The 225,176-nt window shown below is 60.2% G+C and carries 221 protein-coding genes, 1 tRNA gene and 1 riboswitch (2 of these 223 cut by a window edge); of the genes, 125 read left to right on the top strand and 97 right to left on the bottom strand.

From position 1 onward, the window contains the following. The 11 genes in view from gspH to EKL02_RS03290 are tightly spaced (at most 47 nt apart) and all read left to right on the top strand, a layout consistent with a single transcriptional unit that may run on beyond the window. A protein-coding gene (gene gspH, locus EKL02_RS03240) for a type II secretion system minor pseudopilin GspH (RefSeq protein ID WP_128900704.1) crosses the window boundary here: on the top strand, positions 1-348 show its 3' portion. 123 nt of this gene lie to the left of the window's left edge; the window shows 348 of its 471 coding nt (coding positions 124-471); the start codon falls outside the window, past its left edge; its stop codon occupies positions 346-348. A 1-nt stretch (position 349) separates the two neighbouring features. Further along, positions 350-733 (top strand): type II secretion system minor pseudopilin GspI, encoded by a 384-nt coding sequence (gspI, locus tag EKL02_RS03245; RefSeq protein WP_128900705.1) that lies wholly within the window; start codon positions 350-352, stop codon positions 731-733. Between the two features lie 8 nt (positions 734-741). Beyond that, on the top strand, positions 742-1,413 hold the full coding sequence (locus tag EKL02_RS03250; RefSeq protein WP_128900706.1) for a prepilin-type N-terminal cleavage/methylation domain-containing protein: 672 nt from the start codon (positions 742-744) through the stop codon (positions 1,411-1,413). Then, positions 1,410-2,381, top strand: coding sequence for a type II secretion system minor pseudopilin GspK (gene gspK, locus EKL02_RS03255; protein ID WP_128900707.1), 972 nt, complete (start codon positions 1,410-1,412; stop codon positions 2,379-2,381). Before EKL02_RS03250 ends, gspK begins: the two co-directional genes overlap by 4 nt. Before the next feature lie 18 nt (positions 2,382-2,399). Next, positions 2,400-3,662, top strand: a complete 1,263-nt coding sequence (gspL, locus tag EKL02_RS03260) for a type II secretion system protein GspL (RefSeq protein WP_128900708.1) — start codon at positions 2,400-2,402, stop codon at positions 3,660-3,662. Then, positions 3,659-4,177 (top strand): type II secretion system protein GspM, encoded by a 519-nt coding sequence (gspM, locus tag EKL02_RS03265; protein ID WP_128900709.1) that lies wholly within the window; start codon positions 3,659-3,661, stop codon positions 4,175-4,177. Before gspL ends, gspM begins: the two co-directional genes overlap by 4 nt. Positions 4,178-4,224: 47 nt before the next feature. After that, entirely contained in the window at positions 4,225-4,986 is a 762-nt protein-coding gene (gspN, locus tag EKL02_RS03270; RefSeq protein WP_128900710.1) for a type II secretion system protein N, read from the top strand. Then, complete coding sequence (gspD, locus tag EKL02_RS03275) at positions 4,986-7,166, top strand: type II secretion system secretin GspD (RefSeq protein WP_164931937.1); 2,181 nt, start codon at positions 4,986-4,988, stop codon at positions 7,164-7,166. The genes gspN and gspD overlap by 1 nt, the downstream gene beginning before the upstream one ends. Before the next feature lie 16 nt (positions 7,167-7,182). Next, entirely contained in the window at positions 7,183-8,622 is a 1,440-nt protein-coding gene (gene gspE / locus EKL02_RS03280; RefSeq protein ID WP_128900711.1) for a type II secretion system ATPase GspE, read from the top strand. An 8-nt stretch (positions 8,623-8,630) separates the two neighbouring features. Next, positions 8,631-9,851: a type II secretion system inner membrane protein GspF gene (gene gspF / locus EKL02_RS03285; protein ID WP_128900712.1), complete on the top strand. Its 1,221-nt coding sequence runs from the start codon at positions 8,631-8,633 to the stop codon at positions 9,849-9,851. Between the two features lie 30 nt (positions 9,852-9,881). Continuing rightward, entirely contained in the window at positions 9,882-10,514 is a 633-nt protein-coding gene (locus EKL02_RS03290) for a type II secretion system protein N (protein WP_128900713.1), read from the top strand. Between the two features lie 11 nt (positions 10,515-10,525). Here the strand turns inward: EKL02_RS03290 and hslU are convergent, their stop codons facing one another. The 10 genes from hslU to EKL02_RS03340 form a co-directional block, all read right to left on the bottom strand. Further along, complete coding sequence (gene hslU / locus EKL02_RS03295) at positions 10,526-11,869, bottom strand: ATP-dependent protease ATPase subunit HslU (RefSeq protein ID WP_206732444.1); 1,344 nt, start codon at positions 11,867-11,869, stop codon at positions 10,526-10,528. A gap of 17 nt (positions 11,870-11,886) precedes the next feature. Then, positions 11,887-12,423, bottom strand: a complete 537-nt coding sequence (hslV, locus tag EKL02_RS03300; protein WP_128900714.1) for an ATP-dependent protease subunit HslV — start codon at positions 12,421-12,423, stop codon at positions 11,887-11,889. A 206-nt stretch (positions 12,424-12,629) separates the two neighbouring features. Beyond that, positions 12,630-14,024, bottom strand: coding sequence for an STAS domain-containing protein (locus tag EKL02_RS03305; protein ID WP_128900715.1), 1,395 nt, complete (start codon positions 14,022-14,024; stop codon positions 12,630-12,632). Between the two features lie 355 nt (positions 14,025-14,379). Further along, entirely contained in the window at positions 14,380-14,784 is a 405-nt protein-coding gene (gene dksA, locus EKL02_RS03310; protein WP_128903358.1) for an RNA polymerase-binding protein DksA, read from the bottom strand. A gap of 467 nt (positions 14,785-15,251) precedes the next feature. After that, positions 15,252-16,313 carry a GTP-binding protein gene (locus EKL02_RS03315; RefSeq protein ID WP_128900716.1) on the bottom strand — a complete coding sequence of 354 codons (1,062 nt, stop codon included), beginning with the start codon at positions 16,311-16,313 and terminating at the stop codon, positions 15,252-15,254. A 40-nt stretch (positions 16,314-16,353) separates the two neighbouring features. Next, positions 16,354-17,316, bottom strand: coding sequence for a tyrosine recombinase XerC (xerC, locus tag EKL02_RS03320; RefSeq protein ID WP_128900717.1), 963 nt, complete (start codon positions 17,314-17,316; stop codon positions 16,354-16,356). 23 nt (positions 17,317-17,339) lie between these two features. Then, complete coding sequence (locus tag EKL02_RS03325; RefSeq protein ID WP_128900718.1) at positions 17,340-18,008, bottom strand: DUF484 family protein; 669 nt, start codon at positions 18,006-18,008, stop codon at positions 17,340-17,342. Positions 18,009-18,130: 122 nt separating this feature from the next. Continuing rightward, positions 18,131-18,982 carry a diaminopimelate epimerase gene (gene dapF, locus EKL02_RS03330; RefSeq protein WP_128900719.1) on the bottom strand — a complete coding sequence of 284 codons (852 nt, stop codon included), beginning with the start codon at positions 18,980-18,982 and terminating at the stop codon, positions 18,131-18,133. A 45-nt stretch (positions 18,983-19,027) separates the two neighbouring features. After that, entirely contained in the window at positions 19,028-19,894 is an 867-nt protein-coding gene (locus tag EKL02_RS03335; protein WP_128900720.1) for a lipid A biosynthesis acyltransferase, read from the bottom strand. Further along, positions 19,891-20,748, bottom strand: coding sequence for a lysophospholipid acyltransferase family protein (locus EKL02_RS03340; RefSeq protein ID WP_128903359.1), 858 nt, complete (start codon positions 20,746-20,748; stop codon positions 19,891-19,893). The genes EKL02_RS03335 and EKL02_RS03340 overlap by 4 nt, the downstream gene beginning before the upstream one ends. A 194-nt stretch (positions 20,749-20,942) precedes the next feature. Between EKL02_RS03340 and metK the strand changes: the two genes are divergently transcribed. The 6 genes from metK to EKL02_RS18640 all read left to right on the top strand — a co-directional run bounded on the left by metK (position 20,943) and on the right by EKL02_RS18640 (position 27,732). Further along, a complete protein-coding gene (metK, locus tag EKL02_RS03345) occupies positions 20,943-22,106 on the top strand; it encodes a methionine adenosyltransferase (RefSeq protein ID WP_128900721.1) in 1,164 nt (387 codons plus the stop codon). Positions 22,107-22,143: 37 nt separating this feature from the next. Beyond that, positions 22,144-23,115 (top strand): M14 family zinc carboxypeptidase, encoded by a 972-nt coding sequence (locus EKL02_RS03350; protein ID WP_128900722.1) that lies wholly within the window; start codon positions 22,144-22,146, stop codon positions 23,113-23,115. 54 nt (positions 23,116-23,169) lie between these two features. Then, positions 23,170-23,249, top strand: a riboswitch (S-adenosyl-L-homocysteine riboswitch). 27 nt (positions 23,250-23,276) lie between these two features. Further along, positions 23,277-24,701: an adenosylhomocysteinase gene (gene ahcY / locus EKL02_RS03355; RefSeq protein WP_128900723.1), complete on the top strand. Its 1,425-nt coding sequence runs from the start codon at positions 23,277-23,279 to the stop codon at positions 24,699-24,701. A 75-nt stretch (positions 24,702-24,776) separates the two neighbouring features. Further along, a complete protein-coding gene (locus tag EKL02_RS03360; RefSeq protein ID WP_128900724.1) occupies positions 24,777-25,118 on the top strand; it encodes a phage holin family protein in 342 nt (113 codons plus the stop codon). Continuing rightward, positions 25,115-25,972, top strand: coding sequence for a methylenetetrahydrofolate reductase [NAD(P)H] (gene metF / locus EKL02_RS03365; protein WP_128900725.1), 858 nt, complete (start codon positions 25,115-25,117; stop codon positions 25,970-25,972). The genes EKL02_RS03360 and metF overlap by 4 nt, the downstream gene beginning before the upstream one ends. Before the next feature lie 260 nt (positions 25,973-26,232). Beyond that, positions 26,233-27,732 (top strand): methyl-accepting chemotaxis protein, encoded by a 1,500-nt coding sequence (locus EKL02_RS18640; RefSeq protein ID WP_277750574.1) that lies wholly within the window; start codon positions 26,233-26,235, stop codon positions 27,730-27,732. A 36-nt stretch (positions 27,733-27,768) separates the two neighbouring features. Here EKL02_RS18640 and EKL02_RS03375 read toward each other — a convergent pair whose 3' ends face one another. Then, on the bottom strand, positions 27,769-28,329 hold the full coding sequence (locus EKL02_RS03375) for a 5-formyltetrahydrofolate cyclo-ligase (RefSeq protein WP_241687772.1): 561 nt from the start codon (positions 28,327-28,329) through the stop codon (positions 27,769-27,771). An 88-nt stretch (positions 28,330-28,417) separates the two neighbouring features. On the opposite strand from EKL02_RS03375, the gene EKL02_RS03380 reads away from it, so the two are divergent. The 5 genes from EKL02_RS03380 to EKL02_RS03400 all read left to right on the top strand — a co-directional run bounded on the left by EKL02_RS03380 (position 28,418) and on the right by EKL02_RS03400 (position 34,246). Then, a complete protein-coding gene (locus EKL02_RS03380; RefSeq protein ID WP_128900726.1) occupies positions 28,418-30,352 on the top strand; it encodes a lytic transglycosylase domain-containing protein in 1,935 nt (644 codons plus the stop codon). Then, positions 30,349-31,344, top strand: coding sequence for a complex I NDUFA9 subunit family protein (locus EKL02_RS03385; protein ID WP_128900727.1), 996 nt, complete (start codon positions 30,349-30,351; stop codon positions 31,342-31,344). The genes EKL02_RS03380 and EKL02_RS03385 overlap by 4 nt, the downstream gene beginning before the upstream one ends. Before the next feature lie 101 nt (positions 31,345-31,445). Next, positions 31,446-32,156 carry a glutathione S-transferase family protein gene (locus EKL02_RS03390; RefSeq protein WP_128900728.1) on the top strand — a complete coding sequence of 237 codons (711 nt, stop codon included), beginning with the start codon at positions 31,446-31,448 and terminating at the stop codon, positions 32,154-32,156. Further along, the gene (locus tag EKL02_RS03395) at positions 32,153-33,382 is read left to right on the top strand and encodes a multifunctional CCA addition/repair protein (protein WP_128900729.1); all 1,230 of its coding nucleotides are present in this window, start codon (positions 32,153-32,155) and stop codon (positions 33,380-33,382) included. Before EKL02_RS03390 ends, EKL02_RS03395 begins: the two co-directional genes overlap by 4 nt. Before the next feature lie 189 nt (positions 33,383-33,571). Beyond that, positions 33,572-34,246, top strand: a complete 675-nt coding sequence (locus EKL02_RS03400) for a GNAT family N-acetyltransferase (RefSeq protein ID WP_128900730.1) — start codon at positions 33,572-33,574, stop codon at positions 34,244-34,246. An 81-nt stretch (positions 34,247-34,327) separates the two neighbouring features. Here the strand turns inward: EKL02_RS03400 and EKL02_RS03405 are convergent, their stop codons facing one another. Continuing rightward, positions 34,328-34,858 (bottom strand): EF-hand domain-containing protein, encoded by a 531-nt coding sequence (locus EKL02_RS03405; protein ID WP_164931939.1) that lies wholly within the window; start codon positions 34,856-34,858, stop codon positions 34,328-34,330. Positions 34,859-35,134: 276 nt separating this feature from the next. Between EKL02_RS03405 and EKL02_RS03410 the strand changes: the two genes are divergently transcribed. From EKL02_RS03410 to EKL02_RS18455, 3 genes are all read left to right on the top strand, one after another. Next, positions 35,135-38,764: an indolepyruvate ferredoxin oxidoreductase family protein gene (locus tag EKL02_RS03410; protein WP_128900732.1), complete on the top strand. Its 3,630-nt coding sequence runs from the start codon at positions 35,135-35,137 to the stop codon at positions 38,762-38,764. A 231-nt stretch (positions 38,765-38,995) separates the two neighbouring features. Further along, on the top strand, positions 38,996-39,805 hold the full coding sequence (locus EKL02_RS03415) for a small-conductance mechanosensitive ion channel (protein ID WP_128900733.1): 810 nt from the start codon (positions 38,996-38,998) through the stop codon (positions 39,803-39,805). A 129-nt stretch (positions 39,806-39,934) separates the two neighbouring features. Beyond that, the gene (locus EKL02_RS18455) at positions 39,935-40,492 is read left to right on the top strand and encodes a LysM domain-containing protein (RefSeq protein ID WP_241687773.1); all 558 of its coding nucleotides are present in this window, start codon (positions 39,935-39,937) and stop codon (positions 40,490-40,492) included. A gap of 55 nt (positions 40,493-40,547) precedes the next feature. On the opposite strand, the gene EKL02_RS03425 is transcribed toward EKL02_RS18455, so the two are convergent. Continuing rightward, complete coding sequence (locus EKL02_RS03425) at positions 40,548-40,871, bottom strand: zf-TFIIB domain-containing protein (RefSeq protein WP_128900734.1); 324 nt, start codon at positions 40,869-40,871, stop codon at positions 40,548-40,550. Between the two features lie 94 nt (positions 40,872-40,965). Between EKL02_RS03425 and EKL02_RS03430 the strand changes: the two genes are divergently transcribed. From EKL02_RS03430 to EKL02_RS03440, 3 genes are all read left to right on the top strand, one after another. Further along, complete coding sequence (locus EKL02_RS03430; RefSeq protein ID WP_128900735.1) at positions 40,966-41,487, top strand: GNAT family N-acetyltransferase; 522 nt, start codon at positions 40,966-40,968, stop codon at positions 41,485-41,487. A 90-nt stretch (positions 41,488-41,577) separates the two neighbouring features. Continuing rightward, positions 41,578-42,420 (top strand): sensor domain-containing diguanylate cyclase, encoded by an 843-nt coding sequence (locus tag EKL02_RS03435; protein WP_206732445.1) that lies wholly within the window; start codon positions 41,578-41,580, stop codon positions 42,418-42,420. Between the two features lie 100 nt (positions 42,421-42,520). Continuing rightward, positions 42,521-42,724, top strand: a complete 204-nt coding sequence (locus tag EKL02_RS03440) for a dodecin family protein (protein WP_128900737.1) — start codon at positions 42,521-42,523, stop codon at positions 42,722-42,724. Here EKL02_RS03440 and EKL02_RS03445 read toward each other — a convergent pair. The 4 genes from EKL02_RS03445 to EKL02_RS03460 form a co-directional block, all read right to left on the bottom strand. After that, the gene (locus EKL02_RS03445) at positions 42,721-44,271 is read right to left on the bottom strand and encodes a helicase HerA-like C-terminal domain-containing protein (RefSeq protein ID WP_128900738.1); all 1,551 of its coding nucleotides are present in this window, start codon (positions 44,269-44,271) and stop codon (positions 42,721-42,723) included. The genes EKL02_RS03440 and EKL02_RS03445 overlap by 4 nt on opposite strands. Before the next feature lie 34 nt (positions 44,272-44,305). Then, a complete protein-coding gene (queC, locus tag EKL02_RS03450) occupies positions 44,306-45,010 on the bottom strand; it encodes a 7-cyano-7-deazaguanine synthase QueC (RefSeq protein WP_128900739.1) in 705 nt (234 codons plus the stop codon). A gap of 66 nt (positions 45,011-45,076) precedes the next feature. After that, complete coding sequence (locus EKL02_RS03455; RefSeq protein WP_128900740.1) at positions 45,077-45,838, bottom strand: DUF3108 domain-containing protein; 762 nt, start codon at positions 45,836-45,838, stop codon at positions 45,077-45,079. 95 nt (positions 45,839-45,933) lie between these two features. Beyond that, complete coding sequence (locus EKL02_RS03460) at positions 45,934-47,085, bottom strand: DUF3108 domain-containing protein (RefSeq protein WP_128900741.1); 1,152 nt, start codon at positions 47,083-47,085, stop codon at positions 45,934-45,936. A 152-nt stretch (positions 47,086-47,237) separates the two neighbouring features. Between EKL02_RS03460 and EKL02_RS03465 the strand changes: the two genes are divergently transcribed. Both EKL02_RS03465 and EKL02_RS03470 read left to right on the top strand, forming a co-directional pair. After that, a complete protein-coding gene (locus EKL02_RS03465) occupies positions 47,238-48,515 on the top strand; it encodes a branched-chain amino acid ABC transporter substrate-binding protein (protein ID WP_128900742.1) in 1,278 nt (425 codons plus the stop codon). Positions 48,516-48,657: 142 nt separating this feature from the next. After that, on the top strand, positions 48,658-48,849 hold the full coding sequence (locus EKL02_RS03470) for a hypothetical protein (RefSeq protein ID WP_128900743.1): 192 nt from the start codon (positions 48,658-48,660) through the stop codon (positions 48,847-48,849). Positions 48,850-48,897: 48 nt separating this feature from the next. On the opposite strand, the gene EKL02_RS03475 is transcribed toward EKL02_RS03470, so the two are convergent. Then, positions 48,898-50,169, bottom strand: a complete 1,272-nt coding sequence (locus tag EKL02_RS03475; RefSeq protein ID WP_128900744.1) for an outer membrane protein transport protein — start codon at positions 50,167-50,169, stop codon at positions 48,898-48,900. A gap of 311 nt (positions 50,170-50,480) precedes the next feature. Here EKL02_RS03475 and EKL02_RS03480 point away from each other — a divergent pair, with 311 nt between their 5' ends. Then, positions 50,481-51,245: a PhaM family polyhydroxyalkanoate granule multifunctional regulatory protein gene (locus tag EKL02_RS03480; RefSeq protein WP_128900745.1), complete on the top strand. Its 765-nt coding sequence runs from the start codon at positions 50,481-50,483 to the stop codon at positions 51,243-51,245. Positions 51,246-51,266: 21 nt separating this feature from the next. Here the strand turns inward: EKL02_RS03480 and EKL02_RS03485 are convergent, their stop codons facing one another. From EKL02_RS03485 to EKL02_RS03525, 9 genes are all read right to left on the bottom strand, one after another. Next, on the bottom strand, positions 51,267-52,517 hold the full coding sequence (locus EKL02_RS03485; protein WP_128900746.1) for an Hsp70 family protein: 1,251 nt from the start codon (positions 52,515-52,517) through the stop codon (positions 51,267-51,269). A gap of 132 nt (positions 52,518-52,649) precedes the next feature. Continuing rightward, positions 52,650-54,755 carry a copper-translocating P-type ATPase gene (locus EKL02_RS03490; RefSeq protein WP_241687901.1) on the bottom strand — a complete coding sequence of 702 codons (2,106 nt, stop codon included), beginning with the start codon at positions 54,753-54,755 and terminating at the stop codon, positions 52,650-52,652. 108 nt (positions 54,756-54,863) lie between these two features. Beyond that, complete coding sequence (locus tag EKL02_RS18460; RefSeq protein ID WP_241687774.1) at positions 54,864-55,247, bottom strand: hypothetical protein; 384 nt, start codon at positions 55,245-55,247, stop codon at positions 54,864-54,866. Between the two features lie 87 nt (positions 55,248-55,334). Then, on the bottom strand, positions 55,335-55,682 hold the full coding sequence (locus EKL02_RS03500) for a copper-binding protein (protein WP_128900748.1): 348 nt from the start codon (positions 55,680-55,682) through the stop codon (positions 55,335-55,337). Between the two features lie 21 nt (positions 55,683-55,703). Beyond that, positions 55,704-56,153 (bottom strand): DUF411 domain-containing protein, encoded by a 450-nt coding sequence (locus tag EKL02_RS03505; RefSeq protein ID WP_128900749.1) that lies wholly within the window; start codon positions 56,151-56,153, stop codon positions 55,704-55,706. A gap of 2 nt (positions 56,154-56,155) precedes the next feature. Continuing rightward, positions 56,156-56,638, bottom strand: a complete 483-nt coding sequence (locus tag EKL02_RS03510) for a cupredoxin family protein (RefSeq protein ID WP_241687775.1) — start codon at positions 56,636-56,638, stop codon at positions 56,156-56,158. A 60-nt stretch (positions 56,639-56,698) separates the two neighbouring features. Then, a complete protein-coding gene (locus EKL02_RS03515; RefSeq protein ID WP_128900751.1) occupies positions 56,699-58,096 on the bottom strand; it encodes a copper oxidase in 1,398 nt (465 codons plus the stop codon). A gap of 12 nt (positions 58,097-58,108) precedes the next feature. Beyond that, positions 58,109-59,527 carry a TolC family protein gene (locus tag EKL02_RS03520; protein ID WP_128900752.1) on the bottom strand — a complete coding sequence of 473 codons (1,419 nt, stop codon included), beginning with the start codon at positions 59,525-59,527 and terminating at the stop codon, positions 58,109-58,111. Between the two features lie 17 nt (positions 59,528-59,544). Continuing rightward, on the bottom strand, positions 59,545-59,862 hold the full coding sequence (locus EKL02_RS03525) for a hypothetical protein (protein ID WP_128900753.1): 318 nt from the start codon (positions 59,860-59,862) through the stop codon (positions 59,545-59,547). 740 nt (positions 59,863-60,602) lie between these two features. Between EKL02_RS03525 and EKL02_RS03530 the strand changes: the two genes are divergently transcribed. Beyond that, complete coding sequence (locus EKL02_RS03530) at positions 60,603-61,106, top strand: protein-disulfide reductase DsbD N-terminal domain-containing protein (RefSeq protein ID WP_128900754.1); 504 nt, start codon at positions 60,603-60,605, stop codon at positions 61,104-61,106. A 70-nt stretch (positions 61,107-61,176) separates the two neighbouring features. Beyond that, on the top strand, positions 61,177-62,136 hold the full coding sequence (locus EKL02_RS03535) for a cation diffusion facilitator family transporter (protein WP_128900755.1): 960 nt from the start codon (positions 61,177-61,179) through the stop codon (positions 62,134-62,136). A 46-nt stretch (positions 62,137-62,182) separates the two neighbouring features. On the opposite strand, the gene EKL02_RS03540 is transcribed toward EKL02_RS03535, so the two are convergent. Further along, on the bottom strand, positions 62,183-64,888 hold the full coding sequence (locus EKL02_RS03540; protein WP_128900756.1) for an HAD-IC family P-type ATPase: 2,706 nt from the start codon (positions 64,886-64,888) through the stop codon (positions 62,183-62,185). 131 nt (positions 64,889-65,019) lie between these two features. Here EKL02_RS03540 and EKL02_RS03545 point away from each other — a divergent pair, with 131 nt between their 5' ends. Together EKL02_RS03545 and cueR are read left to right on the top strand one after the other, a co-directional pair. Beyond that, positions 65,020-67,449 carry a heavy metal translocating P-type ATPase gene (locus tag EKL02_RS03545; protein WP_277750575.1) on the top strand — a complete coding sequence of 810 codons (2,430 nt, stop codon included), beginning with the start codon at positions 65,020-65,022 and terminating at the stop codon, positions 67,447-67,449. A gap of 19 nt (positions 67,450-67,468) precedes the next feature. Next, complete coding sequence (gene cueR / locus EKL02_RS03550) at positions 67,469-67,876, top strand: Cu(I)-responsive transcriptional regulator (protein ID WP_128900757.1); 408 nt, start codon at positions 67,469-67,471, stop codon at positions 67,874-67,876. A 25-nt stretch (positions 67,877-67,901) separates the two neighbouring features. Here cueR and EKL02_RS03555 read toward each other — a convergent pair whose 3' ends face one another. The 7 genes from EKL02_RS03555 to EKL02_RS03585 all read right to left on the bottom strand — a co-directional run bounded on the left by EKL02_RS03555 (position 67,902) and on the right by EKL02_RS03585 (position 76,777). Next, complete coding sequence (locus EKL02_RS03555) at positions 67,902-68,993, bottom strand: HD domain-containing phosphohydrolase (protein ID WP_128900758.1); 1,092 nt, start codon at positions 68,991-68,993, stop codon at positions 67,902-67,904. 13 nt (positions 68,994-69,006) lie between these two features. After that, positions 69,007-70,143, bottom strand: a complete 1,137-nt coding sequence (locus EKL02_RS03560; protein ID WP_128900759.1) for a two-component system response regulator — start codon at positions 70,141-70,143, stop codon at positions 69,007-69,009. Further along, on the bottom strand, positions 70,140-74,096 hold the full coding sequence (locus EKL02_RS03565; RefSeq protein WP_128900760.1) for a hybrid sensor histidine kinase/response regulator: 3,957 nt from the start codon (positions 74,094-74,096) through the stop codon (positions 70,140-70,142). Before EKL02_RS03565 ends, EKL02_RS03560 begins: the two co-directional genes overlap by 4 nt. A gap of 147 nt (positions 74,097-74,243) precedes the next feature. After that, on the bottom strand, positions 74,244-74,447 hold the full coding sequence (locus EKL02_RS03570) for a cation transporter (protein WP_128900761.1): 204 nt from the start codon (positions 74,445-74,447) through the stop codon (positions 74,244-74,246). Positions 74,448-74,527: 80 nt separating this feature from the next. Beyond that, positions 74,528-75,181: a DNA oxidative demethylase AlkB gene (gene alkB / locus EKL02_RS03575; RefSeq protein ID WP_128900762.1), complete on the bottom strand. Its 654-nt coding sequence runs from the start codon at positions 75,179-75,181 to the stop codon at positions 74,528-74,530. Beyond that, on the bottom strand, positions 75,178-76,257 hold the full coding sequence (ada, locus tag EKL02_RS03580) for a bifunctional DNA-binding transcriptional regulator/O6-methylguanine-DNA methyltransferase Ada (protein WP_128900763.1): 1,080 nt from the start codon (positions 76,255-76,257) through the stop codon (positions 75,178-75,180). Before ada ends, alkB begins: the two co-directional genes overlap by 4 nt. A gap of 85 nt (positions 76,258-76,342) precedes the next feature. Continuing rightward, the gene (locus EKL02_RS03585; RefSeq protein WP_128900764.1) at positions 76,343-76,777 is read right to left on the bottom strand and encodes a DUF1810 domain-containing protein; all 435 of its coding nucleotides are present in this window, start codon (positions 76,775-76,777) and stop codon (positions 76,343-76,345) included. 239 nt (positions 76,778-77,016) lie between these two features. On the opposite strand from EKL02_RS03585, the gene EKL02_RS03590 reads away from it, so the two are divergent. The 6 genes from EKL02_RS03590 (at position 77,017) to EKL02_RS03615 (ending at position 80,819) form a co-directional block, all read left to right on the top strand. Beyond that, positions 77,017-77,226 carry a cold-shock protein gene (locus tag EKL02_RS03590; RefSeq protein ID WP_277750576.1) on the top strand — a complete coding sequence of 70 codons (210 nt, stop codon included), beginning with the start codon at positions 77,017-77,019 and terminating at the stop codon, positions 77,224-77,226. Positions 77,227-77,515: 289 nt separating this feature from the next. Beyond that, complete coding sequence (locus tag EKL02_RS03595; protein WP_164931940.1) at positions 77,516-77,773, top strand: hypothetical protein; 258 nt, start codon at positions 77,516-77,518, stop codon at positions 77,771-77,773. 353 nt (positions 77,774-78,126) lie between these two features. After that, on the top strand, positions 78,127-78,411 hold the full coding sequence (locus EKL02_RS03600; protein ID WP_128900766.1) for a DUF1488 family protein: 285 nt from the start codon (positions 78,127-78,129) through the stop codon (positions 78,409-78,411). Positions 78,412-78,467: 56 nt separating this feature from the next. After that, positions 78,468-78,854, top strand: coding sequence for an HPP family protein (locus EKL02_RS03605; RefSeq protein ID WP_128900767.1), 387 nt, complete (start codon positions 78,468-78,470; stop codon positions 78,852-78,854). A gap of 138 nt (positions 78,855-78,992) precedes the next feature. Continuing rightward, entirely contained in the window at positions 78,993-80,066 is a 1,074-nt protein-coding gene (gene hisC / locus EKL02_RS03610; RefSeq protein ID WP_128900768.1) for a histidinol-phosphate transaminase, read from the top strand. Between the two features lie 12 nt (positions 80,067-80,078). Further along, positions 80,079-80,819, top strand: coding sequence for a 2OG-Fe dioxygenase family protein (locus EKL02_RS03615; RefSeq protein ID WP_128900769.1), 741 nt, complete (start codon positions 80,079-80,081; stop codon positions 80,817-80,819). A gap of 3 nt (positions 80,820-80,822) precedes the next feature. On the opposite strand, the gene EKL02_RS03620 is transcribed toward EKL02_RS03615, so the two are convergent. Further along, entirely contained in the window at positions 80,823-81,461 is a 639-nt protein-coding gene (locus tag EKL02_RS03620; RefSeq protein ID WP_128900770.1) for an NAD(P)-dependent oxidoreductase, read from the bottom strand. A 113-nt stretch (positions 81,462-81,574) separates the two neighbouring features. Between EKL02_RS03620 and EKL02_RS03625 the strand changes: the two genes are divergently transcribed. Continuing rightward, positions 81,575-82,480, top strand: a complete 906-nt coding sequence (locus tag EKL02_RS03625; RefSeq protein ID WP_128900771.1) for a LysR family transcriptional regulator — start codon at positions 81,575-81,577, stop codon at positions 82,478-82,480. Positions 82,481-82,495: 15 nt separating this feature from the next. On the opposite strand, the gene EKL02_RS03630 is transcribed toward EKL02_RS03625, so the two are convergent. Beyond that, positions 82,496-82,939, bottom strand: a complete 444-nt coding sequence (locus EKL02_RS03630) for a DMT family transporter (protein WP_128900772.1) — start codon at positions 82,937-82,939, stop codon at positions 82,496-82,498. 165 nt (positions 82,940-83,104) lie between these two features. Between EKL02_RS03630 and EKL02_RS03635 the strand changes: the two genes are divergently transcribed. Next, positions 83,105-83,437 (top strand): thioredoxin family protein, encoded by a 333-nt coding sequence (locus EKL02_RS03635; RefSeq protein WP_128903365.1) that lies wholly within the window; start codon positions 83,105-83,107, stop codon positions 83,435-83,437. 42 nt (positions 83,438-83,479) lie between these two features. Here EKL02_RS03635 and EKL02_RS03640 read toward each other — a convergent pair whose 3' ends face one another. The 5 genes from EKL02_RS03640 to EKL02_RS03660 form a co-directional block, all read right to left on the bottom strand. Next, positions 83,480-84,343, bottom strand: a complete 864-nt coding sequence (locus EKL02_RS03640) for a patatin-like phospholipase family protein (protein WP_128900773.1) — start codon at positions 84,341-84,343, stop codon at positions 83,480-83,482. Positions 84,344-84,448: 105 nt separating this feature from the next. After that, a complete protein-coding gene (locus EKL02_RS03645; RefSeq protein WP_241687902.1) occupies positions 84,449-84,850 on the bottom strand; it encodes a c-type cytochrome in 402 nt (133 codons plus the stop codon). Between the two features lie 24 nt (positions 84,851-84,874). Beyond that, complete coding sequence (locus tag EKL02_RS03650; RefSeq protein WP_128900775.1) at positions 84,875-85,453, bottom strand: ferritin-like domain-containing protein; 579 nt, start codon at positions 85,451-85,453, stop codon at positions 84,875-84,877. Positions 85,454-85,508: 55 nt separating this feature from the next. Beyond that, a complete protein-coding gene (locus tag EKL02_RS03655) occupies positions 85,509-86,204 on the bottom strand; it encodes an RNA polymerase sigma factor (RefSeq protein ID WP_128900776.1) in 696 nt (231 codons plus the stop codon). 291 nt (positions 86,205-86,495) lie between these two features. Then, the gene (locus EKL02_RS03660) at positions 86,496-86,717 is read right to left on the bottom strand and encodes a DUF3820 family protein (protein WP_128900777.1); all 222 of its coding nucleotides are present in this window, start codon (positions 86,715-86,717) and stop codon (positions 86,496-86,498) included. A gap of 351 nt (positions 86,718-87,068) precedes the next feature. Here EKL02_RS03660 and EKL02_RS03665 point away from each other — a divergent pair, with 351 nt between their 5' ends. Next, positions 87,069-87,584, top strand: a complete 516-nt coding sequence (locus EKL02_RS03665; protein WP_128900778.1) for a hypothetical protein — start codon at positions 87,069-87,071, stop codon at positions 87,582-87,584. A 51-nt stretch (positions 87,585-87,635) separates the two neighbouring features. On the opposite strand, the gene EKL02_RS03670 is transcribed toward EKL02_RS03665, so the two are convergent. After that, complete coding sequence (locus EKL02_RS03670; protein WP_241687776.1) at positions 87,636-88,379, bottom strand: fatty acid desaturase; 744 nt, start codon at positions 88,377-88,379, stop codon at positions 87,636-87,638. Between the two features lie 275 nt (positions 88,380-88,654). On the opposite strand from EKL02_RS03670, the gene EKL02_RS03675 reads away from it, so the two are divergent. The 4 genes from EKL02_RS03675 (at position 88,655) to EKL02_RS03690 (ending at position 94,226) form a co-directional block, all read left to right on the top strand. Continuing rightward, complete coding sequence (locus EKL02_RS03675) at positions 88,655-89,314, top strand: response regulator transcription factor (RefSeq protein ID WP_128900779.1); 660 nt, start codon at positions 88,655-88,657, stop codon at positions 89,312-89,314. Next, complete coding sequence (locus EKL02_RS03680) at positions 89,311-90,645, top strand: ATP-binding protein (RefSeq protein WP_128900780.1); 1,335 nt, start codon at positions 89,311-89,313, stop codon at positions 90,643-90,645. The genes EKL02_RS03675 and EKL02_RS03680 overlap by 4 nt, the downstream gene beginning before the upstream one ends. A 547-nt stretch (positions 90,646-91,192) precedes the next feature. Beyond that, the gene (locus tag EKL02_RS03685; RefSeq protein WP_164931941.1) at positions 91,193-93,271 is read left to right on the top strand and encodes an EAL domain-containing protein; all 2,079 of its coding nucleotides are present in this window, start codon (positions 91,193-91,195) and stop codon (positions 93,269-93,271) included. Positions 93,272-93,374: 103 nt separating this feature from the next. Continuing rightward, positions 93,375-94,226 (top strand): ferritin-like domain-containing protein, encoded by an 852-nt coding sequence (locus EKL02_RS03690; protein WP_128900782.1) that lies wholly within the window; start codon positions 93,375-93,377, stop codon positions 94,224-94,226. A gap of 89 nt (positions 94,227-94,315) precedes the next feature. On the opposite strand, the gene EKL02_RS03695 is transcribed toward EKL02_RS03690, so the two are convergent. The 3 genes from EKL02_RS03695 to EKL02_RS03705 form a co-directional block, all read right to left on the bottom strand. After that, positions 94,316-94,825, bottom strand: a complete 510-nt coding sequence (locus EKL02_RS03695) for a copper chaperone PCu(A)C (RefSeq protein WP_128900783.1) — start codon at positions 94,823-94,825, stop codon at positions 94,316-94,318. 91 nt (positions 94,826-94,916) lie between these two features. Continuing rightward, on the bottom strand, positions 94,917-95,387 hold the full coding sequence (trmL, locus tag EKL02_RS03700; RefSeq protein WP_128900784.1) for a tRNA (uridine(34)/cytosine(34)/5-carboxymethylaminomethyluridine(34)-2'-O)-methyltransferase TrmL: 471 nt from the start codon (positions 95,385-95,387) through the stop codon (positions 94,917-94,919). A gap of 9 nt (positions 95,388-95,396) precedes the next feature. Beyond that, positions 95,397-96,164, bottom strand: coding sequence for a ComF family protein (locus EKL02_RS03705; RefSeq protein WP_128900785.1), 768 nt, complete (start codon positions 96,162-96,164; stop codon positions 95,397-95,399). 87 nt (positions 96,165-96,251) lie between these two features. Here EKL02_RS03705 and EKL02_RS03710 point away from each other — a divergent pair, with 87 nt between their 5' ends. The 7 genes from EKL02_RS03710 (at position 96,252) to EKL02_RS03735 (ending at position 102,155) form a co-directional block, all read left to right on the top strand. After that, positions 96,252-97,199: a methyltransferase domain-containing protein gene (locus EKL02_RS03710; protein WP_128900786.1), complete on the top strand. Its 948-nt coding sequence runs from the start codon at positions 96,252-96,254 to the stop codon at positions 97,197-97,199. Between the two features lie 296 nt (positions 97,200-97,495). Further along, the gene (gene coxB, locus EKL02_RS03715; protein WP_128900787.1) at positions 97,496-98,656 is read left to right on the top strand and encodes a cytochrome c oxidase subunit II; all 1,161 of its coding nucleotides are present in this window, start codon (positions 97,496-97,498) and stop codon (positions 98,654-98,656) included. 18 nt (positions 98,657-98,674) lie between these two features. Then, positions 98,675-100,276 (top strand): cytochrome c oxidase subunit I, encoded by a 1,602-nt coding sequence (gene ctaD, locus EKL02_RS03720; RefSeq protein WP_128900788.1) that lies wholly within the window; start codon positions 98,675-98,677, stop codon positions 100,274-100,276. A 63-nt stretch (positions 100,277-100,339) separates the two neighbouring features. Beyond that, positions 100,340-100,447, top strand: a complete 108-nt coding sequence (locus EKL02_RS18465) for a cytochrome oxidase small assembly protein (RefSeq protein ID WP_241687777.1) — start codon at positions 100,340-100,342, stop codon at positions 100,445-100,447. 1 nt (position 100,448) lies between these two features. Next, positions 100,449-101,024, top strand: a complete 576-nt coding sequence (locus EKL02_RS03725) for a cytochrome c oxidase assembly protein (RefSeq protein ID WP_128900789.1) — start codon at positions 100,449-100,451, stop codon at positions 101,022-101,024. A 25-nt stretch (positions 101,025-101,049) separates the two neighbouring features. Further along, positions 101,050-101,265, top strand: coding sequence for a DUF2970 domain-containing protein (locus EKL02_RS03730; RefSeq protein ID WP_128900790.1), 216 nt, complete (start codon positions 101,050-101,052; stop codon positions 101,263-101,265). A 26-nt stretch (positions 101,266-101,291) separates the two neighbouring features. After that, complete coding sequence (locus EKL02_RS03735; protein ID WP_128900791.1) at positions 101,292-102,155, top strand: cytochrome c oxidase subunit 3; 864 nt, start codon at positions 101,292-101,294, stop codon at positions 102,153-102,155. Positions 102,156-102,243: 88 nt separating this feature from the next. Here EKL02_RS03735 and EKL02_RS03740 read toward each other — a convergent pair whose 3' ends face one another. Next, the gene (locus EKL02_RS03740; protein WP_128900792.1) at positions 102,244-102,444 is read right to left on the bottom strand and encodes a twin transmembrane helix small protein; all 201 of its coding nucleotides are present in this window, start codon (positions 102,442-102,444) and stop codon (positions 102,244-102,246) included. Positions 102,445-102,522: 78 nt separating this feature from the next. On the opposite strand from EKL02_RS03740, the gene EKL02_RS03745 reads away from it, so the two are divergent. From EKL02_RS03745 to EKL02_RS03765, 5 genes are all read left to right on the top strand, one after another. Continuing rightward, positions 102,523-103,239 carry an SURF1 family protein gene (locus EKL02_RS03745; protein ID WP_128900793.1) on the top strand — a complete coding sequence of 239 codons (717 nt, stop codon included), beginning with the start codon at positions 102,523-102,525 and terminating at the stop codon, positions 103,237-103,239. A gap of 25 nt (positions 103,240-103,264) precedes the next feature. Further along, positions 103,265-103,816 carry a cytochrome C oxidase subunit I gene (locus tag EKL02_RS03750; RefSeq protein ID WP_241687903.1) on the top strand — a complete coding sequence of 184 codons (552 nt, stop codon included), beginning with the start codon at positions 103,265-103,267 and terminating at the stop codon, positions 103,814-103,816. Between the two features lie 29 nt (positions 103,817-103,845). After that, positions 103,846-104,970 carry a COX15/CtaA family protein gene (locus EKL02_RS03755; RefSeq protein WP_128900795.1) on the top strand — a complete coding sequence of 375 codons (1,125 nt, stop codon included), beginning with the start codon at positions 103,846-103,848 and terminating at the stop codon, positions 104,968-104,970. Positions 104,971-104,994: 24 nt separating this feature from the next. Continuing rightward, the gene (cyoE, locus tag EKL02_RS03760; RefSeq protein WP_128900796.1) at positions 104,995-105,879 is read left to right on the top strand and encodes a heme o synthase; all 885 of its coding nucleotides are present in this window, start codon (positions 104,995-104,997) and stop codon (positions 105,877-105,879) included. 97 nt (positions 105,880-105,976) lie between these two features. Then, a complete protein-coding gene (locus EKL02_RS03765) occupies positions 105,977-106,516 on the top strand; it encodes an SCO family protein (protein WP_241687904.1) in 540 nt (179 codons plus the stop codon). 94 nt (positions 106,517-106,610) lie between these two features. Here the strand turns inward: EKL02_RS03765 and rpoH are convergent, their stop codons facing one another. From rpoH to ftsY, 4 genes are all read right to left on the bottom strand, one after another. Beyond that, a complete protein-coding gene (gene rpoH / locus EKL02_RS03770) occupies positions 106,611-107,513 on the bottom strand; it encodes an RNA polymerase sigma factor RpoH (RefSeq protein WP_128900798.1) in 903 nt (300 codons plus the stop codon). 219 nt (positions 107,514-107,732) lie between these two features. Then, positions 107,733-108,659 carry a permease-like cell division protein FtsX gene (locus tag EKL02_RS03775; protein WP_128900799.1) on the bottom strand — a complete coding sequence of 309 codons (927 nt, stop codon included), beginning with the start codon at positions 108,657-108,659 and terminating at the stop codon, positions 107,733-107,735. Continuing rightward, a complete protein-coding gene (locus tag EKL02_RS03780; protein ID WP_128900800.1) occupies positions 108,656-109,351 on the bottom strand; it encodes an ATP-binding cassette domain-containing protein in 696 nt (231 codons plus the stop codon). The genes EKL02_RS03775 and EKL02_RS03780 overlap by 4 nt, the downstream gene beginning before the upstream one ends. Beyond that, positions 109,352-110,479 (bottom strand): signal recognition particle-docking protein FtsY, encoded by a 1,128-nt coding sequence (gene ftsY, locus EKL02_RS03785; RefSeq protein ID WP_128900801.1) that lies wholly within the window; start codon positions 110,477-110,479, stop codon positions 109,352-109,354. 124 nt (positions 110,480-110,603) lie between these two features. Here ftsY and EKL02_RS03790 point away from each other — a divergent pair, with 124 nt between their 5' ends. From EKL02_RS03790 to EKL02_RS03810, 5 genes are read left to right on the top strand one after another with little or no spacing between them, the layout of a single operon-like run. Continuing rightward, positions 110,604-111,968 (top strand): pitrilysin family protein, encoded by a 1,365-nt coding sequence (locus EKL02_RS03790; RefSeq protein ID WP_128900802.1) that lies wholly within the window; start codon positions 110,604-110,606, stop codon positions 111,966-111,968. Positions 111,969-111,996: 28 nt separating this feature from the next. Further along, entirely contained in the window at positions 111,997-113,346 is a 1,350-nt protein-coding gene (locus EKL02_RS03795; RefSeq protein ID WP_128900803.1) for a pitrilysin family protein, read from the top strand. A gap of 13 nt (positions 113,347-113,359) precedes the next feature. Further along, positions 113,360-114,022: a 16S rRNA (guanine(966)-N(2))-methyltransferase RsmD gene (gene rsmD / locus EKL02_RS03800; RefSeq protein WP_128900804.1), complete on the top strand. Its 663-nt coding sequence runs from the start codon at positions 113,360-113,362 to the stop codon at positions 114,020-114,022. Between the two features lie 28 nt (positions 114,023-114,050). Next, on the top strand, positions 114,051-114,551 hold the full coding sequence (gene coaD / locus EKL02_RS03805; protein ID WP_128900805.1) for a pantetheine-phosphate adenylyltransferase: 501 nt from the start codon (positions 114,051-114,053) through the stop codon (positions 114,549-114,551). A 24-nt stretch (positions 114,552-114,575) separates the two neighbouring features. Further along, positions 114,576-114,833: a YfhL family 4Fe-4S dicluster ferredoxin gene (locus tag EKL02_RS03810; RefSeq protein ID WP_128900806.1), complete on the top strand. Its 258-nt coding sequence runs from the start codon at positions 114,576-114,578 to the stop codon at positions 114,831-114,833. A gap of 67 nt (positions 114,834-114,900) precedes the next feature. Here EKL02_RS03810 and EKL02_RS03815 read toward each other — a convergent pair whose 3' ends face one another. From EKL02_RS03815 to EKL02_RS03855, 10 genes are all read right to left on the bottom strand, one after another. Beyond that, positions 114,901-115,752, bottom strand: coding sequence for an MOSC N-terminal beta barrel domain-containing protein (locus EKL02_RS03815; RefSeq protein WP_128900807.1), 852 nt, complete (start codon positions 115,750-115,752; stop codon positions 114,901-114,903). A 9-nt stretch (positions 115,753-115,761) separates the two neighbouring features. Beyond that, positions 115,762-116,853, bottom strand: a complete 1,092-nt coding sequence (gene ychF, locus EKL02_RS03820) for a redox-regulated ATPase YchF (RefSeq protein WP_128900808.1) — start codon at positions 116,851-116,853, stop codon at positions 115,762-115,764. Between the two features lie 230 nt (positions 116,854-117,083). Further along, entirely contained in the window at positions 117,084-117,251 is a 168-nt protein-coding gene (locus EKL02_RS18110; protein WP_164931942.1) for a hypothetical protein, read from the bottom strand. 205 nt (positions 117,252-117,456) lie between these two features. After that, complete coding sequence (pth, locus tag EKL02_RS03825) at positions 117,457-118,038, bottom strand: aminoacyl-tRNA hydrolase (protein ID WP_128900809.1); 582 nt, start codon at positions 118,036-118,038, stop codon at positions 117,457-117,459. Between the two features lie 79 nt (positions 118,039-118,117). Continuing rightward, entirely contained in the window at positions 118,118-118,714 is a 597-nt protein-coding gene (locus tag EKL02_RS03830) for a 50S ribosomal protein L25/general stress protein Ctc (protein ID WP_128900810.1), read from the bottom strand. 107 nt (positions 118,715-118,821) lie between these two features. Beyond that, positions 118,822-119,772 carry a ribose-phosphate pyrophosphokinase gene (locus EKL02_RS03835; RefSeq protein WP_128900811.1) on the bottom strand — a complete coding sequence of 317 codons (951 nt, stop codon included), beginning with the start codon at positions 119,770-119,772 and terminating at the stop codon, positions 118,822-118,824. Positions 119,773-119,883: 111 nt separating this feature from the next. Further along, a tRNA-Gln gene (locus EKL02_RS03840) sits at positions 119,884-119,960 on the bottom strand. Positions 119,961-120,043: 83 nt separating this feature from the next. Further along, positions 120,044-120,898 carry a 4-(cytidine 5'-diphospho)-2-C-methyl-D-erythritol kinase gene (gene ispE, locus EKL02_RS03845; protein ID WP_128900812.1) on the bottom strand — a complete coding sequence of 285 codons (855 nt, stop codon included), beginning with the start codon at positions 120,896-120,898 and terminating at the stop codon, positions 120,044-120,046. Positions 120,899-120,912: 14 nt separating this feature from the next. After that, a complete protein-coding gene (gene lolB, locus EKL02_RS03850) occupies positions 120,913-121,533 on the bottom strand; it encodes a lipoprotein insertase outer membrane protein LolB (protein WP_128900813.1) in 621 nt (206 codons plus the stop codon). Then, positions 121,530-123,332, bottom strand: a complete 1,803-nt coding sequence (locus tag EKL02_RS03855; protein ID WP_128900814.1) for a tetratricopeptide repeat protein — start codon at positions 123,330-123,332, stop codon at positions 121,530-121,532. The genes lolB and EKL02_RS03855 overlap by 4 nt, the downstream gene beginning before the upstream one ends. A 141-nt stretch (positions 123,333-123,473) precedes the next feature. Between EKL02_RS03855 and mutM the strand changes: the two genes are divergently transcribed. Genes mutM through mutY form a run of 3 tightly spaced genes read left to right on the top strand, consistent with a single transcriptional unit; the run spans position 123,474 to position 127,421 of the window. Beyond that, positions 123,474-124,295 (top strand): bifunctional DNA-formamidopyrimidine glycosylase/DNA-(apurinic or apyrimidinic site) lyase, encoded by an 822-nt coding sequence (gene mutM, locus EKL02_RS03860; protein WP_128900815.1) that lies wholly within the window; start codon positions 123,474-123,476, stop codon positions 124,293-124,295. 48 nt (positions 124,296-124,343) lie between these two features. Beyond that, positions 124,344-126,281 carry a dynamin family protein gene (locus tag EKL02_RS03865; protein ID WP_206732446.1) on the top strand — a complete coding sequence of 646 codons (1,938 nt, stop codon included), beginning with the start codon at positions 124,344-124,346 and terminating at the stop codon, positions 126,279-126,281. A gap of 15 nt (positions 126,282-126,296) precedes the next feature. Next, positions 126,297-127,421 (top strand): A/G-specific adenine glycosylase, encoded by a 1,125-nt coding sequence (gene mutY / locus EKL02_RS03870; RefSeq protein WP_128900816.1) that lies wholly within the window; start codon positions 126,297-126,299, stop codon positions 127,419-127,421. On the opposite strand, the gene EKL02_RS03875 is transcribed toward mutY, so the two are convergent. From EKL02_RS03875 to ilvA, 6 genes are all read right to left on the bottom strand, one after another. After that, complete coding sequence (locus EKL02_RS03875) at positions 127,422-128,078, bottom strand: LON peptidase substrate-binding domain-containing protein (RefSeq protein ID WP_128900817.1); 657 nt, start codon at positions 128,076-128,078, stop codon at positions 127,422-127,424. It lies immediately after the preceding gene. Between the two features lie 19 nt (positions 128,079-128,097). Continuing rightward, complete coding sequence (gene rapZ / locus EKL02_RS03880; RefSeq protein WP_128900818.1) at positions 128,098-128,964, bottom strand: RNase adapter RapZ; 867 nt, start codon at positions 128,962-128,964, stop codon at positions 128,098-128,100. A 22-nt stretch (positions 128,965-128,986) separates the two neighbouring features. Continuing rightward, positions 128,987-129,925 carry an HPr(Ser) kinase/phosphatase gene (hprK, locus tag EKL02_RS03885; protein ID WP_128900819.1) on the bottom strand — a complete coding sequence of 313 codons (939 nt, stop codon included), beginning with the start codon at positions 129,923-129,925 and terminating at the stop codon, positions 128,987-128,989. Between the two features lie 41 nt (positions 129,926-129,966). Continuing rightward, complete coding sequence (locus EKL02_RS03890; RefSeq protein WP_128900820.1) at positions 129,967-130,440, bottom strand: PTS sugar transporter subunit IIA; 474 nt, start codon at positions 130,438-130,440, stop codon at positions 129,967-129,969. 196 nt (positions 130,441-130,636) lie between these two features. After that, a complete protein-coding gene (gene queF / locus EKL02_RS03895) occupies positions 130,637-131,476 on the bottom strand; it encodes an NADPH-dependent 7-cyano-7-deazaguanine reductase QueF (protein ID WP_128903368.1) in 840 nt (279 codons plus the stop codon). Between the two features lie 14 nt (positions 131,477-131,490). Beyond that, positions 131,491-133,017 carry a threonine ammonia-lyase, biosynthetic gene (ilvA, locus tag EKL02_RS03900; RefSeq protein ID WP_128900821.1) on the bottom strand — a complete coding sequence of 509 codons (1,527 nt, stop codon included), beginning with the start codon at positions 133,015-133,017 and terminating at the stop codon, positions 131,491-131,493. A gap of 128 nt (positions 133,018-133,145) precedes the next feature. On the opposite strand from ilvA, the gene EKL02_RS03905 reads away from it, so the two are divergent. The 13 genes from EKL02_RS03905 (at position 133,146) to EKL02_RS03965 (ending at position 148,911) form a co-directional block, all read left to right on the top strand. After that, positions 133,146-133,637, top strand: a complete 492-nt coding sequence (locus EKL02_RS03905; protein ID WP_128900822.1) for a YqaA family protein — start codon at positions 133,146-133,148, stop codon at positions 133,635-133,637. Between the two features lie 110 nt (positions 133,638-133,747). After that, positions 133,748-137,743 carry an FAD/FMN-binding oxidoreductase gene (locus tag EKL02_RS03910; RefSeq protein WP_128900823.1) on the top strand — a complete coding sequence of 1,332 codons (3,996 nt, stop codon included), beginning with the start codon at positions 133,748-133,750 and terminating at the stop codon, positions 137,741-137,743. Continuing rightward, positions 137,740-138,162: a DUF971 domain-containing protein gene (locus EKL02_RS03915; protein WP_128900824.1), complete on the top strand. Its 423-nt coding sequence runs from the start codon at positions 137,740-137,742 to the stop codon at positions 138,160-138,162. The genes EKL02_RS03910 and EKL02_RS03915 overlap by 4 nt, the downstream gene beginning before the upstream one ends. Positions 138,163-138,266: 104 nt before the next feature. Next, complete coding sequence (gene ubiE, locus EKL02_RS03920; protein WP_128900825.1) at positions 138,267-139,001, top strand: bifunctional demethylmenaquinone methyltransferase/2-methoxy-6-polyprenyl-1,4-benzoquinol methylase UbiE; 735 nt, start codon at positions 138,267-138,269, stop codon at positions 138,999-139,001. 28 nt (positions 139,002-139,029) lie between these two features. Beyond that, positions 139,030-139,782 carry a Tim44-like domain-containing protein gene (locus EKL02_RS03925; protein ID WP_128900826.1) on the top strand — a complete coding sequence of 251 codons (753 nt, stop codon included), beginning with the start codon at positions 139,030-139,032 and terminating at the stop codon, positions 139,780-139,782. 98 nt (positions 139,783-139,880) lie between these two features. Then, the gene (locus EKL02_RS03930; protein ID WP_128900827.1) at positions 139,881-140,456 is read left to right on the top strand and encodes an SCP2 sterol-binding domain-containing protein; all 576 of its coding nucleotides are present in this window, start codon (positions 139,881-139,883) and stop codon (positions 140,454-140,456) included. Between the two features lie 12 nt (positions 140,457-140,468). After that, positions 140,469-142,040: a ubiquinone biosynthesis regulatory protein kinase UbiB gene (gene ubiB / locus EKL02_RS03935; RefSeq protein ID WP_128900828.1), complete on the top strand. Its 1,572-nt coding sequence runs from the start codon at positions 140,469-140,471 to the stop codon at positions 142,038-142,040. Between the two features lie 174 nt (positions 142,041-142,214). After that, positions 142,215-143,678 carry a sodium:solute symporter family protein gene (locus EKL02_RS03940; protein ID WP_128900829.1) on the top strand — a complete coding sequence of 488 codons (1,464 nt, stop codon included), beginning with the start codon at positions 142,215-142,217 and terminating at the stop codon, positions 143,676-143,678. 118 nt (positions 143,679-143,796) lie between these two features. Beyond that, positions 143,797-144,096 carry an FmdB family zinc ribbon protein gene (locus EKL02_RS03945; protein ID WP_128900830.1) on the top strand — a complete coding sequence of 100 codons (300 nt, stop codon included), beginning with the start codon at positions 143,797-143,799 and terminating at the stop codon, positions 144,094-144,096. A gap of 62 nt (positions 144,097-144,158) precedes the next feature. Beyond that, positions 144,159-144,827: a DUF502 domain-containing protein gene (locus EKL02_RS03950; RefSeq protein WP_128900831.1), complete on the top strand. Its 669-nt coding sequence runs from the start codon at positions 144,159-144,161 to the stop codon at positions 144,825-144,827. A gap of 69 nt (positions 144,828-144,896) precedes the next feature. Then, entirely contained in the window at positions 144,897-146,702 is a 1,806-nt protein-coding gene (gene aspS, locus EKL02_RS03955) for an aspartate--tRNA ligase (RefSeq protein ID WP_128900832.1), read from the top strand. Positions 146,703-146,840: 138 nt separating this feature from the next. Further along, positions 146,841-147,332 (top strand): dihydroneopterin triphosphate diphosphatase, encoded by a 492-nt coding sequence (gene nudB, locus EKL02_RS03960; protein WP_128900833.1) that lies wholly within the window; start codon positions 146,841-146,843, stop codon positions 147,330-147,332. A 28-nt stretch (positions 147,333-147,360) separates the two neighbouring features. Further along, positions 147,361-148,911 (top strand): long-chain fatty acid--CoA ligase, encoded by a 1,551-nt coding sequence (locus EKL02_RS03965; protein ID WP_128900834.1) that lies wholly within the window; start codon positions 147,361-147,363, stop codon positions 148,909-148,911. 68 nt (positions 148,912-148,979) lie between these two features. On the opposite strand, the gene EKL02_RS03970 is transcribed toward EKL02_RS03965, so the two are convergent. Then, positions 148,980-149,255, bottom strand: coding sequence for a hypothetical protein (locus EKL02_RS03970; RefSeq protein WP_128900835.1), 276 nt, complete (start codon positions 149,253-149,255; stop codon positions 148,980-148,982). A gap of 200 nt (positions 149,256-149,455) precedes the next feature. Here EKL02_RS03970 and EKL02_RS03975 point away from each other — a divergent pair, with 200 nt between their 5' ends. The 22 genes from EKL02_RS03975 (at position 149,456) to EKL02_RS04080 (ending at position 168,698) form a co-directional block, all read left to right on the top strand. Continuing rightward, positions 149,456-150,370, top strand: a complete 915-nt coding sequence (locus EKL02_RS03975) for a LysR family transcriptional regulator (protein WP_128900836.1) — start codon at positions 149,456-149,458, stop codon at positions 150,368-150,370. Positions 150,371-150,433: 63 nt separating this feature from the next. Beyond that, positions 150,434-151,237, top strand: coding sequence for an endonuclease/exonuclease/phosphatase family protein (locus tag EKL02_RS03980; RefSeq protein ID WP_128900837.1), 804 nt, complete (start codon positions 150,434-150,436; stop codon positions 151,235-151,237). Positions 151,238-151,277: 40 nt separating this feature from the next. Further along, a complete protein-coding gene (gene clsB / locus EKL02_RS03985; RefSeq protein WP_128900838.1) occupies positions 151,278-152,447 on the top strand; it encodes a cardiolipin synthase ClsB in 1,170 nt (389 codons plus the stop codon). Between the two features lie 19 nt (positions 152,448-152,466). Continuing rightward, on the top strand, positions 152,467-152,853 hold the full coding sequence (locus tag EKL02_RS03990; protein ID WP_128900839.1) for a S4 domain-containing protein: 387 nt from the start codon (positions 152,467-152,469) through the stop codon (positions 152,851-152,853). Between the two features lie 97 nt (positions 152,854-152,950). Further along, a complete protein-coding gene (locus tag EKL02_RS03995) occupies positions 152,951-153,565 on the top strand; it encodes a TetR/AcrR family transcriptional regulator (protein ID WP_128900840.1) in 615 nt (204 codons plus the stop codon). A gap of 24 nt (positions 153,566-153,589) precedes the next feature. Next, entirely contained in the window at positions 153,590-155,380 is a 1,791-nt protein-coding gene (locus EKL02_RS04000) for an acyl-CoA dehydrogenase C-terminal domain-containing protein (protein ID WP_128900841.1), read from the top strand. 22 nt (positions 155,381-155,402) lie between these two features. Then, the gene (locus EKL02_RS04005) at positions 155,403-157,790 is read left to right on the top strand and encodes a 3-hydroxyacyl-CoA dehydrogenase NAD-binding domain-containing protein (protein ID WP_128900842.1); all 2,388 of its coding nucleotides are present in this window, start codon (positions 155,403-155,405) and stop codon (positions 157,788-157,790) included. A gap of 10 nt (positions 157,791-157,800) precedes the next feature. Continuing rightward, positions 157,801-158,997 carry an acetyl-CoA C-acyltransferase gene (locus tag EKL02_RS04010; RefSeq protein ID WP_128900843.1) on the top strand — a complete coding sequence of 399 codons (1,197 nt, stop codon included), beginning with the start codon at positions 157,801-157,803 and terminating at the stop codon, positions 158,995-158,997. 4 nt (positions 158,998-159,001) lie between these two features. Continuing rightward, the gene (locus EKL02_RS04015; RefSeq protein ID WP_128900844.1) at positions 159,002-159,772 is read left to right on the top strand and encodes an enoyl-CoA hydratase; all 771 of its coding nucleotides are present in this window, start codon (positions 159,002-159,004) and stop codon (positions 159,770-159,772) included. Between the two features lie 39 nt (positions 159,773-159,811). Further along, entirely contained in the window at positions 159,812-160,162 is a 351-nt protein-coding gene (locus tag EKL02_RS04020) for a DUF3147 family protein (protein ID WP_128900845.1), read from the top strand. A 504-nt stretch (positions 160,163-160,666) separates the two neighbouring features. After that, positions 160,667-161,071 carry a VOC family protein gene (locus EKL02_RS04025; protein WP_128900846.1) on the top strand — a complete coding sequence of 135 codons (405 nt, stop codon included), beginning with the start codon at positions 160,667-160,669 and terminating at the stop codon, positions 161,069-161,071. Positions 161,072-161,153: 82 nt separating this feature from the next. Beyond that, a complete protein-coding gene (locus EKL02_RS04030) occupies positions 161,154-161,489 on the top strand; it encodes a cupin domain-containing protein (protein WP_128900847.1) in 336 nt (111 codons plus the stop codon). Positions 161,490-162,152: 663 nt separating this feature from the next. After that, entirely contained in the window at positions 162,153-162,845 is a 693-nt protein-coding gene (locus EKL02_RS04035) for a hypothetical protein (RefSeq protein ID WP_128900848.1), read from the top strand. A 798-nt stretch (positions 162,846-163,643) separates the two neighbouring features. After that, positions 163,644-164,069, top strand: coding sequence for a GFA family protein (locus tag EKL02_RS04040; RefSeq protein WP_128900849.1), 426 nt, complete (start codon positions 163,644-163,646; stop codon positions 164,067-164,069). A 93-nt stretch (positions 164,070-164,162) separates the two neighbouring features. Continuing rightward, positions 164,163-164,642, top strand: a complete 480-nt coding sequence (locus tag EKL02_RS04045; protein ID WP_164931943.1) for a GNAT family N-acetyltransferase — start codon at positions 164,163-164,165, stop codon at positions 164,640-164,642. 115 nt (positions 164,643-164,757) lie between these two features. Continuing rightward, entirely contained in the window at positions 164,758-165,000 is a 243-nt protein-coding gene (locus tag EKL02_RS04050) for a VF530 family protein (protein ID WP_128900851.1), read from the top strand. A 27-nt stretch (positions 165,001-165,027) separates the two neighbouring features. After that, complete coding sequence (locus tag EKL02_RS04055; protein WP_128900852.1) at positions 165,028-165,408, top strand: DUF4260 domain-containing protein; 381 nt, start codon at positions 165,028-165,030, stop codon at positions 165,406-165,408. Between the two features lie 57 nt (positions 165,409-165,465). Further along, entirely contained in the window at positions 165,466-166,317 is an 852-nt protein-coding gene (locus tag EKL02_RS04060; protein ID WP_206732447.1) for a hypothetical protein, read from the top strand. Between the two features lie 71 nt (positions 166,318-166,388). After that, the gene (locus tag EKL02_RS04065) at positions 166,389-166,844 is read left to right on the top strand and encodes a hypothetical protein (RefSeq protein WP_128900853.1); all 456 of its coding nucleotides are present in this window, start codon (positions 166,389-166,391) and stop codon (positions 166,842-166,844) included. Between the two features lie 79 nt (positions 166,845-166,923). After that, entirely contained in the window at positions 166,924-167,196 is a 273-nt protein-coding gene (locus EKL02_RS04070) for a hypothetical protein (protein ID WP_128900854.1), read from the top strand. Between the two features lie 232 nt (positions 167,197-167,428). Further along, complete coding sequence (locus EKL02_RS04075; protein WP_128900855.1) at positions 167,429-168,043, top strand: cold shock and DUF1294 domain-containing protein; 615 nt, start codon at positions 167,429-167,431, stop codon at positions 168,041-168,043. A 61-nt stretch (positions 168,044-168,104) separates the two neighbouring features. After that, positions 168,105-168,698, top strand: a complete 594-nt coding sequence (locus EKL02_RS04080; RefSeq protein WP_128900856.1) for a class I SAM-dependent methyltransferase — start codon at positions 168,105-168,107, stop codon at positions 168,696-168,698. Positions 168,699-168,750: 52 nt separating this feature from the next. On the opposite strand, the gene EKL02_RS04085 is transcribed toward EKL02_RS04080, so the two are convergent. Genes EKL02_RS04085 through EKL02_RS04100 form a run of 4 tightly spaced genes read right to left on the bottom strand, consistent with a single transcriptional unit; the run spans position 168,751 to position 171,328 of the window. After that, on the bottom strand, positions 168,751-169,020 hold the full coding sequence (locus EKL02_RS04085) for a DUF5985 family protein (protein ID WP_164931945.1): 270 nt from the start codon (positions 169,018-169,020) through the stop codon (positions 168,751-168,753). Continuing rightward, on the bottom strand, positions 169,020-169,283 hold the full coding sequence (locus EKL02_RS04090; RefSeq protein ID WP_128900857.1) for a DUF5985 family protein: 264 nt from the start codon (positions 169,281-169,283) through the stop codon (positions 169,020-169,022). The genes EKL02_RS04085 and EKL02_RS04090 overlap by 1 nt, the downstream gene beginning before the upstream one ends. Then, positions 169,283-169,672, bottom strand: coding sequence for a hypothetical protein (locus tag EKL02_RS04095; RefSeq protein ID WP_128900858.1), 390 nt, complete (start codon positions 169,670-169,672; stop codon positions 169,283-169,285). The genes EKL02_RS04090 and EKL02_RS04095 overlap by 1 nt, the downstream gene beginning before the upstream one ends. Positions 169,673-169,699: 27 nt before the next feature. After that, entirely contained in the window at positions 169,700-171,328 is a 1,629-nt protein-coding gene (locus EKL02_RS04100; protein ID WP_128900859.1) for a response regulator, read from the bottom strand. Positions 171,329-171,595: 267 nt separating this feature from the next. Between EKL02_RS04100 and EKL02_RS04105 the strand changes: the two genes are divergently transcribed. The 9 genes from EKL02_RS04105 (at position 171,596) to EKL02_RS04145 (ending at position 188,352) form a co-directional block, all read left to right on the top strand. Further along, a complete protein-coding gene (locus tag EKL02_RS04105) occupies positions 171,596-177,898 on the top strand; it encodes a HAMP domain-containing protein (protein ID WP_128900860.1) in 6,303 nt (2,100 codons plus the stop codon). A gap of 8 nt (positions 177,899-177,906) precedes the next feature. Beyond that, entirely contained in the window at positions 177,907-178,734 is an 828-nt protein-coding gene (locus tag EKL02_RS04110) for a CheR family methyltransferase (RefSeq protein WP_164931946.1), read from the top strand. A 114-nt stretch (positions 178,735-178,848) separates the two neighbouring features. Next, positions 178,849-180,312 carry an MBOAT family protein gene (locus EKL02_RS04115; protein WP_128900862.1) on the top strand — a complete coding sequence of 488 codons (1,464 nt, stop codon included), beginning with the start codon at positions 178,849-178,851 and terminating at the stop codon, positions 180,310-180,312. Beyond that, the gene (locus EKL02_RS04120) at positions 180,281-181,312 is read left to right on the top strand and encodes an SGNH/GDSL hydrolase family protein (protein WP_128900863.1); all 1,032 of its coding nucleotides are present in this window, start codon (positions 180,281-180,283) and stop codon (positions 181,310-181,312) included. Before EKL02_RS04115 ends, EKL02_RS04120 begins: the two co-directional genes overlap by 32 nt. A 253-nt stretch (positions 181,313-181,565) precedes the next feature. Then, positions 181,566-182,987 (top strand): aspartate ammonia-lyase, encoded by a 1,422-nt coding sequence (gene aspA, locus EKL02_RS04125; RefSeq protein ID WP_128900864.1) that lies wholly within the window; start codon positions 181,566-181,568, stop codon positions 182,985-182,987. Between the two features lie 35 nt (positions 182,988-183,022). Beyond that, positions 183,023-184,330 carry a dicarboxylate/amino acid:cation symporter gene (locus tag EKL02_RS04130; protein WP_128900865.1) on the top strand — a complete coding sequence of 436 codons (1,308 nt, stop codon included), beginning with the start codon at positions 183,023-183,025 and terminating at the stop codon, positions 184,328-184,330. Positions 184,331-184,364: 34 nt separating this feature from the next. Then, positions 184,365-185,120 carry a TSUP family transporter gene (locus EKL02_RS04135; RefSeq protein WP_128900866.1) on the top strand — a complete coding sequence of 252 codons (756 nt, stop codon included), beginning with the start codon at positions 184,365-184,367 and terminating at the stop codon, positions 185,118-185,120. 30 nt (positions 185,121-185,150) lie between these two features. Beyond that, positions 185,151-187,025: an ATP-binding protein gene (locus EKL02_RS04140; RefSeq protein WP_128900867.1), complete on the top strand. Its 1,875-nt coding sequence runs from the start codon at positions 185,151-185,153 to the stop codon at positions 187,023-187,025. Further along, a complete protein-coding gene (locus EKL02_RS04145) occupies positions 187,018-188,352 on the top strand; it encodes a sigma-54 dependent transcriptional regulator (RefSeq protein ID WP_128900868.1) in 1,335 nt (444 codons plus the stop codon). The genes EKL02_RS04140 and EKL02_RS04145 overlap by 8 nt, the downstream gene beginning before the upstream one ends. 89 nt (positions 188,353-188,441) lie before the next feature. Here the strand turns inward: EKL02_RS04145 and ilvD are convergent, their stop codons facing one another. Then, the gene (gene ilvD / locus EKL02_RS04150) at positions 188,442-190,310 is read right to left on the bottom strand and encodes a dihydroxy-acid dehydratase (protein WP_128900869.1); all 1,869 of its coding nucleotides are present in this window, start codon (positions 190,308-190,310) and stop codon (positions 188,442-188,444) included. A 277-nt stretch (positions 190,311-190,587) separates the two neighbouring features. On the opposite strand from ilvD, the gene EKL02_RS04155 reads away from it, so the two are divergent. The 4 genes from EKL02_RS04155 to EKL02_RS04170 all read left to right on the top strand — a co-directional run bounded on the left by EKL02_RS04155 (position 190,588) and on the right by EKL02_RS04170 (position 197,499). Beyond that, positions 190,588-191,988, top strand: a complete 1,401-nt coding sequence (locus EKL02_RS04155; protein ID WP_128900870.1) for a cytochrome P450 — start codon at positions 190,588-190,590, stop codon at positions 191,986-191,988. 110 nt (positions 191,989-192,098) lie between these two features. Further along, positions 192,099-193,091, top strand: a complete 993-nt coding sequence (locus tag EKL02_RS04160; RefSeq protein ID WP_128900871.1) for a TerC family protein — start codon at positions 192,099-192,101, stop codon at positions 193,089-193,091. A gap of 134 nt (positions 193,092-193,225) precedes the next feature. Further along, the gene (locus EKL02_RS04165) at positions 193,226-194,401 is read left to right on the top strand and encodes an efflux RND transporter periplasmic adaptor subunit (RefSeq protein WP_128900872.1); all 1,176 of its coding nucleotides are present in this window, start codon (positions 193,226-193,228) and stop codon (positions 194,399-194,401) included. Between the two features lie 8 nt (positions 194,402-194,409). Next, entirely contained in the window at positions 194,410-197,499 is a 3,090-nt protein-coding gene (locus EKL02_RS04170; RefSeq protein ID WP_128900873.1) for an efflux RND transporter permease subunit, read from the top strand. A 37-nt stretch (positions 197,500-197,536) separates the two neighbouring features. On the opposite strand, the gene EKL02_RS04175 is transcribed toward EKL02_RS04170, so the two are convergent. Beyond that, complete coding sequence (locus EKL02_RS04175) at positions 197,537-197,803, bottom strand: hypothetical protein (protein ID WP_128900874.1); 267 nt, start codon at positions 197,801-197,803, stop codon at positions 197,537-197,539. 218 nt (positions 197,804-198,021) lie between these two features. Here EKL02_RS04175 and bamE point away from each other — a divergent pair, with 218 nt between their 5' ends. The 3 genes from bamE (at position 198,022) to EKL02_RS04190 (ending at position 201,252) form a co-directional block, all read left to right on the top strand. Then, positions 198,022-198,528, top strand: coding sequence for an outer membrane protein assembly factor BamE (gene bamE / locus EKL02_RS04180; protein ID WP_128900875.1), 507 nt, complete (start codon positions 198,022-198,024; stop codon positions 198,526-198,528). A 289-nt stretch (positions 198,529-198,817) separates the two neighbouring features. Next, positions 198,818-200,503: a histidine kinase gene (locus EKL02_RS04185; RefSeq protein WP_128900876.1), complete on the top strand. Its 1,686-nt coding sequence runs from the start codon at positions 198,818-198,820 to the stop codon at positions 200,501-200,503. An 11-nt stretch (positions 200,504-200,514) separates the two neighbouring features. After that, positions 200,515-201,252 (top strand): response regulator transcription factor, encoded by a 738-nt coding sequence (locus tag EKL02_RS04190; RefSeq protein ID WP_241687778.1) that lies wholly within the window; start codon positions 200,515-200,517, stop codon positions 201,250-201,252. Here EKL02_RS04190 and EKL02_RS04195 read toward each other — a convergent pair. The 14 genes from EKL02_RS04195 to EKL02_RS18115 all read right to left on the bottom strand — a co-directional run bounded on the left by EKL02_RS04195 (position 201,249) and on the right by EKL02_RS18115 (position 212,182). After that, positions 201,249-202,160 carry a type II secretion system F family protein gene (locus EKL02_RS04195; RefSeq protein ID WP_128900877.1) on the bottom strand — a complete coding sequence of 304 codons (912 nt, stop codon included), beginning with the start codon at positions 202,158-202,160 and terminating at the stop codon, positions 201,249-201,251. The genes EKL02_RS04190 and EKL02_RS04195 overlap by 4 nt on opposite strands. Positions 202,161-202,175: 15 nt before the next feature. Then, the gene (locus EKL02_RS04200) at positions 202,176-202,967 is read right to left on the bottom strand and encodes a type II secretion system F family protein (RefSeq protein WP_241687779.1); all 792 of its coding nucleotides are present in this window, start codon (positions 202,965-202,967) and stop codon (positions 202,176-202,178) included. 212 nt (positions 202,968-203,179) lie between these two features. Next, positions 203,180-204,526 (bottom strand): CpaF family protein, encoded by a 1,347-nt coding sequence (locus EKL02_RS04205; RefSeq protein WP_128900879.1) that lies wholly within the window; start codon positions 204,524-204,526, stop codon positions 203,180-203,182. A 35-nt stretch (positions 204,527-204,561) separates the two neighbouring features. Next, positions 204,562-205,764 carry an AAA family ATPase gene (locus EKL02_RS04210; protein WP_128900880.1) on the bottom strand — a complete coding sequence of 401 codons (1,203 nt, stop codon included), beginning with the start codon at positions 205,762-205,764 and terminating at the stop codon, positions 204,562-204,564. A 15-nt stretch (positions 205,765-205,779) separates the two neighbouring features. After that, positions 205,780-206,214: a TadE family protein gene (locus EKL02_RS04215; RefSeq protein WP_128900881.1), complete on the bottom strand. Its 435-nt coding sequence runs from the start codon at positions 206,212-206,214 to the stop codon at positions 205,780-205,782. Continuing rightward, positions 206,211-206,657, bottom strand: a complete 447-nt coding sequence (locus EKL02_RS04220) for a TadE/TadG family type IV pilus assembly protein (protein ID WP_206732448.1) — start codon at positions 206,655-206,657, stop codon at positions 206,211-206,213. The genes EKL02_RS04215 and EKL02_RS04220 overlap by 4 nt, the downstream gene beginning before the upstream one ends. Before the next feature lie 8 nt (positions 206,658-206,665). Then, entirely contained in the window at positions 206,666-207,943 is a 1,278-nt protein-coding gene (locus tag EKL02_RS04225; RefSeq protein ID WP_128900882.1) for a Tad domain-containing protein, read from the bottom strand. A gap of 58 nt (positions 207,944-208,001) precedes the next feature. Next, positions 208,002-208,178 (bottom strand): Flp family type IVb pilin, encoded by a 177-nt coding sequence (locus tag EKL02_RS04230; RefSeq protein ID WP_128900883.1) that lies wholly within the window; start codon positions 208,176-208,178, stop codon positions 208,002-208,004. Positions 208,179-208,324: 146 nt separating this feature from the next. Then, complete coding sequence (locus tag EKL02_RS04235) at positions 208,325-208,534, bottom strand: Flp family type IVb pilin (RefSeq protein WP_206732449.1); 210 nt, start codon at positions 208,532-208,534, stop codon at positions 208,325-208,327. A gap of 98 nt (positions 208,535-208,632) precedes the next feature. Next, a complete protein-coding gene (locus EKL02_RS04240; protein ID WP_128900884.1) occupies positions 208,633-208,902 on the bottom strand; it encodes a hypothetical protein in 270 nt (89 codons plus the stop codon). A 20-nt stretch (positions 208,903-208,922) separates the two neighbouring features. Continuing rightward, the gene (locus EKL02_RS04245) at positions 208,923-210,458 is read right to left on the bottom strand and encodes a type II and III secretion system protein family protein (protein WP_128900885.1); all 1,536 of its coding nucleotides are present in this window, start codon (positions 210,456-210,458) and stop codon (positions 208,923-208,925) included. A gap of 36 nt (positions 210,459-210,494) precedes the next feature. Further along, positions 210,495-211,361 (bottom strand): Flp pilus assembly protein CpaB, encoded by an 867-nt coding sequence (cpaB, locus tag EKL02_RS04250; protein ID WP_128900886.1) that lies wholly within the window; start codon positions 211,359-211,361, stop codon positions 210,495-210,497. A 30-nt stretch (positions 211,362-211,391) separates the two neighbouring features. Continuing rightward, on the bottom strand, positions 211,392-211,973 hold the full coding sequence (locus tag EKL02_RS04255) for an A24 family peptidase (protein WP_128900887.1): 582 nt from the start codon (positions 211,971-211,973) through the stop codon (positions 211,392-211,394). A 68-nt stretch (positions 211,974-212,041) separates the two neighbouring features. Then, on the bottom strand, positions 212,042-212,182 hold the full coding sequence (locus tag EKL02_RS18115; RefSeq protein ID WP_164931947.1) for a hypothetical protein: 141 nt from the start codon (positions 212,180-212,182) through the stop codon (positions 212,042-212,044). 299 nt (positions 212,183-212,481) lie between these two features. On the opposite strand from EKL02_RS18115, the gene EKL02_RS04260 reads away from it, so the two are divergent. The 3 genes from EKL02_RS04260 to cynS all read left to right on the top strand — a co-directional run bounded on the left by EKL02_RS04260 (position 212,482) and on the right by cynS (position 214,246). Next, positions 212,482-213,033 carry a DNA-3-methyladenine glycosylase gene (locus tag EKL02_RS04260; protein WP_128900888.1) on the top strand — a complete coding sequence of 184 codons (552 nt, stop codon included), beginning with the start codon at positions 212,482-212,484 and terminating at the stop codon, positions 213,031-213,033. Between the two features lie 153 nt (positions 213,034-213,186). Further along, a complete protein-coding gene (locus EKL02_RS04265; RefSeq protein WP_128900889.1) occupies positions 213,187-213,768 on the top strand; it encodes an ATP-binding protein in 582 nt (193 codons plus the stop codon). A gap of 34 nt (positions 213,769-213,802) precedes the next feature. After that, positions 213,803-214,246, top strand: a complete 444-nt coding sequence (cynS, locus tag EKL02_RS04270; RefSeq protein ID WP_128900890.1) for a cyanase — start codon at positions 213,803-213,805, stop codon at positions 214,244-214,246. A 29-nt stretch (positions 214,247-214,275) separates the two neighbouring features. Here cynS and EKL02_RS04275 read toward each other — a convergent pair whose 3' ends face one another. Continuing rightward, positions 214,276-215,334 (bottom strand): AI-2E family transporter, encoded by a 1,059-nt coding sequence (locus EKL02_RS04275; RefSeq protein ID WP_128900891.1) that lies wholly within the window; start codon positions 215,332-215,334, stop codon positions 214,276-214,278. Positions 215,335-215,471: 137 nt separating this feature from the next. On the opposite strand from EKL02_RS04275, the gene EKL02_RS04280 reads away from it, so the two are divergent. Next, entirely contained in the window at positions 215,472-215,894 is a 423-nt protein-coding gene (locus tag EKL02_RS04280; RefSeq protein ID WP_347232096.1) for a hypothetical protein, read from the top strand. Positions 215,895-216,035: 141 nt separating this feature from the next. Further along, on the top strand, positions 216,036-216,854 hold the full coding sequence (locus EKL02_RS04285; RefSeq protein ID WP_128900892.1) for a protein phosphatase CheZ: 819 nt from the start codon (positions 216,036-216,038) through the stop codon (positions 216,852-216,854). Here the strand turns inward: EKL02_RS04285 and EKL02_RS04290 are convergent. The 4 genes from EKL02_RS04290 to EKL02_RS04305 form a co-directional block, all read right to left on the bottom strand. Further along, positions 216,851-217,798: a hypothetical protein gene (locus EKL02_RS04290; RefSeq protein WP_128900893.1), complete on the bottom strand. Its 948-nt coding sequence runs from the start codon at positions 217,796-217,798 to the stop codon at positions 216,851-216,853. The genes EKL02_RS04285 and EKL02_RS04290 overlap by 4 nt on opposite strands. A 141-nt stretch (positions 217,799-217,939) precedes the next feature. Next, complete coding sequence (locus EKL02_RS04295; RefSeq protein WP_128900894.1) at positions 217,940-218,563, bottom strand: trimeric intracellular cation channel family protein; 624 nt, start codon at positions 218,561-218,563, stop codon at positions 217,940-217,942. 116 nt (positions 218,564-218,679) lie between these two features. Next, positions 218,680-218,994 (bottom strand): hypothetical protein, encoded by a 315-nt coding sequence (locus EKL02_RS04300; protein WP_128900895.1) that lies wholly within the window; start codon positions 218,992-218,994, stop codon positions 218,680-218,682. Between the two features lie 198 nt (positions 218,995-219,192). Next, entirely contained in the window at positions 219,193-221,619 is a 2,427-nt protein-coding gene (locus EKL02_RS04305; RefSeq protein ID WP_241687905.1) for a transglycosylase domain-containing protein, read from the bottom strand. A gap of 381 nt (positions 221,620-222,000) precedes the next feature. Here EKL02_RS04305 and EKL02_RS04310 point away from each other — a divergent pair, with 381 nt between their 5' ends. Beyond that, positions 222,001-222,255, top strand: a complete 255-nt coding sequence (locus EKL02_RS04310) for a hypothetical protein (RefSeq protein ID WP_128900896.1) — start codon at positions 222,001-222,003, stop codon at positions 222,253-222,255. A gap of 96 nt (positions 222,256-222,351) precedes the next feature. Here the strand turns inward: EKL02_RS04310 and EKL02_RS04315 are convergent, their stop codons facing one another. From EKL02_RS04315 to EKL02_RS04330, 4 genes are all read right to left on the bottom strand, one after another. Beyond that, the gene (locus tag EKL02_RS04315; RefSeq protein WP_128900897.1) at positions 222,352-222,657 is read right to left on the bottom strand and encodes a hypothetical protein; all 306 of its coding nucleotides are present in this window, start codon (positions 222,655-222,657) and stop codon (positions 222,352-222,354) included. 329 nt (positions 222,658-222,986) lie between these two features. Beyond that, a complete protein-coding gene (locus tag EKL02_RS04320) occupies positions 222,987-223,793 on the bottom strand; it encodes an alpha/beta fold hydrolase (protein ID WP_128900898.1) in 807 nt (268 codons plus the stop codon). Continuing rightward, complete coding sequence (locus EKL02_RS04325) at positions 223,777-224,916, bottom strand: DUF3182 family protein (RefSeq protein WP_128900899.1); 1,140 nt, start codon at positions 224,914-224,916, stop codon at positions 223,777-223,779. Before EKL02_RS04325 ends, EKL02_RS04320 begins: the two co-directional genes overlap by 17 nt. 30 nt (positions 224,917-224,946) lie before the next feature. After that, positions 224,947-225,176: the 3' portion of a hypothetical protein gene (locus EKL02_RS04330; protein ID WP_128900900.1), read on the bottom strand. Its footprint extends 76 nt past the window's final position; 230 of the gene's 306 nt are visible here — the last part of the coding sequence; the start codon falls outside the window, past its right edge — the gene reads right to left on this strand; it ends in the stop codon at positions 224,947-224,949.

The raw sequence follows: 225,176 nt of genomic DNA on the forward strand, positions 1-225,176 counted from the left end.
AACGAGGCGCAGCGCATCGCCCTGCTGCTGCAGCTGGCGCGTGACGAAGCAATCGTGCGCAACCGGCCGATTGCCTTCGAGGTGGACCAGTACCGCTACCGGTTCTGGGTCCGCAATGAAAACAATGTCTGGCAACCGATCGAGAAAGACGACATGCTGCGCGAGCGCGAATTCAAGCGGGCCCCCGTCAACCTGGCAATCGATCCTCCCATGATGGACCAGAACAACATGCTGCGCATCGTTTTCGGTCGCGAGCCGGTCGACAAACCCTTCGTGCTCAGCCTTTCGCTCGGCGATGCGAGCGTGGCCATCCGCGCCGACGGCATCGGCAATTTCACGGTGGATTGACATGCGCGGCATTGGCGGACGTTTCGTGGGCGGTTTTACCTTGCTCGAAGTGCTGGTGGCGCTGGTGATCGTCGGCACCGCGCTTGGCGCCAGCCTGCGCGCCGTCGGCAGCCTGACGCAAAACAGCAGCGCCTTGCGCGCCTCGATGATGGCGACCTGGTCGGCGGAAAACCGCCTCTCGCAAATCCGCCTTGCGCGCGAATGGCCGCCGTTGGGCAAGCGTTCTTTCGAATGTCCCCAGGCCGACTTGCAACTGGTTTGCGAGGAAGAAGTCCTGCCAACGCCGAACGTCAGTTTCCGGCGCGTCGAGGTTGGCGTGTTCGATGCACAAAACCTGCAGCGGCGCATCATCAAGCTGTCGCAGATCGTTCCCAACAACGGTTAGGAAGGGATATGCGCGCGCCCGGTCGTTTCTCCCGCTTCCCTGCCGCCGGCGCACGTACGCGCCGTGGCTTCACGCTGGTTGAGTTGCTGGTCGCCATCACGGTGCTGGCCATCGTCGCCGTGCTCGGCTGGCGCGGCCTGGACAGTATCGTGCGTTCCCGGATTGCCCTCACCACAGACCTGGAACAGACGCGCGGGTTGCAGCTGGCGTTTGCGCAAATGCAGCGCGATTCGTCCCAGATCGTCGACCTGGAAACGATACCGGAGCGCCTGCCGATCATGGTGGAGCCCGGGCGCATCGTCCTGGTGCGTCAGGTATTCATTGAAAACCAGCCATCGCGCATCCAGCTGGTGGCTTACCAGCTCGAGAATGGCGTATTGTCGCGGCGCGAGTCGCAGGCCACGCGCGACCTCAAGGCGCTGGACCGCCTGTGGTTGTCGGTCACCAGCGCGACGGGCGGGGCCGCGCACGTGGCGTTGCAATCCGGGGTGGCGGGCATGACCATCCGCACCTGGCTCAATGATGGCGCCGGCTGGCGTGTCCCCGGCGTGGATGTGGTGTCCAGCGGCGCCGGCAATTCCGCGACGACACTGGCGGTACCGACCGGCATCGAAGTGACCCTGCAGCTGAACGGCCGCCCCGGCGTCCTGACAAAGACCTTTCTGCTGGGGCCGGTATGACGCGGCCATTTCCGCGATTGGGCCGGCAGCGCGGCGTGGCGGTGGTCACAGCGCTGCTGTTGACCACGCTGGCGATCACCATCGTCGCCAGCCTGTTCTGGCAGCAGCAGGTACAGGTGCGTTCGATTGAAAACCAGCGCCTGCAATTGCAAAAGCAGTGGATCTTGCGCGGCGCCCTGGACTGGTCGGCGCTGATCCTGCGCGCGGATGCGGCCACTTCCGGTGCCGACCACCTTGGCGAACCATGGGCCGTGCCGCTGGCGGAGACCCGCCTGGACCAGTATGTGGAAAACGGCCAGGCCGACAGCGATGCGGGCGACGCCAAGCTGTCGGGCGGGATGATCGATGCGCAGTCGCGCTTCAACCTCAACAACCTGGCGACCGGCGGCCAGATCAATATCGCCGAGCTCGCGGTGTTTCGCAATCTGCTGTCGGAGTTGCACATGAATCCGGCCCTGGCCCAGTCTGTCGCCGAAGCGGTGGCGGCCGGGCAGCCCAAGGCCGCTGCCCCGGGCGCGCCGGCGCAGCCCGCCAGTACCGACAATACGCGCCCACGTCCGACGAGAATCGAGTATGTCGATGATTTGCTGGTTATTCCCAGCGTTACGCCCGAGTTGCTGGCCAAGCTCAGGGACTTCGTGGTGATATTGCCGGGTACGACATTAATCAATGCCAATACCGCGCCAGTTGAAGTATTGGCGGCAAAACTGCAGACTATTGATACACTGTCATCCGCTGATGCGACAACGCTGGTGGCCAGCAGAGACAAGGCGTTCCTGAGGGATAAGTGCGAAATCGGAACCCGGCTGGGTAAAACCAACATGACATGCGACGCCCTGGATATCCAGACCAGTTATTTTCTGGTGAATGGCAAGGTCAGCATGAACCGTGCGGGGCTGGAAGTGCAGGCATTGATGAAGCGCGAAGGCGCGGCAATGCCGAGAGTGATCTGGATCCGGGAAAACTAAAAAAACAGCGAGAATGCCTTGAGTACACTGTATATCCGATTTCCTTCGAAGGCCGCCATCGAGAACGCCTCCCCCGAGGCGGCGCCCGAATGCCATTTTGCGCTGGCCACTGACAGTGGTGCCGTCGAGCGTGAAGGCACTGCCGTGCTCGAGCAACTGGGCGAGGCGATCAGCGCGGCGCAGAAAGTCGTGGTGCTGCTGGCCGCCAGCGACGTCAACCTGTTGCAGGTGCAGGTGCCGCCATTATCCGCGTCCAGGCTCAAGGCAGCCTTGCCGAACCTGGTCGAGGAACAATTGATGACCGACCCGGCAGAATGCATCCTGGCTGCCGGGCCCGCCATGTCCGAAGGCTTGCGTACGATTGCCGTGGTCAATCGTACGTGGCTGGAAAATGCCGTGCAACGCGTCCTGGCGCTGGGTGCGCGCAGTGTTGCCGTGCTGCCGTTGCAGCTGTGCCTGCCTTACCAGCCCGACACCGTAGCGGCGACCTTTGCCGAGTCCGGCGCGAGCCTGGATGTCGATCTTGCCCTTCGTACAGGGGAGCAGGAAGGCATCGGCCTTGCGCTACTGCCGGCACAACCTGAGGCGGCAGCGCGCGAAGCGCTGCAAACCCTGTGCGCCCTGGTGCCGCACCAGCCCATTGCACTCTACGTGCAGCAAGCGCGCCTTCCAGCCTGGCAGGCGGCCGCCGAAGCACTGGGGCAAGAAGAGCGCATTGCGCTGTTTGCCGACAATTGGCCGCGCTGGATTGCCGGCGTGCGCGGTTTGCCCTTCAATCTGGCTGCCGGATTAGGCGGCGGCGGCGGCCCCAGCCTGAATTTGCGCGCGTGGCGCTGGCCGCTGGTCTTGGCGGGACTGCTGTTGCTGGTAAATATCGGCGTCCTGAATTTCCAATGGCTGCGTTTGAAAGGCGAGGCCGGCGAGTTGCGCGCCGCCATGACGCAAACCTTCAAGTCGGTCTATCCGAAAGAACCACTGACGGGCGATCCAGTGTTGCAAATGCGCCGCAACATCGATCTTGCCCGACAACGCGCCGGCCAGGCCGCACCCGACGATTTCCTGGTGCTTGCTTCGGCATTCGGTGAAGCCTGGCAGGGGGCCATGCAGGGCCGTACCGGCCCTGGTATCGCCACAGTTGAATATAACGAACGCACCCTGCAAGTCACCCTGAAGCCAGAAGGGGAGGCGCCGACTGCACAAATCCAGGCAGCCCTTGCAGCCCGCAACCTGTCCCTGACCCCGAAAACCGCCAATGTCTGGCAGATCCGGAGCAGTAAATGACTACCCCTTCCGCCATCGTCCGTTACCGCCAGGCCGCAACTGAATTCTGGGGCGCGCGCAATGAACGTGAACGTAAGCAACTATTGCTTGCCTCTATCGTCGTTGTGCTTGGCCTGACCTACATGTTGCTGCTGGAACCTGCCTACCTCGGCGGCAAGCAGTTGCAAAAGAATTTGCCCACCTTGCGCCAGCAAGCCGCTGAAGTACAAGCCATGTCGCTGCAAGCGTCCTCGCTGGCGCGTGAAACGCCGCCGCCGCCGCCGCCCATGAGCCGAGAAAGCATTGAGGCTGCCATGACGCGGGCGGGGCTGAAGCCACAAAATGTCGCGATGGCCGGCACGGACCTTGCCAAAGTTCAGCTTTCCTCCGTATCCTTTGCCGGTATGATTGCGTGGCTCGACGACATGCAAAAATCCGCCAGGGTCACCGTGGCCGATGCCAATATTACGGCGCAGGGACAGTCCCCCGATACTGTTAATGCAAGTCTGACCTTGCGTCAACAAAAGAGCGAATAAGGGTGAATAAAAGGGTGAGTAAAAGCAAAGGCAGGGCCAGTCGCCTCATGCTATGGTTACTGGCAGGCATTGCCACTGCAGCATTGACCGTGCTGGTATTCCTGCCTGCAAGCTGGATGGGTGCCTTGCTGGAAAAGCAGACCGGCGGTCGCTTCACGTTGGGCGATGCCCAGGGTTCACTGTGGCGCGGCTCGGCCTTTCTGGGTGCTGCGCCCAGTGGGAATGATCCGGTGACGCCGCTGTTGCCGGGACGTTTCAACTGGCGTTTGTCGCCGCTGGTGTTGGTGGGTAAGACGTCGCTGATTGTGGAAAATGCCGGCGTATTGTCGCAGCCGCTGGCTGTCGAGGGCAGCTGGCGCAGTTGGCGCGTGGGCAGCGCGGCGCTGGATTTGCCGGCCGAGCGCCTGGCCAGCCTGGGAGCGCCATTGAACACGATCCAGCCAGCAGGAAAAATGCGGCTGTCGTGGTCGCAGCTGCAACTGGTTCGCGAAGGGCAGGGGGCCGCCCTGCAAGGCACGATGACGCTGGAGATGCAGGACATGTCTTCGCGGCTGTCGCCTGTCAAGCCGCTGGGCGCGTATGTGCTGGCGTTTGACTGGCAGGGACAACAGGCGCAGATGACATTGAAGACGACAAAAGGACCGATGCTGCTGTCCGGGGCAGGCATGCTGACCAACGGCAGGCTGCGGTTCTCAGGGAAAGCGGAAGCTGAGGCAGGACAGGAAGAACGGCTGGGCAACCTGCTGAACCTCCTGGGGCAGCGCCGCAGGGAAGGTAATAAAAACGTGATCGCGCTAGAGTTCAAATAATGAAAACCAAACCAAGCAAGAAATTCGAGACCGGCCGCCAATGGTGCCGCACCGGCATGGCCGCTGCCCTGATGTGCGCGCTGGCGCTTCCGCCGGCCTACGCGCAGGAACCTGCCAAGGGAGAGGCGGTCCTCAATTTCGTCGGCGCCGACATCGAGTCGGTGGTCAAGGCGGTGGGCCATTATACCAACATGACCTTCCTGATCGACCCGCGTGTCAAGGGCACGGTCAGCCTGATTTCCGAACGGCCCGTGTCGAAGTCGGAGGCGTTCAGCCTGCTGTCCTCGGCGCTGCGCCTGCAGGGCTATACGGTGGTCATCGGCGACGGTTTCGCCAAGGTGGTGCCGGAAGCCGATGCCAAGCTGCAGGCGGGCCCGATCCAGGCCGGTGCAGGCGCGCGCGCGCGCGGCGACCAGATCGCCACCCAGATCTTCCGCCTCAATTACGAATCCGCCGCCAACCTCGTGACGGTGCTGCGACCGCTGATTTCGCCCAACAACACCATCAACGCCAACCCCGGCACCAATTCGCTGGTGATCACCGATTACGCCGATAACCTGAAGCGCATCGGCAAGATCATCGCCGCGCTCGACAGCCCGGCTTCCGGCGACATGGACGTGATCCCGGTGCGCCATGCGATCGCCACCGATATCGCTACCATGGTCAACCGACTGATGGAGCCGGCGCCCGGCACGGGTGTCGGCGACCGCGTCAGCCTGCTGGCCGATTCGCGCACCAATGCCGTGATCGTACGCGCACCGTCGTCTGCCCGCGCCAACCTGGCCAAGTCGCTGATCGCCAAGCTCGACCAGCCCACTGCCAACCCGGGCAATGTGCACGTGGTGTACCTGAAGAATGCCGAAGCCACCAAGCTGGCGCAAACGCTGCGCGCGGTGGTGTCGTCCGACACCTCGGCGCCGGCCAGCCAGCAGGGTTCGGGACTGTCGCAGCAACCCGCGCCGGGACAGCAGGGCGCCGCTTCCGGCGCCGGCCTGCAGTCCGGCCAGCTGGGCAGCGGTGCGCAGCAGGCCGGCCAGTCTGGCGGTGGCAGTGGCGCCGGCTTCATCCAGGCCGACGCGTCCACCAATACCCTGATCATCACCGCCAGCGAAGCGGTTTATCGCAACCTGCGTGCGGTCATCGACAAGCTCGATGCGCGCCGCGCGCAAGTCTATGTCGAGTCGCTGATCGTCGAAGTGAGCGCCAAGCGCGCAGCCGAATTCGGCGTGCAGTGGGCGGGACTTACCGGTGACGCCGGAAGCCGTTACCGCGTCGGCACGCTGACCGGGTTCCAGACCGGTGGCAACAACCTGATCAACCAGGCGGTTGCCACCAGCGCGACCCGCACGCCACCCGGCAACGGCTTGAACCTCGGCATATTCCGCCAGGTGGCCGGCGATATTACTCTGGGGGCGATCGCCCGCGCGCTGGAAACCGATGACAATGCCAATATCCTGTCGATGCCGAACCTGATTACGCTCGACAATGAAGAAGCGCGCATCATCGTCGGCCAGAACGTGCCGTTCGTGACCGGCCAGTACACCACGACGGCTTCGGCCGGGGCGACCACCAACCCGTTCCAGACCATCGAACGCAAGGACGTCGGCCTGTCGCTGCGCGTCAAGCCGCAGATTTCCGAAGGCGGCACGGTCAAGATGGCGATTTACCAGGAAACCTCGAACGTGCTGCCGACCAGTAACGCCTCCGACATTATCACCAACAAGCGCTCGATCGAAACCAATGTGCTGGTCGATGACGGTGAAATCATCGTGCTGGGCGGTCTCATTGAAGACAATTCCTCGGATAATGAGGAAAAGGTGCCAGGCCTGGGCGATATTCCGGTGCTCGGCAATTTGTTCAAGTACCAGAAGCGCGGCCGCACCAAGACCAACCTGATGGTGTTCCTGCGGCCGACCATCATCCGCAGTTCGACGCAGAATGCCGATGTCGCGGCAGACCGCTATGGCTACATCCGCAATACCCAAGTCGCCGCGCAGCCGGAGCCGGCGTTGATGCTGCCGAATATGCCTGGATCGATTTTGCCGCCGCTGATTAACGGGCGCCCGGAACAGGGCCTGGGCGGCGCGATGCTGCAGCGTTCGCCGCAAGCTCCGCAGCCGCAGGATGCCCAGCCGCAAGCCGTGCCGGCGCCTGGTGCGGTACCTGCGCTGCCGCGGTAAGTCATCGGAAACAGTCATGGAAAACGCAACAATCGAAGCCCGCCTGCTGCCTTACGCGTACGCGCGCGACTTTGCGCTGCTGGCGCGGCGCGCCGGCGCCGATGGCGCACCGGTCGAGGTCTGGGTTTCCGAAGCCACCCAGCCCGCGGCCATTGCCGAGGTCAGCCGCCGCTTCGGCCGCATCCGCCTGAAGTCGATGTCGCCCGAGGAACTCGAAGCAGCCATCGCACAGGCCTATGCAGGTTCTGGCGGCGACGCCGCCCAGGTGATCGATGAATACGAGTCCGACCTCGATCTCGCCAAGCTGATGCGCGACATGCCGGCCATCGAGGATCTGCTGGAATCCGCCGACGACGCCCCGGTGATCCGCATGATCAACGCACTGCTGACGCAGGCGCTGCGCGAAGGCGCGTCCGATATCCATATCGAGCCGTTCGAACAGGTCTCGGTGGTGCGCTTTCGCATTGACGGCTCGCTGCGCGATGTGGTGCGGCCCAAGAAGGCAATCCATGCCTCGCTGATTTCGCGTATCAAGATCATGGCGCAGCTCGACATCGCCGAAAAGCGCCTGCCGCAGGACGGCCGCATCACCCTGCGCATCGGCGGCAAGCCGGTTGACGTGCGCGTCTCGACCCTGCCCACCGGCCACGGCGAGCGCGCCGTGCTGCGTTTGCTGGACAAGGAAGCCGGCCACCTCGACCTGAAAAATCTCGGCATGAGCGCGGATGTATTGCCGCAGTTCGACCGCCTGATTTCACAGCCGCACGGCATCGTTCTGGTGACCGGTCCGACCGGTTCCGGCAAGACCACTACCCTGTATGCGGCGCTGTCGCGCCTGAACGCCTCCACCACCAACATCCTGACGGTGGAAGACCCGATCGAATACGAGCTGGCCGGCGTCGGCCAGACCCAGGTCAACCCGAAGATCGACATGACCTTCGCCAAGGCCCTGCGCGCCATCCTGCGCCAGGATCCTGACGTCATCATGATCGGCGAAATCCGCGACCTGGAAACCGCACAGATCGCCGTGCAGGCCTCGCTCACCGGTCACCTCGTGCTGGCGACGCTGCACACCAACGATTCTGCCGCCGCCGTCACGCGCTTGCTGGACATGGGCATCGAGCCGTTTCTGCTGTCCTCCTCGCTGCTCGGGGTGGTGGCGCAGCGCCTGGTCAGGAAGCTGTGCCCGCATTGCCGCCGCCACGACGGCAATATCTGGCATGCCGTCGGCTGCGACCAGTGTGGCCAGACCGGTTACCAGGGGCGCGTCGGCGTCTACGAGCTCTTGCAGACCAACGACGAAATAGCCGCGCAAATCCATAACCAGGCATCCGAAGCCGAGATCCGCATCGCCGCGCAGAAGAACGGCATGCGCACCATGCGCGAGGATGGCGAGCGCTGGCTGGCCGAGGGCCTTACCACCGAGGCTGAACTCTTGCGTGTTACCAAAGAATAGGTTGCGTCTTGCCAGCATTCCGCTATGAAGCCGTCGATCCCGGCGGCAGTACCAAAAAAGGCGTCGTCAACGCCGACAGCGCGCGCGTCGCGCGCGCCGACTTGCGCGCCCAGGGACTTTTGCCGATCAAGGTCGAGGCGATTGCCGCCCAGCTCGATGCCGCCGGTAAGACCAAGCCGCGCGCCTTCGGCGACAAGCTCTCGACGGTCGAGATCGCCCTCTTTACGCGCCAGCTGGCCAGCCTCCTGGAAGCCGGCCTGCCGCTGGAACAAGCCTTCACGGCATTGCTCGAACAGGCCGAGCGTACCTATGTGCGCGACCTGATCGCCTCGATCCGTTCCGAGGTGATGGCCGGCGCTTCGCTGTCGGATGCGCTGTCCCAGCATCCGCGCGACTTTGCCGATATCTACCGCGCCCTAGTCGCCTCGGGCGAGCAGATCGGCCAGCTCGCGCGCGTCCTGTCACGCCTGGCGGATTACATCGAGCGGCGCAATTCCCTTGTGCAAAAGGTCAAGCTGGCATTCACTTATCCCGCCATCGTCACCGTGGTGGCATTCGCCATCGTGATCTTCCTCTTGACCTACGTCGTGCCGCAGATCGTCTCGGTGTTTGCCAATACCAAGCAGAAGCTGCCGTTCCTGACGGTGGTGATGCTGGCGATTTCGGATTTCGTGCGCAATTACGGCTGGATCGTCGCGGTGGTCGTGGTTGGCGCCCTGCTGATATGGCGCAACATGCTGAAAAATCCCGCCATCAAGCTGCGCTGGCATACCTGGCTGCTGGATGCGCCGCTGTATGGCAAGTTCGAGCGCAGTCTGAATACGGCGCGTTTTGCCAGCACCCTGGCCATTACGACCGGTTCAGGCGTGCCCATCCTGCGCGCCCTGCAGACCAGCCGCGACACGCTCTCCAACGTCGCCATGCGCGAGCAGGTCGAAGACGCCACCAACAGCGTGCGCGAGGGTGTGGGCCTGGCCCGGGCGCTGTCGGCGCACCAGCATTTTCCGCCGATGCTGATCCACATGATCCGCGCCGGCGAAGTCACCGGCGAGCTGCCGGCCATGCTCGAGCGCGCGTCCAACGCCCAGGAGCAGGACCTGGAGCGGCGCGCCCTGACGATTGCCGGCCTGCTGGAGCCTGCGCTGATCCTGGCCATGGGCGTGGTGGTATTGCTGATTGTGCTGGCGGTGCTGATGCCTATCATCGAGATCAACCAGCTGGTGCGCTAGGGTGCATTAATGATTAATCAAGGGACTTCAATGAAGCAGTTGCCTCTCGTCGCCAGTTTCATCCTGTTCATCGCGCTGTGCGCTTCGCTCGCCTATTGGGGGTTGCAACTGTTCAGGCCAGCCACGCGTGAAGTCGCGCAACCGCCACAGCAGGCCCAGGCCGAAGTGCGCATCGATGCAGCTGCCTCGTTGTTTGGTGGCCGGCCTGCCGCCGTGGCAGTGGCCAGTAATTACGAACTGAAGGGGGTGGTGATGTCGGGTACGGCAGGCGAGAGTGCCGCCATCCTGTCGGCCGACGGCAAGCCCGCGGCTGCTGTGCCGGTTGGCAAGGAAGTCATGTCTGGCGTCACCGTCAAGGAAGTGCATCCCCTGTATGTCCTGCTTTCCGAACATGGCCTGATCAAGCGGGTCGAGTTGCCGGAAAGTGCCAGGGGCCAGTCGAACATGCTGGTGACGGCGCCCATGCCCACCAGTCCGGTGCCGGCGCCGGTGGCGCCGCCACCCTCCACTGCGCCGGGCGGCAACGTCATGGCGCCGGGGCCAATCACTGGCTCGACGTCGGTGCTCAAACCCCTTCCCGGTTACCCCAGTGCGCCGCCAACCATGCAGTCGGCGCCGGGCGCCGACAATGGCGTCGTCAATATCCCGGCGCCGAACCGCTAGCGTGCCCGCCTTTACAGGACGTAGCGCGACAGGTCTTCGTTGATGGCCAGTGCGCCCAGCTTGTCATCGACGTAGGCAGCGTGGATATGCACGGTCTTGTCGGCGATTTCGGTGGCTGAATAAGACACTTCCTCCAGCAGCTTTTCCATCACCGTGTACAGGCGGCGGGCGCCGATGTTTTCCGTCTTTTCATTGACTGAATAGGCGATTTCAGCCAGCCGCTTGATGCCATCCGCGGCAAATTCCACCGTCAGTCCCTCGGTTGCCATCAGCGCCTCGTATTGCCGTGTCAGGCAGGCGTCGGTGGAGGTCAGGATGCGCTCGAAATCGGCGATCGACAGCGACTCCAGCTCGACCCGGATCGGGAAACGCCCCTGCAGTTCCGGAATCAGGTCGGACGGCTTGGCCAGGTGGAAGGCGCCGGAGGCAATGAACAGGATATGGTCGGTGCGGATCATGCCGTACTTGGTGTTGACCGTGGTGCCTTCGACCAGCGGCAGCAGGTCGCGCTGCACGCCGGCGCGCGAGACGTCGGCGCCGCCGACCTCGGAGCGGGTGGCGATCTTGTCGATCTCGTCGAGGAACACGATGCCGTTCTGCTCGACGTTGTTGATCGCCTTCTGCTTCAGTTCATCTTCATTGACCAGCTTGGCGGCCTCTTCCTCGACCAGCAGCTTCAGGGCATCCTTGATCTTGAGCTTGCGTTTTTTCTTGCGCCCGCCACCGATACCGGAAAACATCGACTTGATCTGCTCGGTCATTTCTTCCATGCCCGGCGGCGCCATGATTTCCATGTGCGGTGCCGCCTCGGACACCTCGAGCTCGACTTCGCGGTCATCCAGGCTGCCTTCGCGCAGGCGCTTGCGAAAGGTCTGGCGGGTCGCATTGCCGGCCTGCGCTTCATCATCCGGCGCCGGGCTGGCGTGGAAACCGAAGTCGCGCGCCGGCGGCACCAGGATATCGATGATGCGGTCTTCGGCGGCATCCTCGGCGCGCGGGCGCACCTTGCGCATTTCGGTTTCGCGGGTCTGCTTGATGCCGATGTCGATCAGGTCGCGGATGATGGTGTCGACGTCGCGGCCGACATAGCCGACCTCGGTAAACTTGGTGGCCTCGATCTTGATGAAGGGCGCATCGGCCAGCTTGGCCAGGCGCCGTGCAATCTCGGTCTTGCCCACGCCGGTCGGGCCGATCATGAGAATGTTCTTCGGGGTGATTTCGTGCCGTAGCGGCTCGTCGATCTGCTGGCGGCGCCAGCGGTTGCGCAGCGCAATCGCCACCGCGCGCTTGGCCTTGGCCTGGCCGACCACGTGCTTGTCGAGTTCGGAGACGATCTCCGGAGGGGTCATGTTCATGATGTCTGTCGGTGAATTTATTCGAGGGTTTCGATCACGTGGTTCAGGTTCGTGTAGATGCACAGTTCGCCTGCGATGGTCAGCGATTTCTTGACGATATCGAGTGGCGCGAGATCGGTGTTTTCCTGCAGTGCCTTGGCCGCCGATTGCGCAAACAGGCCGCCGGAGCCGATGGCGCCGATGCCGTCTTCCGGTTCCAGGACGTCGCCATTGCCGGTAATGACCAGGGTCGCGTCGCGGTCAGCCACCAGCAGCATGGCTTCCAGGCGGCGCAGCATGCGGTCGGTGCGCCAGTTCTTGGCCAGTTCCACGGAGGCGCGCAGCAGGTGGCCCTGGTGTTTCTCCAGCTTCGCTTCAAACAGTTCGATCAGGGTAAAGGCGTCGGCCGTGCCGCCGGCGAAACCGGCCAGGACCTTGCCGTGGTAAAGCTTTCTGACCTTGCGGGCGCTGCCTTTCATGACGGCGTTGCCGAGGGTCACCTGGCCATCGCCGCCGAGCGCTACGATATTGCCGCGACGGACGGAAAGGATGGTGGTGCCGTGAAATTGTTCCATGAGTACCTCAATTTGTGGATGCCGCTATTCTGCGCTGCGTCCCGGCTAGCCACCAAAGAATTGGGGCGGCACATTGAAGCAGCTCAAGCCGGGCGGGAATGCAACATTGAAATAATGGGGGCCAACGCGGCGATTACAAGGTCGCGCTGCAGGGAAATGCGGCAAGCATCGGCGGAGGAAGAGGCGGGCGGGAAATTCCGCCGGATTCAATGTTTGCGCAGGGTGACGTGTACCACGTCGCGCAGACCAATCACCTGGAATAATGCCGCTACCAGATAATTAACATTGCAAAATTCAATCGACTTGCCCTTGCCTGCCATGGGTGCCAATAGGGACAGCAGTTGGCCTGCAGCACTGAAATCGATGCGCATCAGGTTCTTGCAGTCGATGACTGCGGGATCTTGCCGGTTGACGTAGACATTGATGGTGTTGATGGCATCGCTGCGACCATCCACCACTGCCGGCATCAGGAACTTCTCTGTTTCATGGTCGGCTATTTTTTCCGGTACGTCGATTGCCGTCGACACTTTCTTCGGGGCTACGAACGCCGGGGGCGAGACTTCGAACGTGACGCAATAATCAATGCTGGTTTCTTCGAATTCCTGCTCGCGGTTGAGCAATTGCAGGATTTCCAGGAGCAGCAGCCAAGGGGCGTCGGTGTCGTCGCGCCGGCCGGTTTCGATGATGGTGCGAATCTTCGTCGCCAGGTCAGGCGCGCCCACCAGGATCAGTTCAAAGCCGGATTTTTGCAGTTTTTTCAGGGTCGCCAGCAACAGCTCGCAGCCGTCGGCCTGTACTTCTGTCACGCGTGCAAATTCCAGGCGCAACACGCCATTCTTTTCGCTCAGCTTCTGGGCACGATCGAGCTGCTTGGCGATGGCGCTGTCGAGCTTCCCGGAAAAAGTGATGGCCGGTGTGGCGCCAGTCGGCTGGACGGTGCCGGATTGCTGGTCATGGCGCTGGTCGTCCCAGGCCGGGGGGGAAGTTTCGAACTTGGCGGCGAATTCGATGGACAGGTGCTCGAATTGTTCTTGTTTCCCGGTAATCTGGTACAGGTCGAACAGCATGCGCCAGACGATCTGGCTCTTTTCGCCCAGCGACGCGTCATGGATCGCGCCAAGGAGCATTTGCTCGACCATGTCGTTTTGTTCGTTGGCAAACAGGATAGCCGCTTCTTCAATAGCCGGCGGTGTTTCCGAGCTTTCGACGACGACATTGCCGGCGCGGGTATCGAGCCCGAAACCCGTGGTTTCGCCCAGATTTGGCAAGATGGACGAGGATGTGGCCGAGCTGTTGGCCGGTTGGGTGTCGCGGCCAACGGCGGTTGCCTTGGCAGGGGCGACTCCTGGTTCAGTGGCCTTTTTGCGCTGGCTGCGTCCCATTTCCGAGGTCATCTCGGATTCGATGGCGTCGATTTTCTCAGCGGTTGCGCGGGCGGCATCGAGCTGCTGCGCAGTGCGCGCAGCCGTGCGGGGGGAAGCAGGACGCGGGGCGGATGTCCGCCCGGCCTCTGTGTTGGGATTGCGACGCGAGGTATCCTTGTCAGACTCGGATGTATCCGATTGACGGTCCTTTTTGCCTAAAAACGAAAAAATCCCCACGTTTCTCCTGTCCCGATTACCCCTGGCCGCGCGTCGCACCCCGATAGGGGGCAACTGCCAGGTATAGCGCTGGTCATTGCAGACCGAAAACCCTATGGCAATTATAGCCGCAAAGCATATGCCGGATGACGATTACAGCTTGACGGGAGGAATTTGTCAAATGAAGCCGGCTTGTTGCCGCATGTTTTGGCATTAGTGCGACAGTTTCCAGCGCAGGCAATACAGCGATCAGGGTGGCGAAGGCGTGGGGGGCGAACCGGCCGGGGAGGAAGTGTGCTTGCCCCCGCTGGCGGCGTGATGCCGCCGCCGGCAGGATGCGCCCGTCGGCATGGCGCCGGCGGGCGGGTGGCGACGTTCAGTCGCCGTAGAGTTTTTGCTTGAGCTCGCGGCGCTGTTGGGCCTCCAGCGACAGAGTCGCGGTCGGCCTGGCCAGCAGGCGCGGGATGCCGATCGGGTCGCCGGTTTCCTCGCACCAGCCATAATCGCCGGAGTCGATGGAAGCGATCGATTGCTGGACTTTCTTGAGCAGCTTGCGCTCGCGGTCGCGGGTGCGCAATTCCAGCGCATGTTCTTCCTCGATCGTGGCGCGGTCGGCAGGATCCGGAACCAGGACGGTTTCACGCAAGTGCTCGGTAGTTTCGTCGGCGTTCTTGCGCAAATCCCGTTCGAGCTGTTGCAGGCGTGCTTTGAAAAAGGCCAGCTGCGCCTCGTTCATGTAATCCTTTTCGCCCATCTTCAGGATTTGCTCTTCAGTCAGCAGGGTGCCCTCGGCAGGGCTTGCAGTAGTCGACTTGCTTGTTTTGGTGGCCACTTCGCGTACTTTCGAAACGACGGCGGCTTCGATTGACTCGTAAAACCTGCAACGCAATGGTCTGGCTCATGCGTCGGGCTGGTTTTGCCGAATTGCCTGGGGCGTTTGCAGACTTCGCTGACACCACAGCAATCGAGTTCGCCATTTTGTTAACTGCCGGCAGCAAGTGCGTGCCGGGGAAATGCGCAATTACCGTGTTTCATCACAGGCTTCTTGTTCGCCGCCTATATTGTTGCCGAATTGACGACGCCTGACACGGTATTTTTCACGGTCACGGATTTTACAGCAGTTTTACTGCAGATTTTACGAACATTGCTTTTTATTGCAAATTTCGCATCGGAAGGTCGCCGGCCTTTTGGATCAAAGTGTTGCTAAAGAGATATTTTAATCCGCGCTGGCTTTTCCGTGACACGAAGTTATACCAAACATTGTTGTAAGCCGCCAATAATAACGTCCTTCGGCAAGTCTTTTCCGATAAATACCATTTTGCTTTGACGCTGCTCGTTTTCCAGCCATTTCGCGCCCAGGTCCGTGCCCATCATCTGGTGCACGCCCTGAAATACCACCTTGCGGTCGCCGCCTGCCATCCACAGGATCCCTTTGTAGCGCAATAACTGCGGGCCAAAGACCTGGATGATATGGCCGAGGAATTCATCCAGTTTCAGGGTGTCGAACGGGCGCTCGCTGGTGAAGGCGAAGGCCGCGATCTCGTCGTGATGGTGATGGTGCCCATGCTCAGGGTGGTTGCCATGCGCATGCCCGTGATCGTGCTGGCAATCGGCGCCGCACTGGTCCCCGTGCGCGTGGTGACTTGCTTCTTCCGCGCGCAGGAAGTCGGGATCGATTTCCAGCTTGTCGTTGAGGTTAAACCCCTTCAGATCCAGCACCTCGGCAATCGGCACACGGCCGAAATCAGCGCGGGCGACCGGCGCGCGCGGGTTGATGCGGCGCAGCCGTTGCGTCAGGGCTTCGATGGCATCTTCGTCGACCAGATCGGTTTTCGACAACAGGAGGCGGTCGGCGAAACCGACCTGGCGCTGCGCCTCTTCCTGGGCATCAAGCTGCTGCATGGCGTGGCGGGCATCGACCACGGTGATGATGGCGTCCAGCATGTAGTGCGACGCGACTTCATCATCCATGAAAAAAGTCTGCGCCACCGGGCCCGGGTTCGCCAGGCCCGTGGTTTCGATCACCACGCGGTCAAAGTGCAGCGTGCCGGCGGCGCGCTGGCGCGCCAGGTTGCCGAGCGCTTCGATCAGGTCGCCGCGCACGGTGCAGCAGATGCAGCCGTTATTCATCTCGACGATTTGCTCGTTGCTGTCGCGCACCAGGATGGCATTGTCGATATTTTCCGGGCCGAATTCGTTTTCGATAACGGCGATCTTGTGGCCGTGTGCTTCCTGCAGGATGCGGTTGAGCAATGTGGTTTTGCCGGCGCCGAGAAAGCCGGTGAGGATGGTGGTCGGAATCAGTGCCATGGCGATCGGTCAGTCATTTGTCTTCTAAGGGGATAGCGTACTACTTCTTTTTTGCGCGCGGATGCGCCGCATCGTACACTTTTGCCAGCCGCTGGAAGTCCAGCGCGGTGTAAATCTGGGTGGCGGCAATCGAGGCATGGCCGAGCATTTCCTGCACGGCGCGCAGGTCGCCGGAGGATTGCAGCACGTGCGAGGCGAACGAGTGGCGCAGCATGTGCGGATGGACGTCCGCAGGAATGTCGAGCGCCCTGGCATGCGCCTTGATGCGCATCTGCACCAGGCGCGCCGACATGCGGCTGCCGCGTTCGGTGAGAAACAGCGGATGCGGGTCCAGCTTGACCAGCGCCGGGCGCACGCCGATCCAAGCGGTCAGCGCCTGCAGCGCCGCGCTTCCTACCGGCACCTGGCGCATCTTGCCGCCCTTGCCGGTCACCCGCACTTCGGCTGCATCGAAATCGATCCAGCCGGACGATTCGTGGCCATGCTCCCTGGCGTAGCGGAGGTCGAGCTGCACCAGCTCTGAAATTCGCAAGCCGCTGGAATACAGCAACTCGAACATGGCGCGGTTGCACAGTTCGCCGGCGGCATTGGCATCCTTGCGCGGGTTGGCCTGCGCTACCAGGCGCACAGCATCATCGGCCGACAGCGCCTTGGGCAGCGGCTTGCCGCGCCTGGGCGCCTTGACGCCTTCGACCGGATTGGCTGGCAATGCGGTCTGCTTTGCCAGCCAGGTGTAAAAGCCGCGCCAGGAAGACAGCTTGCGGGCGATGCTGGCGCCACTCTGGCCTTGCGCATGCAATTGCGCGGCGAACTTGCGGATATGGAAATGGTTCAGCGCGTCCAGTGAAAATGCCTCGCCGAGGCCATCGGCGCGTGACGCCAGGGCGGACAGTTCCGCCAGGTCGCGGCGGTAGTTGACGATGGTGTGCGCGGCCAGCTTGCGCTGGGTTTCCAGGCTGTCCAGGTAACTCTCCAGCCAGTCCTGGTTGCCGGCCTTGCTCACCGCGTCCCCATGCCGCCTGCCGCCTAGTCGAGCAGGCAGGTCATGGCCGCGCCGGCGCAGTCGCCAATCCTGGCAAGGAAATCGGTGGCCATGTCGGAAGTGAAGCGGCTGGCTTCGGGCGAGCCCAGCACGAGCAGGCCGAAGGCTTCGGCGGCGCCGTCGCGGCGCAGCGGCAGGATGGCGACCGATTCGATCGCCTGGGCCTCGTCGATCCAGGAGGCGACTTCGAAATCGTTGTTGCGCCCGCAGAAGGGGCCGTTCAGGCCATTGGCAAACAGGCGGGCGTCGTCGGAGACATCGGCGGCAAACCAGGTATGGGAAAAGTCTGGCGCCACGTTCCACAGGCGCAGCGTGGCGTAGGGCACGCCGAAGATGCTTTGCAGGCCGTCGATCAGCACATGCGGCAGGTCGACGTCATTGCGCGCCAGGAGCAAGGCGCGCGCCCAGCGCTGGAATTTGTCGGCGATTTCGTCGTTTTCGTGGCCGATGCGGATCAATTCCGCCAGCCGCAGCTCCAGTGCATGGTACTTGTGGCGCAGCACTTCCATCTGCCGCTCCTGCAGCGATACGGCACGTCCCACCAGCGGGCTGGTCAGCTTGACTTGCGCCAGCAAGTCCGCGTGTTCTTCAAAGAATTGCGGATGTTCGATGAGGTACAGAGCGACGGATTGGGAATCGAGTTGGGCAGTCATCGTGGTTGGGGCCGGAGATCAGTGAAAACCGCAGGGCATGCGTCCTGCGCAGGGTGCGCACATTGTACATCGTCAATCCTGCACAAATCGCGCATCCATTCTCGCGCATTGAATTTCGCGCATCAAATGTCAATTTCGCCCTCGAACACGGTGACGGCCGGGCCTGTCAGCATGACGTGGCTGCTGCCGCCGTCCCAGGCGATGGACAAATCGCCGCCGCGCGTGGCGACCGCGACGGGGGAGTCGAGCAGGCCGCGGCGGATGCCTGCCACGACTGCGGCGCAAGCGCCGGTGCCGCAGGCCAGGGTTTCGCCGGCGCCGCGTTCGAAGACGCGCAACTTGACGTGGCGGCGGTCGATCACTTGCATGAATCCGGCATTGACCCGCCTGGGAAAGCGCGGGTGGTGCTCGATGGCCGGGCCATCCTGTTCCACCGGGGCGGCGTCGGCATCGTCGACTACCTGCACGGCGTGCGGATTGCCCATCGAAACTGTGGAAAATAAAACGGTCTTGCCGTTGATTTCCAGCGGCCACAGGCGGTCTTCACCTTGCGCCACGGCGTGCAGGCCGGCGGCGTCGAACGGCACTTGCGCAGGCGCCAGAACGGGCGCGCCCATGTCCACGGTAATGCGGCCGTCGTCCTGCATGGTCGGTTCGATAATGCCGGACATGGTCTCGACACGGATGGCGCGCTTGTCGGTCAGTCCCTTGTCGATGACGAACTTGACGAAGGCGCGCGCGCCATTGCCGCACTGTTCGACCTCGCCGCCATCGGCATTGAAAATGCGATAACGGAAGTCGACCCCGGGGGTTTGCGATTTTTCGATCACCAGCATCTGGTCGGCACCCACGCCGAAGCGGCGGTCGCCCAGGGCCTGCCATTGCGCGGGCGTGAACGCGATGTCCTGGTGGATGGCGTCGAGCACGACAAAGTCGTTGCCGGCGCCGTGCATTTTGGTGAATTTGATTTTCATGCAGCGATTATAGCCGCGCGCCTGCGGCATTGCCCACCCAGGACACTAGCCGTAGAAGCCTGGCTCGCCCGCCGGGCGGGTCTTGAAGCGCTTGTGCGTCCAGAAATACTCGGCCGGCGCTTCGCGCACGCGCGCTTCGATAAAGGCGTTCATGCGGCGGGTAGCGTCAAGCAAGTCGTCGCCCGGAAAATCCGGTACGGGCGGGAAGAATTTGACCTGCCAGCCGCGGTAGCCGGGCAGGAAGGTAGCGACCACCGGGATGACCTTGGCGCCGGTGGTCGCGGCAATGCGTGCAGGCGCGGTCAGGGTCGCGGCGGGAACGCCGAAAAACGGCACAAATTCCGCATCCTTGATGCCGAAATCCATGTCGGGGAGCATGAAGTAGGGCAGGCCGTCGCGCATGGCGCGCAGGATGGGCTTGACGCCTTCGGCGCGGCTGAGCAGCTTGATCGGGCGAAAGCGCGTACGGCCGCGGCGCAAGGCGGCATCGGCGACCTTGTTGCGCTGCTCCATGTAGATCGAACACAGCGACGTCTCCAGCAGTACCGCTACCCCGGCCACATCGAGGCAAACGAAATGCGGGCACAGCAGGATGGTCGGGCCGGCCTGGATCTGCGCAAGCGGCACGCCCGGTTCGACCCGGATCAGGCGTCGCAGGCGCGCTTCCGGTGCCCACCAGAGGATGCCGCGTTCAAGAATGCTGCGCGTGTAGGCCTGGAAGTGCCGGCGGGCGACGGCGCGTCGTTGCCGTTCCGGCACTTCCGGCATGCACATGGCCAGGTTAGTCAAGGCAATGCGGCGGCGCTTGCCGATAAGAATGTAAAGCACGGTGCCGACGGCCTCCCCCAAGCGCCCCAATAGCGGCAATGGCAGCCAGTGCAGCAGCCACATCAATGCCAGAAGCAATCTCATGGGCGCTCCGCTTGGCTGGTGGCGGGGGCGGTGACGCCGGCGGGAATCTTGTAACGGTTGTAGCTCCAGAAATACTGTTCCGGGCAGCGCGCGATCAATTTTTCCATGGCGGCGTTGACGGCGCGCGCCTGCTGTTCCGGGGTGTCGCCCAGGTCGCCTTCGAAGGGCGCAAAATACAGTTCATATCCGGCGCCGCGCGGCAGCCGCCTGGCGTAGGCCAGCACGATGGGCGCATCCGACATTTGCCGCAGCTTTGCCGGCAAGGTCATGGTGTAGGCCGGCTTGCCGAAAAAATCGGCCCATACGCCTTCGCCGTTTTGCGGCACCTGGTCGGGCAAAAGTCCGATCGGCTCGCCCCGTTTCAGGGCCTTGAGCAGAATGCGCACGCCCGCCAGGTTGGCCGGCGCCAGCGCCAGGTTGGTGCGCGCGCGCGCATCCTCGACCAGCGGCTTGAGCGCTGCCTTGCGCGGCGGGCGGTACAGGACAGTCAGGGGATGGCGCGCGGCGAAGCTTTGCGCCAGGATTTCAAAGCAACCCAGGTGCGGCGTCAGGAAAATGATGCCGTGGCCCTGGTCGAGCACGCCTTGCACCATCGGCCAGTCGTCGCTGTGCGCCAGCGGCAGTACGCGTTCCGGACGGGCGCACCAGATGAAGGGCAGCTCCATGATGTTCTTGCCGGCTTCGGTGATTGCCGCGTGCAGGCGCGCGCCATGGCCGGCGCGCGTGATATTGTCTTTCAGTCTACGCCGATAACCTGGGTCGGCCAGATAGACCAGCCAGCCGAGAGCCGTTCCGAGTGCATGGAGCATGCGCAGCGGCAGGTGGGAGAGGAGGCGGAACAAGTTGACGAGCATCAGCGCTGACAGGTATTTTTTGCCGATTTTTTCCAAGACGCGTAAAATAGCATGGAATGAGTGGCGAGATCTCGCCGCGCAATACCGCCGAGTTAATGACAACTTGCGAGGCGGTCTACAAATTTCGCTAAAGCGTCGCAGGCTCAAATGCTTTGGCCGCGACATTCATGGTCAATTTTTCAAAGGAGCCTGCGATGGCAAATGAATACCTCTTTACTTCGGAATCCGTTTCCGAAGGCCACCCTGACAAAGTCGCCGACCAGATTTCGGACGCCATTCTTGACGCCATTCTGGCGCAGGACCCCAAGGCGCGCGTCGCAGCCGAAACCCTCTGCAACACCGGCCTGGTTGTGCTGGCCGGCGAGATCACCACGACCGCCAACGTCGACTACATCAATGTCGCCCGTGAGACCATCAAGCGCATCGGTTACGACAATGCCGACTTTGGTATCGATTACAAGAGCTGCGCAGTGCTGGTGGCCTACGACAAGCAATCCCCCGATATCGCTCAGGGCGTTGATGAAGGCAAGGGGATCGACCTCGACCAGGGCGCCGGCGACCAGGGCCTGATGTTCGGTTACGCCTGCGACGAAACCCCGGAACTCATGCCGGCGGCAATTTATTACGCCCACCGCATCGTCGAGCGCCAGTCGCAGCTGCGCAAGGATGGCCGCCTGCCCTGGCTGCGCCCGGACGCCAAGTCGCAAGTCACGCTGAAATACGTGGACGGCAAGCCTGTTGCCATCGATACCATCGTGTTGTCGACCCAGCATGCGCCGGAAATGTCGCACAAGGCCATCGAAGAGGCGGCAATCGAACTGATCATCAAGCCGGTGCTGCCGGCCGATTGGCTCAAGGACACCCGTTACCTGGTGAACCCGACCGGCCGTTTCGTCATCGGCGGCCCGCAGGGCGATTGCGGCCTGACCGGTCGCAAGATCATTGTCGATACCTACGGCGGCGCAGCCCCGCACGGCGGCGGCGCCTTCTCCGGCAAGGACCCGTCCAAGGTGGACCGTTCGGCCGCCTATGCCGGCCGCTACGTGGCCAAGAACATCGTCGCCGCCGGCCTGGCTACGCGTTGCCAGATCCAGGTGTCGTATGCAATCGGCATTGCCCAGCCGACGTCGGTGATGGTGACCACCTTTGGCACCGGCAAGGTAAGCGACGAGAAGCTGGCGCAACTGGTGCGCGAGCACTTCGATTTGCGTCCGAAGGGCATCGTGCAAATGCTCGACCTGCTGCGCCCGATTTACCAGAAGAGCGCCGCTTACGGCCACTTCGGCCGCGAAGAACCGGAATTCTCGTGGGAGCGCACCGACAAAGCCCAGGCGCTGCGTGCAGCGGCCGGGCTGTAAGGACTGATGTTGGCAGCCGCCTTGCGCATCATCATCAATGGCTGACGGCTTTTTTTCCGTGATCCGCTGTCGCTTGCTGGCGGCTGCCGCAGTTGCCGTCCTGGCAGCGTGCACGCCAGAACAATCCGGCACGGCAGTGTCGCCGGGGTCCGGGACGGCGGCGGCCAATCCCGCGCCGTCCCAGGCTGCGCCTCAAGTTGACTGGTGCCAGCGTTTTGCCGGACGGCTGGCAAGCCTGTCTGCCGACACCTGCCGGCAGACAGGCCTGTCTCCCAGCGGTGCGCTTTCGGTGCAGGGGTTTCCGATCTTGCGCCGCGAAATCTCGGCGGTACATGCAGGCAAGGACGGCAAGCCGTCGATCAGGGTGCTGCTGTTGGGCGGCATCCACGGTGATGAACTGACTTCTCCCGCCATCGTTTTCAAGTGGATGCAGTGGATGCACCTGGCGCCTGCCCGGGATTTCCACTGGAGCGTGGCGCCAGTGGTGAATCCGGACGGCTTTTTGACCGACAAGCCTACGCGCATGAATGCCAATGGCGTCGACCTCAATCGCAATTTCCCTACGCCGGACTGGCATCAGGAAGCGCCGAAGTACTGGGTCAAGCACACTGGCCGCGACCCACGCCGCTATCCCGGCGAGCAGCCGCTGTCGGAACCCGAGAGCCGCTGGGTTAACGAGGAAATCGCCCGTTTCGACCCGGACGTGGTAATTTCGGTGCATGCACCTTTTGGCGTGCTTGATTTCGATGGACCGGTACAGCCGCCGCGCAAGTTTGGCAGGCTGGTATTTACGCCGGTCGGGGTGTATCCCGGCTCGCTCGGCAACTACAGCGGCATGCACAAGAAGGTGCCGATCATTACCATCGAATTGCCGCATGCATTGACCATGCCCAGCGATGCCGAATCCAGGAAAATCTGGGACGACATGCTGGCCTGGATACAGCGCAACGTGCCGCAAAGGCACGAGGTGGAAGCGGGCATCCGGCAAGTTTCCGCCAGCCGGCAATAGGTTGCATCACGAGTCGCGCCAGCATATTGCCGGTGCAAACTCGGTTATAATATTTGTTCCAAGGAGCGTTGCAGCATGGCGGCTCGCCATGCCAGGCTTGGACCAGGTTGTATTCGCAACGGCGCTCACGTTACTTTTTTTCTCATCGAAAGGAGGGCGTGATGAACGCCGTAGTTTCAAATTCCAAAGATTCCACCCAAGATTTCTTCGTCGCTGATCTGAGCCTGGCCGATTGGGGCCGCAAGGAAATCAAGATCGCCGAAACCGAAATGCCGGGCCTCATGGCCATCCGCGAAGAATTCGCGGCAGCGCAGCCCCTGAAGGGCGCGCGCATCACCGGTTCGCTGCACATGACCATCCAGACTGCCGTGCTGATCCAGACGCTCGAAGCGCTGGGCGCCAAGGTGCGCTGGGCTTCCTGCAACATCTATTCGACCCAGGACCATGCCGCCGCCGCCATCGCCGCCAACGGCACGCCGGTATTCGCCTTCAAGGGCGAGAACCTGGATGAATACTGGGATTTCACCCATCGCATTTTCGACTGGGGGCAAGGCGAGCAAGCCAACATGATTCTCGACGATGGCGGTGATGCGACTTTGCTGCTGCATCTGGGGACCCGTGCGGAAAAGGATGCCAGCGTCCTGAATAACCCGGATTCCGAAGAAGCCGTGTGCCTGTTCAACTCAATCAAGAAAAAGCTGGCCACCGACCCGACCTGGTATTCCACCCGCCTGGCGCAGATCAAGGGCGTGACCGAGGAAACCACCACCGGCGTGCATCGCCTGTACCAGATGCACAAGGAAGGCAAGCTGGCTTTCCCGGCGATTAACGTCAACGACTCCGTGACCAAGTCCAAGTTCGACAACCTTTACGGCTGCCGCGAATCGCTGGTGGACGGCATCAAGCGCGCCACCGACGTCATGATCGCTGGTAAGGTTGCCGTCATTGCCGGTTATGGCGATGTCGGCAAGGGCTCGGCGCAGGCAATGCGCGCACTGTCGGCGCAAGTCTGGGTCACCGAGATCGATCCGATCTGCGCGTTGCAGGCAGCCATGGAAGGCTATCGCGTGGTGACCATGGATTACGCCGCCGAGCACGGCGATATCTTCGTCACTTGCACCGGCAATTACCATGTGATCACCGAAGCGCACATGAAGAAGATGAAGGACCAGGCGATCGTCTGCAACATCGGCCACTTCGACAATGAAATCGAAGTCGCCGCGCTGAAGCAGTACACCTGGGAAAACATCAAGCCGCAGGTCGATCACATCATTTTCCCGGATGGCAAGCGCATCATCCTGCTGGCCGAAGGCCGCCTGGTCAACCTCGGTTGCGGCACGGGGCATCCGTCCTACGTGATGAGTTCGTCGTTCGCCAACCAGACCATTGCGCAAATCGAGCTGTTCACCAACACCAAGGCATATCCGGTGGGCGTGTACACCTTGCCCAAGCATCTGGATGAAAAAGTGGCGCGCCTGCAGCTCAAAAAGCTCAATGCGCAACTGACGACGCTGACCGAAGAGCAAGCCAACTATATCGGTGTGCAAAAAGTCGGCCCGTACAAGCCGGACCACTACCGTTACTGATCCGGCGTCGATTGCGCAGCCGGCCCCCGAACCGGGACGCCGGCTGCGCGTTGCGCCAAGCCCAAGGAGTATGCCATGCGATTGTTGCTGACCTGGTTGATCAATGCTGCGGCCCTGTTCGTCCTGCCTTACCTGATCGACTCGATCAAGATCCGTAGTTTTGGCGTTGCGCTGCTCGCCGCGCTGGTGCTGGGGCTGATCAATACCCTGATCAAGCCGCTGCTGGTGATCCTGACGCTGCCGGTGACGCTCCTGACGCTGGGCCTGTTCATCCTGGTCATCAATGGCGTGCTGTTCTGGCTGGCCGGGCGCCTGGTGCCGGGTTTTTACGTGGGCGGCTTCTGGCCCGCGGTCGGCGGCGCCCTGGTGTACAGCCTGATTTCCTGGGCACTTTCCTCATTATTGTTAAGCAAATGACGAATTCTTCATCCGTTCAATCCAATTTCAGCATCGAGTTTTTTCCACCCCGCACAGCCGAGGGCGTGGAAAAGCTGCGCGCCGTGCGCACGCAGCTGGCCGTGCTCAAGCCGGCTTATTTCTCGGTGACTTTCGGCGCCGGCGGCTCAACCCAGGCCGGCACGCGCGACACCGTGCTGGAAATCCGCAAGGAGGGCCATGACGCCGCCCCGCACCTGTCGTGCATCGGCCGCTCGCCGGAAGAATTGCGCGCCATCCTCGCTGAATACAAGGCGCACGGCATTCGCCGCCTGGTTGCCTTGCGGGGTGACCTGCCCAGCGGCTATGGCGCCGTCGGCAGCAACGGCCATGAATTCCATTACGCCAGCGAGCTCATCGAGTTCATTCGCGCGGAAACCGGCGACTGGTTCCATATCGAGACTGCCGCCTATCCGGAAATGCATCCGCAGGCCAAGTCGCCGCAGGACGATTTGCAGAATTTCGTGCGCAAGGTAAAAGCCGGCGCCGATTCCGCCATCACCCAGTATTTCTACAATGCCGATGCCTACTTCCGTTTCGTCGACGATGCGCGCGCGGCAGGCGTGGAAGTGCCGATCGTGGCCGGCATCATGCCGATCACGAATTACACCCAGCTGACGCGCTTTTCCGATATGTGCGGCGCGGAAATTCCGCGCTGGATCCGCCTGAAGCTGGCCAGCTACGGCGACGACACCGAGTCCATCCGCGCCTTCGGCCTGGATGTGGTGACGCGGATGTGCGAGCGTCTGCTGGCGGGGGGTGTGCCGGGATTGCATTTTTATACATTGAACCAGGCCGGGCCGACCACGGCGATCTGGCAGCAGCTGGCGCGCTGAGCAGGCGCGCATCACTATTGCGGCGCACCACGCGCCTGAAGGGGAGGAGATGCTGATTCCTCCCCTTTTTTCCACATTTGTTTTCCTTTTTCGCGATTATGCTGGCAGCATGGGGCAGGGTGTTTGTGCGGCCGGTGGCCGTGTGCGCCCGGTGTGGCTATATCGTCTAAAAAGCCCAAGGCGGGTGTCCATCGAGCAATAGTTGGTTTATGATGGCTCAGCACCGCATGGTTTGGTGGAGACTGGGACCAGAACAAATAATGAATCTCGCAAATCTTAAAATCGGCACGCGCCTTGCCGTCGGCTTCGGAATTCTCCTGGGGCTGGTTGTCGTTCTTGCAGCAGTTGCCGGCACCAGCCTTGCGCAAGCCGGCAGCAGTGCCACGGGCTATGTCGTCGGGCTTGCCTTGTTTATCGTGGTGACCGGCATTGCCCTGGCCTGGTGGCTGCGCCGCGGCATTGCCGCGCCCCTCACGACCGCAACTGCCGTTGCCCGGCGCATGGCGGCCGGCGACCTGAGCGAACCCTTCGAGGCGAATGCCGGCGGTGAGTTGGGCGAACTGCAACGCGCGCTGCAAGAAACCAGCGAGCGCATGTTCAAGATCGTCGCCCACGTGCGTTCCGGCACCACTGCGGTCGCTGCCACCTCCGGCCTGATTGCGGCCGACAATACTGCGCTGTCTTCGCGCACGGAAGCCCAGGCAAGTTCGCTGGAAGAGACCGCTTCCTCCATGGAAGAGCTGACGTCGACTGTGCGGCAGAATGCCGAAAATGCGCGCCAGGCCAACCAGCTGGTGGCCTCGGCGGCCGCCTCCGCGGTCAAGGGCGGCGAAGTGGTCGGCAGCGTGGTGCAAACCATGGGATCGATCAAGGAAAGCTCGCGCAAGATCGTCGACATCATTTCCGTCATCGACGGCATCGCCTTCCAGACCAATATCCTCGCCTTGAACGCCGCCGTGGAAGCGGCGCGCGCCGGCGAGCAGGGCCGTGGCTTTGCCGTGGTGGCCGCCGAAGTGCGCACCCTGGCGCAACGCAGCGCGGCTGCGGCCAAGGAAATTACCGGGCTGATTTCCAATTCGGTGGAAAAGGTCGATGCCGGCAGCCGCCTGGTCGACAATGCCGGCAGCACCATGAGCGAGATCGTCTCCAACGTCAACCGTGTTGCCAGCATCATGAGCGAAATCGCCGGTGCCAGCACCGAGCAAAGCAGCGGCATCGATGAAATCAACAAGGCGGTGATGCAGATCGACGCCACCACCCAGCAGAATGCCGCGCTGGTGGAGGAGGCCATGCGGACCGCCGCCAGCCTGCAGGAGCAGGCAGTGGGATTGTCGCAGGCGGTCTCCATCTTCAATCTCGGCGCGCGCGAATTCGGCAATGCCGAGGAAGCTGCCGATATCGTGCGTGCCGGCGTCGACTTCATGCGCGGCCACGGCCGTGCCGCCCTGATCGACGAAGTCAACAAGATGAGCAAGGGTGATTTCATCGACCGCGACCTGTACATCAGCATCTATTCGACCGACGGCAGCATTGTCGCCCATGGCGCCAACCGCCGCCTGTGGGGGCAGGACTGGTCGAAGATCAAGGATACCGACGGCCGTTTCTTCGTCAGCGAAATGGTCAGCATGGCCCGGTCCAAGGGCGATGGCTGGACGGACTACAAGTGGGTCCATCCGGTGAGCAAGGAGACCATGGTCAAATCGGCATACTTCGAGATTTGCGACGACCTGGTGGTTGCCTGCGGTTTTTACAAGACTTGAGACTACGCCGCTTCATGTGCGGTGATACCTTCATGGCTATTCATCAATACCGGCTTCGGTAACGATCGCATCCAGCGCAATGTCATGCGCTTCTACAGTAAAGTCGGCACGCGCGCAGGCGTAGGCTATGCCGATGGCGCGTGGCCTCGGCACGTTTGCCAGGGTGCGGTCGTAAAAGCCGCCGCCGTAACCAAGTCTGAATCGTTCCCGATTGTATCCAACGCATGGCACCAACAGCAGGTCGGGCGTCACTTCCCCGCTGGCGCCGGCTGGCACCCACACGCCCATGGCATCTTTGGTCAGTGGGTCTCCGGGCATCCAGGCCAAGAACTTCAGCGGCAAATCCGGGTCGATAACAACCGGCAAGGCCAATTTCACGCCGGCTGCGGCCCATTCTGCGAAGAGCCGGCGCAAGTCAGGTTCGCTGCGCATTGGCCAGAATGCCCCGATGGCTTGCGCTGGTTGCCGTTCCAGCAAGTGCCGTAAGTGTTTGCCAATGGCGGCATCCCATGTCGCGCGCTCGTCGGCGGCGCTTGCCTGGCGTTGTGCAATCAGGTCTTTGCGCAGGCAGTTTTTGTCGGGCAGAAGTGCGGTCATGGCGGGCTATTGGTCGTGCTATGCTAATTGCAGGTAATAACAATCAGGATAAATGGGTTTGAAAACGAAGTTTCAGGGGTTAAAAACAATGTCTTCCTTAACGCGGGTTGCCAGTCTGGTATTTTCAGTCGTGGCTATTGTACTGGCCTTGCCTGTCGCGCATGCCGCCGGCGATGACGATATCTTCATGGCCCTTCGCGATGCCGCACGCCGCAATGACGCTGCGCAGGCGGGCGAGCTGGCGGCACGTTTGCCGAATTATGCCATTCCTTCGTATGTGGATTACTACCGCCTGAAGCCGCGCCTGAAGGATGCCTCGGGCGCCGAGATCCGCGACTACCTGGCCCGCTACGACGGCACGGCGATCGCCGACCGCTTGCGTAACGACTGGCTGCTGGAGTTGGGCAGGAAGCGCGACTGGGCCGCGTTCGACGCCCAGTTGCCGCTGTACGTGGTCAACGACGACATGCAGGTCAAGTGTTATGCGTTGCTGTCGAAGCTGTCGCGCGGCGCCACGGTGGCGGACGATGCGCGTGCGTTGCTGACTTCGCCCAAGGAGTATGGCGAGGCATGCCAGACGCTGGTTTCTGCCCTTGTCGAGGCTGGCCAGTTCAATGCGGATGATGTCTGGGCGCAGATTCGCCTGGCGGCAGAAAACGGCCAGGCCGCGGTTGCGCGGCGCCTGGCGCCGTTGGCAGGCGGCGATGAAAAACGCGTCGGGCTGGCCATCGAGCACCCGGTGGTGTTTGTCGCGCGTGGCGTGGGCAGCGGCCGCGCTGAGCGCGAGACCTTTATCGTTGCGCTGGGTCGTGCTGCCAAGCAGAGCCCCGAGCAAGCTGCCAATGCGCTGTCGATGCGGGCGGAAGACAAGCTTTCGGCGAAAGAGCAGGCGCTCGGCTGGGCGCAGATCGCCTTGCAGGCATCCTACAAGCTGGCGCCCGAAGCGGCGACCTGGTGGACCCGAGCGCAAGGCGCGCCGCTGTCGCCGGAAGGGCAGCAATGGAAAGTGCGCATTGCCTTGCGCAACGAAGACTGGCGGTCGGTCAGGAGCGGCATCGAGGCGATGCCGGAAGCGCTGCGCAATGATCCGGCGTGGGTGTACTGGCGCGGGCGCGCATTGCAGGCCGCGGGCAAGGACGAGGACGCGCGGCAACTTTACCGTTCGATTGCCGACCAGTTCCATTTTTATGGCCAGTTGGCCACCGAGGAACTGGCGCAGAAAATTTCCATTCCACAAGCAGCCACCCCGGTGACAGCGGCCGAACTGGCTGCGACGGAAGCCAATGCCGGTTTGCGCCGCGCGCTGAAATTCTTTGCCATGGATCTGCGTTTCGAGGGCGTGCGCGAATGGAACTGGGAAATGCGGCACATGAAAAGCGAGCGCGAATTTTTAGCGGCAGCCGAGTTTGCGCGGCAAAACAATGTCCTTGACCGCATGGTCAACAGTGCCGACCGCACGCGCTCGGAACATGATTTTGACCAGCGCTTTCCGACACCGTTTCGCGATGTCATGTACCGCACCACGCAATCGCTCGGCATGGATATGGCATGGGTATATGGTTTGATCAGGCAGGAATCGCGCTTCATCATGCATGCCAAATCGCATGTGGGGGCATCCGGCTTGATGCAGTTGATGCCGGCGACGGCTCGCCTGGTGGCAAAAAAGATTGGCATGACTGATTTCGATCATGCACAAGTCAATCATGTCGACACCAATATCGCGCTTGGTACAAACTATCTGAATATGGTCTTGACGGAATTGGACGGTTCACAAGCCTTGGCAACCGCTGCCTACAACGCAGGCCCGGGCAGGCCGCGCGCCTGGAGGTCGACGCTGACCAGGACAGTGGAAGGTGCAATTTTCGCCGAAACGATTCCGTTCTCGGAAACGCGCGGCTATGTCAAAAATGTCTTGTCGAATGCAACGTATTACGCGGCCTTGTTTGAGGGCAAGCCCCAGTCGCTGAAGGCGCGGCTGGGTACGGTAACCCCGAAAGGAATGGTGCAAACAGAACAGCAATGACCGGGCTGGAAAACTCGCCGGATGTCGACCGCAAATATCCTGCCGTGCTGGTCATCGGCGGTTCGGGTTTTATTGGCAGTCATCTGGTCGCCCAGCTCTCTGCGCACGATTACCGCGTGCGCGTGCCGACCCGGCATGAAGACAATGCCCGCCACTTGCTGGTTTTGCCCAATGTGGATACCGCCGTCGCCGATATCCATGACGATGCACAGTTGCGTCACCTGATGGATGGCATGGATGCCGTCATCAACCTGGTGGGAATTCTCCATGGCAAGCCGGCGGCGTCCGGGGCACGGTATGGGAGCGATTTTGCACGTGCCCATGTCGAGCTGCCGAAAAAAATCGTTGCCGCCTGCGTTGCAACGGGGATCACCCGCCTCCTTCACATGAGCGCGCTCGGCGCCGATCGCGATGCTCCCTCGATGTACCTGCGTTCCAAGGCCGACGGCGAAGCTGCTGCCTGTTCCAGTTCAGCCGTGGGGGTGACTATCTTCCGTCCGGCAGTGGTATTCGGCGAAGGCGACCATTTCCTCAACATGTTCGCCAGCTTGCAAAAAATGCTGCCGGTAATACCGCTGGGCGGCGCGGATGCCAAATTTCAGCCGGTGTTCGTCGGCGATGTCGCCACGGCCTATATCCATGCCCTGGAAAATCCCCATACCATCGGCCACGTCTACGAGTTGGCCGGGCCGCGCGTCTATACCCTGCGCGAACTGGTAGGGCTGGCCGGTGAAGTCAGCGGCCACCCGCATCCTGTCGTGGGCTTGCCGCCAATGCTGGCGCGCGTCGAAGCCTGGTTCCTGGAACATGCACCGGGCGGTCCGCTCATGAGCCGCGACAACCTGGATTCGATGCGGGTCGATAATGTCGCCCGCCTGCCGATCGCCTCCGAGCTGGATATCATCCCCACTGCGCTGGAAGCGGTGGTGCCTTCCTACCTGGCGCGCGACATCAACCGGGCCGACATGTTTCGCCACAAGGGCCGGGAATAGCCTGTCGTTGCCGGCAGTCGCTGATGCCAGGACGGGCAGCCGCAAGGCTTTGCGCTGTGGTAAGGTTCCATAATTGAACCGCCCCAACCGCTACGCAAACGATGCAATCCACCGAACTTGATCCTACTCTGGCACAGACCTTGAGCGACGCTGGCAAGAACCAGCTGACCCTGGTGATCGCCAATAAAAACTATTCGTCATGGTCCATGCGGCCCTGGGTCGTCCTGAAGGCCTTCGGCATCCCTTTCAGGGAAATCCAGGTGAACCTCGGACAACCCGGCACGGCAGACGACATCGCGCGTTATTCCGCAGCCGGACGCGTGCCGGTGCTCTTGCACGGCGAAATCACTATCTGGGATTCTCTGGCAATCTGCGAATACCTGGCCGAGCAATTCCCGGAAAAGCACTTGTGGCCGACCAATGTTGCCGCGCGCGCCACGGCGCGCAGCATCTGCGCTGAAATGCACTCCGGCTTTGGCGACTTGCGGCAGGCGATGTGGATGAATATCCGCGCCCGCTTTCCCGGCAAGGGCAGGACGCCGGGCGCGCAAGGCGACATTGGCCGCATCAGCGAGATCTGGGAAGACTGCCTGTCGCAATTCGGTCACCATGAATACCTGTTCGGTGCATTCTCGGTTGCCGATGCCTATTTTGCACCGGTGGTCATGCGTTTTGCCACCTATGGCGTGACGCTGGCGCCGGCGCTGCAGGCCTATTGCGAGCGCGTCACCGCCCATCCGGCAGTGGCGGAATGGATCGCCGCAGCGTTGACCGAGCCCTTTGCGGTGGCGAAATACGATACCTATCCATGAAGATCTATACCGTCGGCGGCGCAGTGCGCGACGGCTTGCTCGGCCTGCCCGTGCAAGACCGCGATTATGTCGTGGTTGGCGCCACACCCGCCGACATGCTGGCACAAGGCTTTACGCCCGTGGGCAAGGATTTCCCGGTCTTTCTGCATCCGCAAACGCATGAGGAATATGCGCTGGCGCGCACCGAGCGCAAGACCGCGCCGGGCTACAAGGGTTTTGTCTTTCATGCCGATGCCGACGTCACGCTGGAAGAGGACTTGCGCCGGCGCGACCTCACCATCAACGCCATTGCCCAGGCTGAGGACGGCAGCCTGACGGACCCCTTCAATGGCCAGGCGGATCTTGCGGCGCGCATCTTTCGCCATGTCTCCGACGCCTTTGCCGAAGACCCGGTGCGCATCCTGCGCCTGGCGCGGTTTGCGGCGCGCTTTGCGGATTTCACGGTGGCGCCGCAAACCCTGCAATTGATGCAGCAGATGGTGGCGGCCGGCGAAGTCGATGCATTGGTGCCGGAGCGGGTCTGGCAAGAGCTGGCGCGCGGCTTGATGGAAGCGGCGCCGTCGCGCATGTTCGAAGTCTTGCGTGCCTGTGGGGCCCTTGCGCGCATCCTGCCGGAGCTGGATGCCTTGTGGGGCGTGCCGCAGCCGGAAAAACACCATCCCGAAATCGACACCGGCGTGCATGTCATGCTGGCGCTCGATTGCGCCGCGCGCGCAGGATATTCCCTGCCGATCCGCTTCGCCGTACTGGCGCACGACCTCGGCAAGGGCGTCACGCCCTCGGAAAACTGGCCCGCCCACCATGGCCACGAGGCGCATAGTGTGGAACTGGTCGAGCAAGCCTGCCAGCGCCTGAAAATCCCCAATGAGTGCCGCGACCTGGCGGTGATGACGGCGCGCGAGCATGGCAATGTCGCGCGCGCGCCGGAATTGCGTGCCAATACGGTGGTCAAGCTGTTCGAGCGATGCGATGGCTTTCGCAAGCCGCAGCGTTTTGTTGACATGCTGTGCGCTGCCCAGTGCGATCAGCGCGGTCGCACCGGTTTTGAAGAACAGGCATTTCCACAGGCAGATTACCTGGAAGCCCTCCTGGCGGCGGCGCGTCATGTCGATGCAGGCGCAGTTGCAAGCCAGTTTGCCGGTCAGCCGCAGAAAATTGCCGAAGCTATCCATGCTGCACGGGTTGCCGCAGTCGCCGCGGCAATAACGGCAACGACGAACAATTAATTTCTTCCCGGTAATTTCATTCTTAATTAAATTTCTTGGTGGAAATATTGTTGTAATTTAGCCGAGGAAATGCGTGCAAATACCGGATTTCTCAAATCCGGCGATCCTGTTTATTCCCCGAGAACACACAAAGCGCCTAAAATGGTTTTGTGCGCCGCAGCATCCGGGCGATTCAAGATGGGAAGTTTGATGGTTTCCGACGAAATTCTAGGCAATGTCCTGGGGGAGCCCAAGGCACCGCATCCATCGGTTCGCATCAAGGAACTGACGGAGCGTGACCGCCGTCGATTGCTGATGCATTTCCTCGCGCTCGACGAGCCGGAGCGCCAAATGCGTTTTGGCAGCGCGTTGCCGGATGAACTGCTCACCCGTTACGTTCAGAAAATCAATTTTGCCCGTGATGCGGTTTTCGGTGTCTATGACGATGCCTTAAGGCTGGTGGCAGTCGGGCATCTGGCCTACACGCCACGCGGTGCCATGCCCAGCCTGGCAGGTGCCACGGTTCGCGAGCGCATTGCAGAATTCGGGGTATCGGTACTGGCGCCGTATCGCGGCCAAGGCATCGGCACCCGGCTTTTCGAGCGGGCGGCGATGCACTGCCGCAATGATGATATTGACACCTTGTACGTGCATTGCCTGAGTTCCAACGAGCCCATGATGCATATTGCCATCAAGGCAGGCATGACGATTCACCGCGACCACGGCGAAACCGACGCGTATCTGCGGTTGCCGCCGGCCGACCCCGCCAGCCATTTGCAGGAAGTGTTTGACGAGCAGGTCGCCAGCCTCGACTACACCCTGAAAGCCAATACCCGCGCGCTCGGAAAATTCATCAAGACCCTGCCCGGCATCAAGAACGACTGAAAAAAGCTTCCCGCAGTACGCCGGGAGGCCGGGGCAGGGCAAGGCAGGCCCGTTCCAGGAACGTGCCTGCGAAGCTGGCGCTTAGCCAGCCTTGCCGCCCTTGTGGTGATGCCCGCGGCCGGCGCGCATTTCCTCCTGCGTCAACTTGCCATCCTTGTTGGCGTCGAGCCGCTCGAACATGCGCGCGGTTCTTTCGCGCGCCGCTGCCTCGGCTTCCTGCAGGCTCAGAGCACCATCCCCATCCTTGTCTGCTGCCTTGAAGCTGGCTTCGTGGCGTTCCTGATGCTTGCTGCGCATGGCGTCATGCGTTGCCTGCAATTCTTCTTTCGACAGCTTGCCATCCTTGTTGGTATCGGCGGCGTCGAAGCCCTTGGACAGCAGCGGGTGGTCGGCTGCCTCGGCACGGCTGATCGCGCCATCCTTGTCCTTGTCGAGCTGGGCAATGGGATTGCCGTGGCGGTGGTGGGGGCGCGCCATCCTGTCGGCAGGCGCCGTCGCTGCAGCAGCAGGGGCTGCACTGGTGCTGGCAGGTACCGGCGGGGTCGATTGGGCAATGGCGATGCCTGCAGCAAACAGGCCGGCCACCAGGCCGGTAATGACTTTGACTTGCATGTTGCTTTCTCCTTGAGTAGAGCCGTATCGGCTTGGATTCATTAAACCCCCTGCCACCCCATTCCCCTAGGCCGCTTACCGATTGTTACGCCTGTTACGTGCGCCTGTTACAGCTTGCGCGAGCAGGCTTTGCTGCGGCGCGCATAGAGCCCTCCCTGTACCTGTGTTAGGGTCTACAATGTACAAGCCGGGCTCACGAGGCCCTGGTACATGATGACGTGAAAAACACGCCGCAGCACCTCCAAAGACACGATTTTTGGCACGGAGACAAATCGCATGAATGCACCGCTACTTCCCGGGCAGGCCCTCGTACAGGCGCCGCGCCAGGACGCTATTTCCCTCGACGACAAATTCACGCTTGCGCGTGGCAGGGCTTTCCTGACCGGAACGCAAGCCCTGGTCCGCCTGCCGATGCTGCAGCACCAGCGCGACCAGGCAGCCGGGCTGAATACAGCCGGCTACATCAGCGGCTATCGCGGCTCGCCACTGGGCAATGTCGACCTGACCGCGATGAAAGCGCAGAAGCACCTGGAAGCGCACCAGGTAAAATTTCATCCCGGCATGAATGAGGACCTGGCCGCCACGGCGGTATGGGGCACGCAGCAAGTCAACCTCTTCCCGGGGGCGCAATACGAAGGCGTGTTTTCACTCTGGTATGGCAAGGGGCCGGGCGTGGACCGCTGCGGCGATGTCTTCAAGCATGCCAACATGGCCGGTTCCAGTGCCCATGGCGGTGTATTGCTGGCAGTCGGCGACGACCACGCCGCCAAGTCTTCCACCACGGCGCACCAGAGCGAACATATCCTCAAGGCGTGCGGCATCCCCGTGCTGTATCCCGCCTCGGTGCAGGAGTATCTCGACTATGGCTTGCATGGCTGGGCCATGAGCCGCTACACCGGCCTGTGGGTCGCCATGAAATGCGTGACCGACCTGGTCGAATCCGGCGCCGTGGTCGATCTCGACCCTGACCGGGTGCAGATCGCGCTGCCGGAAGACTTCGCGCTGCCGCCAGGCGGCTTGAATATCCGCTGGCCGGATGCGGTGCTCGAGCAGGAAGCGCGCATGAACAACTTCAAGTGGTATGCGGCGCTGGCCTATGCGCGCCGCAACCGCCTCAACCGGATTGTCTGGGACAGTCCGCGCGCGAAGATTGGCATCATCACCGCCGGCAAATCCTACCTCGATACGCGCCAGGCCCTGGCCGATCTCGGCATCGACGAGGACGTTGCGCGCGACATCGGCATTCGCCTCTATAAGGTCGGCATGACCTGGCCGCTGGAAGCCGAGGGCGTGCGCGACTTTGCCCAGGGGCTGGAAGAAATCCTGGTGGTCGAGGAAAAACGCCAGCTGCTGGAATACCAGTTGAAGGAAGAGCTGTATAACTGGCGCGACGATGTGCGCCCGCGCGTGGTAGGCAAGTTCGACGACAGCGGCGAATGGAGCAACCCGCACCGCGAGGGGCATGGCCACTGGCTGTTGCCGGCCACTTACGAACTGTCGCCGGCGCAGATTGCGCGGGCAATTGCCAGCCGCATCAGCAAGTACTTCGCCGGCCATCCGGTCGAGGCGCGCGTGCGCGAACGCATCGCTTACCTGGAAGCTAAGGATGCGGTGCTGCAAGCGGTCAGCACCGCGCCCAATCCGGCGACGGACCGCCTGCCGCATTTCTGTTCCGGCTGCCCGCACAACACCTCGACCAACCTGCCAACAGGCAGCCGCGCGCTGGCTGGCATCGGTTGCCACTACATGGTGTTGTGGATGGACCGCGAAACATCGACATTTACGCACATGGGCGCGGAGGGCGCCACCTGGATCGGCCATGCGCCTTTCACGAACGAGCCGCACGTGTTTGCCAACCTCGGCGACGGCACCTATTTTCACTCCGGTATCCTGGCCATCCGCGCCGCCGTCGCGGCGCAGGTGAATATCACTTACAAGGTCCTGTACAACGATGCCGTGGCGATGACCGGCGGCCAGCATGTCGATGGCCCGCTCGATCCGGCGCGCATTTCGCGCCAGCTCGCCGCCGAAGGCGTGACACCCATCGTGGTGATAACGGATGAACCGGACAAGTATCCCGACGGCACCGAGTGGGCTGCGGGCGTCGTCATCCGCCACCGGCGCGAGCTTGACGATGTGCAGCGCGAGCTGCGCGAAGTCCGCGGCGTGTCGGCAGTGATTTACGACCAGACCTGCGCTGCAGAAAAGCGCCGGCGCCGCAAGCAGCATGCCTATCCCGATCCGGCCCGTCGCGTCGTGATCAACGAGTCCGTGTGCGAAGGCTGCGGCGACTGCAGCGTGAAATCCAACTGCCTGTCGGTGGAGCCGCTGGAAACGCCATTCGGCCGCAAGCGCCAGATCAACCAGTCTTCCTGCAACAAGGATTACTCGTGCCTGGAAGGTTTTTGCCCGAGCTTTGTCACGGTCGAAGGCGGCGCCCTGAAGCGCCCGGCACCCGTCAAGGGAGCGCTGGTTGCGGGCGCGCAGGGTGCATCTCCCGCAACCAGCCTGCCGCTGCCGGCGCTGCCTGCTGCGGCAGTGCCCTTCAATATCCTCGTGTGCGGCATTGGCGGTACCGGCGTCATTACCATCGGCCAGATCCTCGCCATGGCCGCCCACATCGAGGGCAAGGGCTGTACTGTCCTCGACATGAGCGGGCTGGCGCAGAAGGGTGGCCCGGTGATGTCGCATGTGCGCATCTGCGAGCGCCAGGATGCCCTGTTCTCCACACGTGTCGGCACCGGCATGGCCGATCTGGTGATCGGCTGCGACGTCATTGTCGCCGCCGGCCGCGATGCCCTGACGCGCATGGGGGAAGGCAAGACTCACGCCGCCGTCAACACGACCGGCGCACCCACGTCAGCATTCATCCGTAACCCCGACTGGCAATATCCGGGCGCGTCGGCGGAAGAGCAGATCAGGACTGCCTGCGGCCGCGAGCGCGTCGATTTCATCAATGCCGGTCATGTAGCGGCCACACTGATGGGCGACACCATCGCCACCAACATGTTCATGCTGGGTTACGCCTGGCAAAAGGGCTGGGTGCCGCTCGGCCTGGACGCCCTGGTGCGGGCCATCGAACTGAATGCCGTGTCGGTCGAGTTCAATCGCCAGGCGTTTGCCTGGGGCCGGCATGCGGCCTGCGACCTCGCCGCAGTTGAAAAACTGGCCCGCACCGAGGACGCCGCAGCGCACGTGATCGAGTTCAAGCGCAACCCCAGGCTCGACGATGTCATCGCCTTGCGCGTCGAGTTCCTTACCGCTTATCAGAACGCCGCCTACGCGCAGCAATATCGCGACTTTGTCGAAGAGGTGCGTACGGCGGAAAACCGCCTGGGCCACGATGGCCGCGCGCACCGTTTGACGGATGCGGTGGCGCGCTACCTGTTCAAGCTGATGGCCTACAAGGATGAGTACGAGGTGGCGCGCCTGCACGCCGATCCTGCATTCCGGGAAAAGATCGCCGGCATGTTCGAGGGCGATTACAAGATCAAATACCATCTGGCGCCGCCGCTGATGGCCAAGCGCGATGCCAGGGGCCATTTGGTGAAGCGCGAATACGGGCCCTGGATGCTGCAGGCATTCCGCCTCCTGGCGCCGCTGAAACGCCTGCGCGGCTCGGCGCTCGACGTGTTCGGCTATACGCAGGAGCGCAGGACGGAGCGCGCGCTGATCGGCCAGTACCGGCAAACCATTGCCTCGCTCCTGCCGAAGCTGCATGCCGACAAGCTGGCGCTGGCGGTGGCGATTGCCAGCATTCCGGAAACCATTCGCGGCTACGGCCATATCAAGGAGCACAACCTGCGTGAAGCGCGGGAAAAAGAAGCCACCCTCCTGACGGCGTTTCATGCCCCCGTTGCCCCCATGCCCGCGCCAGCGGACAAGAAACAGGTTGCCCTGACCTGAGTATCCCGGCTGCGGCGTCACATTCCGGTTGGCGCCGCAGCTAGCCGGGCAATATGTTTTTGAGCAAGATAACCACTCTTGTTTAATTATTATCAATTCGACTACGGGAAGAATAAACTTTTTAAGTCCCCGCCTGCCTACAACTAAAGATGCGAATGTCTTTCGTATCTTCAATTTTTCATCGGGAAGCATTTCCTGCCTGTCCCATCAATTCAAGAAACAGGACATATCATGCAATCGCAAGTTACCGAGTGGAGTACGGCGCTCATGAGTTCTCTGGCTGCGGCAATGGCCTTGTTTTTTTCGGGGATTCCCAAAATCCTTGGATTCGCCATCATTGTCATTGTCGGCTGGATTATCTCGTCGCTGGCGGTAAAGGCCGTTGCCGCGTTGTTAAGAACCATCAAGTTCAACGACATGGCGCAGCGCTCGGGATTTTCCGGCTTTGTGCGAAAAATGGGGACCGACACGGATTCTGCCGGCATGATCGCGGTTGCCGTGAAATGGTTTATTCGCCTGGTCACGCTGGTTGTCGCCTTTGACGCGCTCGGTCTGCCGGCGGTGTCGGACGTGTTGCGCCAGTTGCTGCTCTGGTTACCGAATGTGGTGGTGGCACTGGTGGTGCTGGTGATCGCCGGCCTGGCGGCAAACGCCCTGAGCAGGCTGGTGCGCGGCGCGGCTGCGGAAGGCGGCTTGAAAAATCCGGATTTACTGGCCAAAGTCGCATCCGGCCTGGTCTGGGCATTCGGCATCGTCGTCGCCGTCAACCAGATCGGCATTGCCACGACCCTGGTCAATACGCTGTTCATGGCTGTAACCGGGGCGCTGGCGCTGGCGCTCGGCCTTGCATTCGGCCTGGGCGGTCGGGATACTGCTTCGCAGATCGTGCGCAACTGGTATGGCAAAGGCCAGCAGAACCAGACACAACTGGAGATGGCCATGCATGCTGCGGCCGGCTCCAGCGGCGAAAGCCCTGTCTTGCAGACGCCGGTCGGTTCGATTGTCGAACGACGCTCCATGCAACGCCGCAAGGCAGGGTAGCCAATGTCTGGTGGAGCCTTTCAATACGAGTGCAGGCGTGATTAAAAGGGGTGTCGGCGGCATGCCTGAATGAGGACGATATCACCGGACTCAAGGGCATGCTCATCTGTTCAAGAAGGAGAAATGATCATGAAACGTATAATTTTTTTTGCAATGCTACTCGCTGTTGCGGCTTGCGGGAAAAAACAGGAAACAGTGGTAGTGCCGCCGTCCACGACCATGCCGCAGGCCGCGCCTGAAACGACGACGCTGCCACCGATGACGACCGCCACTGCGGCGGAAACCACCTTGACCTCCGAGGCAGCGACAACGACGACCCAGAAATCGTCTGCTGCGCCCGGAACAGGTCAGTCTGCGGGAGGCATGCAATCTTCAGGTTCGGCGGGATCGGACTCGTCTGCAGGAGGCATGCAATCCGGGGCTGCAGGATCCGCAAAGGCTGCAGGCGCAGCACAACCGTCGCAATCACTGGGTGCCGAACAATCCGCCGGCGTCGGACAGTCTGCCGGCTCAGGCCAGTCTTCGGCAGCCTCTGGCGCGGGCGACTACACGGTGAATGCGGGCGACACGCTGGCCGGAATTGCACGCGAGCATAACCTGAGTTACCGCGATCTCGCCCGCTGGAACAATATCCAGAATCCGGACCGGATCAGCAAGGGCCAGACGCTCAGGCTAGCCGCACCCTGAAAGGTGCAGCCGGCACTGCATTGCGCATGGGATGCGGGGTGGTGAAAATGGGCGCCTAGTCGAAATCGAACAGGTCGCTCAGGAAGCCTTCCCGCTTCTTTTTCTTGTAGGGGGCGTGCTGCTGAGGATAGCCTTGGCTATGCTGTTGACGCGGGTCGCCGGCGTTCTGTTGCTGCGCTTGCGCTGGATAAGGCGGTGGGGCGACTGGCGCCGCCGGCGCTGCGCCTTGTGCCGGCAAGCCGGCAGCGGAACGGTCGATAATCTTGTCGAGTTCGCCGCGGTCGAGCCAGACGCCACGGCATTTCGGGCAATAGTCAATTTCAATTCCCTGTCGCTCGGACATGACGAGATCGGCATCGATACAAATGGGACATTTCATCAATAATCCTCCTTCAAGTAAACTATAAGAATGTGCAACTGTCGTTGACGGCGGTTGCAGCAACCGGCGCAGGCCGACTTGGCGGTTCAGGAAAATGAAATTCGTCTCATGCACGTATGACCGGCATGCTCCGGCCATCCTGGAAATTTTCAACGAAGCGATCCTGCATTCGACCGCGCTATATGACTATCATCCCCGCACACCAGAAAGCATGGTTGCCTGGTTCGGCGCCCGCGCAGCCGGAAATTTCCCCGTCATCGGGCTCGAAAATGCGGCTGGCGAACTGCTGGGGTTCGGCACTTATGGCACTTTCCGCGCTTTCCCGGCCTATAAATATTCGGTCGAACATTCCATATATGTGGACAAAAGTCATCGAGGCAAGGGTTGTGGCGTGCTGTTGTTGCAATCACTCATCGACGCGGCACGGTTGCAGCAATTGCATGTGATGGTTGGTGGTATCGATGCTGAAAATACCGCCAGTATCGCCTTGCATCGCAAGCTTGGTTTCGAGCATGCCGGCACGATCCGCCAGGCCGGTTTCAAATTCGGCCACTGGCTGGATTTGGCATATTTCCAACTGATTCTTGAAACGCCGCACCTGCCGATGGAAGGGTGAGGCGTTCTCATGCATAATCGGTGTACCCAGCTAAAAATTTCTTGAATGCAATCAAATATCCAAGCCCAACTCTTAAATGCGTTGGATCTCTTGCTCGACGTCGTGTGCGTTGTCGACTGCGATGGGCATTTTGTTGCGGTCAGTGCGGCTTGCGAGAAGGTTTTTGGCTATACGCAGGAAGAAATGATCGGCAAGCCTATGATTGACCTGGTGTTGCCGGCGGATCGGGAGCGTACATTGGTGGCCGCCTCCGGCGTCATGGCTGGCAACCCATTGCGCAATTTCGAGAACCGTTACGTCCGCAAGGATGGGCAAGTGGTGGATATCATGTGGTCGGCCAGCTGGTCGGAGGGCGATCAGTTGCGCCTGGCCGTGGCGCGCGATATTACGCTGTACAAGCAAGCCAGTGCGCGCCTGCGGTATCTGGCGCAATATGATGCCTTGACCGGATTGCCCAACCGGGCGTTGTTCGAGGACCGGTTGCAGGTTGCATTGACGCGCGATGCGCGCAATGGCCAGCATCTGGCGTTATTGTTCATTGACCTGGATGACTTCAAGCCTGTCAACGATCAATTCGGCCATGCAGTGGGTGATTTGCTGTTGCAGCAAGTGGCGGCGCGCATTCATGGCTGCGTGCGCGAGTCGGATACGGTAAGCCGGATTGGCGGTGATGAATTCGTCGTGCTGCTGGATGTGATCCATTCCCTGCAAAATGCCGAGAAGCTTGCAGAAGAAATCTGCGTTGCCATTCGTGCCCCGCTGGTCGTTGCGAGCCATACCGTGCAAGTATCGGCCAGTATCGGCATTGCCCTCCATCGTCAGCATGGGACGGATCCGGTACAGCTGATGCGCAGTGCGGACATCGCCATGTATGCTGCAAAACATGCCGGTGGCAATCAATGCCGCAGCGCAGTGCACGAAAGCTTTACATGATGAAATATTGTCTTACATCAAACTTTTAGCAAGTCACCGTATTGGTACGCTTGCCGTGCACTAGCATGGAACTCCACCCACGTTCGTCAATGGAGGTTCCATGTCAGTTGCCAAAGTCATTGAAGTCATCGCCCAGAGCGACAAGAGTTTCGAAGATGCCGCTCAACAAGGGATTACCCGTGCCACCGATTCATTAAGCGATGTCACGGGCGCGTGGATCAAGGACCAGAAGGTCACTGTCTCCGGCGGCAAGATTACCGAATACCGCGTGGTGATGAAAGTGACCTTCGTGCTCAAGGGTTAGCGCTTTTTCAGGATCGAGCCCAGGACGCCGCGGATGATTTCGCGGCCCACTTGCGAACCGATGCTGCGTGCCGCCGATTTCACCAGCGCCTGCACGGGCGAATCGCGCCGGCTGCCACCGCCGAGCAAGCCGCCCAGCATGCCACCGAACCCGCCACCGCTATTCTCTTCCTCTTGCTGGCGGCCACCGCGCGATGCCTGGCCGTTTGGCCCCACGTTGTTTTGATCCGCGTTTTGCGCTTCTGCCTGCTTGGCGGCGACGACGCGCGCGGTGAGTTGTTCATGCGCCGATTCGCGGTCCACAGTCTTTTCATAGATGCCCGCTACCACGGATGTCGCCATGGCAGCCTTGCGTTCCTCGGGCGTGACCGGGCCGATTTGCGAACCTGGCGGCAGGATGTAGGCACGTTCGACGATCTGCGGGCGACCCTTTTCATCCAGGAAGGATACCAGCGCCTCGCCCACGCCCAGTTCGGTGATGACCTGGGCGGTATCGAGCGCGGGGTTGGGGCGGAAGGTCTCGGCGGCCGCCTTGACGGCCTTCTGGTCGCGCGGGGTGTAGGCGCGCAGCGCATGCTGCACGCGGTTGCCGAGCTGGCCGAGGACGGTGTCGGGAATGTCCAGCGGGTTTTGCGTGATGAAGAATACGCCCACGCCCTTGGAGCGGATCAGCCGCACGACCTGTTCGATTTTTTGCAGCAGCGCCTTGGGCGCTTCGTTGAAAAGCAGGTGCGCCTCATCAAAGAAAAACACCATCTTTGGCTTGTCGAGGTCGCCGACTTCCGGCAGGTTTTCAAACAGTTCCGACAGCATCCACAGCAGGAAGGTCGAATACAGGCGCGGTGAATTCATCAGCTTGTCGGCGGCGAGAATATTGACGACACCCTGGCCCTTGCTGTCGGTTTGCAGCAGGTCGTCGATATTGAGCATCGGTTCGCCGAAGAATCGGTCGCCGCCCTGTTCCTCGATGCCGATGATGCCGCGCTGGATGGCGCCGATGCTGGCCGCTGAGATATTGCCGTAGCTGGTGCGGAAATCGGCGGCATTGTCGCCCACGTGCTGCAGCATGCTGCGCAAGTCCTTGATGTCGAGTAGCAGCAAGCCATTGTCATCGGCAATCTTGAAGACCAGTTGCAGCACGCCTTCCTGGGTATCGTTCAGGTTCAGCATGCGCGACAGCAAAAGCGGCCCGAGGTCGGAAATGGTGGCGCGCACCGGGTGGCCCTGTTCGCCGAACACGTCCCAGAAGGTGACCGGGCAAGCCCCCCATTTCGGCTCTTCCAGTCCCAGCGACGCCAGGCGCTTGGAAAGCTTTTCCGAAGGTGCGCCGGCCTTGGCCATGCCCGACAGATCGCCCTTGACGTCGGCCATGAACACCGGCACGCCAATGCCCGAGAGCGCTTGCGCGACAACTTGCAGTGTCACGGTCTTGCCGGTGCCGGTGGCGCCGGTGATGCAGCCATGGCGGTTAACCAGGTTCGACAACAATTCGAGGTCAACAGCGGGCTTCGGATGAGTATTCCTGGCGATCGGCAAAAGAATGGACATGGTGGACCCCTGAAGTGATGACGGATGAATGAAATTACGTTTTTTGCTTGAATTGCCGGTAACCCCGTGCGCGCAATTCGCAAGCCGGGCAATGACCGCAACCATGGCCCCAGTCATGCAGCACGCCGCGTTCGCCCAGATAGCAGGTGTGGGTGCCGCTGCGAATCAGCTCGACCAGCGCGGCGCCACCCAGATCTTGCGCCAGGCGCCAGGTCGCTGCCTTGTCCAGCCACATCAGCGGGGTTTCCAGCTTCAGGCGGGTCGCCATGCCAAGGTTGAGCGCCACTTGCAGGGCTTTCATGGTGTCGTCGCGGCAATCAGGATAACCGGAAAAATCGGTTTCGCACATGCCCCCGACCAGCACATCCAGCCCGCGCCGGTAAGCCACGGTGGCGGCAACCGTCATGAATAAAAGATTGCGTCCAGGCACAAAAGTATTTGGCAAGCCATTGTCCTGCATGCTGATTTCGACGTCGCTGGTCAGTGCGGTGTCGGAAATGGCGGAAATGAGGGCCATGTCGACCAGGTGGTCTTCTCCCAGCTTGCCGTTCCATTCAGGCGACAGCGCGCGGATCTGGTCAAGCAGGGCGGGGCGCACCGTCAGTTCGATGGCGTGGCGCTGGCGATAGTCGAAGCCAATGGTTTCCACCCTTGGGTAGCGCGCCAGGGCCCATGCCAGGCAAGTGGCCGAATCCTGGCCGCCGCTGAACAGGACGAGTGCGCCATTGTTTATGCTCATGGAATCGCAATAAGGGTAATCAGGAAAGTGCCATTATAGGCTGTGCCGGCCGCCTTATTTGCAACTTCATTTGCGCGTGATTTTTTGCAGGGTTTGCTCGATGACTTCGCCGCCTTCCTCGGAAAAACGGATCTTCACCGGATACCATTCGAGCGCCGGCGCCAGCCAGATGTCGAGTTGCTGTTCGTCGCTGCCTGTGGGTAGCTGGCGCGCTACCCTGATGGCATCGATGACGCCCATGGGCGTGGTGACTTTTTCTGTCTTGCCGACGATGAAATTCCAGGGTTGCGCGTCGGTGCGTCCGGCGACGAAGTAGGGCCAGTTCGATCCGGCCATGAATTTTTTCGCGGCAGCACGGGCGTTGCCGACCAGTTGCCAGGTAATGCTGGAGCGATCCTGTTCGCCGCCCATGAGTGGGTAGGTTTCCTCCGAAGCGGAAAAACTCAGCATCCCGGTATCGCGGTTGAACGCGACACTGGTGGCCCTCTTGCGAAAGGTCTTTTCGGTGGCGGTGGCGGGCGCCAGGCCATAGGCATCGATGGCCCCCTCGCTGGTAGACGTCTGAAGTTTGCCCAGCAACATCGCGCGCGCCTCGACATTGAGCAGGTACTTGCCAGCGGCCGCCTGCCATTTCACCAGGGCGCTGCCATCCAGCGTGACGCCGCTGTGGCGCGCCTTGATGACATAGTCGAGATCGGCCGAGGGCGGCAGGTTGAAGGGGCGCTTGGGCAAGGATGGGGCGTCGGCGGCTTGGGCCGGTAGCGCCATGCCTGCCGTCAGCACGGCAGTTGCGGCATATCCGCACAGGAAACGGAAAATCGGGTTCATGCGTGTTGGCTTGATCTACAAAAAATGCGGCATAAAGCCAGAAGGATACGCCAAGAATGCCATCCGCACTGCCGCGGCGGGGCAGCGAATGGCGGCTAGCGGGGCGCCGCCGCGTCGAGCCGGGACAGCGACAGGTCGAGGTATTCGCCATTGGATTCGGTATAGCGCAGCTTTACCGGATACCAGTTGCGCGCGGGCGCCAGCCAGATATCGATGGTCTGGTCCCTGTCGCCGGGGCTTGGCGCCCGCCGTACATGCCAGGTACGCAGCTTGCCCAACCCGACTTCGATCTCTTCTTCGCCGAGCACCTGGATATGCCAGGTGCCGCCGTCACGCACGCCGGCAATGAACAGCGGGATTTGCGCATCGCGCACAAACCGTGCCGCATCGCCACGGCCGATTGCCGCCAGTTGCCAGACGATGCTGGCGCGATCCTGTTCGCCACCCTGCAGCGCAAAAGTCTTGGCCGATGTGGAGAAGCTGATTTGGTTGCGCTCGCGGTTGAAGAAAGTGTCGGTTTGCGGACGCCGGAAACGCTTTTCCGAATATTGTTCAGGGGCAATGCCAAATGCATCCGTCTGTCCGCGGCTGCTGAAGTCGAGCAGGGATACAAACAGAATGCCGGCCTTGCCATTGATCGTGTAATGGCTGCCGTTGAATTGCCAGGTGATGGACCCGTTGCCATACACCATCTGGCCATCACGCTGCGCCTCGACATCGTATTGCAATGTGGCCGAGGGCGGCGGATCGATCTTGTAGCGGTTATTTTCGGCTGCGGCTGCGGCTGCGGCTGCGGGTGCGCTTTGCGTGGCGGCCGCTGGACTGGGCGTCGCCAGGCTCGCGTCGCTGAAGGCTGCATCGGCCAAGCCAGGGTTGGCGGGCATCGGTGCCTGCGCAGCGGTGCCGGGGCCTGGCTCGGCGATGGCGGTCGTGGCTGGGGTTGCTGGCGGCGCACTTTCGGGCACGCTTGCGGGCGGGCGCGGCGGTTTCGGCTTGGCGGCAGGCGCGATTTTGCTGCGCCGCGCCGGCGGGGGCGCGGCTGGTGCCGGCTGCGCCTGCACCAGCACGGTACGCAACACTTCGGGTGGCGCGTTATCCGGGGCTTGCGCGGGCAAGCCGACATAGCCGCCTACCCAGTTCAGTGTCAGCGCATGCAGCAGCAGTGACAGCAGGCCGACCACGAGCCAGCGCCGCCAGCGCCAGGCGCGTGCAGACGGTGGCCTGCCATCGGGACGGGGAAAATTCATGGCGCCGCGCGACAAGTAAAGCAGGGTGAATGGAAGAAGGCCGGAATCATTTGCTCAAGTGTATCTGTATCTGTGCCTGTTTGTAAGGCGACATGGCAAAGCTGTTTTCTGGCTTCCCTGGGCGTAAAATCCCCTATTTTATCCATACCGGTATGCTACCCCTCAAATTCTTGCGCCTGGCGCTGGCCACCAGCTTGCTGGCAATCACTGGAACGGCATTTGCCGCCCCGGCTGCGGCCGCCGCGCCGATCACGATCGGCATGATCGATGGCGTCTCCGGGCCCTTTGCCAATGCCGGTGAAGCGGTGCGCCGCAACCTGCAGCTGGCAATTGAACGTATCAATGCCCGTGGCGGCGTGCGCTTGCCGCACGGAGCGCGACCGCTGGCGCTGGCGGTCTTCGACAACAAGCAAGGCGTTGAGGAGTCGCTAGTGGCATTTCGGCAATTAACTGACCAGGATATTCCCTTTCTCGCCCAAGGCAACAGCTCGGCGGTCGCGGCAGCGCTGGTCGACGCGGTCGACAAGCACAATACGCGCAGGCCCGCCCGGCGCGTGCTGTTTCTGAATTATTCCGCGGTCGATCCGGCACTGACGAATGAGAAATGCAGTTTCTGGCATTTTCGTTTCGATGCCAATGCCGACATGCGCATGCATGCCCTGACGGAAGTGATCAAGTCGGATACGCGCGCCAGGCGCATTTACCTGATCGGCCAGGATTACAGCTTTGGCCGCCAGGTCGCCAAGGCGGCCCGTGCGCAGTTGGCAGCCAAGCGCCCGGATATCGAGATAGTCGGCGATGAGTTGCACCCGATCGGCCGCATCAAGGATTTCGCGCCGTATCTAGCCAAAATCAAGGCAGCCGGCGCCGACGCCATTGTCACGGGCAACTGGGGCAATGACCTGACCTTGCTGGTCAAGGCGGCGCGCGACGCCGGCCTGGCGCTGAAGTTCTACACGTTCTACGGCAACGGCCTGGGCGCGCCCGCAGCACTGGGCGACGCCGGTGTTGACCGCGTGCGCGCCGTGGCGGAATGGCATCCGAATGTGGGCGGCGCCGCAAGCGATGCATTTTACGGGGAATTCAAAAAACGCTATCCTCGCCCGGAGGACGATTACGTACACCTGCGCATGCAGCTGATGGTCGACATGCTCGCCGCGGCAATCGAGAAGGCTGGCACCACCGATGCAGCAGCGGTGGCCCATGCCCTGGAAGGGGCGGCATACCGCAATGCCTTTCACCAGGCCACCATGCGGGCCGCCGACCACCAGCTGATCCAGCCCCTGTATGTCTCGGTGATGAAGCGCCAGGCCGATGGCGGCATCCGTTACGACAATGAAGGCAGCGGCTACGGTTTCAAGACAGAGCGCTACCTGCCTGGGCCGGCGACTGCCCTGCCAACTTCTTGCCAGATGGTACGACCACAGTGAAGGCAGTCAGCCTGACAGCAGGAAGTCTTTAACGCACGGGGCAACCCGGTCCTTGAACTCGCCCCTGCTTCAGCACTCCAATTCAAGCAATTTCAGACGCAAGATTTTTTGTCACGTAGTGTAAAAACCTGGGGGCATGGCCATGTCGACCTCAAGCGAGACCAGTAAAAATGCGCCGCCGGAAATCCATCCCGGCGATGCTGCATTCCCCGGCACACCTGGCACTGGCGAAGATGTTTGTCCGCGCTGCAAGGGGACAGGCATGGACCATGGTCAGGATTGCCCGGATTGCGGCGGCACCGGCCGCATCGTCGAGGGCATCGGCGGCGGTTAACCGCCATTGCTTTCTTCAATGCCCATGGCGCAAGCTGCCGGATGCAGGTCAGAGCTTCCAGCCGTAGGCAATGCCGATGATGTTTTCGCGCAGGTTGACGTTGGCATTGCCGCCGCCAAAGCCCCCTGGCGGGAAGCCCGGCGGAATGGAATTGGCGCCGTTCACCGTCTTGCCGAAGGCGTGCGCATAGTAGCCCGTCAATTCGCCGCCGCCCGGCGCAGTCCAGGTGGCGCCTGCGGTCAGGTGTTTCTGCACCACGCCCGGCGCCAGGATGTTGAAGAAGGTCTCTGACGAACGCACAGGCTGGGTGGCGTAGCTGACGCCGCCGCGCACCGTCAGGTCTTGCCGCAGTCGCTGGCTGAGGCCAAGTTTCAGCACAGTGACGTCGCGCCAGCCAAAGCCCGGCGCATTGGCCGAACCCAGCGGCTGTCCTGCGAAGAGCGGCGCCACCGGGTTGCCCACCGATCCGACCTTGCTGTAGCGGATATGCTGCACGTCTGCTGCCAGCGTCAGGGCTTTCGTCGCCTCGAAGGCCACGCCAACACCGAAATTCTCCGGGATGTCGAAGCCGCCGTTGTCGGCAAACAGGCCGCGGTACTTGTCGAAGCGGCCGTCGATCTTCGATGCCCAGGTTGCGCCCAGTGTCAGGCCCGCTGCCACCTTGCCGGTCCAGCCCAGGCGCACGCCGGCGCCATTGCTGGTATCGGTGCCCTGGTCGCTGACATTGCCGGGGGCGGTGGAAAAGCCGCCGAAGATGCCGATGCCCTGGGCTTTGAAGCGCTGGTGCGCCAGCACCAGGGCAGCGCCAAGCGCATGGTCCTCATTGACTTTGTATGCCACCGACGGTGAAATGAAAACTTGTTCCAGATTGATGCCGGCCTTGCCGGCGGCGCCAAAGCGTGCATAGGGATTGGTGGCGTAGTCGGTGTTCATGCCACCATTGCCGAAAACCGCGATGCCAACGTGCGTGGTCGCGTCAAGCTTGCGGGTGTAGCCGAATTCAGGAATGAAAAACGCTTTCTTGTCGCTGCCCGAGTAGCTGGCGTTCGGGCCAAAGGCGTTGCCGGCGATATCGCCGCCGCGGCGCGGCGCAAACAGGGACAGGCCGAGGTCGAGACGGTCGCCCACGGCAGCGATGCCCGCCGGGTTGGAGGCGGCAGCCAGGGCATCCTGGGGCAAGGCGATGCCGACGCCGGCAATGCCAAGCGACTTGGCGCCGTAACCATGGGAAAAATAGCCATTGGTGGCATGGGCGACAACGGGCGCCAGCAGCGCTGCCGCGATGGCCAGAGGGCGAAGGGGAAAGTGAATCGTGGTCATTTTTTCGTTGATGGTTTCTGATGTTTGCCAAGCCGCGAGCGGCAACCTGATTTGTTGCTCTAAAGCATGGCAGAACAGGGCGGCAAACCAAACGAAGAAATCTGCATAAACAAATAAGGATTTTTTTGCGCAGCAAAGACCGCAACATCAATCCATGGGCCAGTGCTGGCCATCCGCAACACTGGATTTTGCTTTTCCGGCAATGTTGTACACTTTGGTCAGGGCTTACAAAACGGAAATTGCCGCTTTAATATGAATTCGGTCAAATATCTGCTAGGCTGAAAAAATACTTACATCAAACGGAGACTGCCATGTCCAAATCCACCCCATCCGCCATTCCTGGTGTCAGCATGATGACGGATACCCTGGATTTTTTTAAAAACATGTGGGAGAACGTGCCTGGCATGAACTTGCCCGGCATGAAACACATTCCAGGCATGGTCATGCCGACCCTGTCGGTGGACGAGATTGAAAAGCAGATCAAGGATCTGAAGGCGGTTGAATCCTGGCTCGCGCTGAACCTAAACATGCTGCAGGGAACCATCCAGGCGCTGGAAGTCCAGAAGGCCACGATTTCCACCTTGCAAACCATGGGCGAGACCTTTACCGCCGCCATGCAGCCGCCGTCCACGGACGCTCACGCGGAAAAGCCGGCATTCCAGTCGCCGTTTTCTGCTGCATCCGCCGCAGCTGAAAAATCTGCCGCCACGGAAAAGGCTGCGGCAGAGAGGGCTGCCGATGCGGCCGCTGCCAGGGAAAAATCGGCTGCGCGCGAAAAGCGCGTGGCCGAAGCGGCCGAAGCTGTCGGAAAATCCCCGGTTCAGCCCGCCCTTGATGCCACTGCAGCGATGGCCGACGCCATGCAGCCGCTGGCCAATCCGGCGGCGTGGTGGGGCATGCTGCAAGACCAGTTCAAGCAGGCGGTCGATACCGCAGCTGCGATGACGCCGGACGCCACAATGCCCCGCGCTGAACCCGCCTCCGGGGCTGCCAAGTCGTCGGCAAAATCGGGCGCGCCGGAAAAGGCGGAAGCAACGTCAACCCCGCGCAAGCGCAAGCCCGCGCCCAAGGCATAATGGCGGGCGGCCGCGTGCCGCCTAGCCAAAACGCCTGGCGGCATCGAGCGCGAGACCCGCGCCGATGCTGCCGAACAGATCCCCTTCTACCCGCCGCGCTGTTGGCAGGGCCTGTGCAATTTGCCTGCGCAGCATCGGCACGCCGCTTGAGCCGCCGGTAAAGAAGACCGTATCGACTGCATCCGGGCTTATGCCGGCATCATCCAGCAAGCCAAGCACGGCACTTTCGACCTTGCCAACCAGCGGTGCAATCGCGGCATCGAAGCGCTCGCGTTGCAGCGTTACTTCGACAGGCTGACGCAAGCGGTCGAGTGTCAGTTGCGCCGTGTCGGCGTCCGAGAGCGCGATCTTGCCCTGCTCGATCTGGAAGGCCAGCCAGTGGCCTGCGCGCTGCTCGATCAGGTCGAGCAGGCGGTCGAGCTTGTCGCGCTCGACCGCATCGCGGTAGATATCCCTGAGCTGGTTTTCCGCCTGGCGCGTGTACGCCAGGTTAATCGTGTGCCAAGTCGCCAGGTTGAAGTAATAGCTCGACGGCATTTCGGTATTGTTCTTCAGGCGGCTGCCCAGGCCGAACAGTGGCATGACCCCTGACAGGCTCAGGTACTTGTCGAAATCGGTGCCGCCGATATGCACCCCTGCATTGGCCAGGACATCCTCGCGGCGGTCGATCTTGCCGGCACGCTGCGGCGACAGGCGCACCAGGGAAAAATCCGAGGTGCCGCCGCCGATATCGGCGATTACGACCAATTCTTCGCGCGCCAGTGTCGATTCATAATCGAACGCGGCGGCGATCGGCTCGAACTGGAAGGCGATTTCCTTGAAGCCGGCGCCGCGGGCAATTTCTTCCAGCGTGCGCTCGGCCAGGCGATCGGCCACGGGGTCTTCATCGACAAAAAATACCGGCCGCCCGAAGACGGCTTGTTCGAAGGGGCGGCCGGCAGCCTGCTCGGCGCGCGTCTTGAGCGCTGCAATGAATTGCGACAGCAAGTCGCGGTAGCGCAGGGCGCGTCCCAGGACCTCGGTCTGGCCATCGATCAGGCTCGAGCCGAGCAGGCTTTTGAGGGAACGCATCAGGCGGCCTTCGCCGCCTTCCAGATAGGTGGCCAGCGCGGCGCGGCCGAAATGGATGCTGTCTTCCTCGGCGTTGAAGAATACCGCCGAGGGCAGGGTGGCTTTGCCATCTTCGAGGGGCAGGAGCGCGGATTGCCCGGGCCGGCTCCAGCCGACCGTGGAATTGGATGTGCCGAAGTCGACGCCGCATGCTTCAGTCATGACGTTTTGCCATCTTTGTGCGAGATTGAACGGGGCCGCAATGATATGCGATTCCATGCAGTCTGGCTAAAAATTTCTTTGCTTCGCGAAACTGCGCCAGGCACCTCGGATCATTATGCCAACGGCATGTCGCTAATTTCCTGTTCCGCGAAGGCGCAGCGCATTGGTAATGACCGACACTGAACTCAGGCTCATTGCAAGCGCGGCGAAAATTGGCGAAAGAAGCTGCCCCGTGAACGGATAGAGCAATCCAGCCGCCAGCGGAATCCCGAGCGCGTTATAGACAAAGGCAAAAGTCAGGTTCTGATGCATGTTGCGCACGGTGGCGACCGAAATTGCCCGGGCCCGGGCAATGCCGCGCAAATCCCCCTTGACCAGCGTCACATGGGCGCTGTTCATTGCCACATCGGTGCCGGTCCCCATCGCCACGCCGACATTCGCCCTGGCCAGCGCAGGGGCATCGTTAATACCGTCGCCCGCCATGGCCACGATCTTGCCCTGCGCTTGATAGCGCTCCACGAGGTTCAGTTTGTCCTGAGGCTTGACCTCGCCATAGACCTCGGCAATGCCGAGCTTTGCCGCGACCGATTTTGCGGTTGTCACGCCATCGCCGGTCGCCATGATGACCGTAACCCCGGTTTGCTTGAGCAATTTCAGGGCTTCCTGCGTCGTCGCCTTGATCGGGTCGGATACCGCTACCAGGCCCACCAGTTGTCCGTCCGCCGCCAGGTACATGACAGAGGCGCCTTCGCCGCGCAAGGCTTCCGCCTCGCTGGACAATGGGTGCCAGTCGACTTTTTCATCGTCCATCAGTTTGGTATTGCCCAGCGCAAGGCGATGGCCGGCCACCACGCCGCGCACGCCGATGCCGCTGGACGACTCGAACGACGCTGGCTTGTGCAGTTCAAGACCGCGCTTGCGCGCTTCGGCAACAATCGCATGCGCCAAGGGATGCTCGCTGCCCTGGTCGATGCTGGCCGCGGCCAGCAACACGTCTTCCTCGCTGAAGCCAGCAGCGGGAATGATGCGGTCGAAAGCTGGCTTGCCTTCGGTCAGCGTACCGGTCTTGTCGACAATTAGGGTATCGACTTTCTTGAAACTTTCAATGGCGGCAGCATCCCGGAACAACACGCCCTGGGTCGCCGCACGTCCGGTCGCCGCCATGATCGACATCGGCGTTGCCAGGCCCAACGCGCAGGGGCAGGCGATGATGAGGACCGCGACGGCATTGACGAAGCCGAAGACCCAGCTGGGTTGCGGGCCGACGAGGCCCCAGGCGACAAAGGTGGCCAACGCAATCAGGCCGACGACGATCACGAAATAGCCGGCGACCACGTCTGCCAGGCGTTGCATGGGTGCACGCGAGCGCTGCGCCTGTGCCACCATTTGCACGATTTGCGAGAGCATGGTTTGCGAGCCGACCACTTCCGCACGCATCACCAGGCTGCCGCTGGTGTTGATCGTGGCGCCGATCACCTTGTCGTCTGGTCGCTTGGTCATGGGCATCGGTTCGCCGGTCAGCATCGATTCATCCACGGCGCTTTCACCCTCCAGGACGATGCCGTCGACAGGGACTTTCTCGCCGGGTCGGATGCGCAGCATGTCGCCGATATGCACATGTGTCAGCGGAATATCCTCTTCGGTGCCGTTCTCCTGGATACGGCGCGCGGTTTTAGGGGCGAGTCCGAGCAGGGATTTGATCGCCGCGGAGGTCTGGGAGCGGGCCCTTAATTCCAGAATTTGCCCGAGCAATGTCAGCGAAACGATGACTGCGGCCGCCTCGAAATAGACGCCGACACGGCCGTCCTGCCTGAAGGCTGCCGGAAACAATTCAGGTGCAATCGTAGCGGCCACGCTATAGCCGAAAGCCGCCAGCACGCCCAAGCCGATCAGGGTCCACATGTTGGGGCTGCGCCTGGCGATGGATTGCGCGCCGCGTGCAAAGAATGGCCAGCCTGCCCAGAGCACCACCGGGGCGCTCAAGGCGAATTCAATCCAGTTCTGGTAGGGGATTCCGCCATGGAAGAACTGGTGCGCGCCCATCGCCAGCATCGTCACAGTCACCGTCAGCGGCAAGGTCCACCAGAAGCGCCGGCGGAAGTCCTTGAGCTCCGGGTTTTCCTCTTCCTCCAGTTCCGGAATCAGCGGCTCCAGCGTCATGCCACACTTGGGGCAATTGCCCGGCGTCGGCTGGCGGATTTCCGGATGCATGGGACAGGTGTAAATCGTCCCGGCCATCGTCGCATCATGCGCAGGTGCGTGATGGTGCGCATGCTCATGATGGTGGTGGACGTCTTTTTCCATTTGCTGATCCTTGATTTTTTTGCGCCGGAATGCCGGGAAAGATTAATTTCCGGGCGCCTGCGATCCCATATGCTCTTTCATCATCTGCATTTCGGATTGCATCATTTCCATGTGTTTTTTCATCGTCTCCGGCGACATGGTTTTCATATGCTCAGTCATCATCGAGCGCCGTTCTTCCGGCGTCTTTGCACCCATCATTTTTTCGTGCATCTCGCACATCGATTTCATCTCGGCATCGGACATCATCATGCCTTTGCCCATGGATCCTGCGCCCATCCCCATCCCCATTTTTCCTTGGGTTGAAGCAGAGTCAGGATGGTGTTGTTGATGCCGTGCTTGCGCAGCCGGGTCGGTCACGCAAGCCGTTAACGTGACTGCAGCCAGGACAACCGCTACTGGCATTGCAAAAGGGAATGTCGATTTCATGATGCTCTCCTGTTAAAAAGAAACAATCGATTCAAGTGATTATCCGGAGACAGTCCTGGCACGCAATCAGCAGCACCAGATGTCAGCCTATTTCTGCACTTCCAATTCTGTCACCGTAAATTGCCCTTCGATCTTGTCGGCGACAAATTTAATCTTGTCGCCGGGCTTGACCTGGTCCAGCATGGCCGTGTCCTTGACGCGGAAAACCATCGTCATGGGCGGCATGCCGAGGTTTTTCAGTTCGCCATGCTTGATGGTCAGCTTGCCGGTGCCCTTGTTGACCTTCTTGATTTCGCCTTCGGTCAAGGCGGCGTCAGCCGATTTTTCGGAAGCCGCGGGTGCATTGGCGGCATGGTGGGCGTCGTTCGCCTGCGCCAGCGGTGCCAGGGAAATCGCCAGTGCGGCGGCCAGGGAAAATTTGCTCAGAATGTTCATGTCCGTTTCCCTCTTAATGGATTATTTGCCGTCGTAATGTTTGTAAACCGATTTCTGCCCTTTGCCCTGAACCAGGTATACGTCGTAGGGATCCTTGCGCGGCCCCTCCATGCCAGGCGAGCCCATCGGCATCGACGGCACCGCCAGGCCGACTGCCTTCGGTTTTTCCGCCAGCAGGCGCTTGATGTCGGCTGCAGGAACATGGCCTTCGATGGCGTAACCCGCCACTTTCGCGCTATGGCAGGAAGCGAGTTCCTGCGGAATGCCGAATTTCTCGCGATAGTCGGATGGGCTTTCGACGTTCTTCACCTTCACCTCGAAGCCATTTTCCTGCATGTGCTCGACCCAGCCTGTGCAGCAGCCGCAGTAGGCGCTTTTGTACACTTCGACCACCGGCCCTGCGGCGCTGGCCAGCAAGGGCAGCGCAAGTGCGCCGGCCAGAATGGTTTGCGAAAAAATGCGATGTTTCATATTTATCCTTTCGTGACTGTGATTTTCCCGACCATGCCGGCTTCAAAATGACCCGGTATCAGGCAGGCGTAATAAAACTCCCCGGCTTCGGTGAATTGCCAGACCATTTCCCCTTTTTTGCCGGCGGCGACATGGGTCATGAACGCCTCATCGTGCTCCATGCCCGGGTGCTGTTTCATCATCTCGTGATGCGACTGCAATTCGTCCATGGTGCCGATGACCATTTCATGCAAGACCTTGCCCTTGTTCCTGACGACGAAGCGTATCGTCTCGCCTTGCCTGACCTTGATGTCGCCGGGGACGAAGCGCATCTTGTCGTTCATGGCGATGGTGATGGTGCGGTCCGCCTTTTTCGGGTCGCCCTGTTTGCCAAAAGCGTGCTTTTCGTTTGAGATTGGCTCCGCCGCATCGTGGTTGGCATCCGATGCACCGGCGCCGGCCCATGCCGCGGGCGCTGCCGCTGCAATCGCGACTGAAAGAATCATCGCTTGCAGTCCAGCTTGAATTTTTGGGTGTGTTTTCATTTGCATTCCTGGAGTCGTTGGTTAGCGGTGTCCGTCATGGCCGGAGGGTTTGCGCACTTTCATCTCGACATTTGCCGGTTTGTTTGTCGGTTCCATGAGTTTTCCTCCGGGCGAGTTGTTGCGTGCCGGGGCTGGCGTTTCACCCTTCCATTCATAGGCGACCTTGCCGGCCGGGTGCTTGTACCAACCCGGGTCCGTGTAGTCGCCACGTTTCTGATCTCGGCGCACTTTCATTACCGTGAACATGCCACCCATCTCGACGCTGCCGAAGGGCCCCTGGCCGGTCATCATCGGCAGGGTATTGTCGGGAATCGGCATTTCCATCTGGCCCATGTCGCCCATGCCGCGCTCGCCCATGACCATGTAGTCGGGAACGAGTTTATTGATTTTCTCGACAATGCCGCGATGGTCCACGCCAATCATGGTCGGCACATTGTGACCCATCGGATTCATGGTGTGGTGCGACTTGTGACAGTGGAAAGCCCAGTCGCCCAGGTCGGTCGCCTCGAACTCCACCGCACGCATTTGGCCCACCGCCACATCGGTGGTGACTTCGGGCCAGCGCGAGGCGGGATTGGTCCAGCCGCCATCCGTCCCGGTCACCTCGAACTCGTGCCCATGCAAGTGGATGGGATGGTTGGTCATGGTCAGGTTGCCGATGCGGATGCGCACGCGGTCACCTTGCCGCACTACCATCGGGTCGATGCCCGGGAAGACGCGGCTGTTGAAGCCGAACAGGTTGAACTCAAGCATGGTGTTGATTTTGGGCGTGTAGGCGCCGGGCTCGATATCAAAATTATTCAGCAGGAAGACGAAGTCGCGATCCACCTTCATGAAGTCGGGGTTCTTCGGGTGCGTGACCCAGAAACCCATCATGCCCATCGCCATCTGGACCATTTCGTCGCCATGCGGGTGGTACATGAAAGTGCCGGGGCGTTTGGCCACGAATTCATACACGAAGGTCTTGCCGGACGGGATGGCGGGCTGGGTCAGCCCGGTGATGCCGTCCATGCCATTGGGCAGGCGCTGGCCATGCCAATGCACGCTGGTATGTTCCGGTAAGCGGTTGGTCACGAAGATGCGCACGCGGTCGCCTTCGACCACTTCGATAGTGGGGCCGGGCGACTGGCCGTTGTAGCCCCACAGGTTGGCTTTCATGCCGGGGGCGATTTCGCGCACTACGGGTTCGGCCACCAGGTGAAATTCCTTGACGCCGTTGTTCATGCGCCAGGGCAGCGACCAGCCATTGAGGGTCACGACCGGGTTGTAGGGCCGGCCATTGGGCGGCACCAGCGGTGGTTGCGTGGCGGCCTTGTCCATCGTCGCCGCCTCGGGCAACGAAGCCGCGCCGACCCGGCTGACGATCCCTGCGCCGACCATGGCCGCGGCGCCGGTAAAAAAATCTCTGCGTGAAACCATGACTGTTCCTTTTTAGTGTCCTGGTGCAGCTTCGGCGGATGCCGGCGTGCGCATAGTGGTGGCGCTGCCGCCGCCACTGCCATTGATGGCCGCCTGCAAATCGGTTTCAGCCAGCCAGTAGTCGCGCTGCGCCTCGATGGCGGCATTGACGCTGCCAATCTGGGTGCGCGCATCGGCCAGCAATTCGAAGACGCTGGCCAGCATGCCGTTGTAACGCAGGAGCACTTCGTCGGAAATCTTCTTGCGCAGGGGGACGACTTCGTCGCGGTAGTGGCGCGCCACGTCATACGTCGTGCGATAGGCGGAGTAGGCTTCGCGCACTTCCGAACGGGCGCGAATCGCAATGTCCGCGGTGCGATAGACGGATTGCATGTAGATGGCTTCGGCCTTCGCGACTTTCGCGCCGCTCCAGTCGAAAATCGGCAGCTGCAGCTCGATTTCATAACCGTTGCCGCGCGGCGCCCCGGTTTCGCTCTTGTTGGCATAACCGACATCCAGCACATTGATGAACCTGCTGGCTTTGGTCAGCCCAAGCGCCTTGGCCGTCGATTCAGCGCCGCGCTTGGCCATTTGAATGTCGAGCCGTTGCTGCATCGCTTGCGATTCGGCATCGTTGATCGTGTCAGGCGCCTTGGGTAAAGCCGGCAGGCGCTCCGGCAGCTGGAATGCGGTCTTGTCGCCCCATACGCCCATTAGCCGGGACAGCCGCTCCCGCGCTGCCGTGGCGTTGTGCCGCGCACGCGCAACCTGGGCAGTGGCATCGGCATGGAAAGCCTGCTCGCGCGCCTGGTCCAGCTTGCTGAAGTTGCCAACCTGGGCCATGCGCCTTGCCAGCTCGGCGGCGGCTTCGGCGGCGCTGCCAACTTGTTCCATGTATTGCGCTGTCTGCTGCGCTGCGACCGCATGGAAGTAGGCCTTGCGGGTATCCGCTGCCAGTTGCACGGCTTGCGCTGCCGTCTGCAGCCTGGCTTGTTCGAAACGGCGCTGTTCGATGCCGCTGCGAATCGGGATGGTCAGCAAGCCGACCAGGTCGAACATGATGCTGCGGTCGATTTCGACATCGCTGCCGGTGCGCATTCTGCCGAAGGAAAAGCTCGGGTTGCGCATCCATCCGGCGCTGATGCGGTCGGCTTCTGCGATGCCCAGTTCGGCGAACGAAGCTTGCAGCCCCTGGTTGTTCAGCAATGCCACCTGCACCGCCGTATCGGGGGTCAATGGTTTGCCGAGCAGTTGGTTGACGCTCTTGTCCACGGATTCGGTATTGCCGCCGGGTTTCGTTAGCTGTACTGCCTGGCCGGTACGCTCCCTGGTGAGCGCGGTGACAGCATTCATGCCGCCATCGTCGGAAATGGTTGCGCATCCTGCCAGTACGAGTGCGGCTGCGCCCAGAACGACGGGCCTCAGGATTGGCTTGTATTTTTGGAAATCCATTGCGCTATCCATTTGTTCTAATGACGGTGTCCCTGGTGCATCGGTGCCGTTTTGGCAGGTGCCGACGTTGCCGGCGCAACGTCGGCATCGCCCCTGGCATGGCCGCCATGGCCGCCCAGCCTGCCGACCTCATCGTTGGCGGCACGCCAGGTTGTATCTGGTGCGGGCTGCTCGTCGGCCATGCTCCGGTAGTTGTTAAATGCCGGGTTGTAGGCGGGTGCCGGAACGGGCGCGTTCGCATTCCGTGGATTTGGCTGCGGAGGGACCTGCTGTGCAGCAGCGGCGAACGGCAGGGACGCCAGTGCACCAGCGGCTAACCATTGCTTTAATGTCATTTTTCTCTCGAAATCGATGGAGCGGACGTGCGGGGGCACGTGACTTGCGCGGGAGTTCAGGAAGCGAACGGACGAAGAATGACCGTCGCGCCTTGCTGCCGCGTCGATTAAGCGAGAGTGGGTTTGGGAGGTCGTTCGAGGCCGCTCGGGGCCGACCCGACGACCAGTGCTGCAGGCGAGACAGTCACCATCTCGGAGCCGTTGAAGGTAGGCGTCAAGCTTAAAGCGGAAGGGGGGGCGGCAGCGCCGATGCAACTGGCTGTGCACGCACTGCAGCTTTTGTGCTGGTGCGCTCCAGTGGATGCATTGTCTGCATCGCCAGTATCTGCTCCTGCACTGGTTACCGTCGCAGCATCATGATGGTGACTGTGGGAAGCATCGCTGCCACCATGCTGGTGATGTGCATCGTCCAACTGGGCAACTTGCATTGCCTTTTGATGAATCGGGCCACAAGACACGCTCGCAGCAGCGGCAACCGCATGAAGCGGCAGCACGGCTATCAACAGCCATAGCAAAAATGTCCTGTAAAAATAATTCATTGAATAATCAGTATAGCATTTGATTCAGTGCCGCTAAAATTGACGTCGCAAGTCATCGTGTGATCAATATAAGGCTTCCCATGGGGAGAAGGTCAAGTGCTGTTGTTAAATGACGTGAGCGGCTACTTGCCTGAACCAACATCGGTAATGGTAAGTACGCACCTACGCTTTGTATTAAAGGAATTTTGAGGAAAAATTTTCATGCCCAAAAAACTATTCATTTGCTCCCTGATACTTGCCGGATTGTCAGCCGGCGCCTTCCAGCCCGCTTACGCGCAGCAATCCAGCGCGCCTAACTTGCAAAAGGGACTCGGCAGCCTGTTTTCCAGCCCGAAGGAAGAAGACTTGCTGGAGCCGGACAAGGCTTTCACGATCAAGACCAGTTTCAAGGGGCCGGCGACGCTGGTGGCGGTGCTGACCCCGGCCAATGGCTATTACATGTACAAGGACAAGATCCGTTTCACCTTGAAGGATGCGCCTGGCGTCGTCATCAAGTCGGTCAAGCTGCCTCCCGGCGAGGTCAAGAATGACCCGACCTTCGGCAGGACCGAAACCTACAAGCAGCCTGTGCAGGCCGAAATTACCCTGGAACGCGCCCCCAGCGCGAAAAATTTCACCCTGGTGGCCGGTTACCAGGGCTGCCATGAAAAGCTTGGCGTCTGCTATCCGCCGATCGAGAAAACGCTCAAGTTGCACCTGCCCTAGTCATCCCGGCAACGGATGAGTGTTCAAGTTACAATCCCGCTCATCCAGGCAAGCGAAAAAGGTCGAAGCAATGAGCGACAGCCATCACCACCACGGCCATAGTCACGGCCACAGCCACGGCAGCGCCGGCAATCTCAAGGTCGCATTCGCGCTCAATCTCGCCTTTACCGTCATCGAGGTCATCGGCGGGATCCTGACCAATAGCGTCGCCATCCTGAGCGATGCCGTGCATGACCTGGGCGATTCGATGTCGCTCGGGTTGGCCTGGTATTTCCAGCGCCTGTCGCAACGCGGCAGGACATCGCAGGATACCTATGGCTATCGCCGCTATGCCTTGCTGGGCGGATTGATCACCGGGCTGGTGCTGGTGCTTGGCCTGGGCTTCGTGCTGTGGAATGCAGTGCAACGCCTGCTGGCGCCAGAGCCGGTGAATGCCCCGGGCATGATCTTGCTGGCAATTATTGGCGTCGTCTTCAATGGTGCAGCGGTGTTGCGCGTTAAAAGCGGCTCGTCCCTGACGGAGAAAGTGGTGACCTGGCATCTGATCGAGGATGTGCTCGGCTGGGTCGCCGTGCTGGTGGGCGCCGTCATCATGACGTTCTGGAATGTGCCCGTCATCGATCCGTTATTGTCGATAGGAATTTCGGTATTCATCATCTGGAATGTGGTGCGCAACCTGCGCCAGGTATTCGAAGTGATCATCCAGAAAGTGCCGGCATCGTTCGATGTCGAAGCGTTTGAGCGCGAAGTGCTCCGCCATCCCAAGGTCATTTCCATGCACGATACCCATAGCTGGTCGGTGGATGGCGAAATCCATGTGCTGACCACCCACCTGGTCATGCAGACTGACGCCAGCCGCGATGAAATGATTGATGCCAAGAGCCACGTGCGCACGTTGCTCGATGAAGATACGTTTGAACATGTCACCGTGGATGTGGAACTGGAAGGCGAGCTGTGCGTGATCGGTTCAGGCGGCAAGCAGCATGCCCCCTGCAGCCATGATGATGACGAACACCACCACCGTCACTGACAGACTTTGGCGAATTGTCTGAATGCCCCCGTGGCGAAGAAGCGATTTATCGCCGCATCGCGGCAATCCGCAAGATCAGCTTGCGCGATTCGTCCAGCAGCAAGACGCTGCTGGCCACCGCGACCGCCAGTCCCCAATCCGCCAGGCTGAGTGACGTGGTGCCGAACAGGCCTTGCGCAGGTTCCCAGTGCACAACCGCCGCCTGTAGTACCAGTACGCCGGCCAGCGAAATCCACAGCATGCCATTACGGAAAAAATTGCGGTTGAATGCGCTGCCATGTTCGACGCGGGCATTGAACACATTAAAGAACTGGAACAGCACGAAGGTGCTGAAAGCAAGCGTCAGGGCATGCGTCTGGCTGCCGGTTGCCATGCCATAGTAAAGTATGCCGACAGTGCCGAACATCATGGACAGGCCAAAACCCAGAATGCGCACCAGCCGCTGCAGCGATAGCACCGGCGCAGCGCGGTCGCGCGGCGGTTCGTCCATCAAGCCGGGGCGCGCCGCATCGAGCGCCAGCGCAATGGCCGGCGGGCCATCCATGATCATCGCCACCCAGAGGATTTGCAGCGGATTGAACGGCTCCGGCAAGCCGGCCAGCGGTGCGAAAAAGATGGTGAGAATGGCGCCGATGGTGGTGGCAAGCTGGAAGCGCACGAACTTGACGATGTTGTCGTAGAGCGCGCGGCCATTATGCACGGCGCTGACGATTGTGGCGAAATTGTCGTCAGTCAGCACCATGCTGGCGGCTTCCTGCGTGACCGCCGTGCCGCCCAGGCCCATGGCCACGCCGATGTCGGCATTTTTCAATGCCGGCGCATCGTTGACGCCATCTCCGGTCATTGCCACGACATGACCGCGGGCCTTGAGCGCCTGCACGATGCGCACCTTGTGTTGCGGCGCGACCCGCGCGAAAACGGCAATGCCATCGATGCGGTCTGCCAGCTGCGCCGCGTCCAGCGCATCGAGCTCTGCGCCGCTAATTGCGCCTCCCCGCAGCCCCAGATCGGCGGCAATGGCCTGCGCCGTATCCCGGTGGTCGCCGGTAATCATTTTTACCTCGATGCCGGCGGCGCGGCAGCTGGCGATGGCGTCGCGCGCTTCCGGACGCGGCGGATCCATCAAGCCCACCAGGCCGATGAAGGTCAGTTCGCTGGCGCAGGCGGACATGTCCAGGTCGCCGTCGAGGTCGGCAAGCGCAAAGCGGCGCTCAGCAATCAGGATGATGCGCAGGCCGCCGGCGGCCATCGCGCGGTTCTCCGCCTTGATGGCGGCAATGCGTTCGGCATCCAGCATCACGGCGCCGCCGCTGGCATGGTAGTGGCTGCAGCGCGCCAGCAGCACATCCGGGGCGCCCTTGAAAAAACCCAGGGCCTGGCCGTCATCGTCATGGAAGGTTGCCATGAACTTGTGCGCGGAATCGAATGGTATTTCAGCGATGCGCGGCAACCGGTTGGTGACTGCGTTCTGTTCAATGCCGCCTTTTTGCGCCAGCGCCAGCAGCGCGCCTTCGGTGGGGTCGCCAATCAGCCTGCCGGCATCGATGCGGCTGTCATTGCAAGCCACAGCGGCCATCAGCAGCGGCGCCAGCGTCTCTGTCGAGGCTTCTGCAGCGGTATCGCCGATCGGGCGGATTTCGCCATGCGGCCCGTAACCTTCGCCGCTGACGGCAAAGCGCGCGCCGGCGCAGTAAATGGCGCGCGCCGTCATCTGGTTCATGGTCAGCGTGCCGGTCTTGTCGGAACAGATTACCGTGGTGCAACCAAGCGTTTCCACACCGGACAGGCGCTTGACGATGGCGCGTTGCCTGGCCATCTTGTGCATGCCGATGGCCAGCGCGACCGTCACCACAACCGGCAAGCCCTCGGGAATCGCCGCCACAGCCAGCGCAATGGCATCGAGCACCACTTTTTCCAGCCGGGCGCCGCGCAGAAGTTCCACGAAAAAGAGCAAGCCCACCAGCGTCAGCGCCACGGCGCCCAGGCGTTTGCCCAGCTGGTCGAGCTGTAGCTGCAAGGGGCTCGGGCCGTCCGGCGTTTGCGCCAGCTGTTCCGAGATGCGGCCCATTTCGGTATTCGTGCCGATCGCCGTCACCAGCAGCTCGGCCCGGCCGCGCGTGACCATGGTGTTCATGTACAGCATGTTGTGGCGGTCACCCAGCGATTCTGCGCCGGCATCGAGCAATCCTGCCTGCTTTTCGCCGGGCTGGGATTCCCCGGTCAGCGCCGATTCATCGGCCGCCAGCTGGATGGCTTGCAGCAGGCGGCCGTCGGCCGGCACGCGGTCGCCCGCTTCCAGCAGCACGATGTCGCCGGGCACCAGGTCGTCTGCCGCCACTTCATGCGTGTCGCCGGCGCGACGCACGCGCGCTTTGGCCGGGAGCATTTTTTTCAGTGCCGCCAAACTCGCCTCGGCGCGATATTCCTGGTAAAACCCGACCAATGCATTGAACACGACCACTGCCAGGATCACCATGGCATCCTTGGTACTGCCGATGGCCGCGGCCAGCCCGGCGGCGATGATCAGCACGATGATCAGGATGCTCTTGAACTGGTCGAGAAAAAGCTTCCACGGCGCCGGCGGTGGCTGTTGCGCCAGCTGGTTCGGACCGTGCACCGCGCTGCGGCGGCTGGCCTCGGCATGGGCAAGGCCCTGCGCCGCATCGGCTTGCAAATGCTGCAGTGCTTGCTCGGCAGGAACCGCGTGCCAGGAAATATCCGGCTGGCCGGCGGAAATAACTGGTTTTTGCATGGGGCGGAAGTGCTATGGGCGTATGTCGTGCAATGTTAGCAGCATTGCCACACCTGAACATTGCAATTGCTTGACCTTCCCATGATGGGAAGGATGATAATGTACGCAATCAAGATAAAAAGAGGTTTGCAATGGATAACGCCATGGCCCTGGCTGGCAGCCCGCTGGCCGAAAAGGAATTGTCGGTCGGTATTGAAGGCATGACGTGTGCCTCGTGCGTGGCGCGTGTCGAAAAGGCCCTTGCCAGGTTGCCCGGCGTTTCTGATGCGACCGTCAACCTGGCCACGGAGACGGCAAGCCTGCACGCCGATGCGACGGTGTCCCTTGATGCTGTAATAGCCGCCATTGAAAAGGCCGGCTACGCCGTTGCCGAAGAGGCGTTCGACCTTGCCATCGAAGGCATGACTTGTGCATCGTGCGTCGCACGGGTGGAAAAAGCGCTGGCCAAAGTGCCCGGTGTCCTGACCGTCAGCGTCAATCTGGCGACCGAGACTGCGCACGTGAGCGCGACCCGCGGTATTGCCCAGGAAGGTTTGTTCAAGGCGGTGGAAAAGGCAGGCTATCGGGCTGCCCGGGTTGGCGCGCTAACAGGCGTGACTGAAAGGCCGCGCGACCATGGCGGCGTTGCCGTGGTCGCGGCGGCGCTGCTGACACTGCCCTTGACGGTGCCGATGCTGCTGGAACTGGGCGGCGGCCACTACATGTTGCCGGGCTGGATGCAGCTGCTGCTGGCCACGCCCGTGCAATTCTGGCTGGGGGCGCGTTTCTATCGGGCCGGCTGGAAAGCGGTCATGGCGGGTGCAGGCAACATGGATTTGCTGGTTGCGCTCGGCACCAGCGCGGCCTATGGCTTGAGCGTCTATCAATTGTTGGCGCACCGGCACCATGGCATGCCGCACTTGTATTTCGAAGCTTCCGCCGTGGTGATCACGCTGGTCTTGCTGGGGAAATGGCTGGAAGCGCGCGCCAAGCGCCAGACCACGGCGGCGATCCGCGCGCTGCAAGCCTTGCGCCCGGCTTTTGCGCGGGTGCGGCGCGACGGCGTGGACGCCGACTTGCCGGTCGCGCAGGTGCGTGTGGATGACCTTGTGGTTGTGCGGCCGGGCGAGCGCATCGCCGTCGATGGCGTGGTCGAGGAGGGCACCAGCCATGTCGATGAATCCCTCATCACGGGCGAAAGCCTGCCGGTGGCGCGGTACATTGGCGACAAGGTCACTGGCGGCGCCATCAATGGCGACGGCCTGCTGCTGGTGCACACCAGCGCCATCGGCGCCGAAACGGCGCTGGCGCGCATCATCCGCCTGGTCGAAAGCGCCCAGGCGGCCAAGGCGCCGATCCAGCGCCTGGTCGACAAAGTCAGTGCCGTGTTCGTTCCCGTGGTGCTGCTGATTGCCCTGGCAACGTTTGTGGCATGGTCGCTTGCCGGCGCCGCCAGCGAGACGGCGATCATCAATGCCGTGGCGGTGCTGGTGATTGCCTGCCCGTGCGCGCTCGGCCTGGCGACGCCCGCCGCCATCATGGCCGGCACCGGCGTCGGCGCCCGCCACGGCATCCTGATCAAGGATGCCGAAGCCCTGGAAGTGGCGCACAGCGTTACCACCGTGGTATTCGACAAGACCGGCACGCTCACCATCGGCAAGCCGGCGCTGGTCGAGCTTATGCCCTGCGGCATCGGGCAAGACGAATTGCTGCAATTGGCGGCGGCAATCCAGAGCGGCAGCGAACATCCGCTGGCGCGTGCCGTCACCGAACGGGCCAGCGCCGAAGGCATGGTGATATTGCCTGTCGCGGACATGAAAGCCTTGCCTGGACGTGGCCTGGCGGCGACTGTTGCGGGCAGGGATCTGCGTCTCGGCAGCACCCGCCTGATGACCGAGTTGGGCATCGAGCTGGCCCCCCTGCAGGCGCGCGCCAGCGAGCTGGAGCATTCCGGCCATACCGTTTCCTGGCTGGCCGCTGCGGGGTCATCGCCGCTGCTGCTGGGTTTGCTGGCGTTCGGCGACCAGTTGAAACCCGGCGCCAAAGATGCGGTTGACCGCCTGCATGCTCTCGGCGTCACGACCGTTTTGCTGACCGGGGATAACCGCGGCAGCGCCGCCGCGGTAGGGCAGGCATTGGGCATCCGCCAAGTGGTCGCCGAGGTGCTGCCGGAAGACAAGGCGGGCAAGGTCGATGAACTGAAACGCGCAGGACAGATCGTTGCCATGGTCGGCGACGGCATCAATGACGCGCCGGCGCTGGCGGCAGCCGATGTCGGCATTGCCATGGCGACCGGCACCGATGTGGCCATGCATGCGGCCGGTGTCACGCTCATGCGCGGCGACCCTGCGCTGGTGGCGGATGCCATCGATATTTCGCGGCGTACCCACCGCAAGATCCGGCAAAACCTGTTCTGGGCTTTCATTTACAACCTGGTGGGCATACCGCTGGCCGCGCTGGGCATGTTGAACCCGGTGGTGGCAGGCGCCGCGATGGCATTCAGCTCGGTATCGGTGATCAGCAATGCGCTCTTGCTGCGGCGCTGGAAGCCGGTGGCAGGTTCGAAACCGGCTGCTTACTGAACCAATAAAAGGAGTCAGCATGAACATCGGTGAAGCCGCCAATGCCACCGGCGTCTCGGCCAAGATGATCCGCTATTACGAGAGTATCCAGCTGATCCAGCCTGGCAAGCGCACGGACGCCAATTACCGGACGTACGGGGAAAAGGAGTTGCATAACCTGCGTTTCATCAAGCGTGCGCGCAGCCTGGGATTTTCGCTCGACCAGATTCGCGAACTGCTATCGCTGTGGCTGGATTCAGGGCGCGCCAGCGCCGACGTCAAGGCGATCGCCCAGGCGCATGTCGCCGAGCTGCAAAGCCGCATCGCGGAACTGACCGAGATGCGCGATACCCTGGTGCATCTGGCGCAAGCCTGCAGCGGCGACCAGCGCCCGGATTGTCCGATCCTGCAAGGCTTGGCAGTTGGCACGGAGCATGGCTGCCATTGAGCTGGCGCGGCGTCTGCGAAGCGTACTATCCGCGCCGCATCTGTTCATGCAATTCTGTCGCAGGCGCCTTGACGGCCGGCGCGCCTTCGATGTCGGCGAATGCCGCCTTGATGCGGAGGACTTCCGGCAGTATCGATGGCAGCAGGTCAATCAGCGCGGGATCGAAGTGCTTGCCCGATTGCGAAGTCATGTATTCCATGGCCACCTCCAGTGAACAGGCTTTCTTGTAGGGCCGTTCGGACAGCAGGGCGTCGAGCACGTCGGCCACGGCGACGATGCGTCCCATGAGGGGAATCTCGGTGCCGGCGAGGCCGGCCGGATAGCCGCTGCCGTCCCATTTTTCGTGGTGCGTCAGCGCTATGGCGCGGGCGGTGCCGAGCAGTTCGTCGTCGTGCTTGCCGATGATTTCGGCGCCGATCTGCGGGTGTTGCCGCATGACGGCCCATTCGTCCGCAGTCAGTTTTCCAGGCTTGAGCAGAATGCGATCGGGGATGCCGAGTTTGCCGACATCGTGCATCGGTGCGGTATTGAAGAGTATGTCCAGCGCTTTTTCCCCGAGCCCCGAGGCGGCGCCAAGCAGGCGTGCGTAATGGCTCATGCGGATGACATGGTTGCCTGTCTCGTTGTCCTTGAATTCGGCCGCGCGGCCCAGCCGCAGGATGACCTGGCTGCGCGAATGGAACAATTCCTGCGTGCGCTGCGCCACCATGCTTTCCAGTTCGCGGGTCTGGTCGTACAGGGCAAGATGGGTGCGGACCCGGGCCTGGACGATTGCCGGGCTGATCGGTTTGGTAATGTAATCCACGGCGCCGATGTCGAGCCCGAGGCGTTCGTCTTCCATGGCGTCCATGGCCGTAATGAAAATTACCGGGATGCGGCGCCGGTCCGGGTTCGCCTTGAGCCGTCGACACACTTCGTGGCCCGACATGCCGGGCATGATGATGTCGAGCAGGACCAGGTCGGGCGGCGCCTCCGAATAGCAGATGCGCAATGCCGCGTTGCCATCGATGGCTGCCTTGATCTGGTAATCCTTTTCCAGAATCGACTTGAGCAGCTCGATGTTCTCGGGCGCATCGTCGACAATCAGAATGGTTTGTCTGTTCCTGAAATCGTTCATGAAAATTTCCTGGCTAGGATTGTCGTGTCTGCTGTTTCAGATCGTGGTCGGCGTCCATGAAGCGGGCAGCGATGTCGCGAAACTGTTCATGGATAACGAGAAAGGCATCCACGAGGTCCGGATCAAAGTGGGTGCCACGTCCCTCGGCAATGATACGCATGGCTTCCTCGTGGGGGTAGGGTTCCTTGTACACGCGCCGGCTGATCAGGGCATCGTAGACGTCCGCCAGTGCCATCAGCCTGGCCGATAGCGGTATGGCGTCGCCGGCCAGGCCTTGCGGATAGCCGCTGCCATCCCATTTTTCCTGGTGGCTGTAAGCTATTTCCTTGGCGCAGGCGAGGAATTCCAACGGCATGCCAAGTTGTTCCTCTGCATGTTCGATGGCATCGCGACCCAGGGTGGTGTGGGTTTTCATGATCTCGAATTCGTCTGCCGTCAGGCGGCCGGGCTTGAGCAGGATGTGGTCGGGAATGCCGACCTTGCCGATATCATGCAAGGGCGCGGACTTGCACATCATGTCGATCCGGCGCGCATCGAGTTGCGCGGCAAAGCGCGGGTGGCCGCAAAGCGCTTCCGCGAGGACGCGGACATAGTGCTGGGTGCGCCGGATGTGATTGCCGGTTTCATTGTCGCGGGTTTCGGCAAGCGATGCCATGGCGTGGATGGTGACATCCTGAATGGCCTGGAGATCGCGGGTGCGGCGCGCCACCTCGCGCTCCAGGAAGGCGTTCTGGTCACGCAGGAAGTCGGCGCTGGCCTTGAGCTGGAGATGGGCATGGACGCGCGCAAGCAGGATGGCCGGGCTGATCGGCTTGGTGATGTAATCGACCGCTCCCAGGGCAAGTCCCGCCTCTTCATCCGTGACGTCTGAGCGGGCGGTGAGAAAAATCACCGGGATGTGTGTTGTCGCCGTGTCTTGCTTGAGGCGGCGGCAAACCTCGTGGCCGTCCATGCCGGGCATCATGATGTCAAGCAGCACCAGGTCAGGCGGATTGCCTCCGCCGGCGATACGCAGCGCTTTCTCGCCGCTGTTGGCGACCTTGACCTGATATATATCCTTGAGCAGGCTGGCAATCAGGGTCAGGTTGTCGGGCGAGTCATCCACCACCAGGACGCTGGGCTTATCGATGAAATTCAAGGCATTTTTCATGGTTCTGCTGGCCGTGGCGAATGTTGTTGCAGGCATTTGAGCGCAATCTCGAAATCGAAACGGTGAATGGCCTGGGCGATATCTTCGAAGGCGGGGCCGAGCGCGCAGCGCAGCAGCCCCGCTTCATTGTCCAGAACGTCGCCCGCCTCCGCATCGTCGTCGGCCAGCAGCGCGGCCAGGCGGACAAGGATGGTTCCGAGGCGCGCCGGGTCGACTGTCGCTGTGTCGACATGCTCGGCCGGGAGGCGCGCTTGCAGCGCATTTGTCATGGCAGTCATGGCTTTGCCCATCGCGTCCAGCCGCAGCGCCACGGCTGCGCTGTCCTGGCCCTGGCGCAGGGCCGTTTCGAGTTCTGCTGCAAGTTCGGCGACGCGGATGGCGCCGATGTTGCCTGCGACTCCTTTTGCGGTATGGGCCAGCCGTTCGGCGCCTGCCGCATCGCCGGCGGCAAGCGCGTTGCGTACGGCTTCTGCGGCATCCTTCTGGCCAGCGACGAACTTGCGCAAGATCGACAGATACACCGTTTCCTTTCCCAGGACGCGGCGCAGGCCGGCGCCGGCGTCGAGTTCCGGAATGCCGGCAAGCCTTTCGGCGAGACCGATGGATTCGGTGGATGCCTGCGCCGCAGCCGCAGGCATCGCCGGGTGGCCCAGCCCGGCGCGCGGGCGCAGCCATTTGCGCAGGGCTGCCCATAGGTCGCGGGGTTCGATGGGCTTGGCGACGTGGTCGTTCATGCCCGCGGCAAGGCAGGCGTCGCGGTCGCCGGCCATCGCATTGGCGGTCATCGCCACCACCGGCAAAGCGCGCCAGCGCGGGTCGGCGCGCAGGGTGCGCGTCGCAGTCAGGCCATCCATGACCGGCATTTGCATGTCCATCAGCACCAGGTCATATTCGCCCTTGCCCAGCATGTCGATGGCAATGGCACCATTGCCGGCGATATCCACTGCAAAGCCCTCGCCCTTCAATAGCTCCGATGCTACCTGCTGGTTGAGCTCATTGTCTTCTACCAACAGCAATCTGGCTCCGGCAAGGTCTGCCAGGCCGCTTTCGCTGGTTGCGGGGATCGCAATGCGGCGCTCCCCTTCGTCAGCACCGAACAGTTGGGTTACGGTGTCGAACAGCAGCGAGGCGCCGACCGGCTTGATCAGGATGCTGTTGATGCCCGCGTCATTGGCTTGCCGGAGGACTTCCTCGCGGCCATAGGCCGTCACCATGACGCGATGGGGTTGCGGGGAAATTTCGGCATCGATGCGCTGCGCCAGTTCGATGCCATCCATGCCCGGCATTTGCCAGTCGAGGAAGACGATTTCGACGGGAGCGCCATCGCGCGCGGCACTTGCCAGAATGTCGAGGGCGGCGATGCCGTTCTCGGCTTGCGCGACAACGAAGCCCATGGCGCCCAGCAAATCGGCCAGCACGCTGCGGGCATGCTGGTTATCGTCGACCACGAGGACCCGCTTGCCGCGAATGTCAGCTGCCAGCGGACGCCGCTGCGGCGCGCTGGCGACGCCGACCCGGACGGTGCACCAGAAAGTGCTGCCCTTGCCGTACTCGCTGGTGACGCCCACCTCACCCTGCATCAGTTCGGCAAGGTTCTTGGCAATGGCCAGGCCCAGGCCAGTGCCGCCATACTTGCGCGTAGTCGATGTATCGGCCTGCTGAAAGGACTGGAACAGGCGCCCCTTCTGCTCGGCAGTCAGGCCGATGCCGCTGTCGATGACCTCGAAGCGCAACAGCGCCTCGCCGGCGTGCCGTTCCATCATGCTCGCCCGCACGACGATTTCGCCATGCTCGGTGAATTTCACCGCGTTATTGGCGTAATTGATCAGAATCTGGCCAATACGCAGCGGGTCGCCGACCAGGGTCGCCGGCACATCCGCGGCAATTTCAAAGATCAGCTCCAGCCCTTTGGCCGCGGCCTTGTCCGCGACCAGGTTGGCAATATTGCCGAGCACTTTTTCCAGCTCGAACGGCGTGCGTTCGATGGCAAGTTTGCCAGCCTCGATTTTGGAAAAGTCGAGGATATCGTTGATGATGCCCAGCAGGTGCTGGGCGGATTGCTGGATCTTGCTCAGATAATCGCGCTGGCGCGGGCTCAGTTCGGTTTTGAGCGCCAGGTGGCTCATGCCGGTGATGGTATTCATCGGCGTGCGGATTTCATGGCTCATATTGGCCAGAAAGTCCGACTTCATGCGCGTCGCGTCCTCGGCGAGTTCCTTGGCCTGGCGCATCGATTCTTCGGCGGCATGGGCCGCGACTTCTGCCTTCTTCAAATCTGAAATGTCCACGATCAGGCCGACCAGGCCGCCCGGCGAGCCGTCCGGGGCGGCGAACGCCGAGATAGAATAAATCACGTCGTAAGTGATGCCGTCAGCGTAGACGAACTGCATGTCGCGGCTGCTCTTGCCGATGGCGGCAATCAGCTGCTCGTCTTCGGCCTGGTAGCTGTTGCGCGTCTCGGCGGGCAGGTACTCCAGATCAAGCACCCGTTTTCCCAGGAAATCGGCGCGCGCCACGCCGAAGGCATTTTCATAAGCCGTGTTGCATCCGAGGAAACGAGCATCCGCGCCCTTGTAAAAAATCGGGTAGGGCAGGGTGTTGATGATCGCCTGCAAGAGCGTCAGGTTGGTCGCAAGGGCCGCCCGGCTGGAGGACAATTCTTCCGTGCGCGCGGCCACTTTGCCTTCCAGCGTATTGTTCGCTTCGGCCAATTCACCTGCCTTGGCCAGCAACTCGACACGCATGGCCTCCTGCGCGGCTGCCAGTTCCCCGACTTCCTGCCATGGAGCATCGATGCGCACCGGCTCTGTGAGTTCGAGACGGCCGATGCGCGCACTTTCCATCGTCAGCTGTTCGAGCGAGCGGCTGAAGTGGTAGGCAAGGCGCGTGGCAGAGGCAACGCCGATGGCAAGGGCAAACAGGGCAAGCGCGCTCAGGAGGGCGAAATCCTCGATTTCGCCCGGAATGAAGTCGGAACGGGGCGCGATGGTCGCAAGCCAGACCGGATGGCTGCCAAGCTGGATCTGCTGGAACAGGCTGAACCATTTGCGGCCGTCAAGACTGAATTCGCTGAACAGGTGACTGGCTTTGCCCCGCGCCTGCCATGGGCCGATGGCGGCAGACAAGGCGGGAACGCCGCTTCGCGCGGCATCCTGCAGCACCGCTTGCTTGATGTTTTCATCGTTCTCGAAACGCCGGTCGCGCGGCACTGCCAACAGTTTGCCTTCTGCCGACAGCAGGCTGGCAATGCCGCTTTGGCCGGCAGTCTGCCGGGAGGTGAAGCGCGAGAGATCGAGCAGTTTGACGTCGTGCGCGAGAATGATGCGACTGCCATTAGAAGTGGTCCAGCGCGAGGCGGCGGTGATGCCCGGTTCGCCAGTGGTAAAGAAAATGTAGGGCTCGGTCCACGCAATGTCTTTGTCATGCGGCTGCGCCATGGCGGCCTTGAACCAGGGGCGGGTGCGGGCATCGTAGTCGCGTTCACGCATTTCCACGGACTCGATGGTGCTCCGGTCGCGCCAGGTGATCCAGTAGGTTTGCTTGCCCCAGCGCTCTGGATCACTGATGCGGTTGATCCACCGGCCTTCGTTGGTCTGCAGCAGCAGGATTTCACGCCCGCTTTCGTGGGCCATGATCACCGAGGATATTTCCGAGTGGCTGCTGATTACGGGGAAAAAGAATTCATTGAAGCGCAACAGTTCGTCGTGGTCCAGGCTGCCCTGTTCGCCCCATTGGCGGCTGGTATTGAGGGTCGTCTCGACCGTTTTCAGCAGGCGATCGACCCGTCCTTGCAGGTGCTGGCCAGCCTGGCCCATCTGCGCCTGCGCCAGCTCGCCGATAACGGGCATGATAACCAGGATGTAAATGCTGCCAGCGAACAGGGACAGCACCAGCAGCACTTGCAGGAAGCTCTGGGTGATCAGGCTGCGGCGTATGCTGGGTTTCGTCATCATGCCGACTAAGTAATTGTCATTTGACAATTATGCATGAGTCGGTCGTCAAGTGCCAGTGACCGTTTTTCAACGTGCGCTTTGCACGCTATTTGTATGGGTAAAGCGCAGCCCGCCCCGGGTTTTCTTTCCCGCAGCGTGGCAGGCAGCTCAGGCGGCGCTGTTTTTGACCGGGTAGCCGGCGTCTTCCACTGCCGCAGCAATATCGGCCAGTGTGGCGGTGGATTGCACCTTGATTTTCTGCGCGGCCAGGTCGACTTCGACCGTGGCGGCGGCATCGACTTCCTTGACGGAGCGCGTGACTGCGCCGACGCAGTGGCCGCAGCTCATTCCTTCAACTTGCAGTTCATACATGTCATGTCCTCCATGATCAATTGGTTCAGATATTACTTTAACGTTTCCCATACCAGGAAGGTCAAGTGCTGTATGTAGGGTTAGCGCACCTTGCGGAAAGTGAGGTTGATGCGATGGCTGCCTGTCGCGGGATGGTGCGCAGCCTTGATCGGCAGCACGCCATGGTAGCGCAAGCGCGCCGGGCCGCCCCAGACGACAACATCGCCATGTGCCAGCGGTACGCGGGCGCACTTGTCTGCGCGTTGGCAGCCACCGAACAGAAAAGTCGCCGGCACGCCCAGCGAGACCGACACGATTGGCGCCGCCAGGTCCAGTTCGTCCTTGTCCTGGTGCAGGGACAATTTTGCCCCTGGTGCATAGCGATTGATGAGGCAGGCATCCGGCGCAAAGCCGGAAAATCCTGCGGCATCGGCGGCTGAGCGTGCCATTTCCACAAAGGCTGTCGGCATTGCCGGCCAGGGCAGGCCGGTTTGCGGATCATGCGTATCGTAGCGGTAGCCGCTGCGGTCGGTGACCCAGCCGAGACGGCCGCAATTGCTCATCGCCACCGACATGTCAAAGCCGCCCGGCGTCACCATGTGGCGAAACGGCGCCTTGTCGGTGAGGACGCCGAGGGCTGCAAACAGCGCCTCGTCCCAGGGCAGCGCGTAGCGGCGCAGCACGACCGCACCGGCAGCCAGTTCCTCGCGCCAGCTTTGCCCTGGCTCGATATCGGCGAACAGATCCCCGGTCATGGCTGCGCTTTTTCCTTGTCCAGCAGGGCGCGCTTGCGCTCGATGCCCCAGCGATAGCCGGACAGGCTGCCGTCGCTGCGGACCACGCGGTGGCATGGTATGGCAACGGCGAGCGCATTGGCTGCACATGCGCCGGCCACGGCCCGCACGGCCGTCGGCGCGCCGATGCGCTGCGCGATTTCGGTGTAGGTGGCGGTGGCGCCGGCCGGAATGGCGCGCAAGGCTTGCCACACGCGCTGCTGGAATGCGGTGCCACGGATGTCCAGCGGCAGCGCAAGGCCTGTGCCGGGCGCTTCGACATGGCCGACGACCAGCGCGACGGCCTGTTCGAAATCCTCGTCGCCGCCGATCAGGTCGGCGCGCGGAAAGCGGTCCTGCAAATCACGCACCAGCGCGTCCGCGTCGTCGCCCAGGAGGATCGCGCATACGCCGCGCGGGCTTTGCGCCACCAGGATTGCTCCCATAGAACATTGGCCGACCGCGAAGCGGATGACGGTAGCAGCGCCACCGGCGCGATAGGCCGAGGCCGCCATGCCGAGAACGGCGTCGGATTTTTCATAAAAACGGCTGCTGGAACCATAGCCGGCCTCGTATATGGCGGCGGTGACGGAGGGCGCTTGCTTGAGCGTCTCGCGCAGTCGTGCACTACGGTGTGCCTGCGCATACTGCGCCGGCGTCAGGCCGGTCAGATCCCGGAAGGTGCGCTGGAAATGGGAAGAGCTGAGCCCCGCCTGTTGCGCCAATTGCGCGAGACTGGGCGCCGAAGCCGCTTGTTCGATATTACGGCATGCCGCGGCAATCACTGCAGCATGTTGCGCGGCCAGCGGGAGAGCGTCGGGCTTGCAGCGCTTGCATGGGCGAAAACCGCCGGCTTCCGCTTCCTGGCAGCTGGCATAAAAACGGACATTTTCCGGTCGCGCCAGGCGCGCGCTGCAGGATGGGCGACAGTACACGCCGGTGGTCTTGACGGCGTAATAGAACTGGCCGTCGGCGCTGCGGTCGCGTGTAGCGACCGCAGCCCAGCGCGGGTCGTCGGCGGTCGTGGCCGGGAGTCGGACAGCATCAGAGGCGTTCATGTTGCATTTCTTTGCAAGCAATATTCGATACGAAGCAGTTTATCAACCCGCGCCAAGCGATGCACTCCGTTTCTTGCTGCCGAATTCAAGAATTTTTGCCCCGCAATTGTGCCAGCGTGAGGACATCGTCCTTGCCCTCGAAATATTTGTGCAGGCAGTCAGTGAAGACCTGGTTGTCTTCAGTGGCATGCGCAAACAGCGTCATCGACGAATGGAATTTCATATGGTCGGGATAGCCGAAGATTTCGTCGGCGGATGCTCCGCTGATCTTCGCAGCCAGACTGGTGCATTCCCGCAGACGGGTTCCCAGGACGGGATGGCACAAATAGGCGTGTGCTTCGTCAAGCGAGGCAAGGGCGAATTGCCGGGCCATCGCGCTGTGGCCCAGCCCCTTTATCTGCGGGAAAATGAACCACATCCAGTGACTGCGTTTGCGCCCGGCACGCAGTTCGGCAAGAACGTTGTCATAAACGGCATTCTGGGCAAGGACGAATTTCTGCAAACCGTCAGCATCAGACATGGTTCGCTCCTTTGAATTTTTCCAGGGCAATTTATATTTGCAATCGATTCAAAATAAGCGTAGGTGATTCCCGCTTTAGCCTGTATATTGATCTCAGCACTTCATCAAGTCGCCGTTATTGTTGGTCTCTTTCCCGTCTTACTCTGCTGCAGAGTCATTCCTGTTTGAATCCTTCTAGTTATCTGTCTTGGTCCCAAGTGCGTTTTGGGTATAGCCCTTTTTAATTTTAAGGAAACAACATGAGTATGCAAACTGGCACAGTAAAATGGTTTAACGATGCCAAGGGTTTCGGTTTCATCGCGCCTGATGATGGCGGCGCGGATTTGTTCGCCCACTTCCAGGACATTCAGTCTACCGGCTTCAAAAGCCTGCAGGAAAACCAGCGCGTCTCGTTCGAGCGCGGCAGCAGCCCCAAGGGCGACAAGGCAACCAAGATTCAGGCCGTCTGATCGGTTGCATTCACAAAATCATTGAATCCTGACGTGGCTTTTGACCGTCAGGATTGAGCAGAAAATCACTTTTTGGATGACCGGGCACCATGCAGATAGCATGGGTCTTGAAGGCTGAAAATCTGGAGCCACCACGCAGATAGCATGGGGTTTTGGAGAGTGATTTCTGGATTACATGGAGCTCGCCTTGGCGGGCTTTTTTGTTTTGAGCGATGGTTTTTGCGCTGACCGCGACAGGTGGGGCGCTTGTGCATCGCATTGAGATGACGCGGGATTTTCAAGGAATACCATGATGACCAAAAGTGACGTGATAGACCTCTTCATGGAGGCGGCAGGCAAGCTTGAAAAAACGCCTATCCGTCGGGAGGATACGATTTTGCAGCTTGCCCAGTTGATTGCCGATACAAGGGCAACGCTTTCGGCGGCAAGTCTTGCCGGCCTGGTGCATATTGGCGCGACGATCTACAAAGCCAATCTCAGTCAGAGCCGGGCACGCAAGGAAATTGCCGCGACCATGCTGGAATCAGTGAGAAATAATGCAGACTAGCGGTTGGCAAGCGCCCTTCAAGTCGCTGCGACGGATGGAAAGCGTAATCTTTTCTCCGATACAACCAGGATATTTTTCTTGGAATAAAACTTAATTGGCGCAGTATTGTCAAACTTGAAAGCGATTTCGCATGCCATCATCGGTTGCGATTCCTTGATAGTCCAATTCTTCTATCGCATTCTATCGTCGATTCTGCTGCATTGAATCGTCTCTGCAAGAATTTTCTTTTGCCCGTTTATTTCGATGACTTCAGGCCATTCATTGTTGCTGGCCAACGGTGTCATACGTGGATGACTACGCTTCTTTCGATGTATACAGCATCGCTTCTGTGTCCTATTTTAAAAGGAAAAATCATGCTCCACTTCGCCACGCCACAACCTGCCTTGACTGGAGACGGGGTCGCCTTTACCGTGCGAGTCGATTCGCTTGACCGCGCATGTCTCATCACGAAAGAGGCTCTGCAGGAATTGTCTCGCCTGAAATCCAAGGAGAGTCCGCAAGTCAGCACGATGGAGGTATTCCACGCATTTGAAGCAACGATCAATGGGGTGGCACGCCGCCTGGTTTTTGCCAAAGTGCCTGGCACGCCACTCCGCCTGGGCGCCAATACCTTTGCAAGTCCTCCGCACGTTGGCTAAGTCGCGGGCTATCTGCAAGGTATAAATTTCCTGCTGGCACATCGTTTGCTTCTTGTGTGCCATGCATCCACATCAACGTTTTTTACGCAGTGCTGGCCGCCTGCTATGGTGCCTGTTGGGCGCGGCTCTCGGGATTGCCCTTGCACTGCTGCTACCAGTGCTTCGGCGATGCGCTCTGGGTGTATGGCCTGGCGCAGGCGCTCACGCTAGGCTACATGCTGCTGACACGCACCGTTCATCCGCCGGCCGGCGCCAATCCGCTCATCATGGTCTACAGTCATGCCGGTTTTTCGGTCTTGTGGCAGCCGGTCCTGCTGGGCATATTGAGCCTGGCCGCCCTGGCTTTCATCTGGAGCCGTCTGCTGCCGGGCCAATTCCGCTATCCCCTGTCCTGGATGGAAAAGTCGCCACCCTCCCCATTCTGGGGCGGTTGGCCCGATTAGGGCACTGACAGCACATGTGGTGACGCCGTCTTAAGGCTTATAATGAAGGTTGCCAGATGGATTGTCTGGTAGCCAAGAACCATGCCGCGGCGCCCGCCAGGGCGGCGGCGTCCATCCATTTCAAGCCGATTGATGCGAATGAGCCGATTCTGGAGCCCTGTTGTAAAGGGATTAACGCCTTATGTGCCGGGCGAGCAGCCAAAACTGCAGAACCTGGTCAAACTGAACACCAATGAAAATCCCTACGGGCCGTCGCCGGCAGTGCTGGCCGCGGTGCGTGACGCCATCGGCGACAGCCTGCGCCTGTATCCGGATCCGAATGCCGACGCCCTGAAAGACACGCTGGCGGCCTACCATGATGTGGCGCGCAATGAGATTTTCGTCGGCAATGGTTCCGACGAAGTGCTCGCGTTCGTCTTCCAGGCGTTGCTGCAGCACGGCGCGCCGGTGCTGTTTCCCGACGTGACCTACAGTTTTTATCCGGTGTATTGCGGGCTGTACGGCATCGACTTCGTCAAGGTGCCGCTGAACGAGGCCATGGAAATCAATCCTGAAGATTTTCGCCAGCCTAGTGGCGGCATCATCTTCCCGAACCCGAATGCACCCACCGGCATCGGCATGGCGGCCGCTACGGTCGAACAGATCCTCGTCGATCATCCCGACACGGTCGTCGTGGTGGACGAAGCCTATGTCGACTTCGGCGGCGAGTCCGTCATCCCGCTGGTCAAGCGCTACCCCAACCTGCTGGTAGTGCAGACGCTGTCCAAGTCACGCTCGCTGGCCGGCTTGCGGGTCGGTTTTGCCATCGGCCACCCCGATCTGGTCGAGGCGCTGGACCGCGTCAAGAACAGCTTCAATTCCTATCCGCTGGATCGCCTGGCGCTGGCCGGCGCTGTTGCAGCCTATCAGGATGATGCCTATTTCCGGCAGACCCGGCGCGCCATCATCGCCAGCCGCGACACGCTGGTGGCGCAGATGCGCGAACTCGGTTTCGAGGTGCTGCCGTCGCAAGCCAATTTCATCTTTGCCCGCCATCCACGTGAGGATGCATTGCAGCTGGCGCAGGGCTTGCGCGAGCGCTCGGTCATCGTGCGCCACTTCCGCCAGCCGCGCATCGACCAGTTCCTGCGCATCACCGTAGGCACCGACCAGGAATGCGCAGCACTGATCGCCGCGCTGCACGATATTCTTGGCGCCGCCTCTGCCGCCTGAAAGAAATAGTGCATGCCGATCGCCGAATTTGCCCCGCCTTTCATCGCCCCTGACCAGTTGCCCGTAGCCTTGCGTACGCAAGGCTACGGGCTGCTCAGTCCGGATGCGCTGGCAGAATTCGCCCATACCTCGCCGGCGGAACTCGAGGCAATGCGCGCGGGGTGGAATGACTTGCCGCCCGACTTGTACCTGAAGGATGGCGGACGCTACCGGCGCCGCCGTCACGCCAGTTTCGTGATCGAGGCTGGGCAGGTGCGCCAGGTGCCCCATCGGGCGCACTGGCAGCCGACGGAGTACAACGCGCTGCATGGCGGCATGCAGCGCATGTTCGAGCCGGTCACACCGGCGACCATTGCATTGCCGGTATGGTCCAGGCTTTTGCGGCGGCTAGGCGAGCTCTGCTCGGAACTCCGGGGCGAACAGGCCTGGTATGTGGAAGCGCACCAGTTTCGCATCGACACCACCGACGGCATCGGCCGGCCGACGCCGGAAGGTGCGCACCGCGACGGTGTCGATTTCGTTGCCATCCTGTTTGTCGGCCGCGACAACGTCAAGGGGGGCGAAAGCCGGGTGTTTGACATTGCGGGACCCGCTGGCCAGCGGTTTACGCTGAGCCAGCCGTGGACGCTGCTGATGCTGGATGACGAGCGGGTCATTCATGAGACGACACCGCTGCAGCCCATCGGCGAGCATGGCTACCGCGACACCCTGGTGCTGACCTTCCGCAAGGGCGGATTTCTCGAAGAAGCCTGAGGTTCAATAGCCGACGGTAAAGCGCTGGCGGACGTGTGCCGGGCTTTCCAGTTCGTCGATCATCGCTGCCGCGTAATCTTCCACTGAAATCGTGCTTTCGCCCTTGTCGTTGACCAGCAACTGGTCGGTGCCCAGGCGGAACTTGCCGGTGCGCTGGCCTGGGGCGATCACTGCCGACGGGCTTAGCATGGTCCAGTTCAGCGTCGCGTCCTGTTTCAACAGGTGCAGCGCATCAAGCGCGCCTTGCGCAGTGCCCTTCCACTGCGCCGGAAATTCCGGCGTGTCGATCACGAGCAGGCCGGGCGCGGCTTCCAGGCTGCCGGCGCCGCCGACGACGAGAAGGCGCGCCACGCCCGCACGCTTGGTGGCGTCGATGATGGCTTGGATGCCTTGCATGTAATACTCATAAACATTGCTTTGCGCGTGGCCACTGAAGGCGCTGATCACGGCGTCATGCCCTGGCAATTGCCCGGCCAGCTTTGCGCTATCCAGCACGTCGGCGCCCAGCGCAGTCAGATGGGTGGCGGCAGCCAGCTTTTCCGGGTGACCCACCAGCGCGGTAACTTCGTGTCCGCGTGCCAGTGCTTCCTTCAGGATTGCAGTGCCAATAAAGCCGGTGGCGCCGATCAGTGCGATTTTCATGTTCTTGCTCCTGGTAAGTTAAGTAACGGTCACCATCATCGCAGCAAAGATTGATTCGATAAATAATCAGCGCGATAATTCATTGTTTCGAAATTCTAAACAAAGAGGTGCGCATGGCCAAACTCGGACAACTCGACCTGAATGCCTTGCGCATATTTGATGCAGTGGTTGACGCAGGCAGCTTTACGGCAGCCGCTGAGCGGCTCGGCATGGCCAAGGCGAAAGTGAGCATCCAGGTGGCGCGCCTTGAATCCTTGCTGGGAGAGACATTGTTTGTGCGCACGACGCGCCGCGTTACCTGCACCGATGCCGGGCGCGCCTTGCATGCTGAGTGCCACCCTTTGCTGCAAGGGATCGAGGAAGCGGTTGACCGGGTCGGCGCCAGTGCCACCGAATTGTCGGGGACATTGCGCTTGAGTACCTCGGTGGATCATGCGGTGCAGTCGCTGGCGGGCGCAGCGGCACAATTCATTGCGCGGCATCCGCGCTTGCAGATCGACTTGCGCACAAGCGACCGTGTGGTCGATCTGGTCAATGAAGGCATCGACCTGAGTATCCGTTTGGGTTGGTTGCGCGATTCTTCGATGCGAGCTGTCAAGCTGGGAGAGTTCGAGCAGTATCTGGTGGCATCGCCAGGCTATGTGCAGCGCGAAGGGCGGCCAATGCATCCGCAGGACCTGCGCGAATACGAATGGGTGGCGCTGACCTTGTTGCCGACCCCATTGACCTGGCAATTCATGGCGCGCAATGGCAAGGTGCATACCGCGCATGTAAAGACACGCCTGCGGGTGGATTCTCCAGGCGCGCTTGCCGCCATGCTGCGCCAGGGCGCCGGCATTTCCGTGCTTGACCAGTACACCGCGCAGGATAATATCGCCAGCGGCAAACTGGTGCGCCTGTTACCGGAATGGCAGCTGCCGGCAGGCGGCATTTTTGCAGTGTATCCGCCCGGGCGGCATGTCAGCGCCAAGGTGCGCGCCTTTATTGATTTCTATCGCGAATTATTGCGCACGCCATGAACTGCGCATGGGTCCTCAATTTTTCAGGATCAGGACCGCACCTGCAATCATCAGCACGGCCCCGGCAATGCGCCAGAGGTTGATGTCATGCTGGACGAAGCCGATCGCGCCGTAGTGATCGAGCGCCAGCGAAGTGAGCAACTGTGCAGCAACGGTAATGCCGATCAGGTTTGCTGCGCCAAGTTTTTGCGCCGCCAGGATCGACGCGGCAACATAAAAGGCGCCCAGTGCGCCACCCATCCAGCTCCAGGATGGCAAGCCCGCCAGCGTCGCTGCCGAGGGCCACGGTGTGCGCACCGCAAGCGTATAGGCGAGCAGGCAAGCCGATCCCACCACAAAGGAAATGAGTGCTGCAATCAGCGGCGTGCCGACGCCGGCGCGCAGCGAGTTGTTGACGCCCACCTGAATCGGCAGGATCACGCCGGCAGCAAGGGCCAGAAAAATGTACAGGTACGTCATGGGCTTTCTCCAGCTTGCAAAGCGGGTCGGATAGCGCAGCGGCCTGGCAAGTCGCCGGAGGATAACACATACGCAAGGCAGTCATTTGTCTGCAAAGTGCCCGGACGACTTGCAAGCCGCAAAACTGGTAAGCTTTTGGCATCAGTCATCAAGGCGATTACCATCATGGCAATGAACAATACCTATGCGGTCACCGAGCCGCCACGCGAGGAAGTCGATGCTCTCAAGGGGCCGACCCTGGTCGAATTCGGCGCGCCCTGGTGCGGCTTTTGCGGTGCCGCGCAGGCACCGCTGGCTGCTGCCATGGCGCAACACCCCGATGTACGCCACATCAAGATTGAAGATGGCAAAGGCCGCCGCCTGGGCCGCTCATTTGGCGTCAAGCTTTGGCCGACCCTGGTGTTCTTCAAGGATGGTCTGGAAGTCGCCCGCCTGGTGCGTCCCGGCGACACCTCTGCCATCGAGCAGGCGCTCAGGCAAATCCAGGCGGCCAGCTAGCAGCCGTACGCACGCCTGCCGTAACGCCGGCATCGCAAAGATTCAATGGCCGTGCGCCACCAATGCCGGCGGCACCCGCTGGCGTGTGAGGCCGCCGTGCTCCAGCCAGCGGCGAGTCTGATCGGCTGCGCGCTCGATCAATTCAGCCGCACGCGAAAAATCGTAAGGCGACGCAGCCAGCGGACACAATGGCGGCACCGTGATGATCTCTGCCTGCTGGCGATACAAGGCGATCTCCATGACCAGTTGATGCGCAATCAGCAGCGTCACCGCATGCAGGGCGCTGGCGATCGCATTGCGCGGCGGCGATTCGAGCGCGCAGGCAAAGCCGGTCGGCAGGACGATGATGCGCCTGGCCCCAAGCTCAATTGCGACGCTGATCGGCGTGTTGCTGGCGATAGCGCCATCAATTAAATATTGCTTACCAATGCGCACCGGTGGAAATACTGCCGGAATGGCGCAACTCGCCAGTACCGCATCGACCACCGGGCCGCTCGATAGCCGCACTGTAACGCCTTGCAGCAGGTCGGTCGCGACCACATGCAATGGAATGCTTGTTTGCTCAAATGTCGAATAGGGCAGGCATTGTTCGAGCACGCTGCGCAACCCGGCGGGATCGACCGCAAAATTGCGCTGACCCAGCAAGCCAAGTACGCCGCGCCAGGCGAGCGGAAATACATCGCTTCGGCGCAGGCCGCCCCAGATCGCCTCGAGCCGGGCGACGCCGCCGGCATTCGGTGCGCAGGCAAAATAGGCGCCGTTGATCGCACCCACCGATGAGCCAATCACCAGATCAGGCACTACGCCGTAAGCGACCAGCGCGCGCAGCATCCCTACCTGGATTGCACCGAAACTGCCGCCGCCGGCAAGTATCAGTGCTGTCGGTTGGTCTGCAAGCGGGTTCATTGCCCCGATTCTGCACCGACCGCGTCGATGCACAAGTCGCGCCGATCGACTTGTGACTGGATATCGGGCAGGAAGAAGGTGTAGTCACGGGTATTCATGTTTATCCTATTTGCGCTCGGCCTGGCGCAGGCATTCAGCCGAGCCGTTGGCCTGCCTGAGATAGGCAATCAGGGCGCTGCGCTCTTTGCTGTCGGTGACGCCGGCATAACCCATGGTGGTGCCGGGCACCGCTTGCGTCGGGTTGGCCAGGAAGCGGTCGAGCGTCCTGGCATTCCAGATGATGTCAGCGCGTTGCATGGCTGGCGAATAGGCGAAGCCTTTCACGCTGCCGGCGCGGCGGCCGAACAGGCCGCAATGGCGCGGGCCCGTGCGGTCGTAGGCCAGCGCATGGCAAGCCAGGCAACGGGCGTAAATCGCCTCACCCGCCTTGACCTGGTCTGGCGGGGCCGCATCGGTTGCCGCTGCCGGCAGCGTGCCGGCAGCAAGCCAAAGCAAGGCGGCGATCATTCGCGCGAGCGCGGTCATGATCTGCTACGACATGAAGGCCGAGGGCACCGGCACTTCGCCCAGGGCATTGCGCAGGATCGCCCAATGCATCGCTTCGTCGCCGAGGATGCTGGCGGCGGCCTTGGCCAGGTCGCGGTTGCCGAATAGCGGCACGGCGCCCAGATAGGCGCTGACTGCGCCTTTTTCTAGCATGGCGGCGAAGCGCAGCACATCGGCCTGGGTCTTCAGGGTATCGGTGGGGAAGGTGTATTTTTCCTTGGCAGAGACGGGTTTGCCCCCCAGCTTGGCGATTGTCTTCGACAGCACATCCGCATGTTCCTTGTGATGCCCCTGGAAAGTCACTGCCAGGTCGAGCACCGGCTTTTGCAGCAGGCCGCTTTCGGCGCCCAGCTGGTAAGCGGCAATCGCTTCGAGCTCGGCGCCTAGCGCCGTGTTCAGGATATTGACGTCGGACGTCGCTGCCTTGCCGCCTTTGGCGGCCAGCGCGTCCTGTCCCGCCAGCAGGGCCACTGCAGCGCCGGACAGCAGCAGGCCGGACTGGCTCATGAATGTGCGGCGCGAGGCCATCGGTGCTGGATCGTTGGCGAAAATCAGAAAAGACATGGCATTTCTCCTGTGGGTGATTGCGACAAACAATCGGTCATGACATGACCGGATACTATTCAACGGGCTTCAGCCGCGCCAATACGCCGGCCACGATGCGGTCGCAGCGCTCGCCGTCAAATGTAAAAGCCTCTTCGAAGGCAAAGTCGATTTCCCGCGACAGCGCTTCCCGCAACAGGCCGCGCGCCCGGAAGAAGCGGGTCCTGACGGTGGCTTCCGGGATGTCCAGGCAGGTTGCAGTTTCCTCGACACTCATTTCTTCCAGCGCGCGCAGGACGAACACGGTACGGAATGCATCCGGCAACTGATCGATTTTGGCCTCGAGCATGGCGCGCGCCTGAGCCCGCATGGCGGCGCGTTCAGGGGATTCCGGTGCACTCTCATTCATGTTCGCCTCGGTGGGATCGCCATTCAATTCCGTCTCGCCATCCAGTCGAATCACTTTGGCGCGACGATTGTTCTTGCGGGAGCGGGCAATGGCTTCATTGATGACGATGCGCGTCAGCCATGTCGATAATTTGGCATCGCCACGAAACTTGTCGATATTGCGGTAAGCCAGCAGATAGGCTTCCTGCACCACGTCCTCGGCCTCGGTATCGTCGCGCAATATGCTGCGTGCGGTGCGGTACAGGATCTGGTTGTGTCGCCGCATCAAGAGTTCAAATGCATGAGGCACTTGCGCGCAAATTCCTTGAACAAGGTCGAGGTCGGTACATCCTGTGTCCAGTGCCTTTATTCCTGCTGGATGCATACGGCCTCCGTTTATGGGTGTTAGTGCGACATTGGATGAAGGTAAAGACTGGCGCGTTCCCGAAACCTGCAAGTGCGGAGTGCAGATGAATAAACGAGGTCGCGCCAGCCGCACCCTATGCCCGGAAACCGTGGGAGAGTCATATGAGCGGACAAAGGGGGAAGACTGTGTACTTGCGCCTTGTTAAGTTTTACCGTGCTCCCGCCAATGCAGCGACACGGTCTCCGCAAGTCAGTGAAAGCGCTCGTCCGCCATGTCGTTGCTGGCATGTCCCGCTGCTGTCTTCCGTCGCTAGCGGCCCCGGCCTGCGCGTAAAGGATCAAGCAATTGCCGTAAATTGTTATGGTCGAGTTCATACATCAGTGCCAGCAGGCTGCCGAGCTGGCCTGGCGGGAAGCCTTCGCGCGCAAACCATCCCAGATAATGCCCCGGCAGGTCGGCCAGCAAGCGGCCTTTATATTTCCCAAAAGGCATGGTCCATGTGACCAGTAATTGTAGTGATTCAGGGGACATGGCGCCTGGTGTTTTCAGTATGTACGAACATTATAAGCGTGGCATCCGCAGTCATATATTTCTGCATGAATTCGCTACCGGCTTTGTCATTCCGATGCGGACTGAACATGCAGTTAACTGACGCATTCAGCCGTTGTCAGGAAAACCGCGCTTGCAATCTGATACTGGCGACAATCGACATCATGAATTCATGCGGAGATAAGTGGGCCACGTGAAGCAAGTGAAGCAAGCGTCGACATGCATGAAAAAATGGAAGAATTTATTGTCAGGTTTATGAGTCAAAGCAAACATGAAAAAAATGTGCCTCATAGAATGAATCCACTTCACCCGTGACATTATCCAGGAGATCTCATGTCCAATATCACTTCCGCAAAATCATCCCTGCGTGCAGAGCTTGCACATGTGCAATCTGGATTGGCCTATTACAAGGCGCGTGTCGAAGCATTGAGCGCCGCGATCGATCAACTTGATTCCATCGGTGATGAAGGACAGATCGAGCTTGGGGAAGGCACGCATATGCAAAAAATGCGCAGAGCGCGCAAGAACCGGCAGGGCGCTCTGACAGCGGCAACCCCCACCGCAAAAGCATCAAAAGCTGCAAAGGCACCGAAGGCGGGACGCCAGGGCAAGGCCGGCAGCCGATTGCCCTCGACCGGCGGCGACTTTTTCCCCAACCTGATCAATGAACAACGGCAGTCCATGAGTGAATTGCTGCAGGCTGCGGCAACGCAGCTGCCGTTCAAGGCTACAGCAGACGAGCTGACCCAGATGCGTTCGCGCCTGGTCGCCGCCATCAATCACATGCTGCAAGCCGGGAAAATTCGCGACGACGGCAAGGGCCGTGGGCGGGTGTATTTCAAGGCGTGAAGAGTATCGCGCTGCTGGATGCTCCGTGGGCGCATCCAGCAGCCAGTGCAATTACACCCGGTTGATCTTCACAAGGCCAACCAGGGAAAACAGCCGGATCGCCAGCCAACCCATGTCGAATTCCCACCATTTTTGCGACAGCTTGGCCGACCCCGGACGGGCATGATGGTTATTGTGCAGTTCCTCGCCGCACAGGAACAGGCCTAGCGGGAAAAGATTGCGCGATGCATCACGGGTCACATTGTTGCGATAGCCGACATAGTGGGCCAGCCCGTTGACGAAGCCTGACGCCCAGAATGGCACGGTAATCACCTGGCACAACCAGATCAGTGCGCCTGTGCCAAAGCCGAACAGCGCGATATTCACCGCCAGGAACAGCGGCGCGCCCAGGAAGGGATGCTTGATATACAGCGCGTGGTCCAGCCAATCCTCCTTGACGCCCAGTCCATACATCTTGACCATGTCCTTGTCGCGCGCGGCGCGGCGGTAGAGCAGCGTTCCCTGTGTGAGCAGCTTGCCGATCCCGTGGACTTGCGGACTATGCGGATCATCCTCGGTGTCGCATTTGGCATGGTGTTTGCGATGCACCGCTACCCATTGGCGCGTCACCAGGCCGGCCGTGGTCAGCCACAGCCACAGGCGGAAAAAATGACTCAGTATCGGGTGAAAACTGATTGCCCCGTGGGTCTGCCCGCGATGCAGGTACAGGCTGACCGCCAGAAAGCTGGTCTGCATCGATGCCGCAATGAGCACGAACACGGCTAGCGGCGTGAGCTGGATAATCCCGGAATACATGGTTGACTCCTTCAGTTTGCTGGATAGGCCGGGCATGTTCTTTTACATCACCTGGCCAGATTGTGATTGGCCTCCACTGTACGGGTACTGTTGTTGTGCTGATATGAAAAACAGACAAGCTTTTGGGCCTCAATTGTCGAAATGGCTTGTCAAAGTTTCATTGCGGAAATATTGTTGCGCCTGGCCGAAGCGTGAGGATTTGCAGCATCCCGCGCGCGCGCCTACAATCGCTGGCTGATGCAATGCCGATACGGCACGATCGATAAAGGGAGTACATGAAGGTATTGGTGGTCGAAGACGACCTCATGATTGGCGAAAATATCCAGATTGCCCTGGAAGGCGAAGGCATCACTGCCGAATGGGTGCGCGGCGGCGCCGATGCCGAAGCGGCCCTGGCCGCAGGCGCTTACGACGCCATGCTGCTGGATCTGGGTTTGCCGCAAAAAGACGGTATTGATGTCTTGCGCGGATTGCGTGCCCGTAAAAACAACCTGCCGGTGCTGGTGCTGACGGCGCGCGACACGGTAGCGCAGCGGGTGCTCGGCCTGAACAGCGGCGCCGACGATTACATGCTCAAGCCTTTCGACCTGGAAGAGCTGCTGGCGCGGCTGCACGCACTGGTGCGGCGCGCCCGCGGCGGCGTCGAAGCGGTCTACCGCAAGGGCGATGTCACGGTCAATTGCGAAACGCGCCAGGTGCTGGTGACAGGCAGCCAGGTGCTGCTGTCATCGCGCGAGTGGTCGATTCTTGAAGCGCTGGTGGCGCGGCCCGGCGCCATCCTCTCGCGCAGCCAGCTCGAAGAGCGTCTGTACGGCTGGTCGGCCGAGGTCGAAAGCAACGCCGTCGAGGTATACATTCACGGCTTGCGCAAGAAGCTGGGCGCGCAATTCATCCTCAATGTGCGTGGCCTCGGTTACATGGTGGACAAGCCATGATGCGCTCACTGCGCATCCGCCTGATTCTCTTGCTGGGGGTCGCCATTGTCGCGGCGTCGGCAGTCCAGTTCACCACGTCGTTTCGCACTGCCATGAGCCAGGCCGACAAGCTGTTCGACTATCACATGCAGCAGATGGCGCTGGCGCTGCAGGATAGTCCCTTCCAGCAGGAACAGTGGTATTCCTCGCCGCATGACAATGACAATGCATTCGAATTCGTGATCCAGATCTGGACCGAAGATGGTGTGCGCGTCTACCAGTCGCGCCGCTACAGCTCGCTGCCCAACCAGGGCGTGCTGGGCTATTCGAATGTCACGCTCGACAATGGCGACTGGCGCGTATTTGGCGTGCGCAATGAAACCCGCATGATCCAGGTGGCGCAAAAACTGGAGGCCCGGCGCAGCCGCGCCATTTCGCTGGCGATGAAAGCGCTGTGGCCATCGATACCGGTGCTGTTGCTGCTATTGGGCGTGGTCTGGTGGGTCGTCACATCGGCACTGGCGCCGCTGGACCGCATCGGTCGCGACCTCGCCAACCGCAATGCCGATTCGCTGGCGCCGGTCGACGCCACCGGCGTGCCGCAGGAAGTCTCGCGCCTGGTGGCCGAGGTCAATTCGCTGATGGGGCGCATGGTGCAGGCGCTGCAGGCGCAAAAGCGCTTCGTGGATGATGCCGCGCATGAATTGCGTTCCTTGCTGACCGCACTCACCTTGCAGGTCAAGACGCTGTCACGCGCGCGCGATGATGCCGCGCGCGCCCAGGCGATTACGCGCTTGCAGGGCGGCGTCGACCGCGCCTCGCACTTGATGGAACAATTGCTGGTTCTGGCCAGGCAGGATCCTCTGTCCGAGTCAGCGCCCGGCGCGCTCGTGTCGATTGCCGATTGCGTCGAACAAGCTGCCGATGAAATGACCCCGCTGGCCCTGTCGCGGCAGATCGAGTTGCATTATGGTACGTTGCCCAATACGCGCGTGCGCGGCGATGTGGAAAGCCTGCGCATGCTGGTGCGTAATCTTCTTGATAATGCCATTCGCTATACCCCTGTTTCCGGGCAGGTACGCGTCAAGCTTGCCGTTGACGACGCGCACGCCGTGCTGGCGATTGAAGATTCCGGTTCCGGCATTCCGGCGGAAAACCGGGATCGGATATTCGACCGTTTTTATCGTGTTCCCGGCACGAATGTGAGTGGTAGCGGACTGGGTCTGGCCATCGTCAAGGCAATTGCCGATCGTTACCATGCGAGCGTGGAGCTCGGCCAAGCTGCCTTGGGCGGCCTGGCAATTCAAGTGCGTTTCCCATTGCCGGAAGGAATTGATCAACCTAAAAATTGATCGTCTGCATATTATTTCTTGGCATTTGCAGGGAAAGCTGTGGTTTTTTGTGAATTCTTGTGACGCCTCGGGCTTTCTTAAGATTCGCCTAAGCTCCCTCATGCACTATCGTTTCATTCCTTGATGCGCAACAAATTGCGCATCGGCTTGTGCGAGACTGGGTGGAGACGGCTGGCAACAGGCAAGCAGGGAAATAGCGATGAAGGCATACCGGGCCTTTTTAAAGCCCCCTGAAAAGGGGGCTTTTTTTCGTCCGCTCAATTCTTGCGTCAAGGCATAAAATTCCCTAAGTGCAATTAACTTCCTCTTATTTTTTGTAAATTCGCAAAAAATGCGAACTAAGCATTAGTACGCCTGGTCAAAAAAATTCGCGCGTTTCAAGAGTTTCAGCGTAGCAAGGAAATACCGCCTTCCTGAGGGAGTTCAGGAAGGGCAACGCGTATCCGCTGTGGTGTTATTTTTTCCTGGCATAAATTTAGTGTGCCGGGATGTTGTTCTTATGCGCATTTCGGGAAAAGATGAAAATTCTGTCTTGGTTTTTGCATTGATGCCTTTAAAAGATTTGCAAAATCTCTTTACCTCGCAACGCTCGCTACCGCACTGGCTGTTTGCCATCGGGGCGATGCTTGCGGCAGCGGCAGTTGCGGCGATTTTGCCGCAGCATTTTGGCCGCGAACCCGTGGTATTTCTCTGGTTTCTCCCGTCAATTGCCGTGGCTGCCTTGTTTAGCGGATTCGCACAGGGCATCGTTGCCAGCCTGATGGGCGCTGTTGGCGGCTGGTGGCTGTCCGGGCTGTCCGCTGAAATGGCGGCGTTGCCGCCGAACCTCACTGAACTGTTCCTGCTCCTGGCTTTTGGCCTGGCAATCAGTGCTCTGGGAGGGATGTTGCACTCCAGGCGAAGGCCGCAGTCACCCCCGCAGGACGCCGATGCAGAGCTGAGGCATACAAAATCGCACTTGCGCAGCGTCCTGGATAATTCGCCCGCCCTTATATCGATCAAGGACCTGGAGGGGCGGATCGTGGCGGTGAATCGCCGCTTGCTCGATATGCTGGGCAAACCGTCGGAAAATGTCGTCGGGCGCAATGTCCATGAACTCTTGCCGCGCGATGTGGCGGACCGCCTCTGGCATAGCGACCAGAGGGCCCTGCGGGCGGGCGTATTGCAGCACCAGGTCGAAGAGCTCTTGCACAAGGATGGCCAGTGCCGTACCTATATGGCGGCGAGGTTTCCGATTACGCATCTCGATACGGAGCAGCAGCTCGGCGTCTGTTCCATGTGGGTGGATATCTCGGCGCAGAAAAAGGCCGAGGAACAACTGGTGCATGTCGCCCAGCACGATGCCTTGACCGGCTTGCCCAATCGCGCGCTGGTCTACGAATTCGGCGACCTGTTGCTGGGCGCGGCGCGGCGCGGAAAAGGCAAGCTCGCCGTGCTGTTTTTTGACCTGGAACGCTTCAAGTCCTTGAACGATGCGTATGGCCGCGAAGCGGGCGACGGCATGCTGCAGGAAATTGCCCGGCGCCTGCGTCGCAATGTGCGCAGCAGCGACCTGGTCGGCCGAATGGGCAGCGATGAATTCGTGGTCATCCTGAGCGATGTGCAGTCGAGCCAGGACCTTGCCAATTCTGCAGCGCACCTGCGCGAAACCCTTGCCCAGCCCTATAGCGCCGAAGACTATGTCTTGCGGGCATCGCCGAGCATCGGTATCAGCCTCTATCCGGATGACGGCAACGATATCGATACCCTGATCCGCAATGCCGATGTGGCGATGCGCCATGCCCGGGATAACGCGCAAGTCGGCTATCAATTTTTTACGCCGGCAATCCAACAAAACATCCGGCAGGAAATTGCAATCGAACAAAGATTGCGAGCTGGTATCGAACACGATGAATTCGAATTGTATTATCAGCCGGTCGTCGATACCCGCACCCGCCGTATCGTGGGTGCCGAGGCCCTGATTCGCTGGCCGCAGGCCGATGGCGTCATCATGCAGCCGAATGAATTCATCCAGGTGGCCGAAGCCAATGGCGTCATCAACCAGCTGGGCACCTGGGTGATCCAGGAGGCATGCCGCCAGATACAGCAATGGCGCAGGCAGGGTTTGCCGCCGTTGCGCATTGCCGTCAATGTTTCGCCGGTGCAGTTCCGCGCCCGCAATTTTTATCAGCGCGTGGCCGATGCCGTCACCCGTTCCGGGATCGATCCTTCCTGCCTTGAACTGGAAGTGACTGAAAGCGCTCTCATGAAAAAGGCTGATGAAGCCAGCCAGACGCTGGCCAGCCTGAAAGCGCTGGGCTTGCAAATTGCGCTGGATGATTTCGGCACGGGGTATTCCAGCCTGAGCCGCCTGGCAGGATTGCCGTTCGATAAACTGAAGGTGGATCAATCGTTCATTCGCAATATTGTCAGCGATAGCCGCTCGCTCGCCGTCACTGAAACCGTCATTGCGCTTGGCAAACGACTGGGCGTGAAGGTGGTGGCGGAAGGCATCGAAACGGAAGCGGCGTTTAGTTTATTGCGTGAATGTAAATGCGACCTGGGGCAAGGTTATCTTCTTAGCAAGCCCATGCCCGCTGATCAGTTCCGGCGCTGGCACCAGCAGCACATTCTGGCTGCGGGATAGAGCGTACCCCGCTTTCTCTCCTCCGGACATGCCGAAGCTGCCCGAGCCGCCCTTTTCTTGGTAAAATCAACTACTTATTCAATCTTCAAAGGCATGGCTGAGTATGTTGTACCCAGAATTGTTTAAATCCCTGGAACAAATTCGCTGGAATATGGAAACCGATATTCCCTGGGATCAGTTTGACCCCAGCCAGCTCACGGATGAGCAGGCGCAAACCATCAAGATGAATGCAATCACTGAATGGTCCGCCTTGCCCGCCACCGAGATGTTCCTGCGCGATAACCGCGGCGACAGCGATTTTTGCGCCTTCATGTCGGTCTGGTTTTTTGAAGAACAAAAGCATTCGCTCGTGCTGATGGAATACCTGCGCCGCTTCCGTCCGGACCTGGTGCCTACCGAAGCCGAGTTGCATAACGTGCGCTTCGAATTCGACCCCGCGCCGCCGCTGGAAACGCTGATGCTGCATTTTTGCGGCGAGATCCGCCTGAATCACTGGTACCGCTGCGCCTCCGACTGGCATACCGAACCGGTGATCAAGCAAATCTACAAGATCATCAGCCAGGACGAAGCCCGCCATGGCGGCGCCTACCTGCGCTACATGAAGAAAGCCCTCGGTGAGTCAGGTGATGCCGCGCGTGCCGCCTTTGCCAAGATCGGCGTGCTGATGGCTTCTGCGCGCCGCACTGAAAAACCGCTGCATCCCACCAACCTGCACGTCAACCAGGCGCTGTTCCCCAACGATACGGTGCAAAGCCGCGTCCCTGATCCTGAATGGCTGGAGCACTGGCTCGATGGTCAGATCAAGTTCGACAGCAGCTGGGAAAAGAAAGTGGTGGATCGCATCCTGCACAACATGTCGCTGCTTTTCGAGCGCAGTTTTGAATCGGTGCAGGAATTGAACCGATATCGCAAGGAAGTTGTGGCGCGCCTGCCCGCGGCGCCGGCCGCGGCGTAACGCCTGGCAACCCAATAAAAAAGCCGCAGCATCTTCATGCTGCGGCTTTTTTTTGTATGGCGGCTTTTTTTTGTATGGCGGCTGCTATTTTATTTGCCGGCGTCATGGCCGCCGTGTTGATGGCCGGTGCCGCTATCGTGCCCATGGTGGCGGTTCTCGCCGATCTGGTCGCTCACTTCCACAGTCACTGCCACTGCGCCGGCCTTTGCAAAACGCAATGTGAGCGGGAATTGCTCGCCTGCCTTGAGCGGCTTTTTCAGGTTCAGCAGCATCAGGTGGTAGCCGGCGCCGGGGCGCATCACGATTTTTGCGCCCGCGTCGATCGCAATGGCATCGACTTCGCGCATGCGCATCACATTGTCTTCCATCGACATGGTATGAATTTCCATCTTGCCCGCAACCGGCGAACTGGCGCCAACCAGTTGATCCGGCGTGCTGCCGCGGTTTTCGATGCTGACGTAGGCCGCGCCACCGGGCTGGCCTGGCCGCGTCGGCCGCGCCGTCGGTTGTTCGATGGAGAGTTTTCCTGCACTGAAATCGCGTGCGGAAAGCGGGGCGGCAACGACGAGCAGGGCGGCAAAAACAAGGCGCAGATACATGGCAGGGTGCCTTCGATAAGCAGGGAAAAAAGAAAACGGCGTAAGCCGACTGGATTATAGCAAGCGCATCGCCACCATCAATTGGCTGCCCTCATTGACCGCCGGCATAGCCATGTTGCCGCCATGCCTCGTACACCACCACTGCGACCGTATTCGACAGGTTCAGGCTGCGGTTACCTGGCCGCATCGGCAAGCGGATGCGCTGTTCGGGTGCAAAGCTGTTGCGCAATGCCGGGTCCAGCCCCTTCGTTTCGGAACCGAATACGAAGACATCGCCGGGCTGGAAGTCAATCGAGGCAAACGGCGTGGCGCCATGCGTGGTCAGCGCAAACAGGCGCGCCGGGTCGGGCGCTTGTGCCGCGATAAAGGCATCCCAGTCGCGGTGCACTTTCATGGTCACGTACTCATGGTAATCAAGCCCTGCGCGCCGCATCTTGGCATCGTCCAGCGGAAAGCCGAGCGGCTCGATCAGGTGCAGCTGGGCGCCGGCGTTGGCGCAAAGGCGAATGATATTGCCGGTATTGGGGGGGATTTCCGGTTCGACCAGGACGACATGAAACAAGTGGGACTCCTATTGCTTTGCATGCCCGGGCGGAGTCCGGGCGAAGATCAGGTTGGTGACGCGCGCCGCGCCGAAGCGCTTGAGCGTGGCCGCTACTTCATTGAGCGTGGCGCCGGTGGTCAGGACATCGTCGACCACGCCGACATGGCGGCCGCGCACCGTATCGATAAAGGCTTGCGACACAGTGAATGCTTCGCGCAGATTGCCATGGCGTTCATCCTGCGCCAGCAGCGATTGCGCGCGCGTGTCGCGCAGGCGTTGCAGCAGCTGCGGGTACAGCGGCAAGCCCAGCAGGCGCGCCAGCGGCTTGGCCACTTCCAGCGCCTGGTTGAAGCCGCGCTCGCGCAGGCGGCGCGGCCCCAGGGGCACTGCCGTCAGCCAGTCCGGCAGCGGTGCGGCAGCTGCCGGGCTGCGCAGCAACGCATCGCGCTGCAATTGCGCAAACAGCGGCGCCAGCGCCAGCCGGCCGCCAAATTTCAGCGCCAGCGCGAGCTGATCCACCGGCGGAGAATAGTCGCTGGCAGTCACGGTGGCATCGAACGCCGGCGGCTGGCCCAGGCAATCGCCGCAACGGTCGCTATCGGCATCGTCATGCGCGGTCGCCAGCGGCGCGGCACATTGCCGGCAGCGCGGCCGCGTAAGGCCAAAGTAATGCGCATGGCAGCCGGCGCAGAGCGCCTGCCTGCCGCTGGCGCCGCACAGGGCGCAGGACGACGGCAGCACGTGCTGCAATTGCCGCAGGCAGCGCTGCATCCACAGGCGGGAGTCGAGAAGCATGGGCAATCGGGCTTTCAGGCGTGTAAGCGTGTAAACTGACGGGCTGGCTGCATTTTTCTATTATCGCATCGAACTTTACGATTCCCCGTGGCGCCTCCAATTTCCCCCGACCAGTCCCGCCATTCCAGCGCGCCGATCGACCCGGCTTGCGTGCGCCGCGCCTTCGCCCGGCCGCAGCGCCTGCAGGATTCACAATTTCTGCGCCGCGAGGTTGCGCAGCGCATGCATGAGCGCCTGCAACTGGTCAGGCTCGCCCCGCACGCCGTGCTCGATGCCGGGTGCGGCGAGGGTGCGGACTTGCCTGTTTTGCAAGACAGTTTTCCGCAAGCGCGCCTCCTCGGGCTCGATGCCGCGCCGGCCATGCTGGCGCTGGCGCAAGAGCGTCAGCGCGCCGCCATGTCTTCCGTCAACCGCCTCTTGAGCAAATGGCTGCCGCAAACCGTATTGCCGGGCGCGCAGGGTAGTCCGCTGCTCCTGGCCGGCGATTTTGCGCAACTGCCACTGGCTGCCAATGCCGTCGACCTGGTCTGGTCCAACCTTGCCGTGCACTGGCATCCGCAGCCCGACCGCGTCTTTGCGGAATGGCGACGCGTGCTGCGCACGGATGGCTTGCTGATGTTTTCCTGTTTTGGCCCGGATACGTTCAAGGAATTGCGCAACGCTTTTGCCGTCATGGATTCAGCCCCGCACAGCTTGCCCTTCGTTGACATGCACGATTTCGGCGACATGCTGGTCCAGGCCGGTTTCGCCACCCCGGTGATGGATATGGAATCGATCACCGTCACTTATGACACGCCGGAAAAGCTGTTGGCGGATGCGCGCGCCTGGGGCGGCAATCCCCTGGCGAACCGGCGCCGCAGCTTGTGCGGCAGGCAGGAATGGGGGCGCATGCTCGCGGCCATGGAGCAATTGCGCCGTGCCGACGGCAAGCTGGGCCTGAGCTTTGAAGTCATTTATGGCCACGCCTTCCGTCCGGCCCCGCGCACCACAGCCAGCGGCGAAGCCATCATTCGCTTTGAGTTGCCTAAAAAGTAAGCAAGGGCGCTAAAAAAATTATTCTGAGGGCGGAGTGGATTTGATTTGAATCAATGCCTATAGGAATAATGTTGTGGTTGAAAAATGCTTTTCCCCTTGATAACAAAGGGCTTTCCGCCTTATACTCCTCCGGTTATACGCTGGCCGGCTTATGTGCTGCCTGTTTGCAAAGAAAAGCAAGCGCAGGTGGGGTCAAAAACAAGGCATGAACGCGGCGATCAAGCATGATTGCTTGCTATCGCCGTAACGCTGGCTGGTTCTGGACAGAATTCTAATTTTGGGCTTTTGAGGAAACTATGAAATATGCAAAGCGCCTTCAATCGTTGATGCTTTACGCATTGGGCATGGCGGCTGCAGTGCCGGCCTGGGCGGTGGAAGTAGGCGACAGCCAGGGCGGCCCGGCCGTGCGTCAACTGAACCTGCAGGCGCCGGTCACCCGGATCGCCGAACAGATTGATTCCCTGCACACCATGATGCTGGTGATCTGCCTGGTCATCTTCGTTGCCGTGTTTGGCGTGATGTTTTATTCGATCTTCAAGCATCGCAAGTCGGTTGGCCACAAGCCGGCGACGTTCCATGAAAGCGTCGCCGTTGAAATCGCCTGGACCGTGGTGCCATTCCTCATCGTCATCATGATGGCATGGCCCGCCACCAAGACCGTGGTCGCCATGAAGGATACCTCCAATGCCGATATCACCATCAAGGCGACCGGCATGCAGTGGAAATGGGGTTACGACTACCTCAAGGGTGAAGGCGCAGGCATTTCCTTCCTGTCCAACCTGGCTACCCCGCGTGACCAGGACCCGTCCAAGGTCAAGAACGACAACTACCTGATCGAAGTCGACAATGAAGTGGTCGTCCCGGTCAACAAGAAAGTTCGTATCGTTACCACCGCCAATGACGTCATCCATGGCTGGACCATTCCCGCCTTCGGCGTCAAGCAGGATGCGATTCCCGGTTTCGTGCGCGACACCTGGTTCCGTGCTGAAAAAGTCGGTACCTACCGCGGCAACTGCGTCGAGCTGTGCGGCAAGGACCACGCCTTCATGCCGATCGTGGTCAAGGTCGTGAGCGATGCCGAATACACCGCCTGGGTCGATACCAAGAAAAAGGAAATGGCTGCCAAGGCAGATGATCCGAGCAAGGTCTGGACCATCGACGAACTGAAGCAGCGCGGCGAAAAAGTCTACGCAGCCAATTGCGTTGCCTGCCACCAGGCTAACGGCAAAGGCGTGCCGGGTGCGTTTGCGGCACTGGATGGCTCGAAAGTCGTGAGCGGTCCCAAAGCCGAGCAAATCAAGATCGTACTGAACGGCAAGAACGCAATGCCGCCCTGGAAAGGCTCCCTGTCCGATACTGAAATTGCTGCGGTGATCACCTATACCCGCAACAGCTGGTCGAACAAGGCCCAGGAAAATATCGTACAACCGGCTGAAGTTCTGGCTGCGCGCAAGTAAATAATCAGGAGTTTTGAGATGAGTTCTATCGCACACGATCACGCACACGATCACGCTCACGACCACGACCACGCGCACGACCATCCGCATGGCTGGCGCCGTTGGCTGTTCGCCACCAACCACAAGGACATCGGTACGCTGTACATGTGGTTCTCGTTTGTCATGCTGCTGTCCGGCGGCGTGCTGGCGCTGGGCATCCGTGCCGAGCTGTTCCAGCCTGGCCTGCAACTGATGCAGCCGGAGTTCTTCAACCAGCTGACCACCATGCACGGCCTGATCATGGTGTTTGGCGCCATCATGCCGGCCTTTGTCGGCTTCGCCAACTGGATGATCCCGCTGCAGATCGGCGCATCCGACATGGCGTTTGCCCGCATGAACAACTTCTCGTTCTGGCTGCTGCCGCCTGCCGCGATCCTGCTGGCCGGGTCGTTCCTGGTGCCGGGTGGCGCCACTGCCGCCGGCTGGACCCTGTACGCGCCGCTGTCGTCGCAAATGGGCATCGGCATGGACATGGGTATTTTTGCCATGCACATCATGGGCGCGTCGTCCATCATGGGCTCCATCAACATCATCGTCACGATCCTGAACATGCGCGCTCCCGGCATGACCCTGATGAAGATGCCGATGTTCTGCTGGACCTGGCTGATTACCGCCTACCTGCTGATCGCCGTCATGCCGGTGCTGGCTGGCGCCATCACCATGACCCTGACCGACCGTCACTTCGGCACGTCGTTCTTCAATGCCGCCGGCGGCGGTGACCCGGTCATGTACCAGCACATCTTCTGGTTCTTCGGTCACCCCGAGGTGTACATCATGATTCTGCCGGCGTTCGGCATCGTCTCGCACATCGTGCCGGCGTTCGCCCGCAAGCCGCTGTTCGGCTACGCCTCGATGGTGTATGCAACCTCGTCGATTGCGATCCTGTCGTTCATCGTCTGGGCCCACCACATGTTCACCACCGGCATGCCGGTGACGGCGCAGCTGTTCTTCATGTACGCCACCATGCTGATCTCGATCCCGACTGGCGTGAAAGTGTTCAACTGGGTCGCCACCATGTGGCGCGGCTCGATGACATTTGAAACCCCGATGCTGTTCGCGGTCGGCTTCATCTTCGTGTTCACCATCGGCGGCTTCACCGGCCTGATCCTGGCCGTGACCCCGATCGACATCCAGCTGCAGGATACCTATTATGTGGTGGCGCACTTCCACTACGTGCTGGTGGCCGGTTCGCTGTTTGCATTGTTTGCCGGTTACTACTTCTGGAGCCCGAAGTGGACCGGTTTCATGTACAACGAATCCCGCGGCAAGATTCACTTCTGGCTGTCGCTGATCACCTTTAACATCACCTTCTTCCCGATGCACTTCCTGGGACTGGCAGGCATGCCGCGCCGCTATGCCGATTATCCGGCGCAGTTCGCCGACTTCAACCTGATCGCGTCGATTGGCGCCTTCGGTTTCGGCCTGTCGCAGGTGTACTTCCTGTTCGCCGTGGTGCTGCCGTCGATCAAGGGTGGCAAGAAAGCGGAAGCCAAGCCATGGGATGGCGCCGAAGGCCTGGAATGGACCGTGCCGAGCCCGGCACCGTTCCACACCTTCGAAGTGCCGCCGACAGTAAAGTAAACCATTGGGGACAGAGTTAAACGAAGTGGTACTCTGTCCTCAACCGGATATAACTGGAAAAGCATGTCGCAACAAAAAAAGCCGGATAACTTGAAGACCGCGCTGATCCTGGCATCGGTCGCTGTGATTTTCTTCCTTGGCGTAATCATCAAGCGGGTCTGGTTCAGCTGAAATGGAAACACCGAAGCAAGACGCGGTAAAGGATGCACCGACGCGCAAGCTGAATGCACAGATGCTTGGCAAGCTGGTGGTGGTGGCGTTTCTGATGTTTGGCTTTGGCTATGCGCTGATCCCGGTGTACAAGAAGATTTGTGAAATTACCGGTATCAACACGCTGACGCCGATGAATGTGACGGCGGAAGAAGTCGCCAATACCCAGGTCGACAAAAGCCGCACCATCACCATCGAGTTCGATGGCAATGCCCAGGGTCCCTGGCGTTTCCGTCCAACTGTGGCAAGCATGGAAGTGCATCCGGGCGAACTGGTGCAGGTCGTGTACGAAGTGGTGAATACGCAGTCGCGGGCAATCGACGCGCAGGCAATTCCCAGCTATGCGCCGCAGCAGGCGACGGCGCATTTCAAGAAAATGGAATGCTTCTGCTTCAAGCAGCAGACGCTGGGGCCGAATGAAGCAAAGCAGATGCCGGTGGTGTTCTTCATTGATCCGGCGCTGCCGAGGGATGTGAAGACAATTACCTTGTCGTACACCTTCTTTGAGGTAGCCGGTCCGGCGAAAAAATCCAGCTGAAGCGGCTGGATGAAAGGCGGTAAACATGCAGGATTTGAAAGATGCAGCCAGGCGCAAGATGTCGTTTGGCGCAACGATGAAAGCAATACTCTGGGCGTTTTTCGGCGTGCGCAAGAAAAGCGGCTATGAACAGGATTCGGCGCAACTCAACCCGGTTTATCTGATCATCGCCGGGGTGATCGCCGCAGTGATATTTGTTGTGACGCTGTTGTTAATCGTGAAAAGCGTCGTCGCGAATTAATATTTGATTTGTATCGGGAGATGGAGATGGCTTCTCAAAACGCTAAGGCGCCTTACTACTACGTACCGGGCCCATCCAAGTGGCCGCTGTTGACGGGCATGTCCTTGCTGGTAACCATGGCCGGCGCATCCGCGTGGGTCAACAGCATCGGCTGGGGACCCTATGCAACCGTGGCCGGCATTCTCGCTGTGCTGAGCGTCCTGTATTGCTGGTTTGGCGACGCCATCGCCGAGTCGGAAGGCGGCATGTACAGCGCCCGCATCGACAACTCCTACCGCTGGAGCATGAGCTGGTTCATCTTTTCCGAAGTGATGTTCTTTGCAGCATTCTTCGGCGCGCTGTTTTATGCTCGCTCGGTTTCCATGCCATGGCTTTCCGATCTCGACCACAAGATCCTGTGGCCGGATTTCGTTGCGCAATGGCGCACCAATGCTGGTCCTGCCGGCACGATCGAGCCGTTCACCACCATGGGCCCGTTCTGGATCCCCACCATCAATACCGCGCTGCTGCTGACCTCCGGCGTCACCCTGACGATTTCGCACCATGCCCTGCGCGAAGGCAAGCGTGGCGCGACCGCGTTCTGGCTGGCTGTGACGGTCCTGCTGGGCGCCACGTTCATGGGCTTCCAGGCATATGAATACATGCATGCCTACAGCGACCTGAACCTGAAGCTGACTTCCGGCATCTACGGCTCGACCTTTTACATGCTGACCGGCTTCCACGGCTTCCACGTGACCATCGGCGCCATCATGCTGGGCGTGGTGCTGTATCGCGTGCTGAAGGGCCACTTCACCCCGGAACACCATTTCGCCTTCGAAGGCGCCGCATGGTACTGGCACTTCGTCGACGTCGTCTGGCTCGGCCTGTACGTCGTCGTGTACTGGCTGTAAAAACATGCCTGCCCGCGCTGCGGGCAACGCAAAAAGCCGCACCTCGGTGCGGCTTTTTTCTTGTGCGGCTTGCAGCGGAAAAGCGGGTCTAGCGAATGCCGGTCGGCTGGATCCAGCCCAGGTAATGCGCCACCAGGATGAAGATGAACAGGGCGATGGACAAGCCCACCCGCAGTGCCAGCGATTGCACGGTGCGGTTGCTCTTGCCCTTGTCGCGCATCAGGAATATCAGGGCCGAGGCAAGGCTGCCGAGGATCAGGAGGAAGGCGATGGCGACGATGATTTTCATGGTGGCTGCACTAGAACCGGCTGCTTGCTAGAATAGGCGCCGGCTCACAAGGCTTGTGTTCGTAAGGTTGATATTGTAATGCCAATCAGATTCCGTTTCAGTTGGGTGCCGTTCATTGCCACAGCGCTGCTGGTTGCCATCGGCATTGCGCTGGGCAACTGGCAAACGCGTCGTGCCCAGGAAAAGGAAGGCATCGAAGCGGCCTTGCAGGCACAGGCGGCACAGCCGGTCATCGCGCTGTCGGCGGCCACACCGGATGCCGAAGCCATGCCCTTTCGGCAAGTGCGGGTCAGGGGCACATTCGTGCGCGATTGGCCGCTCTACCTGGATAACCGCCCGCATGAGCGCCGCGCCGGCCTGCACATGCTGATGCCTTTCAAAATTGCCGGCAGCGGCAAGTCGGTTCTGGTGGCGCGCGGCTGGATCGCGCGCGATCCGGTGGACCGGGCGCGGCTGCCGGCAACGCCCACGCCGCAAGGCGAAATCGAGATCGAAGGCAGCATCCGCAGTCATCCGGCCCGGGTTTACCAGTTTGGCGCGCCGGCGCCGCTGAAGCCCGGCGCCATCGTGCAAAACGTCAGCATCGGCGAGCTTGCCGCTGCCAGCGGCTTGCAACTGCTGCCATTCATGATCGAACAGGGCGGCACGGCCGACGACGGCCTGGTGCGCGACTGGCCGCGGCCCTCGCACGGTGCCGACAAGCATCGCGGTTACGCTTTCCAGTGGTATGGCCTGGCAGCGGCCGCATTCATCTTTTTTATTGTGACGGGATTTCGGCGTGGAACAAAACAGTAAGCAAAAAAAACTCGGTCGATGGAAGATGCTGGCGGTGCTGGCTGTCTGCGCTTCGCCATTGGTGGCCTCCTACTTCGCCTACTACGTGGTCCAGCCGAGCGGGCGCACCAACTACGGCACCCTGCTGGATCCGCGCGCCTACCCGATGCCGCGCCTGGGCAGCACGGCGCTCGACGGCAAGCCGCTCGAACTCGATGCCTACAAGGGCAAGTGGATCATGCTGCAGGTCGATTCCGGCAAGTGCGAGGCGGCCTGCCAGACGAAGCTCTACGAAATGCGCCAGCTGCGCACAGCGCAAGGCAAGGAGCGCGAACGCGTCGAACGCGTCTGGCTGATCACCGACCAGGAGCCGCTCGACACGCTGCTCATGCGCGAATACGACGGCACCCGCATGTTGCGCGTCAAGCCCGAGACATTGCAGGCATGGCTGCCGCTGGAGCAGGGCGCCGTGCTGGCCGACCATATCTACATGATCGATCCGCTCGGTAACCTGATGATGCGCTTTCCCAAGGACGCCGACCCCAACCGCATCAAGAAGGATCTCGGCCGTTTGCTGAAAGCGTCGAAGATCGGCTAGGCGCGCAACCAGTTACAGGAACAAGGCACATGCTGATTCAACTCGCGATCAAGGGATTGCTGGTGGCGCTGCTGGCGCTGGCAGCGGTATGGGCGTCGCGCGACGCCAACAAATACCGCAAGCTGGCCTGGGTGACGCTGTTTCTCACGTTCGACCTGATCATGTTCGGCGCCTTCACGCGCCTGACCGATTCCGGCCTCGGCTGCCCGGACTGGCCCGGCTGTTACGGCCATGCCAATCCGCTGCAGGCGCATGAGGCGATCAAGGCAGCCGAGGCTGCCATGCCGGGCGGGCCGGTGACCGTCGTCAAGGCCTGGATCGAGATGCTGCACCGCTACTTTGCCATGGGTGTGGGCGTGCTGATCATTGCCTTGATGGGCGTGGCCTGGCGCAACTGGAGCAGGGCGCGCCGGGCGGGTGCAGCCAGTGCTGCGGCTTCGCCATGGCTGCCAAGCTTCCTGCTGTTCTTCGTGTGCCTGCAGGGCGCATTCGGCGCGTGGACCGTGACGCTGAAACTGCAGCCTGTCATCGTCACCATCCATCTGCTGCTGGGCATGGGATTGCTGGCCTTGCTGACCTGGCTGGCGGCGCGGCAAAGCCCGCATGCATCCGTTGCCGCCACAGGCAGCGGCTTGCGCCTGCCAGCGGCGCTGGCATTGCTGGTGCTGTTTGTGCAGATCGCACTGGGCGGCTGGGTCAGCACCAACTATGCCGCGCTGGCGTGCACGGACTTGCCGACCTGCCATGGCGTCTGGCTGCCGGAAATGGATTTCGACAATGGCTTTACGCTCTGGCGCCATCTTGGCAAGACGGCGGATGGCGAATTCCTGCCTTTCCCGGCGCTGACCGCGATTCACTGGACGCACCGGGCATTCGCCCTGGTGGCCGCCGGCGTGATTGGCTGGGTGGCGCTGCGCGCGCTGCGGATCGACGGCTTGCGCAAGTCCGGTGCCTGGTTGCTGGCGGCGCTGGTTTTGCAAATCGTGATTGGCATTTCCACTGTGTACCTGAACTGGCCGCTGGCCCTGGCAGTTGCGCACAATGGCTGCGCCGCACTGTTGGTGCTGTTGCTGAGCATGTTAAACTACAAGGCTAACCTTGCCGCCGCGCCACATGCCGCCAGCCGCATGACAACCCATATTGCCGCCGCATGATGCGCGCCTCGCTGCTGTAAGACTATGACCACCTTGACCATTTCCTCGAACCGTATTGCCCAGTACTGGGCGCTGACCAAGCCGCGCGTAACGCAGCTGGCCGTGTTTTGCGCCGTCATCGGCATGTTCCTCGCAACCCCCGACCTGCCTGACTGGCGCGTCGTGGTGGCGGCGACCGTCGGCATCTGGCTCCTGGCCGGTGCCGCCTTCGCGGTCAATTGCCTGGTCGAACGCAGCATCGATGCCAAGATGGCACGTACTGCCCGCCGCCCGATGGCGCGCGGTGAAATCACCGTGAGCCAGACGCTGGCATTCTCGGGCGTGATCGGCGGTGCTGGCGCATGGGTGTTGTACACCTTGGTCAACCCGCTGACCATGTGGCTGACCCTGGCCACCTTCGTCGGCTATGCCGTGATCTATACCATGGTGCTGAAACCGGCGACGCCGCAAAACATCGTCATCGGCGGGCTGTCGGGCGCAATGCCGCCGGCGCTGGGCTGGGCCGCCATCGCCAATGACGTGCCGATGCAGGCATGGATCCTGGTGCTGATCATTTTCGTCTGGACGCCGCCGCATTTCTGGGCGCTGGCCCTGTACCGCCGCGATGACTACGCCAAGTCCGGCCTGCCCATGCTGCCGATTACGCATGGCCTGCAATTCACGCAGTTCCACATCCTGCTCTACACCATCGTGCTGGTCGCGACCACCATGCTGCCCTACGCAGTCCACATGAGCGGCCTGATCTACCTGGTCAGCGCGGCCCTGCTGGGTGCAGTATTCCTGTGGTATGCCTGGCGCATCTACCGCCATTACACCGACCTGCTGGCGCGCAAGGCCTTTACCTATTCAATCATTTACCTGTCGCTATTGTTTGCGGCGTTGCTGGTCGACCATTACCTGAAGATCTGAACCCATGCGTATCCTTCCTCTCGTCCTGATGCTGGCTTCGGCGCTGTGGCTCACTGCCTGCAGCGACAAGGCTTCCGAGCAGGGCGCCGACGGCACCATGCAGCTGTCGCCCGTCGACAGCGCCTTCAAGAACACGGACGTGACCGGGCTGGGCTATGCCCGGGATTTCGCCCTGACCGACCATAACGGCAAGCCGCGCACCCTGGCCGATTTCAAGGGCAAGGCCGTGGTCGTGTTCTTCGGCTTTACCCATTGCCCGGATGTCTGCCCCACCACCATGGCGGAAATGGCCGGCGTCATGCAGCAGCTTGGCCCGCAAGCCGAGAAAGTGCAGGTCCTGTTCATCACGGTTGACCCCGAGCGCGATACGCCGCAGTTGCTGGCGCAATATGTGCCGGCGTTTTATCCGAGCTTCCTCGGGCTTGTGGGCGACAAGGCCGCCACGGAAAAGGTCGCGAAGGAATTCCGCGTGTTTTACCAGAAGGTGCCGGGCAAGGAAGCCGGCAGCTATACGATGGATCACACCGCCGGCAGCTACGTGTTCGACCCGCAGGGGCGCATTCGCCTGTTCATCCGCCATGGTCAGGGTGCCGAGCCGATCGCGCATGACCTGAAGATACTTTTGGCGGGGAAGTAAACCGGGTGCGCTGGTCAAACGGCGTAGCGGACAAAAAAAACGGACAACAAAAAAGGCGCTCGAACGAGCGCCTTTTTTATGGAGCACGGCTGCTTCAGGCGAATTCGGCCAGCGCACCTTTCATCTTTTTTAATGCCACCGCCTCGATCTGGCGGATGCGCTCGGCCGAAACGCCGAACTCGTCGGCCAGTTCGTGCAGGGTGGCGCCGGAACCATCGTCGCTGGCCAGCCAGCGTGCCTCGACGATGCGGCGCGAACGGGCATCGAGCTTGCCAAGCGCAGCTTCCAGGCCTTCGCTTTGCAGGCGGTCGTACTGCTGCGCCTCCAGCACGCGGGTGGGCTCCTGCGCTTCCGACGATAGATAAGCGATTGGCGCGAACTTGCCGTCGTCATCTTCATCGGTTGGCGCTTCGAGGGCGATGTCGCGGCCCGACAGGCGGGTTTCCATCTCGATGACTTCTTCGCGCTTCACATCCAGGGTCTTGGCGAGGGCGTCGACCTGCGCCGGCGTCATGGCGTCCAGGCCTTCCTTGTGGCTGCGCAGGTTGAAGAACAGCTTGCGCTGGGCCTTGGTGGTGGCCACTTTGACCAGGCGCCAGTTCTTCAGGATGTATTCGTGGATTTCTGCCTTGATCCAGTGCATGGCGTACGACACCAGGCGCACGCCCTGGTCCGGGTCGAACCGTTTGACAGCCTTCATCAGGCCGATATTGCCTTCCTGGATCAGGTCGGCATGCGGCAAGCCATAGCCGAGGTAGCCGCGCGCGATGGAAACCACCAGGCGCAAATGCGACAGGATCAGCGATTGCGCCGCAGCGAGGTCGTTTTGCTCGCGCAGCTTTTTTGCGAGCGAGATTTCTTCTTCGTGCGACAGCATCGGCAGGCGGTTGACTGCCGAGATATAAGACTCGATATTGCCCAGATTGCCGGGAAAGCCGAGTGCCACCAGATTGTTGGCGGCAGGTACCAGTGCGGACTGTGCAGATCGTGCGTTCATTCCTTCTCCTTGATTCCTTTTTTCAGGGTTTGCCTGTGCATGCAGGAATAGATAAACCATATATTAGCACTCTCTGTTGGTGAGTGCTAATAGTCAAATTGGGATGAAATAATAGTGCTAGGCTATTAATTTCCCAGCGTTAATTCACTCGCCGTATGCAATCGCGTCGAAAAAGCCGGAAAAGTTGCAGAAAGTAAAGAAAATTAGGCCGCGTCCCGGCTAGGCGAGGCGTCCGATCGAACGCTTCACCGACAGCAGGGCGCCGATCCAGCCCAAGGCAGCGCTCGCACACAGCAAGCCAAGCCAGACTTGGGCGCTCAGGGGCGCCAGGCGGAATTGCGAGCCATAAAGCTGCACCACATCGGCAAGAGCCTGGTTGAGGGGGTACAAGCCCAGGGTAACCAGGCCCAGGGCAACCATGCCGGCGATCAAGCCCAGGAATGCGCCAGCGTAATAGAACGGCCGGCATACGAAAGCATTGGACGCACCCACCAGCTTGCTCAGGACGATTTCTTCGCTCTGGTGGAGGACTTGCAGGCGGATCGTGTTGAAAACGACTGCCACCACCACTGTCCCCAGTGTAATGGCCAGCAACAAGAGCGCCAGTTGCAATACTTGCATGACTGCGGCCAGGCGCTTGACCCAGGCCGAATCCAGTTGCACGTGGTCGACGCCTTGCAAGGCTTGCAGGCGGGTCACCAGGGCATCCGTGCGCGCTGCCTGGGCGACGTTATCGAGTCCCGATAGTTTCAGCACATAGGCGTCCGGCAGCGGGTTGGCGCCCAGCGCCTCCACTGCGGCTGCCACGCCGGTGCGAGCATCGAGGGTGTTCAGGGCTTTTTCGCGCGGGATGAATTCCAGATTGCCTTGCAGATCGGCTTCCTTCAGCGCCCGCCTGATCGGCGCAGCCAGCGCGTTCGCCTGTTCGCGCGGGGTATCGGCTTTCAGGAACAGGCTGATTTCCGGTTCCACCACCAGTTGCTGGGACACCGGCCGGATGTTTTCCAGCAGCGTCAGGCCGGCGAAGGGCAGCATCAGGGCGATGGCAATCACCGCCACATTCAGCAGGAAGCCGCCGCGCGGGGCACGGATATGGCGCCAGGCGCCGGCCAGGGCGTAGGCATGCAGCCGCAACCAGTTTTTCATGAAGCCACCTGTGCTGGTTGCGGCGCCGGGGCCGCCTGAGAGTCATTGACCAGGCGACCTTGCTCCAGGTGGATCACGCGGGCGCCAGGCTGGTAAATATTGTCGTCATGGGTGGAAATCAGGCATGTCACGCCCACCGCATGGAAGGCCTTGATGGCATCGATGACCCTGGCGGCGCTGACGCGGTCGAGGTTGGCGGTCGGCTCGTCGGCAAGGATGATTTGCGGGCGGTTGACAATCGCCCGCGCAATCGAGACGCGCTGCTGTTCGCCGCCCGAGAGCGACAGCGGGTCGGATTGCGCCTTGTCCAGCAGGCCCACCTTGTCGAGGGCGGCGCGGGCGCGCTTTTCCGCTTCGTCGCGCGGGGTGCCCGTGACGATCAGGGGCAGCAGCACGTTGGCCAGCACGGAGCGGTCTGCCAGCAGGCGCTGCTGCTGCAGGATCAGGCCGAGGTTGCGGCGCAGGTAGGCCAGTCCGGTGGCATTCAGGCGCCCGATATCCTGTCCATTGACTTCGACGCTGCCCGAACTCGGACGCTCGATGGCGGCGATCATTTTCAGCAGGGTCGACTTGCCGGCGCCGGACGGGCCGGCCAGAAACAGCAGTTCGCCCTTGGCAACGGAGAGGTTGAGGTCGAACAGCGCCGTGGCGTCTTTCGAATAGCGCTTGGTGACGTGACGGAATTCAATCATTTAGCTTAACAAGGCATCCACAAATTCTTGCGCATTAAAAGGCTGCAAGTCTTCGATGCCTTCGCCGACGCCAATGAAATACACCGGCACCGGGCGTGTGCGGGCGATTGCCGCCAGCACGCCGCCCTTGGCGGTGCCGTCAAGCTTGGTGACGACCAGGCCGGTCAGTTGCAGGGCATCGTCGAAGGCCTTGACTTGCGTAAGCGCATTTTGCCCGGTATTGCCATCGATGACCAGCAGCACTTCATGCGGTGCTTCCGCCATGCTTTTGCCGATCACGCGCTTGACCTTCTTGAGTTCTTCCATCAGGTGCAACTGGGTCGGCAGGCGCCCGGCGGTATCGACCATTACCACGTCGGTGCCACGGGCCAGCGCCGACTGCACGGCGTCGAAGGCAACGGCTGCCGGGTCGCCCGATTCCTGGGCAATCACGGTGACATTGTTGCGCTCGCCCCAGACCGCCAGCTGTTCGCGTGCCGCAGCGCGGAACGTATCGCCGGCGGCCAGCAGCACCGATTGATGATGGGCTTGCAGATGCTTGGCCAGCTTGCCGATGGTGGTGGTCTTGCCGGCGCCGTTGACGCCGGCGATCATCATGACCATGGGTTGATGGCGGCCCAGCACCAGCGGCTTTTGCAGCGGCGTCAGGAGACCGATCAGCAGCGCCTTGAGTGCCGTCTTGACTTGCTCGGCTTCGGTCAGCTTCTCGTCCTTGACCTTTTTCTTCAGGGTATCCAGCAGGAATTGCGTGGCATCGATGCCGGCATCGGCCATCAGCAGCGCCGATTCCAGTTCCTCATACAAATCATCGTCAATCTTGGCGCCGACAAACAGCGTTGTGAGGCTGGCAGAAGTTTTCGACAAGCCGGCTTTGAGCCGGGTCAGCCATGAGCGTTTTTGCTCAGCCGATGGCGCGGGAGCCGGGATAATCTCGACTTCCTGCACTGCCTCAGGTGGGGGCGGAAAAATCACCGGCGCAGGAGGCGTTGCGGCTGCAGGTAGGGGTACTGCAGGGGACAGCGGCACAGGCGCAACTGGCTCTTGTGCCTTTTCGGCAACGATTTCCTCGACAGGGGCGGCAGCAGGCGCGGCTGTCTCTTTCGGTTTTCTTTTGAAGAAACTAAACATGGGGCTGGACGGAATCGCAATCAGTGGGCGATGGCTGACGCGCAGCAAGGCGCCAGGCAAGCGGGGTACAATCAGCTGTGGAACCCACACACAGGCAATTTTCTATTTTAACAGAGCGGGAAATATGAAATCGCGGATAGTCGTACTGATTTGCTGGTTGTTTGCGTGCACTTCTGCCCTGGCGGCAGGGGTGCCTGCCCAGGAATTCATGCTGAAAAACGGCATGAAAGTCATTGTCAAGGAAGACCGCCGGGCGCCCACCGTGGCCCACATGGTGTGGTATCGCACTGGCTCGATGGACGAGGTGAATGGCACCACCGGGGTTGCCCACGTGCTGGAACACATGATGTTCAAGGGCACCAAGACACTGAAGCCGGGTGAGTTCAGCGCCCGCGTGGCGGCGCTGGGCGGCCGTGAAAATGCCTTTACCAGCAGCGACTACACGGCGTACTTCCAGCAGATCGAAAAAACCCGCCTGCCCAAGGTGATGGCGCTTGAAGCCGACCGCATGGCCAACCTGGTGCTGGATAAAAAGGAATTCGAAAAGGAAATCAAGGTGGTGATGGAAGAGCGCCGCCTGCGTACCGACGACCAGCCGCTGGCGCTGGTCCACGAAGCCTTGAACGCTGTTGCCTATACCGCCCATCCTTATCACCATCCCATTGTCGGCTGGATGAGCGACTTGCAAAACATGACGGTCGAGGATGCCCGCGCCTGGCATGACCGCTGGTATGCGCCGAACAATGCGGTGCTGGTGGTGATCGGCGACGTCGATGCCAAAGCTGTGCTGGCGCTGGCCGAAAAACATTACGGCCGCGTTCCGCGCAAGGTGGTCGGCAGCACCAAGCCGCAGGTAGAGCCGCCGCAGCGCGGCATGCGCCGGGTGGTCGTCAAGGCGCCCGCTGAAAACCCGTATGTCGCGCTGGCCTACAAGGTGCCGGCCTTGCGCGATGTGGAAAAGGATACCGACGCCTATGCGCTCGATGTCCTCTCGGCAGTGCTCGACGGCTATGACAATGCCCGGCTGAATGCGAAACTGGTGCGCACCGACCGTGTTGCCAATTCCGCCGGCGCCAGCTACTCGGGCGTTTCGCGCGGGCCGGTCATGTTCGTGCTCGATGGCGTGCCGGCTGCGGGCACGACGACCGAGCAGCTGGAAAAACGCTTGCGTGCCGAAGTCGCGCGGATTGCCGCCGAGGGTGTCAGCGAGAGCGAGCTGCAACGCGTCAAGACGCAATTGATCGCCGAACAGATTTACAAGCGCGATTCGATTTTTGGCCAGGCAATGGAAATCGGCACGATGGAATTGTCGGGCCTGTCGCACCGGGATATCGACCGGATCATTGAAAAACTGCGCCTGGTCACTGCGGCGCAGGTACAGGCGGTGGCGCAAAAATACTTTGGCGAAGAAAGCCTGACGGTCGCCACCCTGCACCCCCTGCCGCTGGAAGAAAAGAAAGCCACGCCGGTTGCGGCGCTGCGCCACTGACCGCACTGAACTCCGGAAAACTGACCCTATGACAAAACGACTGATCATCGTGGCATGGATGGCCTTGTGCGCCATGCCTGCCCACGCCGCCCTGAAAATCGAGACCTGGAAACTGGATAATGGCGCCCGGGTATTGTTCGTGGAAAGCCGTTCCATCCCGATGCTTGATGTGAGCGTCGAATTCGACGCCGGCGCGCGTCGTGATCCCGCCGGCAAGTCCGGCACGGCATCCTTGACCAATGCGATGCTGGCGCGTGGCTTGCAGGCGGGCGCCGCGGCGGAGGCCGAGCCGGCCATGAGCGAAGCGCAGATTTCGGATGCCTTTGCCGATATCGCCGCCCAGCGCGGCGGCGGCGTCGGCGAGGATCGCGGCGGGGTATCCCTGCGCACCCTGACCAATGCCGCCGAGCGCGATGCTGCCGTGCTGCTGCTGGCACGCGTACTGGCGCAACCGGGCTTTCCAGCGGATTTTCTGGCGCGTGACAAGGCGCGCACCATCGCCGGCATCAAGGAAGGCCTGACCAAGCCGGAAGTCATCGCCAGCCGCGCATTTTCGCGGCTGCTCTATGGCAGCCATCCGTATGCCCTGGAACCCACGGTGGCGTCGGTCGAGGCGGTGACGCGCGAAGACCTGGTGGCGTTCCACCGCCAGCATTACGTCGCCAACCGCGCGGTGATCGCCATGATCGGCGATATCACGCGCGCCCAGGCCGATGCCATCGCGCGCCAGTTGACCGCGCGCCTGCCGCAGGGCGAACCCCTGCCGGTCTTGCCGGCGGTGGCGCCGCTGAAGGCCGTGGAAGAGCGCCTCGCCCATCCGGCCTCGCAGTCGCACATCCTGATCGGCACGCCGGCGATACAGCGCGGCGACCCGGATTTTTTTGCGCTGACTGTCGGCAACTACGTTCTGGGCGGCGGCGGTTTCGTCTCGCGCCTGATGCAGGAAGTGCGCGAGAAACGGGGGCTGAGCTATAGCGTGTACAGCTATTTCGACCCGCTGGCGCAGCCGGGACCATTCCAGATCGGCTTGCAAACCAGCCAGGCGCAAACCAACCAGGCCTTGCAGGTGGTGCGCGAAACCGTCGCCGACTTCCTGCGCAGCGGTCCGACCGAGAAGGAATTGCAGGCGGCCAAGGACAACCTGATCGGCGGCTTCCCGCTGCGTATCGACAATAACCGCAAGATCCTGGCCAACATTGCCGTCATCGGCTATTACGGCTTGCCCCTCGATTACCTCGATACCTGGACTGCGAACATTGCCAAGGTCAGCCGCGCAGACATCCAGGCAGCCTTCCAGCGCAAGATCGCCGTTGAAAAGCTGGCGACGGTGGTCGTTGGCAATAACGGCGTGGCCGGCGGCGCCGAAGGCGCCAAATAGCCAGCGGATCGCGATGAACAAGCCTCAAGCCAAAAAAGCCGTGCCGCACCAGGTGCGCATCATCGGCGGACTCTGGAAGCGCACGCCCTTGCCGGTGGCCGATGCCGCCGGCTTGCGGCCGACCCCGGACCGGGTGCGCGAGACGGTGTTCAACTGGATTAACCATTTGTTCGACGGTGCCTGGGAAGGGCGTGCATGCCTCGACCTGTTCGCCGGCAGCGGCGCGCTCGGGTTCGAAGCTGCCAGCCGCGGCGCCGCGCGCGTGCTGATGGTGGAAAACCACAGCCCGGCGCTGCGGCAGCTCGAAGCTGTCAAGGGCAAGCTGCAGGCATCGCAGGTAACGGTCATGCGCGGCGATGCGCTCGCCCGCGTGCGCGAACTGGCGGCGGGACTGGCGCTAGCGCAGGCGGTGGCAGGCCATGCCGGGCGGCGCGAAGGCGCCTTCGACATCATTTTTCTCGATCCACCGTATCATCAGGATTGGCTGGCGAAAATCCTGCCGCATTGCGCCGCGCTCCTGCAGCCTGGCGGACTGGTATATGCCGAAGCGGAAGTGCCTCTCGTCGGGCTGGATGCGCCGTGGCTGGCAGAGTGGGAAATCGTCCGAGCCGACAAGGCAGGAATGGTTTTTTACCATCTATTACAAAACGGAAATATGACTGGAATTCAGGCATAATGCGCGTTCCTTATTTCACGGAGTCCTCATGGTCACCGCAATTTATCCAGGTACGTTCGACCCGCTGACGCGTGGGCATGAAGATTTGGTACGGCGCGCCTCTGGCCTGTTCGATAAGCTGATCGTCGGTGTGGCCGACAGTCAAAACAAGAAACCGTTCTTTTCTCTGGAAGAGCGCCTGGAAATTGCCAACGAGGTGCTGGGGCATTATCCCAACGTCCAGGTAGAAACCTTTTCCGGTCTCCTCAAGGATTTCGTGCGCCAGCATGATGGCCGCGTGATCGTGCGCGGCTTGCGCGCTGTCTCGGACTTCGAATACGAATTCCAGATGGCCGGCATGAACCGTTACCTGTTGCCTGATGTCGAAACCCTATTCCTGACGCCATCGGACCAGTACCAGTTCATTTCGGGTACCATTGTGCGTGAGATCGCCAGCCTGGGCGGCGATGTTTCCAAGTTTGTATTTCCGTCGGTCGAGAAGTGGCTCAAGACCAAGCTCGCTGCGAGAGTCGCGACATCCGGCAATTGATTTTTTTGTAGTGGAGTTGAATTTATGGCACTGATGATCACGGACGATTGCATCAATTGCGACGTCTGCGAACCAGAATGTCCGAACGACGCGATTTCGATGGGGCCGCTCATCTATGAAATCGATGCGCATAAGTGCACCGAATGCGTCGGCCACTATGACGAGCCGCAATGCCAGCAAGTCTGCCCGGTCAATTGCATTCCCTTCAATCCCGAATGGCGCGAGACGAAGGAACAGCTGATGGCGAAATACGAAGCCTTGCAGGCTACCAAAGCGGCGTAATTGCGTGCGGCTTAAAATAAAAAGGGACAGCATGCTGTCCCTTTTTTTTGCCTGCGCTTACGCGTGCCTAAAATGCCAGTGTGACTTCGGCATCCTGGCCCACCCGCAGCACCTGGTTTTCCCCTCCCAGCAAGATCGCATTCATGCCAAAGGCCAGGCCGCCGTCGATCTTCGGATCGGCGCGGTAGGCCTGCAGGATATCCAGCGGGCTGGGGCCGACTTCGCCCGTGGACTGGTCGATTGACGGGATACGGCAGCGCGGGCAGGGCTTGACCGGCTTGATCACGGCACCGCCGACGGTAATGCTGCCGGCGAAATCTTCCTCGTAGGCGCCGATTCCATCGATGACGATATTGGGGCGGAAGCGGTTCATCGGCAAAGCGGCGCGGCCCTGTGCCGCCAGCTTTGCATTCAGGTCGTCCAGCGAGCCTTGCGAAATCACCAGCATGGGATAGCCATCGCCAAACAAGGTGGGCGCCTCGATGCCGCCGGTCCAGTCCGTGCTGGCGATGCGCCTGGCTTGCGGGTGAAAGCGCACCAGCCGGCAAGGAACGCCCAGATAGCTGGAAAACCAGGCGGCTGTCGTTTCATCGCAATCGTAAGCCGGCACACTGTCGTCCCACACCTTGACCGTGACAAGGCGCTCGTCTTCCGGATCCGGCAAGCCCAGCGGAATTTCCAGGCGCAGCATGCCAGGTGCGCGCAATTTCAGTGCATCCAGTCCGATCTGCGGCACGATGGCGGCCATTTTCGGATGCTCGCGCTGGGTAAGGAAATTGCCCCCGGCATCCACCACCATCCATTCGCGGTCATAGATCTGATCGCTCATCAGGCCGGCGCGCGTGACGATGGCTTCGCGCAGGGCAATGCCGGCGCAGGATTTGACCGGGTACAGGGTGAGTGAAGCCAGGATCGGCATGGCGCCTGCTTAGACGTTGAACAGGAAGTTCAGCACATCGCCATCCTTGACGATGTATTCCTTGCCTTCGGCGCGCATCTTGCCGGCTTCCTTGGCGCCCTGTTCGCCCTTGAGGGCGATGAAATCATCGAAGGCAATCGTTTGCGCGCGGATGAAGCCGCGCTCGAAGTCGGTGTGGATCACGCCGGCTGCCTGCGGTGCGGTGGCGCCCACGGGGACGGTCCAGGCGCGCACTTCCTTGACGCCCGCGGTGAAATAGCTTTGCAGGCCGAGGAGCTTGAAGGCGGCGCGGATCAGGCGGTCCAGGCCAGGTTCTTCCATGCCCATGTCGGCCAGAAAATCGACTTTGTCCGCATCGTCCAGGTCGGCGATTTCGGCTTCGATGGCGGCGCAAATCGCCACGACCGGCGCATTCTGCTTCTTGGCGTATTCGGTCAACTGGTCCAGCAGCGGATTGTTGGTGAAGCCATGGTCGGAGACATTGCCAACGTACATGGCGGGCTTGGCCGTGATCAGGCACAGCGGCTTGATCAGCGCCATTTCCTCGGCATCCAGGCCCAATGCGCGTACCGGGCGGGCGTCGTTGAGGTGCGGCATGATGCGTTCCAGCAGTGCGACCAGCTTGGCGGCATCCTTGTCGCCGGAACGGGCTTTCTTGTTTTCACGGTGGATCGCTTTTTCCACCGTGCCCATGTCGGCCAGCGCCAGTTCGGTTTCGATCACGGCGATATCGTCGAGCGGACTGATGCGGCCGGCAACGTGGATCACATTGTCATCTTCAAAACAGCGCACGACGTTGACGATGGCGTCGGTCTCGCGGATGTGCGACAGGAACTGGTTGCCCAGGCCCTCGCCCTTGGAGGCGCCGGCAACGAGGCCGGCGATATCGACGAATTCGACGATGGACGGGACAATGCGCTCGGGCTTGACGATCTCGGCCAATGCTTTCAGGCGCGGGTCCGGTACTTCAACGACGCCGACGTTGGGTTCGATGGTGCAGAAAGGATAATTTTCCGCAGCGATACCCGCTTTGGTCAGGGCATTGAACAGGGTGGATTTGCCGACGTTAGGCAGGCCGACGATGCCGCATTGGAGACTCATGGTGTGCTTTGCTCAAGATGGATTAACCCGCTATTTTACCGTAGCCGGGCGCTCCATTTCGCAGCATGAGCGGGCTTGCCTGAATTCAGGTGCCTGAGCTAGGAATGGCAGGGCTCAGGAGGGGACGTTCGTACTGTTGGAAAGCGGTTTTGACATGCGAGAGGCATGAGTCGGGACGATTGCGCCTGGAACAGCGTGGCGCAACCGTCGAAATCCGACTTGCGGCAACGTTACGGCAAATGCAGCGGTTCGACGCTATAGCGTTCCATGGGGATGTCCCTGGAGGCTGTGCCGCTGCGACTGACATCCGAGCCCATGCTGCCGGAACTGGAGCCTGGGCGCATGCCGGAACAACCGGCAACCGCAACCAGGGCGAGAATGACCAAGACGTTTTTCATGATGTGCCTCCGACAAATATTTTTCGGATAAGTGCTCGCCGCCCATGCGGAAAGTGAACTCAGTATAGGTCGCGCTGCGCAGACCGCCAGCGGAAAGAAGGGGAATATATGGAATATTTGATGCGGAAAGAGCGCACGCGCGAGAGCGTCCAATAGGCGGAACTTGCGCAGTGCGCGTGCTGTCCTCTGGCGTGGTCCGCCAGCGTCAGGAGGCCTTGCTGGTATGCAGTTGCATCATGGCGACTTCAAATTTTCCTTCACACAAGAGCGGTATGACTTGCACGCTGTTGGCAATGGCATCGTCAATCAGCAGCTGCTCTTCGCGGCGCGGGCGGTGCAAGACAAAATCGACGACCGCCTGCTGCAGGTTCATCGCACGCGGATGGCCAATGCCGATGCGCAGGCGCCAGTAATCCTGGGTGCCAAGCGCAGCAGTGATGTCCTTCAAGCCATTGTGGCCGCCGGACGATCCGCCTTTCTTGATTTTCGCGCTACCCGGCGGCAAGTCGAGTTCGTCATGCGCGACCAGGATTTCATCAGCGGCAATCTTGAAAAACCGCGCGAGTGCGCCGACGGACTGGCCGGAGCGATTCATGTAGGTTTGCGGCTCAAGCAGCCAGACTTCCTTGCCGGCGATGGTGCTCTTGGCTGCCAGCGCATTGTATTTTGCTTCCCGCGCCAGGCGGTTGGCGGCAAGCTGGTCCACCAGCCAGAAACCGGCGTTGTGGCGGGTCTGTTCATATTCCGGGCCAGGATTGCCAAGGCCGACGATCAAGCGAATGGACATGTTGGAGTCGATAATGGATCGATAAAAAAAACCCGCCACCAGGGCGGGTTCTTTGGTGGCGCAGTGCCCGGGCGAAGGATTACTTCTTTTCGCCTTCGGCTTCGGCAGCAGCAGCAGCGCCGGCCGGCACCATCGCGGTAACGATGGTGGGGTTGTCTTGCGCGTGCACGGCGGTCACGCCAGCTGGCAGCTTGATGTCGGCCAGGTGCAGCGAGTTGCCGGCTTCGAGGGAACCCAGGTCCACTTCGACGAATTCCGGCAAGTCTTTCGGCAGGCAGGAGATGTCCAGTTCGGACGCGACGTGGCTGATGACGGCGGCGGACAGCTTGACGGCCGGCGAGGTTTCAGCGTTGATGAAGTGCAGTGGCACTTTCATGTGGATCTTCTGGTTCTGGTCGACGCGCTGGAAATCAACGTGCAGGACGAGTTGCTTGTATGCGTGCACCTGGAAGTCGCGCAGCAGAACTTTCTCTGCCTTGCCATCGACTTCGAGGTCGAGGATCGACGAGTGGAACGCTTCTTTCTTCAGTGCGTGGTACAGCGCGTTGTGGTCGAGCTTGATGTTGACCGGTGCTGCCGTGCCGCCGTAAATGATGCCGGGGGTTTGGCCAGCAGTGCGCAGGCGGCGGCTCGCTCCGGACCCCTGCTCAGTGCGTGCAAATGCGATTACTTTCATGGTGTTGCTCCAGTGTGTGCAGGACTTGCATCCTGCGGTAAAAATCCCCCGCGACCAGGGGATTTGGGAAGCCGCTCATTTTTTGAGCAGCCAGTTAAATCTTGAAATTAGTCTGCAAACAGCGACATCACCGAATCGCCCTTGGAAATGCGGCGGATCGTTTCAGCCAGCAATTCCGCGCAAGTCAGCTGGCGGATTTTCGGGCAAGCCTTGGCAGCGTCGGACAGCGGGATGGTATCGGTGACCACCAGTTCGTCCAGGGACGATTCGGTGATGCGCTGGATCGCCGGGCCCGACAGCACCGGGTGGGTACAGTACGCCACGACCTTCTTGGCGCCGCGGTCCTTCAGGACTTCGGCAGCCTTGGTCAGCGTGCCGGCGGTATCGACCATGTCATCCATGATGACGCAGTTGCGGCCTTCGACTTCGCCGATGATGTTCATCACTTCGGAGACATTGGCTTTCGGACGGCGCTTGTCGATGATCGCCAGGTCGCAGTTCAGGCGCTTGGCCAGCGCGCGGGCGCGCACCACGCCGCCAACGTCGGGCGAGACCACCAGCAGGTCGTCATATTTCTTGTTGACGAGGTCGCCCAGCAGCACCGGCGAAGCATAGATATTGTCGACCGGGATATCGAAGAAGCCCTGGATCTGGTCGGCGTGCAAGTCCATGATCAGCACGCGGTCGACGCCGGCTTCCTGCAGCATGTTGGCGACTACCTTGGCGGAAATCGCCACGCGGGCCGACCGCGGACGGCGGTCCTGGCGCGCGTAGCCGTAATAGGGGATGGCGGCGGTGATGCGGCCGGCCGAGGCGCGCTTCAGGGCGTCGACCATCAACATGACTTCCATCAGGTTGTCATTCGTCGGCGCGCAGGTCGACTGCAGCACAAACACATCCTTGCCGCGCACGTTTTCATTGATTTCAACAACCACTTCGCCGTCGGAAAAGCGCGAAATCAGGGCTTTGCCCAGTGGAATGCCGAGTTGTTTGGTGACCCCGATAGCCAAGTCCGGATTTGCGTTGCCGGTAAAAACCATCAGGTTTTCGAGTGCCATGAGATCCCCAAAATGAATGCGTTAAAAGCTTAAAAAGCCGCCAAAACAGACTGGTTAGTCTTGCGTTGGCGGCTTTGTTATCGATGTAGCTTCTTGTTTACTAATGTTTATTGGCAGGGGAACAAGGATTCGAACCTTGGTATGCTGGAATCAAAATCCAGTGCCTTAACCAGCTTGGCGATTCCCCTACACGACCGGTTGTCTGCCGTTGCAATCGTGCCGCTGGGGCATCGCTTGCAACGTCAAACGAATCTGGTGGTAACGACTTCTATTATATATCTGCAAGCGGGTGTTTTGCTATGGCCCGTGCTTTCCATGCCTTCCAGTGCGCTGGTACTGCTTTGAGTACCAGGTCGGCATCTGGTTCATGCGCAAAAAAACAAAACACGCACGCGCCTGATCCCGTCATTCTCGCATCGCCGTATTGTCGTAGCCAAATTATGGCTTCGGCGACTTCCGGAAACAGCTTGGCAGCTACTGCTTGCAAGTCGTTTTTTCCAAAGCCAACAGGGCTAGTGGAAAAGTCCGTTATTGTGACGGCTTTCGTGTTCCTTGTCAATTCTTTTGCAGAAAATATGGCTTGGGTCGGGACCGAGACGCCTGGTTCTATCACGACATACCAGCCGTCCGGGGTGACGACCTGGGTCAATTCTTCGCCGACGCCGGCGGCGAAGGCAGTGCGACCGAAAATAAAAAATGGCACGTCGGCCCCCAGTTGCAGGCCCAGATCCATCAATTGTTGCCGGTCGAGGCCGGCTTGCCACAGGCGGTTCAGGGCGAGCAGGGCGGTGGCGGCGTCAGAGGAGCCGCCGCCCAGGCCGCCGCCCATCGGCAGCCGTTTTTCGATGGCGATATTGGCGCCCGGCCGCGCACCTTCCGGCAGGGTGGCTTGCAGCAATCGGGCGGCGCGCACGATCAGGTCGTCTTCTGCTGCGACACCGGGCACCTCGGTGGTGCGACAGATGACAGCATCATCGCGCGTTTCGAAATGCAGCAAGTCGCCATGGTCGAGCAACTGGAATACCGTTTGCAGCAGGTGGTATCCATCGGCGCGGCGGCCGGTGACATGCAGGAACAGGTTCAGCTTGGCCGGAGCCAGGCAATTCTTCAAGGTGCGGGAGGACATGAGGCTTACGAGGCTTAATTGGCTTGCCAGTGATCGATGACGATGCGCAGGCTGACCGGGCCGGCTTCCTGCGTCTGGCGCGCCAGGTCGATGCGGCGCGGACGCGCGGTGGCGTCGCGATTGTCTTGTTGCCAGCTGGCATAAACGATATGCCAGCCATCCGGCGTGGTGACGGTGCTGCCGGATGCCGGTGGCGCGATCCAGCGCTGGCCCCGGGCATCCTGCGCAAAGCCTTGCAGCCAGGTGCGCAAGCCGGCGACCGGCAGCGGCCAGCCGAGCGCGGTTTGCGCCAGGGCATCCGCATCGGGCGCTGCCTGGGGCGGCTGGCCGGCCTGGGTCAGCGTGGCGCTGCCGGGCTGGACTTCGATGACGGCCAGGGTCTGGCCGAGCGGGGAGAGCAGGGTGACGAGGGTGCGTTGCGGCGTTTGCGACCAGGAAAAGCTGCCGTGCAGCGCTTCATCGGTGTTGCCGCGACGGTACTGTACCGAGAGCCTGCCGGCCAGTTCGATCGCTTCGGCATAGGGGCGCTGCAGTTGCGCGCCAGTCACAGAGGCAGCGTCCGGCGGCGGGGACAGCGCGGCGCAGCCGGCCAGCAGCCAGCCGAGCGCCGCGGCGCAGGCGAGGCGCCGATTCATGGCTGGACCTGCAGCCGCAGCAAGGTGTTTTTCAGGGTGTCGTTTTGCGGGTCTTTCTCGCGCGCTTCGCGCCAGAATTTTTGCGCTTCGGCCTTCTGGCCTTTGGCCCACAGCACTTCGCCAAGGTGTACCGCGATTTCAGTGTCGGGGCGCAGTGCGAAGGCGCGTCGCAGTATCTCCTCGGCTTCCTTCAGGCGCCCCAGGCGGAATTGCACCCAGCCCATGCTGTCCATGATGAAAGGGTCTTCCGGCGCCAGTTCGAGCGCCTTGCTGATGAGCGCGAAGGCTTCCGGCAAGCGCATGTTGCGGTCGGCCAGCGAATAGCCCAGGGCATTGTAGGCATGCTGGTTCTTGGGGGCCAGCACGATCACCTTGCGCAGGTCCTTTTCCATGCGGTCGATCTGGTTGGCCTTTTCCGCCAGCATGGCGTGGTCATACAGCAGGTCGACATTGTCGGGATGGCGCCTGAGGCCGCTGTCGAGCACGGCGAGCGCGTCCGGCAGGCGGCCGGCGTCGCGCAGCATCTGCGATTCGGCGATCAGCACCTGGATTTGCTCGCGTTCTTCCTGCGGCGACAGGTCGAGCAAGACCTTGCGCGCGCCGACCAGGTCGCCGCGTTTGGCCAGCAATTGCGCGCGGCGGATCTGCGCGCCGATATAGGCTTCGCCGGGATCGATCTGCGACAGCCACCGCAGCGCCGCCTCGGTATCCTTGCGTTCCTCTGCCAGTTGCGACAGCAGCATCAGGGCCTGGCTGGGATCGCGCTCGGCATCGGGCTGGGCTGCCAGCAACTCAAGGTAACTGCCCAGGTATTTTTCGGCAGCGGGATTGTCTCGGGTCTGCGCCGACAGCACGCCCAGCGCGTACAGCGTGGTCAGGTCTTTCGGGTTGTACTGCAGGAGCAGTTCGAACTGGCTGCGCGCGTCGCCATACTGCTTTTGCTCGACCAGCAGGCGCGCCAGCGCCAGCCGGGCTTCGCGTGCCTTTGGATAGGTGGCCAGGTAAGCACTGAGCGACTGGCTGGCTTCAGCCTTGTCGGCGCTGACTTGCGCCACTGTCAGGACGGCCAGTTCCGACTCGGGTTGGGCCGCCTGTGCCGCCAGCGCTTCCTGGCGCGCGCGGGGATAGTCGCCCACCGCCAGCGCGCCTTGCGCCAGCACCAGGCGGGTTTCCGGCGTCGCCAGGTAGGGTTCCAGGACCTGTTGCAGCAGGGCGAAGCCGGCAGGCTTGTCCTTGGCGCGGGCCAGCAGGCGCTGGATCTGGAACATCAGCATGGTGCGCGAAGAATCGGGAATGTCTTTGAGCCTTTGCGAAAAGACTGGTCCGGCTTCGGCTAGGTTATCCGAGAGCATCACGAAGCCGAGAAAATACTGCGTGGCCTGCTCCGACTCCGGCGCCAGCGTGCGCCAGACGCGAATTGCCGCCAGGGCTTCGTCGTGCCGCTTGCCGGAGAGGGCAATTTCCATGGCGCGCTGCGCCAGGCGCGGGTCGCGGGTCTGCTGCGCCAGCGCCATGCTGGCAATGTAGGCGGTTTTCCAGTCGCCGCGCTGGGAGGCAATTTCTGCCGTCAGCAGTTTGTACAGGATATCGGGGCTCAGGGCCACCGGCGGCAATGATTCGGCCGACGCAGCCTGCCCGGCTTGCAGCATCCGCCGCAATTGCGCGGGCGTGGCCGTGTGCTGACGCGATGGCGATGCCAGCGTTTCCGTCTTTTCCGGCGGCGCCGGGGGCGGCGCCGTCACGGAGGCGCAGGCCGCCAGCAGCAGCGACAGCGTTACAATGGCGGGAGCGTTTTTCAAGAAGAGATCCTGTCAAAAAGGGCTGAATTGCATTCTACGCCCAACCGGTGCCGTTTGCGCATTTGCGGACCTGGCTCTTGAATACCTTCATACAGTTGCCGTTTCACGTTTTATCGCGTTTCAAAGGGACCACGATTTTTCATGCCTGAATTGCCAGAAGTTGAAGTGACCCGGCGCGGCGTCGCGCCGCATGTGGAGGGTAAGGAGGTCAGCGGCGTCGTGCTGCGCCATAGCGGCTTGCGCTGGCCATTTCCGCCGGAACTCGAGCGCCTGCTGGCCGGCCGCACGGTGCGCGCCACCGGCCGGCGCGGCAAATACCTGTTGTTGCGTTTCGATCATGGCACGCTGATCATCCATCTTGGCATGTCCGGCCACATCCGCATCTTGCCGGCGGCAACCCCGCCGCAAAAACATGACCATGTCGATTTGGTGCTGGGCGACCAGGCGCTGCGCCTGACCGATCCGCGCCGATTCGGCGCCGTGCTCTGGCATGGCGCCGATGAGGGGGCAGTGGAAGAGCACATCCTGTTGCGCCACCTCGGCGTTGAACCGCTGGAGCCGGCATTTACGGCCGAATTGCTGCACCGTGTGACGCGCGGGCGCAACGCGCCAATCAAGCAGCTGTTGCTGGCTGGCAACGTTGTCGTTGGCGTCGGCAATATTTATGCATCCGAAAGTTTGTTCAAGGCCCGCATTCATCCGAAGACGGCGGCAGGGCGCATCAGCCTGGCGCGCTATACTTTGCTGGCCGCGGCAATCCGCGAAACACTGGCGGCCGCCATAGTGCAGGGCGGCAGCAGCCTGCGCGATTTCATCAACGTCAATGGCCAGTCGGGTTACTTCCAGCAGAGCTATTTTGTCTACAATCGCACCGGCCAGCCATGCCGCATCTGCGGCAAGCCGGTGCGCCAGATCCAGCAAGGGCAGCGCTCGACCTTTTACTGCGCAAATTGTCAAAAATGAGTGTCGATGCTAGTGTAGCGAGACAATAAGTAACATTCCGGGGAACGTTTGAGCCATCTGATACAAAAATTTCAAGAATATAGCGGATGGCGCAACAGCGTCGTCGATGCGCTGACGCGCTATCAGGACTGGATCGTCGCCGCCGGCCTTTCCGATGCCGCCTGCGAACAGCGGCTGGCGCAGTTGAAAAACCGCCTGGCCGATGACAAGTTGTCGATCGCCTTCGTCGCTGAATTCTCTCGTGGCAAATCGGAACTGATCAATGCGATCTTTTTTGCCGACTACGGCCAGCGCATCCTGCCCTCGTCGGCCGGGCGCACGACCATGTGCCCGACCGAGCTTTTGTACGATGAAACCTTCCCGCCCTGCATCCGACTCTTGCCGATCGAAACGCGGGCCGAGGCTTTGTCGACATCGGACCTGAAGGAGCAGAACCAGGTCTGGACCGTGCTGCCGCTGGATATCCAGTCCGGCGAGGGCATGCTCGAAGCCTTCCGCCAGGTCAGCCTGTCCAAGCGCGTGCCGATCGAGGAGGCGCAGCGCTATGGCTTGTACGACGAGAATGATCCGGAGCAGCAGCAGGCGCTCGGCGCGGACGGCGCGGTGGAAATCTCGCAATGGCGTCATGCCATCATCAATTTCCCCCACCCCTTGCTCAAGCAAGGCCTGATCATCATTGACACGCCTGGCCTGAATGCCATCGGCACCGAGCCGGAACTGACGCTGAACCTGATTCCCAATGCCCACGCAGTCCTGTTCATCCTTGCCGCCGATACCGGCGTGACCAAGAGCGACATCGATGTCTGGCGCAACCATATCGGCGGCGGCGCCGGCCGCCTGGCGGTGCTGAACAAGATCGACAGCATGTGGGATGAATTGCGCTCGCCCGAAGAAGTCGAGCGGCAGATCGCGCAGCAGGTCAGTTCCGTGGCGCAGACCCTCGGCATTGCCGAAGAACAGATTTTTCCCGTGTCGGCGCAAAAGGGATTGGTCGGCAAGATCAACCGCGATGCGCCCTTGCTGGCAAAAAGCCGGCTGATGAAGCTCGAGCAAGCCTTGTCGCAGGAATTGCTGCCGTCCCGGCAAAGCATCATCCGCGCCCAGTTGAGCAGCGAGATCCACGAACTCGGCAGCGCCCGCCAGACCTTGCTGGGCTCGCGCACCCGCAACGTGGTCGAGCAACTGGTCGAATTGAAGAGCTTGCGCGGCAAGAACCAGAACATCGTCAACCACATGATGAAGCGCATCGAGATGGAAAAGCGCGAGTTCGATACCAGCCTGGTCAAGCTGCAAAGCACGCGCTCGGTCTTTGCCCGATTGTCGGCCGATGTCTATACCCATCTCGGCATCGGCGTGCTCAAGCAGGAAGCGCGCAAGGCGGCCGGGTCGATGGAACAGAGCATGTTCTCGGCGGGCTTCCGCGAAGCGGTCAAGGGCTTCTTTGACGGAACCCGCGACAACCTGTGGCAATCCGGGCACAAGATCGATGAAGTCGCTGAAATGATGACGGTGATGTACCGCAAGTTCTCCACCGAGCATGGCCTGGCGTTGACGACACCGATGCCGTTTTCGCTGAAAAAATACCGGGAAGAACTCGACCATGTCGAGGCGGTCTATCACAAGCAGTTCGGCGCCGCGGCGCTCCTTACCACGCACCAGGCTGTCCTGATGCGCAAGTTTTTCGATTCCATCGCCTCGCGCGTCAAGCATATCTTCTTGCAAGCCAATCGTGATGTCGAAGCCTGGTTCAAGGTGGTAATGGCGCCGCTGGATGCGCAAATCCGCGAACACAAGCTGCAATTGAAGCAGCGGCAGAAATCGGTGGAACGGATTTTCGAAGCCACCGACAGCCTGGAAGAAAAAATCACCTCCTTCGAGCAGATGCAGGCGGAACTGGAAGCGCAGATGCAAGACCTGCACGCGCTGGAAGCGGCGCTGGCGCAGGCGATCGCGGCCGAGATGCCCGCGCTTAAGGCCGCCGCATAAAGTAAAGACGAAGCGATGAAACGTGTTGTTGCAGCGCCGGCCGCAGTCGATGGCCGGCAATTTGCCGATCCTGCCTTTTCCGCGACCGTGATTGCCTGGCAAAAGCAGCATGGCCGCCATGCGCTGCCCTGGCAAAATACCCGCGACGCCTATCGCATCTGGCTTTCCGAAATCATGCTGCAGCAAACCCAGGTGGCGGCGGTGATTCCGTATTACCTGCGCTTTCTTGCGCGCTTCCCGGATGTGGCCAGCCTGGCGGCGGCACCGGTCGAAGACGTCATGGCGCACTGGAGCGGCCTGGGATACTACACCAGGGCGCGCAACCTGCACCGCTGCGCGCAGCAGGTGGTTGATCTGCACGGCGGCGCATTCCCCGCCGATCCGGCCCTGCTGGAACAATTGCCCGGCATCGGCCGGTCGACGGCGGCGGCGATCGCGGCATTCTCCCACGGCGCGCGCGCGGCCATCCTCGACGGCAACGTCAAGCGGGTGTTCGCCCGGGTGTTCGGCATCGAGGGGTATCCCGGTGAAAAGAAGGTCGAGGATGCGCTGTGGCTGCGCGCCGAAGCGCTGCTGCCGCAAGCCGACATGGCATCGTATACCCAGGGCTTGATGGATCTCGGCGCCACCCTTTGCACGCGCAGCCGGCCGGCATGCCCGCGCTGCCCGCTGGCGCCGCGCTGCGACGCCTTCAATACCTTGCGCACGGCCGAGCTGCCGGTGCGCAAGCCGAAAAAGACCGTGCCGCAAAAACATGCGGCGATGCTGGTGGTCGAGCATGACGGGCATGTATTGCTGCAGCAGCGCCCAGGCAGCGGCATCTGGGGCGGCCTGTTGTCGTTGCCCGAGGTCGGCGGCTTCGCGCCGCTGGAAGGTCCGGCCGCGGCGATCCCGGTGCTGGGCGAGGATGCCCTGCTGCAGGCGGTGCTGCCCTATGGCGTGGCAGAAAGCAGCGAACGCTTGCCGGCGCTGGTGCACGGCTTCACGCACTTCAAGCTGCACATCATGCCCTACCGCGTGCGCCTGGCGCGCCGCCTGCCGCTGGCGGCGCAGGAGGGCCATGTCTGGCTGGCGCGGCCGCAGCTGGCCGAAGCGCCATTGCCGGCGCCGGTCAAGAAACTCTTGCTGGCAATGGATTGATTACAGGATCTTGTGCTGCTGCAGGTACTGGTGGATGATTGCCAGCCGGCCCGGCGCATCTTCCAGTTCCAGCAGCTTTTGCCGCGCCTTCTGGGGGATCGGCAGGATTTCGCTCCAGCGGTTGGCGACCCAGCCGCTCTGGTCGAATTGCAGGGGCGTAGCAAAGGGGCTGATGAATTCTTTTCCCTGCTCGGCGCGTCCCTGCTCCTCGATCGTATCGATCACGGTTTTCAGGGCCTTGGCGCAACCGACGTGGGCATCGCTGACAGTGCGCGTGGGGGCGTCGGCGGCAATCATGTCAATGCGCGCTTCCAGTTGTTCGTTGGCCAGGCGGCGCGTCTCGAGGATGCGAAAGCGTTCGCCGCCGCGCGTGCGCAGCAGCAGCATGCCAGGCTGTTCCATGTCCCAGTCGGTAATGTGCGCCAGGCAGCCGACACTTTCCGGCACGGCTGCGCTGCCGACTTCCTGTCCCGACTTGATCAGCACCACGCCAAAGGGGGCTTCGCGCTTCATGCAGTCGCGCACCATGTCGATGTAGCGCGACTCGAATACTTTCAGCGGCAGCACGCCGCCGGGGAACAGGACGGTTTGCAGCGGAAACAGCGGCAGCCAGCCGTTGGGCTGGGGATGAATCAGGGTGAGATGGGGGGATGCCATGAAATGTGCGTACAGCGCCTCAGGCGAGCTCGCGATGGCGCAACACCACCCGCTCGGTTTTCTGGAAATGCCTGGCCAGTTGTTCGACCATGTAGACGGAGCGGTGCTGGCCGCCGGTGCAACCGATGGCCACCGTCAGGTAACTGCGGTTGTCGTTCTTGAAGGCCGGCAGCCATTTTTCGACAAAACTGCGAATGTCCGTGTACAGGTCGGTGGCTTCCGGTTGCCCCTGCAGGAAGGCAATCACCGGCGCATCGCGGCCGGTGAAAGGCCGCAGTGTCAGGTCGTAATAGGGATTGGGCAGGATCCGCACGTCGAAGACCAGGTCGGCATCGAGCGGCACGCCGAACTTGAAGGCAAAGGATTCGAACAGCACGGTCAGCGGCGCCTTGTCGGATTCCACCAGTTCCTTGACCCAGGCGCGCAGCTTGTTGGCCGACAGCCCGGACGTATCGATGACGTGGCCGAGCTTTTCAATCGAGCCCAGCATTTCGCGTTCGTGCAGGATGCATTCGGTGAGGGTCGGGCGGTCGCTCGGGTTCTGGTCGGCGCGCACGCGGTGCGACAGCGGATGGCTGCGGCGGGTTTCGGAAAAGCGGTTGATCAGCGATTCGGTCTTGGCGGTCAAAAACAGCACCTTGACGTCGTGGCCTTCATCCTTCAATTGCTTGATATCGGCCGGCAAGCCGGCCAGCGAGGCGGCGCTGCGCGCATCGACCGCCACTGCCAGGCTGGCAGCGGATTCTTCTGCAATGCGGGTGTCGACCAGCGCGCGCAACAGCGTCGGCGGCAGGTTGTCGACGCAAAAATAGCCCGCGTCTTCGAGGGCGTTCAGGCAAACGGATTTGCCGGAGCCGGAGATGCCGGTGATCAGTATGATGCGCATGTCAGGATCATACCATCACGGCTTAATCGCTATCCATGGCCTTTTGCTGGCGGTCCATGAATTCTTTGAGGGTATCGATACCGCGCAACTGCAGGATGGTGTTGCGCACGGCGGCTTCCAGCAGCACCGCCAAGTTGCGGCCGGCTTCCACGGGGATGATGACCTTGCGAATCGCCAGGCCCAGCACTTCCTCGGTCTGTGAATGCAGCGGCAGGCGTTCGTAGTTTTCTTCCAGGGTCTTGCGGCGCACCAGGTGGACGATCAGCTTCAGGCGCATCTTGCGGCGCACGGCGGTTTCGCCGAAGATCGTCTTGATGTCCAGCAGGCCCAGGCCGCGCACTTCCAGCAGGTTTTGCAAGAGCGGCGGGCAGCGCCCCTCGATCATGTTGGGGGCAATGCGCGCAAATTCGACCACGTCATCGGCCACCAGGCCATGGCTGCGCGAGATCAGTTCCAGGCCCAGTTCGCTCTTGCCGAGGCCCGACTCGCCGGTGATCAGCACGCCCACGCCCAGCACATCCATGAATACGCCATGCATGGTAATGCGCTGCGCCAGCTTTTTCGACAGGTACACGCGCAGGTAATCGATGACCTGCGCAGCCGGCAGCGGCGTCGAAAACAGCGGGATGTTGTGTTCTTCGCACACCTCGATGAATACCGCCGGCGTTTCCAGTCCCTGCGCCACCACGAAGGCCGGCGGATTGCCCGATACCAGCTCGGTGATCAGGCGGTTGCGGCCATTGGGCGAGAGGCGGTTGTAGTAATCGATTTCCTGGTGACCAAATACCTGGATGCGGCCAGGATGGATCAGGTTCAGGTGGCCGACCTGGTCGGCGGCGGAGGCGGCGTCGCCCGAAATCAGCTTTTCGCCGCCGGGAAATCCGGCAAACCACCCCAGTTCAAGCGGTTCGCGGTTTTCATCGAAGAGCTCCTGGATGGAGAGCGGGGTGGATGCGGGCATGATGGAGAACTGGAGCGGGGACAAGGATGAACCTGGCCGGGTCAGGCTTCGTGGCTGATGCTGGAGCGCCAGGACACGATGCGGTTGAAGACCGAGGCCGGGTCCGGATCGGTCGCCAGCGCATTGCGCAAGGCATCGTCGGAAAACATTTCCGCGATTTCCGAGAGGGTTTCCAGGTGCTGTTGCGTGACATTGGCCGGCATCAGCAAGAAGATCAGCAGGTTGACCGGCTGGCCGTCAGGCGATTCGAAGGGAATCGGTTCCGCCAGGCGCACGAAGGCGGCCAGCGGCGCCTTCAAGTCCTTGATGCGGCCATGCGGCACGGCCACGCCGTGGCCCAGGCCGGTCGAGCCGAGCCGCTCACGGGCAAACAGGTTTTCCGACACCAGCGAACGTGCAATGCCGCAGTTGTTTTCAAAAATTAATCCGGCTTGCTCGAATGCACGTTTCTTGCTGGAGACTTCGAGGCCCAGTACTACATTCGAAGGCAACAGAATTTTAGCGAGGTTGGTCATGGCTTACTGAAATTGGTGCGGTGCACAAACACGGTATCGAGGCAAATTATAGGCCGGATTTGAGCTTGTGCAATCCCAATTTTCCGCTTGTGGGGAATGTGTCTTGAAAAAACGCAAGATTCTTGACGATTCCATAAATTGGCCGTACTGCCTGACGAGCAGGCGCGCGTGCAATCCTCGTAATGGGGGTAAGTGGTCACTGTCGCGCATGGCGCGCGTTTCCAGGGGGGTGTCCTGTGCTGAAATTGCTGCGCCAGGGGTTGATGTCGAGGCCGCCGCGGCGCGTGTAACGTGCATAGACGGCCAGTTTTTGCGGATGGCATTGTCGCAGGATATCCATGAAGATCCGCTCGACGCACTGTTCATGGAACTCATTATGATCGCGAAAGCCGATCAGGTAACGCAGCAAGCCTTCCTGGTCGATTTGCGGGCCGACGTAACGGATCTGCACGCTGGCCCAGTCCGGTTGCCCCGTCACCAGGCAATTGGACTTGAGCAAGTGCGACACCAGGCTTTCCTCGACATCGGCTTCATTCAGGCTGGCGCGCAGCAAGCCGGGATCGGGCTGGTAGGCGTCGACGTCGATATCCAGCCGGTCCAGCAGGACGCCGCCGAGTTCGCCCATGCGCACGTCGCCGAAGGCGTCCGGCAGGGTGAGAAGGACATGCACCGGGGCGCCAAAGCCAGCCGAAAGATCCTTGCGCAACAGTTCTAGCAGGGCATCGCTGCTGCCCAGGCGCGTCTGGTTGAAGGAATTCAGGTAAAGCTTGAACGACTTGGATTCGATGATGTTGGGTGAATCGGCCGGCACCTGGAAGGTGGCGATGGCAACCTGCGGCTTGCCGCGGGCATTCAGCCACGATACTTCATAGGCGTTCCAGATATCCATGCCGAAAAAGGGCAGGGTGCCGGCAATGCCGAGTTCGGCGCGCTTCTCGGCGCGCGCAATTGGAAACAGCAGCGACGGGTCATAGTCGCTGCGGTAGGTGGCCGGCTTGCCCAGCGGGGAAGCGGCGGTACTGCTGACATCGGCCATGCTGGTTTCTTCCATCACCCCAGGAACAGTTTATAAGCCGGATTTTCGCTCTCGTCCCAATAACGATAGCCCAAACCGGCGAGAAATTCCCGGAAGCCTTTCATTTCCTTTTTCGGTACTTGCAGGCCAACAAGGATACGGCCTACGTCGCCCCCCTGGTTCCGATAATGGAACAGGCTGATATTCCAGTTCGGCGCCATCGAGGCCAAAAAGCGCATCAGCGCGCCGGGGCGTTCGGGGAATTCGAAACGGTAGAGCAATTCATCCTGCGCCAGCGCGCTCTTGCCGCCCACCAGGTGGCGGATGTGCAGCTTGGCCAGCTCATCCTGGGTCAGGTCGAGTGCCTTGAAACCATGTTTTTCGAAATTCTTGACCAGCCTGGCCGATTCGTCGCGGGCACCGGTTTGCACGCCAACAAAGACATGCGCCTGGCTTGCATCACTGATGCGATAGATGAATTCAGTGACGTTGCGTGGCCCGACCTGTTCGCAAAAGCGCCGGAAGCTGCCGCGTTCTTCGGGAATGGTGACTGCCAGCACGGCTTCATGCGCTTCGCCGACTTCGGCGCGCTCGGCAACAAAGCCCAGGCGGTCGAAGTTCATATTGGCGCCGCAGGCAATCGTCACCAGCGCTTCATTTTTCAGCGGTTTTTTTGCCGCCTTGGCGCGTTCGACGTATTTCTTGGCGCCGGCAACGGCCAGCGCACCGGCGGGCTCGAGAATGCTGCGCGTATCCTGGAACACGTCCTTGATTGCCGCGCAGACTTCATCGGTATCGACCAGGATGATTTCATCGACGTATTTTTTGGTCAGGCGGAAGGTTTCTTCGCCCACCAGCTTAACGGCGGTGCCGTCGGAAAACAAGCCGACATCCGGCAGGGTGATGCGGCGGCCAGCCTTGATGCTCCTGGCCATGGCGTCGGAGTCGACGGTTTGCACGCCGATCACCTTGATGTCCGGGCGCACTGCCTTGACGTAGGCAGAGACGCCGGCGATCAGGCCGCCGCCGCCGATGGCCACGAAAATCGCATGGATCGGCGCGGAGTGCTGGCGCAGGATTTCCATGGCAATGGTGCCCTGGCCGGCGATGACTTCGGGATCGTCGAAAGGATGGACGAAGGTCAGCTTGAGTTTCTTTTCCAGCTCGAACGCATGCTGGGCGGCATCGGAATAGGAGTCGCCGAACAGCACGACTTCGCCGCCGCGCGCCTTGACAGCGTTGATCTTCAGTTGCGGCGTGGTGGTCGGCATGACGATCACGGCGCGGCAGCCCAGGCGGCTGGCGGACAGCGCCACGCCTTGCGCATGGTTGCCGGCCGAAGCGCAAATGACACCGCGCTTCAGTTGCGCCGGCGACAGGTTGGCCATCTTGTTATAGGCGCCGCGCAGCTTGAAGCTGAACACGCTTTGCATGTCTTCGCGCTTGTAGTAAATCCGGTTGTCCATGCGCGCCGACAGCGAGGGGGCGAGTTCCAGCGGGGATTCGATGGCAACGTCATAGACGCGCGAGGTGAGGATTTTCTTGAGGTAATCGGTACTCATGGTGTCCAGAGGGTGGGCGTCGCCACAAAGCGGCACGCGCAGGTTAAGCGCTCATTATAATGGAGCACCTCTTAACCGGCGGAAAACGGCTGGAAACTCCGTCGTTTTGTGCATTTTTACTTTATTTGATGCTGCTTTCTGCCATCCATTGGTTTTTGGAAGTACTGGCGCTGCCCCATGTCGGGCTGGCGGCCGTATTCCTCGTCAGCTTTCTTTCCTCGACCCTGTTGCCGCTGGGCTCGGAGCCAACCCTGTTTGCCGTGGTCAAGGCCAACGAAGCCTTGTTTTGGCCGGCGATTGGCGTGGCGACCCTGGGCAATACCCTGGGCAGCATTGTCAGCTACGGCATGGGCTATGGCGCGCGGCAGGCATTCGCCCGGGAACGCTCGACGCGCTGGTTCGGCTGGCTGGAACGCTTTGGCGCAAAGACCCTCTTGCTGGCCTGGGTGCCGGGCATCGGCGATGCGCTGTGCACGGTGGCCGGCTGGCTGAAGCTGCCTTTCTGGCCCTGCGCGGGATACATTGCGATCGGCAAGCTGCTACGCTACCTGGCTGTCACCACGATCCTGCTGCGCGTGCCCGACGGCTGGTGGCACCGCCTGGCACACTTGCTGGGATAGCATGGTGTTAATCGTTTGATATGTTTTCCGCGGATTTTCGGCAGGGCGAGAAGCCGTACGGTAGACGGGGGCTTCCTGCTTGCGCCGCCGCGATACGGTAAAATAAGAATATGAACGCACCCGCCCAAATCCAGGCACTTCTTGCCGACGCTGCCACCGGCGCCGCTCCCACGCGCCTGCGCGAAATTCCCTATAACTACACGTCGTTTTCCGACCGCGAAATCGTCATGCGCCTGCTGGGCGAAGAGGCGTGGCAATTGCTCGACGAGTTGCGCAGCGAGCGCCAGACCGGCCGTTCGGCGCGCATGCTCTACGAGGTGCTGGGGGATATCTGGGTGGTGCGGCGCAATCCGTACCTGCAGGACGACATGCTGGACAACCCCAAGCGGCGCCAGTCACTGATCGATGCGCTGAACCACCGCCTGGCCGAAGTGGACAAGCGCCGCACCGAAACCGCGGCGGCCGATGATCCTGCCGCGGCACGCCGCAGCGCCCATGTCGGCACCCTGCTGGAAGCGGCGCGCCGGGCCGTGGCCGATTTTGCCGAGGAATTCCGCGCAACCTACGACCTGCGCAAGCGCGCCAACCGCGTGCTGGGGCGCTACACCGCCCGCGACAATATCAAGTTCGATGGCCTGTCGCGCGTCTCGCACGTCACCGACGCCACCGACTGGCGCGTCGAATATCCCTTCGTGGTGCTGACCCCGGACACCGAGGATGAGATGGCCGGCCTGGTCAAGGCCTGTATCGAACTCGGCCTGACCATCATCCCGCGCGGCGGCGGCACCGGCTACACCGGCGGCGCCGTGCCATTGACGCCGCTGTCGGCCGTCATCAATACGGAGAAACTGGAAGCGCTGGGCGCCGTCGAAATGACCCGACTGCCGGGCGTGGACCGCGATTACGCCACCATCTACTCCGGTGCCGGCGTGGTCACCAAGCGCGTCTCGGACGCTGCCGAAAAAGCCGGCTTCGTCTTCGCTGTCGATCCCACTTCGGCCGAAGCTTCCTGCATCGGCGGCAATGTCGCCATGAATGCCGGCGGCAAGAAGGCCGTGCTGTGGGGCACCGCGCTCGACAACCTGGCGAGCTGGCGCATGGTCGACCCCAACGGCGACTGGCTCGATGTCACGCGCCTGGACCATAACCTGGGCAAGATCCATGACGCACCGGTGGCCCGCTTCAAGCTGGAGTGGACCCATCCGGCCGAGCGCGGCCGCAAGAACACGCCGTTCAAGAGCGAGGTCCTCGAAATCGAAGGCCGCCGCTTCCGCAAGGAAGGCCTGGGCAAGGATGTCACCGACAAGTTCCTGGCCGGCCTGCCCGGCATCCAGAAGGAAGGCACCGATGGTCTGATCACTTCGGCGCGCTGGATCCTGCACAAGATGCCCAAGTTCGCGCGTACCGTTTGCCTGGAATTTTTCGGCCAGGCGCGCGACGCCATTCCGTCGATCGTCGAGATCAAGGATTACCTGGACGCCGAAACCCGCAAGGGCGGCGCCATCCTGGCCGGCCTCGAGCACCTGGACGAGCGCTACCTGCGCGCCGTCGGCTATGCCACCAAGTCCAAGCGCGGCGTGCTGCCGAAGATGGCGCTGTTCGGCGACATCGTCGGCGACGATGAAGATGCCGTGGCGCGCGCCGCCTCGGAAGTCATCCGCATTGCCAATACTCGCGTGGGTGAAGGCTTCGTCGCCGTGTCGCCGGAAGCGCGCAAGAAGTTCTGGCTGGACCGTGCCCGCACCGCCGCCATCTCGCGCCATACCAATGCCTTCAAGATCAATGAAGACGTGGTGATTCCGCTCAACCGCATGGGCGAGTACACCGACGGCATCGAGCGCATCAATATCGAGCTGTCGATCCAGAACAAGCTGGCCTTGCTGGGTGCCCTGCGCGAATTCTTTGCCAAGGGCGATCTGCCGGTTGGCAAGAGCGAAGATGCCGAAGGCGAGGATATTTCCGATGCCGAACTGCTGGGCGACCGTGCGCAGCAAGCGCTGCATTTGATCGATGCCACGCATGCGCGCTGGTCCTACCTGCTGACGCAGCTGGACAAGCCGCTGGACACCGCGCGCAATGACCTGATCGGCCTGGGCCTGGAAAAACTGGCGCTGGAGTTTGACGAACGCGTGGACCGGCAGCCGCAGGCCACCGTGTTCCATGTCGTGCAGGACCGCACCGTGCGCGTGTCGTGGAAGAAGGAAGTGCGTGCCGCCCTGCGCCAGATTTTCAATGGCGCCGCCTACCGCCTGATCCTCGAGGAAGCCAGCGCAATCCACAAGAAGGTATTGCGCAGCCGTGTCTTCGTGGCGCTGCACATGCATGCCGGCGATGGCAACGTGCACACTAATATCCCGGTCAATTCCGACGACTATGAAATGCTGCAGGTCGCGCATCGTGCGGTCGAGCGCATCATGGCGCTGGCGCGCTCGCTCGACGGCGTCATCTCCGGCGAGCATGGCATCGGCATCACCAAGCTGGAATTCCTGACGGACGCCGAAATGGCGGATTTCCGTGCCTACAAGGAGCGCGTCGATCCGCAAGGACGCTTCAACAAGGGCAAGCTCCTGAACCTGCCGGAACTGCATGCCGACCTGCGCAATGCCTATACGCCGTCGTTCGGCCTGATGGGGCACGAGTCGCTGATCATGCAGCAAAGCGACATCGGCGCGATTGCCAACAGCGTCAAAGACTGCCTGCGCTGCGGCAAGTGCAAGCCGGTGTGCGCGACGCACGTGCCGCGCGCCAACCTGCTGTACTCGCCGCGCAACAAGATCCTCGCGACGTCGCTGCTGGTCGAAGCCTTCCTGTATGAAGAGCAGACCCGCCGCGGCGTGTCGATCAAGCACTGGGAAGAGTTCGAGGACGTGGCCGACCATTGCACGGTCTGCCACAAGTGCGTCAATCCCTGCCCGGTGGATATCGACTTCGGCGACGTGTCGATGAACATGCGCAACCTGCTGCGCAAGATGGGGCAGAAGTCCTTCAATCCCGGTTCCGCCGCGACGATGTTCTTCCTGAACGCGACCGACCCGGCGACCATTAATGCCACCCGGCAGACCATGATCGGCTGGGGCTACAAGGCGCAGCGCCTGGGCCATGAGGTCTTGAAGAAGTTTGCCAAGAAGCAGACCAAGGCGCCGCCGGCCACGCATGGCAAGCCGCCGATCAAGGAACAGGTCATCCACTTCATCAACAAGAAGATGCCGGGCAACCTGCCGAAGAAGACCGCGCGCGCCTTGCTGGATATCGAAGACAACGAGATCGTCCCGGTCATCCGCAACCCGCAGGTCACCACGGCCGATACCGAAGCCGTGTTCTACTTCCCGGGCTGCGGCTCGGAGCGCCTGTTCTCGCAAGTCGGCCTGGCCACGCAAGCCATGCTCTGGCATGTGGGCGTGCAAACCGTGCTGCCGCCGGGTTACCTGTGCTGCGGCTATCCGCAGCGCGGCGCCGGCCAGTTCGACAAGGCCGAGAAGATGATCACGGATAACCGCGTGCTGTTCCACCGCGTCGCCAATACCCTGAACTACCTCGACATCAAGACGGTGGTGGTGTCCTGCGGCACCTGCTTCGACCAGCTGCAAAACTATGAATTCGACAAGATCTTCCCGGGCTGCCGCATTCTCGACATCCATGAATATCTGCTCGAAAAAGGCTTGAAGCTCGAAGGCGTCAACGGCACGCGCTACATGTACCACGACCCCTGCCACTCGCCCATGAAGCAGCAGGATCCGCTGAAGACGGTGAATGCCCTGATCACCACCGTCGACAATGTCAGGATCGAGAAGAATGACCGCTGCTGCGGCGAGTCGGGTTCGCTGGCGGTGGCGCGTCCGGATATTTCGACCCAGGTGCGCTTCCGCAAGGAAGAGGAAATGATCAAGGGCGCCGACAAGCTGCGTGCCGACGGCTTTGCCGGCGACGTCAAGATCCTGACCTCGTGCCCGTCCTGCCTGCAGGGCCTGCACCGCTACGACGACGATTCCGGCACCGATGCCGATTACATCGTGGTCGAGATGGCCAAGCATATCCTGGGCGAGAACTGGCTGCCCGAGTATGTCGAGCGCGCCAACAACGGCGGCATTGAACGCATCCTGGTGTGAGTCAGAACCCCGCCGCTCCGGTTGCCCCCAACCCGACTGCGCTGACGGTCCACAAACAGTCGCGCCTGCTGGAAGTGGCATTCGATGACGGCAGCAGCTATTCGCTGCCGTTCGAATTGTTGCGGGTGTATTCGCCATCGGCGGAAGTGCGCGGCCACGGCGCCGGCCAGGAAGTGCTGCAGACGGGCATGCGCGACATCCTGCTGACGGCCCTGGAGCCGGTCGGCAATTATGCCGTCCAGCCGCATTTTTCCGATGGCCACAATACCGGTATCTATACCTGGTCCTACCTGCACTGGCTGGGTGTCAACCAGGCGCAACAGTGGGAAGATTACCTGGGGCGCCTGGATGCTGCGGGACTGGGTCGCGAGGCTGGCCGCGACTTGCCCATGCCCGGGAAAAGCGGCCACGCGTGCTGACCGACCTATTTTTGGCAATGTAAATTGGCAATAAAGCCTTGCGTTTCAGCATGTTGTGACCGGTATTTCCAATTTATAATGCAAGTTCACCAATCATTTGCGCCATGACCAATAGCACCCATTTCGGTTACCAGACCGTCGCCGAGGAAGACAAAGTCAAAAAAGTCGCGGAAGTGTTCCATTCCGTGGCCGCCAAGTACGATGTCATGAATGACCTGATGTCGGGTGGACTGCATCGCCTCTGGAAGACGTTTACCATCGCCCAGGCGGGCGTGCGTCCCGGCTTCAAGGTGCTCGATATCGCCGGCGGCACGGGCGACCTGGCCAAGGCGTTCGCCAAGCAGGCCGGTGCATCCGGCGAAGTCTGGCTGACCGACATCAATGAATCGATGCTGGGCGTGGGGCGCGACCGCTTGCTCAACAAGGGCATGGCGATCCCGACGGCCTTGTGCGATGCCGAAAAGCTGCCTTTCCCGGACAATTACTTCGACCGCGTCAGCGTGGCATTCGGCTTGCGCAACATGACGCACAAGGATGCGGCGCTGGCGGAAATGCGCCGCGTGCTCAAGCCCGGCGGCAAGCTGCTGGTGCTGGAGTTTTCCAAGGTGTGGGAGCCGCTGCAAAAGCCCTATGACGTGTATTCGTTTTCAGTCTTGCCCTGGCTGGGCAAGCAGATCGCCAACGATGCCGACAGCTATCGCTATCTGGCCGAGTCGATCCGCATGCATCCGGACCAGGAAACCCTGAAAACCATGATGCAGGATGCCGGCCTGGACAAGGTCACCTATTTCAATCTGACCGCCGGGGTGGCGGCCTTGCATACCGGGGTCAAGCTATAGCGTGCCGGTGCGCCTGCGGGAGAAACGCATGACGAAGTGCCTGAATGCCTTGCTGCTTGCCGCTGCCTTCCCGGTCGCGGTCTCCCTGCACGCCCAGACTGCCGATTCCGCGCCCGGTGCAGAGGGTGCCCTGGCGCAGCCTCCCGCAAGCCTGGTGCAGAGCCTCATGGAGCATTCCCTTGTGATCGGCGGGGTGCTGCTGGCGCTGGTCGCCTTGATGGGGCTGGCGATCGTGCTTTGGCGACGCAGCACCGGCAAGGGCGAGGCCAGTGGTTTCGAAAACACCTACGACGGCGGTTTCGACACGATCCAGCCGGTCCGGCCGCCGCGCAAGGATCCCAACCTGCGGCCGCTTTCGCTCAATACCGTGACCGGCGCGCGCACCGATACCGTGGTGGCGCCCTGGAGCATTCCCGCGGATTTCGACGTGCCGCGTTTCTTGCGCAAGTCCAAGTCGGCGTTCGTGCGCCTGCAGACGGCCTGGGACCAGGCCGACCTGAACGATATCCGGCGTTTCACCAGCAAGGAATTGTTTGGCGAATTCTTTCGCCAGATTAACGAGCGCGACGGTGCGCCAAACCTCACGGAAGTCGTGACACTCGGTGCGGAATTGCACAGCGTGGAAACGGTGGATGGCTATTACATCGCCAGAGTAAAATTTTCCGGCATGATCAAGGAAGATGCCGCCGCGCCCGTCGCGCCGTTTTCCGAAATCTGGATATTGTCCAAGCCGCTGGACGGCCACCGCAGCTGGATCGTGGCCGGCATCGAGCAACACTAGCCGCGCCCGGCGCTGCGAATGCTTGCCCGGTTCGACTGCGCAAACTGTTACACTGCAAGCCGTCCGCCGATCGTCGGGGACGGCTTTGGTTTTGAATGATGACTTCCTTATTTTCGCTGACACCGGCTCCGGTGAACCATTTGCTGGCGCAGGATGCGTGGGCGCGCGAGCGCCTGGCAGCGCACGCCGGCAAGATCGCCCGGCTCGACGCCGGACTGCTGGCGCTTGACTGGCAAGTCACCGCCGATGGCATGTTCAAGGCCGCTGAATCCGGCGCGACGCCGCACGTGGTACTCCGGGTAAAACTGGCGGATGTGCCGCTGATCCTGCAAAACCGCGAGCGCGCCGTATCGTATGTGCGCATCGAAGGCGATGCTGATTTTGCCAATGCGATTTCGCAGCTGAGCGAGTCGCTCAAATGGGAAGCCGAGGAAGACCTCGGACGCGTGGTGGGGGATGTCGCTGCCCACCGCATCGTTTCGACGGCAAAGTCGGCACTGTCCGGCGCGCGCGCGCGCGGTCAGGCGCTGCAGGAAAATATCGCCGAATATTTTTTGGAAGAAAATCCGATGCTCTTGCGGCCGCACGCGGTGGCCGATTTCGGCCGCGAGGTCGGCAAGCTGCGCGACGATATCGAACGCCTGGAAAAGCGCGTACGCAAACTGGACCGATAAGATGGGTTTTGCATGTTGATGAAATTGTTGCGGGTCTTGAAAATCGGCCGCGTCGCCTTGCGCTACGGCCTGGACCATATTGCCATGTCGGGCTTGCGCGTGCGCCGCACGGCAGCCTTGTTTTCCCTGCTGTTTTTCTGGCGCGACATTTCCGCGCCGCGCGGCGTGCGCCTGCGCAAGGCCCTGGAAGAACTCGGGCCGATCTTCGTCAAGTTTGGCCAGGTCCTGTCGACCCGGCGTGACTTGCTGCCGCTGGATATCGCCGAAGAACTGGCGCTGTTGCAGGACCGCGTCCCGCCCTTCGATCCGGACCTGGCGATTGCGGAAATCACGCGCTCGCTGGGCGCCCATCCCGCCCAGTTGTTCGCCTCCTTCGACCGCGTGCCGGTGGCCTCGGCCTCGATTGCGCAGGTGCACTTCGCTACCCTGAAGGATGGCCGCCAGGTGGCCGTCAAGGTGCTGCGTCCGAACATGCACAAGTCGATCACGGAAGATATCGGCCTGATGTATATCGCCGCAGGGCTGGTCGAGCGCCTCTGGGCCGATGGCAAGCGCCTGAAGCCGCGCGAAGTGGTGGCCGAGTTCGACAAGTATCTGCATGACGAACTCGACCTGATGCGCGAAGCGGCCAATGGCAGCCAGCTGCGCCGCAACTTTGCCGATTCCAGGCTCTTGCTGGTGCCGGAAATGCACTGGGATTACTGTTCCAGCAATGTGATCGTCATGGAGCGCATGACGGGTATCCCGATCTCCCAGTCAGAGCGCCTGGCCGCTGCCGGCGTCGACTTGAAAAAACTGTCGCGCGACGGCGTCGAAATCTTTTTCACCCAGGTCTTTCGCGATGGCTTTTTCCATGCGGATATGCACCCCGGCAATATCCTGGTGTCGACGGATCCGGCGACCTTGGGACGCTATATCGCCCTGGATTTCGGCATCGTCGGCACCCTGAACGATTTCGACAAGGATTACCTGTCGCAAAATTTCCTGGCGTTTTTCCAGCGCGACTACAAGCGTGTGGCGCAAGCGCATATCGAATCGGGCTGGGTGCCCCCGGAAACCCGCGTTGATGAACTGGAATCGGCGGTGCGCGCCTGCTGTGAGCCGATCTTTGACCGTCCCCTGAAAGAAATTTCGTTTGGACAAGTGTTGCTGCGCCTGTTCCAGACGTCGCGCCGCTTCAATGTCGAAATCCAGCCGCAACTGGTGCTGCTGCAAAAAACCCTCCTCAATATCGAAGGCCTGGGCCGGCAGCTCGATCCCGACCTGGATTTGTGGAAGACCGCCAAGCCTTACCTTGAGCGCTGGATGCAGGAGCAGATCGGCTGGCGCGGCCTGGTCGAGCGGCTCAAGATCGAAGCGCCCCATTACAGCAAGCTGTTGCCGCAATTGCCACGCCTGGCGCATGCGGCGCTATCGCAGTCGGCGCAGGGCGGCGGGCGCGATCGTGAATTGCTGATGGCCTTGTTGCAGGAGCAGCGCCGCACCAACTTGCTGCTGGGCGTGGCCGTGTATTTCGGCACCGGCCTGATCGTGGGTGTGGCCGTCATGCAGATTTACTGGCACTGGGGCAACCTGCTGAATTAGCAAGAACGCAGTCGTCCTCGATGTTGTATTCGGCCACTAATTCCTTGCCAATATGCAACACTACTCCGGGGCGCACCCAGGGCGTTGCTTCGGGCACTTTCTTTGTTCATGAAAGTGTAATTAAGCAATCAAACTTTATTATAATCAGCGGAATTTTCACTCAGGGCGCCTGACATGAACTACACGCTGATTTCTTTCGTGGTGCTGTATTTGCTGGGTACGCTCGCCATCGGCGTATGGGCAGGCACGCGCATCAAGAATACCAGTGACTTCGCGGTCGCCGGCCGCAGCTTGCCGCTGATTATGGTGATCACCACCACGTTTGCGACCTGGTTCGGCGCCGAGACGGTCATGGGCATTCCGGCCAAGTTCGTCCAGGGCGGCCTGGGTTCGATCGTGGAAGACCCGTTTGGCGCCGGCATTTGCCTGATCCTGGTCGGGGCATTTTTCGCCGCCAGGCTCTACAAGCTGAACCTGCTGACCATCGGCGACTTTTATCGCCAGCGTTACGGCAAGGGCATTGAAGTGTTTTGTTCCGTCGCCGTCATCCTCAGTTATCTTGGCTGGGTTGCAGCCCAGATCACGGCGCTGGGACTGGTGTTTTCCGTCCTGACCAATGGCGCCATGTCTCAAACTGCGGGGATGATCGTCGGCACGCTGGCAGTACTGATCTATGTCGTGATCGGCGGATTTCTTGCCGTCGCCTGGACCGACTTTATCCAGATGATCGTCCTGGTGGTCGGCATGGCCATCATCGCGGTTTTTGCCGCCGACCTGGCTGGCGGCCCGGGCGTGGTGCTGGATTACGCCACCAGCGCCAATCTGTGGGACTTCCTGCCGCCTGCCGGCTTTACCGAAATCGCGTTTTTCATCGGCGCAGCCGTGACGATGATGTTGGGCAGCATTCCGCAACAGGACGTGTTCCAGCGCGTGATGTCGGCCAAGAATGCACCCACGGCACGCACCGGCGCCATCGTCGGCGGTGCAAGCTATATTGTCTTTGCCTTCGTGCCGATGTTCATCGTGGCCGCGGCGGTTGTGGTCATGGGTTCGGATGCGCTTGACCTGGCAAAGAACGATTACCAGAAGCTGTTGCCTACTTTTATCATGACCAAGATGCCGCTGGTCATGCAGATCCTGTTTTTCGGCGCGCTGCTTTCCGCCATCAAGAGTTGCTCGTCGGCCACGCTGCTCGCGCCGTCGACCAGCTTCGTTGAAAACATCCTCAAGAACCTGCGTCCCGGCATGACCGACAAGGAACAGCTGTTTGCCATGCGCGGTACCCTGATTGTGTTCGCCGGGCTGGTGCTGGCTTACGCCATCGCCATGCAGGGGACCTCGATTTACGACCTGGTGTCCGGCGCCTACCAGGTGCCGCTGGTCGGCGCTTTCGTGCCCCTGGTGACGGGACTGTACTGGAAGCGGGCAACGACGCAAGGTGCCATAGCCTCGGTCGCTTGCGGCATGGGCATCTGGGTCCTGTTCCTGCCCCAGGTATCCACCCTGGGCGCGCACTTCCCCGGCCAGCTGGCCGGCCTGATCGCCGCATTTGCCGGGATGCTGGCCGGTTCGCTGGCGCCGCAGGCGCTCAAGAATCGCCACGAAGCTTCGCAAGCCCCGGTCAGCCTGGGGGCGTGAGAGCGCGTTGCCTGCAGGAGCCGGCATGGCCGCCGCCGGGCGGTCCCCGAAAGCCTTAAAAGTCAGGGCAAAAACCTTTATAATTCAGGGTTTTGTATGCTTTTAGCGGGGATTTTCCATGCCGATTTACGCTTACCGCTGCCAGTCCTGCGGTTTTGCCAAGGATGTGTTGCAAAAAATGTCAGATGCGCCCTTGACTGATTGTCCGGAGTGCAAGCAGCCCAGTTTCAAGAAACAATTGACCGCCGCCGGTTTCCAACTGAAAGGGACCGGCTGGTATGTGACCGATTTCCGCGGCGGCGCCGGCGCGACTTCGGCACCGGCGACGGCGGCGGCACCAGCAACCCCGAGCGAGCCTGCCGCGGCTGCCACGCCTTCCACTGGCACGACCGACACCAAGCCTGCGTCGACTTCCTGATTGCCCGAGCCATTCCAATGACGCGCGGGCGGCATTGTCCGTCCGCACCGAAAGCCTGAAACATGCGCAAATACTTTCTGACCGGCCTGCTGATCCTGGTACCCCTGGCGATTACGCTGTGGGTGCTGAACCTTGTCATCGGCACCATGGACCAGTCGCTCCTGCTGCTGCCGGAAAGCCTGCGCCTGCAGATGCTGATGATGCTGCCCGAGGCCTGGCGTCCGGAGGCCAAGCCGCCTTACCGGATCCCCGGCCTGGGCGTCATCCTGACCCTGCTGGTGGTCTTGCTGACCGGCCTGGCAGCGCGCAATTTCATCGGCCGGCGCGTCGTGGTGCTGTGGGAATCCATCCTGGTGCGCATCCCCGTCGTCAATTCGATTTATACCGCCGTCAAGCAAGTCTCGGATACGTTGTTTTCTCCTTCGGGCAATGCTTTCCGCAAGGCCGTGCTGGTGCAGTATCCGCACCAGGGCAGCTGGACTATCGCCTTCCTGACCGGTGTGCCGGGCGGCGATGTGGCCAACCACCTGCAGGGCGAGTACATCAGCGTCTACGTGCCGACCACGCCGAACCCGACCTCGGGATTTTTCCTCATGATGCGCAAGTCCGACACGGTCGAGCTCGACATGAGCGTGGATGCCGCACTCAAGTACATCGTTTCGATGGGCCTGGTGATGCCGGAGCCGGTCGACAAGAAAGCCAGGAAAGAACAGCCCCGCGTCGGCACCTGAATTTCCAGCCGATGATGCGGCCGAAACCGTTTAACCAGAAACCAGAAATTTAAAAACCGGAACCCGAATATGTCTATGCGAACCCAATACTGCGGCCTCACCACTGAAGCGCTGCTCGGCCAAACCGTCAGCCTGTGCGGCTGGGTGCATCGCCGGCGCGACCACGGTGGCGTGATCTTCATCGACTTGCGCGACCGCGAAGGCCTGGTGCAGATCGTCTGCGACCCGGACCGCGCCGACGTGTTCAAGAAGGCCGAAAGCGTGCGCAACGAGTTCTGCCTGCGCGTGACGGGCCTGGTGCGCAACCGTCCGGAAGGCACTAGCAACGCTGGCCTGAAGTCCGGCAAGATCGAAGTGCTATGCCAGGAACTCGAAGTACTGAACCCGTCGGTGACGCCGCCGTTCCAGCTCGATGACGACAACCTGTCGGAAACCACCCGCCTGACGCACCGCGTGCTGGACCTGCGCCGCCCGCAAATGCAGAACAACCTGCGCCTGCGCTACAAGGTCACCATGGAAGTGCGCAAGTTCCTGGACGCCAATGGCTTCATCGACATCGAAACACCGATGCTCACCAAGTCCACGCCGGAAGGCGCGCGCGATTACCTGGTGCCGTCGCGCGTCAACCCGGGCAATTTCTTTGCGCTGCCGCAGTCGCCGCAGCTGTTCAAGCAATTGCTGATGGTGGCCAACTTCGACCGCTACTACCAGATCGTCAAGTGCTTCCGCGACGAAGACTTGCGCGCCGACCGCCAGCCTGAATTCACCCAGATCGACTGCGAAACCTCGTTCATGAACGAGCAGGAAATCCGTGACATGTTCGAAGGCATGATCCGCGGCGTGTTCAAGAGCTGCCTCGATATCGACCTGCCCAACCCGTTCCCGGTGATGGAGTACGCCGAAGCGATGGGCACGTATGGTTCCGACAAGCCGGACATGCGCGTCAAGCTCCAGTTCACCGAATTGACGCCGGTGATGAAGGATGTCGACTTCAAGGTGTTCAGTGGCGCCGCCAACATGGAAGGCGGCCGCGTGGTCGGCCTGCGCGTGCCGGGTGGCGCTGCCATGCCGCGCTCGGAAATCGACGGCTACACCGAGTTCGTCGGCATCTACGGCGCCAAGGGCCTGGCTTACATCAAGGTCAATGAAAAGGCCAAGGGCCGTGACGGCCTGCAATCGCCGATCGTGAAAAACCTGCATGACGCCGCGCTGGCGCAGGTGCTGGAACTGACCGGCGCCCAGGACGGCGACCTGATTTTCTTCGGCGCGGACAAGGCCAAGGTGGTCAACGATGCCATCGGCGCCCTGCGCGTGAAGATCGGCCACAGCGACTTCGGCAAGAAGGGCGGCCTGTTCGACGATGCCTGGCGTCCGCTGTGGGTGGTGGACTTCCCGATGTTCGAGTACGACGAAGACAACCAGCGCTATGTCGCCGCGCACCATCCGTTCACCTCGCCCAAGGATGGCCATGAAGACTTCCTGGAAACCAATCCGGGCAAGGCCATTGCCAAGGCCTACGACATGGTCCTGAACGGCTGGGAACTGGGCGGCGGCTCCGTGCGTATCCACCGCGCCGAAGTGCAGAGCAAGGTATTCCGCGCCCTGAAGATCGATGCCGAGGAGGCGCAGCTGAAGTTCGGCTTCCTGCTCGACGCGCTGCAATATGGCGCGCCGCCGCACGGTGGCCTGGCCTTCGGTCTGGACCGCATCGTCACCATGATGACCGGCGCAGAATCGATCCGCGACGTCATCGCCTTCCCGAAAACCCAGCGCGCGCAATGCCTGTTGACCCACGCGCCTTCGGAAGTCGACGAGAAGCAGTTGCGCGAACTGCACATCCGCCTGCGCGCGACCGAGCCTGCCATCAAGGGTTGATAATTGTAATGATTGGGGAAAGAGTTAAGCGTAGCGGTACTCTGTCCTCAACATTATTTAACTGGATATATTTGCAGCATAATAAAGGCGCGGATTTCCGCGCCTTTATTTTTGTGGTTTCTCCGTTACTGGTATTGCATGCACAAGCCCTACAAGATCCCGGAATCCGTCCTGGTCGTGATTCACACCGCCGAGCTCGAGGTGTTGCTGATCGAGCGCGCCGACAAGGCCGGCTACTGGCAATCGGTGACGGGTTCGAAAGATACCGAGGACGAGCCGCTGCTGCAGACGGCGATGCGCGAGGTGTTCGAGGAAACCGGCATCCGTGTGGCGCCAGCCGATGCTGCCGGCGTCCCGGCCCAGGGCGTCCTGCCTGCGGCAAATTTGCGCGACTGGCAGCTGTCGAATATCTATGAAATCTATCCTGTCTGGCGGCACCGCTATGCGCCGGGCGTGGTGAAAAATACCGAGCATGTGTTCGGCTTGCTGGTGCCGCGCGATGCGCCTATCGTGCTGAGCCCGCGGGAGCATGTCGCGTATGCCTGGCTGCCCTGGCGCGAAGCCGCCGACCGCTGCTTTTCGCCGTCGAATGCGGAAGCGATCCTGCAACTGCCGCATTACCGCGCCTGAATGCCACGGCGGGAAAGGGAGCGCTGCAATGAATCATGAGAATGCAAGCGGGCGTGCCAGCGCCCTGGGCCTGGCCGAATGGCTGCGTCGCCGCGTCGTGCGCGCGCCGCAGCGGCCGGCACTGACCTGCGACAATGTCACCTGGACTTATGGCGAGTTGTGGCAGCGCGTCGAGCAGCTTTCCGCCGTGCTGGCGGCGCACGGCGTGGGGCGTGGCGACCGTGTCGGCCACCTGGATTTCGATGGCCCCATGTTCTTCGTCAGCCAGTTCGCCGTTGCCCGCCTCGGGGCAGTTTTCGTGCCGCTCAATTTCCGCCTGAGCGCGCCGGAACTTGCCTTCATCATCAACGACGCCGGCCTGCAGCTGCTGCTGGCCGGTCCGTCCCATCAAGGCATGATCGACAGCGTGCGCGCGAACCTGGCCTGCCGCCATTATCTCGGCCTGCAAGCGGATGCGCCCGGCTGGCCTGCCGTCGTGCCGCGCATGGGGCAGGTGGCCGCAGTGCCGCCGCAGGTGGCGGTTGACCCGGAGGAGGTGGCCGCGCTCATGTACACCTCGGGCACCACCGGCCATCCCAAGGGCGCGATGCTGACGCACCAGAACATCTGGTCGCAATGCCTGAATGTTGTGCTGAGCAAGGACATGGTGTCGACCGATGTCGCGCTCGGTTTTGTGCCGCTGTTCCATGTGGGCGGCATGCTGGCCGTCACGCTGCCGACCCTGGTGGCCGGCGGCCATGTGGTGCTGCAGCGCGGCTTCGATGCCGGCGCGGTGCTGCAGGCGATCCGGCACTACCGCGTGACGATTGCCTTTGCCGTGCCGGCAATGCTGCTCTTCATGAGCCAGCATGCCGACTTTGCGGGTGCCGAGCTTGCCTCGCTGCGCCTGTTGTCCGTGGGCGGCGGGCCGATGCCAGTGCCGCTGTTGCAGATATATGAAGAGCGCGGCATTCCCGTGCAACAGGGCTATGGCCTGACCGAGACCTCGGCGACCGTGACGTTCCTGGCAGCCGAGCGCGCCGCCGACAAGCCGGGGTCGTGCGGAACGCCAGGCATGATGACCGAAATCTGCCTGCAGGATTTTTCCGGGCAAGTCATTGCGGCGGCGGGCGTCAAGGGGGAAGTGTGCGTGCGCAGCAGCAACGTCATGAAGGGTTACTGGAACAATGCCGACGCCAGCGCTGCAGCGTTTGACCAGCAGGGCTGGTTTCATACGGGCGATGTCGGCTACTGCGACGACGAAGGTTTTCTTTACCTAAGCGACCGGCTCAAGGATGTCGTCATCACCGGCGGCGAAAATGTCTATCCCGCCGAAGTCGAAAGCGTGCTGTATGCGCATCCGGCGATTGCGGAATGCGCCGTCGTCGGTGCGCCCGACGACAAGTGGGGCGAGCGCGTGGTCGCCATTGCCGTGCTCAAACCTGGCGCTGCGCTGACGCTGGAAGAGCTGCGCCGCTTTGCCGAAGGCAGCCTGGCGCGCTACAAACTGCCACGCGAACTGCACCTCGTAACGGTGCTGCCGCGCAATGCGGCTGGCAAGCTGCTGAAGTCGCGCCTGCGCGAGCAGATCAAGGCGTAGCCGCATTCTCCTGGCTTGTCACGCATGCGCGGCGAAGCAGGAGCGTGCGGCTTTCATTGCCGGGCAAATTACTTGCGTGGCAGGGCAATGGCCGGCGACTGCGCCGTTACTGCCGACGGTTCGAGCGAATTGGCAAAGTTCATGGCCGGCAACGACTGCTCGCTGATGCCTGCACCGGCGCTGCGTGCTTCGCCTCCCGCGCCGGCGGAGCTGCCCGTGTCCTGGGCGGTGACGTCATAAGGCGCCGGCGAACTGGCAAACTCCAGGCGGACGACATCGGCGGCAAAGGCGCCAGCGGCGCAAGTGGCTGCAACAACAGCAACGATCATTTTTTTTGCATTCATTTCAATTTCTCCAAAAGTAAGTGCTTCAATGGCCGGACTTGGCAGGATCGCGCTTGTGGCGTTGCGGCCAGGTCCGGATCGGTGGAGCGCACGTGCTTGCGTTTGTGTGTCATCGATGGGCTTACTTTATCCATTGCGGATCCGGAGAAAAAGGCTGAAAATTGCAAGGCAATACTGCGTTTTTAGCAGGAATGGAAAAAATGGACCGTTTGCAATCAATGCGTGCATTCGTGCGGGTGGTGGAGCAGGGCGGATTTGCCCGGGCAGCCCGTGCCTTGAATATTTCGGATACGGTCGTGACCCGGCTGGTTGCCGACCTGGAAAATCATCTCGGTACGCGCCTGCTGAACCGCACCACGCGCAAGCTGTCGCTGACGGAAACGGGGCAGGCCTACCTGGAACGCGTGCGCCAGATCCTGCAAGATATCGAGGATGCGGATGCGATCGCCGGCGCGATGTCGCGCAAGCCTGCCGGCACCTTGCGCATCTATTCGTCGATGGCATTCGGACGCTATCAGCTGTCGACACTATTGCCGCAATTTGCCGCCGCCCATCCGGAAATCGTGCTGGATGTGACGTATTCGGACAGGGCCGTGGACCTGGTGGGCGAAGGTTTCGACGCCGGCATCCTGATCGGTGACCTGCAACAATTCGACGCCACCATGATCGCCCGCCAGCTGGGCAGGGCCAAGACCTTGCTGGTCGCCTCTGCAGGCTATATAAAAAAACATGGGGAGCCCCTACAGCCCGCTGACCTCGCCAGCCATCAATGCCTCAACTATCCCTTCGAGCAAGTCCGGCACCATTGGTCATTGCGCAACGAGCATGGCGCCATCGATGTCCCGGTGGTCAGCCGGGTGATTGCCAACAGCGGCGATTTATTGCGCGATTGCGCGCTGGCCGATATGGGCATCTTCATCCTTCCTTCATTTGCAGCCAAGGACGACTTGTCTTGCGAACGCCTGGTCCGTATCCTGCCGGCCTATCATCTCGACACGCTGCCGATCGCACTGGTCTACCCCAGTCGCCGCCTGCTGTCGTCCAAAGTACGCGTATTCGTCGATTTCATGATGGCGCAGTTTCCTGATCCCGAAGCCGATAACTGGCTTTCCTGAGCCAGCGCAGACATGCCTGCATGAAAGACTGAAATCGTCGGGCCTTGGCGTTACAATGTTTGCATGAAACTTCGCATCGCCACCTATAACATCCACAAGGGCGTGTCCTCCATTGGCAGCCGGCCACGCATTCATGCATTAAAACAAGCTGTCGGCACGCTGCACGCCGATATCCTGTTCCTGCAGGAAGTCCAGGGGCGCCACGACTTGCTCGCGGCCAAGCATGCCACCAACTGGCCCGAGGAGGGGCAACATGACTTTCTGGCCGGCGACGATGCCTATCATGTCGCCTATGGCATGAACGCCGTGTATGACCATGGCCACCACGGCAATGCTTTGGTGAGCCGCTACCCGATCGCCTCCTTCAGCAACCAGGATGTGTCCGACCATGCCTTTGAAAAACGCGGCATCCTGCACTGCGTGGTGCGTTGGGTTGAGGCAGGTGTCGACGTCCATTGTTTCGTGATCCATCTCGGCCTGTTCGCCGGCAGCCGCAAGCGCCAGACCGCGTCCCTGATCGAGGCAGTCAATGAACTGGCGCCGCGCGATGCGCCGGTGGTGATTGCGGGCGATTTCAACGACTGGACCAACCAGCTGAGCGACAAGTTGCGCGAGCAACTGGGCGTGTGCGAAGTATTCGATGAAAACATTTCGCGTCGCGGTTTCGGCACTTACTTGCGGCGCCTGGCCGGGCGCGGGCCGAAGATGGCGCCGGCACGCACATTTCCTGCGGCGATGCCGCTATTGCAGTTGGACCGGATTTATGTGCGCGGCTTTACCGTGGAAGATGCCAAAGTCTTGCATGGCGGCTTGTGGTCCAGGCTGTCTGACCATGCGCCGATTGTGGCAACATTGCACTTGAAGTAAGCCCCCTGCCACTCCCATTGTGCTGGTTTCGCCATGACTTATGCGCTCGGTAAAATTTACCGCTGATAACATCGTCACCTTGCTGCATTGTGGCGCCGAATTTTTTCCGGCGCTGGAAGCAGCCATCAATGCGGCAACGGTCGAGATTTACTTCGAAACCTATATCTTCGCCGACGACGATACCGGCAGGCGCATCGAAGCCGCCCTGCATGGCGCCGCCGCGCGCGGCGTCTTCGTCAACGTGATTGTCGACTGGCTTGGCACTGGCGACGAGCAAAGCCTGCGCCTGCAACGCGATTTTGCCGCGGCCGGCGTGCATTTCCGGCGCTATAACCCGTGGTTTCGCCGTGGCCTGTCGCGCCTGCACCGCAAGCTGTGCGTGGTGGACCGTCATACCGGCTTTGTCGCCGGCCTGAATATCAACGAGGACCTGCGCGACGATGAAGACCCGCGCATCATCCTGCCGGCGCCGCGCTGGGATTTTGCGGTGGTCATTTACGGCCCGCTGGTAGCCGAAATCCACCGCGAGATGGAAGCCCAGTGGATCAGCATGGGCCGCCTGCAAATGAATCTGCGCGCAGGCATGGAGCGGCTCAAGGCCTACCGTCATCCGGTGCCGGACATCACCGTGGCGCCAGCCATGGCGGGGCTGGTGGTACGCGACAACCTGCGCAACCGCCGTACCATCGAACGCAGCTACCTGCAGGCGCTGGGCCGCGCTCGCCAGGATGCCTGGCTGGCCAATCCGTATTTTGCCCCGGGGCGCAAGATGCGCGTGGCACTTGCCGCGGCGGCCGCGCGCGGGGTGCGCGTGACGCTCTTGCTGGGCGTGGGCCAGCTTCCGCTGCAGGATGCCGTGGCGCGCGCCTACTATCCCAAGCTGCTGCAAAACGGCGTGCGCATCGTCGAATACCGCCGCACCCAGCTGCATGGCAAGGTGGCCGTGGTAGATGACCAGTGGGCCACGGTAGGCTCGAGCAATTACGACGGCTTCAGCCTGGTTCTCAACCAGGAAGCCAACGTGGTGGTACGCGACGCCGCCTTTGCCACGGCACTGCGCAGGCAGATCGAGAGCGGCGTCGCCGACGGCGTGGCGGTGCGCCGGGAAGACTTCGACAAGATCCCCTGGTACAAGCGGATCGGCTACCGCACCGCCTATTTTTTTTACAGGAATACCATCAGGCTCATCGTGTGGGCCAGCGAGTCCTGATTTTTTCCGGGGATTGACCATGAATACCGGCAGCGCCGCAGTGCGCATCGACAAATGGCTGTGGGCAGCCCGTTTTTTCAAGACCCGTTCGCTGGCCACCGATGCCGTCGACGGCGGTAAGGTGCGCCTGAATGGCGAGCGCATCAAGCCGGCCAGAAGCGTCAAGCCCGGCGATACCCTGGCCATCGACAATGGCGCAACCGAATGGGAAGTGGTGGTGCGGGGGCTATCGGAAACGCGCGGGCCGGCTGCCGTCGCCCAGACCCTGTACGAGGAAACCGCCGAGAGTATTGCCAAGCGTCAGCAGAGCGCTGAAACGCGCCGCTTATTCCAGGAGCCGGGCGCAGCGATTCGCGGCAGGCCGACCAAGCGCGACCGCCGCAAGCTTGACGATTCATCCTGGTGAACAGGCGTTGTTTTAACGTTTGACTTTTGCCGCGCAATGCATAATAGTACGGTCGTACGATTATTTGAACATCGGTTAACCGGATCACGCACTCGGCATGGCAACAAGACAATTGCGCAAAGGCGAACAAACCCACGCGGCCATCCTGGACGCCGCCCTGGACATGGCCAGCAGACAAGGCCTGGAAGGCTTGACGATAGGTTTGCTGGCTGACAAGATGAGCATGAGCAAGTCGGGCGTATTCGCCCATTTCGGCTCCCGTGAAGATTTGCAGATCGCCGTGGTCAAGCGCTACCACGACCAGTTTGAGCAAGAAATATTTTTCCCCGCCATGAAGCAGCCGCGCGGCTTGCCGCGCCTGCGCGCCCTCTTTACCGGCTGGGTCAGGCGCGTTACGCTGGAGATTACGTCCGGCTGCATTTACATCAGCGGCGCCGTCGAATACGACGACCGCCCCGGCGCGATCCGGGAAGAACTGGTGGCGATGGTACGCACCTGGCAGGGCAGCTTGCGCCGGGCAGTGCAGCAGGCAATCGATGAAGGCCATTTGCGCGCCGACATCGACCCCGACCAGATGGTATTTGAAATGTATGGCCTGGTGCTGGCGCTGCACCACGATGCCCGCTTCATCCAGCGCCCCGGCAGCGAAAAGCGTGCGCAGGCAGGCTTTGACACAATGATCGAGAGTTACCAGAAAAAAGACGCCAGATAAAACGCCTAACCACAGGAGACCGTCATGGGACACTACGCCGCCCCCTTGCGTGACATGCAATTCGTTCTGCATGAATTGCTGCATGTCGAAGAGGAATTGAAGCAGTTGCCGAAACACGCTGACCTCGACGCCGACACCATCAACCAGGTGCTGGAAGAGGGCGGCAAGTTTGCCGCCAATGTGTTGTTCCCGCTGAATCACAGCGGCGACCGCGAAGGCTGCCGCCTCGACAAGGACACCCATGCGGTAACGACTCCCAAGGGCTTCAAGGAAGCCTACCGCCAGTATGTGGACGGCGGCTGGCCGTCACTATCGTGCGATGCGGAGCATGGCGGCCAGGGCTTGCCGCTGGTGGTCAACAACTCATTCTATGAAATGGTCAATTCCGCCAACCAGGCCTGGACCATGTACCCGGGTCTTTCCCATGGCGCCTACGAATGCCTGCACGCGCATGGCACGCCGCAGCAGAAAGCGCTGTACCTGCCGAAGCTGGTGTCGGGCGAATGGACCGGCACGATGTGCCTGACCGAAGCCCATTGCGGCACCGACCTCGGACTCTTGCGCACCAAGGCCGAGCCGCAGGCCGACGGTTCGTACAGCATCACCGGCGGCAAGATCTTCATTTCCGCCGGCGAGCATGACATGGCGGCCAACATCCTTCACCTGGTGCTGGCGCGCCTGCCGGATGCGCCTGCCGGCACCAAGGGCATTTCGCTTTTCCTCGTGCCCAAGTTCCTGCCCAATGCCGACGGCTCGCTGGGAGCGCGCAATGGCATCACCTGCGGCGCGATCGAGGAAAAGATGGGCATCCACGGCAACGCCACCTGCCAGATGAACCTCGACGGCGCCACCGGCTGGATCATCGGCGAGCCGAACCGCGGCTTGCAGGCAATGTTCGTGATGATGAATGCGGCGCGCCTGGGCGTGGGCATGCAATCGCTCGGCCTGACCGAAGTGGCCTACCAGAATGCCGTCACCTATGCCAAGGACCGCCTGCAAATGCGCAGCCTGTCCGGGCCGAAGGCGCCGGACAAGCCGGCCGACCCGATCATCGTGCACCCGGACGTGCGGCGCATGCTGCTGACAGCGCGCGCCTGGGCCGAAGGCGGCCGCGCCTTCAGCTCGTATGTTGCGCTGATGATCGACCGCGAGCTCAATCACCCTGACGAAGAAGTGAGGAAGGAAGCCGCCGATCAGGTGGCGCTGCTGACGCCGATCGTCAAGGCTTTTCTCACCGATAACGGTTTTGCCGCCGCCTCCGAAGCCCAGCAAGTCTATGGCGGCCACGGCTATATCGCCGAGTGGGGCATGGAACAGTATGTGCGCGACGCCCGCATCAACATGATTTACGAAGGCACGAACACGATCCAGTCGCTGGATTTGTTGGGCCGCAAGGTGCTCATGGATAACGGTGCCAAGCTGCGCAAGTTCGGCGCGCAAATCCAGGCATTCGTGGAAGAGCACGGCACCGACGAAGCCATGAGCGAGTTCATCACGCCGCTGGCCGATATCGGCGACAAGGTGACCAAGCTTTCCATGGAAATCGGCATGAAGGCATTCCAGAACCAGGACGAGGTGGGCGCCGCCGCCGTGCCTTACCTGCGCGTAGTCGGCCACCTAGTGTTTGCCTACTTTTTCGCGCGCATGGCGAAGATCGCGCTGGACAAGCAGGATAGCGGCGACAACTTCTACAAGGCCAAGCTGGCGACCGCGCGTTTTTACTACGCCAGGCTGTTGCCGGAAACCGCCATGCTGATCCGCCAGGCCCGTTCGGGTGCTGCCAGCCTGATGGCGCTTGACGCCGATTTGTTTTAAAGAACACAGAAAGGGTATCTCCATGTCCAATTTCATCGTCAAGAAAGTCGCCGTGCTGGGCGCCGGCGTGATGGGCGCGCAAATCGCCGCCCATTGCATCAATGCCCGCGTGCCTGTCATCCTGTTCGACCTGCCGGCCAAGGAAGGACCGAAGAACGGCATCGTCCAGAAAGCCATCGAGAACCTCAAGAAGCTGAGCCCGGCGCCGCTGGGCAACAAGGACGATGCCGCCCTGATCCAGGCCGCCAACTATGAGGAAAACCTCGACCTGCTGCAGGAATGCGACCTGATCATCGAGGCGATTGCAGAGCGCATGGACTGGAAGCACGACCTGTACAAGAAAGTCGCGCCGCATATCGGCGCCAATACCATCTTTGCTTCCAATACCTCCGGCCTGTCGATCAATGCGCTGTCGGAAGGATTCGACGCCGCCTTGAAGGCGCGCTTCTGCGGCGTGCATTTCTTTAACCCGCCGCGCTACATGCACCTGGTCGAGCTGATCCCGACGGCGACCACTGCGCCGCACATCCTCGACCAGCTCGAAGGCTTCCTCACCACCACGCTGGGCAAGGGCGTGGTGCGCGCGCTCGACACGCCCAACTTCATCGCCAACCGCGTCGGCGTCTTCGGCATGCTGGCAACCATGATCGAGGCGGAAAAATTCGGCCTCTCGTGCGACGTGGTCGATGACCTGACCGGTGCCCGGCTGGGCCGCGCCAAGTCCGGCACCTTCCGCACCGCCGACGTGGTCGGGCTGGATACCCTGGGCCACGTGATCCGCACCATGCAGGATGCGCTCAAGGACGACCCCTTCTATGCTGCCTACGCAACGCCGCCGGTGGTGGCCAAGCTGATCGAGTCCGGCGCGCTGGGCCAGAAGACCGGCGCCGGCTTTTACAAGAAAGTGGGCAAGGATATCCTGCGCCTGGATCCGGCTAAGGGCGACTATGTTGCCGGCGGCGGCAAGGCCGACGAGCTGATCGGCCGCATCCTGAAAGAAAAGGACCCGGTCAAGAAAATGAAGGCGCTGCGCGAATCGAGCAACCCGCAGGGCCAGTTCCTGTGGGCGATCTTCCGCGACGCGTTCCACTACATCGCCGTGCACCTGGAATCTATTGCCGACAATGCGCGCGATATTGATTTCGCCATGCGCTGGGGCTTCGGCTGGAGCGTCGGCCCCTTCGAGACATGGCAGGCGTCCGGCTGGCAGCAGGTTGCCACCTGGGTCAAGGAAGATATCGATGCCGGCCGTGCGTTGAGCGCGGCGCCGCTGCCGGCCTGGGTCTTCGACGGCCGCGAAGGCGTGCATGCGCCGCAGGGGTCGTACGCGCCGAAAAAGAATGCCTACGTGCCGCGCTCCGAGCTGCCGGTCTATCAGCGCCAGGCGTTTCGCGCGCAACTGGTGGGCGACAATGCGCCCAAGGGCGCCACCGGCGGCACCACCGTGTTCGAGGATGATGCGGTACGCATCTGGCACCAGGGCGACGACGTGCTGATCCTGTCCTTCAAGACCAAGATGCATCTCATCAGCCTGGAAGTGGTCGAAGGCATGAAGCGCGCCGTCGCCGAGGCCGAGCAGAATTACAAGGGCCTGGTGATCTGGCATGCCGACGCCGCCGAAGGCGGGCCGTTCTCCGCCGGCGCCGACCTGCAAGCCATGCTGCCGCTGTTCATGTCGGGCGGCGTGAAAGCCATCGAGCCGGAAATTGCGCGCCTGCAGAATGCCCACATGATGCTGAAATACGCCAATGTGCCAGTGGTGGCGGCAGTTGCCGGGCTGGCGCTGGGCGGCGGCTGCGAACTGCTCCTGCACACAGCCAAACGCGTGGCGGCGCTGGAATCCTACATCGGCCTGGTGGAAGTGGGCGTGGGCCTCTTGCCGGGTGGCGGCGGCCTGAAGGAAATTGCCCAGCGCGCTGCAAAGCAGGCCAAGGGTACCGATATCCTGCAGTTCCTGAAGGATACCTACATGCACGCGGCAACCGCGGCGGTCTCCAAGTCGGCGCACGAAGCGCGCCAGCTCGGCTACCTCACGGAAAACGACGTCATTGTCTTCAATCCGTATGAATTGCTGCATGTGGCCAAGGTGGAGGCGCGCGCCATGTACGACGCCGGTTACCGCCCGCCGCTGCGCGCGCCATTCCCCGTCACCGGCCGTTACGGCATGGCCACCATCGCCGCGCAACTGGTCAACATGCGCGACGGCGGCTTCATTTCGGCGCACGACTACAAGATCGGCTCGCTGATCGCGGAAGTGGTTGCCGGCGGCGATATCGAGGCGGGCAGCCTGGTCAGCGAACAATGGCTGCTGGACCTGGAACGCAAATACTTCATGGAACTGCTCAACCATCCCAAGACGCAGGAACGGATCATGGGCATGCTGCAGACCGGCAAGCCGGTGCGAAACTAAGGAGCAAATGATGACCAAACAACTTCAAGAAGTCTATATCGTCGCCGCCACCCGTACCCCCATCGGCAAGGCGCCGCGCGGTATGTTCAGGAATGTGCGTCCGGACGACCTGCTGGTGCATGCCATCCGTTCCGCCGTGGCGCAGGTGCCCAACCTCGACCCGCAATTGATCGAGGATGCCGTGATCGGCTGCGCCTTTCCGGAAGCCGAGCAGGGTTTGAATTTTGCGCGCATGGGCGTGCTGCTGGCAGGATTGCCCAACACGGTGGGCGGCATCACCGTCAACCGCTACTGCGCCTCGGGCCTGTCGGCGATCGCCATTGCTGCCGACCGCATCCGCGTGGGACAGGCCGATGTCATCATCGCCGGCGGCGCCGAATCGATGTCGATGGTGCCGATGATGGGCCACCATCCCTCGATGAATCCGCTGGTGCTGAAGGACGAGAATATCGGCATGGCGTATGGCATGGGCATCACCGCCGAAAAGGTTGCGCAGCAATGGAAAATCTCGCGCGAGGCGCAGGATGCATTTGCCCTGAATTCGCACCAGAAGGCCATCGCTGCGCAGCAAAGCGGCGAATTCCGCGATGAAACCACGGCATTCGAGATCGTCGAAAAATTCCCGAATCTCGCCAGCGGCCAGATCGATGTGAAGACGCGCACCGCCGACCAGGACGAAGGCCCGCGCGCCGACAGCAGCGTGGAAGCGCTGGCAAAGTTGAAGCCCGTGTTTGCCGCCAAGGGCTCCGTCACCGCCGGCAACAGTTCGCAAATGTCCGATGGCGCCGGCGCGCTGCTCCTGGTGAGCGAGAAAATCCTCAAGGAACACAACCTGACGCCGCTGGCAAAATTCAGCTCGTTCGCCATCCGTGGCGTGCCGCCGGAAATCATGGGTATCGGGCCGAAGGAAGCCGTGCCGCTGGCGCTGCGCGCAGCCGGCATCACCCAGGACCAGCTCGACTGGATTGAGTTGAACGAAGCCTTTGCCGCGCAGGCACTGGCCGTCATCGGCGACCTGCAGCTCGACCCGTCCAAGGTCAACCCGCTGGGCGGCGCGATTGCGCTGGGCCATCCGCTGGGCGCCACCGGCGCCATCCGCGCCGCTACCGTGGTGCATGGCTTGCGCCGCCGTAACCTGAAATACGGCATGGTCACCATGTGCGTGGGCACCGGCATGGGTGCGGCTGGCGTGTTCGAACGGGTTTGATGCCATGGAAATTTTAAGCAGCAATGTGGATGGCGTCTTCACCATCCAGTTCAACCGGCCAACCAAGAAGAATGCATTCACGGCTGCGATGTACCAGGCCATGACCGATGCCATGCATGAGGCGGAGCATGATCCGTCCGTGCGCGTCATCCTCTTCACGGGCAATGCGGATGCATTCACGGCAGGCAACGACCTGGAAGACTTTGTGAACGATCCGCCCATGAGCCCGGACGCCGCGGTCTTTCGCTTCATGCAGGCCGTCACCGACGCCCGCAAGCCGCTGGTGGCCGCGGTAGCCGGCAACGCCGTTGGCATCGGTACCACGCTGCTGCTGCATTGCGAACTGGTGTATGCCGCCGACAATGCCAAGTTCGCGCTGCCGTTCGCCAAGCTGGGCCTGTGCCCGGAATTTGCGTCCAGCTTCTTGCTGCCGCAGCTGGCTGGCTACCAGCGCGCCGCCGAGGCGCTGCTGCTGGGTGACGCTTTCGGCGCCGAGGAAGCGTACGACATGGGCCTGGTCAACCGGGTATTTCCAAAGGACGAGTTGCTGGCGTTTGCCCAGGCGCAGGCCGGCAAGCTGGCGGCTTTACCCGCGGCCTCGGTGCGCACTACCAAGCAATTGATGAAGGCGCAGCAGCAGGCGGCAGTCGCAGCGCAAATGGCGGAGGAAATTCGCCATTTTGCCGCCATGCTGCCGGCGCCGGCCGCAAGGGAAGCTGTGGCGGCCTTCCTGGAAAAGAGAAAGCCGGATTTTCGCAATCTTCCGGAGTCCTGATACAGCACCCCCTGCCTGCAGGGGGGACATGGAGGGCACGTGGCCTGGATCATCACCAAGTATTTACTGACCGCAGGCGTCGTGGTCCTCGTGTCCGAACTGGCCAAGCGCAGCGATAAATTGGGCGCTCTGGTCGCGGCCCTGCCGTTGGTAACCATACTTACCCTGGTCTGGCTGCATATCGAGAAACAGCCTCCTGAAAGGATCACCAATCATGCCTGGTACACGTTCTGGTACGTCGTGCCAACGCTGCCGATGTTCCTGGCGTACCCCATGCTGTTCAACCGTTTAGGGTTCTGGCCCGCCTTGTTGGCCAGTATCGTCATCACGGCTATTTGCTTTGCAGTGTTTGCGTTTGTTGTGCGGCACTTCGGCATTGAATTGCTATAGACAAAAATAAGAAGCAATTTCTTTCTGTCTCCCATGTTCATGGGATGGCGTTCATTACAACAATAACTATATGATCTTGCCTAGTAGATATGGTTTGCATTCATCTATACACTATAATTAATTGCAATTGATGCAATCTTCTGGCGACGGTGAGCAGAGTTATGCACCTGCGCACGCCGTGACGTTTTTCCCGTTTAATTAGTACTGTACTTTTGTGCAGTACTACGTTGAAACCCTGATGGATACTGCGTTTTCGTAAGATTGGACGCCCGTGTTAGGTGGCGCGCAGCCAGATTAGGCGGACACCAAGATTCAACAAGATGGAATCGGTGTCAGTTTTTTCATTTTAATTAGTACTGTGCTTTTGCACAGATTGGCGTCAAATGCAGGTGGACAGGGCGTTTCCGCGGGATGGCCGGTCATGTTAGGTGGCAGGCGGCCAGAAAAAGCGGACAACGGTGTCCACCTAATTAAAGTTATGCGTACAAAGAAGGATAGCTCGCTATGAAAATGCTGGTTGACATAGATGTGCCTGACCTTCAAAAGGGAATTGATTTCTATTGCTCAGCATTTGATTTGCGTCTTAAGCGCACACTGGATAGTGATGTGGCGGAGCTGGAAGGCGGATCTTCGATCATCTATCTTTTGCAAAAATCTGAGGGTTCAAAATGTGCAGGGGCTATTCCTGACATTCGGAAATATTCCAGGCATTGGACGCCAGTTCACATTGATTTCGTGGTCGATGATTTAGGCCGAGCTGTTGAACGTGTGATTGATGCCGGAGCCATACTTGAGACTGAATGTATTAGCTGGCGAGGCTCAAAATGCATTACGTTTTCCGATCCATTTGGTAATGGTTTTTGCTTGATTGAGTTTGAGAATGAAACATACAGCGATGAGATCGCATAACTCGTCACTCAACCCGGACACCCAACATAAAGCTGCCGCTCCGCGGCCCATGTTGGGTGCCGGTTAGTTCGGCGTTAAAACTATGAAAGCCAGCTTTGCCGACTTGCTGAAGAAGATTCCTGGGCCAGCGTCCGAGAAATGGCCGGGCGGCGAGCGATTTGTTCAGGCGCTTTCGCATGGCTCAATGACAGTTGAGTTGTATGCTCCAGCCGGCCACGATCCTCAAGCGCCACACGACCAAGATGAGCTGTACTTTGTGGTAGCGGGAAATTCGGAATTTGTACTCGAAGATAATCGGACGCATCTTGCCACCGGTGACTGTGTATTTGTTCCAGCTGGCGCAGTACATAGGTTTGAGAGTTTCAGCAGTGATTTTTCAACTTGGGCAGTTTTCTGGGGACCAAATGGTGGCGAATAAAAGTTTTAACTCGTCACTCAACCCGGACGCCGCTATGCGGCGCCTGTTAGTTCGGCGTTAAATGGACAGGAAGGTTCTGGATTGAATTTTGCCGCAAGAATTGGATATCGTTTTGTTCTTGTTTCGTGTTGCCTATTTCTGGCAAGCGAACATGGCATTGCTGTGGCCAAGGAAGTAATTAAATGCCCTAGCGTAATCGAGGGTAATCAAAGTCTGGCCATGTACAAAGATTGGGGTTTTTATGACAACGGTCCTGGGAAGCTCTCCAGGGCGTGGATTATGAGGCTGGATGACCATTATGAAGAAACTCCAGACCCAGTAAAGACTACACAATCGAACACCGCCGAGAAACGAACGACAACCGAATTTTTCCGGGTAACTTCGTTGGTCGGCGAGCGATGGAGGCTGTATTGCGAGTATGGTGGGAAAGTAACGGAGAATACGCTGATACGGAGGAAGCTTCCGAGATTATTTGCCACGTGTGAGATTGAAGAGCATCTGACCAACTTAGGCAAGGAAATCGAAGCGCACTGTAAATAAAAATGTTGAAAATCTTTATTCACTGCTGTTCATTTAACTCGTTCCTGAACCAGGACGCACAACAACAAGCTGCCGCTTCGCGGCTCATGTTGTGCGCCTGTTAGCGCGGCGTTAGGCGTCTCCGTGACCAAAACAATCACCACTGTTTGCTTTGCGGTTCTTGTAACAATCCCCGCTTCTGCATGTCGAGCGGATGATCGGCTTCCGTCAGAAGCCCTCCGTTCTGTTAAGAAAATTTGTCCCGAAGTGCTGCGACATCCAATGGTAGTCGCAATAGGTAATCTCAGCGGAAAAGGGTTCCAAGACGTCGCGGCTATTGTCAATTGCAAATCCACAGAATACGGGGAACGACAAGACGAGGAACTCATCGTCCTTTATGGGCAACAAGGCGGCTCCTACAAAATCGCTTATCGGTCCGAAGTATGGCCTTGGAACGGGCGAAGCGAGAAGGAACTTGAAATCAAGAACAAGATTCTCGCCTTTTCTGAGCATTGCGCCTACAACTGTAATCCCGAAAGTTGGGCATCCTCTTACAAGTTCAAAATGCGCAATAACGACCTAATCCTGGCCGGTGAGGACCATTCAAGTACATTTATGTCTGGAAAGAAATTTGAATTGGAGGAAACAAGTGGAAATAGCGTCAATTACTTGACCCAGAAGGTGATCTACTGGAAGAAGACAAGGAGGCAGGGGTACTCCGAGAAGAGACATGCGTTCAAGCTCAAAGCCCCTCTCTCGCTATCCAATTTCAATCTCGAAACATGCATAATTAATGGCTTTTGCATGCCGACATCGGTTTCAATGCCTAGGCCATAATGAAGCCGCCGTCTAACCCATCATTCAACCGGACCGCAGAAAGCGGTCTTTCTCGCTAAGATGCGAACACTCCTTCGAACCATCTTTCTCCTGGTGTTTATGCAGTGTCAACATGCATTTTCTGCAGATAAAACTTTGCCGACAGCCCCAGTGAATCCGGAGTGCTATCGCGTTATTTCTGCAAAGGTAGGCAACGCGGATCTTCAATCAATGTGTTTAAACGACATATACCCCTCCAGGCCGATGATCGTCATTTCTCGACTTCATCGGGGTGGTGTAGGAATCGAGACACTTGCACGGTTCCCGTTTGAGACGGAATGTAACTGGACGCCAGACATGGCTCAACTTGTCTGCAATTTGGCAGGCTGGTCGCCCTTGGCAGGAGCTTCCTTCGAGAAAACTCCTGCAAAAGGATGTGTGTCCACCTACTCTTGTAAGAGTGGTTGCGACGGTCGACACACTCCAAAAGAAATTGTGCTCACCGATCTCGCGTGTCAGGATCCTCCCAGAACCAAGCCAAACGGCAGCACCACGTCATCCTGCGTTAAGTCTGAACGGCATAAAAATTTGACGGTATGCAAACTTGATCCAGTTAAGCCTTGATCGTCACACAATATTGACTTCACTTCCGGAGAAATGAAGCGATGGCAAATCAAAAACTGACGCCTAACTCGTTGCTTAACCAGGACAAGCAACATAGAGCTTGCCGCTTCGCGGCGCATGTTGCCTGCCTGTTAGCGCAGCGTTAGGCATCACGAGGTGCATCTGCGTCAAATTTCAGAAACGTAAGGAGTTCACATGAAGTCATATGCTGGTGGTTGTCTTTGTGGCGAAATTCGCTACCAGATCACAGCTGATGCAGGTCCGTCCAGGGTCTGTTGGTGCAGGGACTGTCAGCGGATCTCATCCAATGGGACCGTCAACGTGATCTTTCCAAGCAACGCGATCAAGATTTCCGGAGTACCAAGCAGGCACGAAAAGACCGCCGACAGCGGAAACACGGTAACCCGTCGCTTCTGCTCCAAGTGCGGTAGCCAGCTGTTCTCTGATTCGAGCGGTCGCCCCGGCCTTACGGTTGTACGAGTGGGCACGCTGGATGAACCGTCAACCATCAAACCAAGCACGAACATTTGGGTTTCAAGCGCGCCAAGTTGGGCTTGCGTTGATCAGTCGCTCGAGCAATTCAAAGGCCCGCCCGCTTCGGCGTCAACGGCAAAGACGTGATGCCTAACCCTTCCACCGAGAGGACGTCACAAGGGCTGCGCCCTTGCACCGCCTCTCATGTCAAACGTTATACATCCTGAATCAGTGCAGACTATGGAAATTAGAAAACTAAAAGAAACTGAGCTGAGTGAGCTTCTTGCCTTGTTAGAAGCAAAGGCAGAATTCGATGGCTGCCCGGAGTCCTTACGCGCAACCGAAGAAAACTTGCGGGACGCATTGTTCTCTGATCGACCAATGGCGCATGCGCTGGTGGCCGTAATCAATGGCACCTTGGTCGGTATGGCAACGTATTTCTCCATCTTTTCCACATTCATCGTCAAGCCCGGCCTTTGGCTCGACGATTTGTATGTGTATGAGGCATACCGAGGGCAGGGCATCGGGAAGGCATTGATGGAGCATCTGTGCAAAATTGCAGATGAAAACGCATGCGGCCGCGTAGATTGGTTAGTCTCGATGCATAACGAAAGCGGACAGAAGTTCTACGAGAGTATCGGAGCGACGATCTCTGACAAGGCAAGACTTGTTCGGCTCTCTGAATTGGAAATTAAACAGTTGGCGGCGGCAGATGTATAACTCATCACTCAACCCGGACACACAACATAAAGCTGCCGCTTCGCGGCCAATGTTGTGGGTCGGTTAGCTCGGCGATGCATTCAATGATCATCGATCATAAGGACGTACCTGAAGTATGAAATGCGAGAAACAGAATAACCCATTGCATGGAGTCACTCTTGAGAGTGTCGTCGTGAGACTGGTTGATCACTACGGCTGGGATGAGCTTGCTAATAGAATTAGTATCAATTGTTTTAAAAATGATCCGTCTGTGAAATCCAGCCTGAAATTTCTTCGGAAAACTCCTTGGGCTAGAGAGCAAGTGGAGAACCTGTACCTCTCTTCATTTGCAGTACGAAGCGAGCCAAAAAATGCATAGCCAGGCGTTATGAATAAAGGAGAAATGATGTCCGGTGAAGTAACGGGCGGTGTTCGAGTAATCCTTCGGCTTGAAGGGTTGGTGGTTCTTGCTGCGGTCTTACTTGCTTATTCCAAGTTTGGAAATGGTTGGGAAGTCTTTGCAATTTTCTTCTTGCTACCTGACCTTTCGTTTTTAGGCTATCTGATGGGGCCAAGAGTAGGTGCAGCCGCCTATAATTTTGCGCACTCGTATATCGGTGCAGTTGCGTGTCTAACCGGCGGCTTATTGCTTTCCTTGCCACTGTTACTAACTGCCGGCTTGATTTGGTGTGCCCATATTGGATTTGATCGCGTGCTTGGCTATGGCCTCAAATATCAAACAGGATTTGGTTTTACGCATTTCGGGCGGATTGGTCGACATGCGTAATTCATTGTTCAACCCAGACAAACGCCAAAGAAAAGGCCGCTTCGCGGCCCATGGCGCATGCTGGCCAACGTGGCGTTGAGTGGAAAAAGAAAAATTATGAGCGTTATTCTCTCGTTAAAGGTCGCGTTAGTTCCGTTACTTATTGGAGGAGTTACACTGGCTGGCCGGCGTTGGGGGCCTAGTGTCGCGGGTTGGCTGTCCGCCTTCCCAATCGTGTCAGCGCCCATTCTGTTTTTCATTGCTCTTGAACAGGGCACGCCATTTGCAGCGCACGCTTCGGTAGCAACGCTATCTGCGGTGCTTGCCATTCTCGTTTTTGGGGTAAGTTACGCTTGGGCTGCCCTTCGGTATTCGTGGATCGTCAGCGCTCTGTTTAGCTTTACCTGCTACTTCTTGACTGTCGTGACGCTATTTGCATGGGCACCGTCGTTGATGGCAGCGGGAGTCAGCGTGTTTCTGGCGCTAGCGGTAGCCCCTACGGTCTATCCCAATCCTCCAGCGTCAGCGGTCGCTCCGGCATCAGGAGCACGCAGCGATATATTGTGGCGTATGGTCGCCGGCGCAGCTCTTGTGATGCTTGTCACCCACTTTTCGTCCCGCCTAGGAGCGCGATTGAGTGGGTTGCTTGCCATGTTTCCGGTCATTGCGTCGGTGTTAACTGTTTTCTCCCATATACGCAACGGTACGGACTTTACGATTAAGCAGCTTCGCAGCATGGTGCTTGGGTACTATGCGTTTGCCAGTTTCTGCTTGGTGTTGGCCTTGGCATTACCTTATATGAATATTGGGCTCGCATTCGCGCTGTCGCTAGCTGCTGCGGTGGTCGTTCAGGGCACTTCACGCATCTACCTAAACACCCAACCAGCGGTTCAAGTCGACGGCCCCGCCTCCGGCGAGACCGCGGTTTAATCTAGACGTTGGGCCTTTCGCTGTTCAACTCGTACGCTTCCAGGATTTTAAAATCAATGGAAAACAATTACATGAAAACGTTCTTCTCTGCTATTGCTGCCGTTGTTATTGGTTCAGCAGTAAACGTCCCATCGGCTTTAGCTGGCACAGCCACAGACGCCCTAAGTACATGCTTGGCCGATAACACAACGGGCAAGGATCGCAAAGAGATGGCGCGTTGGATCTTCGTGGGGATGGCGACTCATCCAGAAATCAAGACATTATCGAACGTAACTCAGGCAAAACGGGAGGAACTCGATAAGAGCATGGCAGCATTGATTACGAGACTAATGACAGAAAACTGTCTAGTACAGGCGCGATCGGCGATGGAGAAAGATGGAGGTGAGGCATTTAAAGTTGCGTTTGGCGTTGTTGGCAAGTTGGCAATGCAAGAGTTGATGTCTAACCCAAATGTAAATGCCTCATTTTCCGACTTCGCAAAATACATGGATCAAAAGAAATTCAATTCTGTATTCTCAAATAAATGAGGCCCAACCTATCATTCCACTGGACCTTGCGCAAAAAACCGCAGAAGGCCGATGAATTCAAACGATATATGGATTAGCGATGGAAGAAGTGCGATTCCGATATAGATGTCCTGCCTGCGATAAGGGAATTCTAAATCGCAAGATAGATCGCTGTTTGTATTGTGGCGCGACGCTTCCGCCTGAGCTTCTTTTATCAAAAGAAATAGTGGCTGAGCTAGATCGGCAGCAGCAAGATTTAGAAGAAAAAAGAAATCGCGAGAAGTCTCCAAAAATCGATGAAAGCTCGGATTCTGGATTCGGCTTGGGTGACATCATTGAAATTGCAAGCGACATTGGTGGCCTTTTTGATTGATCCATCGATGCTGAACCAGGACGAGCAACATGCATCTTGCCGCTTTCCGGCCTCAAGGGTTTCGGAGCAAACGCGCGCTACTATGCGGCCAAGGTACTGGAGCCGGACGGATGCAGCCTTGAATTCGTCTGCAAGAGCTGGCAGCAGTAAGTCCACGTGCCAGTGAGTTTGCAGTTTCGCGGCGTGGGATGCAGGCCTGTCAGGCTCCGGGATAGATTTCACTTATTTCAATATGCGATATCAGGGAAAAATCACTACATGGAAGGATGGCCAGGGATTTGGGTTCATCAGTCCAAATGGCGGCGGACCTCCAGTTTTCGTCCATATCAAAAAATTTACAAACAGTATGCGCCGCCCTGTTGTAGGCGAGATCGTTACCTATGAGGTAACACGGAATGAAAAGGGACAGCCGCGCGCTGAACATGTTGCGTTTAATGATGATCGTGTTCGCCTCCATAAGGCAAAAAGTAATGAAACGCCGCCGCTATCCATTGCTGCCCTGTTTCTTGCTTTTGTTGCAGCCTCTGCACTACTAGGAAAACTGCCAGTCTTCCTCCTGGGGCTGTATTTTGTTGCGAGTGCCGCCACCTACGCCGCTTACTGGGCGGATAAATCTGCGGCCAAATCTGGCCAATGGAGAATCAGGGAAAGCACACTGCATCTAGTCGGCCTGGTCGGCGGTTGGCCAGGTGCATTAATTGCACAGCGTATTTTTCGGCACAAATCGAGAAAGCTATCTTTTCAGATCGTCTTTTGGATATGCGTTTTCCTTAACTGCGGCACACTCGGTTGGCTATTCTCGTCGTCTGGCGCCCGGGCCTTCCATGCATTTTTGGGGGCTTTGTGAAGCTCACTATTCCCATATTTCGAAGTGTATTTGCCTGTCAGTGCAGCGTTAAGGCTATCAAATGGAACCATCGCTCCTTGGAACGAAATACGACAAGATTGCCCAGTGGTGGCATGAGCGCCATGTCAATTCCTCGTATGGCGTCACGCAGTTTGAAAGGGCCTTGCGATTTACTTCCCGGGAAGGCAAGGCATTAGACGTAGGGTGTGGCGCAGGAGGACGATTTGTCCGCATTTTGCAAAGCCATGACTTTGCTGTCACCGGCCTTGACGTCTCGAAGGAGATGATCCGTTTGGCCAGGATGAATCACCCAGAGCACACTTTCTTGCATCAGGATATTTGCACGTGGGAGACCGATGAAAAATTCAACTTTATCCTTGCCTGGGACAGTATTTTTCATTTGCCGTTTGAAATGCAGCAGCCTGTTGTTTCCAAGTTATGCAGTCTATTGGCTACCGGAGGAATCCTGATGTATAGCTTTGGTGACGCGCATGGTGAACATACGGATCATTGGCACAACGATACTTTTTATTATAGTTCGATAGGAATATCCGAAAATCTACAGCTGCTGATGCGCAATGGATTAAAGATCTTGCACCTTGAGCTAGACCAGTATCCAGAAAATCATGTCTATACAATTGCTGCCAAGCCTTAACGCGTCACACACCCAGAGTCGCAACAGTTGCCTTGCTGCGAACCTTTTCGGCTCATTTTTTTCCGTGCCGCTTGTTCTTTTCCAGAATCGCAAACAGGATCAGCGCATAAGACACTAGCCTGATCAGATAAAAGGCAGGTGTTTCCTCATTTTGAGTGACTGACATGCCTAGCACGATCCGGTTCACCGCCTCCAGCGCAAATGAAATTGCAAAGTACAGGAAAAATTTATCGCGCGTGCTTTTCCAGAAACGAAGAAAAAACAGGCTGACAGTCAGGGACACCATGATAATGGCGCCGGTTAATATCGCATTCAGTTGCATCACTCTTCCACCCAGATCAGTCCAAATAGCAGCGGGAGCAGCGCGACCAGGGCCACTGCCAGGCGCCCAGTGGATAAATCGACTTCAGGCCCGGTCAGGAGACGATCGATCACGAGCATGACATTGTTAATAAAGAGCCCGCAAAAGCACAAACCGCTCCAGAGCAACAAGCGCAGGCGACTGCGCAAGTAACTGCGCAGGATCAGGCACGCGCAGGCGAACGCAGTCAGCGCACAAAGCATGTAGATAATCGAAGCTGCCATCAGGGATCCTTTTTCCACAGGAACGCATCAGCAAACTGTTGCGCCTTCCTGTTTGTCTTTGAATGAATGAGATTGGTCACTTCGATCAAATTCTCGGCGTACACCCTCGCGAGAAGATCGATTGTCTGCGCAAGTTCGTCTGACTGCGGATGGTATCGAAAGAGTGGCGCCTGGTGATCGGTGACTTCTACTACCCCCTTGCTGCACAGCTCGTCGAGGAGCGACTGCGCGACGCTGTCCGAGAGATATAAGCGCTGCGCGGCCCGCTTTGCATCCCACGGATAGTCCGCCTCGCTGCGCAAGAGCAGCATGGCTTCGAGATAGGGCACGGAAGGAATCCCAAGCATAATGAACCGGACAAGGTCATTCGGGATGGTCGTCTGGGCCATTGAACGCTGCATGTCACTCTGAGGTCATCAAGCTGCAGAGGTGGAGAGGCACTGGTTGAACGCATTGTTTAGCGCGTCCAGGCTCACAGGCTTTACCAGGTGCATATCGAAGCCGGCTTCAATTGCCTTGACCTTGTCATCTGCAAGGCCATATCCAGTCAATGCGATGAGCTTGAGGGCGCACGTTTTTGGCATGGCACGAAGTTTCTGCGCCACTTCGTAGCCATTCATGTCAGGCATGCCGATATCGATCAGGACAATGTCGGGCAATTCAGCTGCAGCAATTTCAATGCCGCACGCCCCATTGGCTGCTGTCAGCGTTCGATGCCCGAGCGTGGATAACATCGCTGCCATGATGGATCGGGCATCGTCGTTATCTTCTATCAGGAGGATGGAATATGTTGCGGCAGGGGAGTTTGGGCGGAGCGTTGCCAGATTGCTCGTTACCTCTTCACTCCTTGGCAGCCGAATGGTAAACCTGCTGCCGGTGCCGCTTCCCTGACTGTCTGCGGTTACGTCGCCGTCATGCAGAAGCACGAGTTGACGGACCAGGGATAGGCCGATGCCCAGGCCACCCTGCGGGCGGTCAAGTGACCGCTCGCCTTGGCTAAAAATATCGAATATCCGGGTGAGCAGGTCAGGCGACATGCCGATTCCGGAGTCACTGACCGAGAGCATGGCTTCGTCGCCGGCTGCCCTCAGTTCGACATGGATTTCTCCGCCGTTCGGCGTGTATTTCAGTGCGTTATCCAGGAGATTGGTTACGACTTGTTCGATGCGCGTTGCATCGGCTTCGATATGGACTTCGTCGGCAACCACTGTCAACGTATGGTGCCGGGTGCGCCCGGCAATTGTCAGTGTTTCGATGCACCTGTGAACTATTTGCGCAAAATTTGTTGGGCGCCTGGTCAGCGATATCTTGCCTAACATGACCCGGCTTAAATCCAGCAAGTCGTCAACAATGCTTGTGAGTTGCGTACTTTGGCGGCGAATGATTTCCTTTGCAGCGATCGTCTGCTGCTGCCCGATCCCGTCGAGGCTGAGAAGTATTGCCGCGCCATTGATGGCGCTGAGCGGGTTGCGCAACTCGTGACCCAGCATTGCCAAAAACTCTTCGGTGGTCTTGTTTTTGTGCTCAGCGGTCTTGCGTTTATCTATTTCAGCTTCAAGCAGCGCATTGATGGTGGTGAGTTCTTGCGTACGCTTGTCTAAAATGCTGGCCTGGCTTTTGAGTTCGAGTTTTTTCCTGGCCAGGCCAACAAACACCGATAGCTTCGCCTTCAGGATCTGTGGGATGATCGGCGTGAACAGGTAATCGACGGCGCCCTGCTCGTAGCCCCTTAACCGGTTCATCTCATCGGCCAGATAGGCGGTCAAAAAGATGATGGGGGTCGAAGCTGAAGCCTTCCGGGAATGAATTGCCTCGGCAGTTTCAAAGCCGTTCATGCCGGGCATATTGACATCCAGGAGAATGACGGCGAAATCATGCAGCAAGACTTGCTTCAACGCTTCGGCGCCCGAACGTGCCGAAATGACCTTGAAAGCGAGTTCTTCCTGCCATTGCGACAGCAAGGCAACCAAGCCTAACAGACTGCCCGGGTCATCATTGACGACGAGAACAGTTGGGACGTGTTCTAAATAATCGTGATTCGTCACAGCGTATTTTGGAAAAAGCGTTTCTCGTCCTGCTCCATAATTTTTTAAGTCTGGAACGAAAAGCACAGGGTAAAAAGAGGGTGGCTGCAAAAATTTACTTTGACCTTCCAATATGCTGCATTCTCACCTTTTGGCCAGTGCATTAATAACATAAAGAAACTACCTTGCGATATATCAATGTATGTTGATCAAATGCAATTAAGTTCTTGCAAGCCTGTATAGAGCGGTAAAGAATTCCCTAGTTCACTTCCCTCCCTGATTATTTCCATGAATACATTGACCGATGTTCAGCAAACCATTGATTCCAAAAAATTACTTGCCGCCTTGATGGCATTGAAAAAAGGGGATTTTTCGGTTCGCATGCCATCGGATTTAACGGGCCTGGATGGAAAGATTGCGGATACGCTTAATGAAATCATGGAAAACAGCGAGGCAATGGCCCTGGGCATTGTCAGCGTCAGCAAGGTCGTCGGCCGCGATGGCAAGCTGTCCCAGCGTTGCCCCGCGCCTCAGGTGGGAGGACGATGGGCGACGATTGTCAATTCGGTCAATACGCTGATCGACGACCTGGTCCGGCCGACGACCGAAATGGCGCGCGTGATTGGCGCGGTCGCCAAAGGCGACCTGTCGCAGACCATGATGCTGGATGTCGACGGGCGTCCGCTCAAGGGCCAGTTCCTGCGTTCCGCAACGACCGCCAATACGATGGTTGCACAGCTGTCCTCCTTCGCCTCCGAAGTAACGCGCGTGGCGCGCGAAGTTGGTACCGAAGGCAAGCTCGGCGGCCAGGCCAACGTGCCGGGCGTGGCCGGCACCTGGAAAGACTTGACCGACTCGGTCAACTCCATGGCCGGCAACCTGACTTCCCAGGTGCGCAACATCGCCGACGTGACGACCGCGGTGGCAAACGGCGACTTGTCCAAGAAGATCACGGTGGACGTGCGCGGCGAGATCCTGCAGCTGAAAGACACCATCAATACCATGGTGGACCAGTTGCGTTCCTTTGCTTCAGAGGTGACCCGCGTGGCGCGTGAAGTGGGCACCGAAGGGCGCCTGGGCGGCCAGGCCTTCGTGCCGGGCGCATCCGGGACCTGGAAGGATTTGACCGATTCGGTGAACTTCATGGCATCGAACCTGACGGACCAGGTGCGAAACATCGCCGATGTGACGACGGCGGTGGCGAATGGCGACTTGTCCAAGAAGATCACGGTGGACGTAAAGGGCGAGATTCTGGAATTGAAAGACACCATCAACGTGATGGTGGACCAGCTGTCTTCCTTCGCCTCGGAGGTGACCCGTGTGGCTCGTGAGGTCGGTACCGAGGGTAAGCTCGGCGGCCAGGCAGAAGTTACCGGCGTGGCCGGTACATGGAAAGACTTGACGGATTCGGTCAACTCCATGGCGGGTAACCTGACCGGGCAGGTGCGTAACATCGCGGAGGTGACGACGGCGGTGGCGAATGGCGACTTGTCCAAGAAAATCACGGTGGATGTGAAAGGCGAGATTCTGGAATTGAAGGACACCATCAACGTGATGGTGGACCAGCTGTCTTCCTTCGCTTCTGAAGTGACCCGTGTGGCGCGTGAAGTGGGCACCGAGGGCAAGCTCGGTGGCCAGGCGCAGGTGAAGGGTGTCGGCGGCACCTGGAAAGACTTGACCGACAACGTCAACTTCATGGCGTCAAATCTGACCGGGCAGGTGCGTAACATCGCGGAGGTGACGACGGCGGTGGCAAACGGCGACTTGTCGAAGAAAATCACTGCCGACGTGAAGGGCGAGATTCTGGAATTGAAAAACACCATCAACGTGATGGTGGACCAATTGTCCTCGTTCGCATCCGAGGTGACGCGCGTGGCGCGTGAAGTTGGCACCGAAGGCCGCCTGGGCGGCCAGGCGAATGTGCCGGGCGTGGCGGGCACCTGGAAAGATCTCACCGATAACGTCAATTCCATGGCGGGCAACCTGACCGGGCAGGTGCGCAATATTGCGGAAGTGACGACCGCCGTGGCGAACGGCGACTTGTCCAAGAAAATCACGGTGGACGTGCGCGGCGAGATCCTGCAGCTCAAAAACACGATTAACGTGATGGTGGACCAGCTGTCTTCCTTTGCCTCGGAGGTGACGCGTGTGGCGCGTGAAGTGGGTACCGAAGGCAAGCTCGGCGGCCAGGCGGAGGTCACCGGCGTGGCCGGGACCTGGAAGGACCTGACCGACTCGGTCAACTCCATGGCCGGTAACCTGACCGGCCAGGTGCGCAACATTGCCGAAGTGACGACCGCGGTGGCGAATGGCGACCTGTCCAAGAAAATCACGGCAGATGCGAAAGGCGAAATCCTGGAATTGAAGAACACCATCAACGTGATGGTGGACCAGCTGTCTTCCTTCGCCTCCGAAGTCACGCGCGTGGCGCGTGAAGTGGGTACCGAGGGCAAGCTCGGCGGCCAGGCGCAGGTGAAGGGTGTCGGCGGCACCTGGAAAGACTTGACCGAAAACGTCAACTCCATGGCGGGTAACCTGACCGGGCAGGTGCGTAACATTGCGGAAGTGACCACCGCCGTGGCGAACGGCGACTTGTCCAAGAAAATTACCGCCGATGCCAAGGGTGAAATTCTTGAGCTCAAGGATACGATTAACGTGATGGTGGACCAGTTGCGTTCCTTCGCTTCCGAAGTAACGCGGGTGGCGCGCGAAGTGGGTACCGAAGGCAAGCTGGGCGGCCAGGCCAACGTGCCGGGCGTGGCCGGCACCTGGAAAGACTTGACCGACTCGGTCAACTCCATGGCCGGCAACCTGACCTCGCAGGTGCGTAACATCGCCGACGTGACCACGGCGGTGGCAAACGGCGACTTGTCCAAGAAGATCACGGTGGACGTGCGCGGCGAGATCCTGCAGCTGAAAGACACCATCAATACCATGGTGGACCAGTTGCGTTCCTTTGCCTCGGAGGTGACCCGCGTGGCGCGTGAGGTCGGTACCGAAGGGCGCCTGGGCGGCCAGGCCTTCGTGCCGGGCGCATCCGGGACCTGGAAGGATTTGACCGATTCGGTGAACTTCATGGCATCGAACCTGACGGATCAGGTGCGTAACATTGCGGAAGTGACCACCGCCGTGGCAAACGGCGACTTGTCCAAGAAGATCACGGTGGACGTGAAGGGTGAGATTCTCGAATTGAAGGACACCATCAACGTGATGGTGGACCAGCTGTCTTCCTTCGCCTCCGAAGTGACCCGCGTGGCGCGCGAGGTGGGTACCGAGGGCAAGCTCGGCGGCCAGGCGCAGGTGAAGGGTGTCGGCGGCACCTGGAAAGACTTGACCGAAAACGTCAACTTCATGGCGGCCAACCTGACCCAGCAAGTGCGTGGTATCGCGGGCGTGGTGACCGCGGTGGCCAACGGCGACTTGAAAAAGAAGCTGACCGTGGCAGCGCAAGGTGAGATTGCCTCGCTGGCAAACACCATCAACGAGATGACCGATACCCTGGCGGTGTTTGCCGACCAGGTGACGACTGTTGCGCGCGAAGTCGGTGTGGAAGGCAAGCTGGGCGGACAGGCCAGCGTGCCCGGTGCTTCCGGAACCTGGAAGGCGCTGACGGAAAACGTCAACCAGCTTGCGGCGAACCTGAGTACGCAGGTGCGCGCCATTGCCGAGGTGGCCACAGCGGTGACGCGCGGCGACTTGTCCCGCTCAATTCAGGTGGAAGCAAGCGGCGAGGTGTCCGATCTCAAGGACAACATCAATGAGATGATCCGTAATCTGAAGGAAACCACCCAGAAAAACGCCGAGCAGGACTGGCTCAAGACCAACCTGGCGCGGTTTACCCAGCTGCTGCAAGGCCAGCGCGATCTGGAAGCGGTCAGCAAGCTGATTCTCTCGGAACTGGCGCCGCTGGTATCGGCGCATCATGGCGTGTTTTACATGATGGATTCCCAGACCCAGACCGAACGCTTGAACATGATCGCCAGTTATGGCTACCGTTCGAGCAAAAAGGTGCCGACCTCGTTCAGTCCCGGCGAAGGCCTGGTAGGACAATGTGCGGTGGAAAAAAGCCGGGTGTGGCTGACCAATGTGCCGCGCGATTACATCGCCGTGTCGTCCGGCCTGGGCGCGGCGCCGCCGACAAATATCGTCGTGTTGCCGATCCTGTTCGAGCAGGAAGTCAAGGCCGTGATCGAAATCGCCTCGCTGGACCGCTTTACGGCGACCCATATCGGCTTCCTTGATCAGTTGATGGAATCGATTGGCGTGGTGCTCAACACAATCGAAACCAATAGCCGTACAGAAAGTTTGCTGGCCCAGTCCCAGCGTCTTGCGCAAGAGCTGCAGCAGACGAACCAGGAACTGGCGGAAAAAGCGCGCTTGCTGTATGAGCAGAACAGCGAAGTCGAACGCAAAAACCATGAGGTGGAACAGGCCAAGTTCGCTCTTGAAGAAAAAGCCTCCCAGCTGGCCCTGTCGTCGAAATACAAATCCGAGTTCCTGGCCAATATGTCGCATGAGCTGCGAACACCACTGAACAGCTTGCTGCTGCTGGCGCAGCAGCTGGGTGAAAACCCGTCCGGAAATCTGTTGCCTGCCCAGGTCGAATATGCACGGACGATCTATGGATCAGGCAGTGACCTGCTGACGCTCATCAACGACATTCTCGACCTGTCGAAGATTGAATCCGGCACGGTGACCATCGAAGTCAGTGAATACAGGTTCACTGTCCTGACCAATTATATCGAGCGGACATTCCGCCATATGGCGGAAGCCAAGCATGTCAATTTCAACATCAGCCGCGGCGCCACGCTGCCGCCGGCATTGGTCACCGACACCACGCGCTTGCAGCAGATCCTGAAAAACCTGCTGTCCAATGCCTTCAAATTCACGCCGCATGGGGAAGTGCGCTTAAGCATCAGTGTGGCCGAAACAGGCTGGAGTGCCGACCATCCCAATCTGCGCGCTGCCGATGCCGTTATTGCCTTCTCGGTCATTGATACCGGCATTGGCATACCCTCCGAGAAGCTGCAGCTGATCTTTGAAGCATTCCAGCAGGCGGATGGCAGCACGGCCCGCAAATATGGCGGCACTGGCCTGGGGCTTTCCATCAGTCGCGAACTGGCACGCTTGCTTGGCGGCGAACTTCGGGTAACGAGCTCGGTCGGTGTCGGCAGCGCCTTTACGCTGTATCTGCCTTATAACAAGGCAGGGCTCGCCAAATACAACGCATCCAGTCATCCGCAAGGCATCGTGGCGCCATCGAGCGCCTTTCACCTGAATGATGCGCCTGTCGCAGCGCTTGCGTCGCCGTCCAGGCATGCAGGCATGGATGGCGAGGAAGTGCAGGCCACGGCTGCAGTCACCGTGCTGGTGGAACATGAATCGAGTTCCGATGACCGCAATGTCGTCGCGCCTGGCGACCCTGCCATCCTGATCATTGAAGATGATGAAACGTTCTCGAGCGTTTTACTGGACCTCGCGCGAAAAAAGAACTTCAAGGCCATCGTAACCTCCAGCGGCGATTCAGCATTGACTCTGGCGCGCGACTACATGCCGACGGCGATTTTCCTGGATATCGATTTGCCGGATATTGACGGCTTTACCGTACTTGATCGTCTCAAGCGACACCCAAGCACGCGCCATATCCCGATACATATCCTGTCGAGCACCCATGAAAGAGAGCGTGGCCTGCGCCAGGGGGCGATTTCCTATCTTACCAAGCCGGTATCGTTCGAGCGGCTGGACGAAGAATTTACGCGCGTGCAGCAATTTCTTGTCCGCGGAAAACGGACTCTTTTAATCGTGGAAGATGATGAGGCCCAACGTAACCAGGTCATTTCTCTGCTTGGCGACAACGATATTGTCATCACGGCGGTAAATAGCGGAAAGGCAGCGCTGGGCGCGCTCAACGCGTCCCGATTCGACTGCATGGTGCTGGACTTGACGCTGCCGGACATCGACGGATTTGAACTGCTGAATAGCATCGGCAAAGATGTCAAACTGCGCGATTTGCCTGTCATCGTCTACACGGCAAAAGACCTCAGTCGCTCCGAGATCGTCAATCTGTCCGCCGCGGCCAGGACCATCGTGATCAAGGATGCGCGTTCTCCGGAACGCCTGGTCCACGAGACTGCGCTGTTCCTGCATCGCTCCCCGTCGAGCCTGCCCGAAATACAGCGGCAAATGATTGAAGAAATCGACATTGCCGATAGCGGTCTCGCCGGGCGCAAGGTATTGATCGTCGATGACGACTTGCGCAACATCTTTGCTTTGACGACGGTCCTTGAGCGGCATGACATGTCGGTCGCCTTTGCGGAAAACGGCAAGGATGGCATCGAGATGCTGGAAAAGGATCCATCGATCGAGATTGTCCTGATGGACATCATGATGCCGGAAATGGACGGATATGACACGATGCGCGCCATACGCAAAATAGAACGCTTCAAGTCGCTGCCGATCATTACCCTGACAGCCAAAGCGATGAAGGGCGACCGCGACAAGTGCCTGGCCGCGGGCGCGTCGGACTATATTACGAAGCCGGTCGATGTGTCCCAGCTACTGTCCCTCATGCGCGTATGGCTGCATCGATAGGCGCTGCTGTGAACGACGCCGGCCTGACCGTTGAAGATGTCGAGATTGACTTGCTTCTCGATGGGATTTGCCGGCGTTATGGAGAAGACTTCCGTGCGTATGAGCAGCGTTTGCTGCGGCAAAAGGCGCTCGATTTCATGCAGGCACGCGGTCTTGAAACGATCTCGGCGCTGCAAAATCTGGTGTTGCATGACCCGATAGCTGCGTCCGGTCTGTGCCAGGCATTCGTCATGCAGCAATCCGCGCTTTTCGATGATGCCGCCGAATTCAAAGTCCTGCGTGACATGATCGGGGCGCTCCTGGGAAGTTACGTGGCACCCAAGATATGGATTGCCGAATGCCTTTGCGCGGAGGAAGTCTTTAGCTTTGCCATCCTGCTGATGGAAGAAGGGCATTACGACAAGAGCCTGATCTTTGCCACGTGTTCGAACGAAGCAGTTCTCCAGGAAATCAAGAAGGGGACGTTTTCGCCGGATCGGATTGCCGCATATGAAGCGAATTACCGGCAAAGCGGTGGCCGCCGTTCCCTTGCCGAATATTTTGAAATCCGTGATGGCCGCGCCGTGTTCCTGGAATCGCTGCAGTCTCGCATTATCTGGGCCCAATACAATCTTTGTACAGATAGTTCGTTCAACGAGTTCCAGCTCATCTCCTGCAGAAAAAGCTATGCAGAGTTTGGCAAGTCAGTACAACGCCGCATGCTTGGCTTGTTTCATGACAGTTTGTCCCGCTTCGGCATACTCAATCTCGCCGCCAGCATCGAACTTGAATGTGTTCCGCAATCGATGAACTATAAAGAGTTGGGGCGACGCGGCATCTACCGCCGCGCCATATGAATCGGCGTGCGGGAACAAGAACTGTCGCAGGCAGCCAACTTCCATGTCTCCAGGATGACTTGGCACATTTGCTAATATACAATAGTTGCACAGGACGCAACGATAGGCTAAGCCATGCTGTTTTACGAACTTAAATTTATTATTCCGTTTGCATTTATCCTGCTGCTTTACACGCAATTGCAACGCAAGGCGCAAAATTATCTGATTCTTTTCGCGGGATATTTATTTTATGGAATGTGGGATTGGCGATTTTTGTCGTTGTTGCTGATTACCACAGCGTTAGATTACAGCGCCGGCTACTTAATCGATCTTTGCAAGCCCGGCAGTAACAAGCGCAAGCTTTATCTGGCATTGAGCATGGCCGTCAACCTGGGCATGCTTTCGTATTATAAATACATGAATTTTTTTGCAGAATCTCTGGCGCACTTGTTGAATGTGCCGATTCCTGCAAATTCATTCGTCGCAAACGTAATACTGCCGGCAGGCATATCGTTCTATACCTTTCAAAGCATGAGTTATGTGATTGACGTCTATCGGGGTCACATACGGGCAGAAAGGAATTTCGTCGATTTCGCAGCGTTTGTAAGCTACTTCCCACACCTCGTGGCGGGACCGATTCAACGAGCTGATGTTTTGCTTGCGCAAATTACCCGAGACAGGGAGTTGACGCTTCCCGGCTTCTTCCTGGGCTGTAGATTGTTCATGTTTGGCTTATTCAAAAAGCTTGTGGTGGGCGACAACGTTGCAAAATTGGTTGACCCGGTCTTTTCCAATCCGCAATCTTTCGATTCCATCACCTTGCTTGTGGCGGCCTATGCATTTTCGATCCAGATTTACTGCGATTTCTCTGGATACACGGACATGGCGCGCGGCGTCTCGAAAATGATGGGGATTAATCTCACGCTCAATTTTAACTATCCCTATTTTGCCACCAGCATCCGGGATTTCTGGACGCGCTGGCACATTTCACTTTCCACCTGGTTCAGGGATTATCTGTACATTCCGCTCGGCGGCAATCGCGAAGGAGAAACTCGGGCAATATTTAATTTGTTCGTTACGTTCTTGCTGTCCGGGCTTTGGCATGGTGCCGGATGGACTTACATTTTGTGGGGCGCCTATCACGGCACGCTGGTCGCCATTGAACACTATTGTGCGAAGCGGCGGCTTGGGCGTTGGGCGCAAAATATGCCGGTGCTACTGAAAATGGTTATCACGTTTCATCTAGTGGTATTTGGCTGGATCTTATTCAGGGTTACATCGCTTGCCCAGTTCGGTATGTACCTCAATGGGTTATTTACCTGGAAGACAGATTGGCTGCAGATGCTTATGCAGAGTAAGACATGGTTTGATGTATTTGGTGTGATTGCATCGCTTGCCATGGGCGCCATCACGATCAAATTCCTGATCTACTATCTGCCCTTGCTCGGCCTGGATTTGCTTGAATGGCGCGCCAAAGGTGAAGTGTGGGAAAAGTCTCGGGGCAGGGTAATTCAAGGTGTGGTCTACGGGATATTGCTTTTCCTGATTTTCATGTTCGGAGTGTCTAATGCAAAACAATTCATTTACTTCCAATTCTAAATGGGTGGTAGTCCAGGTAGGTGTCGGAATTGTTTTGGCAATCGTGGTGTTGAACATTGCGCTGCATTACGCCATGAAGAATCTCGATACGAATGGCGCGAGTGCGTCCGGACTTGATAGCAGGCAGGCAACCGATGTCCTTTTTATCGGTGATAGCCGCACCAATCAAGGCATTGATCCCCGTGTGTTTGAAGAAGCATCAGGCAGGCAATTCACCGCGCTCAATCTGGGGCGGCCGGGCATGCAGGCGCCGATGTTTTATTTTCTTACTCGCGATTATTTGGAAAACTCCCCGACGCATCCCAAAGCAATTGTGGTGAACATCAGCTTTTATCTGTTGGGCGGGCGGCAGTGGTTTGAAGACATTTACCTGGCTTATTACCATCCCCAATTTTGGCAGGTCACCGATGCGCTTGATACGCAGCTGATTAATACGGACGAGGCGTTAAGTTGGTATTTCGGGACTAGAATTCCCATGCTGCGGTACCGTAAGCGCGTGGCGGGATTGATCGATAGTTTTTCCGAAGACCCGACGCGTGCAGTATTTCGAGAGCACGCAAGAAATTCATTGATTGCCAACCTGGCGCGTGATGAGAAAAATAAAGGATACCTGTCGCGAGGCGTAAGTGCGATAAGTGGCGTTTCAGAAAGCGAATTCGCTTCCTATAGGGTTGGTATCGATAATGGCTATAGCGTCTACACGGATTATCTCAAGCGGTTTTTTGATCTGGCTGCACGTTATCGAATCCATGTCATTGTGTACGCCTTTCCCTGGCCGCTACAAGCCAAGGCCGCTCCAAACTTCCAGGAAGTCTTGGCGCACTATGACAATAAAATAAAATCAATCGCTGACGGCAATCCATATGTGCATTTCGTCGAACATGATTTTTACTGGAACGAAAAATATTTTGTTGACCCACTCCACCTCAATCAGCAGGGGGCCGAAGTGCTGAGCAGACGTGCGCTCGGTTGGGTCCGGCCCTACATCGCTGCAAAGTGAGGGGTGGGAGCCGGCCGTTAACAGTGCAGACAAATCCGGTGCCACTTTCGCGCCGCCCTATCTCCGCCCGTTCGGAAAACCGAACGCGATTGCCCGCGAATATCCGGAATTCCGTCAGCTGGCGCGCGCGGCAGTTTTAATTAGTCATAATAATCAAAGGGTTGCGATGCTTTCGTGAGTGGCATGGTCCGTGCAATAGAGGCAGTACACCGCGCAGTCGCGTGGTCGCCAAATATATAACGGAGATACCCCCATGAATGCAGCTACGACCCGCATCGAGCACGACCTGCTCGGCGACCGAGAAGTACCCGATGCGGCCTATTACGGCGTCCATACGCTGCGTGCGCTGGAAAATTTCGATATCACCGGCATGCCAATTGCCGTTTATCCTGACCTGATCCGCGCCCTGGCCCAGATCAAGCAGGCTGCGGCCCAGGCCAACCATCAGCTCGGCCTGCTGGACGCCAGTCGCGCCGACGCCATTGCCGCTGCCTGTAAAGAGCTGATCAGCGGGCGCTGGCATGAGCAGTTCGTCGTCGATGTCATTCAGGGCGGGGCCGGCACCTCGACCAACATGAATGCCAACGAGGTCATTGCCAATCGGGCGCTGGAAATCCTCGGATACGCCCGGGGCGAATACCAGCATCTGCATCCGAACCAGCACGTCAACATGAGCCAGTCGACCAACGATGTCTATCCGACAGCGCTCAAGCTTGCCACTTACGCCGGGATTTTTCGCCTGGTCGATGCCATGGCCTATCTGCGCGGCGCCATGGAGCGCAAGGCTGCTGAATTCGCCGACGTGCTGAAAATGGGCCGCACCCAATTACAGGACGCCGTGCCGATGACCCTCGGCCAGGAATTCTCGACGTATGCTGTCATGCTTGGTGAAGACGAGGCGCGCCTGAAGGAAGCTGCGCTGTTGATTTGCGAAATCAACCTGGGCGCCACCGCCATTGGCACTGGCATCAATGCCCACCCCGATTACGCCGCGCTGGTCTGCCGCCGCCTCGTCGAAATCAGCGGTGTGCCGGTGGTGACTGCACCGAACCTGATCGAGGCGACACAGGACTGTGGCAGCTTTGTGCAACTCTCCGGCGTACTCAAGCGCGTCGCCGTCAAGCTTTCCAAGGTCTGCAATGACCTGCGGCTGCTCTCGTCCGGACCGCGTGCCGGCTTCGGCGAGATCAATCTGCCACCGCGCCAGGCTGGATCCTCGATCATGCCCGGCAAGGTCAATCCGGTCATCCCCGAAGTGGTGAACCAGATTGCCTTCGAAGTCATCGGCAACGACACGACCGTGACCTTTGCCGCCGAAGCCGGCCAGCTGCAGTTGAATGCCTTTGAGCCGATCATCGCCCACAGCCTCTTCAAGAGCGCACAGCATCTCGCCAAGGGTTGCAAGGCGCTGGCCGACTACTGCATCGATGGCATCACCGCCAACCGCGACACGCTGCGCGCCAGCGTCGAGCGCTCAATCGGCATCGTCACCGCGCTGAATCCCTACATCGGCTACGTCAACGCGACCGAAGTCGCCGCCGAAGCCCATCTCAGCGGCCGTGGCGTCGCTGAGATCGTGCTTGAACGACAGCTGATGAGTGTCGAGCGCCTGGCTGAGGTGCTGCGCCCCGAAGTGCTGACCAAACCGCAAATCATCCCGGCCCTGGCTGCCTGAGCTGCGCCGTATTTCTAAACATTAAGGAACCCATCATGAGAATGAACCGGTTAACATCGATGATCATGATTGCCATGGTGCTCGGCGTCATTGTTGGCTACGCGTGCAATACGTTCGCCGGCAGCGCCGCGGAAGCCAAGGAAATTGCTTCTTACTTCGGCATCCTGACCGATATCTTTCTACGCATGATCAAGATGATCATTGCCCCGCTGGTCTTCGCCACCCTGGTGGCCGGCCTGGCTGGCATGGGCGATTCGAAAACGGTGGGCCGCATCGGCGTCAAGGCCCTGGGCTGGTTCATTGCCGCCTCGCTATGCTCGCTGGCCCTGGGGCTACTGTTCGCCAACCTGTTCCAGCCGGGCGCGCATCTGAGCGTGCCGCTGCCGGAAGTGGGCAGCGCGGTCGGCCTGAAAACCAGCGCCTTGAACCTGAAGGATTTCATTACCCATGTCTTCCCGAAGAATATTTTTGAGGCAATGGCCGGCAATGAAATTCTACAAATCCTGGTGTTCGCCGTCTTTTTCGGGCTGGCCCTGGGCCAGTTGCACAACCGTGCGGCGCAAAGCCTGGTGGGCACGCTCGAAGAAGTCGTGCATGTCATGCTCAAGGTTACCGACTTTGTCATGCGCTTCGCCCCGATTGGTGTCTTCGGCGCGGTTGCCGGCATCATCACGACCCAGGGGCTGGGCATGCTGGCAGTGTTCGGGAAATTCCTGCTGTCCTTCTACATTGCCCTGGCCGCCCTGTGGCTGGTGTTGATTGCGGCCGGCTACTTCGTGCTGGGCAAGGAGGTATTCCGCCTGGTCAAGCTGATCCGCAGCCCGCTGCTGCTCGGCTTTTCCACGGCAAGCAGCGAATCGGCCTATCCAAAGTTGATGGAACAGCTGGAGAAATTCGGCGTCCGGGATCGCATCACCGGCTTCGTACTGCCCCTGGGCTACTCCTTCAACCTCGATGGATCGATGATCTATTGCACATTTGCCGCGCTCTTCGTCGCCCAGGCCTATGGCATCGAGATGACCCTTTCTACGCAAATCACGATGCTGCTGATCCTGATGGTTTCCAGCAAGGGGATCGCCGGGGTGCCACGCGCTTCGCTAGTGGTGGTGGCTGCCGTGCTGCCGATGTTCGGGCTGCCGGATGCAGGTTTGCTGTTGATCCTCGGCATCGACCATTTCCTCGACATGGGGCGGACGGTGACCAATGTGCTCGGCAATGCCATTGCCACCGCCGTCGTCGCCAAATGGGAAGACGGCATTGTTACGGTGGACGATGCCGCAGCCCAAGCCGAAGGCGCCCTGCCGGTCCCGGAAGAGGCGCTGGCGCTTGCCAAGGCGGCTTGAGCAGCGCCGCCGAATCCATTTTTGTGTGCATAAAATGATTGTTGACTGGTACATCCTTGCTCCCGCCGCTTTTTTCGCCGGCATGGTCGATGCTGTCGTGGGCGGCGGCGGCCTGATCCAGATTCCGGTGCTGCTCGCCCAGTTTCCGCAGACAGCGATCCCGGCGCTGTTCGGCACCAACAAGGTGTCGAGCATCGCCGGCACCGGCGCTGCGCTCTGGCGCTATGCGCGCAGCGTGCGCATCCCCTGGGTGGTGGTGCTGCCCGCCACTGTCGCCGCACTGATCGGGGCCTGGGGCGGCGCCGCGCTGGTCGCCTGGATTCCGCGCCAGACGATGCAGCCGATGATCATTGTCCTGATGGTCGCCGTCGGCCTCTATACTTTCCTGAAGAAAGACCTTGGCCAGCAAGTGACGCGCGTGCTGCACGGCGGCGACCGCTGGAAGGGCGCACTGTTCGGCTTCGTCATCGGCGCCTACGATGGCTTTTTCGGGCCGGGCACCGGCAGCTTCCTGATCTTCGGCTTCGTCCGTCTTTTCGGCATGGATTTCGTGCAGGGGTCGGCCAGCGCCAAAGTCATCAATTTCGCCACCAACCTCTCAGCGATTGCCTTTTTTGCCAGCCACGGCCCCATCCTCTGGAAAGTCGGCCTGATCATGGCCGCCTGCAACCTGGCCGGCGCCTATCTTGGCACCCACCTGGCGATAAGGCATGGCGCCGGCCTGATCCGCAAGGCTTTCCTCGGCGTCGTCGCCATTCTGGTCATCAAACAACTGGTGGAAATCCTCTAGAATAGACTTTCCAGCTGCCACGCCGCCGCCATGCCCAGCCGCTCCCTGCGCTACCTGCCGATCCTGATGCTGCTCCTCATCCTGACGGCGCTGTGCGGCTTCATTGCGCACCGTTTCGCCCTGCAACTGGGCCTGGCCGAATTGCAGGCGACAGGCCAGCATCGGCTCGACCTGCATGCCGCGAGCCTGGAGCGTGAAATCGGCAAGTATGCCTTTCTTCCCGGTACGCTCGCACTCGAACGCGATGTGCTGGCGTTGCTCAGGCAAGGCAACGACACCAGGCTGGCAGCGCAGGTCAATGCCTATCTCGAACAACTCAACGCCCGCGCCGGCACGTTGTCGATCTACGTCATCGATACCGCCGGCCATGTGGTCGCCTCCAGCAACTGGCGCGGTGCCGACAGCTTCATCGGCGAAGACCTCGCTTTCCGCCCCTATTTCCGCGAGGCGCTGGAAAGCGGCAGCAGCAACGGGCGCTTCTTCGGCATCGGCACTACGCGTGGCGAGCCCGGCTATTACCTGGCCTCGGCGCTGGCCGACGATGCCACGACGCGGGGCGTGGCCGTCATCAAGGTCAGCCTGGAACAGTTTGAAAGTTCATGGACGACGGTCGAAGCACCCGCCCTGGTGAGCGACGAGAATGGCGTGGTCATCCTCAGTTCGGTCGCCGACTGGAAGTTCACGACGCTGCGCCCGCTCGACGAGGCGACGCGCAGCGCCTTCGACCACACCCGGCAGTACAACCGGCGCGCCCTGACGCCGCTGGGCCTGAAAGAATTGCGCGAAATCGGGCACGGCGCCCAGCTGGTCAGCATTGCCAGGGGGAGCCCCGGCATGGCTTTGTCTTCCCCGCTGGCCGGGCGCTTTCTGGCGCAATCGCGCGCGCTGCCCGGCACGCCATGGACGCTGACGGTGCTCTCGCATCTGGAACAGGTCGACGATATCGCACAAAGCCGGGCCGCCGTTGCCGTCGTCGCCACTGTGCTGCTTTTCATGCTTGGGCTGATTGCCAACCAGCGCCGGCGTCACTTGAAAGACCGCCTGGCCGCGCGTGAAGCGCTGCAAACAGCCCACGACCAGCTGGAGCGCAAAGTGGGCGAGCGCACCGCCGACCTTTCCAGCGCCAACCAGCAGTTGCAGGATGAAATCGCCGAACGCATCCGTGCCGAGCGCACCTTGCGTGCCGCGCAGGATGAACTGGTGCAGGCAGGCAAGCTGGCCGTCATCGGCCAGCTTTCGACCGGCATCGCCCACGAACTCAACCAGCCATTGGCCGCACTGCGCACGCTCTCCGGAAATGGCATGCGCTTTCTCGACCGCGGCGACCTTGCTACCACCCGCACCAACCTCGAACGCATTGCCCAATTGGTCGACCGCATGGGGCGCATCACTGGCCAGTTACGCACCTTTGCCCATAAATCCAGCGGCCAGTTGCAGGCGGTGCCGCTGTGCCGTGCCATCGACAATGCATTGGCGCTGCTCGAGTCGCGGGTGACCCAGGCCAGTGCCGCAGTGCACCGCACCTGCGCACACCCCGAGCCGGTCGCCCTGTGCGACGCCAATCGACTCGAGCAAGTGCTGATCAACCTGATCGGCAATGCCCTGGACGCCATGGAAGGTCTGGACGCGCCGTGCATCGAGATCGGCTGCGAACGCATCGGCCGCCAGGCGCGCCTGACGGTGCGGGATCACGGGCCCGGCCTGAACGAGGACGCCATCCAGCATCTGTTCGAACCATTTTTTACCACCAAGCAGGCGGGTGTCGGCCTGGGCCTTGGCCTGACGATTTCCGCCGGCATTATCCGCGATATTGGCGGCACCCTGGCTGGCGCCAACCACCCCGAGGGCGGCGCCATATTTACGCTGGAAATTCCCCTTTGTGATGAGCTTGTGCACCATGACTGAAGCCCTGAAAGTACTGATCATTGAAGACGACCCGGATGTCGCGCTGGGTTGCGAGCAGGTGCTGCAGCTTGAAGGCATCGCTGCCGAATGCGTCGGCAGCGCCGAGCAGGCCCGTCGCCGGCTGGGGCCCGATTTCCGCGGCATCGTCATCAGCGATATCCGGCTGCCGAAAATGGATGGCATGCAGTTTTTGCGTGAAATCCTGGGCATCGATCCGGAATTGCCCGTGGTGCTGATTACTGGCCATGGCGATATCTCGATGGCTGTGCAGGCGATGAAGGATGGCGCGCACGACTTCATCCAGAAGCCGTTCGCGCCGGAATACCTGGTCGAAGTCGTGCGCCGGGCGCTGGAAAAGCGCAGCCTCGTGCTGGAAGTGCGCGATCTGCGCCGCCAGCTCGAGCAGCGCGACCTGCTCGAAGGCAGGTTGATCGGCCGGTCGCTATCCATGCAAAAAGTCCGCAGCATGGTGGCCGGCCTGGCCAATAGCGCCGCCGACGTATTGATCCATGGCGAAACCGGTACCGGCAAGGAGCTGGTTGCGCGCTGCCTGCACGACGCCAGCGCGCGACGGCATGGCAACTTCGTCGCCATCAACTGTGGCGGGTTGCCGGAAACCCTGTTTGAAAGCGAAATTTTTGGCCACGAAGCCGGCGCATACACGGGTGCTGCAAAAAAACGCATCGGCAAGATCGAATACGCCAATGGCGGCACCCTGTTTCTCGACGAAATCGAGAGCATGCCGCTTGCCATGCAGGTCAAGCTGCTGCGCGTGTTGCAGGAACGCACGCTGGAGCGTCTCGGCTCCAATACGCTGATCCCCATCGACTGCCGCGTCATTGCCGCGACAAAAAACGATTTGGTCGAGCTTGCCGCCAAGGGCGGCTTTCGCAGCGATCTCTATTACCGTCTCAGCGTGGCGACGCTGGATCTGCCGCCCCTGCGCGAACGACGCGAAGATATTCCGCTACTGTTTGAGCACTTTGTTCTTCAAAGCGCGGCCAGTCATCAACGGCCGGTGCCCGAAATGACATCTGGTCGCATCCGTCAGTTGGTCGGCTATGGCTGGCCGGGCAATATCCGCGAACTGCGCAATGTCGCCGACCGCTGCGTCCTCGGCATCGAGAGCGGCTCGCCTCCCTTCGGCCAGCCGCACGCCGAAGGCCTGACGCCGCTTGCCGAGACGGTCGAAGCCTTCGAGCGCGCATTGATCGCCGATGCCCTGCGCCGCCACGGCAGCCTCGCCCGTACCGCTGAAGCCCTGGCCGTGGCCAAGACGACGCTGCACGACAAGATCAAAAAATACGGCCTGGATGAAAGCAGTTAGTTGCGCCAGGCCGCCGCAAAAAAATAATGCCGCTCCTGGGAGCGGCATTGCACGGGATTCGCTTTGCCTGGGAAGGCAGCGAAATCAGGTTACCGCTTCAACTTCAATTGCGACAGGTCGCGCACCGCGCCGCGGTCTGCCGAGGTTGTCAATGCGGCATAGGCCTGCAGCGCCTGCGAGACGTAACGCTCGCGGTCAACCGGCTTCCAGGCAGCATCGCCCTTGGCTTCCATGGCCGCGCGGCGCTTGGCCAGATCGGCATCGCTGATGCGCAGGTTGATGCGGCGTTGCGGAATGTCGATGTCGACCATGTCGCCTTCCTCGACCAGGCCGATGGCGCCGCCTTCAGCGGCTTCCGGCGAGGCGTGGCCGATCACGAGACCGGAAGAGCCGCCCGAGAAGCGGCCATCGGTAAACAGGGCGCATTGCTTGCCCAGACCCTGGGATTTGATGTAAGAGGTCGGGTACAGCATCTCCTGCATGCCGGGGCCACCCTTGGGGCCTTCATAGCGGATGATGACGACATCGCCGGCGTGCACGGTGCCACCGAGGATGCCTTCGACGGCGGCGTCCTGGCTTTCAAATACGCGGGCCTTGCCGCTGAAGACCAGGATGCTTTCATCGACGCCTGCAGTCTTGACGATGCAGCCTTTTTCCGCGATGTTGCCGTACAAGACTGCCAGGCCGCCATCCTGTGAGTAGGCATGCGCCTTGTCGCGGATGCAGCCGGTGCTGCGGTCGGTGTCGAGCGATTCGAAGCGGTTCTCTTGAGAGAAGGCCACCTGCGTCGGCACGCCGCCTGGTGCGGCGCTGAACAGCTTGTGCACGGCCGGGTCTTGCGTGACCTTGATGTCGTTGTGGGCGATGGCGTCGGCCAGGGACTTGCTGTGGATATTTGGCAGCGAAGTATCGAGCAGGCCGCCACGGGCCAGCTCGCCCAGGATGCTGATGATCCCGCCGGCGCGGTGCACGTCTTCGATATGGAACTTGTCGGTCATCGGCGCGACCTTGCACAGGCACGGCACCTTGCGCGAAATGCGATCGATGTCGGCCATGGTGAAGGGCACTTCGGCTTCGTGGGCGGCAGCCAGCAGGTGCAGCACGGTGTTGGTCGAGCCGCCCATGGAAACGTCGAGCGCCATGGCGTTTTCAAACGCGGCCTTTGTGGCGATGTTGCGTGGCAGTACCGAGGCATCGTCCTGTTCGTAGTAGCGCTTGGCGAGATCGACGATCAGGCGGCCGGCGCGCAGGAACAGCGCCTTGCGGTCGGCATGCGTGGCGAGGATGGTGCCGTTGCCGGGCAGGGCAAGGCCCAGCGCTTCGGTCAGGCAGTTCATCGAGTTGGCCGTAAACATGCCGGAGCACGAGCCGCAGGTCGGGCAGGCGGAACGCTCGATTTCAGCGACATCGGCGTCGCTCACGTTGGCGTCGCCGGCCTGGATCATGGCATCGACCAGGTCGAGCTTGATGATTTTCCTGGCGCCGTCGACCACCTTCAATACCTTGCCGGCTTCCATCGGGCCGCCGGAAATGAAGACCACCGGAATATTCAGGCGGAACGCCGCCATCAGCATGCCGGGAGTGATCTTGTCACAGTTGGAAATGCACACCATCGCATCGGCGCAATGGGCATTGACCATGTATTCCACCGAATCGGCAATCAGGTCGCGCGACGGCAACGAGTACAGCATGCCGCCATGGCCCATGGCGATGCCGTCATCCACGGCGATGGTGTTGAATTCCTTGGCAACGCCACCGGCGGCTTCAATCTCGCGCGCCACCAGCTGGCCGAGGTCTTTCAGGTGCACGTGGCCGGGGACGAACTGGGTGAAGGAATTGACCACGGCGACGATGGGCTTGTCAAAATCGCCATCCTTCATGCCGGTGGCACGCCAAAGCGCGCGCGCGCCTGCCATGTTGCGGCCGTGGGTAGTGGTGCGGGAGCGATATTGAGGCATGTCTGTCTTCCAAAGAAATGAGTTGAGCGTGATGCGTCGTGGTCCGTATTTTAACGCCCCCCACCGCCATTTGCACCGCCCATCTGGTCCTGGCGGATATTGCCGCCGCAAATAAGCCTGGAAGCGCCTGAGCGCGCCTTCCCTGCGAAATTCTGTTGTTTTCCCCTGACAGGGCGCCTCCTGCTATTCCCAAAGCACTATTAATCAATTCACAATTGATGCCTGATACACTTTTTCCGCATAACAGGCCGCTGCGACGGGGCCACTGCCCGACATCATGAAGACATCCGACCACGACAATAAAATCCCGCCGGGGCCAAGCGCGCCTTGGCTCGGCCTGCCGCTTTTGGGGGAAATGAAAAATGACCTCCTGGGCACCGCGCAAAGGATGCGCGAGCAATATGGCGATGTCGTGCATTTTCGGATGGCCAGCCAGCCGTATTACTACTTTTTTTCGCCTGAGCTCATCCGTGAGCTGCTGGTGGAGCATGCGGACGACCTGATCCGCCACGAGCGCGCCATCGAAGTCTTTTCGCTGGTGTATGGCGATAATGTCCTGACCACGGAAGGCGATACCTGGAAGCGCCAGCGGCGCATCCTGATGCCGGGCTTTTTGCCGAAGAAAATCACCGGGTACGTCGACCTGATGACCGGCGCCGTGGCCGATGCCATGGTCACGGCCTTTCCTGAAAAGGGCCCGGCCGGCAATGTCCTGGATGTCGATAGTTTTACCACCGTCCTCACCATGGACGTGATCTTGCGCGTGCTGTTCAGCCACAAGGTCAGCGAGGCGGAGTCGCAGCGGGCCTTCGAGGCATCGCGCGCGCTGGAGCACCAGGGCATGCGCGAACTGTTCTGGCCAAAAACCCCGCCGGACTGGTTTCCCTACCCCGGCAGGAAGCAAAAGCTCAAATCCAAGGCTGACCTGGAAAACCTGATTGGCAGCCAGGTCCAGGTGCGCCGCGCCGCAGGCGAAGACCAGGCCACCAAGACCGATTACCTGGCCATGCTGCTGTCGGCGCATGACGACGAGGCCCAAGGCGCCTCGTCGTCGCCGACGCTGTCGACCGAGGAAATCCGCGACAACTGCATGGTCATTTTTGCGGCGGGACACGATACCACCGCCACCGTCATGACCTGGTGGATCGGCCTCATGGCGCATCACCCGGAGGTGGCCGAGAAGGTGCGCCAGGAAGTGGCGGAGGTGGCGGGCGACAGGAATCCCACGGCGGATGAGTTGTCCCGCATGAAGTGGATGAATGCCACGATCAAGGAAGCCATGCGGCTCTACCCGCCGACGCCCAACCTGTTTTTCCGCTGCCCCGTGCGGGATATCGAGATTGGCGGCTGGCATGTGCCGAAAGGCGCGTCGATCAATGTGCCGGTCTGGCACGTGCAGCATGATGCGCGCTGGTTTCCCGAGCCTGAGAGTTTCCGGCCCGAGCGCTTCATGCCGAACGCGGCGGAAATCCCGCGCGGCGCCTACATGCCGTTTGGTGCCGGTCCGCGCGTGTGCATCGGCCAGCACCTGGCGACGATTGAAATGGCGCTGATTGCGACTTTCCTGATCCGCCAGTTCGACTTGAGCCCGGGTGATGCGGCCGGCTTGCCGTCGCCTAAAATCGACATGGTCCTGAAGCCGGAAACGACCTTGCGGGTCAAATTCACCCGGCGCTGAGAAACCTTACTTATTCGCTATTTTAGAACTGACCTTCAGGTTAATACGGGTTCATCCGGTACTGCAATTCACGCAACATTGAGCTTGAATTGTTGATTGCCGACGAGCCCATGGAACAAACTGCCGCGTTTTTGTCTTCCCTGTCTTTTCTTCATGCCAGTTTTCTCGGAACCGCAACCTGGATCTGGTTGCTCTTCCTGGCGATCGTTGCGTCGCTCCTGGCCTTTGACCTGGGTGTTCTGCACCGGGACGACAAGGAAATCGGCGTCAGGGAAAGCCTTTTCCTCTCTGCAGGTTATATCACCGTCGCAATGATTTTCGGCACCTGGGTCTGGTGGTACCTGGGCGCGGAAAGCGGCATGGCGTATTTCACAGGCTTCATGATCGAGAAATCGCTGTCGATGGACAACATTTTCGTGATTGCCCTGGTCTTCAGCTTTTTTGCCATTCCGCGCAAGTATCAGCATCGCGTGCTGTTCTGGGGCATCCTGGGCGTGATTGTGCTGCGTGCGATCGTGATCGGACTGGGGGCCGCACTGGTGACGCAATTCGGCTGGATACTCTACCTGTTTGGCGCGTTCCTGGTCATCACAGGCGTCAAGATGTGGCTGATTGCCGAGCAGGAGCCGGACATTGCCAGGAACCCGCTGCTGAAATTTCTCAAGCGCCATATTCGCGTCACCAACGGCTTGCGCGGTCATGCGTTCCTGGTGCGGGAAGCGCACCCGGTCACCGGCAAGATGGTGCGCTTCGCCACCCCCTTGCTGCTGGCCCTGATGCTGATCGAATGCGTCGACGTGGTGTTTGCGGTGGATTCGGTGCCGGCGATCTTTGCCATCACTACCGACCCCTTCATCGTCTATACCAGCAACATCTTCGCCATCCTTGGCTTGCGCGCCCTTTACTTTGCGCTGGCGGCCATGATTCATCGCTTCCACTACCTGAAGTACGCCCTGGCGCTGGTGTTGATCTTCATCGGTGCAAAAATTTTCCTCGTCGGGATCATCGGCAAGATTCCAGCGGTAATTTCCCTTGGGGTAACCTTTGGCCTGATTACCGGCGGGGTGGGGTTTTCTCTATGGAAAACCCGTCGTTTCGCTTGAAAACTGCGCAAACCGTATTTTTACTGCCACGGTTTTTGCGCTCGGACAGGGGTGTTCTCCCTATAATGTCCTTTTTGATAATTGCGTTTATGCAATTATCTGGGGATCTTGCAAAATAGGGATGGATGCGGTCCATGAAAAAATTCACACCCCGGCGCCTGGTGCTGGCCGCGCTCGCTTGCGTCACCGTCGCCACCATGTCGCTGGCGCTATTTTCTACGAACTCCAGGGCGGCAGGCGACAAGCCGGCGCAGCCAGCTGCCCGGCCCGCCTTGACCGTCACCACGGTACAGCCTGCCGAGACGAGCATGCCGCTGCGGCTCGCTGCTAACGGCAATGTCGCGGCATGGCAGGAAGCGATCATTGGCAGCGAGGCCTCCGGCTTGCGTCTTGCCGAAGTCGCAGTCAATGTCGGCGATGTGGTCAAGGCAGGCCAGGTACTGGCGCGCTTTGCCGCCGAGACAGTACAGGCCGACGTCGCCCAGGCGCAGGCCAATCTGCAGGAAGCCGAAGCACGCGTGCAGGAAGCCGCCAGCAATGCCGAACGCGCCCGTGTGTTGCAAGCCTCGGGCGCCATGAGCCGCCAGGAAGCCAGCCAACTCCTGACCGGGGAATTGACTGCCAAGGCGCGCGTGGCGGCGGCGAAGGCCACGCTGCAGACGCAGCAACTGCGCCTGAAGCAAACTCGCGTGCTGGCGCCTGACAATGGCGTGATTTCTGCCAGGAGCGCGACGGTCGGCGCGGTGAGCGGCGTGGGCGCCGAACTGTTTCGCATGATCCGCCAGGGTCGTCTCGAATGGCGCGCCGAAGTCACGACAGCGGAATTGCCGCGCATCCGCACCGGCAGCAAGGCAGGCATTACCGCCGCCAATGGCACGAAGGTCACCGGCACTGTGCGCATGGTGGCGCCGACGGTCGATGTGCAAAGCCGCAGCGCGCTGGTCTATGTGGATTTGCCGTCATCGCCGGCATCGACGCCGCAGCAGGCACTGGTCCGGGCCGGCATGTTCGCCAGGGGCGAATTCGATCTCGGCGAAACGACCGCGCTGACGCTGCCGCAGCAGGCGGTCGTGCTGCGCGACGGTTTCACCTATGTCTTTCGCCTGAATCCCGATTCCCGTGTCAGTCAGCTGAAAGTGCGCACCGGCCGGCGCCTGGACGAGCGGGTGGAAGTGGTGGAAGGCATCAAGCCGCAAGACCGTCTGGTTGCCAGCGGCGCCGGCTTCCTCAACGAGGGCGACCTGGTCAAGGTGGTGACTGCATCTGCCCCGGCCACTGCACCCGCGCCGGCGCAACCGGCGGCGCGCTAGGAGGCCGCGTGAACTTTTCCGCACTGTCGATCAGGAATCCGATTCCCGCGATCATGCTGTTCGTGCTGCTGGCGCTGGCCGGTTTGCTCGCTTTCAAAGCCAACCCGGTGCAGGATTTTCCGGATATCGAGCTGCCGATCGTGACAGTGACGGCGAGCTTGCCCGGCGCCGCGCCCGCGCAACTGGAAACCGAAGTGGCGCGCAAGCTGGAAGATTCCATTGCAACCCTGCAGGGCGTCAAGAATATCTATGCACGCATCCTTGACGGCTCGGTGGTCGTAACCGTCGAGTTCATCCTCGAAAAGCAGATTGCCGACGCCGTCAACGAAGTGCGCGATGCCGTGGCGCGGGTGCGCGCCGACTTGCCGAGCGACTTGCGCGATCCCGCCGTGACCAAGACCTCGACGGCCGGGCGGGTGGTGCTGACCTTTGTCGCGGCCGCGGCCGCGACCCCGCAGGCAGGCGCAGCCAGCCGCCTCGACGAGCAGGAACTGAGCTGGTTCGTCGACAATGCCGTCGCCAAGCGCCTGCTGGCGGTGCCTGGTGTTGGCGCGGTCAAGCGCATGGGGGGCGTCTTGCGCGAAGTGCGCATTGAACTTGACGCAGCGCGCATGGCAGCGCTGAATGTCTCGGCGCTGGATGTGTCGCGCCGGCTGCGGCTGGTGCAGCAGGAAGCGCCTGGCGGGCGCGGCGATGTCAGCGGCGCCGAACAATCGGTGCGCACCATTGCCACCGTGCGCACCGCCGCCGAACTGGCGCAGCTGGAAATTCCACTGGCAGATGGCCGCAGCCTGCGCCTGGACCAGGTGGCCAGCGTCACCGATACGGTCGCCGAGCCGCGCGCGCTGGCCACGCAGGATGGCAAGAAGGTAGTGGGATTTGAAATCTTCCGCACCAAGGGCGCTTCCGAAGTGGCGGTGGCGGAAGGCGCGCGCGCCGCCGTAGCGCAACTGCAGGCGGCGCATCCTGATATCGTGCTGCGCCAGGTGATCGACAACGCTGCTCCCGTGGCAGAAAATTTTGAAGGCTCCATGGAGCTGCTGTTTGAAGGCGCGCTGCTGGCGGTGCTGGTGGTATGGTGGTTCCTGCGCGACTGGCGCGCCACGCTCGTGGCTGCGGCTGCCTTGCCGCTGTCGGTGATCCCGACATTCCTTGGCATCTATTACTTCGGCTATACCCTGAACACTGTGACGTTGCTGTCGCTGGCACTGGTGGTGGGCGTGCTGGTGGATGACGCCATTGTCGAGATCGAAAATATCGCGCGCCATCTGCGCATGGGCAAGACGCCTATGCAGGCCGCGTTGGAAGCTGCCGACGAAATCGGCATGGCGGTGATTGCCACCACCTTTGCACTGGTGGCGGTGTTCTTGCCGACCGCCTTCATGGGCGGCGTGCCGGGGCTGTTCTTCAAGCAGTTTGGCTGGGCCGCGGTGCTGGCGATCCTCGCTTCGCTGGTGGTGGCGCGCTTGCTCACGCCCATGATGGCAGCCTATCTGCTGAAGCCCTTGCCGCACGGCGATCAGGCGGACGGCTGGATCATGCGGCGCTACATGGCCATCATGCAATGGTGCCTGCGCCACAGGCTGGTGACGGCAATTGCCTCGGCACTGTTTTTCGTCGGCTCGCTGGCGCTGGTGCCGCTCTTGCCGACCGGCTTCGTGCCGCCTGCCGACCGCGCGCAAACACAGATCAATATCGAGCTGCCGCCGGGCAGCACGCTGGCGGAAACCACCGCGACGGCCGAGCAGGTACGGCTGGCGGCGATGCAGGTCAAGGGCATCACCGGCATCTTCAGCTCGATCGGCGGCGGCTCCAGCGGCGACGCCTTTGCCCCGGGTGCTGCGGCCGAGGCGCGCCGCGCCATATTGACACTCACCACCGTGCACCGCAACGACCGCAGCGAATCGCTGCAGCAGATCGAGGCGGGTATCCGCGCGCGCCTGGCAGATGTTCCCGGCGCCCGTTTTACCGTGGGTCCGCCCGATACCGGCGTCAAGATGCAGTTGGTATTGCGCAGCGAAGACCCGCTGGCGCTGGCGGCAGCCGCGCGCGAAGTCGAGCGGGAATTGCGCACTTTGCAAGGGATCGGCAATGTCAATTCCAGCGCGGCGCTGGTGCGCCCGGAAATCATCGTGCGCCCGGACTTTGCCCGCGCCGCCGACCTGGGCGTGACGGCGGCAGCCATCGGCGAGACGGTGCGGGTGGCGACTGCCGGCGACTATGACGTCAACCTGGCGAAGCTGAACCTGTCTGAGCGCCAGGTGCCGATTCGCGTCAAGCTGCCGGATGCGGTGCGCGCCGACCTGGCCGCCATCGAGCGCCTGACCGTGCCGGGCAAGAATGGCCCCGTCATGCTGGCCAATGTCGCCAGCGTCACCCTGGATAGCGGTCCGGCGCAGATCGACCGTTTGAACCGCAGCCGCAATGTGATCCTGGAAGTGGAGCTGGGCACGCGCGCCCTGGGCGAATTGAATGCCGAGGCGCGGGCGCTGCCGTCGATGCAAAACCTGCCGCCGTCGGTGAAAATTGCCGAGCTGGGCGATGCGCAGGAAATGCAGGCCCTGTTTGCCAGCTTCGGCATTGCGATGCTGATCGGCGTGCTGTGCATCTATGGGGTGCTGGTGCTGCTGTTCAAGGACTTCATGCAGCCGGTGACGATCCTGGCAGCGCTGCCGCTATCGATCGGCGGCGCGTTCGTCGCGCTGCTATTGACCGGCAAGGCCTTGTCGATGCCATCGATGATCGGCCTCATCATGCTCATGGGGATCGTCACCAAGAACTCGATCCTGCTGGTCGATTATGCGATCCTGGCGCGCCGCGCCGGCATGGCGCGCTTCGAGGCGCTGGTCGACGCCTGTCACAAGCGCAGCCGGCCGATCGTCATGACCACCATCGCCATGGGCGCCGGCATGCTGCCGCTGGCGCTGGGCTGGGGCGCAGACCCCAGTTTCCGCTCGCCAATGGCGACGGCCGTGATCGGCGGCCTGGTCACCTCGACACTCTTGAGCCTACTGGTGGTGCCGGCAGCGTTTACCTACATCGACGACCTGCAGAGCTGGCTGCGCCGGCGCTTGCCGTCACGAGCGCACGTAGACTGACACGCTGGTGCTGGCCTGGTTGCCAGCCCGAAAAGTTTCAATGGTGGGGGCGACGGCGGTATGGACGTTTTGCGGGGCGTTCCTCGCCAAAAGAAGGACGTTTGAATATCCCGCTGAGGGCAAATCCGACACGGTCTTTCAGTGGTAATGGCAGGTTGGCTGGCCGTGGCGGTCGGGCGGTTTCGCCGAACAGCAGCAGGTCTTCATATCGCATTATGGCGGACGCCTTGTCAGGATAGATGTCGCGTATCCATTTTCCCCAGGCGGTCGAATAAGTCCAGACCTCATAACGACTGCGCTGCATGATTGCTCCTCCCGATATTCATATTTTGGCCTCGATGAGTCATTGCCGATGGGTGGCAAAAAAGGCATGATTAATGGTATTGTCCGGCATGCCTTATGTAGTGAGCCACATCAAGCGCCACACTTGGGATGGATGATGAAACAGCAAATACAAACGACTGAACCGCCAGGGTTCACACAAGTTTCCAGAAGCAATCCACACCCTCTTGGGAGAACGTCATGCATGCCACTTTCCGCAAGTTCCTGTTATTGGGCGCAAGCGTGCTGCTGTTCGCCTGCGATCAGCAAGGTCGCCCGATCGAGGAGGCTGGCTTGAACAAGCTGGGCAAGGGCGTTTCGTCGGAGGTAGACGTGCGCATGGTCATGGGGCAGCCCGACACGGTCTGGGAAGAAGATGACGGCAGCCGCACCCTCGAGTATCCCAAGGGGCCGGAAGGCGCGCGCACCTGGATGTTCAGCATCGACCGTTTCGGCAAGTTGCAGGATTACCGGCAAGTCCTGACGAAGGAAAACTTCGCCCGCATCCAGCAAGGCATGAGCCGCGATGATGTGCGGCGCCTGCTCGGCAGGCCTGGCGGCATGGTGCAATTCAAGCGCAAGAACGAGGAAGTGTGGGATTGGCGCTTCATCGATGGCGTTGATGTCAAGCTCTTCAATGTCCATTTTGACATCGGCAGCGGCAAGGTCACGCAGACCTCCATCACGGAACAGCACTTTGCGGGATGAGCAGCAACAAAGGCTGGCGCAATGCCCAGTTTGCTGCGGTCATTCCCTGCGCGCGACATTCCAATGCGGAATTATTGATTCAAAATAAATTTCTCGATGTTAAAGAATGATGGCGTGAAATAGATTTCACTACGCATGAGTGAAATCAATTTTTTCGAGTAAATAAAAGTGTCTACTGTTGTCTGACAGAGGTTCCGGAAATTCATGCGCTTTCTGATGTTGCGCAAATTTCCTGGGGCATGACTTCGACAATACAATTTGATACTCGGACAGTGAGCGCAAGCGCATCATGGTCAATGACAAACTCGGCACGCATGGAGAAAGCGCATTCGGTTTAGCTTACGCTGATGTCGAAGCGAGAATGGTTTGTGGCATCCGCGTGATGTTGGCCGTTTCGGCTTTGCTGATGATCTGGATCGTTCCGGGCGAATTGGCAGGTATTTCCGATTACGCCTTGCTGCCTGTCGGCAGCTACGCCATCTACAGCGTCGCGCTGGGCCTGTTTGTCATTCTGCCAAAACATTTCATTGCCACCAAGCGAATCCATTGGATCGATCTTGGCTGGTATGCCTCGATCGTTTTTTTTACCGGCGGCGTCAACAGTATTTTCTTCCTTTTTCTATTCTTCCCCATTCTGACCGCTTCATTTCAATGGGGATTCGAGGAAGGCGCGCGGATTGCCATGGCTTCGACAGTCTTGTTCCTGGCATTCGGGCTATTGACGCCAGCAGGTGCCGAATTGCCGCGACTCATGCTGCGCGCGACATTTCTGCTGGCATTCGGCTATTTGTGCGCGAAATGGGGCGAGTCAAAAGTTGCATCGGCGCGGCGCCTGGGGTTGTTGCGCGACGTCAGCCGCTTGTCCAATCCGCGCTTTGGCGTTGATCACACGATCACCAATGTCCTGACCAGGGTGCGGGATTTTTTCCATGGCAGCAATTGCATTCTCGTGACGCGTGGCAGCGATGCAGCCGTGTATGAATTGCGCAGGGTGGGCGATGGCGAAGCCAGAACTTCTCCCCTCGCCGAGAAAATCGTGGCTGAGGCAGCGGCGCCGCTGATGGAGTTTTCACAAGTAAAAATCATCATGTTTTCCAGGCCGAGCCGGGCCGCGGTTTCGCTGTTCGGCTGCTCCTACGCCTACGATATCAGCAAAGACGCCTGGGAAGCCCATGATCGTCTCTCCGGCGAAAAAATGGCCAATCTGCTGGAAACGGAATCGTATGTCAGCGTCCCCATCTTCCTCAAAAATGGCGAAGGGCGGATATACGTGACATCCTCCCATCATGCCTTCAGCAAGGCCGATGCGCTGTTCCTCAATCACGTGGTGGCCCAGGCATTCCCCGTCATTGAGAGCATCGAGCTGCTCGACCGCATTGCCTCGCATGCGGCGCTGCGCGAACGGCAAAGAATTGCCTGGGATTTTCACGATACCGCCATCCAGCCCTACGTTGGCCTGAAAATGGGCTTGAGTGCCTTGCGCAACAAGGCCACCCTGGATAATCCGCTCATCCATGATCTGGACAAGCTGCTGGTCATGGCTGGCCAGGTCATCGGCGAATTGCGCGATTATGCGGGCATGGTTAAATCCGGCGCGGGGGTGACAGAGCCGGTCTATTTGCTGTCTTTGCGCAGGCAAGTCGCTCAGACGAAGGAATTTTACGGCGTTGATATTACGGTCAGCGCGCGCAACGACGTCGACATCAGTGATCGCCTGGCGGCGGAAGTGCTGCAAATTGCCAGGGAAGGCATCAACAATATCTGCAAGCATACGACTGCCCGGCACGGCGCAATTGCCATTCAGTCCGCAAATGGCTGGCTTGCCATCCGCATCGAAAACGAAAATGCAGGACCGTTGCCGGCGAACTTCATGCCGCGCTCGATCATGGAGCGGACGGCTGCACTCGGCGGAAACGTCATTGTGAAACAAGGCGTCGCATCAGGGACGTGTGTGCAGGTCGAAATTCCGATTTGAGGGGGCAGGCAATGAACTTGAATAAAAATCCAATACGCGTGATGCTTGTCGATGACCACCAGACCATGTTGTGGGGATTAGGGAAACTGATCGAAGGCGAAAGTCCCCGAATGGAGGTCGTCGGCATGGCCAGCAATTGCGACGAAGCCCGTAAAAAAGCCGGCACGCTGATCCCGGATGTGATTTTGCTGGATCTTGACCTGGATGGGGAAAGCTCTCTCTCCCATCTTCCTGCTTTGCTGGCCAATGGCGTGTCGCGCGCACTGATACTTACCGCTGAACGCCAGCAATCGATCCTGGAACAGGCGATCATGCATGGCGCCCGTGGCGTGCTGCGCAAGATCGCTTCCGCCGAACAGGTACTGAAGGCTATAGAGAAAGTCCACCAGGGCGAGTTGTGGATCGAGCAAGAAATGCTTGGGCGTGTCCTCGGCCAATTCATGAATCCGGCGAAACTGGGCGCCCCTGACCCGGAAAAGTCGAAAATCGCGCAGCTGACGCCCAAGGAGCGCAAGATCATCGACACCATCATTCATGAAAGCGGCGCATCCAACAAGGTCATCGCGCAGCGGCTTTTCATCTCCGAACATACCTTGCGCAATCACCTGACCTCGATATATCAAAAGCTCGACCTGAGCAATCGGCTGGAGCTGTATGTGTACGCAGTCAAGCATGCGCTGGACAGTGCACGCCAGGAGCCGCGCACTTGCGCCAAGCGCCCCGACTCCCGCGTGCCGTCGGCGGCCTAGCCGCCGTTGCTGAGCATGGGCATGATGGTGCGGATGATTTGTATGGCGGCGGGCCCCATGATCACCATGATGATCGACGGGAAAATGCAAACCACCAGCGGGAAAAGCATCTTGGTGGGCACGCGTGCGGCGATTTCCTCCGCGCGCGTCTGCCGCTTGTGCCGCAAGTCGTCCGAAAACACCCGCAGGGAATCGCCGATGCTGGTGCCGAACTTGTCCGCCTGGGTGAGCATGGTGGCGAACACGCTGACTTCCTCGATGCCGGTGCGCAGTGCCAGGTGACGCAGCGATTTTTCGCGGGAGGCACCGGCGCGCATTTCGAGGTTGGTGAGGTGCAGTTCCTCTGCCAATGCCCTACTTTTCATCCGCATTTCATCAGCCACCCTTGTCAGGCTGGCATCCAGCCCCAGCCCTGCTTCCACACATACCAGCATGAGATCGGCGGCGTCGGGAAAATTCTCGAAAATTTCCCTTTTGCGGTTGCGCACTTTCCAGTGCAGGAACAAATTGGGCAGGTAGCAGCCCAGCAGAGCCGCCATCATCATGTACATGACAAACGTCAGGCCATCGACCTGGCTGAGAGTTCGCAGCAACAGAAAGCTCAGTCCGCAAAACAGCAGCGGCAATAGAGTCTTGCAGCCAAAATAGATCAGACGGGCATTTTCCTGGCGTATGCCTGCGTTGAAGAACTTGATCCGCAACGGCGAGGATTCCCATTCGCCGGTGGGTGTCGATAGTTGCGCAAAGGGTCCGACCATATTGGCGACGGTTTCCGTCCAGCTGGCCTTGTCGACGGGATCGGCAAGGGCATGCAAGCGCCGCCGGGTCCGGCTTGGCGCCAGCCACAGATATAGCCCGGCCAGGGCCATCGTGACAGAGAGGAAAATCAGCGCGGGGATAATGATCATTTTATGCTCCTGTTGCTAGTACCGGATCTTGATGATTTTTCTCATGATGAGTACGCCAAAGAACATCAGCGTCAGCATGTACTTGACGATCGCAATGCCTATCGGATCCGTCCACAAGGGGGCCATGAAGCCGGGATTGACGATGTTCATGATTGCCCCCAGCGCGAACGGCATGATTACCAGGATCCAGGCAGAAAGGCGGCCTTCCGATGACAGTACCTTGACCTTGGCCGCCAGCTTGAGGCGCTCGCGAATCAGGTGGCTGAGATTGCCGAGCACTTCGGTCAGGTTGCCGCCGGAATCCCGCTGGATCAGCACGCTGACGACAAAATAGCGCAAATCGGTAAGCGGAATGCGTTGACTCAGGTTTGTCAGAGCCTGTTGCAGCGAGACGCCGAAGTTGACTTCATCATGCACAATGCGAAATTCGCTGGCAATCGGCTCAGGCATTTCCTCGCCGATCATTTTCAAGCCAGACGAGAAGGCATGCCCGGACCGTAATGCCCGGTTCAACAAGTCGATGGCGTCTGGAAGTTGCTGTTCGATCTTGCCGAGCCGGTGGCGGCGTTTGTTGATGGCCAAAAGGACAGGTACGCCGGCGCCTGCAGCGCCGGCGATCAGGCTGGCCAGCGTCGGCTGGTGCAGCAGCACGGCGCTGCCCAGCAGGCCGGCGCCGAGGGCGGCGCATGTCAGCACCAGTCGGGACACCGTCCAGGATAGCCCGGCCTGGTGCAGCAGTCTTTGCAATTCATTGACTTGCGGCAGGTTCAAAAACAGGCGCTCCAAAAGGGGCACATCACTGATCATCTGCCTTTTCAATAGCTGCGTTTTTGCCGTTGTGTCGAAGGATGCGGACAGGGCCTGCAGCCGATTTTCAAGCTTTTTGGCTTCCGGTCCCCGGTGTGCTTTCCATAGCAGATAGAGGCCTTCGACCAACAAAACAGCTGCAACGAATACAAGGACCGATATGATCAAAAAGGAATTGCCTGACGTGAAATTAAGCATGGCTGGCCTCTGCCTTATTGATACTGCTTGGCCGGATCGAACATGGCATCCGGCAGCTCGATGCCGAAGGAGCGCAGGCGTTCAGAGAATTTCGGCCTGACGCCGGTGGCATGAAAATGGCCTTCAACATTGCCATCGTCGCTGATGCCGGTTTGGCGGAAGGTGAATATCTCCTGCATCGTGATGATGTCGCCTTCCATGCCGGTGATCTCCTGGATGCTGGTGATCTTGCGGCGGCCATCGGTCAGTCTGAGCGCTTGGACCACAACGGTGATGGCCGAAGCGATCTGCTGGCGCGTTGCCTTGTGCGGCAGGTTGAGGTTGGCCATGCCGATCATGTTTTCCAATCTGGCCAAGGCATCACGCGGGGTATTCGCATGGATGGTGGTGAGCGAGCCTTCGTGACCGGTATTCATTGCCTGCAGCATGTCCACCGCTTCGGCGCCACGCACTTCGCCGATCACGATGCGGTCCGGCCGCATCCGCAAGGCGTTGCGCACCAGCGCGCGCTGGGTGATTTCGCCCCTGTTTTCGATATTCATGGGCCGGGTTTCCAGCCTTACTACATGCGGTTGCTGCAGCTGCAGTTCGGCCGCATCCTCGATCGTGATGACCCGCTCCGATTCCGGAATGTAGCCGGAAAGGATATTCAGGAGGGTGGTTTTGCCGGCGCCGGTGCCGCCCGAAATTAACATGTTGATCTTGGATTTGCAGAGGCCTTCAAGCAGTGTCGCCATCGACGGCGTCAGGCTCTTGAGTTCGTGAACCAGGTTGTCCATCTGCAGCGGGATGTGCGCGAAGCGCCGGATCGACATCATGGGGCCATCCAGCGCAACCGGTGGGATGACCGCGTTGACCCGGGATCCGTCCGGCAGCCGGGCATCGACCATCGGTGATGACTCGTCGATGCGTCGCCCGACCAAAGACACAATCTTGTCGATGATGCGCAGCAGATGTTGCTCGTCCGTGAAGGTGACCTTGGTGAGTTCCAGTTTGCCACGCCGTTCAACGTAAATCTGGTCATGGGAATTGACCAGGATGTCGGAGACAAGGGGATCGGCCATCAGCAGTTCCAGCGGGCCAAATCCCAGCATTTCGTGCTGAATGTCGCGGATCAGCAGGCGCCGTTCGGCGTCGTTGAGGGCTGCCTGCTGTTCCTGCAGCAGGCGCTCGACCATGACGGAAATTTCCTGCCGCAATTTTTCTGGCGCCAGCGTTTCCAGGGCAGCCAGATCGAGCTTGTCCAGCAGGCTCAAATGGATTTTTCCCTTCAAGGCTTTGTAGGTGTCGCTGGCCATCCGGTTTTCCGCTTGCATCGAAGTGATTGGTGTCACCGTATTGAGCTGTTCGCGTAAGGACATTTTGAGTGTGCTCCGTTATGTTCCGTGATTCGCCGTTATGCCCGGCTGGACGATGCATCTGGCGTGTTGAAACCAAGTGGTTCGCTTGCGCTTCTCTTGAAAATGCGGTCGAGCAGGCTACGGTTATCTTTTTTCGCGGGTGCCAGGGAAAGTGCGAATTCCGCCAGGTTCCTGGTGACCGGACTTGAACGTGCCGCTTCGATCAACGAGTTGCCATGGTTAATGGACGTGCTGACCTCCTTGTACGAGTTAGGCACGGTGTGCAGCGTAATCGTGCCCAGCAGTCGCCGCATATCGTCGATGCCGATCTCGGCGCGCTTGTCGAAGCGGTTGACGATCAGCGCGACTTTGTCCCGTGTATATCCCAGTGATTGGAACAGTGTGAGCATCTTTTTGGCGTGGCGCAGGGCCGGCAGGTTCGCCTGCAGCACCGACAGGATCAGGGTCGCGCGGTCTAGCGCCTTGATGGTGATCGGATCCAGGGTGCGGGGCAGGTCGATCAGAACGAAGTCGTAGTGCGCGACTGCCAAGCCGAGTATGGCGTCGATATGCTCGAGCTTGATGCCGACTGCCTGGTTGGCATCGGCAGGGGCTGCCAGGATGCTGTAGTTTGGTGTGATTTTTACCGTGCTGGAATCCAGGAAGGATGCGTCAAGCCGGCGGATATCCCGGGTAACATCGGCAATGGTGGAGGCGGGCTCGCCATCATGAATGAACGACAGGGCGTCGCCGAACTGCAAGTTCAGGTCAATCAGCAGAACGCTCTGATTTTCCGCCAGCAGATAGCCGAGATTGGTCGCAAGAAAAGTCGCGCCGCTGCCGCCCTTGCACGGCATGAAAGCCAGGACCTTGCCGGGATTTTTGACCTGGCTGCCGGCAAGCTTGGCCGCGAGACGATTGATCGCGGCTTCCAGGGCGGCTGCCGGCGCTGGCGACGGCAGCACTTCCCGTACGCCGGCGCGCATGGCAGCGATGAGGAAGTCAGGCGTGATATTTGCGCAAATTACAATGATTGCGACGTGCGGATAGTGTGTGCTGACATATTCGGCCTGGCCCAGCTCGCCGGCGTTGCCAGCCATGCCATCGACCAGAATCAGGGCGGGCGCTTCTTGCTGGGCGATGGCGCGCAGATTGTCCATGCCGCCAGTGATAAGACTGATGGAATGGGAGCTGACCTCGAGTGCGCGGCCCAGGGATTCGAGTCTGGTCCGGTCGGTAGATATGACGGCAATCTTCATTTTCTCGTCCTCGAGTCAAGAGCAAATCGTGTTGCTGTTTGGATCCTGTCGCATGATTTCGCGCGGCAGGTAGGTAGAAAATGTCGGCATCGGGAATACTTGCGCCGAGAGTCCGGTGATTGGCGAAATCCATTGATAATTCAACGCGCCGGGGGGGATGCGGACCGTTACTCCCTCGCAATTCGCCGGCGTGCAGTTGAGAGGGGCCCAAGCCAGGTCGACGGCGCTTACTTGTGGCAGCAATGCCTGGATTTTTGCCAGGACAGCACCCGGGGTGGCAGCATCACTGCACACGACGGCATAGCGGGCGCCAAGCCTGGTCGCCTCGTTGGCCGCGTTCCAGGTAAACAGCATGCGGCTAAAGTCGGTAATCCCCAGCATGAAGGTCAGGAAAACCAGAAGAGAAAGGGCGAACTCGACCGTGGTCGCGCCGGATTGGGATTTACTCATATCGGCGCCCTCATCGTCGCACTGATATTGCTGTACGGGATTTCGCCGTTAGCATTGGCAAATGCCATCCCGAATACGTTTTTAAACAATGGGCGGAAGGCATAACCGCTTATGGTGACTGTCACAGTATTGATGACGGGATTGGATCCCGCCGTCTGCGTGGCCGGAATGATGACCTTGGAGACGTCAAGGCCAATGACCAGGGGCGTTCCTGTGCCGGCTTTGTTGCCGTATACAACCAGATTCTTCGCTTCCGTAGCGCCCGTTCCTGGCGTTTGCACGGATAGATAGCGCGCCGCATCCCTGACCGACTTCGCAAGGGTATTGTACTGATACATCGCGCGGCCAAATTCCGTCGTGATGAAACTCAGCAGCAGCAGGAAGGGCAGGATCAGGGCAAGTTCCACCAAGGCAGCGCCTCTTTGTCGGTTTTTTATTTTCATGGCATTCCTCATTGCACAAGGACCGGTACCAGCGGCCCAGCGCTTGCTCCTGGAATGCCGTTGGTCGTGCACGGGCTGTTCAATGCGCCGGAATTTCCGCGAAACTCCAAATGGCCGTCGTCTTTTGGACCACTTAGCGGGTGCAGCATGAACATGCAGGCATAGTCGATCACCTGGTTGCCAGCATTGAGAACCGGAATCGTGACCAGGCGCCTGTTATAGCCGTGCTGCTGATGCTGGCCGCCGATGCCCGGCGTAGCAAGGTCCTTGAAGCTGTTCAGCTGATTCTGGTTGCCGAAGACGATCTGGCTTCCATGCTTCAGGCTCGTTCCGGTATCGTCGAACGAGGCATACGCCGCACGCTTGATGAGGTAATTGGCCGCACTCGGATGCGAGCCGGCGGCTGGCGTGCCGTTAAAAGCGTTTTGCGGCACGGGATTTTTCCAGTTGGTCGCAGTATAGGAATAGCCGGTAAAATCCGGGCGGTTTGCGCTTGGATCCTCGTTATTCTTGTAAATGCCGAAGCGGTAATTCCAGGGTGTGTCTACGGTCGTTTGGGCGCCCGGCGTGCCAAGAGTGTCGCCGATCCGGGTTCCGCAGTATCCCCCCTCGGAGAGTTCCTTTTTGGTTTCGTTGGCACTTTTGCTGCCGTCAAGGTTGTACCAGCCGAGCTCGCCCGATCCGGGTATTTTGTTGCCATATACCGTGACCCATTCGCCTACTTGAAAGCCGTAGTTAGGCGCCGTGCCGCCTGCCTTGGGCCTCAGGGCAACCGGGATCGGGCAGGTGGTTTGGGCGCTGGCGCGAGTTGCCACCGCCAGCGCCAGCACGTTGCCGGTATTAGGGTAGGTGGCAGGTGTGCCGGCGAAGGCGCCCATTGTATGCAGAAGCCACATCCGCACGCCTGCCTGGGTGCGCTGACACTGAGCGTATCTGGCTGCAGCATCGGAGTTGGTCGGCTGGTATGCGGCATCCCTGAAACTGATATCCGTATCAGTGATGATTCCCTGGCCATTCCATGTGGCGGACTGCAAATCGACCCGGTTCAGATTGCCAGCGGCTTTGCCGGCATTTCTGGCACGGTCGCGCGCGTTGCTCATGCCATCGAGTTCCTGTGCCGCTGAAAGCGCGCAACTATCCATGGCAGTCTGCAGTTCCGTCTTCACGATGAACAGATGCGCGAGATCCAGGGCAATTCCCATGAATCCGAGCAGGAAGAGCAAGGCGAGCGCTACGGTCACGATGATCGCACCGCCTTGCCTGTCTGGATGAACGATTCGCTTCATCGAAATGCCTCCACTTGCTTGACTGATCTATCCTGGAGATTTTCATCCGGTTTTTGTATCAAGCGCATGTTGCCGTGGTCAGACAGGCAGTTAGGCGGCCAATGAAGGTGGTAAACGTGCCCGTGGTGAAAATCGGCTGCAGAGCGACCACCATGGCAATCGATATCACCGCGATGATCAGCGCGTACTCGATGATCTGGGCACCGTCTTCGTCCTGCAGAAATTGATTAAGCATGAAAATCCCCTTGTAAATGCAGATTACGGTAGTGCTCCGCATGGCTGGATGGGCGAACTTTCCTGTGCCGCAGGCTTATGTATTCAAGCGGGTGGCAGCGCGGGCTATCGGCGCGCGCCACCCACGACTGCCATTTGCAGCCTGGATCAGACGCAGTTAGCCGTGGTCAGGCAGGTGGTTACGCGGCCGATGAAGGTGGTAAAGCCACCGCCATTCGCCGTCAATGCCTGCAGTGCGACTACCAGGGCAATCGAGACGACGGCGATGATCAGCGCATATTCGACCACTTGGGCGCCATCCTCGTCTTTGGCGAAGGAGCGAATGGCATTGCGCATCGTATTGACAAGCTGGTTCATTTTTTTACCTCATTCAGGTTGGTTGGAAAAAGCTACTGCTTGCTGCCTACTGCTACTGCGGTCCTACAAAAAATCAGTTCCTCCAATCGTTGCGCTCCTTATCTGCCATTGCCGATGGCGCCACCGATATTGATTACATTGACCACGGGTGGCGGTTCCTTGAAGGAATTCTGGTAGCGCACGATCGACTCTTGCGCCGCCTTGCCATCCATGCCGGCAAGCTGTTCCTGTTTTTTTCCGGCGTCCGGATCGATGGTCATTCTCATCCGGGCATCGCGCACGGCATCGCCGAATTTCGTGTCGTAGTGCGGCGTGGTGGAGCACCCTGCCACCAGGCAAAGCATGATTGGGCCAGCTAGTTTGTTCATTGCAGTCTCCGTTTGCAGGTTCATGGATTGCCAGGGGATACGGTTTCTTTGGCCTTGCCTTCGGCTGAACCCATGAACAGCACGTCACTGCGATTGGGCTCGATATGGTTGTCGGTGGGCAGCGCCGCCGCAGTCTGCATGGGTTTGACCATGCGCGGCGTCACAATGAAGATCAGTTCGGTCTGATCCTTTTGAAACTCGGTCGAGCGGAACAGCGCACCTAGCAACGGAATTTCGCCCAGGCCCGGAAAGCGGCTGATGGTTTCCGTAATGTTGTTGCGGATTAGGCCGGCGATGGCAAAGCTTTGGCCATCGCCAAGCTGTACTGTAGTGTCGATGCGGCGCGTGGTAATCGAGGGCAGCACCGACGTTACGCCATTGACTGTAGTGAAGGGCGAGCCGGTTTGCGACAGCTCCGAGACTTCGGACACCAGTTTGAGATTGACCTTGCCGCCAGCCAGTACCGTGGGCATGAATTTCAGGCCGACGCCGAATTCCTTTTCCTCCAGCGTGATCGTGGAGCCGCCGCCAGTGTTGCTTTGCGCGACCGGTATGAAAATCCTGCCGCCGGACAGGAAACTTGCCGACTGGCCGCTGATCGCCATGATGTTCGGCTCTGCCAGGATACGGACCAGGCCGTCTTTTTTCTCGGCATCGATGCCGAGCAGGGATGCGCCACTTCCGGCGGTGCTCAGGCTTGCCGCCGCTGCCCCCGAGCCTCCGCCAATGGCGCCTGTCGCAGCGCCTGTCAAGGCGCTTGCAACATTCGGCCTGAACTGACCAAGGATGGCCGGCCCGCCACCGAAAATCCCCGACAGGATGCGGGAAGTCCCGCCCGCAGTCGTGTAAAGCCGGGCAAAATTGATGCCGAACTTGTCGAGCAGCGACTTGCTCACTTCGGCGATTTTCACTTCCAGCATCACCTGCTGCGGGGTGGATAGGCGCAGCAAATTGACCACCTTTTTGCCATCCACATAGGAACTTGCGAGGCGCACGGCCTCATCCAGTTTGACGGCGTCGCTGACTATGCCGCTCAGGACCAGCGCATTTTCCGCGGCATGTACCTTGATCCCTGTTTCCTCCGGCATCAGCAAGCCGAGCTTCGCCTGCAAGCTGTTGGGGTCAACGGTCACGATGATGTCCTTGATCGTGCAGCGTCCTCCCGTGCCCTGCAGGACGACGTTCATCGAGCCGGCTTTCTTGCCCAGGACGAACAGTTCGTTTGGCCCCATCAGGGCGATGTCGACATGTCCCACGCCATCCGACCCGGCCGTCTGCGGCGGCCCCATGGCGGCACTTTTGTCATTCTTGTCCGCTGGTTCGTTCGGAATCACGGCACGGCTTGCGGGCGAGCCGCCGACCACGATCCGGGATGCCGGAAAGTCCAGCGGGATGACCGTCGATTTACCGAGAACTACATAGACCGGCGCATCCACCTTGGCCGAGGTGCATGATTTCAACGCGGCGCCGCTGACAGCGTGCGTGTCGGTCGGCTTGCCGGCCGGCTTGTCGGCGGAAAAGGCGTGGCTGCTCAATGCCAGTGCCGTGAGGAGCATTGCGTTTGTACGATTAGTCAGCACTTTGTCTGCTCCTTAATTAGAATTTTTGAAGCAATTAACGGTACGGCTGCCGCCCTGGATCACTTCAATGCAATGGGAAGGGGGCTGAACGTCCGGCCTGACGCGAGCTACTGCAGGTTTGGCGGAAACCGGTTGCCTGGGCGCGCTCGCCAGCTTCACCGGCACGGTCGCCACTTCGCCAAACAGCTGTTTCTTCGTGATGCCGACGGTGGCGACGCTTAACTTGTCAACCTGATTGCGCAGCACCAGCGAAAGGGTGCCGACGTTGCGGGCGAGGTCGAGCTTTTCGGAGTCTTCCGGACTCAGTTCCAGCGTCACTGCGCTGACCACTTTTGGTTTGGTATCGTCCCGGCTCGCTTCCTGCGCCACGGCCAGAACGAGGACATGTTCCAGCACGGTCTTGCTGATCTGCTTGGAGTCGTCATGCCGGTTGTCGCCGTCGCGCTGGGTGTTGACCATAACATCGACGTAATTGCCCGGCAGGGCAAAGCCGGCCACGCCAACCACATCATTGACCCGCACCGTCATTGCGCGTTTGCCTTCGGCGATGACGGCCGAGAGGCCGCCACGTGTGCCCACAGGGGCGAGCTTCCCTTCAAGAATCGGCTCGCCGCGCAGCACGCTCACTTTCGCGACGCGCTCCTGCAATTCCGCGAGATCCTTGAACGTGCCGGCAGGGACGGAGCCGCTCGGCCAGTCTACCGTTGTCAGCATTTGCGGCGTGATCTTGTTGCCAAGTTCGATGTCGATTGTCGCGACGACAACCTTGTTGGAGGCGATTTTTGCCTGTTGTGAAATCCATCCCGCAGCATAGACCGCGGCCGCCAGGCCGATCAGCAATGCGAGGAAAAGCAAGCTAAATGCTTTGAGGTTTTTCATATCCCGCCCTGACAAGGTTTATTCCATCGTTTATAAAAAGCCCAACTGCCTGGCCACGACATACCCGATCGTGGCGATGCAGATGCTGACGCCATAAGGGAGTTTTCCAACCGAGTTGTCGACGGCAACCTGCCCGGTTCCGACCGTGCCCGCCAGGGCCGAGACCGTCATTGTCTGAAGCAGCTGCTTGATATTGCCCAGCATGCTGCCCAGGACCCCTCTGGCTAGGGCAAAACCCAGAGCAAGGATGCCGCCCAGGATGAACGTCGCAAGGACTGCAAAGATGACGTCGTGGACTCCGAGAAAACTCCCCGCCATGGCCATCAACTTCACGTCGCCCGCACCCATGGCTTTGAGGGCATACATTGGAATCATCAGTACCAGACCGAGCGCCAGGCCGCCGAATGCCCAGAGGAATCCGCCATGCATCGGAAACGGCACGAACACGCTGTAAGTCAGTCCAAATGCCGCGCCGCCCAGCGTGAGCCAGTTCGGAATCCTGTAGGTGCGGACATCGTGAATGGCGGCGGTCACCAGTAAAACGAACAGGACAGCGTTGCGCGGATCCACGGCGAGCATCGCGAGAAGTTCAAGCATGGCTGCCTCATTCATGATCTGGTTCCTTGGCCGTGACCTGAAAACGTCATTGAACTATCGATGGGTGCCCTTAGGGGCACGGACTATGCACGCGTTCCGAAGGCTAACCACGCAATGATGCAAAATACGGCGAAGAGCGATGCAAGCAGCACATATTCGGTGAGCGACGTACCGGCTTCATCACGCAAGAGGATGACAGGGGATAAGTGCTCAATGAATTGCATGCAGTGCTCCTGTTGGGTTGCGATGCGGATGAATGAAGTATAGAAACCGGGACTGAATCCGCCATGGGCCTTGCATCCCTTAATGGGCAGGACAGAGCACCCTTTGTTTTGCGCGCCGGGCAGGACAAATCAACTAGGCCGCATCAGGTGGGCATAGGCGACAGACATTTTGGGCGATTGCTTTTAAGATTTCCGAAAGTAAATTGATTCGTTGACCTTGAAATGCATTGTTTCATTGATAATATCTTTGACGTTGCCCTCGAAATGCGCGACGATCCTTTCATTTGGGTTGCGACAGTATGCATAAGCTGCCTCGTTCCTTTTATGCGCGCGACACGGTCGACGTCGCGCGCGACCTTCTGGGCATGCATCTGGTCCACATCGTCGACGGTGTCGCGCGCGTCGGGCGCATCGTCGAGACCGAGGCTTATGTCGGCGCGCATGACCTGGCCGCCCATTCTTCCAAAGGCAGGACGCCCCGCACACGGATCATGTTCGGCCCGTCCGGCTATGCCTATGTTTACCTGATCTACGGCATGCATCACTGCGTGAATGTTGTCACCGAATGCGAAGGACATGGCGCGGCCGTGCTGTTGCGGGCGCTGGAGCCGGTGCGCAACCTGGAGGGGAAAACCAGCGGCCCCGGTTTGCTGTGCAAGGCCATGGCCATCGACTTGCGGCTGAATGCCCATGATCTCCTGAGCGACGATTTTTACGTTGCCGATGACAACGCGCCGAAATCCTGGAACATTGTTGCCCGCCCCCGTATCGGCGTCGATTACGCCGGCGAATGGGCCGGGCGCGAATTGCGCTTTTATATCCAGGACAATCCCTGGGTATCGCGAAAATAGGCGTGCGCCATACTGAGGCGTGCCGGCTGCGCGCACCGAATTGGTTCCAGTGGATGCACTAAATCGTGCAATCTCCGCGCCAATTCCCCATGCGCGACTGGCACGTGCCTTGCAAGGGATCGGGGTATTCCTGGCTCCATCCGTGGCACAACCATGTCCTCATTCACAAATATCTCCTTCGATGCTGATTTGATGCTCTGGCGTGACAGGCTGACGCTACTGCTGGAATTGCCTGCGGCCGAACGTGCGCGCGAACTCCCGGCGGTGCTGGCGCAATTACGCAAACTGTCTGCCCATGCGTACATGGCAATGGAGGCAAACGAGGGGTTGATCACGGCGCTTGAATGGCAGATTCAGGAATTCTCGAATGCCCACGCAGTGCAGTGCAACTCAACGATCGAACTGGAGCCCGACAGCATCGCGCCGGCTGGCGTGCTTGCCACCACGGCGCTTCGCATATTTCAGGAAATGCTGAGCAACGTGACGCGTCACGCGCGGGCTACATCGGTGCGCATTCGCATCAAGTTGGCGCGTGCGCTGCTGCAAATGGATGTTACCGATGACGGCATAGGGGCGTTGCCCGAGTCATTCGAGTGTTCCCGATCGTATGGTGTCCTGGGCATGCGCAGGCAGGCCCTGAATTTCGGCGGCAGCCTGCACATCTTTAGTGTGCAGGGCGGAGGCACCCATGTCTGCCTGCGCCTGCCCCTGGCATTGCCAGGAGCCGCTGCATGAGGCGCTTTAATTATTCCCACACAAGGAGTTTTCCATGGATCGTAACGAAGTCACGAAAAAAATAATTGCCGCAAAAGTCAGAGACAAGATGAGCTGGGCAGCGATCGCCGAGAAAATCGGCCAGAGCAAGGAATGGACGACCGCCGCCATGCTTGGGCAGATGACCTTCGACGCGAAGCAGGCTGCCGTGGCCAAGGAACTGTTCGGCCTGACCGATGAGGAGACCGCCTGGCTGCAGATCGTGCCGTACAAGGGCTCGTTGCCGACGCCGGTGCCCGCCGATCCGCTGATCTATCGCTGGTACGAAATCGTCAGCGTGTACGGCGCCACCATCAAGGAATTGATCCATGAAGAGTTTGGCGACGGCATCATGAGCGCCATCGACTTTTCCATGGACATCACGCGCGAAGCCGACCCGAAGGGCGACCGCGTCAATGTGGTATTGAGCGGCAAATTCCTGCCGTACAAGCAGTACTGAGAAATACCGGCGCGCAAGGGCGGCGCAAGCTAGCCCTTGCGTCCCTCCTTTTCAATGCGGAACAGGTCCCATGAGGCGATGAACAGCGCTGCCACAACCGGCCCGATCACAAAGCCGGTCAGGCCGAACAGTGCCATTCCTCCCAGCGTTGAAATCAGCACGAGGTAGTCCGGCATCTGCGTATCCTTGCCCACCAGGATGGGGCGCAGCACGTTGTCGATCATGCCGATGACCAGCGTGCCAAAGGCAATCAGGATGACGCCTTTCCAGACATCGCCGGTGACGAGCAGGTAGATTGCCACCGGCCCCCAGACCAGCGCCGCCCCGACTGCGGGCAGCAGCGACAGGAAGGCCATCACGGCGCCCCACAGCATCGCCCCTGGCACGCCGAGAAGGGCGAAGATCACGCCGCCCAGCGCGCCTTGTGCGGCAGCCACGAGAATGTTGCCCTTGATCGTGGCGCGCAGCACGGTATTGAACTTGCCGATCAAAAGCCGCTGGTGGTCGTTACTGATTGGTAGCGCGCGGCGGATGCTGTCGGCCACGCTGGCGCCATCGCGCAGCAAGAAAAAAAGCAGATACAGCATGACCGTGAAACCGACCAGGAAATCGAAGGTATTCTGGCCGATGTTGAATACCCGCTCCACCATCAGCTGGCTGCCTTGCGACAGCATGGCGCTGAGCTTCGCCTGCAGATTCGTTGTCTCGGTCCATCCCTGGCGCGCCAGCAGGTTGACCAGCCAGTCCGGCAGCAGATGCACGACCTTCTGGTAAAACGCGCCGAAGTCGAGCGGCGTGGCGCGCAGGGCTTCAAGCAGGCGGGTGCCTTCGCTGACCAGGGAGGACACCACCACGATGAGCGGCAGGATCACCACCAGCACGCACAGCAGCAGGGTGACGCCGGCCGCCAGGTTGCGCCTGCCGCTAAAACGCACCAGCAGCTTGCGAAACAGCGGCGAAAACAGGATCGCGAATGCGGCTCCCCAGAAAATGGCGCCGAAAAACGGCAGCAGGATCCAGCCAAAGGCGATGGAAACTGTCGCCAGCAGGAACAGGAAGATTTTGTTTTGCAGTTCGGGATAAACCATATTTCTCCGCGCGCTGATGCATTGATTGACAAGTTTGCAGCGCAATATTACCCGAGAGCGCGCCGCCGCTTGCAAGAATTCGCCTGGATGGCGATACTCGACGTATTTTGTATCGGCTTGGCGGAAAGTATGTGGCAATGATGGAAGACAGCGATAACGCGCGGCAAGAGGAATTCAGGGAGCGCCCATGGATCGTTTTGTCGACCACGTATGACGTGGAAGCCTGGATCGACCAGTTCAACAGGGATTTGCAGCAAGCGGTCAAAAAGCCGCATGCCGGCCGCCACGGCATCTGCTTTCGGCTTGCGCATGGCGGCGAGATATTCCTGCATACGTCCGGGGAAGGCGATGCCCTGCTGGATGTGACGCCGGAAGCGGCCTGGGTGACGCCCGTGATTGCCGCGGCCACCGGCTGCAATCCACCGGCCTCGCAGATCTGGTCCCTGCCGGGCGGCAGGCTGACCGAGCTGCTGCTGGGCCTGAGCAGCCTGATCGAGTCAAGCAGGATCGTCACCGATCACGATTTCAGGATCAGGAAAAGGTCCTGGCAGGACGGCTGAAAGTGTCGCGCCGGGCGGCTATTTTGCTATCCCTGCGGGTGCGCGGGGCAAGGAAGCGTTGTACCATAGCCCGAGGCGCGCCGGCGCCATCTTGCAACCCTATGCCTGCGTTTGCGTGCATCATTTTCGGAGTGGTGGTTTATGTCGAATGAAATGGACGATCTGGAAGCCTTGTTCGAAGCCGAATCGGCGCGCTTTGGCCAGACAGCGGCGGTTGAACCTGCTTCTGCACCGGCCGTTGCGCTGCCGCCGGCAGGTGAGGGCGGGCTGGACCGCTATTACCAGGCAGTGTCCGGGCTGTATCTGCGCGGTGCTGATGGCGCTTCGGCACCGGCTGCTGCTGCGGCCGGCGTTGCCCACGCTCCCGAGACCGTCGATGCGTCGATGTACGAGCGCCTTGGCAGCATCGTGCGCCAGTTGCATGATTCCCTGCGTTCGCTGGGTTACGACAAGTCGCTCGCCGAGGCCAATTCGCAAATTTCTGATGCGCAAGACCGGCTGGCGCATATCGCCGCGCTGACCGAGCAATCGGCGGTGAAGGTGCTTAATACACTTGAAGCCGCGATGCCGGCGCAGGAAGCCATGATCCGCCAGGGGCGCGAGATGGAAGAACGCTGGGCCCGGCTATTTGCCGGCAAGATTGGGATCGACGAATTCAAGGTGCTTGCCGCCGATGCCCGCGCATTCTCTGCCAGCGTGGCCGCCGAGGGCGAGCGCGAAAAGGCGCGCCTGCTCGAAATCATGATGGCGCAAGACTTCCAGGACTTGACCGGCCAGATCATCAAGAAGGTCGTGGGCGTGACCCAGGGCATCGAGCAAGACCTGGCCCGGCTGTTGCTCGACAATGCGCCGGCACCAGTGAAGGAAAAGCATGTCGAACTGATGGCGGGGCCTTCGACGCCAGGCGTGGCGCTGGTGCAGGGCGACGTCGACGACTTGCTGGCCGATCTCGGCTTCTAGTTGCCTGGCGCCCCAGGCGCCAGTACCGGTTCTGGCTGGCGCCGCAGCAATTCATGCAGGCGGCCTTCGTCGAGCACCTGCTGCAGATATCCCATGTTGCGCTCGATCGCCTCGATATAGGGATTGGCGCCGCCGAACAGCGGCTCGACGAAGCGGTAGCTTGCCCGGAAATCGGTATCCAGGCGTTTTTTTACCATGCCGGCATAAAACGCCGGCGTCTTGCTCAGCAAATCCCAGCTTGAGTCGTATAACACCTCGACGCTGCCATCGGCATGGCGCCGCTTGGTGAGGCCGCCCAGTTCGAATTCTTCATACAGGTAGTCGCGGCATTTTTCCAGGTACACGCGGTCGGCCATTTGCGCAATGAGGTCGGCGGTGCCGATCAGGTGGCCCAGGCGCTGGTCGAGCGGGTCGTCCAGGCGGATCTGGTCCAGCGGGATTTCATAACCGGTGAAATGGATCAGCTTGACGGCGCGACGCGCCCAGTCGCCATGCCCTTCCTGCATCAGGAAATGGCTGAGCAGGCGACCGCCCCGCGCGACATGGTGCAAGGTGTACTGGGCGCCATGCCAGCAGCGGCGATCCTGGCGGCGCCGGATATAGCCGGCATCGTGAAACAGTGCAACGATGACGCCAAGCGCCAGCCGCCCGCCACCGAGACGCCCGGGAGGTGCGTGGAGGCGTTCATGGCCAGCCAGCATGCGCGCGCATGCCAGCGTGACATCCAGCGCGTGCTGCATGTCATGGTAGAGCGTTTCGCAGCCGTGGTAGCCCGGCAGCGTGCCGGCATACAGGCTGGCAAACACCTCGAACGAACGCTCGATCAGCCTGCGGTCAATGGCGTCATCTTCCTTGTGCAGCAATTCGCACACGGCGTTGCAGACCACCTGGGGAGCAGTCAGGTCAACGGTATGCGTGACATCCAGATGATCGAACTCATGCATGGCCACGGTCTCCTCGTGTCGCAGCAGATACGTTGTCCGCCGCATTGTGGTGATAGTAATGTTGCTTTTGAGAATTTATAATTAATGCAACTTATTGCCCATTATGCCAGCATTTTGTCGGATTAACGACGGGCAATCCTACTAGTCGAAGCCGCGGAAATCGGCGTTCTTGAAGCTGGGTAGTTGCCAACGGTAATGAATTGCCAGCATACGAAACAGCACGCCACCACTCAAAGCCGCCACCGAAGCCGTGCCGGCGCCAATGCCGAGCGTGAGCATGGCCACATAGGCAGCGCCGGCGGCCAGCGACACCATGGCATAGATTTCCTTTTGCAGGACGAGGGGTAACTGGTGACATAGCAAGTCGCGCAGCAAGCCGCCAAAGACGCCTGTCACCATGCCGGCAATGATGGCAATGCTGAAATGCACGCCGCCCGCCAGGCCGATATTGCAACCGATGATCGTGAAGGCGACCAGGCCCAGTCCATCGACTACCAGGAACAGGTAGCGCAAATGATGCAAATGACGCACGGTGAAGGTTGTCGCGATGGCGGCGAGCGTCGTGTACAAAAGATACTCCGGATGCTTTACCCAGCCGATCGGATAATGGTTGAGCAGGATATCGCGGATGGTGCCGCCGCCCAGGGCGGTAATGGTGCCGATCAGGCAAATGCCGAAAAGGTCCATGCCGCGGCGCATGGCCATGATGGCGCCGGACATTGCCTCGGCGATGATGGCAATGATGTAGATAGTGGTGAGTAACATCTGTTCAGTGTTCTTGTTGTACCAGGTATTTTCTCACCAACAGCAACTTCTCCTTTGCTGTTGGTCGACCTGGTGTCAAGACACTGAACAGGATGGCAAATAGACTTGCCGGTAAATCAGGGCGCCAGCGCGCCGTTATGGCGCCTGGTCCATTGGCGCAGCTTGCCAATGCCGATTGCCACGACAGCGCCGGCTGCGGCAACCAGCGCAAACACGCCTGTCAGCATGGCCAGCATGACGACCGCAAGTGTCGTAAAGAGTGCCGCGCCAAGGATTTTCCAACGCCACCAGGGGCCCATCATTGCCCGCAAAAGCTGTTTTATTCCTGGCGCCGTGCCTGCCTCGCCTGGTGCGCCAGCTTGCGAGCGCCATTGCGATCCCGTTGCCGAACTTGTCTCATCGACCAGCTCCCAATCTGTTTTTTCCTGCATGCTCTGTTCCTTCCTAAAAATGCCTGGCTATCCCGGTTCGCCTGGCAGTGGGGCATTGCGATACTTGCCGGCGACGGGATAGTGCAGCGAAATGTCATGATAATGGCATTTTTCATCAATTAAAATGGGAATTAATAGATGAATTAGTTCCGAAAAACAGAATTAACTCCGGTGCTCCCAATGCCCGGGGCAGGCCGCTTATCGGTTTTCTCTGGGCGCTTCCGTGGTTTCCGCCTGGCGCGGCGGGCCGCCAGACTGATCGCTGCGCGCGCCGCCCTGCAATTCCATTTCGCGCCGCACGCCCTCCAGTACCCTGACCGGCTCCTCGATGGCTTTTTCGAACCGGCGCTGCTCGCGTTCGATGGTTTGCGCGACATCGCGCGCCTGGGTAATGATGCGCTCGACGTCATCAGGAGGCGCCTCGGGCGCCTGATCTTCTTCCGGCTCTGCAGGCGGTGCCGGCGCGGGCTGGGGCTTTTTCCGGCCCAGCAAGTCATCGATCTGTTTCAGCAGCGGGCCAAACATGCTGTCCTGCGGTTGCGGGAATTGCGCGCGGCCATCGACCATGCGTCCGTTCAAGGCCTGGCGGAAAAAGTCGCCCACCACCAGCAGGGCGTTGTGACCGCCCTGGCCCCAGTAATCGCTGCGCATGGTCACCCGTGCGTCGTTGAAGCCGACCCAGGAACCGGTGACCAGGCGCGGGTGCATCAGGATGAACCAGCCATCGGTATTGTTTTGCGTCGTGCCGGTCTTGCCGGCGACATCGGCAACGATGCCGAAGCGCGAGATCAGGCCGCGGCCGGTGCCTTGCCGAACCGCCCCGCGCAGCATGTCGATCAATTCCTCGGCGGTGTCGCTGGACATGGCGCGTTTGCCCTTGCTGGTGAAGGTGGCGAGTTGCCGTCCTTGCTTGTCTTCGATGCTGGCGACGAAGACCGGCTTGCGGAATTCGCCGCTGGCGGCGATCGTGCCGTAGGCCGAGACCATTTCCAGCAGGCTGACGGGACTGACACCCAGTGCCAGTGCCGGGACCGCATCCAGCTCGCTTTGCTGGATGCCCATCTTGCGTGCCAGAGATATGGTCCGGCGCGGGCCGACTTCCTGCATGACCTGCGCGGTGATGGTGTTCTTGGAATAGACGAGGCCGTCGCGCATGGTCATCATGCGTCCGCTTGGCGCCGACATGTCCGTTGGCCGCCACACCGTGCCGTCGTCCATGGCAATCTCGATATCGGTGTCGGCAAAGCGCCGGTCCGACGGCATGCCGTCTTCCAGCGCCGCGCCGTAGACGAAGGGCTTGAAGGTGGAGCCGGGCTGGCGCCGCGCCTGCGCGACGTGGTCGAACTGGTCGGTGCCATAGTCGCGGCTGCCGACCCAGGCCCTGATTTCGCCTGTGGATGGATCCAGTGCCACGAACCCGGCTTGCAGGCGGGTCTTGTCGGCGCGCAGGCGCTCCATGAAAGCCGGGTCGCGCTTGAGCTGCTCGAGCACGGCCTGCGGCGCCGCACCCGCTTCGACCGCGTTGCGATACGCACCGGTTTCCCGAATGAAGGCGTCGCCCACAGCGTTCTTGCTATCCCAGAAATGGCCAAAGGGCTTCACGCGCCGCTGCATGCCGAGGTAAGTCGACGGGCTGGAGGAAATCAGGCGCGCCGATGGCGAGGCCCATTCGACGTCGGCCACCGCCTGCAACCCGGCGAGCTGGCGCTGCACTGCCTGGTTGGCGGCTGCCTGCAGGCGTGAGTCGATGGTCGTGCGAATCACCAGGCCGTCAGCATAGATGTTGTAGTCGTTCTGGTCGGCCCAGTCGATCAGCCACTTGCGCGCATGTTCGGCAAAATGCGGTGCAATCCCCTGGGGTTCCTGCTGGCGTTCGAAGTCCAGCCGCAGGGGGCGTTTCTTGAACGTGTCGAACTCGGCCTGGCTCAGCACGCCGCGCTTCTTCATCTGCGACAGCACGACATTGCGCCGTCGCTGCGCGCGTTCGGGGTTGATGACAGGATTGTAGTAGCTGGTGCCCTTGAGCATGCCGATCAGGGTGGCGCTTTCCAGCACGTTCAGCCTGGCTGCCGGCTTGTCGAAATAGGTGCGGGCGCCCATTTCGATGCCGAAGGCGTTGTACAGGAAGGGCATGGTGTTCAGATAGGTCACCAGGATTTCCTGCTTGGTATAGGTCAGCTCGATCTTGAGCGCCGTGATCAATTCCTTGATCTTGCGGGTGACCGAGCGCTGCCGCCCGATCTCTTCCGGGTAAAGGTTGCGCGCCAGCTGCTGGGTCAGGGTCGAGCCGCCCTGCGGGTCGCCCTGCAGGGTATGGAGGATGCTCGATGCCGTGCGCTTGAAATCGATGCCATGGTGTTCATAGAAGCGGTGGTCTTCGGTGGCGATCAGCGCCTTGATGACATGCGGCGAAATTTCCTTGAGCTCAACCCATTCGCGGTTGTTGCGGCTGAAGCTGGCCAGCTCCTTGCCATCGGCAGACAGCAGGACGGCGGGCTGGTCGACCTTGGCCTTGCGCAGGTCGGCAATGCCGGGCGTGAAGGGGATCAGCACAAGCGTATAGGCAAGCAGCAGCGCCAGGCCAAGCAAGCCGAGCGCCCCCAGGCCCTTGAACAACGACCGGATCCTGGCGCCAAGCGGCAGGGAGGCATCTGCGACACCCTTGAAATAGCCGAGAATGCACGCGAAGAGGCGCTGGATCCGCGCTGCGTGCTTTGCCCAATCCTGGCGCTTCAACCAGTTTTCTTGCTTGCGTTCTGCTTCCAAAATGACTTTCCGAACTGAATAAGGATGTGCCGCCTGCCCGCAGGCGCGAACGGCGACGAATGCAGCTGGCAGGTGCCGGCGGCGTTCGTATGGTGCGTTATTGTAAGGTTTGTCGCAAGCAAGCGACAGTTACAGGGAATTTTGTGACCATTTGGAAAAAATGCGCCGGGTTTTTCTATCCTGACATTTCAATCCTGACGCACTTACCTAGAATAAAAAAATAATTCAAGGGAGCGATCAATGGAAAAAGAAGAAGCAATCACGCTGATGCGTCAGCTGGGTGACCGCCTGAACCATACATGGGCGCTCGAGGATCTGGTGTCGCCGTTCGCCGAATTCATGGCGCACATGCAACCCAAGGTATCAGAGGAAGAGTTTGCTTTTCTTGGCACCGTCGGCGCCATGATTTACCAGCGCGGTTCGAGCCAGTACGATGCCAGCGTTCAGGCCGATCTGCTGCTGCGCAAAATACAACAGGGCTCTGAAATCGACTAAAGGAACAGTTTCGGAAACAACGACGCAGTGACCATTGCCAGCAACGGTCACTGCGCTATCAGATCAGGCAAATGCGAGAGGGAACGGCAACGCCGGTTATTCGGCTTCGCCTTCGGCATTTTTCGGTTTGAACTGTTCCGGGCTGATACGGAATTTCTCGCGGCGATCCCCCATCAGAAGACGCAGTTCGCGGATGCTCAGGTCGCTGACTTCGTGCATGCGGATCAGAAGCGAGGCCCCGACCGGCAAGCGGCGATGGCGGATCTTGCTGATGACAGGCGGCGCCACTTCCAGCGCGCGCGATAGCGCGGCGTCATTTTTCAATCCCAGCTTCTCGATCAGAGAATCCAGCAGGTTATTGGGATCGTATTCGGGCCGATTTAACAGTGGGTTGCTGTCCATAATCATCCTTGTAATTAATTTAATTAATTAATTTTATTACAGGTTTGGGGCAAAAGCATAATATTGATTCTAGGCATTATTGTACTTGTTAATCTTTTGCAGTGCAGGATGACTCTGTAACGTAACTGTAATATTATTGGCCCGCAGTTAAAAAAATCCAAATCCGGAGAAGATGGGAGACAGTGGCCGCGGCGAGAAATTCTCGCCGCGAGCTGCACAACGCAGGGGGATCATGCGTATTATAACGAGACTGAATATCAGTTATCGAAGAAATAAAGCAGACATGGAGTTGGCAGATCTTTATAGTTGGAACTGTCTCCTCCAAGTCTCTATGAATTGGATTTAGCCCGCTCCGCAAGGTCGCGGGCTTTTTTTTGCATGTTTTTTTCCGCCAGGCTAATTTCCGGCTCAATGAGCATTTCGCGCAGCCAGTTATGCAGCAGCGTGGTGTAGGCGCGCTGGCTGGTTTCGTCGGTCAGGCCATGGTCGGCGTCCTCCAGCACGCGGTAGGTCAGTGAGTGTGCCTGGGTGGTGGCTTCCAGATAGCTGGCAATCACCGGGTGCGGGATCACCTGGTCGCGTTCGGACTCCACTACCAGCACATCTCCCGTGAATGCGCCGCATGCCCGCAGTGCCCGGTTATCCGTTGCCATCACCAGGTGCTGCCGGTACATCAGCAATTCATCGCCGCGGTGCAATTGCCGCTTCGGCGCATCCCAATCCTGGTCCATGTAGAGCGCCGGTGCCCGCAGCGCCAGCCATTTGACCCCGCGCAGCGAAGTGAGGATCGTCGCCAGGTAGCCGCCGTAGCTGCTGCCCACCACGGCAATCGATGCGGGGTCGACCAGCCGGTGTGCCGCCAGTACGTCATAGGCGGCGGCGACGTCGCGCAGGTTGTTTTCACGCGACACCGTTTCTTGTTGCGGCCTGGTTTCGGCATGGCCCCGCAGGTCGAAGGTCAGGCAGACGCAGCCCAGTGCGGCTACCTGCCGCGCGCGGGCCAGGTACTGGTCCTGGCTGCCTCCCCATCCATGCACGAACAGGACGCCGGGCAGGCGTGGCGTTGGCGTGACGATCGTGCCGGCAATGCAGCCGCCGTCGATGGCAATGGTGACGCGTTCATCGCGGCTGGGCATATTTTTCCAGCAGGGCGTACTTGACGATAGGCCCCACGCGCGGATCGACATGGCGGCAGTAGACCATGGCGCCGGTCGGCAGTGCAGGGTCGGCCTGATAAATTTCCGTGGTCGAGGCGCATACCACGTCGAGCGCCAGGTCCGCCTGGAATGCTTCCAGGGCCGCGATTTCGGCGCCGCTGGCGCCGCCAATGCGCCACGACTGTTCGAGCACGCCCGAGCGCCATTGCCCGCGGTCGTCCACGCCCTGCGCGATATCGTAATTGCAGCGCGATGCAAACATCCCGGGGAATGCGGTCATGGCTGCGGCATGGTAGACGCGGGCCTGGTCGACGGCAGTGCGTGCCGCTTGTCCCAGGTCCAGTGCCAGCAGCGCATCGAAGCCGCCACGCACCACTGTCAGGTGCGAGCCACCGTAAACTTCGCGGCCGATGCTGTCGATGGTGGTTTGCTGCGTGCCGCAATACGTTGCCAGTACCGATCCGACTTGCACCTGGCCTACGCTGTAAGTGACGGCCTGGTTCAGGTTGCATTCGAATACCACGCCGCTATCGCGCCATTCGGTGGCATCGACTGTTTGCAGAGCGGCATCGAGCAGGGCAGCGTCGCTGATCACCTGTTGATCGCAACCGCCCCTGCCGGACGCTTTTTTCATCCGCACCGAACCTTGCCCCAGCAAGCGCGTTGCCGCCTGCAACGCATCAGTCGGGGCAAATGCAGAATAGCCAGGCAGCACCACGTCGCGTACCTGCGTGCCAAACGCATGCGACCATCCTGCCGGGGCTTGCGCCTCGGCAGTGAACAGGGGATGGGTAATGGTCTTGGTGGCGACAAACGGATAGGGCACAACGCCGCCAAACAGGTTGCTGGTGTCTCGAATGCCCAAGCGGTGCGCCAGTTCAAGGCTCGCCAGGGTATCGTCCGGGATAAAGTAAGGCAGTGCGTCATAGTTCAACGCGGGGTCGAATTCGCCGCCGAATTCACAAGCCAGGAGGTTTGCCAGCTTGCTGGCAAGGCACATCCTGCTGACGTGCTCATGCCCGGCAGGATTTGCATGCGGTCCACTGGAAAGCAGCACGACGGTGCGTGCTGCCGTATAAACCCGTGAAGAATGCGCATCCATGGGCGCTCCTGGTTGGGGTTGCCGCCCGGGCTAGCGTTTGCGCTGTGGCGGGCGGATGGCGTAAACCGGACGCCAGGTGGCGCGTCGGTCTCCCAGATAATGGCGCAATTCGCGCATGCTCAAACCGCTGGCTTCCTGCATCCATAGCAGCATCGACGCCGCAATCGGCTGATCGCCCTGGCGAATGGCATAAAGCACCTGGCTTGCGACGTTCAGGCGCCGTGCCAGCGCACCATCGTTATCGAGCTGAAAATGCTGCA

Origin of the sequence: Janthinobacterium sp. 17J80-10 (assembly GCF_004114795.1) — a bacterium.
Classification (GTDB): Bacteria; Pseudomonadota; Gammaproteobacteria; order Burkholderiales; family Burkholderiaceae_D; genus Paucimonas.

What these genes read in the sequence shown, in the direction of transcription:
- EKL02_RS03705 (WP_128900785.1), bottom strand. Translation starts at nt 96,164, where the DNA reads ATGCTTCTCGACTCCCGCCTGTGGATGCAGCGCTGCCTGCGGCAATTG.
- EKL02_RS03875 (WP_128900817.1), bottom strand. Translation starts at nt 128,078, where the DNA reads ATGGCATCCCCCCATCTCACCCTGATTCATCCCCAGCCCAACGGCTGG.
- EKL02_RS18115 (WP_164931947.1), bottom strand. Translation starts at nt 212,182, where the DNA reads ATGCAATTCATTGAGCACTTATCCCCTGTCATCCTCTTGCGTGATGAA.
- cpaB (WP_128900886.1), bottom strand. Translation starts at nt 211,361, where the DNA reads ATGAAAAACCTCAAAGCATTTAGCTTGCTTTTCCTCGCATTGCTGATC.
- EKL02_RS04215 (WP_128900881.1), bottom strand. Translation starts at nt 206,214, where the DNA reads ATGAGTAAATCCCAATCCGGCGCGACCACGGTCGAGTTCGCCCTTTCT.
- EKL02_RS03380 (WP_128900726.1), top strand. Translation starts at nt 28,418, where the DNA reads ATGTCTTCCTTAACGCGGGTTGCCAGTCTGGTATTTTCAGTCGTGGCT.
- EKL02_RS04145 (WP_128900868.1), top strand. Translation starts at nt 187,018, where the DNA reads ATGACTGAAGCCCTGAAAGTACTGATCATTGAAGACGACCCGGATGTC.
- EKL02_RS03945 (WP_128900830.1), top strand. Translation starts at nt 143,797, where the DNA reads ATGCCGATTTACGCTTACCGCTGCCAGTCCTGCGGTTTTGCCAAGGAT.
- EKL02_RS03830 (WP_128900810.1), bottom strand. Translation starts at nt 118,714, where the DNA reads ATGAAAGTAATCGCATTTGCACGCACTGAGCAGGGGTCCGGAGCGAGC.
- mutM (WP_128900815.1), top strand. Translation starts at nt 123,474, where the DNA reads ATGCCTGAATTGCCAGAAGTTGAAGTGACCCGGCGCGGCGTCGCGCCG.
- EKL02_RS04300 (WP_128900895.1), bottom strand. Translation starts at nt 218,994, where the DNA reads ATGCAGGAAAAAACAGATTGGGAGCTGGTCGATGAGACAAGTTCGGCA.
- EKL02_RS04120 (WP_128900863.1), top strand. Translation starts at nt 180,281, where the DNA reads ATGCAAAACAATTCATTTACTTCCAATTCTAAATGGGTGGTAGTCCAG.
- gspD (WP_164931937.1), top strand. Translation starts at nt 4,986, where the DNA reads ATGAAAACCAAACCAAGCAAGAAATTCGAGACCGGCCGCCAATGGTGC.
- EKL02_RS03965 (WP_128900834.1), top strand. Translation starts at nt 147,361, where the DNA reads ATGAATCATGAGAATGCAAGCGGGCGTGCCAGCGCCCTGGGCCTGGCC.
- EKL02_RS03980 (WP_128900837.1), top strand. Translation starts at nt 150,434, where the DNA reads ATGAAACTTCGCATCGCCACCTATAACATCCACAAGGGCGTGTCCTCC.
- EKL02_RS03565 (WP_128900760.1), bottom strand. Translation starts at nt 74,096, where the DNA reads ATGATGACGAAACCCAGCATACGCCGCAGCCTGATCACCCAGAGCTTC.
- gspI (WP_128900705.1), top strand. Translation starts at nt 350, where the DNA reads ATGCGCGGCATTGGCGGACGTTTCGTGGGCGGTTTTACCTTGCTCGAA.
- EKL02_RS04185 (WP_128900876.1), top strand. Translation starts at nt 198,818, where the DNA reads ATGGTCAATGACAAACTCGGCACGCATGGAGAAAGCGCATTCGGTTTA.
- EKL02_RS03250 (WP_128900706.1), top strand. Translation starts at nt 742, where the DNA reads ATGCGCGCGCCCGGTCGTTTCTCCCGCTTCCCTGCCGCCGGCGCACGT.
- EKL02_RS03685 (WP_164931941.1), top strand. Translation starts at nt 91,193, where the DNA reads ATGCCTTTAAAAGATTTGCAAAATCTCTTTACCTCGCAACGCTCGCTA.
- EKL02_RS03780 (WP_128900800.1), bottom strand. Translation starts at nt 109,351, where the DNA reads ATGATTGAATTCCGTCACGTCACCAAGCGCTATTCGAAAGACGCCACG.
- EKL02_RS03525 (WP_128900753.1), bottom strand. Translation starts at nt 59,862, where the DNA reads ATGACATTAAAGCAATGGTTAGCCGCTGGTGCACTGGCGTCCCTGCCG.
- rapZ (WP_128900818.1), bottom strand. Translation starts at nt 128,964, where the DNA reads ATGCGCATCATACTGATCACCGGCATCTCCGGCTCCGGCAAATCCGTT.
- rsmD (WP_128900804.1), top strand. Translation starts at nt 113,360, where the DNA reads ATGAACAAGCCTCAAGCCAAAAAAGCCGTGCCGCACCAGGTGCGCATC.
- hisC (WP_128900768.1), top strand. Translation starts at nt 78,993, where the DNA reads ATGAGCCGATTCTGGAGCCCTGTTGTAAAGGGATTAACGCCTTATGTG.
- nudB (WP_128900833.1), top strand. Translation starts at nt 146,841, where the DNA reads ATGCACAAGCCCTACAAGATCCCGGAATCCGTCCTGGTCGTGATTCAC.
- EKL02_RS03395 (WP_128900729.1), top strand. Translation starts at nt 32,153, where the DNA reads ATGAAGATCTATACCGTCGGCGGCGCAGTGCGCGACGGCTTGCTCGGC.
- EKL02_RS04265 (WP_128900889.1), top strand. Translation starts at nt 213,187, where the DNA reads ATGTCCTCATTCACAAATATCTCCTTCGATGCTGATTTGATGCTCTGG.
- EKL02_RS03750 (WP_241687903.1), top strand. Translation starts at nt 103,265, where the DNA reads ATGCTGGCGGTGCTGGCTGTCTGCGCTTCGCCATTGGTGGCCTCCTAC.
- EKL02_RS04115 (WP_128900862.1), top strand. Translation starts at nt 178,849, where the DNA reads ATGCTGTTTTACGAACTTAAATTTATTATTCCGTTTGCATTTATCCTG.
- EKL02_RS03995 (WP_128900840.1), top strand. Translation starts at nt 152,951, where the DNA reads ATGGCAACAAGACAATTGCGCAAAGGCGAACAAACCCACGCGGCCATC.
- EKL02_RS04155 (WP_128900870.1), top strand. Translation starts at nt 190,588, where the DNA reads ATGAAGACATCCGACCACGACAATAAAATCCCGCCGGGGCCAAGCGCG.
- EKL02_RS03925 (WP_128900826.1), top strand. Translation starts at nt 139,030, where the DNA reads ATGACGAAGTGCCTGAATGCCTTGCTGCTTGCCGCTGCCTTCCCGGTC.
- EKL02_RS04195 (WP_128900877.1), bottom strand. Translation starts at nt 202,160, where the DNA reads ATGATCATTATCCCCGCGCTGATTTTCCTCTCTGTCACGATGGCCCTG.
- mutY (WP_128900816.1), top strand. Translation starts at nt 126,297, where the DNA reads ATGAAACGTGTTGTTGCAGCGCCGGCCGCAGTCGATGGCCGGCAATTT.
- EKL02_RS03755 (WP_128900795.1), top strand. Translation starts at nt 103,846, where the DNA reads ATGCTGATTCAACTCGCGATCAAGGGATTGCTGGTGGCGCTGCTGGCG.
- EKL02_RS03655 (WP_128900776.1), bottom strand. Translation starts at nt 86,204, where the DNA reads ATGCATCCAGCAGGAATAAAGGCACTGGACACAGGATGTACCGACCTC.
- EKL02_RS04095 (WP_128900858.1), bottom strand. Translation starts at nt 169,672, where the DNA reads ATGGCCCAGACGACCATCCCGAATGACCTTGTCCGGTTCATTATGCTT.
- EKL02_RS04040 (WP_128900849.1), top strand. Translation starts at nt 163,644, where the DNA reads ATGAAGTCATATGCTGGTGGTTGTCTTTGTGGCGAAATTCGCTACCAG.
- hslU (WP_206732444.1), bottom strand. Translation starts at nt 11,869, where the DNA reads ATGAACATGACCCCTCCGGAGATCGTCTCCGAACTCGACAAGCACGTG.
- EKL02_RS04295 (WP_128900894.1), bottom strand. Translation starts at nt 218,563, where the DNA reads ATGTTACTCACCACTATCTACATCATTGCCATCATCGCCGAGGCAATG.
- cynS (WP_128900890.1), top strand. Translation starts at nt 213,803, where the DNA reads ATGGATCGTAACGAAGTCACGAAAAAAATAATTGCCGCAAAAGTCAGA.
- EKL02_RS04075 (WP_128900855.1), top strand. Translation starts at nt 167,429, where the DNA reads ATGCGATATCAGGGAAAAATCACTACATGGAAGGATGGCCAGGGATTT.
- EKL02_RS03515 (WP_128900751.1), bottom strand. Translation starts at nt 58,096, where the DNA reads ATGGTTTCACGCAGAGATTTTTTTACCGGCGCCGCGGCCATGGTCGGC.
- EKL02_RS04010 (WP_128900843.1), top strand. Translation starts at nt 157,801, where the DNA reads ATGACCAAACAACTTCAAGAAGTCTATATCGTCGCCGCCACCCGTACC.
- ychF (WP_128900808.1), bottom strand. Translation starts at nt 116,853, where the DNA reads ATGAGTCTCCAATGCGGCATCGTCGGCCTGCCTAACGTCGGCAAATCC.
- EKL02_RS03625 (WP_128900771.1), top strand. Translation starts at nt 81,575, where the DNA reads ATGGCCAAACTCGGACAACTCGACCTGAATGCCTTGCGCATATTTGAT.
- EKL02_RS03445 (WP_128900738.1), bottom strand. Translation starts at nt 44,271, where the DNA reads ATGTCCATTCTTTTGCCGATCGCCAGGAATACTCATCCGAAGCCCGCT.
- EKL02_RS03570 (WP_128900761.1), bottom strand. Translation starts at nt 74,447, where the DNA reads ATGTATGAACTGCAAGTTGAAGGAATGAGCTGCGGCCACTGCGTCGGC.
- gspE (WP_128900711.1), top strand. Translation starts at nt 7,183, where the DNA reads ATGGAAAACGCAACAATCGAAGCCCGCCTGCTGCCTTACGCGTACGCG.
- EKL02_RS04175 (WP_128900874.1), bottom strand. Translation starts at nt 197,803, where the DNA reads ATGCAGCGCAGTCGTTATGAGGTCTGGACTTATTCGACCGCCTGGGGA.
- lolB (WP_128900813.1), bottom strand. Translation starts at nt 121,533, where the DNA reads ATGAATCGGCGCCTCGCCTGCGCCGCGGCGCTCGGCTGGCTGCTGGCC.
- EKL02_RS18640 (WP_277750574.1), top strand. Translation starts at nt 26,233, where the DNA reads ATGAATCTCGCAAATCTTAAAATCGGCACGCGCCTTGCCGTCGGCTTC.
- coxB (WP_128900787.1), top strand. Translation starts at nt 97,496, where the DNA reads ATGAAATATGCAAAGCGCCTTCAATCGTTGATGCTTTACGCATTGGGC.
- EKL02_RS03535 (WP_128900755.1), top strand. Translation starts at nt 61,177, where the DNA reads ATGAGCGACAGCCATCACCACCACGGCCATAGTCACGGCCACAGCCAC.
- ubiE (WP_128900825.1), top strand. Translation starts at nt 138,267, where the DNA reads ATGACCAATAGCACCCATTTCGGTTACCAGACCGTCGCCGAGGAAGAC.
- EKL02_RS04015 (WP_128900844.1), top strand. Translation starts at nt 159,002, where the DNA reads ATGGAAATTTTAAGCAGCAATGTGGATGGCGTCTTCACCATCCAGTTC.
- EKL02_RS03990 (WP_128900839.1), top strand. Translation starts at nt 152,467, where the DNA reads ATGAATACCGGCAGCGCCGCAGTGCGCATCGACAAATGGCTGTGGGCA.
- EKL02_RS03560 (WP_128900759.1), bottom strand. Translation starts at nt 70,143, where the DNA reads ATGAAAAATGCCTTGAATTTCATCGATAAGCCCAGCGTCCTGGTGGTG.
- EKL02_RS03740 (WP_128900792.1), bottom strand. Translation starts at nt 102,444, where the DNA reads ATGAAAATCATCGTCGCCATCGCCTTCCTCCTGATCCTCGGCAGCCTT.
- EKL02_RS04210 (WP_128900880.1), bottom strand. Translation starts at nt 205,764, where the DNA reads ATGAAGATTGCCGTCATATCTACCGACCGGACCAGACTCGAATCCCTG.
- EKL02_RS03350 (WP_128900722.1), top strand. Translation starts at nt 22,144, where the DNA reads ATGGCTGACGGCTTTTTTTCCGTGATCCGCTGTCGCTTGCTGGCGGCT.
- EKL02_RS04245 (WP_128900885.1), bottom strand. Translation starts at nt 210,458, where the DNA reads ATGCTCCTCACGGCACTGGCATTGAGCAGCCACGCCTTTTCCGCCGAC.
- EKL02_RS04190 (WP_241687778.1), top strand. Translation starts at nt 200,515, where the DNA reads ATGAACTTGAATAAAAATCCAATACGCGTGATGCTTGTCGATGACCAC.
- EKL02_RS18465 (WP_241687777.1), top strand. Translation starts at nt 100,340, where the DNA reads ATGTCGCAACAAAAAAAGCCGGATAACTTGAAGACCGCGCTGATCCTG.
- EKL02_RS03640 (WP_128900773.1), bottom strand. Translation starts at nt 84,343, where the DNA reads ATGAACCCGCTTGCAGACCAACCGACAGCACTGATACTTGCCGGCGGC.
- EKL02_RS03470 (WP_128900743.1), top strand. Translation starts at nt 48,658, where the DNA reads ATGTCGACCTCAAGCGAGACCAGTAAAAATGCGCCGCCGGAAATCCAT.
- gspK (WP_128900707.1), top strand. Translation starts at nt 1,410, where the DNA reads ATGACGCGGCCATTTCCGCGATTGGGCCGGCAGCGCGGCGTGGCGGTG.
- hprK (WP_128900819.1), bottom strand. Translation starts at nt 129,925, where the DNA reads ATGCCCGCATCCACCCCGCTCTCCATCCAGGAGCTCTTCGATGAAAAC.
- EKL02_RS04025 (WP_128900846.1), top strand. Translation starts at nt 160,667, where the DNA reads ATGAAAATGCTGGTTGACATAGATGTGCCTGACCTTCAAAAGGGAATT.
- EKL02_RS03810 (WP_128900806.1), top strand. Translation starts at nt 114,576, where the DNA reads ATGGCACTGATGATCACGGACGATTGCATCAATTGCGACGTCTGCGAA.
- EKL02_RS03290 (WP_128900713.1), top strand. Translation starts at nt 9,882, where the DNA reads ATGAAGCAGTTGCCTCTCGTCGCCAGTTTCATCCTGTTCATCGCGCTG.
- EKL02_RS03745 (WP_128900793.1), top strand. Translation starts at nt 102,523, where the DNA reads ATGCCAATCAGATTCCGTTTCAGTTGGGTGCCGTTCATTGCCACAGCG.
- EKL02_RS03340 (WP_128903359.1), bottom strand. Translation starts at nt 20,748, where the DNA reads ATGCTCGTCAACTTGTTCCGCCTCCTCTCCCACCTGCCGCTGCGCATG.
- EKL02_RS03970 (WP_128900835.1), bottom strand. Translation starts at nt 149,255, where the DNA reads ATGAATGCAAAAAAAATGATCGTTGCTGTTGTTGCAGCCACTTGCGCC.
- EKL02_RS04235 (WP_206732449.1), bottom strand. Translation starts at nt 208,534, where the DNA reads ATGAACCAGCTTGTCAATACGATGCGCAATGCCATTCGCTCCTTCGCC.
- EKL02_RS03950 (WP_128900831.1), top strand. Translation starts at nt 144,159, where the DNA reads ATGCGCAAATACTTTCTGACCGGCCTGCTGATCCTGGTACCCCTGGCG.
- EKL02_RS03490 (WP_241687901.1), bottom strand. Translation starts at nt 54,755, where the DNA reads ATGGCCGGGACGATTTACACCTGTCCCATGCATCCGGAAATCCGCCAG.
- EKL02_RS03500 (WP_128900748.1), bottom strand. Translation starts at nt 55,682, where the DNA reads ATGAACATTCTGAGCAAATTTTCCCTGGCCGCCGCACTGGCGATTTCC.
- EKL02_RS04050 (WP_128900851.1), top strand. Translation starts at nt 164,758, where the DNA reads ATGAAATGCGAGAAACAGAATAACCCATTGCATGGAGTCACTCTTGAG.
- EKL02_RS04105 (WP_128900860.1), top strand. Translation starts at nt 171,596, where the DNA reads ATGAATACATTGACCGATGTTCAGCAAACCATTGATTCCAAAAAATTA.
- EKL02_RS03940 (WP_128900829.1), top strand. Translation starts at nt 142,215, where the DNA reads ATGAACTACACGCTGATTTCTTTCGTGGTGCTGTATTTGCTGGGTACG.
- EKL02_RS03670 (WP_241687776.1), bottom strand. Translation starts at nt 88,379, where the DNA reads ATGTATTCCGGGATTATCCAGCTCACGCCGCTAGCCGTGTTCGTGCTC.
- EKL02_RS04255 (WP_128900887.1), bottom strand. Translation starts at nt 211,973, where the DNA reads ATGAATGAGGCAGCCATGCTTGAACTTCTCGCGATGCTCGCCGTGGAT.
- EKL02_RS03695 (WP_128900783.1), bottom strand. Translation starts at nt 94,825, where the DNA reads ATGTATCTGCGCCTTGTTTTTGCCGCCCTGCTCGTCGTTGCCGCCCCG.
- EKL02_RS04285 (WP_128900892.1), top strand. Translation starts at nt 216,036, where the DNA reads ATGTCGAATGAAATGGACGATCTGGAAGCCTTGTTCGAAGCCGAATCG.
- EKL02_RS03650 (WP_128900775.1), bottom strand. Translation starts at nt 85,453, where the DNA reads ATGTCTTTTCTGATTTTCGCCAACGATCCAGCACCGATGGCCTCGCGC.
- EKL02_RS04240 (WP_128900884.1), bottom strand. Translation starts at nt 208,902, where the DNA reads ATGAACAAACTAGCTGGCCCAATCATGCTTTGCCTGGTGGCAGGGTGC.
- dapF (WP_128900719.1), bottom strand. Translation starts at nt 18,982, where the DNA reads ATGAAAATCAAATTCACCAAAATGCACGGCGCCGGCAACGACTTTGTC.
- EKL02_RS03910 (WP_128900823.1), top strand. Translation starts at nt 133,748, where the DNA reads ATGAACGCACCCGCCCAAATCCAGGCACTTCTTGCCGACGCTGCCACC.
- EKL02_RS03390 (WP_128900728.1), top strand. Translation starts at nt 31,446, where the DNA reads ATGCAATCCACCGAACTTGATCCTACTCTGGCACAGACCTTGAGCGAC.
- EKL02_RS03975 (WP_128900836.1), top strand. Translation starts at nt 149,456, where the DNA reads ATGGACCGTTTGCAATCAATGCGTGCATTCGTGCGGGTGGTGGAGCAG.
- aspS (WP_128900832.1), top strand. Translation starts at nt 144,897, where the DNA reads ATGTCTATGCGAACCCAATACTGCGGCCTCACCACTGAAGCGCTGCTC.
- EKL02_RS03540 (WP_128900756.1), bottom strand. Translation starts at nt 64,888, where the DNA reads ATGCAAAAACCAGTTATTTCCGCCGGCCAGCCGGATATTTCCTGGCAC.
- EKL02_RS04200 (WP_241687779.1), bottom strand. Translation starts at nt 202,967, where the DNA reads ATGATCAGTGATGTGCCCCTTTTGGAGCGCCTGTTTTTGAACCTGCCG.
- EKL02_RS03455 (WP_128900740.1), bottom strand. Translation starts at nt 45,838, where the DNA reads ATGAACCCGATTTTCCGTTTCCTGTGCGGATATGCCGCAACTGCCGTG.
- EKL02_RS03680 (WP_128900780.1), top strand. Translation starts at nt 89,311, where the DNA reads ATGATGCGCTCACTGCGCATCCGCCTGATTCTCTTGCTGGGGGTCGCC.
- EKL02_RS03385 (WP_128900727.1), top strand. Translation starts at nt 30,349, where the DNA reads ATGACCGGGCTGGAAAACTCGCCGGATGTCGACCGCAAATATCCTGCC.
- metF (WP_128900725.1), top strand. Translation starts at nt 25,115, where the DNA reads ATGACGAATTCTTCATCCGTTCAATCCAATTTCAGCATCGAGTTTTTT.
- EKL02_RS03510 (WP_241687775.1), bottom strand. Translation starts at nt 56,638, where the DNA reads ATGATTCTTTCAGTCGCGATTGCAGCGGCAGCGCCCGCGGCATGGGCC.
- EKL02_RS03430 (WP_128900735.1), top strand. Translation starts at nt 40,966, where the DNA reads ATGAAATTCGTCTCATGCACGTATGACCGGCATGCTCCGGCCATCCTG.
- EKL02_RS04325 (WP_128900899.1), bottom strand. Translation starts at nt 224,916, where the DNA reads ATGGATGCGCATTCTTCACGGGTTTATACGGCAGCACGCACCGTCGTG.
- EKL02_RS04060 (WP_206732447.1), top strand. Translation starts at nt 165,466, where the DNA reads ATGCTGGCCAACGTGGCGTTGAGTGGAAAAAGAAAAATTATGAGCGTT.
- EKL02_RS04130 (WP_128900865.1), top strand. Translation starts at nt 183,023, where the DNA reads ATGAGAATGAACCGGTTAACATCGATGATCATGATTGCCATGGTGCTC.
- EKL02_RS03725 (WP_128900789.1), top strand. Translation starts at nt 100,449, where the DNA reads ATGGAAACACCGAAGCAAGACGCGGTAAAGGATGCACCGACGCGCAAG.
- EKL02_RS03735 (WP_128900791.1), top strand. Translation starts at nt 101,292, where the DNA reads ATGGCTTCTCAAAACGCTAAGGCGCCTTACTACTACGTACCGGGCCCA.
- EKL02_RS03555 (WP_128900758.1), bottom strand. Translation starts at nt 68,993, where the DNA reads ATGAACGATTTCAGGAACAGACAAACCATTCTGATTGTCGACGATGCG.
- cueR (WP_128900757.1), top strand. Translation starts at nt 67,469, where the DNA reads ATGAACATCGGTGAAGCCGCCAATGCCACCGGCGTCTCGGCCAAGATG.
- EKL02_RS03465 (WP_128900742.1), top strand. Translation starts at nt 47,238, where the DNA reads ATGCTACCCCTCAAATTCTTGCGCCTGGCGCTGGCCACCAGCTTGCTG.
- EKL02_RS04290 (WP_128900893.1), bottom strand. Translation starts at nt 217,798, where the DNA reads ATGCATGAGTTCGATCATCTGGATGTCACGCATACCGTTGACCTGACT.
- EKL02_RS03590 (WP_277750576.1), top strand. Translation starts at nt 77,017, where the DNA reads ATGAGTATGCAAACTGGCACAGTAAAATGGTTTAACGATGCCAAGGGT.
- EKL02_RS03815 (WP_128900807.1), bottom strand. Translation starts at nt 115,752, where the DNA reads ATGCCGATCCTGGCTTCACTCACCCTGTACCCGGTCAAATCCTGCGCC.
- EKL02_RS04140 (WP_128900867.1), top strand. Translation starts at nt 185,151, where the DNA reads ATGCCCAGCCGCTCCCTGCGCTACCTGCCGATCCTGATGCTGCTCCTC.
- EKL02_RS03660 (WP_128900777.1), bottom strand. Translation starts at nt 86,717, where the DNA reads ATGTCCCCTGAATCACTACAATTACTGGTCACATGGACCATGCCTTTT.
- EKL02_RS18110 (WP_164931942.1), bottom strand. Translation starts at nt 117,251, where the DNA reads ATGAAAAACGTCTTGGTCATTCTCGCCCTGGTTGCGGTTGCCGGTTGT.
- EKL02_RS04085 (WP_164931945.1), bottom strand. Translation starts at nt 169,020, where the DNA reads ATGCAACTGAATGCGATATTAACCGGCGCCATTATCATGGTGTCCCTG.
- gspM (WP_128900709.1), top strand. Translation starts at nt 3,659, where the DNA reads ATGACTACCCCTTCCGCCATCGTCCGTTACCGCCAGGCCGCAACTGAA.
- EKL02_RS03335 (WP_128900720.1), bottom strand. Translation starts at nt 19,894, where the DNA reads ATGAGATTGCTTCTGGCATTGATGTGGCTGCTGCACTGGCTGCCATTG.
- EKL02_RS04225 (WP_128900882.1), bottom strand. Translation starts at nt 207,943, where the DNA reads ATGAAGCGAATCGTTCATCCAGACAGGCAAGGCGGTGCGATCATCGTG.
- EKL02_RS04090 (WP_128900857.1), bottom strand. Translation starts at nt 169,283, where the DNA reads ATGGCAGCTTCGATTATCTACATGCTTTGTGCGCTGACTGCGTTCGCC.
- EKL02_RS04320 (WP_128900898.1), bottom strand. Translation starts at nt 223,793, where the DNA reads ATGCCCAGCCGCGATGAACGCGTCACCATTGCCATCGACGGCGGCTGC.
- EKL02_RS03645 (WP_241687902.1), bottom strand. Translation starts at nt 84,850, where the DNA reads ATGATCGCCGCCTTGCTTTGGCTTGCTGCCGGCACGCTGCCGGCAGCG.
- EKL02_RS03475 (WP_128900744.1), bottom strand. Translation starts at nt 50,169, where the DNA reads ATGACCACGATTCACTTTCCCCTTCGCCCTCTGGCCATCGCGGCAGCG.
- EKL02_RS03425 (WP_128900734.1), bottom strand. Translation starts at nt 40,871, where the DNA reads ATGAAATGTCCCATTTGTATCGATGCCGATCTCGTCATGTCCGAGCGA.
- ftsY (WP_128900801.1), bottom strand. Translation starts at nt 110,479, where the DNA reads ATGTTTAGTTTCTTCAAAAGAAAACCGAAAGAGACAGCCGCGCCTGCT.
- EKL02_RS18460 (WP_241687774.1), bottom strand. Translation starts at nt 55,247, where the DNA reads ATGAAATCGACATTCCCTTTTGCAATGCCAGTAGCGGTTGTCCTGGCT.
- EKL02_RS03520 (WP_128900752.1), bottom strand. Translation starts at nt 59,527, where the DNA reads ATGGATTTCCAAAAATACAAGCCAATCCTGAGGCCCGTCGTTCTGGGC.
- ispE (WP_128900812.1), bottom strand. Translation starts at nt 120,898, where the DNA reads ATGTCCTCCCGCACCTTGAAGAATTGCCTGGCTCCGGCCAAGCTGAAC.
- EKL02_RS03480 (WP_128900745.1), top strand. Translation starts at nt 50,481, where the DNA reads ATGTCCAAATCCACCCCATCCGCCATTCCTGGTGTCAGCATGATGACG.
- ilvD (WP_128900869.1), bottom strand. Translation starts at nt 190,310, where the DNA reads ATGCCTCAATATCGCTCCCGCACCACTACCCACGGCCGCAACATGGCA.
- EKL02_RS03585 (WP_128900764.1), bottom strand. Translation starts at nt 76,777, where the DNA reads ATGTCTGATGCTGACGGTTTGCAGAAATTCGTCCTTGCCCAGAATGCC.
- EKL02_RS04275 (WP_128900891.1), bottom strand. Translation starts at nt 215,334, where the DNA reads ATGGTTTATCCCGAACTGCAAAACAAAATCTTCCTGTTCCTGCTGGCG.
- EKL02_RS04030 (WP_128900847.1), top strand. Translation starts at nt 161,154, where the DNA reads ATGAAAGCCAGCTTTGCCGACTTGCTGAAGAAGATTCCTGGGCCAGCG.
- EKL02_RS03315 (WP_128900716.1), bottom strand. Translation starts at nt 16,313, where the DNA reads ATGGCACTGATTCCGACCACCATCCTCACCGGCTTTCTCGGCGCCGGC.
- EKL02_RS04310 (WP_128900896.1), top strand. Translation starts at nt 222,001, where the DNA reads ATGGAAAAAGAAGAAGCAATCACGCTGATGCGTCAGCTGGGTGACCGC.
- EKL02_RS03930 (WP_128900827.1), top strand. Translation starts at nt 139,881, where the DNA reads ATGACTTCCTTATTTTCGCTGACACCGGCTCCGGTGAACCATTTGCTG.
- EKL02_RS03690 (WP_128900782.1), top strand. Translation starts at nt 93,375, where the DNA reads ATGTTGTACCCAGAATTGTTTAAATCCCTGGAACAAATTCGCTGGAAT.
- EKL02_RS04165 (WP_128900872.1), top strand. Translation starts at nt 193,226, where the DNA reads ATGAAAAAATTCACACCCCGGCGCCTGGTGCTGGCCGCGCTCGCTTGC.
- EKL02_RS03530 (WP_128900754.1), top strand. Translation starts at nt 60,603, where the DNA reads ATGCCCAAAAAACTATTCATTTGCTCCCTGATACTTGCCGGATTGTCA.
- EKL02_RS03485 (WP_128900746.1), bottom strand. Translation starts at nt 52,517, where the DNA reads ATGACTGAAGCATGCGGCGTCGACTTCGGCACATCCAATTCCACGGTC.
- hslV (WP_128900714.1), bottom strand. Translation starts at nt 12,423, where the DNA reads ATGGAACAATTTCACGGCACCACCATCCTTTCCGTCCGTCGCGGCAAT.
- EKL02_RS04230 (WP_128900883.1), bottom strand. Translation starts at nt 208,178, where the DNA reads ATGCTTAATCAATTTCTGCAGGACGAAGACGGTGCCCAGATCATCGAG.
- EKL02_RS18455 (WP_241687773.1), top strand. Translation starts at nt 39,935, where the DNA reads ATGAAACGTATAATTTTTTTTGCAATGCTACTCGCTGTTGCGGCTTGC.
- EKL02_RS03630 (WP_128900772.1), bottom strand. Translation starts at nt 82,939, where the DNA reads ATGACGTACCTGTACATTTTTCTGGCCCTTGCTGCCGGCGTGATCCTG.
- aspA (WP_128900864.1), top strand. Translation starts at nt 181,566, where the DNA reads ATGAATGCAGCTACGACCCGCATCGAGCACGACCTGCTCGGCGACCGA.
- EKL02_RS04220 (WP_206732448.1), bottom strand. Translation starts at nt 206,657, where the DNA reads ATGAAAATAAAAAACCGACAAAGAGGCGCTGCCTTGGTGGAACTTGCC.
- queF (WP_128903368.1), bottom strand. Translation starts at nt 131,476, where the DNA reads ATGGCCGATGTCAGCAGTACCGCCGCTTCCCCGCTGGGCAAGCCGGCC.
- EKL02_RS03615 (WP_128900769.1), top strand. Translation starts at nt 80,079, where the DNA reads ATGCCGATCGCCGAATTTGCCCCGCCTTTCATCGCCCCTGACCAGTTG.
- pth (WP_128900809.1), bottom strand. Translation starts at nt 118,038, where the DNA reads ATGTCCATTCGCTTGATCGTCGGCCTTGGCAATCCTGGCCCGGAATAT.
- EKL02_RS03440 (WP_128900737.1), top strand. Translation starts at nt 42,521, where the DNA reads ATGTCAGTTGCCAAAGTCATTGAAGTCATCGCCCAGAGCGACAAGAGT.
- EKL02_RS03400 (WP_128900730.1), top strand. Translation starts at nt 33,572, where the DNA reads ATGGTTTCCGACGAAATTCTAGGCAATGTCCTGGGGGAGCCCAAGGCA.
- gspN (WP_128900710.1), top strand. Translation starts at nt 4,225, where the DNA reads ATGCTATGGTTACTGGCAGGCATTGCCACTGCAGCATTGACCGTGCTG.
- alkB (WP_128900762.1), bottom strand. Translation starts at nt 75,181, where the DNA reads ATGACCGGGGATCTGTTCGCCGATATCGAGCCAGGGCAAAGCTGGCGC.
- EKL02_RS03505 (WP_128900749.1), bottom strand. Translation starts at nt 56,153, where the DNA reads ATGAAACATCGCATTTTTTCGCAAACCATTCTGGCCGGCGCACTTGCG.
- EKL02_RS04160 (WP_128900871.1), top strand. Translation starts at nt 192,099, where the DNA reads ATGGAACAAACTGCCGCGTTTTTGTCTTCCCTGTCTTTTCTTCATGCC.
- EKL02_RS03415 (WP_128900733.1), top strand. Translation starts at nt 38,996, where the DNA reads ATGCAATCGCAAGTTACCGAGTGGAGTACGGCGCTCATGAGTTCTCTG.
- clsB (WP_128900838.1), top strand. Translation starts at nt 151,278, where the DNA reads ATGCGCTCGGTAAAATTTACCGCTGATAACATCGTCACCTTGCTGCAT.
- rpoH (WP_128900798.1), bottom strand. Translation starts at nt 107,513, where the DNA reads ATGAACGCACGATCTGCACAGTCCGCACTGGTACCTGCCGCCAACAAT.
- EKL02_RS04135 (WP_128900866.1), top strand. Translation starts at nt 184,365, where the DNA reads ATGATTGTTGACTGGTACATCCTTGCTCCCGCCGCTTTTTTCGCCGGC.
- EKL02_RS03905 (WP_128900822.1), top strand. Translation starts at nt 133,146, where the DNA reads ATGCTGCTTTCTGCCATCCATTGGTTTTTGGAAGTACTGGCGCTGCCC.
- EKL02_RS03375 (WP_241687772.1), bottom strand. Translation starts at nt 28,329, where the DNA reads ATGACCGCACTTCTGCCCGACAAAAACTGCCTGCGCAAAGACCTGATT.
- EKL02_RS03775 (WP_128900799.1), bottom strand. Translation starts at nt 108,659, where the DNA reads ATGAAAAACTGGTTGCGGCTGCATGCCTACGCCCTGGCCGGCGCCTGG.
- EKL02_RS03360 (WP_128900724.1), top strand. Translation starts at nt 24,777, where the DNA reads ATGCGATTGTTGCTGACCTGGTTGATCAATGCTGCGGCCCTGTTCGTC.
- metK (WP_128900721.1), top strand. Translation starts at nt 20,943, where the DNA reads ATGGCAAATGAATACCTCTTTACTTCGGAATCCGTTTCCGAAGGCCAC.
- EKL02_RS03765 (WP_241687904.1), top strand. Translation starts at nt 105,977, where the DNA reads ATGCAGCTGTCGCCCGTCGACAGCGCCTTCAAGAACACGGACGTGACC.
- EKL02_RS04000 (WP_128900841.1), top strand. Translation starts at nt 153,590, where the DNA reads ATGGGACACTACGCCGCCCCCTTGCGTGACATGCAATTCGTTCTGCAT.
- EKL02_RS03405 (WP_164931939.1), bottom strand. Translation starts at nt 34,858, where the DNA reads ATGCAAGTCAAAGTCATTACCGGCCTGGTGGCCGGCCTGTTTGCTGCA.
- ilvA (WP_128900821.1), bottom strand. Translation starts at nt 133,017, where the DNA reads ATGAGTACCGATTACCTCAAGAAAATCCTCACCTCGCGCGTCTATGAC.
- EKL02_RS03545 (WP_277750575.1), top strand. Translation starts at nt 65,020, where the DNA reads ATGGATAACGCCATGGCCCTGGCTGGCAGCCCGCTGGCCGAAAAGGAA.
- EKL02_RS03410 (WP_128900732.1), top strand. Translation starts at nt 35,135, where the DNA reads ATGAATGCACCGCTACTTCCCGGGCAGGCCCTCGTACAGGCGCCGCGC.
- EKL02_RS03790 (WP_128900802.1), top strand. Translation starts at nt 110,604, where the DNA reads ATGAAATCGCGGATAGTCGTACTGATTTGCTGGTTGTTTGCGTGCACT.
- ctaD (WP_128900788.1), top strand. Translation starts at nt 98,675, where the DNA reads ATGAGTTCTATCGCACACGATCACGCACACGATCACGCTCACGACCAC.
- EKL02_RS03675 (WP_128900779.1), top strand. Translation starts at nt 88,655, where the DNA reads ATGAAGGTATTGGTGGTCGAAGACGACCTCATGATTGGCGAAAATATC.
- ahcY (WP_128900723.1), top strand. Translation starts at nt 23,277, where the DNA reads ATGAACGCCGTAGTTTCAAATTCCAAAGATTCCACCCAAGATTTCTTC.
- EKL02_RS03600 (WP_128900766.1), top strand. Translation starts at nt 78,127, where the DNA reads ATGCTCCACTTCGCCACGCCACAACCTGCCTTGACTGGAGACGGGGTC.
- ada (WP_128900763.1), bottom strand. Translation starts at nt 76,257, where the DNA reads ATGAACGCCTCTGATGCTGTCCGACTCCCGGCCACGACCGCCGACGAC.
- EKL02_RS03730 (WP_128900790.1), top strand. Translation starts at nt 101,050, where the DNA reads ATGCAGGATTTGAAAGATGCAGCCAGGCGCAAGATGTCGTTTGGCGCA.
- queC (WP_128900739.1), bottom strand. Translation starts at nt 45,010, where the DNA reads ATGAGCATAAACAATGGCGCACTCGTCCTGTTCAGCGGCGGCCAGGAT.
- EKL02_RS03635 (WP_128903365.1), top strand. Translation starts at nt 83,105, where the DNA reads ATGGCAATGAACAATACCTATGCGGTCACCGAGCCGCCACGCGAGGAA.
- cyoE (WP_128900796.1), top strand. Translation starts at nt 104,995, where the DNA reads ATGACCACCTTGACCATTTCCTCGAACCGTATTGCCCAGTACTGGGCG.
- bamE (WP_128900875.1), top strand. Translation starts at nt 198,022, where the DNA reads ATGCATGCCACTTTCCGCAAGTTCCTGTTATTGGGCGCAAGCGTGCTG.
- EKL02_RS04315 (WP_128900897.1), bottom strand. Translation starts at nt 222,657, where the DNA reads ATGGACAGCAACCCACTGTTAAATCGGCCCGAATACGATCCCAATAAC.
- EKL02_RS04045 (WP_164931943.1), top strand. Translation starts at nt 164,163, where the DNA reads ATGGAAATTAGAAAACTAAAAGAAACTGAGCTGAGTGAGCTTCTTGCC.
- EKL02_RS04260 (WP_128900888.1), top strand. Translation starts at nt 212,482, where the DNA reads ATGCATAAGCTGCCTCGTTCCTTTTATGCGCGCGACACGGTCGACGTC.
- EKL02_RS04065 (WP_128900853.1), top strand. Translation starts at nt 166,389, where the DNA reads ATGAAAACGTTCTTCTCTGCTATTGCTGCCGTTGTTATTGGTTCAGCA.
- EKL02_RS04005 (WP_128900842.1), top strand. Translation starts at nt 155,403, where the DNA reads ATGTCCAATTTCATCGTCAAGAAAGTCGCCGTGCTGGGCGCCGGCGTG.
- coaD (WP_128900805.1), top strand. Translation starts at nt 114,051, where the DNA reads ATGGTCACCGCAATTTATCCAGGTACGTTCGACCCGCTGACGCGTGGG.
- EKL02_RS04055 (WP_128900852.1), top strand. Translation starts at nt 165,028, where the DNA reads ATGTCCGGTGAAGTAACGGGCGGTGTTCGAGTAATCCTTCGGCTTGAA.
- EKL02_RS03460 (WP_128900741.1), bottom strand. Translation starts at nt 47,085, where the DNA reads ATGAATTTTCCCCGTCCCGATGGCAGGCCACCGTCTGCACGCGCCTGG.
- EKL02_RS03595 (WP_164931940.1), top strand. Translation starts at nt 77,516, where the DNA reads ATGATGACCAAAAGTGACGTGATAGACCTCTTCATGGAGGCGGCAGGC.
- EKL02_RS04080 (WP_128900856.1), top strand. Translation starts at nt 168,105, where the DNA reads ATGGAACCATCGCTCCTTGGAACGAAATACGACAAGATTGCCCAGTGG.
- EKL02_RS03835 (WP_128900811.1), bottom strand. Translation starts at nt 119,772, where the DNA reads ATGGCACTCGAAAACCTGATGGTTTTTACCGGCAACGCAAATCCGGAC.
- EKL02_RS03890 (WP_128900820.1), bottom strand. Translation starts at nt 130,440, where the DNA reads ATGACCAACCTCGCTAAAATTCTGTTGCCTTCGAATGTAGTACTGGGC.
- EKL02_RS04280 (WP_347232096.1), top strand. Translation starts at nt 215,472, where the DNA reads ATGATGGAAGACAGCGATAACGCGCGGCAAGAGGAATTCAGGGAGCGC.
- EKL02_RS04205 (WP_128900879.1), bottom strand. Translation starts at nt 204,526, where the DNA reads ATGTCCTTACGCGAACAGCTCAATACGGTGACACCAATCACTTCGATG.
- EKL02_RS03620 (WP_128900770.1), bottom strand. Translation starts at nt 81,461, where the DNA reads ATGAAAATCGCACTGATCGGCGCCACCGGCTTTATTGGCACTGCAATC.
- EKL02_RS03325 (WP_128900718.1), bottom strand. Translation starts at nt 18,008, where the DNA reads ATGACTGCCCAACTCGATTCCCAATCCGTCGCTCTGTACCTCATCGAA.
- EKL02_RS03665 (WP_128900778.1), top strand. Translation starts at nt 87,069, where the DNA reads ATGTCCAATATCACTTCCGCAAAATCATCCCTGCGTGCAGAGCTTGCA.
- EKL02_RS03795 (WP_128900803.1), top strand. Translation starts at nt 111,997, where the DNA reads ATGACAAAACGACTGATCATCGTGGCATGGATGGCCTTGTGCGCCATG.
- EKL02_RS04070 (WP_128900854.1), top strand. Translation starts at nt 166,924, where the DNA reads ATGGAAGAAGTGCGATTCCGATATAGATGTCCTGCCTGCGATAAGGGA.
- ubiB (WP_128900828.1), top strand. Translation starts at nt 140,469, where the DNA reads ATGTTGATGAAATTGTTGCGGGTCTTGAAAATCGGCCGCGTCGCCTTG.